Source organism: Streptomyces sp. NPDC056628 (assembly GCF_042792555.1).
GTDB lineage: Bacteria > Actinomycetota > Actinomycetes > Streptomycetales > Streptomycetaceae > Streptomyces.
Map to the genome: position 1 here is coordinate 112,221 of NZ_JBHTWG010000003.1, position 225,322 is coordinate 337,542.

The window sequence follows — 225,322 nt, forward strand, 5'->3', positions numbered from 1 at the left end:
AGGGCACCAGACCGGACGGATGGGCGTCCTCGCCGTCGGTGAGCCGCCACCGCAGCAGGGTGCCGTCGGGCCGGCGCCTGCTCATCGGCGTCGCGGGACCCGGGTCGTACCCCTGATCCCGCGCGGCCGCGATCGCCGCGTCCAGATCCGGCGGGGCGATCGCCCAGGTGAGGGTGCGCGCGGTGGTGAGCCCGTCGACCTCGAACGGCCTCGGACCTCCCGGAGCGCACTGCTCCGGGTCCGGGCCGATGATCTCCAGATAGCTGCGGTCGCCCAGCGCCACCAGGTGGTTGCGGGTGCCGCGTCCGACATGCACACCGCCGGGGGCGGGCGCCACCCCCGTGCGCCGGGTGAACTCGGCGACGGCCGCGGCGAGATCGGGGGCCGCCAGGACGAGATGGTCCAGGAACGGGGGGATGGCATTCATCCCGGCCGAGGCTACGCAGCGCCCCCGCCCCGAGGGAACACCCCCGCGCGGGCCGGGAGTTCACAACGGGACGGCCCGGCGGACCCGCCGTCTACGCTGGACCGCATGGCCGTACGACTCCTCGTCTTCACCCGCACCACCGACTACCGGCACGCGTCCGTCCCGGCCGGGGTGGAGGCGCTGCGCACGCTCGGCGGCTTCGAGGTGGACCACACCGAGGACCCGGCGGCCCTCGAACGCCCCCTCGACGGCTACGCGGCCGTCGTCTTCCTCTCCACCAGCGGCGACGTGCTCACCCCTGCCGGACGCGACGGGCTCCTCGCCTACGTCGGCTCCGGCGGCGGCTTCGCCGGCGTGCACGCGGCGGCCTGCACCGAGTACGGCTGGCCCGCCTACGGCGACCTGCTCGGCGCCCGCTTCGACCGGCACCCCGCGTACCAGCCCGGCAAGGCCGTCGTCGAGGACCACCACCACCCCGCCACCCGGCACCTGCCGCCCGTGTGGGCGCTCACCGACGAGTGGTACGACTTCCGCCGCAGCCCACGCGGCGCCGTCCGGGTGCTGGTCTCCGCCGACGAGTCGTCGTACGACGGGGGCGGCATGGGCGACGACCACCCGCTGGCGTGGTGCCGCGAGCACGGCGCCGGGCGCGTCTTCTACACGGCCCTCGGCCACGCCGCCGAGCTGTACGACGACCCCGCCTTCCGCGGGCATCTGCGGGGCGGGATCGGCTGGGCGGCGGGCTGACGGCGTCCCGGCCGGACTCCCGCTTACTGGTTGTAGGCGGGAGCCCGGCCGGTGCGGCGAGGGTGCGTGCCGGACGGCAGGCGGGACGTCGCGGGCACGACCTAGCGGCGTGGCCGGGGCAGCGCGTGGAACTGGGGGCCGTAGGTGCCCCGGCGGTCCGGCAGCGGGGTCTCCATCAGCTCCACCGCCGGGCCCTCCAGGCCGCGCATGGTGCGGATGCCGGCGCCCAGACTGCGGTGCCCGCCGCCCGCCCAGGTGTCGTCCAGGGAGTCCAGCACCGTGCTGTACATGGCGTCGAAGCGGAACAGCAGCCCTCCGATGTGCACCGACGCGCGGGGCCAGCCGCCCACCGGGACCCGCGCCATCGGGCGCGCGACCGGGAACGGCACGGGCGGGCCGACGTACCGCCAGCCCTCGTCGGTCCGCCGCAGCTCCCGGCCGTGGTAGATCTCCCCGAACGCGTAGTAGTGCGCCGGGTTGTCGTCCGAGAACGAGTCGTTCGGCGAGGACGCCGTGCCCTCGCCCTGCTCCCGGATGACCTCGATGGCGTGTTCGACGTCGTCCAGGGTCCGCACGGTACGCAACTCGTCGGAGCCGATGCGCTGGCTCACCTGCCCCCGCGTCGACAGCTCCGGCCGCACCGCCCGGAAGGCGCCCAGCATGCCCTCGTAGAACTCGCCGACCGTCGGGGACGTCTGCGCGCTGCGGACCAGCGACTCCTCGGGCGCCTCGATCGCCATCATCACGTCCCGGACGAAGGGCTTGGTGAGCCCCGACAGATAGACGTTCACACCCGCCCGCACCCCGCCGGGCAGCGGCCCCGGGTAGACGGGCGCGGCGGCCTTGACCTGCGGCCGGCCGCCGATCGCGACCAGCAGGTTGCAGACGATGCCCAGGTGGTACATCTCGTCGCCGACGATGCGCCGGATCATCCGCGCGACCTCGCTGCGCTGGTCCTTCACCGACCACCAGCCGCACAGGTAGGGCGGGATCGTGGCGAGTTCCAGGCCGATGGCGACCTGGAGCGCGGACCGCAGCCAGGCGACCCCGCGGGCGTCCTCGGGGACGGCCATCAACCGGGCCACCGACCCGAGCCGGGCCGCGGCGGCCGGCGCACCCGCCGGGGGCGCGGCCTGCGCGGTGCCGGCGACCGCGGCCGGCGCTCCGGCCGCCAGCGCGGCCGACGCCAGGAAACTCCTGCGCTTGAACGGGCCAACCGCCGGCTCGTCCGGCTCTTCGCTCATACCCGTCTACCTCGCCTCAGCTCATAGGGCGGGCCCCGCCCTGTGCTCGACGCATCCCTACGGGGCCCCTGCGACAGCTCGCGAAGCTAGCAGCGATCAGGGCCGCCACCAGGGCACACGTGCCGAGCGGCGCCGCGACCACCCGGCCGGTCCAACGCCGTGCCCCGACACCGTGTCGTACGCCGAACGGCCGTCTCGGGCCCCCGTCCGATGGAATATCCGGCCACAATGAGGTGCTCTGATCTTCACGGTGCACGAGCGCGGTGGAGGAGGCTGACGGACGTATGACGGCACTCCGGACGGACCCTGTGGTGAGCACGCCCCACGGCGCGGTACGGGGCAGATACGAGCACGGTGTCGCGGTGTTCAAGGGCATCCCCTACGCGGCGCCCCCCTTCGGCCCGCGCCGGTTCCGGCCGCCGGAGCCGCCGGAGCCCTGGGACGGCGTGCGCGACGCCCGCGCGTTCGGCCCGACCGCGCCCAAGCCGCCCTATTCCGAGGCGTTCGCGCAGTACCTCTCCGACCCGTCCGTGCCCGGCGACGACTGCCTCAACCTCAACGTGTGGACACCCGACCCCGCTCCCGGCGCCCGGCTGCCCGTCATGGTGTTCCTGCACGGCGGCGCCCTCACCCGCGGCTCCTCCGGTGTGCCCGTGTACGACGGGCACGCCTTCGCCCGCGACGGGATCGTCCTGGTCTCGGTGAACTACCGGCTCGGCGTCGAGGGCTACGGCTACTTCCCGGACGCCCCCGCCAACCCGGGCCTGCGCGACCAGCTCGCCGCTCTGGAGTGGGTGCACGCGTCCATAGCGGCGTTCGGCGGCGACCCCGACCGCGTCACCCTGTTCGGGCAGTCCGCCGGCGCCATCAGCACCGGCGCGCTGCTCGCCGCCCCGCAGGCCCAGGGCCTGGTTCGGCGGGCGATCCTGCAGAGCGGGCCGCCCGAGGCCGGCGAACGGGACAAGGTGCGGCGCATGGTGCGCCGGATGGCGACCCGGCTGAAGATCCCTGCCACGGCCGCCGCCTTCGCCGAGGTCGACCGCGAGCTGCTGCTGCGCACCCAGGGCGAGGTGGGCCGGCTCAGCTCGCCCGTGCTGGGCGGACCCGCCTTCGGGATCGTCGTCGACGGGGACCTCGTGCCCCGCGACCCGCTGGAGGCGCTGACCGAGGGCGGCGCCGCGGCGGGCGTCGAGCTGATGATGGGCTGGACCAGGGACGAGTACCGGCTGTGGCTGGTGCCCGGCGGCCTCCTGGAGCGCGTCGACCGGCTGGGTGCCGTCGCCCTCGCCGGAGCCATGGCCCGCTGCCACGTCGGCGCCGACGTGGCCCGCGGCTACCGCGCGCTGCACCCGGAGGCCGGCACCGCCGAGATCGTCGGCCAGATGGTCACCGACCACCTGCTGCGCGTCCCCCTGCACCGCCTGGCCGACGCCCGCCCCGGATCGTCGTACGTGTACGAGTTCGCGTGGCCCTCCAACCTGCCCCACCTGGGCTCCTGCCACGCCCTGGAGCTGGGCTTCGTCTTCGACACCGGCGACTCCCCGGAGTCCTGCAAGCTGGCCGGCGAGGGCGCCCCGCAGGAGCTCGCGGACGAGATGCACGGGGCGTGGGTGCGTTTCGCGACGGAGGGCGACCCCGGCTGGCGGCCCTGGGACCCCGCCCACCCGGTGCGGATCTTCGGCGACGGCGAGACCCGCACCGACCTCGGCCCCCGCGACGCCGAACTGGCCCTGTGGACGCCCCGCCCCGTCCCCGTCCCGGCCGACGGCGCCCCCGCCCGGGGCACGGAGATGCGGCCGCTGGTCCGCCGCCTGCGCCTGCCGGGAGCGGTCCGCCGGCACTGAGGGAGCGGACACCGGGGGACCCCCGCGAGACGGGGTCTCACGCCCGGGGCGTCAGTGTCCGTGCGATGGCGGTGATCGTCTTCGGGCCGACCCGGCAGCAGCCGCCGATCAGGCGGGCGCCCGCCGCCTGCCAGGCGCGGGCCAGTTCGGGGGCGAGGGTGGTCCGGCCGTCCCAGGTGCGGGCCTTCGCGTCCCAGGACTCGCCGCTGTTGGGGTAGACGACCACCGGCCGGCCCATCACCCGGGCGGCGATCTCGACGGCGCCCTCGACGTCCTCGGGGGCGCAGCAGTTCACCCCCACCGCGATCACCTCGCCGGCGCCGGCGGCGAGCGCGAACGCCTCCTCCAGAGGCTGGCCGGCGCGGGTGCGGTCGCCGCTGACCGAGTACGACAGCCAGGCCGGGACGCCCAGCCCGCGGACCGCCCGCAGCAGCGCCTCGGCCTCGTCGGCGTCCGGGACCGTCTCCAGCGCGAGCACGTCGGGCCGGGCCGCGGCCAGGAGCTCCAGCCGGGGCCGGTGGAACCGCTCCAGCTCGGCGACGCTCAGCCCGTACCGCCCTCGGTACTCGGAGCCGTCCGCGAGCATCGCCCCGTACGGCCCGGCGGACGCCGCCACCCACAGCGGCCGGCCGATCCCGCGGGCCCGCGCCCGCCGGGCGGCCTCGCGCGCCAGCTCCACGCTCGACGCGATCAGCCCGGCGGCCCGCTCACGGTCCAGCCCGCGCCGCGCGAAGCCCTCGAAGGTGGCCTGGTAACCGGCGGTGATCGCCACGTCCGCGCCCGCCTCGAAGTAGGCCAGGTGGGCCTCGACGATCGCCTCGGGCTCCTCCGCGAGCAGCCGGGCCGACCACAGCTCGTCGCTCAGGTCGTGGCCCATGGCCTCGAGCTGGTTGGACAGACCGCCGTCGAGCACGACGGTGGTCGAGGCGAGGGCGTCGGCGAGGGTCGGCGTGCCGTTCATGTCCGCGACGGTAGCCGAGGCGCCGTGCGACGACGCGGTGACGTCGCAGGGGGTCTGGCGCGGTGAGGTCGAGGTCGAGGCGCTGGGCCGACGCGGCGGTTCGACGCCCGGCGAATACGTCATGTCCGCACAGTCCCGCCCGCTGTCCGGCGTCCGGCACGCTCCCGCGAACTCGGAGACCTACGCACGCCCTACCGGCGGAGTCGTGACCAGGATGAGGGGGATGTCACCGCAGGGTCGCAGCCGCAGCCGGCCGTGTTCGACGCCGTCCGCCGGTCCGGCCAGTACGGCCCCGAAGTCCGGGCCCTTGACGAGAGAACCGGCCAAATAGTCGGCACAGGCCGAGGCAGCGACACGGCCGCGCGCGTTGACGAGGAAGGCAGGGCCGGGCAGCTTCTGCATGACCGGCATCACCGCCGCCTCGAAATGCGAGAGGTAGACGTCCGCCGCGGCCACTCCCGTGAAGCGGCCCCCGACCGTCACCGGCACGGACAGGGTGAGGCTGTACTCGTCGGAGCAGAGATAGTCCACGTACGGCCCCGCGACCGCGCGCCGCCCGGTGTCGCGGGCCAGTGTGAACCAGTCCCAGTGGGTGTAGTCGGAGTACGCCGAGTGCTCCGGGTCCAGGTCCAGCACCAGCGGGCGCACGGCACCGCCCGCGCCGATCTGCCACCATTCGAGCCATGCCGATACGTCGGCGAGCAGCCCCGGAGCGGCCACGAAACCGGCGCCGGAGACCAGATCGAGTCGCGTGAGCCGGGTGTGCAGGCCGGGGCGGAGCGCGGCGAGGTCGCCGGTGAGGGGCCGCCGGCCGCTCTCGGTGGCCGAGGCGAGGAGTGCCGCCGCGTCCGTACCGGTCTCGGAGACGGCGTCGAAGACGCCCTCCAGGGTGTCGCGGACGCAGGCTGCCACGTCGGCGGCCGTCACCTCGTCAAGGATGTCGGGTCCGCCGCCTGTGGGACGGGGACTGCTACCCATGGGTGTTCTCCTGGGGATGGGGACCACCAGCGGAGCTGGAGGAGCCGAGGCGGAGTTCGACCAAGCGCGCCATGCACAACTGGACGCACCCCTCGATCTGGGCTCTCGCCTGCTCGTCCGCACCATCTTGCAGTGCGGAGATCACGGTGCGGTGACGATCGCACACGTCCTTGAGATACCCCTCCTCGCCGAGCACGAGAGACAGCAGCGCCCCCACCTCTGTCTGGATGCCGATCTCCTCCCGGGTCAGCCGCGCGGACTGGGCCGCGGCGGCCAGTTCCACGTGGAAGCGCCCGTGCACCCGGCTGCGTGCCGCGCCGTCGGCCGCCTCCGTCAACTGCTCGACAGATCTGCGCAGTGGGAGCAGATCCCCGGGCTCGGTGCGCTGGGCCGCGAGCCGGGCGGCGGCCCCCGAGATGGCGGCCCAGTGGTCGCCGAGGTCACGGAGTTCCTCGGTGCTCCAGCCGGCGAGGAGGCTCCGCAGCCGCTCCTCGGCGGGGCCCTCGGGAACGGTGACGAAACTGCCTCCGCCCCGCCCCCTGCGGGTGGTGACCAACCCCTGCTGGCGCAACGCCATCAGTGCTTCACGCAGCGTGACGGTCGAGACGCCGAGCTGGGTCGCGAGGTCGGACTCGCCGGGCAGTTGCTCCCCGTCCGCCAGCAGCCCGAGCTCGATGGCGTCGCCGAGCCGCCGCACCACCGCGTCCACCCGCGCCTGATTGTCGACGGGTGTGAAGACGGTCCGCCGGGCGCCACCCGGGTCTCGCGTCACGGTAACCACCCCCATGTTCGTTGACTCAAGCTTTACCTTAGCGGGGTATTGAAACTAGAACTATGACTTCATATGTTTAAGGTCAACGTCCGGCAGCGCCAGAAAGGTTCCCGCCCATGGAAGGGAAAGCCGTCCGACTGCAGAGCCTGTGCAAGTCCTTCGGGCAGACGAAGGCGGTAGCCGGAGTCGATCTGGACATCGCGGACGGCGAGTTCTTCTCGATGCTGGGGCCGTCCGGATCGGGCAAGACCACCGTGCTTCGGATGATCGCCGGCTTCGAGCTGCCCACCAGCGGCACCATCGAACTCGCCGGGAGGGACGTGACCCGCCTCGCCCCCTTCGAGCGGGATGTGCACACCGTCTTCCAGGACTACGCGCTCTTCCCGCATATGACGCTCGAACAGAACGTCGCCTACGGCTTGAAGATCCGCAAGGTTCCCAAGGCCAAGCGGCTGGAGCGGGCCCGCGAGGCCCTGGCGAGCGTGCGGCTCGAAGGCTACGGCGACCGCCGGCCGTCCCAGCTCTCCGGAGGCCAGCGGCAGCGCGTGGCGCTGGCCCGGGCCCTGGTCAACACGCCCAAGGTGCTGCTGCTCGACGAGCCGCTGGGCGCCCTCGACCTCAAGCTGCGCGAGCAGATGCAGATCGAGCTCAAGGAGCTGCAGCGCGAGGTCGGCATCACCTTCGTCTTCGTCACCCACGACCAGGACGAGGCGCTGACCATGAGCGACCGCATCGCGGTCTTCAACCAGGGCCGCATCGAGCAGGTCGGCACCCCCGCCGAGATCTACGAACGTCCCGCCACGCCCTTCGTCGCCGGTTTCGTCGGCACCTCCAACCTGCTCACCGGCCAGGCCGCGGAGCGGGTGGTGGGCACGGCCGGCACCTTCAGCATCCGTCCGGAGAAGATCCGCGTGCTGAAGGAGGACCAGGACAGCAGCGAGCCGGGGTGCTCCAGCGCCGTCGGCACCGTCGCTGAGGTCGTCTACCTCGGGGACGCGACTCGTTTCCTCGTGGATCTCGACGCCGGGGGGCGGCTCACCGCCCTCCAGCAGAACCTGGAGACCTCGTCCGAGGACGTCGCGGCCTATCGCGGCGCGCGGGTCAGGCTCCAGTGGCAGCCACGCCACAACGTCCGTGTTCCCGAAACGCAGTGATCGCACCACCCCGCACGTCCTGTCGCCGCCACCTTTCCTCCCATCCCCTGTGGAGCTCTCCGTGCGCATGTCCCGTTCGCTGAAGGCCGCCACCGCGGTCGGCGCCCTCCTCCTCGCCACCGCCTGCGGCTCGTCCGGCACCTCCTCGTCAACCGACGGCTTCAACCCGCCCGACCTCAAGGCGCAGAAGAAGCTCGGCAAGACCGAGGGCCAGGTGAACCTCATAGCCTGGGCCGGCTATGTCGAGGACGGCTCCAACGACCCGAAGGTCGACTGGGCCAGCGACTTCGAGAAGCAGACCGGCTGCCAGGTCAGCACCAAGACCGCGGCCACCTCCGATGAGATGGTCAGCCTGATGAAGTCCGGTCAGTACGACGCGGTCTCGGCCTCCGGCGACGCCTCGTTGCGCCTGATCGCCTCCGGCGACGCCGCGCCCGTCAACACCAAGCTCGTCCCCAACTACAAGGACGTCTTCGCCGGTCTCAAGAACCAGGACTGGAACTCCGTCCACGGTGTCCCGTACGGCATCCCGCACGGCCGCGGCGCCAACCTCCTCATGTACAACACGGAGAAGGTCTCCCCGGCCCCCGACTCCTGGTCCGCCGTCTTCGACAAGGCCTCGGCCCACAAGGGCAAGGTCACCGCGTACGACTCACCGATCTACATCGCGGACGCCGCCCTGTACCTGATGAAGAGCAAGCCGTCGCTGGGTATCAAGAACCCCTACGCCCTGGACCAGAAGCAGTTCGACGCCGCCGTTCAGCTGCTCAAGGAGCAGAACGCCAACATCGGGGAATACTGGGGCGACTACCTCAAGGAGATCTCCGCCTTCAAGAGCGGCAACTCGGTCGTCGGCACTGCCTGGCAGGTGATCGTCAACGCCGCACAGGCGGAGAAGGCCCCGGTCGAGGCGGTACTGCCGAAGGAGGGCGCGACCGGCTGGTCCGACACCTGGATGATCTCCGCCAAGGCCAAGCACCCCAACTGTGCCTACAAGTGGATGGACTGGATCATCTCTCCCAAGGTGAACGCCCAGGTCGCCGAGTACTTCGGCGAGGCCCCGTCCAACGCCAAGTCCTGTGCCCTGACCTCGGTGAAGGACCACTGCGCCACGTACCACGCGGCCGACGAGCCGTACTGGAAGAAGGTCCACTTCTGGACCACGCCCGTCCCGCAGTGCCTGGACGGCCGCAAGGACACCAAGTGCGTGCCCTACAGCAAGTGGGTCCAGGCATGGATCGAGATCAAGGGCTGAGCATCACATGACGAAGACCGTGCCGACCGCCGGATTCGTCCGGCGGTTCGCCGGGACCCTGCACCGCCGTCCCCGGCTGCAACTGTCCCTGCTGCTCTCCGCGCCGCTGGCCTGGCTCGTCCTCGCCTACCTCGGCTCGCTCGCCGCGCTGTTCATGTCCGCGTTCTGGACCACGGACAGCTTCACCTCAAGCGTGGTGAAGGTCTGGAACACGGACAACTTCACCGCCCTGTTCACCACCGACGTCTACCGCCAGGTCGCCCTGCGCAGCATCGGCGTCGCCCTCGTGGTCACCGTCCTGTGCGCCGTGATCGCCTTCCCGGTCGCCTTCTACACGGCCCGGATCGCCCGGCCCAGATGGCGGCCCCTGCTGGTGGTCGCCATCCTCACCCCGCTGTGGGCCAGCTATCTCGTCAAGGCGTACGCCTGGCGGCTCATGCTCGCCGAGGGCGGTCTGCTGGACTGGCTGCTCGCGCCCCTCGGCCTCCACGGACCCGGCTACGGACTGACGGCCACCGTCCTGGTGCTGACCTACCTGTGGCTGCCGTACATGATCCTGCCGATCCACGCCGGGCTCGAACAGCTCCCGGCCAACCTGCTGGACGCCTCCGCCGACCTCGGCGCCCGCACCGGGCGGACCTTCTGCCTGGTGGTGCTGCCGATGATCCTGCCGTCCATCGCGGCCGGCTCGATCTTCACCTTCTCGCTCAGCCTCGGCGACTACATCGCCGTGCAGATCGTCGGCGGCAAGACCCAGCTGATCGGGAACCTCATCTACTCCAACATCACCCTCGACCTGCCGCTGGCCGCGGCGCTCGGCACCGTACCCGTGGTGATCATCGTGTTCTATCTGCTCGCGGTGCGCCGCACCGGAGCCCTCAGCAGCCTCTGACAGCCTCTGACGGTACGCAAACCGAAGGCCCCTCGATGAATCTCTCCCGCCCCGCGCGTATCACCGTGCGCATCGCCGCCGTGCTCGGCTTCGCGGTCATCTACGTCCCGCTGCTGCTGGTCCTGGTCAACTCCCTGAACCCGGACCGCAGCTCGGGCTGGCCGCCGCCCGGACTCACCTTTCACTGGTGGGGCGACGCATGGCGAAGCACCGGTGCCCGCGCCGCACTGTGGACCTCGGTCAAGGCCGGGCTCGGCGCCACCGCGATCGCCCTGGTCCTCGGCACGCTCATCGCCTTCGCCGTCCAGCGCTTCAGGTTCTTCGGCCGGGAGACCATCTCCTTCGTGATCGTCCTGCCGATCGCGCTGCCCGGCATCGTCACCGGCGTCGCGCTCAACACCGCCTTCCGTACGGTCCTCGAACCGCTCGGCGTCGGCCTCGGCATGTTCACGGTCGTCGTCGGTCACGCCACCTTCTGCGTCGTGGTCGTCTTCAACAATGTGGTCGCCCGGCTGCGCCGACTGTCCGGCTCGTACGAGGAAGCCGCCACGGACCTGGGCGCACACACCTTCCGCGCCTTCGTCGACGTCACCTTCCCCCTGGTGCGTTCCGCGCTCGTGGCGGGCGGGCTGCTCGCCTTCGCCCTGTCCTTCGACGAGATCGTGGTGACGACCTTCACGGCCGGGCCCGGCGTCCAGACCCTCCCCATCTGGATCTTCTCCAACATGGCCCGGCCCCAGCAGGCGCCCGTGGTCAACGTGGTCGCCGCGGTCCTCGTCCTGCTGTCGGTCATACCGATCTACCTCGCCCAGCGGCTGTCATCCGACACCGCCTCGGGCAGCAGGATCTGAGGAACCCCCATGACCCGGGGCTCCCGCGACGCTCCGGACCCGTGGGGTCCCGGCTGATGCCGCATCCCTGCGAGCAGGTTCCGGAGGAGGGACGTCCCGTCGGGGAACCCTCGAGTTCGGCCGGCACCGGCCGGCCGGCCGCGCCGCGAAGCCGAGCCGTGACCTGAGGCTTCGGCTCCGGGCGCGTGGCAAAGTGCCGCCGGAGCTCGGGCTCGGGCGCGACCCCGTAACGGTCGAGGCAGTACGCGATCTGATCGGACCGGACCCGCGTTCCGGCGGTACGAACGATGGCGGGCACCACTCCGCCGCGTCCGGGGTCGACACCATCCGGCTCCGGCGGCGGGAGTGGGGTACTAGGTCCCTGTTAGCCTGGAACCGTCCCCGGGTATCAGACCCTTTGGACTCATCACCGGCGAGGGACCGAGGAACCATGGCCATGGACATCCCCGGCGACAGGCGACTGGCGGCCGCCGTCGTGATGGACGAGGACCGGCGTGTCCTCCTGGTCCGCCGCAGCGCCAAGGAGCGTTTCCTGCCCCGGGTGTGGGGCGTCCCCTGCGGAAAGCTGGAGCCCGGCGAACGCCCCGAGGACGGCGCGTTGCGGGAGCTCAAGGAGGAGACCGGCCTGCTCGGCGAGGTCGTCCGCAAGGTCGGCGAGTCGTCGTTCGTCAGCGACTACCGGGGCCACGAGATCAAGAACTGGCAGGACAACTTCCTGGTCCGCCCGCTGACTTCCGCGATCACCCTGCCCGAGCCCGACCAGGACTCCGTCTGGCTGAGCCGGGCCGAGCTGACCACGGTGGACGTCGACGCCTACAACCTCGACGTCGTCCGGCAGGCCTTCAGCCGGACCTGAGACGGTCCGCGAGGTCCCGCAGCGCCGCCAGGTACTCCGCCACCGCCAGCGGCACCTTCGCCACCGCCCCCGGATGCGGGCCCGCCGCCGTGAACACGTCGGTGCGCCGCCGCCGTCCGGCCCCCGTCTCCAGGAACAGCGTCACCGTCGGCTCGTCCGTGTCGCACCACGCCCGGTGCAGGGTGTGCGCGGGCAGCGCGTACGAACTGCCCGCCGCGTACTGGCCGGTGTGCGTCAGCCGCAGCCGCGCCTCGCCGGCCGCCACCAGCGTCCAGTCCGCCGACCCCCGCGCCAGCGACTCCTCGTAGCGGGCCGCCGCGACACCGGCACCGTCGCCGGACACCTCGTACAGCTCCATGGCCAGCCGGCCCCGCACGACGTAGGAGGCCAGCGGGGAGCGGTGGTTGTGGATGTCCTCCTTGCCGATCGCGCCCGCGTCCGGATGCCACACATGGGCGCGCAGCATGTGCCGCGGCCCCGCGTCGATCAGCAGCAGCTTGTCGAAGCCCAGCACATGGCGGTACGACAGCCTGGCCGTGCCCTCCGGATCGCCCGCACCGGAGGCCAGTTCGGCGACGAGCGCCGACAGTGCGCCGTCGGCACCGAGTTCGCCGACGACCCGGCGGGCGGCCGCCGCCAGCTCGTGCTCGGGCAGCTCACCGTCGAGCGCCTCGGCCAGCAACCGCCGTGCCGCCTGGATCCGCCGACCACCCATGCACCCGTCCTCCCGCACCGCCGCGGCTCATCCGCTTGGCCGATACATCCATACGGCATGGGCGCGCAGCGCCGAAAGGCCCTGATAGGTCATCCACATGGGCCGGCGCAGCTCGGTGCCGTCGCCGCCGAGCCCCCAGACCCAGATCCCGTCGGTCTGCCCCGCCCACACCGCGGCGAGCGCCCCGTCCAGCCGGACCCGCCACTCGTCCTCCAGGCCCTCGGCCCGCGCGACGGCCACCGCACCCGGCGTGAGCAGGGCGCGCACCAGCCAGGACGCGGTGAAGTGCCGCACCCCCAGCACCTCGTGCCGGGACGGGTCGTCGCTGCGGGGGCGGCGCACCTCCTCGTGCAGGTTCTCCAGGTCCGGGCAGGTGTCGTGCGGGGCGTCCGGGCAGGCCAGCAGCCAGCGGATGCCGTCCTCGCGCGCGGTGCGGGCCCGCTCGCCGCGTGCGTCGGCGTCCTCGCCCAGCACCCGCGCGGACCGGTCCAGGGCGACCACGGCCTGCGCGGTGTGCAGCGGCGACGGCCTGCCGTACGGCGGCTGGAGCCGGTAGCCCCAGCAGCGCAGATGGTCGCGGCGCCCGTCGCTGATCGCGCCGTCCGCTAGGGCCTCGCGCAGCAGGGACAGCAGCGGCGAGCCGGGCGCGGCCCGCAGCAGCCCGCGCAGCACGGTCGTCACCACATGCGTCGACTCCCAGCCCGCGCGGTCGTGTTCCCGGGTGAAGCCGGCCGTGCAGCGCTCCACCTCGGCGTCCAGCCGGTCGGCCGGCACGCCCGCGCGGGCCAGCGCGCCCAGCACCAGCGCGGTCACCTCGGGGCGCGCCTGGGACCCCTGGGAGCGTGCCGACCAGCCGCCCTCCGGGAGCCGCAGCCGCCACAGCGTGTCCACCAGGTCGCCGGTGCTGAGCCGCCCGTCGGGCACCCCGAGGTCGAGCATCATGTGCAGGCCGTACGCGGTGCCCACGGAGGTCGGCCAGGACGGGGTGCTCTCGCCGAGGGAGTGCGGCCAGCCGGTGAGGAGCCCGCGCCGCGGGTCGTCCACGACGGACACCTGGTCGACGAGGGCGTCGTAGGCGGAGGCGAACACCAGCGGGAGCGGGCCGGACGCCCCCGTGCCCCGCGCGTCGCGGCCACCGCCGCCGCCCTGGCCTCCTGCCGCCGCCCGGGCGCGCAGCAGGGCGGCAGCCAGCCAGACCGCGACGAAGGTGCCGAGCCCGCTGACGCCCGAGATCAGATACCGGGCGGCCGAACCGTCGAGCGAGTCGGGCAGCACCCCGAACAGGGCCTGGAAGACGGCGTATCCGGCGGCCGCCGCGCCCAGTCCGCCGAGCCAGCCGACGAAACGGACCGGCGGCGAGCCGGCCGCGGGCTCCCCGTCCGGGGCGGGAGGTGCCGGCTGCGGTCGCCGGGATCTCAACGGGCCGCGTCCTAACTGCTGTTGGGACAAGACGCGCTCCCTCCCCCGTGGCGGCCGCGTGTGGCTTCCGCGAAGCTTCCAGTCTAAGTGGTCAGCGGGGCGCCTGGGGCGGTGGCCGGTCGGGCCCGCCGCGCGGCCAGTGCGTGAGGGCCACGTGCAGGGCGTCGACGGCCCGGTCCCACGACTCCTCCACGTCCCGGGGAGCCCCGAACGCCCCGGTGGACTCCAGCGAGCAGTAGCCGTGGAAGGTGCTGCGCAGCAGCCGGACGGCGTCGGTGAGGTCGGGCTCCTCCAGCCCGTAGGCGCGCAGCACCCCGTAGGTGATCTCGGCGGTGCGGCGCAGGGCGGGGGAGCCGGCGATCAGCTCCTGGTCGATCGGCATCTGGGTCGCCGCGTAGCGGCCGGGGTGCTCCAGGGCGTACGCCCGGTAGGCCGCCGCGAAGGCGACGAGCGCGTCCTTGCCGGCGCGTCCCGCCACGGCCGCCGCGATCCGGTCGATCAGCTCGCCGCCGGCCAGCAGCGCCACCCGGGTCCGCAGGTCCTGGAGGTTTCTGACGTGCGAGTAGAGACTCGCGTCCTTCACCCCGAAGTGCCGGGCGAGCGCGGACAGGCTGACGTTCTCGAACCCCACCTCGTCGGCGAGTTCGGCCGCCGCCGCGGCGAGGCGGTCGGCGGTCAGTCCTGCGCGGGCCATGGGGGTCCTTCGGGGAAAGGGGAGGTGACAGGCCCGCATGCTAATGCCCCGGCGGCGCCACGGGCCGGGGCCGCCCGCCGGGCGGCCGGGCACCAGCGGGGCGTCAGGCCGCGGCGTGGCGCCGCGGTGCGACGAGGGCTCAGGAAAGGGGCTGTACGACGTCGGCCCGACGGCTGCCGGGGAGCCTGCGCGCACGCGGCGGCGCCCCGGACCCCGGCTCAGTCCCCCAGCACGTCCCGCACGAACGCGTTGGCGAACGTGCCCTTCGGGTCCAGCTCCCGGGCCAGCGCCCGGAAGTCGTCGAGCCGCGGATACCGGGCGCGCAGCCGCGCGGCGGGCGTCGTGAACACCTTCCCCCAGTGCGGCCGCGGCGCGAAGGCGTCCAGCGCCGCCTCCAGCCGCCGCACCACCGGCAGCACCGCCGCCGTGTCCTCGATCCACGTAAAATGCAGGGCCACCGTGTCCCTCCCGTACGACGGGCTGAGCCACTGCCCGTCGGCGGCGACCGTGCGCACCTCGCAGGTCTGCAGGACCGGGGCGACGGTGTCCCGGATCGCGTCGACCGCGTGCAGCGCCTCCAGGGCGCGGGCGCGCGGCAGGAGGTACTCCGACTGGAGCTCGGCCCCGCTGCTCGGCGTGAACTCGGCCCGGAAGTGCGGCAGCCGCTCGTGCCACGGCCCCGGCACCCCGAACTGCTCGGTGCAGTTGACGGCGGGCATCCCCGGCACCGGGTGCAGCTTCTCGGTGGCGGGCGCGGCCCACGGCACGTCGGGCAGCGGCTGGTCGGTGCGCCGCTTCAGCCACACCTGCCGGAAGCCCGGCGCGCGCCAGTCGGTGAACAGGCTGACGCTGTACGCCGCCGACATCACCGCGTCGAAGGCCGCCGGATCCAGGCCGGCCAGCGGCAGCTCGGTGAACACGTGCTGCTCGACCTCGAAGGCCGGCTCCAGGTCGAGGGTGAGCGCGGTGACCACACCGAGGGCGCCCAGCGAGGTGACGGCACCCCCGAACCGCGGATCGTCCCGGCCTATCCGCACCGCCGAGCCGTCGGCGGTGATCAGCTCGACCTCGCGCACGGCCGACGCCAGCGAGCCGTTGCCGACCCCCGAGCCGTGCGTGCCGGTGGCGACGGAACCGGCCACCGAGATGTGCGGCAGCGACGCCATGTTGGGCAGTGCGAGGCCGTGCGCGTGCACGGCGCGGGCCAGCTCCGCGTACCGGATGCCGCCCGCGACACGGACCGTGCGCGCGGCGCCGTCGACGTCGACCAGCGGGGGCAGGGCCGCGATCGACAGCAGGACGCCCTCGGGGCCGGGCTCGGCGATCTCGTTGAAGGAGTGCCCGCTGCCCAGCACCCGCACCCGGGGGCTCGCGGCCACCAGGGCGGCGACCTCGTCGAACGACACCGGGCGGTGCAGCTCCCCGGCGCCGTAGGTGATGTTGCCCGCCCAGTTGGTGATCGTCCCGGTCATCCTGTCGCCCTTCACGGTGCGTGTCTGTCGCGTTGACCCTCTCATCCGCGGATACCTACGGTAGAGACCGTTTTCCACGACCGACGTCCGGGCCCGTCCCGCCGAGCCGGAGGCCACGCGTTGACCCAGCGGCCGTACGCCGTACTCGCCCTGTCCGCGCAGAACGTCCCGCTGGTCTTCCCGCCCCCGGTGCTGGCGCGGTTGCGCGAGGCGGTGGACGTCGACGCCGACCCGTTGGCCGAGGACCTCGCGGACCCACGGGTGAAGGACGCCCTGGCCCGCGCCGAGATCCTGGTCACCGGCTGGGGTACCCCCCGGCTGGACGCGGCCGCGCTGGACGCCGCCCCGCGCCTGCGGGCCGTGCTGCACGCGGCCGGCTCGGTCAAGGGGATCGTGACGCCCGAGCTGTGGCGCCGGGGCATCGCCGTCAGCTCGGCGGCGGCCGCGAACGCCCTGCCCGTGGCCGAGTACACGCTCGCCATGATCCTGCTCTCCGGCAAGGACCTCTTCGCCGTCCGCGACCGGCTGCGCGCCGAGCGGGACGCCTTCGGGGGCTGGGGGCTGCTGCCCGGCATCGGCAACCTCGGCCGCCGGGTCGGCGTCATCGGCGCCTCGCGCACCGGCCGCCGCCTGATCGAGTTGCTGCGCCCCTTCGACCTGGTGCCCGCGCTGTCCGACCCGTACGTCGACGAGGAGACGGCCGCCGCCCTCGGCGCCCCCCTGCTGCCGCTGGACGAACTGCTGCGCACCTCGGACGTCGTGACCGTCCACGCCCCCGCCACCCCCGAGACCTGGCAGCTGATCGGCGCCCGCGAGCTCGCCCTCATGCCGGACGGCGCCGTCCTGATCAACACCGCGCGGGGCTCGCTGCTCGACAACGACGCCCTGATCGGCGAGCTGCGCACCGGCCGTCTCTCCGCGATCCTCGACGTCACCGACCCCGAGCCGCTGCCCGCCGCGTCCCCGCTCTACGACCTGCCGAACGTCGTCCTCACCCCGCACCGGGCGGGCTCCCAGGGCAACGAGACGGCCCGGCTCGGCCTCGTCGTCGCCGAGGAGGCGGCCCGCCTCGCCGCGGGTTCCCCGCTCGCCCACGCGGTCGACCCGGCGGCGCTGGAGCACGAGGCGTAGCCCCCGCGTGACACCCCCGACCGGCTCGGAAGGGGCCCCGGCGCGGCCCGCGCGCGGGCGGGGGCATACCGTGAGGAGTCGTACGCCTGAGCCGGGAGGAGATTACGGATGGGCAGCCGCACCGCACTGGTCGAGGATCTGATGGAGCGATTCCCGCACGTTCCGCGGGAAGCCGTCTTCAAGGAGGATCTGCTCCGGGGCGGGGTCGCTTTCGACCCGTCGGCCCTGAGCGACAACGAGGGCGGTGAGGTCAAACCGAAGTCGTACTTCATCTTCTCGTTCGACCACGGCACCCTGCCCGAGCTCGGCGAGGCCGCTCTGCGGCGCCCGCCCGAGGAGATCATCCTCACCGGCGGCCCCTACGACCTGCGCCGCACCGTCGTGTCGGTCCGGGTGAACCCGTCGTCCCCGTACCGGGTCGCCGCCGACGAGCACGGCGTGCTCGGCCTCTACCTGGACGGCAAGCGCATCTCGGACGTCGGCGTGCCGCCCATGCCCGAGTACTACCGGCACAAGCTGTCCAACGGGAAGTCGGTGATGGAGGTCGCCCCCACCATCCAGTGGGGCTACCTGATCTACCTGACCGTCTTCCGGGTCTGCCAGTACTTCGGCGCCAAGGAGGAGTGCCAGTACTGCGATATCAACCACAACTGGCGCCAGCACAAGGCGGCCGGGCGGCCCTACACCGGGGTGAAGGACGTCGAGGAGGTCCTGGAGGCCCTGGAGATCATCGACCGGTACGACACGGCGAAGGCGTCCACCGCCTACACCCTCACCGGCGGCGCGATCACCAAGACCGTCTCCGGGCGGGACGAGGCCGACTTCTACGGCCACTACGCCAAGGCCATCGAGGAGCGCTTCCCCGGCCGCTGGATCGGCAAGGTCGTCGCCCAGGCGCTGCCCAAGGACGACGTGCAGCGCTTCAAGGACTACGGCGTGCAGATCTACCACCCCAACTACGAGGTGTGGGACGAGTACCTGTTCAAGATGTACTGCCCGGGCAAGGAGCGGTACGTCGGCCGCGACGAGTGGCACAAGCGCATCCTGGACTCGGCGGAGATCTTCGGCGCCCGCAACGTGATCCCCAACTTCGTGGCGGGCGTGGAGATGGCCGAGCCGTTCGGCTTCAAGACCGTCGACGAGGCGATCGCGTCGACCACGGAGGGCCTGCGCTTCTTCATGTCCCAGGGCATCACGCCCCGCTTCACCACCTGGTGCCCCGAGCCGACGACCCCGCTCGGCAAGGCCAACCCGCAGGGCGCGCCGCTGGAGTACCACATCCGGCTGCTGCAGGCATACCGGCAGACCATGGAGGAGTTCGGCCTGTCCTCGCCTCCCGGCTACGGCCCGCCCGGACCCGGCCGCGCGGTGTTCTCCGTGAGTTCCTTCATGGACAGCCTTCCGGCCGAGGAGTCCGCCACGGTATAGGTGAGGACACGGACGAGCCGGACGGGATCCGCATCCGTGCCTCGGGCCACGGATGCGGGCCCACCACGGTCCGTCATGACATCTGAACAGAGCGCTTGTCAGTTCTGACAGAGACGTGAAAAGCTCCTGCCCTGCCGCGAGGTATCCCTCAACTCCCCTTCGCCATGGGCGAGTTGTCCTCGGATGTGGATGCAGGAGACTCATGCCGGACCTGCCGACCCCTCAGGACGCCACCGAGGCCGCCCTGCTCGCCGAGTGCTGGGACGCCGTGCTGTCGTACGCCGGCCTGTGCACCGTCGGCCCCGAGTCGGCAGGCCGTCTGGCCTCGGAGGCCTTCGCGGCCGGACTGCGCGAGGCCCGCGAGGCCGGGGCGGGGCCGGGCGTCGCCCGCCGTCCGGCCCGGCTGCCCCGCATCCCCCTCCTGCTGGTCGCCGTGCGCACCACGGCGGCTGCCTGGGAGGAGGGCGGCCGCGGCGACGGCCTCGACCCCGACCTGCGGCTGTGGCTCAACTCCGAGCACGCCGCCCGCTACACCGGCCCCCCGCTCGGACGCCCGGTCGCGCTGCGCGGACTGCGGGACATGCAGGAACCGGACGCGGCCCTGCTGTGGCTGGCCGAGGTCGAGGCGCTGCCGCCGCACGTCGTCGCCCGCAGGCTGGGCCTCGACCCGGCCACCGTCTCCGACGAACTGGCCCAGGTGCGCGGCCTGTTCAGGGACCGCTGCCGGCGCAACCACCTCGACACCCCGATGGACGCGCGCTGCCGCAGCTACGCCCGCCTCCTCGACGCCGTGACCCGCTCGCCCGCCGCCGACATACCCGGCGACCTCTCGCGCCACCTCGCCACCTGTGTGCCGTGCGCCGAGGCAGCCGCCTGTCTGCGGCCGCACGGCGGAGGTCTGCCCGCCGCCCTCGCCGGAGGCGTCCTCGGCTGGGGCGGCCTCGCCTATGTGGAGCGCCGCCGCCGCGCCGCCGAGGCCCGCCTGGCCGCGCACCCCGACGCGGACGCGGAGACCGGTCCGGCCCGCCCCGGCGCCCACAAGGCGCGGATGGCGCGCGGCGCCCTGCTCGTCACCGCCGTCCTCGTCTCCGGGCTGGCCCTCGCGGTGTCGATGACCCAGGGCGGCTCCTCCGCCGGCACCCGCGCGGCCGACGGCGACCTCGCCGAACGCCCCCCGGGCGCCGACCCCGCGATCTCCCTGCCGGTCACGGCCGCCACCCGGCCGGCCCGTGAGGCCCCGGAACCGTCCGCGAGCGCCTCCCGCGGCACACACCCCGCCCCGCGCGACCCCGATCCAGGACCGCGGGGCACCACCTCCCCGACGGCCCGCCCGGACGCGGCCCGGCCGTCCACGGCCGAAGCCCTCTCCTGCACGGCCGTCTACGACCTCGTCAACGAGTGGCCCGACGGCTTCCAGGCCATCGTCACCGTCACCACCGACCGCGCCCTGGACGGCTGGCGCGTCGCCTGGTCCTTCCGGGACGGCCAGCGGGTCGGCCGGATGTGGGACGCCGCCTTCGCCCAGAACGGCTCCCGCGTCACCGCCACCGCGGCCGACTACAACAAGTCCGTCGCGGCCGGCGGCAAGATCACCTTCGGCTTCCTGGGCTCCTGGCGGGGCGCCAACTCCCCGGCGTACGACCTCACCCTCGACGGCCGGGCCTGCACCCTGAAAACCCGTTGACGGCGGTGCGCGGGACCCGGCTAGAGTGACGGCGTTCCCCCAGCGGTGGCCTCATGGCCGCCGCAATCCGGCGGAAGTGACGAGGAGGTGTCGACCGATGGCTGTCATTGCGACGAGCGCTGCCCGCAGGCAATCCATCCCGTCCACCTCCGTGGCCACCGGCTGACACCACACTCCTCGCGCGCCCTCACGCGCGCCGGCCGGGGCCGCCCCTGTGAAGGGTCACCCGTTGACTTCCAGCTCCGCTGCTTCCTCCGTCCACCCCGCGCTCACCCCCTACGGCTGGGACGCGGCCTGGGCGGACGCCTTCGCCCCGCACGCGGCCGAAGGACTCCTCCCCGGACGCGTCGTCCGCGCCGACCGGGGCCAGTGCGACGTCGTCACCGCCGACGGCGTCGTCCGCGCCGACACGGCCTTCGTCACCCCGCACGACCCCATGAAGGTCGTGTGCACGGGCGACTGGGTCGCCGTCGACCCCGCGGGCGCCCACCCGCGCTACGTCCAGGCGTATCTGCCGCGCCGCACCGCCTTCGTGCGGTCCACCTCCTCCAAGCGGTCCGAGGGGCAGATCCTCGCGGCCAACGTCGACCACGCCATCGTCGCCGTCTCCCTGGCCGCCGACCTCGATCTCGGCCGGATCGAGCGGTTCCTCGCGCTGGCCTGGGAGTCGGGCGCCCAGCCGGTCGTGGTCCTCACCAAGGCCGACCTCGTGCCGGACGTGGTGACGCTCGCGTACCTCGTGCAGGACGTGGAGACCACGGCACCCGGCGTGCCCGTGCTCCCGGTCAGCAGCGTGGACGGGGCCGGCCTCGACGTGCTCGTCGCGCTGGTCGGCGGCGGCACCAGCGTGCTGCTCGGGCAGTCCGGAGCGGGCAAGTCCACCCTCGCCAACGCGCTGCTCGGCGAGGACGTCATGGAGGTGCGGGCGACCCGTGACGTGGACGGCAAGGGCCGCCACACCACCACCACCCGCAACCTTCTCGCCCTGCCCGGCGGCGGGGTCCTCATCGACACACCGGGCCTGCGCGGCGTCGGCCTCTGGGACGCCGGGACCGGCGTCGGGCAGGTCTTCTCCGAGATCGAGGAGCTCGCCGAGCGGTGCCGCTTCCACGACTGCGCCCACGAGGCCGAACCGGGCTGCGCCGTGCTGGCCGCGATCGACTCCGGTGAGCTGGCGGTGCGCCGGCTGGAGAGCTACCGCAAGCTCATGCGGGAGAACCAGTACATCGTGGCCAAGACCGACGCGCGGCTGCGCGCCGAGCTGCGCCGGGAGTGGAAGCGGAAGGGGGCGCAGGGCCGGGCCGCCATGGAGGCCAAGCGCGGCCGGACCCGGTGACGCACGCTCCTCCACCTGCCCCTCCTCGGTGTCCGATTCCCGCCAGCGCCGCCCCCCGGCACGGCGGACACTGGACAGCGTGAAGGACGAGGACAGCAGGTACGAGGCGGTGCGCAGCCGCGACGCCCGGTTCGACGGCGAGTTCTTCTTCGCCGTCGAGACGACCGGCGTCTACTGCCGCCCCAGCTGCCCGGCGGTCACGCCGAAGCGGCGGAACGTGCGGTTCTTCGCGACGGCCGCCGCCGCGCAGAGCTCGGGCTTCCGGGCCTGCCGGCGGTGCCGTCCGGACGCCGTCCCCGGCTCCGCCGCCTGGAACGTGCGGGCGGACGTGGTGGGCCGGGCGATGCGGCTGATCGGCGACGGGATCGTCGACCGGGAGGGCGTCGCCGGGCTCGCCGCCCGGCTCGGCTACAGCACCCGGCAGGTGCAGCGGCAGCTCACCGCCGAGCTCGGCGCGGGACCCGTCGCGCTGGCCCGCGCCCAGCGGGCCCACGCCGCCCGGGTGCTGCTCCAGACGACCGGCCTGCCGATCACCCAGATCGCCTTCGCCGCCGGCTTCGCCAGCGTCCGGCAGTTCAACGACACGATCCGGGCCGTGTACGCCCGCACACCGAGCGAGCTGCGCGCCGCCGCACCCCGGGGCGGCCGCCCCGACCGGCGTACGGCCGCCCCGTCCGGTGGCATCCCGCTGCGGCTCGCCCACCGGGGCCCGTACCACGCCGGGACCGTCTTCGACCTCCTCGCCGAGGAGGCCGTGCCCGGCGTCGAGGAGGTCACCGGCCCGCCCGGCGACCGGCTCTACCGCCGCACCCTGCGCCTCCCGCACGGCAGTGCCGTCGCCGCCGTGGCGGAGAGCACGGCGGCGACCGGCCGGGGCGGGGCCACCCACCCCGGCGGCTGGCTCGACGCCCGGCTCCACCTCACCGACCTCCGCGACCTGACGACGGCCGTGCAGCGGCTGCGGCGCCTGTTCGACCTGGACGCCGACCCGTACGCCGTCGACGCGCGGCTCGGCGCCGACGCCCGGCTCGCCCCCCTGGTCGCGGCCCGGCCCGGACTGCGCTCACCCGGCGCCGCCGACCCCGACGAACTGGCCGTACGGGCCCTCGTCGGGCCCGAGCGGGCCGCCGAACTGGCCCTCCGGTACGGCAAGGCGCTCGACGCGCCCAGCGGCGGCCTCACCCATCTGTTCCCCGAGCCCGCCGTGCTCGCCGGCGCCGAACCCGGCGGACCGCTGGGCGCGCTGACCGCCGCCCTCGCCGACGGCGCCCTACGGCTGGACGCGGGCGCCGACCGGGACGAGGCGTACCGTGCCCTGCGGGACCTGCCCGGTCTGGACGCCCGTACCGGCGCCGTGATCCGTACCCGCGCCCTCGCGGACCCGGACGTGGCGCCGCCCGGCACCGATCCGCCCTACGCGTGGCGCCCCTGGCGCTCCTACGCGCTGCGCCACCTGCGCGCCGCGGGCGAGCCCGACTCCCGATGACCACGACCGAGAGGACCGCCATGGCCCCCCGCATCCCCTGGACCGAGGTCGACAGCCCCCTCGGCCCCCTCCTGCTCACCGCCGACCCCGCCACCGGCGCCCTGACCTCCGTCTCCGTGCCGGGCCAGAAGGGCGGCCGGACGGTCCTGGCGGACTGGCGGCACGAGCCGGGGCCCTTCCGCGCCGCCGAGGAGCAGCTCGCCGCCTACTTCGCCGGGGAGCTCAAGGAGTTCCACCTGGAGCTGAGCACGCACGGCAGCGTGTTCAGGGAGCGTGTCTGGGCCGCCCTGGACGACGTCCCGTACGGGGCCACCACGACCTACGGCGAGATCGCCGCACGCATCGGCGCCTCCCGGCCCGCCGTCCGGGCCGTCGGCGGCGCGATCGGCGCCAACCCGCTGCTCGTCGTACGCCCCTGCCACCGGGTGATCGGTGCCGACGGCTCCCTGACGGGGTACGCGGGGGGACTCGACCGCAAGATCCGCCTGCTCACCCTGGAGGGAACGCTCTCCTGAGAGCCGTCAGCCCCAGATCACCGCGCCCAGCCGGGCCCCCCGCGCCCAGCCGGCAGGTGAACGGCTCCGCCGGCACGCCGGAGCCGCCCGAGCGCGGCGCCGTGCGCACCACGGCCCGCGCCTCGCGATGCCGGCTCAGGCGGCGCCGGGCCTCCGGGCAGGCGCCGGCCAGGGACCCGGGCACCGAGCCGATCACCGGAACCAGGAAGAACCCCCAGGAACGAGCCCGCCGCCGCGTACGCCGCCATGCGTCGCCCGGTCCGGTCGGGGCGCGGGCGCCGGGCGGGAGCGCCCAGCGCACCACCCGGGAGACCCATCCGACCGGAGTGCGGGAGCCCGTCGGAACGCGCGGATCAGAGGCTGCCGCCCGGGCCCCACGGCCCGCGGCGCCCCCCCTCGTACGCCCGTTCGCCCTGTCACCCGACATGTCCCTCTCGGTGCCGTACGCGGCCGGATTTCCCGATGCCCCGTTCCCATCCGGGCCCCGCGGGGAACAATCGGGGGCATGAATCAGCAGGGGGGCAAGCCCACCGGTCACGAGGACGACTGGTGGGGCCGGCTGTACGGCGACGCCGAGGACGCGGGCCCGTCCGCGGCGCCCGACTCGCTCGACGACCGGTACGCCTCGGCCGCGGGGACCGTGAACCAGCGGCCCGACACCGTCCCGGCACAGCGGTCCGACCCGGACGCCCCCGGGCGGGAAGCACCGGCGTTCCCCGCCGGTCTGCCCAGGCCGCCCGGCTTCACCGTGGAACCGGAACCGGCCCCGGCGGACGAGGAGACGCCCCCGCCGCCCGCCCGGGACCGGCCGGCCCGCGCACTGGACTACGTGGGTGCCGGCCCGCCCACCTACGACCCCGAACCCACCGCGCTGCCCCCGGCCGGCCCGGACGACCTCGACGATCTGGTCCCCGACACCGTCCTCGACGGCGCCCGCTACGGCACCGCCACCCTGCGGGCCGTGTCCCTGCGCGGCGACTCCGCCCGCTACCGGGGCGAGCCCCGCCGCGACTCCCTGCTCATCGCCCGCTTCGGCAGCGGCGAACACGCCCTGGTCCTGGTCGCGATGGCCACCGGCGCCCGCGCCACCACCGGCGCCCACCGGGCCGCCGCCGAGGCGTGCCACTGGATCGGCCGGGCCGTCGGCCGCAGCCACGAACGGCTCGCCCGGGACATGCGGGCCGGCCGGCGCGGCGACCTGAAGTCCGGGCTGCACCGCCTCACCGGCCGCAGCCTCGGGCGGCTCCGCGCCGGCGCCGCCGAACAGGGCGTCGACCCGGAGGAGTACGCGGCCACCCTGCGCTGCCTGCTGCTGCCCGCCGACCCCGCGTGCCGGACGCGGGTCTTCTTCGGAGCCGGCGACGGAGGGCTGTTCCGGCTGCGGGACGGGGAGTGGCAGGACATCGAGCCGCGGGTCACCGACGCCGCCGGCGAACCCGTCGTCGGCTTCGGCTCGTTGCCCGCCGAGACCCCCGACGGCGACCGGCTCACCATGGACCTCGGCATCCCGACCCCGCCGAGTCCCTACGAACCGGCGCCCGAGCCGCCCCGCGAGCCGTTCCGCTTCCGCGCCTCCGTGGCCCGCCCCGGCGACACCCTGCTGCTGTGCACGAGCGGTCTCGCCGACCCCCTGCGCGGCGAACCCGAACTCGCGGCCCACCTCCTGGGGCGCTGGTCGGGGTCCGGGCCGCCCGGACTCGCCGACTTCCTCGCCGACACCCAGGTCCGGGTCAAGGGCTACGCCGACGACCGTACGGCCGCCGCCGTCTGGGAGGCGTGATCAGCTGTACGGCACCCACGCCCGGTCGGACGTCTCGTACACGTAGCGCGGCAGCGACCCGACGCCCGTCGTACGGAACGGGCGGCCCGCGTCGTCGACCCGGACGGTGCCGGTGCGGCCCTGCGAGGACCAGTCGAGCTCCAGGTACCAGGAGCAGTCGCAGGTCCGGGTCTCCGCGGTGACCAGCAGCACTTCCGGATCCGTCGCGGACACCCGGTAGGGCAGCCGCATCGCCGGGATCGGGGTGCCGGTGTCGTTGCCGTCCTGGGGGCGGGCGACGGGCCGGTCCTTGTCCAGGTCGACGTCGAAGAAGCGCGGTGTCAGGGCTCCGCCGCAGCCCCGGTCCATCGCGTACACGGTGCCCTTCAGCGGCGCCGCACGGTTCACGACCCGGACCCGCAGCGCCTCCAGGACGACAGCCGTGGAACTGCGGCCCTGCACCGACACCCGCACCAGGGTCTGCCCCCCGTGCACCGCGCCCAGGGAGGTCGCCCAGGTGCGGGCGTCCTGCGGTGGGGGAGGCGGCGGGACCTGCTGCGGCGGCCGGGTGAGGACGTAGTCGTGGCCGCACCCGGCCTGCCAGACGTGCGAGTCGACGCTCCACGTCAGGGGCGTGCCCGTGGGCTTCGGCCGCCCGGCCCCCTTCGGCGGTCCGCTGCCGCCCTCCTCGCGCGACGCGGACTTCTTCGAGCCGCCGGGGGAGGGGGAGGCCGTGGTCGCGGTGGGCGCGGGGGAGCGGGGCGGGGACGGGCGGGACGTGGGCGCGGGTGTCGTACGGGTCGGGTCGGCGGCCTGGACCCGGTCCGAACCGCGGGGCCGGTCGTCCGGCAGGGCGGCGAGGGTGCCGAGACCGGCGAGGAGGGCGGTGGCCGCCGCCGCGAGCACCAGCAGCCTCCGGCGCCGGGACCGGGGGCGGGCGGACGCGGGGGCGGGTGGGGGAGTGACGTCGGGCGCGGGCTCGGCCGGTGCCTCGGCCGTCTCCGCCGGCGCCTCGGTGGTCTCCTCCGGCTCCGGAGCCGGAGCGGCCGGCTTCGCGCCCTGGGTGCGCGCCCGCTGCCGGGCCGCCACCGCGAGGATCCACAGCCGGTGCAGTTCCAGCCGTTCCTCGGGGGTCGCCGCGCACAGTGCCGCGAACCGCTCCACGGGGGCGAAGTCGAGCGGGACGGCCTCGCCGGCGCAGTAGCGGTGCAGCGTGGAGGTGTTCATCGCGAGACGGCGGGCCAGCTGACCGTAGCTGCGGTCGGTGCGCTCCTTGAGCCGTCTGAGCAGCGTCGCGAACTCCTGGACGTCGTCCCGCACTTCCGACACCCGTTCCCCCGTGTCCTGTCCGTCCCGGGACGGCATCCCAGGCACTCCTTGTATGTGCACGTCACAGGGGCTGGGATGGTTCCACCGTCGCTGACCGGCGCCCGGCGCTTGCGGCCGCCCGCTGTGACGGCTGATGCTTCTGGTGCCGCACCGACGGGGCCGCGACGACCGAACGGCGTCGGCGGCGGCCCTCTTCCGCGGTCGTCACGCACCGACTCATCCCACGGGGGACACCCATGTCCAGGACCATCCGCACCGGTGTGCTCGCCGCGCTCGCCGTGGCGGGACTCACCGCCGGCTCCGCGCTCACCGCCGCACCGGCCGGCGCCGCGCCCAAGGCGCCCGCCCCGAAGTTCCTTTCGGCGTCCCAGCTGCCGCCGCACCCCTCCGGCTGGACCGCGGGCCCGGTCTCCGACGGGGTGCCGGAGGAGCTGGAGTTCTGCTTCGGTGAGGCGCTGCTCGCCTACGACATCCGCCACCGCGACTTCCGCACCGATCTGGACACCAACGCCCAGCAGATCGTCGTCGTGGTCGGCGACGGCGCCAAGGCGAAGGCCCTCGCCCGGCGCCTCGACCAGGAGGTCCGGCGCTGTGCGCTGCGGGCCGACGCCGCCCCCGAGATCAAGGCCGAGTACCGCGCGTACGGCACGCTGCCGGTGGAGGAGGGGGCACGGGTGCACGGGGTGCACACCCGCGCGGCGTGGGGCGCGAGGGACATCGGCCTGACGTCGGTCGGCCGGGACGGCGGCACGGTCACCCTCGTCCGGTGGGGGCAGATGGGGGACTTCTCGGACGCGCCGGTGAAGGCGTTCAAGAAGACGACCACCACCGCGGTCGACAAGCTGTACTGACCGCACGGCCGGCCCGTCACGGGGGCCGCCCTCCCGTACGGGGGTCGGGCGGGCGGCCCCGGCGGGCGCGGACAGCGTCCCGTTTCAGCCACTTTCCCAGGACGGGGGCGTCGGCGCCGAGGGGTCTCGGCCGCCGACACCCCCGTCCACCGGTGTGTCCGCACCGGGTACGCCGTCTTCGGCAGGGCCGGGTCGGCGTTCCGCGTGAACCCGTCCGGTTCCGATGCCCTCGCGCCCGTCGGCGCGGCGGCCGTGGCCGGGGCGCCGCACGGCCCTCTCCTGCCCGCACCGGAGGACGGCCCCGCCTCATGCCGTCGCAAACCCCGTCGCGTCCCCTTCCGGGCGCGCGGCGGGTGACGGTGGCGGCCCGGCGGGCCCGTCGCACGGCCGCGGCGCGCCGTTCGGCCCTTCACCCACCTGTCGGGACCGGCCACCGATGGCCGAACACCTGGTCGTCTACGACGGGACATGACTGTTCGCCACCGCGACCGGGGAAGGGTTCCCGTGAACGTGTTCGACCAGGAGGGGAACCGACATCGGCACGCAGGCGGGGGTCATGAAGAGGCAGGCACGGGGAGGCGGTTCCACGGCGTACGGGGCCTCCTCGGCGAAGACGGCGGAGGACGGGACCGCGGACGCCGGGGAACACACGCGGACCTCCCAGCTCAGGCGCAGACTCGGCCGGGCCGACCTGCGGGCGGTACCGGAGGCGCGCAGGGCGCTGCGCGAACTGTTGTGGCAGTGCGGCAGGACCGGTGGTTCCGACACCGCCGAACTGCTCACCAGCGAACTCGTCACCAACGCACTCGTGCACACCGACCGGGACGCGGTCCTGACCGCCACCGTGGGACCGCACGGACTGCGCGTGGAGGTACGGGACTTCGCGTCCCGGCGGCCCAGGATGCGCGTACCGGACGCCGACACCGGTACGAACGGCCGGGGCCTGCTGCTCGTCCAGTCCCTGGCGGACGCCTGGGGGGTGTGCGTGCACGGCGTGGGCAAGGTGGTGTGGTTCGAACTCGGCGCCGACGTGTGACGCCGACGAGGACGGGAAGGGGCGCGACCCGTGCTGTGGGTCGCGCCCCTTCCCGTCGTCAGGACCGGCTCAGCCGAACTGCTGCTCCAGGTCCTTGAGCTTGCGCTCCAGCGAGTCCAGCCGCGGCAGCGCCATCGTGTCGTCCTCCGAGGTCAGGTCCACGGTCACCGGTTCCGAACCGATGCGTACCGGCTCAAGGGAAGGGCGCGTGCGCGCGGGCAGGGGTTCCGGCGCCGATATGGCAGGCTCCGCGGTGACCTGGGACGAGGCCGGCTCCAGGGCCTGCGGCTCGCCCTGCCGGCCGGTGCCGCGGCCGATGAACCCGCGGTGGCCGCGGCTGATGGCCTTGAGCTGGGCGCGCTCCCTGCGCTCCTGCTCGCGGCGGCGCAGCCGGGCCGCCTCCTTGTGCCGCTTGTCCTCGCGGACCTCGTCGACCGCCTCGTCCAGGCTGCGCACGTTCTCCAGCAGCATGAGCGACCAGGCCCTGTAGGTCTCGCGCGGGGCCCGCAGCCAGCGCACGATGCGGATCTGCGGCAGCGGACGCGGCACCAGACCCTGCTCGCGCAGCGCCGCCCGGCGGGTCTGCTTGAGGGCACGGTCGAACAGCACGGCCGCCGACAGGGACATGCCGGCGAAGAAGTGCGGGGCGCCGGCGTGGCTCAGGCCACGGGGCGCGTGGACCCAGTTGAACCAGGCCGCGGCACCCGCGAACGTCCACACGAGTATCCGGGAGCCGAGCGCCGCGTCGCCGTGGCTGGCCTCGCGCACGGCGAGCACGGAACAGAACATCGCCGCGCCGTCGAGACCGAACGGCACGAGGTACTGCCAGCCGTCGTTGAGGCCCAGGTTCTGCTCACCGAAGCCGACCAGGCCCTTGAAGGAGAGCGCGGCGGCGACGGCGGCACAGCAGAAGAGGAGCACATAGGAAGCCGTGCCGTAGATGGCCTCCTTGCGCCGACGGCGCTCCTCGCTGCGCTCCCAGGAGTCCTCGGCCGCGTGCTCCCCGGACCGCTTGCCGCGCGCGAGCACCGCCACCGCCGTCAGCATGCCCAGGAGCAGCACGGCGCCCGGAAGCAGCCAGTTCAGCGATATGTCGGTCAATCTCATCTGGGGTCCCTTGCATTGGGATAGGGCGTAACGCCCGCCATAGTGGCCCAATCCCGCTGGCCCTCAGGGGGTTTCGGGGCAAGAGGCCGCCAAGAAGGTGCAAGGGGATGCCCAGGGCGGCGTTCTGCTCGAACTGCCGCTTGAGGGGCGGGAGTTGAGTTCGAACAACACTACCCGTGCGGGTGGTTCCACGGAAAGTTCCCGCGCGAAGTGAGGAAGGTGTGAAACGGGTGTGGCCGAGTCGGAAGTGCCGTTCGCCGGTGATCTTAGGGCACGCGGTGGTGGACGCGTTCCCGAGGGGGCGTCAGTTCACCCCGGGGGCGCGGGAACTGGGCTCCACGCGCCCGTTCAGGCCGTCGCGGCGAGGAGCTTGGCGAGGCGGTCGGCGTCGCAGGTGCGCGGGCAGGTCGCGCAGGTGTCCTCGGGGCGCAGCGTGTAGAACATGCAGCAGCTCGCCCGGTCGCGGGTGGGCAGTGCCTCGCCGTCCGGACCGGTCAGCTCGCGGAAGGCGGCCGAGCCCACGTACGGCTTCGTCGCCCCCGGCAGCAGCAGCTCCAGTTCGCGGCGGGCCCGCTCCTGCTCGCCGTCCCCGAACAGGTGCGCCACGTACCACAGGCCCTCGACCACCTCGTCCGTCGCCATGCCCCACACGGCGCGCCCGCGTCGCCGCATCCGGGCGCCGAAGCCGCCGAGGAGCGGCTCCAGGTGCTCCGCGACCGCCGCGCGCACCTCGGCCCGCAGGGCCTCCTCGTCGGGGACCACGCGCGCGCCGGGCAGGCCGGCCGCCGGGTCGCCGGGCAGGCAGGCGAAGGAGGTGGCACGTGCCGCAAGGCGGCCCAGGGGTGCGCCGGGGTCGGTGCGGTCGTACGAGACATGCGTCACGGGGAAGCGCGGGACGCGGCGGAGCAGGAACCACGGCACGGTGATCAGCAGGCACGCCGGCCAGGCGTAGCGGTGCAGCCCGAAGCTGGCGACGACGTCCGGGCGGGCGGACCGGCCGTAGTCCCTCAGTACCTGGGCGTCGTCCCAGGCGAGGAACGCGTCGAGTCCGTCGCCGCCCTCCGCCAGCGCGCTCGCGGTGACCCAGCCGCCGTGCCGGGGGAGCGCCGCGTCGGTGGCGGGCTGGGCGATGTCGAGCCCCGGAAGGACCTCGGCGAGACGGGCGTAGGCGTGCGCGAGGGCTGAGGAGGGCACGGGCATCGGAGCCGCCAATCCGCGAGGCATTGAAGGTAAGCCTTACCTTACCCTGATCTCTGTGAGGTTTGAACTGTCGCGTTCTGCGCCTAAGGTGCTTGACGGTTGAGTAACAAGCCGCCGTAATACCCCACGTACCGACCGTCCCGGAGGAGGACCCGTGAAGCAGGGCGCGCGAAGCTCCGCGACGACGGGGAGGCCGCGGACACCGCACGTCCAGGAGGCCGCGGCGGCCGCGCCGGAACCCCGGGTCCCGGCGCAGGGCACGCCGTCCGCCGCCGCGCGCGGCGAGCACACCCACAGCGAGCGGCCCCTCCCCGCGCCCCGCCCCGTCGTGCAACGCGCCTCGGTACGGGGGCAGATCCTCGACGCCCTGCGCACCGCGCTCGTCACCGGCGAGCTGGCGCCCGGCGCCGTCTACTCGGCCCCCGCCCTCGGCGAGCGCTTCGGCGTCTCGGCGACCCCGGTGCGGGAGGCCATGCAGCAACTGGCGCTGGAGGGCGCCGTCGAGGTGGTCCCCAACCGGGGGTTCCGGGTGGTCGAACGCGGAGCCCGGGACCTGGCCGAACTCGCCGAGGTCCGGGCGCTCGTCGAGGTCCCCGTCATGCTCCGGCTCGCCCGCGCCGTGCCCGCCGAACGCTGGGCCGAGATGCGCCCGCTGGCCGAGGCGACGGTCCGCGCGGCGGCCACCGGATGCCGGGCCACCTACGCGGAGTCCGACCGCGTCTTCCACCGTGCCGTGCTCTCCCTCGCCGGCAACGCCCAGCTCGTGCGGATCGCCGACGACCTGCACCGTCGCGCCCAGTGGCCGCTGACCGGCCCGTCCCGCCCGCCGGGCCGCGGCCACGCCGACCTGCTGGCCGACGCGGCCGAGCACACCGCGCTGCTCGACGCCCTGATCGCCCGCGACCTCGAGGTCGTCCGCGCCCTGGTGGACGAACACTTCGCCGGCGCCCACTGAGGACGCCCCTCACGGCCCCTCAGGCGCCCCCGGCGGCACCGGGGGCAGCTGTTCCGCCCAGCTAGGCAGGTTTCCGGGCCAGCAGCCGGCACAGCCTCCGGCGCGCCCGTCGCGGTCTGTCAGGCGGTCGCCGCCGGTGGGAGCGGGGCCAGCTGCTCCGCCAGCCAGGTGGGGACCCCGCCCAGCAGCCGGAACAGTCGCCGGGCCTCCTCGCGCAGACGGGACGCCTCCGGTTCGGTCTCCGTGTCGGCCAGCGACGCGAGCGCCGGGGCCGTCCCCACCAGGTAGCCCAACTCCTCGCGGATGCGCAGGGATTCGGCGAAGCCGTGCCGCGCCTCGGCCAGCTCCCCGTCGCGCAGTGCGAGACCGGCCAGATGCCGCCAGGTGAACGACAGCAGCAGCGGGTCGGCGTGCGCCGTGGCACCCGCGTGCGCCCGGCGGTAGGCCGCGCGGGCCGCCTGGGGCGAGCGCGTCAGGTTCTCCGCGAGCAGGCCGCGGCGGAAGTCGAGCAGGGCCCGGCCCGGCGCCCCTGGCGCGATCAACGCCGCCGCCCGGCCCAGCGCCGCCCGCGCCTCGTCGGCCCGGTCGCGCACGGAGTGCAGCGTCGCCGCGTACGCAAGCTGCCCCCGTTCACAAGCGGCCGCCCCGCGTTCGTCGTCGGTGTGGGCCAGCGCCTCGGCCGTACGCAGCGCGTCCTCGGCCTCCTCCCAGCCCCGCTCGGTGTACAGACACCGTTCCACCAGCAGGGACGCGCGCTGGAGCGCGGCCTGTGCGGTGACCGGCTGGAGCAGGGCCGCCGCGTCCGCCCAGCACGCGCGGGAACGCAGCCGCCATACCGCGGTCTGGAGTGGATCGTCACCGGCGGTCGTTCCGTTACCAGACATGGCGGTATACGCCACCTCGCCCTCCCCGAGCACGCCATCGAGCTGTTGAGTGGTGGCGGCATCTCAGCACGAATCCGCACGCCCGGCCAAGAGGGTGGGTGAAGGATTTCACAAAGTCGTGGGACACGGGCGGCACTTGGTGCCACCTTGTGCGCCCCCGCGCCGCTTCAGCTCATCCGCAACGCCAGGAAGAAATCCAGCTTGTCCTCCAGCCGGGACAGGTCCCGGCCCGTCAACTGCTCGATCCGGCCGACCCGGTAGCGCAGCGTGTTGACGTGCAGGTGCAGCCGGGTCGCGCACCGCGTCCAGGAGCCGTCGCAGTCGAGGAACGCCTCCAGCGTGGGGATCAGCTCGGCGCGGTGCCGGCGGTCGTAGTCCCGCAGCGGATCCAGCAGGCGGGCGGTGAACGCCCGGCGGACGTCGTCGGGCACGAACGGCAGCAGCAGGACGTGCGAGGCCAGCTCCTGATGGCCGGCCGCGCACACCCGCCCCACCCGGGCCGCGGCGACCCGGCGCGCGTGCCGGGCCTCCTCCAGGGCGCCGCGCAGCCCCTCCGCGGAGTGCACCGCCGCGCTGACCCCGAGCGTGATCCGGCCGTCGTCGTCCAGCCCCGCCGACAGCGGCTCGGCCACGGCGTCGAGCAGCGCGTCGGCGAGGACGCCGGCCTCGGAGCCGTCGTGCTCGGCGGAGACCGCGGGGAGCGGCACCAGCGCGATCGCCTCCTCACCGGTGTGCGCCACCGCGATGCGGTCGGAAGGCTCAGGGCCGGTCGCGCGGGGATCCACCAGGATCTCCTCCAGCAGGGCCTGCGCCGCCGGACCCGGCTCGATGGCGCCGTCCGCCCACTCGACCCGGGCGACCACCACCTGCCAGTGCGGGGCCGCCCCGAGGCCGGGCAGCAGCACCGGGGCCGCCACCCGCAGCCGGGCGGCGATCTCGGCGGGCGCCGCGCCCGTCTGGAGCAGCTCCAGGACCTCCTGCGCGAGACGGCGCCGCACCGTGCGGGCGGCGTCCCGGCGGTCGCGCTCCACCGCGATCAGCTGGGTGACGCCCTGCAGCAGGTCGATGCGCTCCGCGGGCCAGTCGCCGGCGTCCGCCTCCACGGCCAGCAGCCACTCCGACAGCACCGTCTCGCGGGCGTCCCCGGCGGCCCGCCCGCCGCTGCGGATCGGGAAGAGCGAGTACACCGTGGTGCCCAGCGTCACCCGGTGGGGGCCGCGGCGGCCCGAGCGGGCGGCCGCCAGATGCCCGGCCGCCAGCCGCGCGCACAGATCGGCGGGCAGCGCCGGGCCCGCCGCCTTCGAGCCGGCGATCAGCCGTCCCGCCGGCGACAGCACCCAGGCCCGCAGGTCCAGGTCGGAGCCGAGCAGGTCGAGGACCACGTCCGGGCCGCCGCCCGCCGGGCCCGACGTCATCAGCCGGCGGTGCCGGTCCACCACGGCCGCCAGATCCCCGGCCCGCTCGCCGCTGACCTGCCGGACGACATGCTCGGTGACCGTCGCGAACGCCACCGACTCGTGCACCGCGAACAGGGGCAGCCGGTGCCGGGCGCAGGCCACCAAGAGATCCTCCGGGACCTCCCCGAGCTCGGCCTCACCGGCCGCCAGAGCCGCCACACCGGCCTGCACGAGGATGCGCACGAAAGGGTCGGAGTCCGCGGCGTCCCGGCGCCACGCCAGACCGGTGAGCACCAGCTCCCCGCCGGAGAGATAGCGGCTGGGGTCCCTCAGATCCGTGGTCATCACACCGCGCACCGTGCGGTCGAGCTCGTCCTCGCCGCCGAGCAGCTTCAGGCCCAGCGCATCGGTGTCCAGCAGTGCGCGCAGCCGCATTCTCGTCGCCGCCGTTCCTTGTCTCGAAAACTACGATGGATCATGGGGGGTCCGTGGCGGGCCCGGTCACGGGCCGGCGAGCGGCCCCCGCGGGCGGCGCGCTCGTCGTCTTTCGGACGGTGTCCCAGGTCACAGAGCCGTGCCGGATGTTTCCCCGGGGAAGCAGGGAGGTTACGGGTGTCCTCCGTTCATACGAATCTACAAGATGCCCGCCGTGGCCAGCCAACTCCTTCAGCGTTTCCGTGACTGACCCCGGTGGAGCACGGGCCTGTGTACTGACGTCATTCCGCGTGAACAGCACATGAACGAGCCGGGCCCGCCGCACCCGATCTGGCTCGATCCGTACGACCCACGAGACGAAGAAGAGAGCCGGTCATGGACTTCCTTCGCCCCGCCAGCTGGGAGGAGGCGCTCGCCGCGAAGGCCGAGCACCCCACCGCTGTGCCGATTGCGGGCGGCACCGATGTGATGGTCGAGATCAACTTCGACCACCGCCGGCCCGAGCACCTCCTCGACCTGAACCGGATCGAGGACCTCTCCGCATGGGAGGTCGGCGAGGACAGCGTGCGGCTCGGCGCCTCGGTGCCGTACACCAGCATCATGGAGCACCTGCGGGCCGAGCTGCCGGGCCTCGCCCTGGCCTCGCACACGGTGGCCTCCCCGCAGATCCGCAACCGAGGCGGCGTCGGCGGCAACCTCGGCACCGCCTCCCCGGCCGGTGACGCCCACCCCGCCCTGCTGGCCGCCGGCGCCGAGGTCGAGGCCGAGTCGGTCCGCGGCAGCCGCCGCATCCCGATCGACGAGTTCTACACCGGCGTGAAGCGCAACGCGCTCGCGCCCGACGAGCTGATCCGCGCCGTGCACATCAAGAAGGCCGACGGGCCCCAGCAGTACTCGAAGGTCGGCACCCGCAACGCCATGGTCATCGCCGTGTGCGCCTTCGGCCTCGCCCTGCACCCCGGGACGCGGACCGTCCGCACCGGCATCGGCTCGGCCGCGCCCACCCCCATCCGGGCCAAGGCCGCCGAGGAGTTCCTGAACGCCGCGCTGGAGGAGGGCGGCTTCTGGGACAACGGCAGGATCATCACCCCCTCGGTCGCCAGGCAGTTCGCGGACCTGTGCGCCGCCGCCTGCAACCCGATCGACGACGTCCGAGGCACCGCGAGCTACCGCCGGCACGCGGTCGGCGTCATGGCCCGCCGCACCCTGACCTGGACCTGGGAGTCGTACCGCGGCACTGACGGCAGGACCGATCAGGAAGGGAGTGTCGCCTGATGCGCGTCAACTTCACTGTCAACGGACGCCCGCAGGAAGCCGACGACGTGTGGGAGGGCGAGTCCCTGCTCTACGTCCTGCGCGAGCGGCTCGGCCTGCCGGGCTCCAAGAACGCCTGCGAGCAGGGCGAATGCGGGTCCTGCACGGTCCGCCTGGACGGCGTCCCGGTGTGCGCGTGCCTGGTCGCGGCCGGACAGGCCGAGGGCCGTGACGTCGTGACCGTCGAGGGTCTCGCGGACCACGCCCGGCAGCGGTCCTGCGGCGGCTCCGCGGGCACCTCGCTGGACGAGGCGAAGAACTGGCAGGCCAAGGGCACCGACTCGCAGACCGGCGAGGGCACCGAACTCGCACCGATCCAGCAGGCGTTCATCGACGCCGGCGCCGTCCAGTGCGGCTTCTGCACGCCCGGCCTGCTGGTCGCCGCCGACGAGATGCTGGAGCGCAACCCCACCCCGACCGACGCGGACATCCGCGAGGCCCTGTCGGGCAACCTGTGCCGCTGCACCGGCTACGAGAAGATCATGGACGCGGTCCGGCTGGCGGCCGCCCGGCAGGGAGAGGCGGTCTGACGATGGCGTCCCCCAGCGGAACCCCCACGAAGATCACCCAGGGCGCGCCGACCAAGGGCGGCATCGGCGAGTCCACGCTCCGCCCCGACGGCACCCTCAAGGTCACCGGCGAGTTCGCCTACTCCTCCGACATGTGGCACGAGGACATGCTCTGGGGCCAGATCCTGCGCTCCACCGTCGCGCACGCCGAGATCGTGTCCATCGACACCTCCGAGGCCCTGGCCACGCCGGGCGTGTACGCCGTCATGACCTACGACGACCTGCCGACCGAGGTGCGGAACTACGGCCTGGAGATCCAGGACACCCCGGTCCTCGCCCACGGCAAGGTGCGCCACCACGGCGAGCCGGTCGCCCTCGTCGCCGCCGACCACCCGGAGACCGCGCGCCGCGCCGCCGCCAAGATCAAGGTCGAGTACCGGGACCTGCCCGTCATCACCGACGAGGCGTCCGCGACCGCCCCCGACGCGATCCTCGTCCACGAGAACCGCGACGACCACCACGCCGGGCACGTCCCGCACCCGAACATCGTGCACCGGCAGCCGATCGTCCGCGGCGACGCGGCCCGCGCCGCCGCACGGGCCGACGTGATCGTCACCGGCGAGTACACCTTCGGCATGCAGGACCAGGCCTTCCTCGGCCCCGAGTCCGGCCTCGCCGTGCCCGACGAGGACGGCGGCGTCCACCTCTACATCGCCACCCAGTGGCTGCACAGCGACCTGCGCCAGATCGCGCCCGTCCTCGGCCTGCCCGAGCGCAAGGTCCGGATGACGCTGTCCGGCGTGGGCGGGGCCTTCGGCGGCCGCGAGGACCTGTCCATGCAGATCCACGCCTGCCTGCTCGCTCTGCGCACCGGCAAGCCAGTCAAGATCGTCTACAACCGGTTCGAGTCCTTCTTCGGGCACGTCCACCGCCACCCCGCCAAGCTGTACTACGAGCACGGGGCGACCCGCGACGGCAGGCTGACCCACGTCAAGTGCCGGATCGTGCTCGACGGCGGCGCGTACGCCTCCGCCTCCCCGGCCGTGGTCGGCAACGCCTCCTCACTGTCCATCGGCCCCTACGTGGTCGACGACGTCGACATCGAGGCCATCGCCCTCTACACCAACAACCCGCCCTGCGGCGCCATGCGCGGCTTCGGCGCGGTCCAGGCGTGCTTCGCCTACGAGGCGCAGATGGACAAGCTGGCCAAGGAACTGGGCCTGGACCCTGTGGAGTTCCGGCAGCGCAACGCCATGGAACAGGGCGCGATCATGCCGACCGGCCAGCCCGTCGACTCGCCGGCCCCCGTCGCCGAACTCCTGCGCCGGGTCAAGGCCATGCCGCTGCCGCCGGAGCGCCAGTGGGAGTCCAGCGAGGGCGCGGACGTCCGGCAGCTGCCCGGCGGCCTGTCCAACACCACGCACGGCGAGGGCGTCGTCCGCGGCATCGGCTACGCCGTCGGCATCAAGAACGTCGGCTTCTCCGAGGGCTTCGACGACTACTCGACGGCCAAGGTGCGCATGGAGGTGGTCGGCGGCGAGCCCGTCGCCACCGTGCACACCGCGATGGCGGAGGTCGGCCAGGGCGGCGTCACCGTCCACGCGCAGATCGCCCGCTCCGAGCTCGGCGTCGCCCAGGTGACCATCCACCCGGCGGACACCCAGGTCGGCTCGGCCGGTTCCACCTCGGCGTCCCGGCAGACGTACGTCACCGGCGGCGCCGTGAAGAACTCCTGCGAGCTGGTCCGCGAGAAGGTGCTGGAGATCGGGCGGCGCAAGTTCGGCTCGTACCACCCGGCCTGGGCCACCGCCGAACTCCTCCTGGAGGGCGGCAAGGTCGTCACCGACGGCGGCGAGGTCCTCGCCGACCTCGTGGACGTCCTGGAGGACGAGAGCGTCGAGGTCGAGGCCGAGTGGCGGCACCGCCCCACCGAGCCCTTCGACCTGCGCACCGGGCAGGGCAACGGCCACGTCCAGTACTCGTTCGCCGCGCACCGCGCCGTCGTCGAGGTCGACACCGAGCTCGGCCTGGTCAAGGTGATCGAACTCGCCTGCGCCCAGGACGTCGGCAAGGCGCTCAACCCGCTGTCCGTCGTCGGCCAGATCCAGGGCGGCACCACCCAGGGACTGGGCATGGCGGTGATGGAGGAGATCATCGTCGACCCGAAGACGGCCAAGGTGAAGAACCCCTCCTTCACGGACTACCTGATCCCCACGATCCTCGACACGCCGACCATCCCCGTCGACGTGCTCGAACTCGCCGACGAACACGCGCCGTACGGGCTGCGCGGCGTCGGCGAGGCCCCCACCCTGTCGTCCACCCCGGCCGTCCTCGCGGCGATCCGGGACGCGACAGGACTGGAGCTCGACCGCACGCCGGTCCGTCCGGAACACCTCACCGGTACGTGATCCTCCGGGGTCGAACCGGCTGACTCCTGGGGGGACCCGCTCCCCCCAGGACCGCCCCATCTGTTCGTCTCGGGCCGTCCCCCGGGTCGTGCACCTCCCCAAATCCCGCACACGTCGCCGACGGCACACGCGGGTGCCCCTTTGAACCTTGGGAGCAGGCCCACATGACCCAGCAGTCGCTCAAGCCCACGGTCACCGCCGACGACGCGGGAGAAGGAACCCGCGTCCCGGTCGGCCGGTCGTGGCTCGACCGGTACTTCCACATATCCCGCCGAGGATCCACGGTCGCGCGCGAGGTACGCGGTGGCGTCACGACCTTCATGGCGATGGCGTACATCCTTCTGCTCAACCCCCTGATCCTGTCCGGCGCGGACGTGGCGGGAGACACCCTCGCCCAGAAGGCCCTCATCACCGCGACCGCGTTCGCGGCGGCCCTCACCACGCTGCTGATGGGCTTCCTCGGCAAGGTGCCGCTCGCCCTCGCCGCCGGCCTCTCCGTCTCGGGCGTGCTCGCCTCGCAGGTCGTCCCGCGGATGACCTGGCCGCAGGCCATGGGCATGTGCGTGATGTACGGCGTCGTCATCATGCTGCTGGTCGTCACCGGCCTCCGCGAGCTGATCATGAACGCGATCCCGCTCGCCCTCAAACACGCCATCACCATGGGCATCGGCCTGTTCGTCGCCCTGATCGGCTTCTACAAGGCCGGTTTCGTGCACCAGGGCGAGGCCACCCCGGTCACCCTCGGCCCCGCCGGTGAACTGGCCGGCTGGCCGGTGCTGCTCTTCGCCGTCACCCTCCTCGCGATCTTCATGCTCCAGGCGCGCGGCGTCCCGGGCGCCATCCTCATCGGCATCGTCGGCGGCACGGTCCTCGCCGTGGCCCTGAACACGCTCGACGTCGTCGACCCGAAGCAGTGGGCCGGCGGCGCCCCCGAACTGCACGGCGGCGCGGTGTCCATGCCGGACTTCTCCCTCTTCGGGCACGTCGAGTTCGGCGGCTGGGGCGAGGTCGGCGCGATGACCGTCGGCATGATCGTGTTCACGCTCGTGCTCGCCGGGTTCTTCGACGCGATGGCCACGATCATCGGCGTGGGCACCGAGGCGAAGCTCGCCGACGACAAGGGCCGGATGCCGGGCCTGTCCAAGGCGCTGTTCATCGACGGCGCGGGCGGCGCGATCGGCGGGGCCGCCGGCGCCTCCGGCCAGACCGTGTTCGTCGAGTCGGCCACCGGCGTCGGGGAGGGCGCCCGCACGGGCCTGTCCTCCGTGGTCACCGGGCTGTTCTTCGCCGCCTGCCTGTTCTTCACCCCGCTCACGGCGATCGTGCCGGGCGAGGTGGCGGCGGCCGCCCTGGTCGTGATCGGCGCCATGATGATGATGAACGCCCGGCACGTCGACTGGTCCGACCGGGCCACCGCGATCCCGGTCTTCCTCACCGTCGTGATCATGCCGTTCACGTACTCGATCACGGCCGGTGTCGCCGCCGGCGTCATCTCGTACGTCGCCATCCGCGTCGCCCAGGGCAAGGCCCGCGAGATCGGCGCCTTCATGTGGGGCCTGACCGCCGTCTTCCTGGTCTACTTCGCCCTCGACCCCATCGAGAGCTGGATGGGCGTGCACTGACCGGAGCCCGCCCGCACCGCCCTCCCGCACCCGATCCAAGGAGACCGACAGATGCTGGACATCGCCGAGGAACTGCACCGGTGGGTCGAGCAGGGACGCGAGTTCGCCGTGGCCACCGTGGTGGCGGTCGGCGGCAGCGCGCCCCGTCAGCCCGGCGCCGCGCTCGCGGTGGACGCCGGGGGCACGGCGATCGGCTCGGTCTCCGGTGGCTGTGTGGAGGGCGCGGTGTACGAGCTGTGCGAGCAGGCGCTGCGGGACGGCGAGACCGTCCTGGAGCGCTTCGGCTACAGCGACGAGGACGCCTTCGCGGTCGGCCTGACCTGCGGCGGCGTCATCGACGTCCTGGTCACTCCGGTCCGGACGCAGGACCCGGTCCGTCCGGTCGTGGCGGCGGCGCTGGCCGCCGCCGCGGCCGGCGAGACGGCCGCGGTCGCCCGGATCGTGTCCGGACCCGCCGAACTGATGGGCCGCGCGCTGCTGGTCCGCCCGGACGGCGGCCACGAGGGCGGCTACGGCGGCCACCCCGAACTGGACCGCACGGTGGCGGCCGAGGCGGCCGCGTTCCTCGACGCCGGACGCACCGGCACCCTGGAGCTGGGTGAGGAGGGCTCACGCTGCGGGGAGCCGCTGACCGTGCTGGTGGAGTCCTCGGTGCCGCCGCCCCGGATGATCGTCTTCGGCGCGATCGACTTCGCCTCGGCGCTGGTCCGGGTGGGCGCCTTCCTCGGCTACCGCGTCACGGTGTGCGACGCCCGCCCGGTCTTCGCCACGAGGGCCCGCTTCCCGGAGGCCGACGAGGTCGTCGTGGAATGGCCGCACCGGTACCTGGAGCGCACGGAGGTCGACGCGCGCACGGTCCTGTGCGTGCTCACCCACGACGCCAAGTTCGACGTGCCCCTGCTGCGGCGCGCCCTGCGCCTGCCGGTCGCCTACGTCGGCGCGATGGGCTCGCGCCGCACCCACCTGGACCGCGAGCGAAGGCTGCGGGAGGTCGGCGTCACCGACCTGGAACTGGCCCGGCTGCGCTCGCCGATCGGCCTGGACCTCGGCGCGCGCACCCCCGAGGAGACCGCCCTGTCGATCGCGGCGGAGATCGTCGCGAACCGGCGCGGCGGCAGCGGGGTGTCACTGACCGGGGCGCACACGCCGATCCATCACGACGCCGCGCCCGCACCGGCCGGCCGGATCGGGTCGGTGGCCTGAGCCCGGGGCACCGGCTGGTCGGGCCAGGCGACGGCGTACGCCGGGTCGCCGCCGCGCACGATCCTCACGTGGCGCAGGAGTTCGCGCACGATGCCCGCGTTGCCCATCGCCCAGCCGCACTCCGGTTCGAGGCCGCCCGGGGTGGCGCGGTGGTCGACGTTGGACCAGCGGGCGCCGTCGGCGTCCCGCACGGCGTGGGCGCCGAGCGCGGCCACGAGCGTACGGGCGAAGCCGGGGGAGTCGCCCCGCTCGGCGATCCGGTCGCCGGCGAGGGCCAGGACGCCCGCCGTGCCGCAGCAGCGCCCGTCGTTGTCCCAGAAGCCGGGGCGCAGCCGGCGTGGCAGCCCGGAGCGGGTGACGGTGTGCCAGCAGCGGTCGGCCAGCGCCGCCCACGCGGGGTCGCCGGTGACGTCCCGCAGCAGCCGGAAGACCTGTGCGTCGCCGGCCGGCCCGTGGCACCAGCCGTAGCTGTACCGCGTGGTGACGTCGGGGCGGTGGGGCGGGTCGGAGTGCGGGACGAGGAAGCCGTCGGGCCCGTCCTCGTCGCGCGCGACCACGTCGGCGGCCCCGGCGAGGGCGAGTTCGAGCAGGTCGGACCGTCCGGTCGCCCCGCCGACCGCGGCCAGCGCGTACACGACGCCCAGGGTCCCGTGCGACACGTGGTGCATCCGGCCCTCGACGCCGGGACGGAACGGCCACTGCACCCCGGCCGCCGTCGGCTCGGCCGTGCGCGCGTACGGCTCCACCGCCGCCACGGCCAGGTCGTCCTGCCCGGTGAGGAGGGCGCCGAGGCCGATACCCGCGTTGCCGCCCATGAGCTCGTACAGCTCGCCCCAGCGCTCCCCGTCGAAACCCGCCCGCACCCGCTCCAGGGCCCGGTCGGCGGCGGCCCCGGCCCGGGCGTCGTCCAGCTCCCGGTGGACGGCCCGCAGGGCGAGCGCGATCCCGGTGCGGCCGAAGTACAGGGAGTCGTCCTCCCACGATGCGGCGAACTCCTCCAGGGCGCGGGCCGCGCGCACGGCGGTGTCCGCGTAGACGTCGTCCCCGAAGTGCCGCCACGCCTCCAGCAGGGTGGGGACGACCCCGGCCGTGCCGTTGTAGAGCATCGGGTCGATCGCGTCGTCCGACGGCCGGACCGGCCAGCCCAGCCCGTCGCCGCCCGCCGTATCCCGCCCGGCACCGATCAGCCAGCGCAACCCGTCCACGGCCAGCGCCTCGGCCTCGCCGGCCGTCATCCGCTCCGCGTCCGCTGTGGTCATGCCGTTGTCCCCCTGTCGTCCCGGTCCCGCGCCAACCCTACGGAACGGAACGGAGGTTCGACCGCCGTCAGGGGGTGCGCAGCAGCCGGTTCATCGCCCGGCCGAACAGATAGCGGCCCGCCAGACCGACCAGACCGTCCAGGGCGCGCGGCACGAACCGGACGCACACCTCCTCGTGCCACACCACCCGGGTACGGCCGCCGGGTCCCGGGCGGACCTCGATCTCCGCCCAGCCGGTCATCACGCGGCCCCGCTTCTCCAGCCGGCACCGGCCCGGCTCCGTGGCGCCGGGTGGCTCCCACCGCGTGACGTCCATCGGGTCGTCGAAGCCGAGCGGGCCGAGCCCGGTGCGGGCGACGAAGCGCGTGCCCTCCCGGGTGGGCCCGGCGGTGACGATCCGGATGCGGGTGAACGGGACGACGTCCCCGTGGCGGTGCCACTCCGTCAGGCGGCGCCACGCCTCGCCGAGGGGGAGGGGGACCGTGCGCTGGAGGAGGAAGGTGGCCACAGGGTGATCCTACGGAACGCCCTCGCCGGATCGGCGCTGGTCACGCCCGGCTCACCGGTACACCTTGCCGGGCTCGGCCTGTCCCGGGGCGAGCAGCTGGGGAACGGTCACGAACACGTACCCGCGCTTCTTCAGGCCGTCGATGATCCCGGGGACCGCCGGCACGGTGCCGTCGTAGAGGTCGTGCAGCAGGATGATCCCGTCGCGTCCGGTCTGCGCGAGGACGCGCTGCCGGATGAGGGCGGGGTCGTCGGTGGAGTAGTCCTTGGCCGTCACGCTCCACAGGACCTCCGACATCCCGAGCTCGCGGCAGATCTCGTGGACCGTGTCGTCGGTGCGCCCCTGCGGCGGGCGCATCAGGGTCGGGCGCCGCCCGATGAGGGCCGCTATCTCCTTGTTGGGCCGCTCTATCTCCTCGCGTATCCCGTCCGCTCCCAGCTCCGTGAGCCGCTCGTGGTCCCAGGTGTGGTTGGCCACCTCGTGGCCCTCGTCCGCCATCCGCCGGACCAGGTCCGGGTACTTCCCGATGTGGCGCTTGCCGAGGAGGAAGAAGGTCGCCGGGACCTTCTCGTCCTCGAGGATGTCCAGCAGCCGCGCGGAGTGCTCGCTGGGCCCGGCGTCGAAGGTCAGCGCGACGCACTTGGCCGCGCGGCAGTCGACGCTGCCGAAGGGGGCGTAGGCCGCGCTCCGGGCGCGGGCGCTGCTGGGGGACGTGGTGTCCAGGCGAGGCGTTTCGCCGCCGCCCCGGAACGGGACGGCGGCGAAAGGGCTGGACGGCGGTGAGGTGGGTGGTGCTCAGGCCGAGAGGCTGCCGACGCGCCCGGCGTCCCGCGGGGCGGCGGGCGCGGGGCGGGTCTGCTCGGCGGGGACCGGCTTGCGCAGGAGCATCAGGGCCGCGTCGTCGTGCAGATGCCCGCCGACGTGGTGCAGCAGCTCGCCGTGCAGCGCGGTGACGGTCTCCACCGGCTCGTCGCAGGTGTGCCGCGCGAGCCCCTCGGTCAGCGGATAGAACTCGCGGTCGTGGTTGCGCGCCTCGGTGACCCCGTCGGTGTAGAGCAGCAGCTGGTCGCCGTCGGTGAAGGGCAGCACCTGCAGGTCGGGCGTCTCGCCGGACAGGGCCCCCAGCCCCAGCGGCGGGGCCGGCCGCTCCGGCTCGACCGGCAGGACGGCCGAGTCCCGCACCAGCAGGGGCGGGGCGTGCCCGCAGTTGACCACTTCCAGCTCCCCCGGCCGGGGGTACCCGGCCGCCACGGCGGTGACGAAGTCGTCCGGCCCCAAATTCCTGGCCAGGCTGCGCTCGATGCGGGCGACCACGTCGAGCAGGTCGGGCTCGTCGTGCGCCGCCTCCTGGAACACCCCGACGACCAGGGCCGCCATGCTCACGGCCGGCAGCCCCTTGCCGCGGACGTCGCCGACGATCAGCCGGACCCCGTGCGGCGTGGACACCAGGGCGTAGAGGTCGCCGCCGATCCGCGCCTCCGCCGCCGCGGCGCTGTAGCGCACCGCCGCCTGGAACGGGCCGACGGTCGACGGGACCGGCTGCAGCAGGGCGTGCTGCGCGGCCTCGGCGACGGAGCGCACCGCCGCCAGCACCCGCTCACGGCGCCGGCGCAGCGCGCTGGTCAGGCCGCACGCCAGGGTGACGACCACCAGGGCGGCCAGCGTCATGCCCAGCGTGCGGTCCGGGACGTCGTGGCGCAGGCAGACGCCCACCCCGAGGCCGCCGGCGACGACCCCCGCGCACAGGACCGTGCGCGGCCCGCCCGCGGTGGCGGCCAGCGCCGGCACCGTGGCGAGCAGGGGGATCCAGGTCGTCCTGGAACCACTGAAGAGGTCGGCGAGCGCGAGCCCGCACACGATCAGCGCCAGCAGTGCGGCCCCGGCGATCACTCCTCGCCGATGCCAGTGGTCAGGTCCGTGTTCGGGGGCCCGGCTCATCGCTTGTCCGCAGTCCTCGTCTGTGCGCCCGGGGAAGCTCGCCCCCGGGAACCGGATATGTCCTACTTATGAGGAAACCGGTGCGGGGTGTGCTCCGCAAGCAGCGGGATTTCAGATGGTGAGCGACAGGCTCCGGGTCACGCGGTCCGAAGTCGGCATCAGCAACGCGGTGGCGTCCTCCAGACGCGAGCGCCGGTCCGCCCGCAGCGACACCCCCAGCGAGCCGAGCGTGCTGCCGCTGTACACGGGCACCGCGACACAGACCGTGCCGAGCGCGTACTCCTCCATGTCCGTGACCGCCGGCGGCGAGGAGTCCAGCCGCCGCAGCAGCTCGGGCGGGTCCGTGATCGTCCTCGGCGTCAGATCGGCCAGGTCGTGCCGCGACAGGTACTCCTGGCGCGCCTCCTCGTCCAGCTCCCGCAGCACCGACTTGCCGAGCGCCGTGGCGTGCCCGGCGTCCTCGAACCCCACCCACAGGTCGACGCGCGGGGCCCGCGGACCGTCGACGATCTCGGCGACCCGGATCTCCCCGTCGTCGTAGAACGTCAGATAGGCGGCGCTCGACAGCTCGTCCCGCAGCGCGGCGAGCGCCGGACGCACCCTGCTGAGCAGCGTCTGCGCCCGGCCCGAGGAGGCCCGCAGCGTCCCCAGGCGGTCACCCAGCACGAACCCGCCGTCGTCGAGCTTGCGCGCGTAGCCCTCGTGCACGAGCGTCCGCAGCAGGTGGTACGTCGTCGCCAGCGGCAGCTCCGTCTCCCGCGCCAACTGCTTGGCGGGCGCGCCGTTGTCGTGCGCGCTCATCACCTCCAGCAGCCGGAAGGCCCGCTGGACGGAGCCGATGAGCGTGGGACCGATCGGAGCAGTACCCATACCCACCAGCGTGCGCCCCGTCGCAGCCCAGGGCAAGGCGGCTCCGGGGCCGCCGTCATTCCATCCGCGCCATCAGCAGCGCCACGTCGTCGTGGTCGTCGGGATGGCGCAGGCCGTACAGCAGCAGGTCGCAGGTCTCCTCCAGAGGCCGGCGCGGCTCGTCGAGGAAGCCGAGCAGCACGTCCAGCCGGTCGTCGATGGGATGGTGGCGCGTCTCCACCAGCCCGTCCGTGTACAGGACCAGCAGATCGCCCGGCACCAGCTCGACCGTGGTCGTCTCGAACGGCACGCCCCCCACCCCCAGCGGCGCGCCCGACGGCAGCCGCAGCAGCCGCGGCGCCCCGCCCGGACGCGACAGCGCCGGCGGCATGTGCCCGGCGTTCGCGACCTGGCACCGCCGGGTGCGCGGATCGTAGACCGCGTACAGGCAGGTCACGATGTAGTGCTCCAGATCGCAGGTGATCTTGTCCAGATGGTGGAGCACCGCGCCGGGATCGAGGTCGAGGTCCGCGTACGCGCAGGTCGCCGTGCGGAGCCGGCCCATCGTGGCGGCCGCGTCGATGCCGTTGCCCATCACGTCCCCGACGACCAGCGCGGTCTTGTCGTCCTCCAGCGGCAGCACGTCGTACCAGTCGCCGCCGACCTCGCTGGTGGCCTGCGCCGGCTGGTAGCGGGAGGCCAGCTCCAGACCCGTGTGGTGCGGCGCGTGGTCGGGCAGCAGGCTGCGCTGCAGGGTCAGCGCCGTGTTGCGCACGCTCTGGAACCAGCGCGCGTTGTCGATGGCCACGGCGGCCCGCCCCGCCAGCTCGCCGGCGAGCACCACGTCGTCGTCGTCGAACGGCACCGGGTTGCGCGTCCGCTTCAGGTCGAGCACCCCGAGCACCTCGCCGTGCGCGATCAGCGGCACCGCCAGGTACGAGTGCACGCCCGCCCGCGCCAGCAGCTCGGTGGCCTGCGCGTCCCGTCCGATCCGCGGCAGATCCGCCTCGCCCACGTGCCGCACCAGAACCGGGCGCGCCGTGTGCACGCACAGCGTGACCAGCCGGTCGCCCTCGTACGCGGCGAGATCACCGGGAGGGTCGGCGGCCCGCACCGCGGCGCTCGGGTACGCCGACTTCAGCGCGAGGGCGCGGAACAGCTCCGGGCCGTTCTGCGGCCTGCGGGTGCGCCGGCACGCGAGCGCCGCGTCCAGCACGTCCACGGCGACCACGTCGGCCAGCTCGGGCGTGGCCACGTCCGCCAGCTCGTCGGCCGTCCGCTCCACCTCCAGCGAGGTGCCGACCCGCGTGGACGCCTCCGCGATCAGCGCGAGCCGCCGCCGGGCCTGGTCGGCCGCGGCGGCGGCCCGGTGCCGCTCGGTGACGTCGACGAACGAGATGGCGGCGCCCAGCACCCGCCCGCCGGAGTCCTCCAGCCGGTAGAAGGACAGCGACCAGGCCCGCTCCTGCTCGGGCTCGTCCGGCGGACGGCCCATGTGGTACTGGTCGAGCAACGGCGTCCCCGTGGCGATCACCTGACGCACGCACGCCTCGATGGTGTCGAGGTCGGACAGCGGCAGCGTCTCCCGCAGGCGGCGGCCCACATGTTCGCCGGCCGGGGTGCTGTCGACCCGCCCCAGCGCCGGGTTGACCAGCAGGAACCGCAGATCCGGGCCGACCAGGGCGATCCCGATGGGGGACTGGTTGATCAGCCGCTCGCACAGCGCGAGATCCGTCTCGACCCGCTGGAGCAGCGAGTGGTCGGCCGCGATGCCGAGGGCGTACGCGTCCCCGAGGTCGTCCAGCAGCCGCATGTTGCGGAACTCCGTCATCCGGGTGCTGCCGTCCTTGTGCCGCACCGGGAACGTGCCGGCCCAGCTCTGGCCGGTCCGCAGCACCTCGGCGAACAGCTTCGTCACCGAGGGCAGATGCTCGGGGTGCACGAACAGCCGGGCCGCGTGCGTGCCGAGCGCCTCCTCGGCGGAGTACCCGAACAGCTCCTCGGCCTGCGGGGTCCAGAAGACGATGCGCCCGTCGGCGTCCAGCACCACCGCGGCCACGCTCAGCACGTCGAGCAGGCCGGTCGGCTGGGGCGGCTCGGCCCTCCGGCCACCCGCGTCGGACTCCAGGGATCCGGCTGTCATCGCGGCGCCTCCTCCACCCCGGGTGGGCTCACCGGCCGCACAAACCCTCGGACAGGGCGACGGCGGGGCCGGCACCTCCATGCTCTCTCCACCGCGCTCCGCGCGCACCGGGCGGGCCGCACAGTGCGCGCCGGAGACGCAGGCAGGAACATGGGTCCTGTGACGACGGGACCCACGGACGAGCCGCGAGACACCCCGGACACCCCCGGAGCCGAGGCCCGGCGGGAGCCCTTCGACGCGGCCGGCGACGCCGCCGCCGTCGTCTCCGCGGGCGGACTGGTGGTCGCGTGGACCCGGGCCGCGGAGGACCTCCTCGGACTCCCGGCGGCCGACGTCGTCGGGACCTCGGGGCTGGACCTGCTGGCGACGCCCGGCGACCGGGCACGGGCGGTGGCCGTCGCCGAACGCTGCCGGTCCGGCTCGGGCTGGAGCGGCCGGTTCCCGGTCCGGCACCACGACGGGCATGTCGTCGACGTCGACGTACGGGTCTCTCCCGGCTTCCGCGTCGGCCAAGAGGAGTGCTACCTGGTCTCGGCGCGGGACCGGCCGTCGCCGTGGGTCGTCGGCGAGTCGGTCCTGAACGGCTTCCTGACCCGGTCACCGGTCGGCATGGCCGTCGTGGACAGACGGCTGCGCTACGTCTGGCTGAACGACACCCTGGAGAGCCTCGGCGGGGTGCCGCGCGGACAGCGGCTCGGCCGCCGCCTCGGCGACCTGCTGCCCGGTCTCGAGGTGGAGACCATCGAGGGCCTGATGAGCAAGGTCCTGGAGACCGGCGCCCCGGTCACCGACTACGAGTACGTCGGCTGGAGCTGGTCCGACCCGCACAGACAGCGGGCCTACTCGACGTCGTTCTTCCCGCTCGTCGACCCCGACGGCACGGTCAGCGGGGTCTGTTACATGGTCCTGGACGTCACCGAGCGGTGGACGGCCCGCCGGCTGCTGACCCTGGTCAGCGAGGCCGGCACCCGCATCGGCACCACCCTCGACGTGCTGTCGACCGCGCAGGAGCTCGCCGACTTCGCGGTGCCCGCGTTCGCGGACTTCGTCGCCGTGGACCTGCTGGAGCCGGTGCTCAGCACCGAGGGGCACGGCGCCTGGCTCAGCGACGCGGGCCCGGCCCTCGTCGGGGCGGCGATGCGCCGGGCCGGTCTGCGGTCGGTCCGCGACGGCTGCCCGGAGGCCGTCGCGCGCGTGGGCGACAAGGTCGACTTCGTCCCGCCGCCGTACGACGAGCACCTGCTCGGCGAGGGCGGCCCCGTCCTCATCCCGGTCCTCGACCCGTTCGACTCCCGGTGGGCCGCCGAACAGCCCCGCCGGGCGGCCAACATGCGCGCCTACGGTCTGCATTCGCTCATCTGCGTGCCCATGCGGGCCCGCGACACCGCGCTCGGCCTCGCCACGTTCGTCCGCTCGCGCAACCCGGCCTCCTTCCGGCCCGACGACGCCCTCGTCGCCCAGGAGTTGGTGGCCCGCGCGGCCCTCTGCGTCGACAACGCCCGCCGCTACACCCGGGAGCACACCGCGGCCGTCACCCTCCAGCGCAGTCTGCTGCCGCAGGCGCTGACCGGCGGCACGGCGCTGGAAGTGGCCTCCGCCTACCGCCCGGCCGACCCCACGGACGGCGTCGGCGGCGACTGGTTCGACGTCATCCCGCTGTCGGGCGCCCGGGTCGGGCTCGTCGTCGGCGACGTCGTCGGGCACGGCATCGCCGCCGCGGCCGCCATGGGCCGGCTGCGTACCGCCGTGCAGACCCTCGCCGACATGGAGCTGCCGCCCGACGAACTCCTCGCCCACCTCGACGACCTTGTCCTGCGGCTCAGCGAGGAGCAGCCCGACACGGGCGGGGCCGGCTTCCTCGGCGCGACCTGCCTGTACGCGGTCTACGACCCCGTCACCCGGCGCTGCACGATGGCCCGCGCCGGACACCCGCCGCCCATCGTGGTAGCGCCCGACGGACAGGTGTCCTACCCCGAGCCGCCGGCCGGACCGCCGCTCGGGCTGGGCGGCCTGGCCTTCGAGTCGGCCGAGATCGAACTCGCCGAGCACAGCCTGTTCGGCCTCTACACCAACGGCCTCGTCGAGAGCGAGACCGCCGACGTCGACAGCGGCATGGCCAGGCTGGCCGACCTGCTCTCCCGGCGCGACCTCGACCTCGACACCCTGTGCTCGTCCGCGGTGCGCGACCTCGTGCCCCAGCAGCAGCCCGACGACGTCGCCCTGCTGCTGGCCCGCACCCGGGCCCTGGACTCCGGAGACGTCTTCTCCTGGGACGTGCCCGTCGACCCGGCCGCCGTCGCCGACGCACGCACCCGCGTCACCCGGCAGATGGCGGCCTGGCACCTCGACGACCTCGCCATGACCACCGAACTGATCGTCAGCGAGCTGGTCACCAACGCGATCCGCTACGCCGAACCCCCCGTGCGGCTACGGCTCCTGCGCGACTCCCGGCTGACCTGCGAGGTCGCCGACGCCAGCAGCACCGCCCCACGGCTGCGCCACGCCCGCAGCACGGACGAGGGCGGCCGGGGCCTGTTCCTGGTGGCCCAGCTCGCGCACCGCTGGGGCGCCCGCTACACATCCGGCGGGAAGATCATCTGGGCCGAGCAGGAACTGCCCTGACCGTCGTGCTCGGGGGCGGTCGGCCACCGGCGTGCCGCACACCCCGGCGACCGGCACCGATGGGTGCACGCCTTTCACGCACGCCGCCCGGTTCCCCTCGGCGACGGCCGCCCGCGGCTGCGCCCGCATGTCGGCGGTGACCGGGGCGTCCCCCGTGGCCACACCGCGTCCTTCGCCCCGCCCGGAGTCTCGGCCGCCGCCGCGGCGCCCCGGCCGAGGTCAGCTCCCCGGTCGGAGCCGTGTCAAAGGGGGCTTTCTGTGTGCGCGGGGCCCGGACGCGGAACGGCCGGCCCCGGTGGTCCGGGTCCGGCCGTTCGTCGGGCACCGCTCAGGGCGTCAGCCCCAGATCACTCGTCGTGCCCTTCGTGCCCTCCCTTGCCCCCGTGCTCACCCTTGCCGTGCTTCGCGTGGTGCTCGGGCTTGGCGGGCTTGCTGGGGTACGCGGGCTTGCTGGGGCGGTCGGGCTTGCTCGGGTACGCCGGCTTGCTCGGCTTGCTGGGGTACGCCGGCTTGCTCGGCTGCTCGGGCTTGGCGGGCTTGCTGGGGTAGGCGGGCTTGGACGGCTGCTCAGGCTTGGCGGGCTTGGCCGGGTACGCGGGCTTGCTCGGCTTGCTGGGGTAGGCGGGCTTGGACGGCAGCTCCGGCTTGGCGGGCTTCGCCGGGTACGCGGGCTTGCTGGGGTACTCGGGCTTGGCGGGCTTGGCCGGGTACGCGGGCTTGCTCGGCTTGCTCGGGTAGGCGGGCTTGGACGGCAGCTCCGGCTTGGCGGGCTTCGCCGGGTACGCGGGCTTGCTGGGGTACTCGGGCTTCGCTGGCTTGGCGGGATAGGCGGGCTTGGCCGGGTAGTCAGGCTTCGCGGGTTTCGCAGGGTATGCGGGCTTGGCGGGGTAGTCGGGCTTGGCGGGCTTCGCCGGATACTCCGGCTTCGCCGGGTGCTCAGGCTTGGCGGGCTTCGCGGGGTACTCGGGCTTGACCGGCTTGGCCGGGTACGCGGGCTTCTCCGGATGGGCCGGGTACTCGGGCTTGACCGGCTTCTCCGGGTGTACCGGCCGCTCCGGCTTCGCCGGATACGCGGGTTTGGCCGGGTGCACCGGCTGGCCCGGCTTCGCCGGGTACGCCGGCTGGGGTCCGTGGGCCGGGGCCGGATGGGCCGGGTACGGCGTGGCGTGGTCATCGGCGTAGGCGGAGCCCGTGCTCGCCAGGGCGGCTGCGGCGAGCGCGGCTGCCATGGCGGCGGGCGCCAGGACGGATCGCCATCTAGGCGGTGTCCTCATCTTCCACTCTCCTCGACTAAGTTCAGGGCCTCGTGACGGCGGGTCAGCACCAAGAGCCGGATAGTGAAATGAATAGGAAATCGGCTGATATGAATAACGCCGAGGCGGTCAAAGGCCACCGAATGACGTAGCCCGGCACCGCCAGTCGGACCGGCCCCCGATCCCCGGCGGACGCGGGCCGGACCTCCCGCCCGAGCGCACGCAAGAGGACAGAACCCGTCCTCGATCCTCCCTACCCTGCGGAGCATGACGAGGCGGACCTCCACCACGACAAAGGCGGCGAGGGCGATGAGCGGCACGCACCCGGTCCTGAGCACCCGCGCCCTCAACCGCGCCACGCTGGAACGGCAGTTGCTGCTGCGTCGCTCACCGCTGACCGTCCCGGAGGCGGTCACGCACCTCGCCGGCCTCCAGGCGCAGGAGGTGAAGCCGCCGTACTACGCGCTCGCCGCCCGTCTCGACGGGTTCACGCCCGAGGCGCTGTCCGTACCGCTCGGCGACCGGTCGCTCGTCCGCATGGTCACCATGCGCTCCACGATCCACCTGCACACCGCCGACGACGGCCTGACGCTGCGCCCGCTCGTGCAGCCCGCCCGCGAGCGCGAGATCACCTACTTCCGCAAGGGCCTCGTGGGCGTCGACCTCGACCGGCTCGCCACGCTCGCCCGCGCGCTGGTCGAGGAGGCGCCCCGCACGATGAAGCAGCTCCGTGAGGCGCTGAGCGCCGAGTGGCCGGACGCGGACCCGCAGTCGCTGGCCGTGGCCGCCCGCTGCCGGCTCCCGCTGGTCCAGATCACCCCGCGCGGGCAGTGGGGCCGCAGCGCTCAGGTGTCCCTGACGACCCTCGAGCACTGGCTGGGGCGCCCGGCCGAGCCGGCCGCCTCCGCCGACGACACGGTCCTGCGCTATCTGGCCGCCTTCGGGCCGGCGTCCGTGAAGGACATGCAGACCTGGGCCGGTCTCACCCGGATGCGTGCCGTCTTCGAGCGGCTGCGGCCGGAGCTGGTCACCTTCCGGGACGAGAACGGCGTGGAGCTGTTCGACCTGCCCGACGCCCCGCGCCCCGACCCGGACACCCCGGCGCCGCCGCGCCTGCTGCCCGAGTTCGACAACCTCGTGCTCTCCCACGCCGACCGGGCCCGGGTCATCCCGCCCGCGAACCGCGGCCGTACCTGGCAGGCGAACACCCTCTCCTGCCCGCTGCTGGTCGACGGCTTCCTCGCGGGCGTCTGGCGTCTCATCGGCGACGCCCTCGTCATCGAACCGTTCTCCGCTCTCGGCAAGGCGCAGCGCGCGGAGGTGACGGAGGAGGCGGAGCGCGTCCTCGGCGTCCTGCACCCGAGGGAGTCCTACGACGTCCGCTTCGGCACCGTCGTCCTCTGAGCGGCACGCCCGCACTTCCGGCCCTTCCCCCCTGCGGGCGGGGCGGAGGACCGGGGTGTGTGCGTTCCGGCTAGGGGCGCGCGGCGGGGGCGGTCAGCCGTGCCGTGAGCAGGTGCGAGTCGAGCAGGGACAGGTCGGCGGTGCGGTCGGCGCGGGCGTAGCCGGCCAGCATCCGCTTGGTGAGGACGAGCGCCTCCGGCTGTCTGCGCAGGAGCGGCTTCACCCAGGAGCGGACGACCTCGTCGAGCGTGTCGGCGGGGGAGGTCCGGTGCACGAGGCCGAGCCGCTGTGCGGTGGCCGCGTCGAACAGGTCGCACGTGAGCATCAGTTCACGGATCCGGGCCGCGCCGGCCTCGGAGACGAGACGGCCCATGGCCCCGCCCCAGGCGGGCGGCAGGCCCAGCCCCACCTCGGGCATACGGAACCGGGTGGTGTCGGCGGCGGCGCGCAGGTCGCAGTACGAGGCGAGGGCGAGGCCCGCGCCGACGACCTTGCCGTGCAGGCGGGCGACGGTGACGACGTGGGTGGTCTCCAGCGCGTGGCACAGCCGCTGCGCCTTGTCCGCGACGCGCCGCAGCTCACCGCCGGTCGGATCCGCGGCGAGGGACTCCTGGTACTCCGTGCGGTCGGCGCCCAGGCAGAAGTCCGCGCCGTCGGACGACAGGACGAGGACGCGCAGGTCGGGCCGTTCGTGCAGGCCGTCGAGGACGGCCTGGAGATCGTCCAGGGCGGCGACACCGAGCGTGTCGGCACCCTGCTCGGGGTTGAGGCGTACCTGCAGGACCGGGCCGTCCTCGTCGACGGCCACGGCCTTGAGCGCGCGCAGGGTGAGGGGGGTGGGGGTCTCGGTCATGCGAGGGCGAGGTCCAGGTTCGACAGGCGCCTGAAGGCCACCCGGGGTGCCCATGTGGGGCGTTGGGCGAGCGTGAGGCGGGGTAGACGGCTGATCATGTGGTGGAGGAGGGTCTGGGCTTCCAGCCGGGCGAGGGGCGCGCCCAGGCAGTAGTGGATGCCGTTGCTGAAGGCGAGGTGGTCGGAGCGGGGCCGTTCGGGGTCGAAGCGGTCCGGGTCGGGGTGACGGGCCGGATCGCGGTGCGCGGCGCCCACCATGAGGTGGACCATGGCGTCCTTGGGGACCTCGACGCCCCCGACAACGGTGTCATCGGCCGCGACACGGCTGATCACATGGGTGGGCGGGTCGTGGCGCAGCGTCTCCTCGACGAAGGCGGGCACCAGGGTGGGGTCGGCGGCGAGCAGATCCCAGCGCAGCGGTTGCTCCAGCAGCCGCAGCGCCATGGTGGACAGCAGGGTGGACGTGGTCTCCAGCGCCGCCAGCAGGACGAAGAGGGCGAGGAAGTACACGGATTCGTCGGCCTGGTCCCGGTCGGGTTCCAGGGTGTCGAAGGTGTGGATCCACAGGGACACCGGGTCGTCGCCGGGCTGTGCGCGACGGCGGCGGACCAGGTCCATGAAATACGTGCGCAGTTCGGCCGTCGCCGCGTCCGAGCGGGCCAACTGGCTGGCGGTCGGCAGGAGTTCCTGGGTGAAGACCTGCTCGTGGGTGAGTTCGCGCAGCCGGGGCCAGTCGGCCGCGGGCAGGCCGAGCCAGTCGCCGATCGTGGCGACGGGCAGTTCCTCGCTCACGAGGGGGACGAAGTCGGCGGTGCCGTGGCGCAGTTGCTCGGTGAGGGACAGCAGGAGGCGGTCGGTGGTGCGGCCGACCGTGCGTCCGATCCGCTCCAGGGTCTTGCGGCCGAACGTTCCTGCTGCCCTGCGTATTCGGGTGTGGTCCGGCGGGTTGAGCGCGGGCAGCGTGTTGCTCATCTCCTGGGAGGAGGGTGCGTTCCAGCGGGTGCCCGCGCCCTGTTGGGCGCGCCAGCGCTTGTCCGGTTCGAGCCAGTCACGCGAGCGCAGGATCTGGTCGCACAGGTCGAAACCGGTGACGAGCACATTGCCCCAAGGGGCGGGTGTGACGGGGCCCATGGCTCTGAGCCGGGCGTAGTAGGGAAAGGGGTCGGCCTGCCCCTCCGCCGTCCGCAGACGGGCGAAGAGGCTGACAGCTGAACGACGGTCGTGCGACGGGCGAGCGTGCACCACCACGATGGCGGCTCCTTTCAGGGAGATCAGCCGCCATACGTACCCATGCGGTGATTGAAGCATCCACTTATGGAGATGAGGTGAGGGTTACCTTCGTCACTCGCCGCCGAGCCAGGCGCGGAAGCGAGAGAACAGGCCTCGCGGGTGGACGGGCTGGGCGGTTGGCTGGGAATGTGCGGTCGCCGTGTGCTGCGGGACCGACGCGGTCGGCTGCGGCGCGGTCGGGCGAGCGGATTCGGCCGGGGACGGGCCGGCCGGACGCGGGCTGAACCGGACGGGCAGCGACGCCAGCGAACGGCTCCACGGCCCCTCTCCCCAGGTGAGGTCCTTGAAGGGGACGCGCATCTCGAGGTCGGGCAGCCCGTTGAGCAGGCACTCGACGGCACTCACCGCGATCATGAAGGCCGGGTCCTTGGCCGGGCACGCGTGCGGGCCGGCCCCGAACGCCAGATGCGCCTTGGCGCTGAGCTGTTCACGGTGCTGCGCCAGCTTCGGATCGGTGTTCGCCGCCGCGAACGAGATCAGGACGGGGTCGCCCGCCCGGAGGACCCTGCCGCCCAGCTGCACGTCGTGCGTGGGGTAGTGGCCGGCGTAGTTGGCGATCGGCGCGAAGTTCCACAGCGTCTGCGCGACGGCGTCCTCGACGGGCAGCGCGGCCTGCGCGTCCTCGCTCAGATACAGCGCCGTGCTGGTGCCGATGGCGGCGGCCAGCGGAGCGGTGCCGCCGGAGAGGAGGGTGACCAGCTGGTGCAGGACCTCCTCGTCGCTCAGCCGCGCCGGGTGCTGCATCAGCTTCGTCGTCAAGTCCTCGCCGGGCCGGCGGTGCTTGAGGGCGATCAGTTCGGCCAGCGCCGCCCCCAGCACCTTGTCGGCACCCGGAGTGCCCTGGAAGATGCCGCTGATGCCGGTGATGACCCGGTCACCGATCTCGGGCGGGCAGCCGAACAGCTCGCTGAAGACCAGCAGCGGCAGCGGCATGGCGTACGCGGCCATCAGCTCGGCCTGCCCGAACGAGTCCGAGCCGAACTGGCTGACCAGGTAGTCCGCCGACTGCTGCACCTTGCGGCGCAGATGCAGCTCGTTGACGGTGGCGAGGCTGTCGACGACCGCCTGCCGCAGCCGCGCGTGCGCCGCCCCGTCGCTGAACAGGGCGTTCGGCCGGTAGCCCATCATGGGAAGCGCCGGGCTGTCCGCGGGCACCCGCCCCTCGTTCAGGGCGTTCCAGCGGCGCGAGTCACGGACGAACGACGCCGGGTTCTGCAGGATGTACAGCGCGGCGTCGTAGCTGGTGACCAGCTCGACCTCGACGCCCGGCGCGATGTCGACGGGCGCGCTCGGGCCGAGGGAGCGCAGATGGCCGTACGTGGCCTCGGGGTCGGCGGCGAACTCGGGGCCGTACAGCTGCGCGTTGCCGTGCGCGGGGCACCCGGCGGGTATGCCCCGCGTGGTGTGGGGTTCTTGCATGGCGAGCTCCTAGTCGAGCAGGGACATGAGGTGCTGCACGAGGGCGATCAGGGCCTGGAGTGCGGACTTCTGGTCGCGTACGTCGCAGGCCACGACGGGGGTGTCCGGGTGCAGGTTCAGCGCCTCGCGGACTTCGTCGATGGGGTAGGTGGTCGCCCCCTCGAAGTGGTTCACGCCCACGGCGTAGGTCAGGCCGAAGCGTTCGACCAGGTCCAGGACCGGGAAGGACTCGTCCAGCCGCTCCGGGTCGACGATGAGGAGCGCGCCGAGCGCTCCGCGGGACAGCTCCTCCCACATCTCCTTGAAACGCTCCTGACCGGGCGTTCCGAAGACGTAGAGGACCAACTCGTCGCTGAGCGTGAGCCGGCCGAAGTCCATGGCGACCGTGGTGGTCGTCTTGTCGGGTGTGCGCGACAGGTCGTCGTAGCCCACACTCGCCTCGGTGATCTCCTCCTCGGTCTGCAGGGGCTCGATCTCGGAGATGTTGCCGATGTAGGTGGTCTTCCCGACTCCGAAGGGCCCTACGACGAGGACTTTCACCGAGCGCACGTCGTCTGCGTCCAGGTACACGGGTTACGCTCCGATGTTCTTCAGGCCTTCGAGGACGGCACTGAGCAGTTCTCGGTCTTTGCTGTCGGCCCGGGGGGCGGGCTTGCGGACGAGGACGAGACCGCTCTCCTCCAGCTGTGCCAGGAGGATGCGCACGATGCCGAGCGGCAGGTGCGTGCGGCCGGCGATCTCGGCGACGGCCAGCATGCGGTTGGCGACCAGATCCATGATCGCCTGCTCCTCCGGGGCGAGGGTGAGGCTCGTGGCGGCGGTGTCCTTGTGGGCGGTCACCAGGGCGGTGCGTTCGTACTGCTGGTCCGGCGGCAGAGCGCGGCCGTTGGTGATCACGAAGAACGGGACTAACGCGGACGTCAGTTCCACTTCCGGGTCGGAGTCGTGTGCGTCAGACATCGCTCGGCGCCTCCTGTCCCGGTGCGCGCTCCTCGCTCAGCCGGGGCACCACCTCGCCCAGACGCGTGGTGAACTCCTCGATGTCGGTGTCGTGTTCGGCCGCCGCGGCCAGCAGACGGCCGTGGTCACCGGCGATCAGGAAGATCCAGCCGTGCCCGAACTCGATGACGGTCTGCCGCCACTCCGCGCCCGCCTGGACCCCGGCGAACTGGGACGTGACCCGGCTGTAGGCGTGGATGCCCATCATGGCGGCGGAGATGGTGTCGACCAGGTCCCGGTCGATGCCACTGGTCGCCCCCAGGGGCAGGCCCTCCGCGCCCAGCAGCACGGCGTGCCGCGCCCCGTGCACTCCGGAGATCACCTCGTCGAGGTCGGCCAGCACCGTGCCGCTACGGCCGCCCGCCTTCGTCCCGCCGGAGGCGCCCGCCCCGTGCAGGGACGGTTCCTCGGCGTCGACCCGCGGCGGCGTCGTCAGGTTGGTGCCCAGACGCGCCACGAGCCGGTGCATCCGGAAGGAGATCTGCTGGATGTCGACGTCGAGTTCCGCTGCGGCGGCCAGATAGGCCCCCTGACCGGCCCCGATGAGGAAGATCCACCCGTGCGAGAACTCGATGATCGTCTGGTGCCACCGCGGGTCCTGCACCGGTTCGATGAAACGGGCCGCGGCACGGCTCAGTGCCTGCATACCGGCCATGGCGGCCGAGATGGTCCTCAGGTCGTCGTCGACGAGACCCTGGGTGGCCCCCCGCGAGATGCCGTCAGCGGAGAGCAAGACGGCGTGCCGTGCCTTGGGCACATTGGTCACGATGTCTTCGAGCATCCACGACAGGTCGGTGGTCATGCTTCTTCGGGCCCTTCAGTGGCTGCGGAATCGAACGTGCGGCCCGAGATGGTGCCTCGTTGCAGGGCGCCCAGGGCGCCCCAGCTGCGTCCGGAGACGCGGCCGGTGTCCTGGGCCGTCCGGGACGGCTGCCGCTGGTCGTCCGGGGCGGTCGCCCGGGACACGCGCTTGGGCAGGCCGTGCACGGTGCGCGGCCGGCTCGGCGCGGACTGCTCGTCGCGCACGATGCTCACCGGGGCCGGAGCCTCCTCCACGGGAGCCGGCTGCTGCTCCGTCCACAGCTCCTCGGGCAGCAGCACCACGGCGCGGACGCCGCCGTACCGGGAGATGCCCGTGACGTCGACCCGGAAGCCGTACTGGCGGGCGAGCAGCCCGATCAGCGGGAAGCCGAACTTCGGCTGGTTGCCGAGCTGGGAGAGCCGGGGGACGAAGTCGCCGGACAGCAGGGCGGTGGCCCGCTGCCGCTCCTCGTCGTTCATGCCGACACCGGCGTCGTCGATGACGATGCACAGGTTCTTCTGGATCCGCTGGAACGTCACTTCGATCGGTGCGTCCTGCTGGGAGAAGCTGGCAGCGTTGTCGAGCAGCTCCGCCACGGCGAGCGCGACGGGCGAGACGGCCGACGCCTTCAGCGCGAAACCGGTCTGCTGCATGATCTCGACGCGGCGGAAGTTGCGGATCTGCGACTGGGCGTTGCGCACCACGTCGTACACGTTGCCCGGCCGGTTGCGGCGGCCGGCCGGCGCGCCGCACAGCACGGCGATGCCCTGCGCCTTGCGCTGCATCTGCGCGTTCGCGTGCGTCACTTCCAGGAGTTCGGCGAGGACCGGGTGGTTGCCGTACTTGCCCTGGATGCCCTCCAGGACGGTCATCTGCTCGGCGGCCAGGCTCTGCAGGAAGCGGGCGGAACCCTTGAGGACCGCCTTGGTGCTGTCCTCGGCCGCCTCCTCCGCCTGCCGGATGGTGGTGTCGAACTGGTGCTTGTACCGGGCCAACTCGGCCTGCACCGAGGTGAGGTGGCCCTGTGCGGACGCGAGCTCGCCCTTCAGCGCGTCCTCGGCCTGCTGCTTTCTCCTCCCCAGGGCTCTGTTGCGGACGACGAGTGCCACGATCGCTGCGACGGCTATCGCCGTCATCGCAACCAGGCACCACGCAAGCGCGTCTCGAGACATGGAAACCTTTCCCGGCGCATGAAATGCGGACGTAGACGGATAACTCCCCCGCGAGTACGCACCCACGACAGACCATGCCGCCCGCCCGAGCTCTGTGGCTGCTGAGCGTGCGGACTTCAAGTCAACGCTTGAAGTAAGTGGATCAAGGTCGCAGATGCGGGGATGCTATCACCGGCGTAACGGCGCCCGAGAGCGCGCCACCGTTCCTCCGCAAGGCCAACACGCCTTCTGTGGACGGATGTTGCCTGCTGTTCAGCGAGGTGGGTTCATCGGTGGTGGACTACGCCGGCCTGCGGGGTGGTGACGGCCGGACAGCCTGGTTCCTTCCGGGGCCGTCGGCTCGCCAGCCCGTCGGGCCGGGTGCACGGGTCCACAGCGACTCCTTCGCGATGGGGTCCTGGAGGCGACTGTCCCCCCGCGCGCGGCATGACGCCGCGTCAGTCTGCCGAAAGTAGGATGATCGTAACAGCTTTCACGCTGTGTGCGTGCCCGGGCACAGGAGCCGGGACGACCACCTGCGCACCCCGTGTCGCCGGGTCCGTGCGAACGCCCGCCGGTGGCGCGAACGAAGGGGCCCGTCATGGCCGAAATCATGTGCGACGACGAGGAGTTCGGGCGCGGTGGTGCCGTCCGGCGGCGGCAGCGACCGTACGGAGTCCGCGAACCGGCGTGCCTCCGCCGTCCGTTCGGGATCGCGGGTCAGGACGGCCTCGACGCGCTCCCGCCAGGGGCCCGTGCGCCGTCGGTCGTGCGGAAGAACCACGCCTCCGGTCACCGCACGGTGAACGCGGTGGTCAACGGCGACCAGTCGGTCATCCACGGGGCAGTGGACGCCTCCGACGGTTGAGCGGGGAAACCGGGCCGCCCGGGCTCAGTCCGCCCGGCCCGTCACCGCGACCGTCACGCCGAGGCCGATCATCGTGCAGCCGCCCGCGCCGCCTATCAGGGACAGCCGGCGGTCGGAGCGGGCGAACCAGGTGCGGGCGGCGGAGGCGGTCAGGCCCCACAGGGTGTCCGTGACCAGGCCGATGGTGATGGGGACGAGACCGAGCACCAGCATCTGCAACGGCACATGACGTGCCGAGTGGTCCACGAACTGGGGGAGCACCGCGGCGAAGAACACCACCCCTTTGGGGTTGGTGACGCCGACGAGTACACCGTCGAGCAGGGTGCGCAGATCGCCGAGCGCCGGCTCCCGCGTGCCGGTGTGCAGCGCCGAGGCCTTCAGCTCCTTGCGGTGCCGGAACGCCTGCACCCCGAGCCAGACCAGATAGGCGGCGCCGGCCAGCTTCACCGTGAGGTAGACGGTCACGGACCGCTCCACGAGGGAGCCGATCCCGACCGCGACGGCGATCACCAGCAGGTACGAGCCGACGACATTGCCGAGCGCGGTCGCCACGGCGGAGCGGCGCCCGTGCGCCAGGGCGCGGCCGACGACGAACAGGACGCTGGGTCCCGGAATCGCGATCACCAGCAGCGACATCGCCGCGAACGCCGGCATCCGGTCGATGGGCACCATGCCCTCACCCCTGTCCCGTGCATCTCGCCCGCGGCTCATTCAAACAGGGGCCGCCGACGGCGTGCCAGGCCCGTGACGGGCCCGATCCGGGGTGGGCGAGGGCAGGAGTCGGGCTTGGACAGGGGGCGTTGCGGGCCGCTCGTGGAGGCCCGCAACGCCCCCTGGTCTGTGGTTCCCGGCTAGGACCGGACCTGGTCGGTCACCTCGGCCGAGAACGTGGTCAGCCGGGTGTACACACCCGGGTACCCGGCCTGGGCGCAGCCCTCGCCCCAGGACGTTATCCCTGCCAGGACGCCCCCGATGAGCAGGGGACCGCCGCTGTCGCCCTGGCAGGAGTCGACGCCGCCGGACGTCTTCCCGGCGCAGACCATGTCGGAGGCGACGTAGTCCGAGCCGTAGGAACCGGCGCAACTCGAGTCGGACACCGTGGGCACGGTGGCCGTACGCAGCTGGTTGGAGGAACTGCCTCCCGACGACGTGGTGCCCCAGCCGAGGATGCGGGCGCTGGTGCCGGCCGCGTACACCCCCGTGTCCGAGGAACCGACGTAGCCGGCGGTGGCGTAGGGCATCGACGTCGACAGGGTCAGTACGGCCACGTCGTCCCCCTTGGTGGCCGTGGTGTAGCCGGGGTGGACCCAGATGTCGCCGACCTTGGCGACGGTGCCGTCGCCGCCGTCGAGGTAGGTGCGGCCGCCGACGACCCGGACGTCACCGGGGCGCTCGCCGGCCATGCAGTGGGCGGCCGTGACGACCTTGGTGGGGGAGACCAGCGTCCCGCCGCAGAACTGGTTCTGCGAGGCGTCCGTGATCTGCATCATGAACGGGTACGCGGACGTCGTGGTCGTGGTGCCGCCGACGATGCGGGACGACGCGGCCTCAGCGGTGGGGGCGCTGAGGAGCGCGGCCGCGGCGGCGGCCGCCGCCGTGACGACGGCGGTCCTTCTGGCACGGGTGAGCCCGGACAAGGAGACTCCTCGGTGGGGGGATGGCCGGTGGGGGGTCGCGCGGGCGGTAGGTCTCGGTGGGGCCGAGGGACCGACCCCGCGTGCCCGGCGATCGGCACACCCACAAGGTAGGTCCTGGCTGATCCCCTGCCCAATGAGGGAACCCCCTAAGGGAGTTGGGCAGGGAAAACCCTCGGTCGTGCCCGGTAAACCAGGGCGCGCCGACGCAATGGGGTGAACTCCGCCCGAACATACCGCCGACCCCGCGCCGTACGACGGACGGGGCCCGGTACGCGGTTCGGCAGTCCTACGGCACGTCTACGCCCCGGGCCCCCGCCTCACGGGGCCCGGCGCCCCGCCGCCAGGCGGACGATGTCGACGCGGGAACGGATGCCGAGCTTGCGGTACACCCGGGTCAGCGTCGCCTCCACGGTCTTGACGCTGATGAACAGGCGCGCGGCGATCTCCCGGTTCGTCGCGCCCTCCATCACCAGGCCCGCGACCTGACGCTCCATCGAGGCCAGCCCGTCCAGGCCCGCCGGGCCGCCCGGCGCCGGTGCGGGCGGGGGCAGCGCCGCCGCGCCGCGCTCCGCGGCGGCCGCCTCGACCTTCCGCAGCCACGGCAGCGCCCGGCAACGGCGGAACAGCCGTGCCGCCTCCTCGTAGGCGGCCGGTCCCGCGTCGGGGCGCAGCCGGGCCAGCGCGAAGGCGGCGCGGGCCGCCTCCAGGCCGTATCCGAGTTCCCCCAGCCGGTCCTGAGCGGCCGTCAGCTGTGCCACCGCCCCCTCCCGGTCGCCGCGCGCGGCGCGCAGCACCGCCTCGGCCCGGTCCAGCACGCCGAGCACGCTGTCGCGGTCGAGTCGCAGCGCCTGCGCCCGGGTGACGTCGATGAGGTCCCGCGCCTCCGCCAGCTCACCGGTGCCCACCAGTGCCTCGGCGAGGTCACCGTGCCACCGCCCGCGCGCGGGGTCCGTGATGCCGAGGCCCTGCTCGACCTCCCGCACCCGGCGCAGCGACCGCACCGCCGCCTGCACGTCGCCCGCCACCAGCTCGGCGTGCCCCAGCGCGGCCAGCGCACGGGAGACGTACATCTGGTCGCCGTCCTCCTCGGCGTGCTCCACGGCCTCCCGGGCCAGCGCAAGCGCCCGGTCCACCTGCCCGCCGGCCGCCTCCGCGAGGGAGGCCAGCACCGCCGACGCCACCTCGCCGATCCCGGTGTCCCGGGCCAGCCGCAGGCTCTCGCGGGCCAGGTCGAGGGCGCGTCCGCACTGACCGGAGTGCAGTTCGGTCTCGGCCACCCCGCGCAGGAAGTGCACCTCGCTCTCCACCCACCCGTGCCGGCGCACCTCGCGCAGCAGCCCGGTGACGGCCGCCCGGGCCTCCGGCAGCTGGTCGCTCATGATCAGCCAGCGGAAGCGGGAGTACCCGGCGCCGTTGTGGTGGCAGGCCACGCGCGGGTCCTGCGGCTCCTCCAGGGCGCGCTGGATGGTCGCGGGCGCGTCCGGATGCCCCATCAGCGTCTCGATCTGGGCCTGGAAGGCCAGCGCCATCAACTCGGTGTACCGGTCGCCGGCCCGCGCCGCGAGCTCGGCGGCGTACGCGACCTCCTCGCGCGCCTCGTCGAAGTCGCCCTTGACCAGCACGGCCCGCCAGGTCAGCTGGTAGTGGACCAGGGCGAGCAGCCGCGGGTCGTCACCGGCGTCGGCCAGGGCCTGCGGGAAGATCGCGTCGACCTCCGACATGGCGTGGCCCGCGGTCTCGATCACCGCGATCCAGGCCCGCACCCGCTCCGCGGGCACCGACGTACGGGACAGCACCTCGCGGGCGATGTCGCGGGCGAGGTCCAGCTCGCCCGCCGTGATCGCGTCCTCGGTGGCCTTCAGCCGCAGCGCGTCCGGACTCGGGTCGCCGTCCGCCGGGGTGTGCCGGGCGGCGAGCAGGCACAGCTGGGCGGCCACCGACGGGGCGCCCCGGTCGCGGGCCAGTGCGGCGGCCTCGGCCAGCCGGGCGGCGACCTCCGGGTCGGTGCCGCTGGTGGCGAGGGCCAGGTGCCGGGCGCGTTCGATCGGGTCGGAGGCGGCCGTGGACAGGGCGGCGTGGACGGCCCGGCGCTCCTGCGCGGGCGCCTCGGCGTACAGCGCGGCCGAGATCATGGGGTGCGCGAACCGTACGGCCGGTCCCTCCGGCTCGGTCGCCAGCAGCCCGAGGGCGGCGGCCTGGGCCGTCTCGGCCTCGGCGTTGGCCCGCCCGGCCGCGTGCAGCAGGGCCAGGGTGGGGCGGGCGCCCGCGCTGGCCACGAGGAGGGTGCGGCGGGCCTCCTCCGACAGCATCTCCAGGCGGTTCAGCACGAGGGCGCGCAGCGAGGTGGGCACCGGCAGGGGCTCGCCGGGGCGGGGCGGGGTGGCGTTCTCCGCGAGGGCCCGGCTCAGTTCGAGCGCGAACAGGGCGTTGCCGCCGCTGGTGCGGTGGATGTCACGGACGGTGGAGCGGGGCAGACCGGTGTAGCCGCGGCGGTCGAGCAGGACGGACAACTGGGCCCGGGACAGCGGGCCCAGGCGTATCGCCAGGGTGTCCGGCGGGGAGGCGCGCAGATGCTGGTCGTACTCCTCGCTCTCGGTGCGCACCGCGCACAGCATCCGCACCGGGGTCCCGCCGAGCCGGCGGGCCGCGAAGCCGAGGAGTTCGGCGCTGGCGGGATCCAGCCACTGGGCGTCGTCGGCGACGATCAGCACGGGCCCGGCGTCGGCCAGGGCGCGCAGCGCGGACAGGACGGCGAGCCGCAGGGCCAGCCCGTCGCGCTGGAGTGTGGACTCGCCGCGTCCGGTGAGCGCCGCCTCCAGGGCGGTGCGCTGGGCGGCGGGCAGCCGCCCGGACACCTCGTCGAGGACGAGGCCGAGGAGGTCGGCCAGGGCCAGGAAGGGAAGGTGGGATTCGGACTCGGTGGGGGAGCAGCGCAAGACGGTTCGTGCCTCGTGGCCGTATTCCGCGGCCAATGACCGCAGGACCGTCGACTTCCCAATTCCGGCCGGACCGTGAAGCAGCACGCTGCCGCCGCGCGCGAGCTGCTCGCGTGCCGCGGTGACCAACTCGGCCCGCCCGATGACCTGGTCGGAGCGGCAGCCGGCAGGCTCCTTGAAGTCCCGTGGCACGGTCACCGCTCCCCTCCATGTGTCGTGTTCGGGCCAATGTTAGGCAACGGTTCGTTGAAATTCGGAGCCGCGGGGAGGTGAGCCGAATAACAGCGGGCTCGCATAAAGAAATTCACAGCCTCGATGAATGAATGGCGAGTCGTCCCGAGTGGCCCGCCCGGCCCCGCCGGGCCCCACCGCGCGGGAGCGGGGCCGTCCCCGTCCGGGACGGCCCGCCGCACCCACCGGTCCGTGTGCACGGCTACGGCAGCAACCCCGCCCGGCGCGCCGCCACCACGGCCTCCCCGCGCGTATGGGCGCCCAGCTTGCGCATGGCCGACCGCAGATAGCCCTTCACCGTCTCCGCGCGCAGGCCCAGCCGTCCGGCGGCCACCGCGTTCGTGGCGCCCGCGGCCACACACGCCAGCACGTCCACCTCACGCGGCGCCAGTTGCACGGCCCCCGGCCCGGCCTCCACCGCCAGCAGGCCGGCCGCGTCCAGCAGTTCCGCGCGCAGCGCCGGATCACCGATGCGCGGCGCCAGCGCCCGCAGCGCCGCGTGCGCCTCCCGGACCTGCTCCCAGGCGGCACCCCCCTCGGCCGGCGCGGTCTGCGGCCGGGCCGCCTCCAGCAGGCCCTGCACCTCGTCCCGCACCACCAGGGCCTGCTCCACGTCCCGCGCCGCGTCCACCGCGGCGGTCAGGGTGCGGTCGCCCAGCGGCTGGGCCGTGCGCAGGGCGCCGTACAGGACGCCGCGCACCCGGCGCCGTACCACCACCGGGACCGCCACCACCGCGCACAGGCCCTCGGCGGCGACGGCGGCGTCGTACTCGTGGCTGATCTGCCGGGAGGCCGAGTAGTCGATGACCGCGCAGGGGCGGGCCAGCGCGACGGCCTTGCCGCCGAGGCCGTTGCCCGCGGCGACGGCGAGCCGGCGCAGGGCGTCCGTGGCGGTGCCGTTCAGCTCGCTGATGCGCACCCGCGGGCGGCCCGGCTCCAGCGGGCCGCCGAAGGCGACCGGGAGCCCGGTCGAGCGGCGCAGACGCACCAGCCCACGCCCGATCTCCACCGCTGCGGCCGCGTCCACTGCCACCTGCTCGCCCCTTCACCCGCTGCGTCCCGAGCGCACACCCCCGTTCGGGGGTAGTGAGACCCACGTCACGGATTACACGATGGCAGAGGGCCGCCCGGCAAGGTCCGGTAACCAGGAGGACGAATGAAGACGGGGACGGAGCTGTTCCGCGGGGCGCGGGACTTCCTGCTCGAACACCGCGAGGACTACGCCACGGCGTACGAGGGTTTCCGCTGGCCCAGGCCGGAGCGGTTCAACTGGGCGCTCGACTGGTTCGACGCCGTCGCGGCCGGGAACGACCGGCTCGCGCTGCACATCGTGGAGGAGGACGGCAGCGAGGTACGGCTGACGTTCGCCGAGATGGCCGAACGCTCCGCCCGCGTCGCCAATGGGATGCGCGAGAGGGGCGTACGCGCCGGGGACCGCGTGCTCGTCATGCTCGGCAACCAGGCCGAACTGTGGGAGACCGCCCTCGCCGCCATGAAGCTGCGCGCCGTCGTCATCCCGGCCACCCCGCTGCTCGGCCCGGCCGACCTGCGCGACCGCGTGGAGCGCGGACACGTCCGGCACGTCCTGGTCCGCTCGGAGGACACCGGCAAGTTCGACGACGTACCCGGCGACTACACCCGGATCGCCGTCGGCGGGGCCCCCGCGGGCTGGTCGGCGTACGAGGACGCCTACGGGGCCTCCGGCACGTTCACCCCCGACGGGCCGACCGGCGCCGACGACCCTCTGATGCTCTACTTCACCTCCGGCACCACCGCCCGCCCCAAACTGGTCGAGCACACCCACACCTCGTACCCGATCGGGCATCTGGCCACCATGTACTGGATCGGCCTCACACCGGGCGACGTGCACCTGAACATCTCCTCGCCCGGCTGGGCCAAGCACGCCTGGTCCAACCTGTTCGCGCCGTGGAACGCCGAGGCGACCGTCTTCATCCACAACTACACGCGCTTCGACGCGGCCCGTCTGATGGCCGAGATGGACCGGGCCGGTGTCACCACCTTCTGCGCCCCGCCGACGGTGTGGCGCATGCTCATCCAGGCCGACCTGAGCGCGCTGCGCACCCCGCCCCGTGAGGTCGTCGCCGCCGGCGAACCGCTCAACCCCGAGGTCATCGAACAGGTGCGGCGCGCCTGGGGGGTGACCGTCCGGGACGGCTTCGGGCAGACCGAGACGGCCGTGCAGGTCTCCAACAGCCCCGGCCAGCCCCTGAAGACGGGCTCCATGGGCCGGCCCAGCCCCGGCTACCGCGTCGAACTGCTCGACCCGGTGACCGGCGCACCCGGCGCCGACGAGGGGGAGATCGCCCTCGACCTCTCCGCCCGGCCGGTCGGCGTGATGACCGGCTACCACGGCGACCCGGGCCGTACGGCGGAGGCGATGGCGGGCGGCTACTACCGCACCGGCGACATCGGCTCCCGCGACGCCGACGGCTACATCACGTACGTGGGCCGGTCCGACGACGTCTTCAAGGCCAGCGACTACAAGATCAGCCCGTTCGAGCTGGAGAGCGCCCTGCTGGAGCACGAGGCGGTCGCCGAGGCGGCCGTCGTGCCCGCGCCCGACGAACTGCGGCTCGCGGTGCCCAAGGCGTACATCGTGCTCGCGGACGGCTGGGAGTCCGGACCCGACACGGCCAAGGTGCTCTTCGAGCACTCACGCCAGGTACTCGCGCCCTACAAACGGCTGCGCCGCCTGGAGTTCGGGCCGCTGCCCAAGACCGTGTCGGGCAAGATCCGCCGTATCGAACTGCGCGAGGCCACCGCCGCGGGGTCGGACGCCGAGTACCGCGAGGAGGACTTCCGGTGAACTCCTACACCCACGGGACCGGGGACACGCCCCTGCTCGGCGACACGATCGGGGCCGACCTGGACCGGGCCGTCGCCGCCTGGCCGGACCGGGAGGCGCTGGTCGACGTGGCCTCCGGGCGGCGCTGGACGTACGCGCAGTTCGCCGCGGACGTCGACACGCTGGCGTACGCGCTGCTGGCGAGCGGTGTCGCCAAGGGCGACCGGGTGGGCATCTGGGCCGTCAACTGCCCCGAGTGGGTGCTGGTCCAGTACGCCACGGCCCGCGTCGGCGCCATCATGGTGAACATCAATCCGGCGTACCGCACCCATGAGCTGGAGTACGTCCTCAACCAGGCTGGTGTCTCACTGCTGTTCGCCTCGCTCCGCCACAAGGCGAGCGACTACCGGGCGATGGTCGAGGACGTGCGCGGCCGCTGCCCGGCGCTGCGGGAGACCGCCTACATCGGCGATCCGAGCTGGGACGCGCTGATCGCGCGCGGCACACCGGCCCCGTTCCCGGAGCTGTCCTGCGACGACCCCATCAACATCCAGTACACCTCGGGCACCACCGGCTTCCCCAAGGGCGCCACGCTCTCCCACCACAACATCCTCAACAACGGTTACTTCGTCGGGGAGTTGATCGCGTACAGCGAGCAGGACCGGGTGTGCGTCCCGGTGCCCTTCTACCACTGCTTCGGCATGGTGATGGGGAATCTGGCCGCCACCTCCCACGGCGCCTGCATCGTCATCCCCGCCCCGTCCTTCGACCCGAGGGCCACCCTGGAGGCCGTGCAGCAGGAGCGGTGCACCTCGCTCTACGGCGTGCCGACCATGTTCATCGCCGAGTTGAACCTCCCCGACTTCGCCGGCTACGACCTCTCCACCCTGCGCACCGGCATCATGGCGGGCTCGCCCTGCCCGGTGGAGGTGATGAAGCGGGTGGTCGCCGAGATGCACATGGAGCAGGTCTCCATCTGCTACGGCATGACGGAGACCTCCCCGGTGTCCCTCCAGACGCGCATGGAGGACGACCTGGAGCACCGCACCGGCACCGTCGGCCGCGTCCTGCCGCACATCGAGGTGAAGATCGTCGACCCGGCGACCGGCGTGACCGTGGAGCGCGGCACCTCGGGCGAACTGTGCACGCGGGGATACAGCGTGATGCTCGGCTACTGGGAGGAGCCGGAGAAGACCGCCGAGGCGATCGACAGGGGCCGCTGGATGCACACCGGCGATCTGGCGGTGATGCGCGAGGACGGGTACGTGGAGATCGTCGGCCGGATCAAGGACATGATCATCCGGGGCGGCGAGAACATCTACCCGCGCGAGATCGAGGAGTTCCTCTACGCCCACCCCAAGATCGCCGACGTCCAGGTCGTCGGCGTGCCGCACGAGCGGTACGGCGAGGAGGTGCTGGCCTGCGTCATCCCGCGGGACACGGACGATCCGCTGACGCTGGAGGAACTGCGCGTCTTCTGCGACGGACAGCTCGCGCACTACAAGATCCCGAGCCGGCTGACCATCCTCGACGCGTTCCCGATGACGGTGTCCGGCAAGGTGCGCAAGGTGGAACTGCGCCAGCGGTACGCGACGGACGCCCCTTAGGGGGTGTCCCGCCGAGGACGCCGGGAGCCCGGCGATACCGTCGGGACACCTAGCGGCGCATGCACACGCGCGGCCACCGGTCGAGACCGAGGTCCGCCTCTCGGGCGCGGATCGCCCGCAGCCCGGGGGTGAGCCGGTCCACCGGCACGACGTGGAAGCCCAGCCGCCCGTAGTACGGCGCGTTCCACGGGACGCGCGTGAAGGTGGTCAGCGTCAGACCGTTCAGCCCCTCCTCGCGGGCGTGTTCGCCGGCGTGCGCGAGGAGCGCGCGGCCCACCCCCCGGCGGGCCGCGCCGGGGTGCACCGACACCTGCTCGACGTGCAGGGCCCCGTCGACGGGTTCGGCGACCAGATACCCCACGGGCCGGTCACCCCCGTCACAGCCGGCCCAGGCCCGCCCCGCCCGCCGGTACTCCTCCAGCACGGTCAGAGCCGGCGGCTCGGCGTCGGCGATCTCCGCCATGCCGATCTCCCGGAAAGCGGCCCCGGCGGCCCGCTCGATCTCCTGAAGAACGGCCGGCTCACCGGGCAGGACGAGACGGATGCGCATGGGGCGAGTGTCGTCCCGCAGCCGGCCGGGACGCCAGCGGATTTCGGGCTCACCCCGCCCCCGTCGCGTCCAGTTCGTCGGCCTGGTCGTTGACCGGCTGGGGAGTGCCCGTGAGGTCGAGGACGAACAAGGGGACGTGCAGGGAGTCGGCCCGGGTGCGGGCGTCCGGGGTGTAGCCGGCGAGGGAGAAGTAGACGCAGTGCGTCGACTCCGTCATGGCCGTCAGCCACAGGCACTCCACGTCCCGCCGCGAGGCCGGGTTCACCGTCGGGTCGACCTGGGCGAGCAGGCCGTGCGCGGCGAGGCCGATGCCGGACGTCGGGCGCTGGTCGGCGCGGCGGATGTCCCGGTAGCCGAGCCAGCGCAGGTAGACGGCCGCCGCGGTGACGGCGTCCCGGGCGGTGCGGATCGTCACCGGCTGGAAGGCGCGGCGGGGTGCGGGTGGCTGCCGGGGTTCGGGGCCGGCGGCGGACGGGGCGGCCAGCGGGACCCGCAGGACCGTGCCGCAGGGGCAGCCCAGTTCCGGCCGGGGCCACTCGCTCTCCCGGCCGCAGGCGGAACAGCCCACGGTGACCCACTCGTCGTCCCAGGCCCGGTGGGTGACGGGGGTGGCGGTCCCGTCCGGGTCGAGCCGGGGCGCGAGGGGTGCCCCGCACGCGCACGGATAGACGGGTGCCTCGTAGTGGTGCTCGCTCCGGCAGGCCGGGCAGCGCACCGGCACGCTCTCGGACATGGCCCTCCAGGAGGGTTCGCATCGGACAGCGGCCCCATCGTCCCCCTGCCGGGGGCCGGTTGTCCCCCTCTTGACGGCCTCCGGCGCCCCACCTACATTGCTTCCAGATAGTAGAAAGTAAGTTCCGCTATACGGAAAATATGGCGGGATGGACCTCATCACGGACTTGCTCACCGCGGGGCGCGACGGGAGTGCGAATCCGACGGCCGAAGCAGGAGACCTCAATGGCTCGTATGACCGCTGCCCGCGCGGCAGTCGAGATCCTCAAGCGCGAGGGCGTCAGGGACGCGTTCGGTGTGCCCGGCGCGGCGATCAACCCCTTCTACGCTGCGCTCAAGGCATCCGGCGGCATCCACCACACCCTCGCCCGCCATGTCGAGGGCGCCTCGCACATGGCCGAGGGCTACACCCGCGCGCACCCCGGCAACATCGGCGTCTGCATCGGCACGTCCGGACCCGCCGGCACCGACATGATCACCGGCCTCTACTCCGCGACCGGCGACTCCGTGCCGATCCTGTGCATCACCGGCCAGGCGCCGACCGCCGTGATCCACAAGGAGGACTTCCAGGCCGTCGACATCGCCGCGATCGCCAAGCCGGTCACGAAGATGGCGGTCACCGTCCTGGAGGCCGCGCAGGTCCCCGGCGTCTTCCAGCAGGCCTTCCACCTGATGCGCTCCGGCCGCCCCGGCCCCGTCCTCGTCGACCTGCCGATCGACGTCCAGCTCACCGAGATCGAGTTCGACCCGGAGACGTACGCCCCGCTGCCCGTCTACAAGCCCGCCGCCACCCGCGCCCAGATCGAGAAGGCGCTCGGGATGCTGAACGCCGCCGAGCGGCCGCTGATCGTCGCGGGCGGCGGAGTCGTCAACGCAGACGCCGCGGACCTCCTCGTCGAGTTCGCCGAGCTGACCGGCACCCCGGTCGTCCCCACCCTGATGGGCTGGGGCGTGCTCCCCGACGACCACGAGCTGAACGCCGGCATGGTGGGCCTGCAGACGTCGCACCGCTACGGCAACGCCACCTTCCTGGAGTCCGACTTCGTCCTCGGCATCGGCAACCGCTGGGCCAACCGCCACACCGGCAAGCTGGACGTCTACACGGCCGGCCGCACCTTCGTGCACGTCGACGTCGAGCCCACCCAGATCGGCAGGATCTTCGCCCCGGACTACGGCATCGCCTCCGACGCCAAGGCCGCCCTGCAGCTGTTCGTCGAGGTGGGGCGGGAGCTGAAGGCCGAGGGCCGGCTGCCCGACCGCGGCGCCTGGGCCGCCGCCGCCCAGGAGCGCAGGGCCACCCTCCAGCGGCGTACGCACTTCGACGACATCCCGATCAAGCCGCAGCGCGTCTACGAGGAGATGAACAGGGCCTTCGGCCCGGAGACCCGGTACGTCTCCACCATCGGCCTCTCGCAGATCGCGGGCGCCCAGATGTTGCACGTCTACCGGCCGCGGCACTGGATCAACTGCGGCCAGGCCGGACCCCTCGGCTGGACGGTCCCGGCCGCGCTGGGCGTCGCCAAGGCCGACCCGGAGGCGCAGGTCGTCGCGCTGTCCGGCGACTACGACTTCCAGTTCATGATCGAGGAGCTGGCCGTCGGGGCGCAGCACAGGATCCCGTACGTCCACGTGCTGGTCAACAACGCCTATCTGGGCCTGATACGCCAGGCGCAGCGGGCCTTCGACATCGACTTCCAGGTCAACCTGGAGTTCGAGAACGTCAACTCACCGGAACTCGGCGTCTACGGGGTGGACCACGTCAAGGTGGCCGAGGGCCTCGGCTGCAAGGCGATCCGGGTGACCGACCCGGCCGAGCTGGGCGCGGCCTTCGAGCAGGCGGGCAAGCTGGCGGCGGAGTACCGGGTGCCGGTCGTCGTGGAGGTGATCCTGGAGCGGGTCACCGACATCTCCATGTCGACGACCAACGACATCGGTGCCGTCGTGGAGTTCGAGGAGATCGCGACCGAGCCGGGCCACGCGCCGACGTCGGTCAGGCCGCTCAAGGTCTGACCCCGCGACCGACCCGGGGCGGCACACCCCCCCCGTCGACCGCGAAGGGCGGTCCGGCCGACAGCCGGACCGCCCTCTTCGTGCTCCCCCGTGACGGTGCTCCCCCGTGGAACCCCCGTGTCACGGGACCCGCAGCCCCCGTGCCGGCGGGACCCGTGTGACGACAATCTGCCCTGCGCGGGGGGCATCCGAAGCCCCTTGAACGAAGTTCAGAGCTTGATTTGAGCATGGCGTAGACGTCCTACGCCGCCGGCTGTACGCGCCCGGTCAGCCCTCCTCGTGGTGCTCCGACAGCCCCGGCCAGTCGTCGGGGCCGCCGCCCTGCCAGTCGATCAAGTCGCTCTCCGCCACGTTCGTGACGTAGTGGTCGGAGAGCCGCAGGATCTCGCTGACGTCGTCCACGTGCGTGGCGATGCCCAGCGGCCTGTCGCCCTCGGTGACCCGCCGGGAGCCGTCCAGCCCGGGCGGGTGCACCACGATGCGCGGATGCTCGGTCGGTCGTGCCGTCATGCCTTCAGACTGCTGCGAAAGGCCCCGCTCCGCACCCCGGCGGGGCACACGCGCACGCGCGCGGCGCCGGGCACGGGAGTCTCCGTGGCCGGCGCCGCGTGGGCTGTCCGGTGGTGGCCGTCCGACGGCGCGAGGCTGGGCGCGACAGTACGTTCGCGCCGCCGGACGGCGTTCTGGGGTGCCGGGGACCGCGGCGGGAGCGACGGAACCCGGGCCTGCCTCCCCTCAGGTCGAAGGAGGCGGCCGGGGCCTTCACCACCGCACTGGCTCGCTCGCCGCCGCGGTCCACACGCGGCCCGCGCCCTCCTCCGGGCGGCGACCCCTCATCCGGGCCGGCCGGCGACGGGGCGCGGGCGGTGCGTCCGGCTCATGACCTTCCGTCAGGAGCCGGACGCCGTGGACGGGTCCGCTTCCGCGCCGGGCGCGGAAGGGACGTCCCGCCGGCGGTGTGCCGACGGGGTGTCCGGGCGGTGCCGGTGCCTGGGCGCGACAGGACATGTGTCGGCGCCGGCACCGCCCGGAGGTCTCAGCGGGAGGCGCCGGACAGGCGCTCCACGGCCCGCAGCAGGGCCGAGTGGTCCAGGCCGCCGTCGCCCTGGGCGCGCAGGGACGCCACGAGCTGGGCGACCACGGCGCCGACCGGCAGGGCCGCGCCGACGCCGCGGGCGGCGTCCGTGACGATGCCCATGTCCTTGTGGTGCAGATCGATGCGGAAGCCCGGCTCGAAGTCCCGGTTCAGGAAGTTGTCCTTCTTGCGGGTCAGCACGGTCGAGCCCGCCAGGCCGCCGTTCAGGACGTCCAGGGCGGCCTTGAGGTCCACGCCGGACTTCTCCAGGAAGACCACGGCCTCGGCGCACGCCTGGATGTTCACGGCGACGATGAGCTGGTTGGCGGCCTTCACGGTCTGTCCCGAGCCGTGCGGTCCGCACAGCACGACGGTCCGGCCGAGCGCGTCGAAGATCGGCCTGGCCTCGTCGAAGTCGGCCTGCTCGCCACCGGCCATGATCGACAGCACGGCCTCGATCGCGCCGGCCTCACCACCGGACACCGGGGCGTCCAGCACGCGGATGCCCTTGTCCTTCGCGGCCTTCGCCAGGTCCACCGAGGTCCGGGGGGTGATCGAGGACATGTCGATCAGCAGGGCGCCGGAGCGCGCGTTCTCCAGGATGCCGTCGGGGCCGTACGCGATCGCCTCGACCTGCGGGGAGGCCGGGACCATGGTGATCACGACGTCGGCGTCCCGCACGGCCTCGGCGGCGGAGCCGGCCGCGGTGCCGCCCGCCGCGGCGAGCCGGTCCAGCTTGTCCTGCTCCAGCGTGTAGCCGGTGACCTGGTAGCCCGCCTTGATCAGGTTCTCGGACATGGGGGAGCCCATGATGCCGAGGCCGATCCAGGCGATCGTGGGAAGGGTGCTCATGAGGGGGTGCCTTTCGGTAACGGGGTCAGCGGGGCAGCCAGTCGAAGGCCTCGGCGCTCGGGCGGTCGCCCGGCTTGTACTCGAGGCCGACCCAGCCGTCGTAGCCCGCCTTCCTCAGCTGGTCGAGGAGGTCTTCGAGGGGCAGCGCGCCGGTGCCCGGCGCGCCGCGGCCCGGGTTGTCGGCGATCTGGACGTGGCCGGTCCGCGCCGCGTACCGCTCGATCACCGCGGGCAGGTCCTCGCCGTTCATGGACAGGTGGTAGAGGTCCATGAGGAACTGGGCGTTGCCGAGTCCGGTCGCCGCGTTCACCTTGTCCGCCACGCCCACCGCGGCGGGCGCGCTGACCAGCGGGTACAGCGGTGACTCCGCCTTGTTCAGCGCCTCGATCAGCAGGATCGCGCCGATCCGGTCGGCCGCCCGGGCGGCGAGGACCAGGTTCTCCAGCGCGAGCGCGTCCTGCTCGGCCGGGTCCACGCCGTCGACGCGGTTGCCGTACAGGGCGTTGAGGGCCCCGCAGCCGAGGGATTCGGCGAACTCCGCCGCGACCTCGACGTTGGCGCGGAACCGCTCCGACTCCTCGCCGGGCACCGACAGGGCGCCGCGGTCCGGGCCGGGCAGCCGCCCGGCGTAGAAGTTCAGCCCGGTGAGCCGTACGCCCGCGTCCTCGACCGCCTTCCGCAGGGCGTCGAGCTCGGACCGCTCGGGGGTGGGGGAGTCGATCCAGGGCCACCACAGCTCGACCGCGGTGAAGCCGGCCGCGGCGGCGGCCGCGGGACGCTCCAGGAGCGGGAGTTCCGTGAAGAGGATCGACAGGTTGACGTTGAAGCGCTGCTCTGCGAATCCCATCGGACCGGCGCTCCCTTCCGTGGCAATATTCCGTATGGCGGAAGTTTGTTTCTGCTTATTGGAAGACTGCCGTCGGGTCCCGGAGGTTGTCAAGAGGGCTCGGCGGATGACGGCACCGCGCGTTAGGTTGTGCGCGTGCGATTGAGAGTGGAGTTCACGACCGAGCCCTTCGACCTCGACGAGGCGCCCGCGCACGCCGTGGCGGCCCGTGAGGTCATCGAGGCGGCGGACCTGGACGCGGTGGACGTCGGCCCGTTCGGCAACACGGCGGAAGGCGGCTCGGACGCGGTGCTCGCCGCCGTGGAGGCCCTGCTGCGCAAGAGCCTCGGCGCGGGCGCCACCCGGATCTCGCTCCAGGTCAATGTGATCGGGGAGGACGGGGCGTGACCGACGGGGACGACACCTTCATCGCGGCCGTCAAGCCACTGGTCGACGCCATGGGCGGTGAACTCCTCCCGCCCGACGAGGCCGGCCCCGAGGACGTCGTGCTCTCCTGGCGCGGCTCCGACGTCGTCGCCGTGCGGCTGCCCCAGCTCGCCGACTCCCTCGACCACATCCTGGCCGCCATGGAGCGCCGTACGGGCAAGCCCCTGGCCGACCTGGACCGCAAGGCCAAGCAGGAGGTCGTCCGCAGCCTCGAGGCGCGCGGCGCCTTCTCCGTGCGGCATGGGGTGGAGACCGTCGCGAGCGCGCTCGGGGTCAGCCGCTTCACGGTCTACAACTACCTGAACCGGGACAAGAACCCCTGACCGGAGCTCCCCGGTTTCGTTACCGGGAATTTTCAACAAAGTGTTGACGCGCTGTCGCCGCAAGGCGTTAGCTAACGGCACGCCCGTTCAGCACGAAGGCCGTTCGCGGCCACGGAGGCTCCCGTGACGCCGAATCCCACGCCCCCGGGCCTGGCCCGGTTCAACGCCCTGGAGGAGCACGCGGCGTACGCCGCGCTCCACGAGGCGTGCGCCTCCACCGCCTGGGTGCGGCGGCTGCTCGCCGCCCGCCCCTACGCCACCCCCGACGAGCTCTACCGGGCCAGCGACGCCGCCATGGCCGAACTGACCGCGGACGACCTCGCCGAGGCCATGGCCGGCCACCCGCCGATCGGCCGCCCCCGGCCGGGCGACCCGGCCTCCGCCCGCGAGCAGCGCGGCATGGCCGGCGCCTCCGAGGACCTCAAGGCGGAGATGCTCGAACTCAACCTGGCCTACCAGGAGAAGTTCGGCCATGTCTTCCTGATCTGCGCCACCGGCCGGACCGGCGAGCAGATGCGCGACGCGGTCAAGGAGCGGATCGGCAACGCGCCCGAGCAGGAGCGCGAGATCGTCCGCACCGAGCTGGGAAAGATCAACCGTATCCGGCTCGCCCGCCTCGTCGACGACGACTGACAAGGACGCCGACCATGAGCACCAGCACCACCGCCTCCGTGTCCACGCACATCCTGGACACCAGCGTCGGCCGGCCCGCCGAGGGCGTCGCCGTCCGCCTCTCCGTCCGCCCGGGCCGGGACGCGGACTGGCGGGAGCTCGGCGGCTCCGCGACCGACGCGGACGGGCGGTGCAAGGACCTCCCGGCCCCGCCGGAGGGCACCACCCACGTCCGGCTCGACTTCGCCGTCGAGCCGTACTTCGAGAAGAAGCAAGCCGATGCGCAGCAGGACGCCCCCGCGAATCGGGACAGCGGTGCCGTGTTCTTCCCCGAGGTGGCGATCACCTTCGCCGTGACGCCCGGGGAGCACTATCACGTACCGCTGCTGCTCAACCCGTTCGGCTACTCCGTATACCGAGGGAGCTAGCTACATGACCGCCCATTCCAGCCCTGCCCGCCCTGTGCTTCTGGGACAGAACCAGTACGGCAAGGCCGAGAACCGAGTCGTCAGGATCACGCGGGACGGCACCACCCACCACATCAAGGACCTGAACGTCTCCGTCGCGCTGTCCGGCGACATGGCCGAGGTCCACTACTCCGGCTCCAACGCCAACGTCCTGCCGACCGACACCACCAAGAACACGGTGTTCGCGTTCGCCAAGGAGTACGGCGTCGAGTCCGCCGAGCAGTTCGGCATCCACCTCGCCCGGCACTTCGTGACCAGCCAGGCGCCCATCCACCGGGCGCGCATCCGCATCGAGGAGTACGCCTGGGAGCGGATCGAGGGCACCGGCGCCGACGGCGAGGAGATCAAGCACTCCTTCGTCCGCCGGGGCCAGGAGACCCGCCTCACCCAGATCACCTACGACGGCGGGACCTGGGAGGTCGTCTCCGGCCTGAAGGACCTCACCGTGCTGAACTCGACGAACTCCGAATTCTGGGGCTACGTCAAGGACAAGTACACGACGCTCCAGGAGACCCACGACCGCGTCCTGGCCACCGAGGTCTCCGCCCGCTGGCGCTTCAACTGGACCGACGACGAGCAGCCCGCGCCCGACTGGGACGAGTCCTACGAGCAGACGAAGCAGCACATGCTCCGGGCCTTCGCGGAGACCTACTCGCTCTCCCTGCAGCAGACCCTGTACGAGATGGGCGCGCGGATCATCGAGCACCGCGGCGAGATCGACGAGGTCCGCTTCTCCCTGCCGAACAAGCACCACTTCCTGGTGGACCTGGAGCCCTTCGGGCTGAAGAACGACACCCCCGACGGGGCCGTGTACTTCGCCGCCGACCGCCCCTACGGCCTGATCGAGGCCACCGTCCTACGAGACGGCTGCGAGGCCCGCATCCCGGCGGACCTCACCAACCTGTAGACCGACGCACGAACTTCGGCACCCGCGGCCGGGCCGGGCCCCTCCGGGCCCGCCGGCCGCGGCACTCAAACCCCCGGGGTCCTGCCGTGCCCTCTCCACAGCAGCGCAAAGGACGCACCATGGCAGCAGCCCAGCGCATCGTCATCGAGAACTGTTCGATCGCGACCGTCGACGCGGACGACACCGAGTACGCCACCGGACACGTCGTCCTGGCCGGCCACCGCATCGAGTCGCTCGGCGCCGGACGCGCCCCCGAGGGCCTGGAGAACGTCGTCCGCCGGATCGACGCCACCGGTCACCTCGTCACACCCGGCCTGGTCAACACCCACCACCACTTCTACCAGTGGATCACCCGGGGCCTGGCCACCGACCACAACCTCTTCGACTGGCTCGTCGCCCTCTACCCGACCTGGGCGCGCATCGACGAGCGGATGGTCCGCGCCGCCGCGCAGGGCTCGCTCGCGATGATGGCCCGCGGCGGTGTCACCACCGCCATGGACCACCACTACGTCTACCCGAAGGGCTCCGGCGACCTGTCGGGCGCGATCATCGGCGCCGCCCGCGACATGGGCGTGCGCTTCACCCTCGCCCGCGGCTCCATGGACCGCAGCGAGAAGGACGGCGGACTGCCCCCGGACTTCGCCGTCGAGACCCTCGAAGGCGCGCTGGCCGCGACCGAGGAGACGGTGAAGCAGCACCACGACACCTCCTTCGAGGCGATGACCCAGGTCGCCGTCGCCCCCTGCTCCCCGTTCTCCATCTCCACCGAACTGCTCCGCCAGGGCGCCGAACTCGCCCGGCGTCTCGGGGTGCGCATGCACACCCACGGCTCGGAGACCGTGGAGGAGGAGAAGTTCTGCCACGAGCTGTTCGGCATGGGCCCGACCGACTACTTCGAGTCCACCGGCTGGCTCGGCGAGGACGTGTGGATGGCGCACTGCGTCCACATGAACGACTCCGACATCGCCGCCTTCGCCCGTACGAGGACCGGCGTCGCGCACTGCCCGTCCTCCAACGCCCGCCTCGCCGCCGGTATCGCCCGGGTTCCCGACATGCTGGCCGCCGGCGTCCCGGTCGGCCTCGGCGTCGACGGCACCGCCTCCAACGAGTCCGGCGAACTGCACACCGAACTGCGCAACGCCCTGCTCATCAACCGCCTCGGCGCCCACCGCGAGTCCGCCCTCACCGCCCGGCAGGCCCTGCGGCTCGGCACCTACGGCGGAGCCCAGGTCCTCGGCCGCGCGGCCGAGATCGGCTCCCTCGAACCCGGCAAACTGGCCGACCTCGTGCTGTGGAGGATGGACACCCTCGCCCACGCCTCCATCGCCGACCCGGTCACCGCCCTCGTGTTCGGCGCGGCCGCCCCCGTCACCGCGTCCTTCGTGAACGGCCGCCAGATCGTCGAGGACGGACGGCTGCTCACCGCCGACGAGGACGCCATCGCCCGCTCCACGCGGGACGAGGCGCGGCGGCTCGCCGGGATCGCGGCACCGTAACGCCCCCTGTGAACTCCGGCCGGGAGGGACGGCTCCCGGCCGGCGGCCCCGGACCCTCGGGTCCCGGGGCGGCCGTCGCCGGGGCGTGCGCACGCGCGCGCCCCGGACCGGTCCACCGTCCCCGTACGACCGGTCCCTCCCCCAAGCTCTCGGCTTCGCTCGAGCAGGGAGGTACCCCCAGCCCACCCGCACCACCTCCCTGAAACCCACGGCAGCCGTCCGGGCGGCCGTGCAACCGACCGGAGGCAAGCCGCCGTGGCCGACCACCCCGTTGACGAGAAACTCCCCGCGCTCAAGATGGCGACGACCGGCCTCCAGCATGTGGCCGCCATGTACGCGGGCGTCGTCGCCCCACCCCTGATCGTCGGCGCGGCCATCGGCCTCTCCGCCGCCGACCTGACCTTCCTGACCGGCGCCTGCCTGTTCACCGCGGGCCTCGCCACCGTCCTCCAGACGCTCGGCGTGTGGAAGATCGGCGCCCGGCTGCCCTTCGTCAACGGCGTCACCTTCGCCGGTGTCGCCCCCATGACCGCGATCGTCGCCTCCACCGACAAGGCCGACGCCCTGCCGATCATCTTCGGCGCCGTCATCGTCGCCGGGCTCCTCGGCTTCCTCGCCGCCCCCGTGTTCTGCAAGGCGGTCCGCTTCTTCCCGCCCGTCGTCACCGGCACCGTGATCACCCTCATCGGGATCTCGCTCCTGCCGGTCGCCTTCGGCTGGGCCCAGGGGCCCGACCCGGCCGCGCACGACTACGGCTCGGCCACCAACCTGGGCCTGGCCGGCGGCACCCTGCTCATCGTGCTGCTGCTGCGCCGCTTCACCACCGGCTTCGTCAAGCAGATCGCCGTCCTGCTCGGCCTGGTCGCGGGCACCCTGCTCGCGATCCCGTTCGGCGTCACCGACTTCGCTCCCGTCGCGGACGCGGACGTCGTCGGCTTCCCGACGCCGTTCCACTTCGGGGCCCCGCAGTTCCAGCTCGCCGCGATCCTCTCGATGTGCGTGGTGATGGTGGTGTCGATGACCGAGTCGACCGCCGACATGCTGGCGCTGGGCGAGATCGTCGACCGCCCGGCCGACGAGCGGACCATCGCGGCCGGGCTGCGCGCCGACACCCTCGGCTCCGCGCTCAGCCCGCTCTTCAACGGGTTCATGTGCAGCGCCTTCGCCCAGAACATCGGGCTCGTCGCCATGACGCGGATCCGCAGCCGGTACGTCGTCGCGGCCGGCGGCGGCTTCCTGGTGCTGATGGGCCTGTGCCCGATGGCGGCCTCGCTGATCGCGGTCGTGCCCCGCCCGGTTCTCGGCGGCGCGGGCGTCGTCCTGTTCGGGTCGGTGGCCGCGAGCGGCATCCAGACCCTGGTGCGGGCCGGGCTGGAGAAGGACAACAACGTCCTGGTCGTCGCCGTCTCGCTGGCCGTCGGCATCGTCCCCATCACGGCGCCGGAGTTCTACCACGCCTTCCCGGTGACCGCGCGGATCGTGCTCGACTCGGGCATCTCGACCGGCTGTGTGGCCGCGGTGCTGCTGAACCTGGTCTTCAACCACCTGGGCCGCGGCGGCCGCGACGCGACGGACGTGACCCACCCGATGGAGGCGGCGCAGGAGCTCACCGGGAAGCCCGAGCGGACCCCGGCCGCCTCCTGAGTCCCGTCACGGCACCGCGCGCCCCGGCAGGACATGAGGAGTCCTGCCGGGGCGCGCGGCCCTGCCGGTGCCGGATCAGCGGGTGAAGGTCACCCGGCTCTCCTTGAGGGAGCCGCAGTTGGAGCCCGTCACCTGGACGTACACGTTCTTGATCTGACCGCCCCAGTCCACGCAGTACCCCTTGCCGTAGACGTAGGTGGGTCCGGCGTACGAGGTGTAGCGCCCGTAGTCCTCGTCGTACTCGTCGGTGCCGTTGACGTAGATCCACGCCGACATGTCCTGAGCGGTGCCCGGGGTGTTGCGGATGGTCGCCACACAGTTCTTGCCGTTGGTGGAGTTGTACGTCAGGTACACGGTGCCGAGCGAGCCCACCGGCGCCGAGTTCACCGTCTTGTAGCCGCTGCCGCAGACCTTCTGCGGGGTGGTGTTGGGTGCCGCGGAGGCGGGTGCCGCGAGGGCGGCCGTGCCGCCGACGGTCAGCGCCGCGAGCGCCACGGTGGACAGGACAGAACGTGCGTATCGCATATTTCCCCCTGGTGTCCATTGGAGTCGGTTGCTCCTGCATGGTGTGACCCGCGGGGTATGCGAATGGTTGTGCTCGGATCTGGTGCCGTGTCGACAAATCCCCTCGGCGGGGTGGTGTCAGATCCCGAACAGGCCCGGATCCGTGGCCAGTTCCTTGAAGTAGTCCTGCGGGTTCGCGACCATCCGGCGTTCCTCGAGGTCCAGCAGGCCGCCGACCGCGGTGAGTTCGGCCGCGACCGTGCCGTCCGCCTTCACCATGTCCTGCCGGATGCGGAACGTCTTGCCGCCCGACCACTCGAAGACGCACGTCACGTCGACCTCGTCACCGGCGACCAGCTCGCGCCGGTAGCGGATGGTCGTCTCCAGGGCGACCGGGCCGACCCCCTTCGATATGAGCCCGGTCTGGGTGATCCCGGCGGCCTGGAGCAGCGACCAGCGGGCGTGCTCGGCGTAGTTGATGTACACGCTCTGGTTGACGTGGCCCTGCACGTCGGTCTCGTATCCGCGGACGGTGATCCGGACGGAGAAAGGCTCGCTCACTGCTACCCCTTAGACGGTCGGTGCCTGATGCAGCGATCCTGGCACGCCGGTCACGCCCTGCGCGGGGACGCCAGCAGATAGCGCGCCCGGGTGCGCGGCTCGGTGTGCTCCCCGACCTGCCAGCCCGCCCCCTCCAGTGTGGCGGCGCAGGCCCGCAGCCGCGTGGCGTCCGGCTCGCGCACGGCGACCGCGTCCGGCTGGGGCGTGGCCCGCACCCGGTAGCCGTCCTCGCCGTCCCCCTCGGCCGGCCGGTGCCCGGCGGCCTCCAGGGCGAGCGCGGCGGCCTGCACGAGATGGCCGCGCTCCCAGGCGCACGGCCGGTCCACGGCCTCGTCCGGGTTGGTCATCCGGCGCAGCTCCAGCAGGCCCTGCCAGGCGCTGTGCACCTCACGGACGCGGGCGGGACCGCTCTCCGGCCGCTCCTCCCCGCCGATCCGCGCGGCGAAGACCCGCCCGGCCCCGGAGGCTCGCGCCGGCTCTGTCCGCGAGGGCTCCGGTGTCCTGAGGCGGTGCCCCGCCGGAGTCAGGAAGTGATCGTGCGGCGGGCGCGGGTGCCGGAAGGCCAGGCCCCGCCCCACCAGCGCCGCGAGCTGGGCCGGTGACCCCCTCAGCCGCCCCGTGACGGGGTCCGCGGCGTCGATGACCCGCCGCTGGGCGGCGGTCGGCGGTCGCGTCACGGCGTGCTCCTCCCCGGGCCTCCGGCGCGGCACCCGCCCGCGCGGGACGCCGCACCCCTTCGCCCGGAAGGCTACGGCCCGGGTCTGACATTCCAGCCGGCGATCACCGGGCGGCCGTGCTCGGTGCCGAGCCGGGACAGCGCCCCGGTGGCCAGCTGGAACAGCGCCCCGTCGCTGGGCGGCAGCCCGAGATAGCGGGCGGTGAGCACCCGGAGGAAGTGCCCGTGTGCCACGAGGACCACACAGCCTTCCGTGTTGGCGAGTGCCGCGTCGACCTTGGCGAGCATCCGGTCGGCGCGCTCCCCGACCTCCTCCGGGCTCTCCCCGGGGTGGTCCGGCGGGCCCGGCGCGACCCCGTCCGTGAACAGGAACCAGCCGGGCCGCTCACGCTGGATCTCGACGGTCGTCACGCCCTCGTAGCCGCCGTAGTCCCACTCGCGCAGATCGGCGTCCACGCGCACGTCGTGCAGCCCGATCAGCTCGGCCGTCTCCCGGGCCCGCTGCGCCGGACTGGTGAACACGGCGCCGATCCGGTGCGAGCGGATCAGCGGCGCCAGCCGCCTGGCCTCCTCACGGCCGCGCTCGGTCAGCGGCACGTCCGTCGAGCCGGTGTGCCGCCCCGACCGCGACCACTCGGTCTCGCCGTGCCGGACCAGAAAGACCTCACCCACCGCGCACCCTTCCCGCTCGCCTGCCTGCAGCCTGCCATACGACGGCGGGGGGACGCAGAGCGGACTGGGCCGGACGGTCGTCCCGGGCGCGGGAGTGCGCGCGGCTCAGGGGCCGGGGAGGGCCTGCACCGACTGCGCCAGCCGGCCCACCGCCGTGACGAGCGGCGCCACCGGCTCGACGAACGCGGTGAGCCGGTCCAGGGCGCGCCGCAGCACCGACGGCTGCGGTTCCTCCTCCTCCAACTCCTCGCGCAGACGGCGCAGTTCCCGGTCGGTGGCGTCGGGGTCAGCCAGCGCCTCCCGGTGCTCCCGGAGCAACCGCTCGACCTGCGCGAGCAGTTCGGCCGTACGGGCCGTCTGCGCGGGGTCCTGGGCCGGGAAGGACACCGAACCGGAGAACGCCTGCGCCCGGTGCCCGACGGCCTGGTTGCCCACGTGGTGGGTGCCGCCGCTGATCACGATGCCGTTGTTGACGGGAGGGTCCTGGGGTCCGTCCTCGTGACGCATGCCGTCGCTCTCCTATTTCTCCGAACCGCCGGTGCCGCCGACGGCTGCCGGGCCGGTCTGCCGGGGGACCGTCTGGGTGGCGCTGGCGCCCGCCCCGACCGCCTGGTTGCCGACGAAGCTCATGCCGCCCTGCTGGATGACGCCCTGGTTGAGGATCGTCTGCTGCTGTGCGCGGAAGTCGGTGATGTCGTAGCCGCGCGAGTCGAGGAACTCCCGCAGCGCGGCGAGAGTGTGACGCTCCACCAGGGAGACGATCCGCCCGGCGTCCAGCACCTGGAAGTAGTTGTGGTAGTCGGGGCTCAGCGCCATCTCGCGCACGCTCACCCGGGCACCGAAGTCGAACACGGGGTCCTGCTCCATGGCCTTCAGCTCGTCCGTCATGCGCCGGTGGTGCCGGGTCTCGAAGCGGGCGTACCGCACCGCGCGGAACGGGGCGGCGAGGAACGCCGGTCCGGTGCGGGACAGCGCGGTGACCAGCAGATCGCGCCGGGCGTCCTCCCGGAGCGGGCCGCGCAGCCGGTCCACGACGTGGTAGTCCGCCCGCACGGGCCCGAGGACGTGGTTGTCGCAGTGCAGGTGCAGGGTGCGGCCCGCGGTGGAGAAGTGCAGGAACACGCTGGGCACCACGTCCCCGCCCCACAGCGGCACATGGACGCTCAGATGGTGGCGGACGGCCCCGGCCGGGCGCTCGATGATCCGGTCGACCTCCGGCGGCGACAGCCGGGCGACCGGCGCGAGTCCGGTGCCGCTGGTGAACCGCTCGTCGTCGCCGACGGCCGTCCCGCCCACGAAGACGCGGTCCTCGACGAACAGGGACCGCAGCGTGTCCGCGCCGTCGTCCGCCGCGCCGTCCCCGGTGCCGTGCCCGGCGACCGTGCGCAGCCGCTCCCGTATGTGGTCGACGAGGTCGGTGACGGTGAAGGGCTCCGGCGCGGCGGGGCGCGCCTTCACCTCGCCGGCGTCGTCGGCGGGCAGCAGCGGCACGGCGATCGACCATTTGGAGCTGGTGCCCGCGTAGCCGATGAAGGGCGTGTAGCCGCTGTACACCGTGACGTTGCCGTTCTGCGCCTCCCTGATCGCCGCCAGCCGGTCCGCGATCCACTTGTGGCGCGGCACGGTCGGGCGGGGCTGCCGGGGGAACGCCTCGCGGGTCAGGGTGGTGCGCAGCAGCCCGTCGATCGCGAGGTCGTGGCGCACGACCGTGGCACACGCCAACGCCACGGCGGCGATCGACGCCAGCACGGCGGGCACGCCGTCCCCGTACGCGCCGAGCAGCCAGGCGGCGAACCCGGACACGGGTGCCGCCGAGATCCCGTAGCCGACGTAGAAGGCGACCAGCACCATGACGGCGGCGGAGACGCCGGTGCCGATCAGGACCCGGCTCTCGGGCTGGTGGTGGCCGCGGGTGGCCAGGCTCGGGCGGGCGCCGGTGCGCCGGGCCGTCGACAGCAGCACCAGCGAGAACAGCACCCACAGCGGGGCGAGGACGGCCACCAGGGCGAACGCGCCGGTGAGCCGCTGGTCCCGCCGCCGGCGGAGCTCCCGCGCGGTCAGGCAGTGGCGGACGACGGTCACGAGGTCGACGTCGGGGGAGGGGGCCACCGCGCCGGCCTCGTCGGCCAGCACCTCCTCCACCACCCGGTCGGCGAACCGCTCGTCGACGTAGGCGGCCGTGCACAGATAGCGGGTGACGTCACCGGGTGTGCTTCCGACGGGCATGTGGACCGGACCGGTCGTCATGCCGGTTCCTTCCTCTCTCCTGCGACGGGCCGGCGCCGGCCGGGCACCGGGGAACGGGGTGGCGGCCGGTCCGGCCGCGAGCACGGCGAGCAGCACGCCGGCCGCGAGACCGAAGAGGAGCCCCTGGCGCAGCAGGTGCCACAGCGCCTCGGCGGACTGCTCGAACCGGTAGCGCTCGGGCCGGAACAGCCCGGGCAGCGCCCAGACCAGCGCCTCCAGAGCCACCGACACCAGCACGGCACCGCCGACCCGGCGCAGCCACGCCGGGAGCCGGGCGGGCAGCCGGGCCGGGAGCAGGACGACCCCGGCGATCAGCAGCAGGGCGTGGAGGTCGTTGGCGATCAGATACCCGACGCCGGCGTAGCCGTCGGGGGAGTAGCCCCAGGAGGGTATGAACGCCGCGGCGAGCGGCCACGGCGGGTCCCCGCTGCTCAGGTAGAGGTCCCAGTAGTACTCGCCCAGCGGGCGCTGCACCCAGGGGCTGCCCATGACCAGGAGGAGGGCGACGAGCAGGAGGGGACGGCCGCGTAAGCCGGACGGTCTCATTCCGGGGTCCCCCCTATCCCCTGGCCGCTGCGATCGGTGGCGGCACTCTATGGCATCCCCGTTCTCCGCGACCGCGAATCCGCGAACCTCCACCCCCTACTGGCGATAGCCGCTCAGGAACCGTCCGATCCGCCCGATCGCCGCCTCCAGATCGTCGGCGTAGGGGAGCGTGAGGATGCGGAAGTGGTCGGGGGAGGGCCAGTTGAAGCCGGTGCCCTGGACCACCTGGATCTTCTCGCGCAGCAGCAGGTCCAGGACGAACTTCTCGTCGTCGTGGATGCGGTGCACCTTGGGGTCCAGGCGCGGGAAGGCGTAGAGCGCGCCCTTGGGCTTCACGCACGAGACGCCGGGGATCTCGTTGAGCTTCTCCCAGGCCACGTCGCGCTGTTCGCGCAGCCTGCCGCCGGGCGCGGTCAGGTCCCGGATGGACTGCCGGCCGCCGAGCGCGGCCTGGATGGCGTACTGCGCGGGCGCGTTGGCGCACAGCCGCATGGAGGCCAGCATGGTCAGGCCCTCCAGGTAGTCCTTGGCGTGCTGTCTCGGCCCGGTGACGACCAGCCAGCCGGAGCGGAAACCCGCCACCCGGTAGGTCTTCGACAGGCCGCAGAACGTGAGGACCACCAGGTCGGGGGCGAGGGCGGCGGCCGAGTGGTGGACGGCGTCGTCGTAGAGGATCTGGTCGTAGATCTCGTCGGCGAAGACCATCAGACCGTGCCGGCGGGCGAGGTCGAGGATGCCCTCGACGACCTCCTTCGGATACACCGCGCCCGTCGGGTTGTTGGGGTTGATGATGACGACGGCCTTGGTGCGGTCGGTGATCTTCGCGGCCATGTCGTCGAGGTCCGGGTACCAGTCGGCCTGCTCGTCGCAGAGGTAGTGCACCGCCTTGCCGCCCGCGAGGTTGGTCACCGCGGTCCACAGGGGGAAGTCCGGCGCCGGGATGAGGACTTCGTCGCCGTCCTCCAGAAGGGCCTGTACGGCCATGGAGACCAGCTCGGAGACGCCGTTGCCGAGGAAGACGTCGTCCACGTCGACCTCCAGACCCAGGGTCTGGTAGCGCTGTGCCACGGCCCGGCGGGCGGACAGGACGCCGCGCGAGTCCGTGTAGCCGTGCGCCCGGGGGAGCATCCGGATCATGTCCTGGAGGATCTCCTCCGGCGCCTCGAACCCGAACAGGGCGGGGTTGCCGGTGTTGAGGCGCAGCACGCTGTGACCCGCCTCCTCCAGCGCGTTCGCGTGCTCGATCACCGGACCGCGGATCTCGTAGCAGACCTCGCTCAGCTTGCTCGACTGCCGGAACTCCATGCGCGCTCGCCCCTCCGGATTCGTGTGGTGCTTGGTTTTACCAAGTGCGAGCTTGGAAAGTCCAACAACGTGTCTAGACTGCGTCGCATGTCACCTCGCCGAAGCTACGACCAGTACTGTTCCGCCGCCCGGGCGCTCGACGTCGTCGGCGACCGCTGGACCCTGCTGATCGTCCGGGAGCTGCTCGCCGGTCCGCGGCGCTACACCGACCTGCACGCGGACCTGCCCGGGGTCAGCACGGACGTACTGGCCTCGCGGCTGAAGGACATGGAGCGCGACGGCCTCAGCACCCGGCGCCGCCTGCCCCCGCCCGGCGCGGCCTTCGTCTACGAACTCACCGAGCGGGGACGGCAGTTGCTGCCGGTGTTGCAGGCGCTGGGGGAGTGGGGCCGGTCCGAGCTGGGCGAGCGCCGGCCCACCGACGCCGTCCGCGCGCACTGGTTCGCCCTGCCGCTGCTGTCGTCGCTGGACGGCGAGGGACTGCTCGAAGTACGCCTGGAGGAAGGTGACTTCCACCTCCACGTCGGCGCCGGGGAGGGACCCGTCTACGGCGACGGGCGCGCCCCCCGCGAGCCCGACGCGCGGCTGGTCCTGGACTCCGCGACCTGCGAGGCGCTGGCGCGCGGCGAGGCGAGCCTGACCGACGTCGTACGGGACGGCCGTGCCACGGTGACCGGGGACGGCACCCTGGCGAAGGCGCTGCTCGACCGGTGAACGCCGCGGGGCCCGCCGTACGCGATGTACGGCGGGCCCCGCGGCCTGTCATGACGTGCCGTCAGGCCGTCGGCGGTACCCTCGGCGGGCGCCCCGGGCCGCGCGTCAGCGCGTACCCGCCGATGCCCGCGAGCGCGGCCAGCACCCCGCCGAGTCCCGTCCACACCCAGCGGTCGGACCACCAGCCCGAGGCCCAGCCGTCATCGGGTTCGAGACTGGCGAGCAGCGCCTCCCCGCCGGACTTCTCCTCCGCGTCCCGGGTGACCCCGGCGCCCGGCACCAACGGTTGCGCCAGCGAACCGTCCACCGCCGCCGCCCCGCCGGCGTCCTGCGAGCCGATCCGCACCTCGGCGCTCACCGGCTGCCCCAGCGCGGAGGCCGGCACGTCCACCGCCGTCAGCCGCACGTAGTAGGTGCCCGGCAGAGGGTCCCCGTCCCACGGCTCCGACCAGCCGCGCACGGTCCGCAGCGCGCACGCCAGCTCGACCGACGCGGCACCGGCGGCCGCGGTGCGCGTCTGCGCCCCGAACCGGCACGCCTGACGGCGCCGCAGACCGTCGTACACGTCGATCTGCCAGGTCTCGGCGGCGTGTTCGGCCGGCAGCTTCACCGTCGCCTCGACCGTCGGCCGCTGACCGGTGTCGGCGGGGAACGACCAGTACAGGTAGTCACCCGTGGAGGCGTTCGCCGTGGCGGTCTGCCCCTGCTCGACCTCGGTCGCCGTACGGAACGAGGTGCCCGCCCGCGTCGGCGCGTCCGGCTCCTGCGACGCACCCGGCGACGGCGAGGAGTCCGCCGCGGCGGGTCCCGCGGCCAGTCCCAGGGTGAGCAGGGCCGCGCCCAGCACACGTGTCATCCGCATCAGTTGGTCCTCCAGACCGCGACGCGCCAGCGAGACAGCCAGCCCCAGACGAGACCGGCGAGGAAGCCGGTGAGGATCAGCGCGCCCAGCAGCCACCAGCCGCGCCCCAGGCCGAAGGAGGCCACGTCCCGGGCGGGCGACGGCCCGTCCACGACGTCGACCGTCAGCTCCAGCGGCAGACCCGGAGCGGTCTTCACCCCGGAGCCCGCCGAGAAGGAGTGCGTCACCTGCAGGCACACGGTCTCCGCCGGGGCGTTCTCCTCGTCGTCGTCCGCCTCCGCCTTCGGGTAGCGCAGGCCGGCCGACACGACGTCCGTGCGGCCGGTGCCGGCCGCCTCGCCGCGCACGATCTCGCGGCCCTTGGCCGTCACGGCCCGCACCAGCACGCCGTACGACGGGTTCACCGCCCGGTCGGCCGCCACGCTCACCGAGGCCCGCAGCTCCTGGCCGGGGCGCACGTCGACCCGGTACCAGCGCTGCTGCCCGAACTCCTCGCGGTCGGTGTACAGGCCGGACTTCAGCGTCGGCGCCTTCTCGCAGCGGTCCGCGCCGTCGGTCGCGACCGGTGTCACCACCGGATCGGCCGCCCGGTCCACCAGCTGGTTGACCTTGTCGGTGAGTTCCTCGGTGTGCTCGACCGAGGTGAAGGTGCCGCCGGTCGCCTCGGCGATACAGCTGAGCTGCTGCCGCAGCTTGGTGTTCGGCACCAGGCCGAGCGTGTCGATGGTCAGTCCGATGCCCCTTGCGGCGATCTCCCGTGCCACCTCGCAGGGGTCGAGCGGCGCACAGGTGTCCTCGCCGTCGCTGATGAGCACGATGCGCTTGGAGCCCTCGCCGCCGTCGAGGTCCTCGGCGGCCTTGAGCAGCGCCGGGCCGATCGGCGTCCAGCCGGTCGGTGACAGGGTGGCCACCGCCGCCTTCGCCTCGGTGCGGTCCAGTGGGCCGACCGGGTACAGCTGCGCGGTGTCCTTGCAGCCCGTCTTGCGGTCGTCGCCCGGGTAGTTCGCGCCGAGCGTGCGGATGCCGAGCCGAACCTCCTCGGGTGTGGCGTCCAGCACCTCGTTGAACGCCTGTTTCGCCGCGGCCATCCGCGACTGGCCGTCGATGTCCCGCGCCCGCATGGAGCCGCTCACGTCCAGGACGAGATCGACCTTGGGCGCCGTCGCGCTCACCTCGTCGGCGACCGCCCCGGCCGGGAACGCCAGCCCGGCCGCGAGCAGGGCGAGCAGGGCGCACGCCCCGGCCGCCAGCCGTGTTCGTATGATCATCGGCGGAGCCTAGTGACCGGGGGCGGCCCGATCCAAACCGGGGTCAGAACACGTCCGGCCGCAGCGGGTTGGGCAGGGCGGTCCACTGGTCCCCGCCCACCCCCGGCGACAGCCGCATCAGCGTGAGCGCCTTCGCGGGCACCTCCTCCTCGCGCAGGGCCGCCAGGTCCCCGGTCACTGGCAGGTCCGGCAGGGCCGCCACGAGGGCCGCGCGCAATGCCGGCCCCGACCCCGCGGTGCCCGCCAGAGCCCCGGCCACCAGGGACCCGAACAGCTTGCGGCGCAGGACCGTCACGTCGTCCGTGACGATCCGCCCGGTCAGCTCCGGCACCGGGACGCCGTGCCGCGCCAGCCGGGCCGGGCTGATCCGGATGTCGGCGAGATCGCGGTAGACCAGCCGCACCGGCGCCCCGTCCGCGGCCAGCACGACGAGCAGGTTCTGCCCGTGCGCCTCCAGCGCCACGCCCATCTCCAGCAGCCGCAGCCCCGCCGTCAGCGCCAGCCGTGCGAACGCCGCCAGCCACGCGCCGGTCGCGGGCAGTCCGGTGCCGGGCAGTGCGGCCACCGGCACCACCCGCTCGCCGGGCCCCGCGTACCGGCCGGGCGGCTCCCGCAGCACGGCCGCCAGATCCGCGGACCCGGCCGCCACGGCCCCCAGCGTGCGTGTGAAGTGCACCTGCCCGTCCAGCCGGTCCCCGAGGTCCGCCGCGAACCCGGACAGCGTCTGCGACATCCCCACGGAGTACACCGAGATGTCCCGCACCGAGGACGTCAGCCGCGCGCTCAGCGCCGTCTTGACGTGCGGCCCCCCGGGCAGGGCCAGCGTGCGCAGCGACATCAGCGGATGCGCGTCCGCCCAGTCCTCGTACGGCCGCTTGAGCACATGCTCGGCCTGCCACGGGTGCACCGGGATCAACAGGTCTTCCCCGTGCCGCAGTTCCTCCGGCCACACGCCCGTCACCAGGCACCCGTCCGCCCGCACCGCAACCCGCGCCAGCGACACGACCGGCCGGTGCTCCGGCCCGTACGCCAGCTGCTCGGCGACCGAGAAACCGGGCCGGGAGCGGCAGTTGGGGTGGAACGGATGCCCGTCCACCACGCGCTGCTCCCACTCCCAGTCGTGCTCCGGCCACTCTTTCGGGTGAGAGTCCTGCCCGGCCCGCGCGAGGGCCAAGGAGGCCACGCTGTGCCCGATCTCGGAGGTGAGCGCCCCACCGCGCGGTACGGCCAGGTCCGTCAGCAGCCGGACCGGATCGTCGTACACCGTCCCGTCCAGCCGCACGGAGGTGACGTAGGCGGCGGTGGCGTACGGGTCCGCCCGCGGCCCGTCCAGCCGGCGCCCGTCCCCGAGCCGCAGGACGAGCCCCTCCCCGCCCCCGTCCCGGCCGGTCACCCAGGGCAGCGGCTCGTACGCCAGGGCACGCCAGAGCCGGGTCAGCACCGCGGCCCTGGCCCCCGGCAGCGCGTCCGTGTACCGGGGCACGAGGGCGGGGCGGGCGTCGGCCAGTTCGGCGGCGATCTCGGCCTCGGCGCTCGGAGGACGATGCACGGGAGGGCTCCTCGGGGTACGTGTAGGGCGTCGGGACGGCCGCCGACGACAGCCATACTGATCGTCTCCCGCCTGAACGGACCGTAGGGAACCAGTGGATCGCGTGCACCTCACCCCGCCGACCGCCTCGGACGCGGCGGCCCGCGCCGACGCCCTGGCGATCGCCCCCCTGCTCAACTGCCTGCTCCGCGAGGTGGCCGAGCCGCAGCGCGACGGAACGGCTCGGGCGGACGCGCCGGACGACGAGCGGCGGGTGCACCGGCTGCGCGGCTCGGGCCGCCTCCTGCGGGTCCTCGGCGCCCGCCGGCCCGCCGAACCCGAGGTGTTCACCGGCGGCGCCTGGCGCCGCGTCGGCCACGCCGAGCTGGTCAAACTCGTCGCGGACGAGCTGCGCCGCCACACCGGCCTGTCCAACCACGAGCTGCCCGCCGAGATGATCGACAGCCGGGACGCGCTGGCCGCCCTGCTCACCGCACGCGCGCGTGCCGTGCCGCCCGGCGACCTCTACCTGCGCTCCGAGCAGTCCCTCCTCACCGGCCACCCGTACCACCCCGCGCCCAAGGCGCGCGGCGGCGGCCCGGTCGCGGCCTGGCTGCCGTACGCGCCCGAGGCGTACGCCAGCTTCCCGCTGGCGCTGCTCGGCCTGCGCGAGGACCTGGTCGTCGAGGAGGGCGACACGACCGGCCTGGACGCCCTCGGTGAGGCCCCGCCCGGCTACCGGCTGCTGCCCGCACACCCCTGGCAGCTCGGCCTGGTGGACCTCGAGCCCGCCTTCGCCGACGGCCGGCTGGTCCGGCTCGGCACGACCGCCTTCGACGCCCGGCCGACGGCCGCGATCCGCACGCTGTACGCGCCCGGGCACGACCTGTTCCTCAAGTTCAGCCTCGACGTCCGCATCACGAACGACATCCGCCGGCTGTGGCGCCACGACCTGCTGCGGCTGCGCCGCACCGACGCGGCGGCCACGGCGGCCCTCGCCGGTCAGGACGCGGCCTGGCTGAGCGACCGCGGCTACCGGACCGCCTCGTTCGCCTTCGAGGAGCTCGCGGTCCTGGTGCGCGACGGGCTGCGCGGCCGGGTCCGGCCGGGGGCGACACCGCTGCTGGCCGCCGCGCTCGTCGAGGGCTTCGAGGGCAGCCCACTGGACGCCGCCGGGGACCCGGCGGCCTGGTGGGAGGCCTACCTCGCCCAGGTCGTCCCGCCCGCGCTGACGGCGTTCGACGCGCACGGCGTCGTCCTGGAGGCGCACCTGCAGAACTCCCTGGTCGCCGTCGACGCCGGCGGCCTTCCCGTGCAGGCGCTGTTCCGGGACGCCGAGGGCGTGAAGCTGCTCGGGGAGGTGTCCCGGGCGGCGGGCTGGGAGCGGCTGGTGTACTGCCTGGTCGTCAACCACCTCGCCGAGATCGCCGGGGCCCTCGGCGCCCGCCACCGCGGGTTCGACCCCTGGCCCGCGGTCCGCCGCGAGCTGGCCCGGCACGACCTCCCCGAGATCCCGGCCCTGATGTCGGCGCCCACGCTCCCCGGCAAGACCAACCTGCTGCTGCGCTGGACGGGCGCGGACGGCGCGGACGCCCGCTATCTGCCGCTGCCGAACCCGCTGGCGCAAGACGGGTGAACGACGGGCCCGGGCCCTCGGCGGTCCGGGCCCCGTATGCCGCGACATGGGTACTGGACCCGATGGTCCCGGCCCCCTCCGGCGTGTGAGGGTGACAGTGAACCCCCGGCCTCCCGGTCCCCGGAAGGAGGAGGTATGCCGCACCCGACCCGACCCCCGCACTCCCTCGGCGCACGGCCACGACGCTCCGACCCGCGTTCCACCCGGGTCCCCGGGACGGGGCGTCCGCCGCCGGACGGCCCGCGCGGCCGGCGTGGGGCCTGGGCGCTGCTCGCCGCCTCGGTGGTGATGCTGACCGCCGGCGCGATGCTGCCGCAGGGCCTGCTCCTCGCCTCCGGACTGGTCGCGGCGGGCGTGGCGGTCCAGACGCTCACCCCGCCCGAGAAGCCGGAGCCCCCGCGCCCGCGCGTACCGGAGCCCGCCCGCCCCGACGACCCGACCGGCCGCCCGCACGACGACGCCTGACGAGACGCGGGCGCGGGACCACGCGCCCGCCCCCGAAGCCTTGTCCGCCCCATCGCGGAAGGTGGTGACCCGTGGGGCATGCCGACACCCTGCTCGCGATGGGCGGCGCGTTCGTGGCCGCCGCCGTCCTCGCACGCCTCGGCCGCCGGATCGGCCTGCCGACCGTCCCGCTGTTCATGCCGGCCGGAATCCTGCTCGGCCGCACACCCCCGGCCTGGTCCTGGTGCGGGACGCGCACGACTTCGAGATGCTCTCCGCGCTCGGCCTGGTGCTCCTGCTGTTCCCCCTCGGCCTGGAGTTCCAGCTCGACGACCTCAGGAGCGGGGGAGACGTCTGCTCGCCTTCGGTCTGGCATCGACCCGGCGGACCTCGTCTCCGTCGGCGGCCCGGTCGCCGCGGCCGTCGCCCTGACGGTCGCCATGAACGTGATCGCGGGACTGTCCGCCGCCCGCCTGTACCGCTACGGCCCCGGGCCCACCGCGAACATCGCCGCCACGCTCCTGGGCCGCGGGGAGTTCGCGCTGATCCTGGCCGCGATGGCCGCCACCCCCGGACTCGACGGGCGGCTCGCCCCGTTCATCGCCGGCCATGTCCTCGTCCTGGCCGTGCTCGGCCCCGTCCTGGCCGGCCGCCCGCACCTGCTCGCCCGCCTCCTCCGGACCACGCGGGCCGTTCCGCCCCGGCGCCGCGACCGGCCACCCGGGCCGCCGGAACCTCCGGGCGCCGAGGTGGCGGAGCCGTCCGGGGCCTCGGCCGCCCGCTCCGGCACGAGGTGATCCCGACTATGCTCGGTCCGTACCGCAGGCCGGAAGCAGGGGTCGGATGTTGAGAGAGGTCGTGGCCACCCGCTACATCGAGCCCCTGACGTCCGGCGGCTCCGTCCCCGGCGTCGTCGAGGCCGACGACCTCGGCACCTACGTCGTGAAGTTCACCGGCTCCGCGCAGGGCCGCAAGGCCCTCGTCGCCGAGGTGATCGTCGGCGAACTGGCCCGGGCGCTGGGCCTGCGGTTCCCCGAACTGGTCCTGGTGCACTTCGACCCCGCCGTCGCCGACGGCGAGCCGCACCAGGAGGTGCGGGACCTGCACACCGCCAGTGCCGGGGTCAATCTCGGCATGGACTACCTGCCGGGCGCCCGCGACTTCACCCCCGAGGTCGCGAAGACGTTCCGCGTGGACCCGCTGGAGGCGGGCCGGGTCGTCTGGCTGGACGCGCTGACCGCGAACGTCGACCGGACCGTGCACAGCTCCAACCTGATGGTCTGGCCGACCCTCGGCACCGTCCCGCCCCGGCTGTGGCTGATCGACCACGGCGCGGCCCTCGTCTTCCACCACCGCTGGGACGCCTCCGACCCGGAGCGCGCCTACGACCTGCGCCACCACGCCCTCGGCCAGTACGGCCCCGACGTGCGCGCCGCCGACGCGGAGCTGGCGCCCCGGGTGACCGGGGACCTGCTGCGGGAGGCCGTGGCGGCGGTGCCGGACGCCTGGCTGGCCGCCGAACCCGGCTTCGTCACGCCGGAGGAGGCACGCGACGCCTATGTCGCGCATCTGCACGCGCGCGTGCGGGCGTCCGCCGCGTGGCTGCCCACCGGCTTCCCGACCCGGGAGGAGCTCGCCGCCGAGGACGTCGCGCGGGCGGCGAGGACACAGCGAGGCCGGCCGGACTGGCTCAAGCGGGTCCCCGACCTGCACGGCAAGCCGGCCGTGGAACAGGACGGATCGGTGCACCTGGGATGAGCGGCCGCGTCGAGATCGAGTACTGCACCCAGTGCGGCTGGCTGCCCCGCGCGGCCTGGCTGGCGCAGGAACTGCTCACCACCTTCGAGGCGGAGCTGTCCGAGCTGGCCCTGAGGCCGGGCAAGGGCGGGGTCTTCGTCGTCCGGGTGGACGGCGAGCCGGTCTGGGACCGGCGCGAGCAGGGCTTCCCCGAGCCCACGGCGGTCAAGCGCGCCGTACGGGACCGAGTGGCCCCGGGGAAGTCCCTGGGCCACTCGGACAAGGCCGGTCCGGACGCCGTCAGCCCCTGAGCCGCTCGTACGCCGGCAGGGTCAGGAAGTCGGCGTAGTCGGCGTCCAGGGATACCTCCAGCAGCAGGTCGTGGGCCTCCTGCCAGTGGCCTGCGGCGAACGCCTCCTCGCCCAGCTCCTGCCTGATGTTCCGCAGCTCCTCGGCGGCGACGTCGCGGGCCAGCGCGGGCGTGGCCTTCTCGCCGTTCTCGAACTCGACGCCCGCGTTGATCCACTGCCAGATCTGGGAGCGGGAGATCTCGGCGGTGGCCGCGTCCTCCATCAGGTTGAAGATGGCGACCGCACCCAGCCCGCGCAGCCAGGCCTCGATGTAACGGATGCCGACCTGCACGGCGTTGACGAGCCCGTTGTACGTCGGCCTGGCGTCGAGCGAGTCGATCGCGATGAGGTCGGCCGCCTCGACGTGCACGTCCTCGCGCAGCCGGTCCTTCTGGTTCGGCTTGTCCCCGAGGACCTTGTCGAAGGACTCCATGGCGATCGGGACCAGGTCGGGGTGGGCGACCCAGGAGCCGTCGAAGCCGTCGGCGGCCTCGCGGTCCTTGTCGGCGCGGACCTTCTCGAACGCCACCTTGTTGACCTCGGCGTCGCGGCGGGACGGGATGAACGCCGCCATGCCGCCGATCGCGTGCGCGCCGCGCTTGTGGCAGGTGCGGACGAGGAGTTCGGTGTAGGCCCGCATGAACGGGGCCGTCATCGTGACCGCGTTGCGGTCCGGCAGGACGAACTTCGGCCCGCCGTCCCGGAAGTTCTTGACGATGGAGAACAGGTAGTCCCAGCGGCCGGCGTTGAGCCCGGAGGCGTGGTCGCGCAGCTCGTGGAGGATCTCCTCCATCTCGTAGGCCGCCGTGATCGTCTCGATCAGCACGGTGGCCCGGACGGTGCCCTGGGGGATGCCGACGTAGTCCTGGGCGAACACGAACACGTCGTTCCACAGACGGGCTTCGAGGTGCGACTCCGTCTTCGGCAGGTAGAAGTACGGACCCTTGCCGAGCTCGATCAGGCGCCGCGCGTTGTGGAAGAAGTACAGGCCGAAGTCGACGAGGGCGCCGGGGACCGGCTGCCCGTCGAGCTGGAGATGCCGCTCGTCGAGGTGCCAGCCGCGCGGGCGCATGACGACGGTGGCCAGCTCGTCGTCGGGACGCAGGGCGTACGACTTGCCCGAGCCGGCGTCGGTGAAGTCGATGTTCCGGGTGTAGGCGTCGATCAGGTTGAGCTGGCCGAGGACGACGTTCTCCCAGGTCGGCGCGGAGGCGTCCTCGAAGTCCGCGAGCCAGATCCGGGCGCCCGAGTTCAGGGCGTTGATCGTCATCTTGCGGTCGGTCGGGCCGGTGATCTCGACCCGGCGGTCCTGGAGCGCGGGCGGGCACGGGGCGACCTTCCAGGAGTCGTCGGCGCGGATCGCGGCGGTCTCCTGGAGGAAGTCGAGCGTGGAGGTGCGGGCGATCTCGGCGCGGCGCTCCGCGCGGCGGGCGAGGAGTTCGTCACGGCGGGGGGTGAAGCGGCGGTGCAGCTCGGCCACGAAGGCGAGGGCCGCGTCGGTGAGGACCTCCTCCTGCCGGGGCAGGGGCTCGGCGTCGACGATGGCCAGCGGGGACGGCGCTGGTGCGGACATGAGCTGTCACTTCCTTCAGCGGGCGGTGGGGCGAGCGGTCGAGCTGTGTGGCACCGGGTGCCAGTCTTCCCGGATGCGGCGGAAGCGTCCGTCGAACGGTCAGAACGCTTCTGATCAGTGGATAGTAGTTTCCTCATGGTGGAAGTTCAATGGTTTGTTGATGTCGAGATTCCTTGTGCCGTGGCCAGGTGGCGCCGGGTGCCACCGCGGTCACTCCAGGTGGGCGAGGTCGGCCTCCGTGTCGATGTCGTACGGCTCCGCCACGTCACCGCACTCGACGAGCGCGACCGAATCCGCGTGCTCCCCGAGGTAGCCGCGCGCCCCCCGGTCCCCGGTGGCGGCCGCGCTCACACCGGCCCAGTGGGCCGCGCCGAACAGCACGGGATGCCCGCGGACGCCGTCGTACGCGGCTGAGACGAGGGACGACTCGTCCCGGTACGCCGAGAGGACCCGCGCGACCGCCTCCGGTCCGATGCCCGGCTGGTCGACCAGCATGACGAGCGCCGCACGCGCGTCCGCATCGGCCAGCGAGTCCAGCCCGGCCCGCAGGGAGGAGCCCATCCCCTCGGCCCACTCCGGGTTCTCCACCAGAAGGCACCCGTCGAGCCGCGCCCGCTGACGTACGTCCGCCGCGCGCGCCCCCAGCACCACGTGCACGCGGGCGCAGCCGCCCGCGCGCAGTACCCCGGCGGCATGCTCGACCAGGGGCCGGCCGCGATGCTCCAGCAGGGCCTTGGGCCGTCCGCCCAGCCGTCTGCCGCCGCCGGCCGCGAGGAGCAGACCGGCCACCGGGAGGGCTCGTGAGTCCGTCATGCGTCCTGCATACCTGACACCCGCGCGAGGGGTCGCCCCGCAGGGCTGAATTTCCGTCCGCGCTGTAGCGGATCGGTACGGGGTGGCGTTTACTGACCCGCGTCCCCGGCGCCCCTAGGGGCGTTCGCGAGGGCGCGCGACTGGTGGCGCACAACGGTGTGCGAGGGGGGAGAGCTTTGTTGCGGAGCTTGGAGCAGCGGTCGGTGACGGGCACAGGCGAGGACCCGAGGGTGGCGGAGCTGCGGACGGCCGTGTCCCGTCTGCGCCGCGAACTCGCCGCGCACCCGGCCGACTTCCCCGACCGGGGGATCGCCGAGGAGGAACTGGCCGCGCTGGCCGCGATGACGGCCGGCGGGGCGCCCGAGGCGCCACGGCTGCGCCGGTCGTTACTGCTGATCGCCGGGGCCATCGGCTCGGTGAGCGCGCTGTCGCCCGGACTCACCCAGGTGCGGGACGCCGTGGAGATGTTCGGGGCGCCCCCGCGCGGCCGGGGGTAGGTTCCGTCAGGAGTGGTTCTGGCTGGCCAGCGCCTCGGCCAGTTCGTCGGCGATCTGCTGGAGCACCGGCACGATCCGCTCCGTCGCCGCCTCCGTGACCCGGCCCGCCGGCCCCGAGATCGAGATGGCCGCCGGGGTGGGGGAGTCGGGCACGGGGACCGCGAGGCAGCGCACGCCGATCTCCTGCTCGTTGTCGTCGACGGCGTAGCCGGTGCGCCGCACGTCCTCCAGCGCCGCGAGGAAACCGTCCGGCGTGGTGATCGTCCGGTCCGTGGCGGCCGGCATGCCGGTGCGCGACAGCAGCGCGCGCACCTCCTCCGCAGGGAAGGAGGCCAGCAGCGCCTTGCCGACGCCCGTGGAGTGCGGGAGCACGCGCCGGCCCACCTCGGTGAACATGCGCATCGAGTGCTTGGACGGCACCTGGGCGACGTAGACGATCTCGTCGCCGTCGAGCAGGGCCATGTTCGCCGTCTCGCCGGTCTCCTCGACCAGGCGGGCCAGATAGGGGCGGGCCCAGGTGCCCAGCAGCCGGGAGGCGGACTCGCCGAGCCGGATCAGCCGCGGCCCGAGGGCGTAGCGCCGGTTGGGCTGCTGGCGGACGTATCCGCAGGCCACCAGGGTGCGCATCAGACGGTGGATGGTCGGCAGCGGCAGACCGCTGCTGGCGGACAGCTCGCTCAGGCCCACCTCGCCACCGGCGTCCGCCATCCGCTCCAGCAGGTCGAAGGCGCGCTCCAGGGACTGGACGCCGCCGCTGGGCCGGGCGGAGTCGGTGGTGCTGGCGCTGGACGTCGGCACGGCGCGTTCCTTTCGGGACCGGTGGGAAGGGCAGAAGCCTACCCGCCGGCCGGTCGACCGCCCGCGAAGGCGTCTTTCACGTTCTGCTTGATGGAAGACTAATTCCACTTTGTGGAAATGTCCACAGTTCTCGGTCGGGGTGCACTGGGGAGAAGTGTGCCCTTGACGGCGTCGCGACGGGAGTGAAGACTCCTTCAACAGAACGTTGAATTTCCGTGGTCCGGGCGGGCATCCCGAGCGGCTCGCGGAAGCCGAGGCGGCAGAGAGGGGTCCGGGTGTCCGACGTCGAACTGGTGCTGCGCTCGACGCGCGTCATCACCCCGGAGGGGACGCGGGCCGCCTCGGTCGCGGTCTCCGCCGGAAAGATCACGGCCGTCCTCGGGTACGACGCCGGCGTCCCGTCCGGCGCCCGGCTGGAGGACGTCGGCGACGACGTCCTGCTGCCCGGCCTCGTCGACACGCACGTGCACGTCAACGACCCCGGGCGCACCGAGTGGGAGGGGTTCTGGACCGCCACGCGCGCCGCGGCGGCCGGCGGCATCACCACCCTCGTCGACATGCCGCTCAACTCCCTGCCGCCCACCACGACGGTCGACCACCTGCGCGTCAAGCAGAAGACGGCCGCCGACAAGGCGCACATCGACGTCGGCTTCTGGGGCGGCGCCCTGCCCGGCAACACCTCGGACCTGCGTCCGCTCCACGAGGCCGGGGTCTTCGGCTTCAAGGCGTTCCTGTCGCCGTCCGGCGTGGACGAGTTCCCGCACCTCGGCCAGGACGACCTCGCCCGCTCCATGGCCGAGATCGCCTCCTTCGACGGACTGCTGATCGTCCACGCCGAGGACCCGCACCACCTGGCGGCGGCCCCGCAGCACGGCGGGCCCCGCTACGCCGACTTCCTCGCCTCCCGCCCGCGGGACGCCGAGGACACCGCGATCGCCCAGCTGATCGCCCAGGCGAAACGCCTCCACGCGCGCGTGCACGTGCTGCACCTGTCCTCCGGTGACGCGCTGCCGCTGATCGCCGAGGCCAAGCGGGAGGGCGTACGGATCACCGTCGAGACCTGCCCGCACTACCTCACCCTGACCGCCGAGGAGGTCCCGGACGGGGCCAGCGAGTTCAAGTGCTGCCCGCCCATCCGCGAGTCCGCCAACCAGGACCTGCTCTGGCAGGCCCTGGCCGACGGCACCGTCGACTGCGTGGTCACCGACCACTCACCCTCCACGGTCGACCTGAAGACCGACGACTTCGCCACCGCCTGGGGCGGCATCTCCGGTCTCCAGCTCAGCCTGGCCGCCGTGTGGACCGAGGCGCGCCGGCGCGGGCACGGCCTGGAGGACGTGGTCCGCTGGATGTCCACCCGGACCGCCCGGCTGGCCGGGCTCGGCCACAAGGGCGCCATCGAAGCCGGCCGCGACGCCGACTTCGCCGTGCTCGCCCCCGACGCGACCTTCACCGTGGACCCGGCCGCCCTGCAGCACCGCAACCGCGTGACGGCCTACGCGGGCAGGACCCTGCACGGCGTCGTGCGGTCCACCTGGCTGCGCGGCGAACGCGTCTTCACCGACGGCGAGTTCACCGACCCGAAGGGACGTCTTCTCACCCGCACCCCCTGACTCCCATCCGACGACGCGAAAGGCAGACCTGATCACCGTGACGGCGATCCCCAGCTTCACCGGCGACGCGAGCCCCTACCGCGGCGGCGACCCGTACGCGGACTACCGCACCGCCGACTTCCCCTTCACCCGGTACGCCGATCTCGCCGACCGGCGCCTCGGCGCCTCCGTCATCGCCGCCAACGACGAGTTCTTCGCCCAGCGCGAGAGCCTCCTGGTGCCCGGGCGGGCCGAGTTCGACCCCGAGCACTTCGGGCACAAGGGCAAGGTCATGGACGGCTGGGAGACCCGGCGGCGCCGCGGCGCCTCGGCCGATCACCCCTGGCCGACGGCCGAGGACCACGACTGGGCGCTGGTACGCCTCGGCGCCCCCGGCGTGATCCGCGGACTCGTGGTCGACACGGCCCACTTCCGCGGCAACTACCCGCAGGCGGTGTCCGTCGAGGGCGCCTGCGTGCCGGGTTCGCCGTCGCCCGAGGACCTGCTCGGCGACGACGTGAAGTGGACGACGCTCGTACCGCGCACCCCGGTCGGCGGCCACGCCGCGAACGGCTTCGCCGTCCAGGCCGAGCAGCGCTTCACCCACCTGCGGCTCAACCAGCACCCCGACGGCGGCACGGCGCGCCTGCGCGTGTACGGCGAGGTCGTGCCCGACCCCGCGTGGCTGGCGGCGCTCGGCACCTTCGACGTCGTCGCCCTGGAGAACGGCGGCCAGGTCGAGGACGCCTCGAACCTCTTCTACTCGCCCGCCACCAACACCATCCAGCCGGGCCGCTCCCGCACGATGGACGACGGCTGGGAGACCCGCCGGCGCCGCGACCAGGGCCACGACTGGATCCGCTACCGGCTGGCGGCCCAGTCCGAGATCCGGGCCGTCGAGATCGACACCGCCTGTCTGAAGGGAAACAGCGCGGGCTGGGCGTCGGTCTCCGTGAAGGACGGCGAGAGCGGCACCTGGACGGAGATCGTCCCGCGCACCCGTCTCCAGCCCGACACCGACCACCGCTTCGTCCTGCCGTCCCCGGCCGTCGGCACACACGCGCGCGTGGACATCTATCCGGACGGCGGCATCTCGCGGCTGCGCCTGCACGGCTCGCTGACGGAGCAGGGCACCGCGGGCCTGCGCGCCCGTCACCAGGAGCTGGGCGGCTAGCCGGGCGACGAGGGAACGGTCTCGCCCCGCGGCCGGTGGTGCCGTGGGGGGTCCGCGGGGCGAGCGTTCAGTGGTGCGGTACGGCCTGCCGGCCGGACCTCAGCAGCCGTGGTCGATCAGGTCGAAGGTGGCGTAGTGGTCGGCCGTGTAGTAGTCCTCCTGCGGCTCCTCGCCGGTGACGACGCGCCGCGCGCCGCGGGTGTCGGAGCCCGGCGTGATCACCGTGTACTCGTGGTAGTAGCCGGTCGACCGGCGCGGCAGGACGCCTTCCCGGTTCTGGAAGACGGTGCCGTCCTGTGCGAAGGGGAAGGGGCCGCCCTGTTCGATCAGGGCCAGGGTGTCGTGCGCCTGCGACGGCAGGTCGCTCTGGCAGACGCTGCCGACGGCGGCCGTCGCGGGGGAGGCGGTGACGGTGCCGCCGACGAGGAGCGCGGACAGCAGGGCCGCCGCGGAGCCGATGCGGGTGAGGTGTGGGGGGAATCGCATGGCCGTATGATGACGCGCGTAGAAGATGGCATGTCAACGTCAACCCTGCGATTCTCCGCCGGATGTCCCCGCAATTTTCACGCCGCTGCCATCGGCGCGCGAGGCGGTCAGCCGGGCTTCCGGCTCTCGGCCACCGCGAACAGCGCGAACGCCAGCACCAGCAGGGTCACGCTCGCGTAGACCTCGTAGCCGTCGAGGAACCCGACGCGCTGCACCAGCCCCCAGTGCCAGTCGGTGAACTCGTGGACCAGGCCCGCGACGCCCTGCACGAGACAGATGAACCCGAGGAACTCCAGGAACTGCTTCATGCCCCCAGCCTCGCCCGCCGGGAATCTCGCGCCCATCGGCCGGGGGGCGCGACAGACGCGGCCGAAGTAGGCCGTCGGGGCGGCCCGCGCCCACCAAAGTCTTGGGTGCCGCGACTTTGGTCGGTGATGCCGTCGCGAGAGGTCCGCCGGAAGCCGCCTCTGCGTAGATTTGTCGACCGTGACCACCGAACGGCACCCGTCCCCGCCGCAGTTCCTCGCGGAACGGCGCTGGCTGCTGCCCTCCGCCCTGGCCGAGGAGTTCGAACCCGACCCCGACCGCCCCGGCCGGCCCCGGCGCACGGCCCGCGACTGGGTGGTCGACTTCGGCTGCTTCCTGCTGGCCGTGCTGCTCGGCCTGCTCACCGCCGACACGCTGGAGCAGGAGGACCTGCCCTCCGGCCTCGTCGCCGCCGACCAGCTGCTCGGCGCCCTGGCCTGCGCCGCGGTGTGGTTCCGGCGCCGCTGGCCGGTCGGGCTCGCGGTCGCCATGGTCCCCGTGTGCTTCGTGTCGAACACCGCGGGCGGCGCGGGTGTCGTCGCCCTGTTCACCCTGGCCGTGCACCGGCCCTTCCGGTACGTCGCCTGGGTCGCCGGCGCCTCGCTGGCGCTGACCCCGCTGTTCTTCTGGCTGCGCCCCGACCCGGACGTCCCCTACGGCTGGGCCGTCTTCTCCGTCGTCCTGCTCACCGGGGCGATGGTCGGCTGGGGCATGTTCGTACGGTCCAAGCGGCAGCTCATGGTGAGCCTGCGCGACCGCGCGCGGCGCGCCGAGACGGAGGCCCGGCTGCGCGCGGAGCAGGCGCAGCGCCTGGCCCGCGAGGCCATCGCCCGGGAGATGCACGACGTCCTCGCACACCGGCTGACCCTGCTCAGCGTGCACGCGGGAGCGCTGGAGTTCCGGCCGGACGCGCCCCGCGAGGAGATCCAGCGGGCCGCCGGCGTCATCCGGGAGAGCGCCCACGAGGCCCTGCAGGACCTGCGCGAGATCATCGGGGTCCTGCGCGCCGGCGAGTCCGACGACTCCGGCCGGCCCCAGCCGACCCTCGCCGCGCTGGAGGCCCTGGTCGCCGAGTGCCGCGAGGCAGGCATGAAGGTCACCCTCGACCTGCGCGTCACCGACCAGGCCGCCGTACCGGCCTCCGTGGGCCGCACCGCCTACCGCGTCGCCCAGGAGGGACTGACGAACGCCCGCAAGCACGCCCCGGGCACCGAGGCCACCGTGACCGTCACCGGCGCACCGGGACAGGGCCTGACCGTGGCGGTGCGCAACCGGGCCCCCGAGGGGGAGGTGCCGCCCGTGCCCGGCTCCGGTCAGGGGCTCATCGGGCTGCGGGAGCGGGCGACGCTGACGGGCGGCCGGTTCGAGCACGGGCCCGAGGCGGACGGGGGGTTCGGCATCCGGGCGTGGCTGCCGTGGGCGTGACCGAGGGCGCGCGGACGGAGTCCTTCCTGGGCGGACCCGTCCCCGCGCACCGGACGACCGTGATTACGTGAGGCCCATGACTGCCATCAGACTGCTCCTCGTCGACGACGATCCGCTGGTCCGGGCCGGACTGTCCCTGATGCTGGGCGGTGCCGAGGACATCGAGATCGTCGGTGAGGCGGCCGACGGCGCCGACGTCGGACCGCTGGCCGACCGCACCCGGCCGGACGTCGTCCTGATGGACATCCGCATGCCGGGCGTCGACGGCCTCACCGCGACCGAGCGGCTGCGCGCCCGGAAGGACCCGCCGCAGGTCGTGCTGCTGACCACCTTCCACGCCGACGAGCAGGTGCTGCGCGCCCTGCGCGCCGGGGCCGCCGGGTTCGTGCTGAAGGACACCCCGCCCGCCGAGATCGTCGACGCGGTCCGCAAGGTCGCCGCCGGCGACCCGGTCCTGTCGCCCACCGTGACCCGCCGGCTGATGGACCACGCCGCCGGTACGGCCGCCGACATCCGCCGCGCCCACGCACGCGAGCGGCTGACCGCCCTGAACGACCGGGAGCGCGAGGTCGCCGTCGCCGTGGGCCGGGGCCTGTCCAACGCCGAGATCGCCGGGGAGCTCTACATGAGCGTCGCCACCGTGAAGACCCACGTCTCCCGCGTCCTCGCCAAGCTGGACCTCAACAACCGGGTGCAGATCGCGCTCCTGGCGTACGACGCGGGACTCCTGGAGGAACTCGACGACCTCAAAGGCGAGGGGCGCTAGGGCGCCTACGGGGCCTCAGAGGGCCGCGGTCGTGGTGCCCCCCGGCAGCTCGCCGAGCGCCACCGGTCTTCGCTCGCGCCGCGACATCTCGCACGCCTCGGAGATCCGCAGCGCCTGCAGGGCCTCCCGCCCGTCGCAGGGGTTGGCCCGCTCGCCGCGCACGACCTCGACGAAGGCGTTCAGCTCGGCCTCGTAGGCGGGCCCGAACCGCTCCAGGAACCCGGTCCACGGCTTGTCCGCCGCGGGCGGCCCGGTCGGCTCGGTGGACGCGATCGGCGTACGGTCGTCCAGGCCGACGACGACCTGGTCCAGCTCTCCGGCCAGCTCCATGCGCACGTCGTACCCGGCACCGTTCAGCCGGGTCGCCGTCGCGGTGGCGAGCGTCCCGTCCTCCAGCGTCAGCACGGCGGCGGCGGTGTCCACGTCGCCCGCCTCGCGGAACATCGCGGGCCCGGCGTCCGAACCGGCCGCGTACACGTCCACGACCTCCCGCCCGGTCACCCAGCGCAGCATGTCGAAGTCGTGGATCAGGGTGTCCCGGTAGAGGCCGCCCGACAGCGGCAGCCACGCGGCGGGCGGCGGCGCCTGGTCGCTGGTGAGGGCCCGCACCGTGTGCAGCCGCCCCAGCCGGCCGGAGCGCAGCGCCTCGCGGGCCCCGGCGTACCCGGCGTCGAAGCGGCGCTGGAACCCCATCTGCAGAATCGTCCCTGCCGTCTCCACCTCAGCGATGGCCTGCAGCGTCCCCGGCAGGTCCAGCGCGATGGGCTTCTCGCAGAACACGGGCAGTCCGGAGCGGGCCGCCCGCCCGATCAGTTCGGCGTGGGCGGACGTCGCCGTGGTGATCACCACCGCGTCCACGCCCCACCGGAAGATCTCGTCCATGCCGGGCGCCGCCGTCTCGCCGAGCCGGTGCGCCAGCTCCTGGGCCCGCGACGGGTTCGCGTCCGTGAGGATCAGCGATCCGACGTCACGATGGCGACTGAGCGTGTTCGCGTGGATGGTGCCGATGCGGCCCGTACCGATGACCCCGATGCGCATGGAAACAAAGTGGGGGTTCGGTGTGGACGCTGTCAATGACAATGTCCGGACAATCGAACTACACAACTTCCCGTCAACAGGCCGTGGGACTAAAGTCGGGCCGTGCCGAAACCAGAAGTGGACCCGACCGTGGAACTCGAGCTCAGTGTGGACCGGAGCAGTCCGGTGCCCTTGTACTTCCAGCTCTCCCAGCAGCTCGAGGCCGCCATCGAGCACGGCGCCCTGACCCCCGGCAGCCTGCTGGGCAACGAGATCGAACTCGCCGCGCGCCTCGGTCTGTCCCGCCCCACCGTCCGCCAGGCCATCCAGTCCCTGGTCGACAAGGGGCTGCTGGTGCGCCGCCGCGGGGTCGGCACCCAGGTCGTGCACAGCCAGGTCAAACGCCCGCTGGAGCTCAGCAGCCTCTACGACGACCTGGAGTCGGCCGGCCAGCGCCCCGCGACCAGCGTCCTCGTCAACACCGTCGTCCCCGCGTCCGCCGAGGTCGCCGCCGCACTCGGGGTCAGCGAGGGCAGCGACGTCCACCGGATCGAACGGCTGCGCCTGGCACACGGCGAGCCGATGGCCCACCTGTGCAACTTCCTGCCGCCCGGCCTGCTGGACCTGGACACCGAGCAGCTGGAGGCGACCGGCCTGTACCGGCTGATGCGCGCCGCCGGCATCACCCTGCACAGCGCCCGGCAGACCATCGGGGCCCGCGCCGCCACCGCCGCCGAGGCCGACCGCCTCGCCGAGAAGGAGGGCGCGCCTCTGCTCACGATGCAGCGCGTGACGTTCGACGACACTGGCCGCGCGGTCGAGTACGGCACCCACACCTACCGGCCGAGCCGCTACTCGTTCGAGTTCCAGCTCCTCGTACGATCCTGACCGGACCGGCCGGTACGTAGCAATGTCAGGACAAGCAGGCGACCGCTGTGGAGCTCTCGGCACCCGCTCCCCACGGCACATTCCACCCCGGAACCGGCCACTCGCGGCAACCGTCCCATTGTTCCCCCGCTCGGCACCCAGTGTGAGCGTGCGGCAGAATCGGGCCTGATGAGCACCTACCGCGACTTCACCGCACCGATCGGCTCCCGCCGGACCCCCGTGCTGCGCACGGTCGGCTCCAGAGAGCGCCGCTCGCACCTGTCGGCTCCCCGCGTGCCCACGGTGGGCATCGACATCGGCGGCACCAAGGTGATGGCGGGCGTCGTGGACGCGGACGGCAACATCCTGGAGAAGCTCCGCACGGAGACCCCGGACAAGTCCAAGAGCCCGAAGGTCGTCGAGGACACGATCGTCGAACTGGTCCTGGACCTGTCCGACCGCCACGACGTGCACGCCGTCGGCATCGGTGCGGCCGGCTGGGTCGACGCCGACCGCAACCGCGTCCTGTTCGCCCCCCACCTGTCCTGGCGCAACGAACCCCTGCGCGACCGCCTCGCCGGCCGTCTCGCCGTGCCCGTCCTGGTCGACAACGACGCCAACTCCGCCGCCTGGGCCGAGTGGCGCTTCGGCGCCGGACGCGGCGAGGACCACCTCGTCATGATCACACTCGGCACCGGCATCGGCGGCGCGATCCTGGAGGACGGGCAGGTCAAGCGCGGCAAGTACGGCGTCGCCGGCGAGTTCGGCCATATGCAGGTCGTGCCCGGCGGCCACCGCTGCCCGTGCGGCAACCGCGGCTGCTGGGAGCAGTACAGCTCGGGCAACGCGCTCGTGCGCGAGGCCCGCGAGCTCGCCGCCGCCGACTCCCCGGTGGCGTACGGGATCATCGAGCACGTCAAGGGCCAGATCTCCGACATCACCGGCCCGGTGATCACCGAGCTCGCCCGCGAGGGCGACGCCATGTGCATCGAACTGCTCCAGGACATCGGCCAGTGGCTCGGCGTCGGCATCGCCAACCTGGCCGCCGCCCTCGACCCGTCCTGCTTCGTCATCGGCGGTGGCGTCTCCGCCGCGGACGACCTGCTCATCGGCCCCGCCCGCGACGCCTTCAAGCGCCACCTCACCGGCCGCGGCTACCGGCCCGAGGCCCGTATCACCCGGGCCCAGCTCGGCCCCGAGGCCGGTATGGTCGGCGCCGCCGACCTCGCCCGCCTCGTCGCCCGGCGCTTCCGCCGCGCGAACCGGCGCCGTGTCGAGCGCTACGAGCGCTACGCACGCTTCACGGACTCCCGCCAGACGTCCCAGGGGTCGGCGTGACCATGTCCGTACCCCGTCAGGTCGACTCCCCGGACGAGCCGCAGCCCACCGAGGACCGCCGCCACCGCAACCGCCGCCGGGCGCTCACGCTGCTCATCATCGTGCTGCTCATCGGCGTCCCCGCCGGCTACCTGGTCATCTCCGCCAACCAGAGCCGCGACAGCGGCAAGGACAAGGAGGCCAAGTACTCGGCGACCGGCCTCACCACGGGCTGGCCCGCGCGCGTCCAGCGCCACATCTACAAGGTCACCATCCCGGTCCCCTCGTACAAGGTCGCCTACTACGAGACCAACAACTGGAAGACCAGCCGGCTCTACGTCCAGTTCGAGACCGTCCCCGGCGGCCTCGACGGGTACCTCAGGACCATGGGGCTCGACCGGAACGACCTGAAGCGCGACGACATCACGATCAGCGCCCGCGACCAGAAGATCACCAGCTGGAAGTTCACCGGCGAGGGCCCCTGGTACGGCGTCGTCGACAAGCGGGAGAACCCGGCACCCACCCACGACATCGTGGTGAACCTCGCCGACCCGCAGAAGCCCTTCGTGTACGTCGTCGCCCGCACCGTCCCGTAGCCCGCGCCGAAGGGCGCCCGCCCCGGTGGCCGGGGCCGATTGTCAGACCCCGCCCGTAGAGTCGGAGACAGTCGGTCCGACGTCGGGGAGGGAGGTGACGAGACGTATGAGCAGCGCACCCGCGACGACCGCGAGCACGGACGAGACCGTCCCCCCGCGGCTCGCCGCCGTCTTCCTGCCCGCACCGCTCCCGCGCGAGGGCCGGATCGCCTTCTGGGACCCGGACGGCGACCCGCTGCCCGCCCAGGACGGCGAGCTCACCGTCGTACGGCCGCACGGCTCGACGGTCCGCCGCCGCACCACCGCCTCGCTGACCCTGCCCCTCACCGAGGCCCTGCCGCTGCTCGTGCGCGCCCGGCACGACCCGGCCGCCCACCCCGCCACCGCCTGCTGGGGCGCCGCCGCCCTGCACGCCCTGCGGCTCACCGCGCGCGGCCGCCTCCTGCCCGGTCTGACCCCCACCGGCCACGACGCCTGGCGGGCCGGCCCCCTCGACCCCGACGACATCGCCCACCTGCGGGCGATCGCCGCCGCCCTGCCCCCCGAGGGCCACGCCGTCCCGCTGCCCGGCCCGGGCCCGCTGCGGCTGCCCGAGCCCGAGGCGCTCCTGCGGTCCTTCCTGGACGCCGTCGCCGACAGCCTGCCCCGCACCCCCGCCGCCCCCTACGCCGCCGGCCGCCCCTTCGCCGCGCGCGAGGCCCAGCCGCTGCCCACCGCCCACGCGTGGGCGGCCGAGGTCGCCGCCGGCATGGACGCCGGCGTACGGGTCTCGCTCCGCCTGGACCTGTCCGCCCACACCCTCTTCGACGAGGACGCGGGCGGCTCGCGCAACGCGGGCGCCGCCATCGTCCAGGTGCACAGCCTCGCCGACCCCACCCTCGTGGCCGACGCCGCCGCCCTGTGGTCCGGCGAGGCGGACACCGCCTTCGGGCCCCGCGCGCGGGTGGACGCCGCGCTCGCGGTCCGGCGCGCCGCCCGGGTGTGGCCGCCGCTCGACCGCCTCTCCGAGCAGGACGTGCCCGACGTCCTCGCCCTGTCCGACGAGGAGCTGGGCGACCTGCTCGGCGTCGCGGCGACCCGGCTCGCCGCCGCGGGCGTCGCGGTCCACTGGCCCCGGGACCTGGCACAGGACCTCAGCGCCGCCGCGGTCGTCCGGCCCGCCCCCGGCTCGGCCACCGACGGCACCGGCTTCGTCGAGAGCGAGGAACTGCTCCAGTTCCGCTGGCAGCTGGCCATCGGCGGCGACCCGCTGACCGAGGCCGAGATGGACGCGCTCGCCGAGGCCCACCGCCCCGTCGTCCGGCTCCGGGACCAGTGGGTGCTGGTCGACCCGGCCCTGGTCCGCAAGGCCCGCAAACGCGAACTCGGCCTGCTGGACCCCGTCGACGCGCTGTCCGTCGCGCTCACCGGCAGCGCCGAGGTCGACGGCGAGACCGTCGAGGCGGTGCCGGTCGGCGCGCTCGCCGCCCTGCGTGACCGGCTCACCGCCGGCGTCCGCCCCGCCGAGCCCCCGGCGGGGCTGCGGGCGACCCTGCGCGACTACCAACTGCGGGGCCTGGCCTGGCTGGACCTCATGACCTCGCTCGGGCTCGGCGGCTGCCTCGCCGACGACATGGGACTCGGCAAGACGATCACCGTCATCGCCCTGCACCTCCGGCGCGCCCGCCCGGCCCCCACCCTGGTCGTGTGCCCGGCCTCCCTGCTCGGCAACTGGCAGCGGGAGATCACCCGGTTCGCGCCCGGCGTCCCCGTCCGCCGCTTCCACGGCCCCGACCGCACCCTGGACGGCCTCGACGGCGGTTTCGTCCTCACCACGTACGGCACCATGCGCTCGGCCGCGCCCACGCTCGCGGCGGCCACCTGGGGCATGGTCGTCGCCGACGAGGCCCAGCACGTCAAGAACCCCTACTCGGCGACGGCGAAGGCCCTGCGTACCATCCCGACCCCGGCACGCGTGGCCCTGACCGGCACCCCCGTCGAGAACAACCTCTCCGAGCTGTGGGCCCTCCTCGACTGGACGACCCCGGGCCTGCTCGGCCCCCTGAAGTCCTTCCGCGCCCGCCACGCGCGGGCCGTGGAGAACGGCGAGGACGACGAGGCGGTCGAGCGGCTGGCCCGCCTGGTCCGGCCGTTCCTCCTGCGCCGCAGGAAGTCCGACCCCGGGATCGTCCCGGAGCTGCCGCCCAAGACGGAGACGGACCATCCGGTGCCGCTCACCCGCGAACAGGCCGCGCTCTACGAGGCGGTGGTCCGCGAGTCGCTGATCGCCATCGAGACGGCCGAGGGCATGGCCCGCCGGGGCCTGGTGCTGAAGCTGCTGACGTCCCTGAAGCAGATCTGCGACCACCCCGCCCTGTACCTGAAGGAGGACTCGTCCGCCGCCGAGCGCCTCGCCGTCCGCTCCGGCAAGCTGACCCTCCTGGACGAACTCCTCGACACCGTGCTCGCCGAGGACGGCTCGGCGCTCGTCTTCACGCAGTACGTCGGGATGGGCCGCCTGATCACCTCCCACCTCGCCGCCCGGGCGGTCCCGGTGGAGATGCTCCACGGCGGCACCCCGATCCCGGACCGGGAACGCATGGTGGACCGGTTCCAGAGCGGTGCCACCCCGGTCCTCGTGCTCTCCCTGAAGGCGGCGGGCACCGGGCTGAACCTGACCCGCGCGGGCCATGTCGTCCACTTCGACCGCTGGTGGAATCCGGCCGTCGAGGAGCAGGCCACCGACCGGGCCTACCGCATCGGCCAGACCCAGCCCGTCCAGGTCCACCGGCTCATCACCGAGGGCACCGTCGAGGACCGCATCGCGGACATGCTGGCCTCCAAGCGGGCCCTGGCCGACGCGATCCTCGGCACCGGCGAATCGGCCCTCACGGAACTGACCGACCGTGAGCTGACCGACCTGGTGTCCCTGAGGAGGGACTCATGACGGGGGAGGGCGAGCGGGCGCAGAGCCCGGCCGACGCCGCCCGGCAGGCGTTGCGGGCCGCCCGGGAGAGGCGCGAGGCGGAGCGGGACGCCGACGGGGACGGCACACCGGCCTCCGAGGGGCGCCCGTCTGCGGAGGCACGTCCCGGTGACGCCGCCCGCGCGGCGCTGAGGCGTGCGGCGTCACCGGCGCCGGACACGCGTACGGAGGCTCCAGCCGACTCCGGTGAGGGTGCCGATCCCAGCCCCGCGCGGCGCGCGGCCGAGGGGGCCCGGGAGGCGCTGCGCGCCGCCCGGGAGGACAGGCAGCGGGCCGCGGCGGAGGCCGAGCGCGAGGAGCGGGCCGCACACCGGCCCCGGCGCGCCGCCTCCCACGGCCCGGCGGGGGAGCGGGTGGCCGGGGGCGAGGCCCGGGACACCGCCGCCCGGCGTGCGGGCGACGTGAGGCGCCTGGTGGCCGGCGCCTTCCGGATGCCGTCCTGGGAAGACGCCGACGACGCCCATGACGCCGACGACCCCCACGACCCCGGGTCCGCCCCGGCCTCGGCGGACCGCACCGACGAGACGATCCGGGCTGTCGGCGACGCGACGCCGGTGGAGCCGTCCGGGACCCCCGCGCCGGGCCAGGACCCCCCTGCGCCGGGCCCCGCTCCCGCGGCCACCCCCCAGGTGCCCCGTTCCATGGCCGCTCCCGGCCGGGACGGCGAACTGCGGCGTACCTACCCGGCCTTCGCCCCGCGGCCGTCGGACGACGCCGGGTTCGCCGAGACCTGGTGGGGCAACGCCTGGGTGACCGCCCTGGAGGAGGGCGCCCTGGACGTCAAGCGCGTCGCCCGTGGCCGTGGTTACGCGCAGGAAGGACACGTCGACGCCATCACGGTGACACCGGGACTGGTGCTGGCGTACGTGCGCGGCAGCCGGCCCCGGCCGTACCGCGTGCAGGTGCGGCTGCGGACGCTGGGCGACGCCGAGTGGGCGCGGTTCCTGGACGCCGTGACGGAACACCCGGGGCACATCGCCGCGCTGCTGGACAAGGAGATGCCGCAGTCCCTCGCCGAGGGCGACGTGCCGCTGCTGCCCGGCCCGGGCGACCTCGACCCCCGGTGCAGCTGTCCCGACCGGGGGCATCCCTGCAAGCACGCGGCGGCCCTCTGCTACCAGACGGCACGGCTGCTGGACGCCGACCCGTTCGTCCTGTTCCTGCTGCGCGGCCGCGGCGAGCGGGAACTGCTCGACGCGCTGTCCCGGCGCAACGCGGCGCGAGCGGCCCGTGCCGCGCAGGAACGGCAGCCGGCGCCCCTGGCGGGCGTACGCGCCGCCGAGGCGCTGGCCGCCGAGCGCCGGCTCCCGCCGCTGCCGCCCCCCCTGCCGGCGCCGCCGCACCCCGAGCAGCCCCCGGTCTATCCGGCGGCGCCGGGCGGCCCGGACCCGTTCGCGCTGGACCAGCTGGCCACCGACGCGGCGGCCCGGGCGCACGCCCTCCTGGGGACCGGCCGGGACCCGGTCGGCGGTCTGACGCTCTGGCAGGACGCGGTCCGGCTCGCCGCCGCGCGCCCCGGTTCCGGCCTCACCGCCGGCAGCCGTGCCCTGTACGCCTCCCTCGCGTCGGCCGCCGGCCGTACGACGGCCGACCTCGCCCGGGCCGTCGCCGCCTGGCGGCAGGGCGGCCTGGAGGGCCTCGCCGTCCTCGAGGAGCCCTGGGATCCTCCGGCGGGGCGCTTCGACCGGGCCCGCCCGCTGCTCCTGGCCGCCGACCTCCCGGCCTTCCGGCCCTGGCGCAACCGCCTCACCCACCCGCGCGGTCATGTCCAGGTGCGCCTGGGCCGGGACGGGCTCTGGTACCCGTACGAGTCCGAGCCGGGCCGGGACGACTGGTGGCCCAGGGGCACCCCCGACCTGGACCCGGTCGGCGCCCTCACGGGACTCGGCAGCGCCCAGGACTGACGCCGGTCCCGGAATCCGCCGTCAGGTCGTTCACCACACCGACCACACCGAGCACGCTGTCAGCGCGCCACGCCAACTGGACGGCGAGGAAGACGGCGTCACGTTCTTCGAGCCGTCCCGTCAGCGTGACCACACCGTCCCGGACCGGCACGGTCACGCGCTGAGTCCCCGGCGAGGGCGGCGCGCGCGGCAGGATGTCGCCGGTCACCTCGCGGCGGATGTCGTGCGGTCATCACCTCACCGACCGTGCGGGTCGTCATGCCGACTCCCTTCGCGCCCGGGGCCGTTCGGCCCGCGCCACCCGCCTCCCGTCACCGGCTCTCACCGCCGTCCGTCCCCGTCAGGGCCGCCCGTCCCGCCTCCAGCCGGGCGACGGGCACACGGAACGGGGAGCAGGAGACGTAGTCGAGGCCGGCCGCGTGGAAGAAGTGCACCGACTCCGGGTCCCCGCCGTGCTCGCCGCAGACCCCGATCTTCAGGCCGGGCCGGGCGGCGCGGCCCTCGGCGACCGCGATCTCGACCAGCCGGCCCACCCCTTCGCGGTCGATCGTCTCGAACGGGGAGACCTTGAAGACGCCCTTGTCCAGGTAGGCCGAGAAGAAGGCCGCCTCGACGTCGTCCCGCGAGAACCCCCAGGTGGTCTGGGTGAGATCGTTCGTGCCGAAGGAGAAGAACTGCGCCTCCCCGGCGATCCGGCCCGCCGTCAGCGCGGCGCGGGGCAGCTCGATCATCGTGCCGACGGGGCAGTCCACGACGAGCCCGGACTCCTCGGACACCTCGGCGAGGACCTGCCGCACCTCCTCGCCCACGAGCCGCAGTTCCTCGACGGTGTCGATCAGCGGCACCATGATCTCCGCGCGCGGATCACCACCGGCCCGCCTGCGGTCGGCGACCGCCTCGGCGACGGCCCGCACCTGCACGGCCACGAGTCCCGGCGCGACCAGCCCGAGCCGCACCCCGCGCAGGCCGAGCATCGGGTTCTCCTCGTGCATCCGGTTGACGGCGTCCAGCAGTTCGGTGTCGTGGGCGCTGGGTGAGACGCCCCGGGCCTGCGCGGCGGCGAGGCGGACGGCGAGTTCGGTGCGGTCGGGCAGGAACTCGTGCAGCGGCGGATCGAGCAGCCGGATCGTGACGGGCAGGCCGTCCATCGCCTCCAGAATGCCGGTGAAGTCCTTGCGTTGCAGCGGCAGCAGCTCCGCGAGGGCACGCGCGCGTTCGGCGTCCGTACGGGCCAGGATCATCGCCTCCACCAAAGGCCGCCGGTCGCCGAGGAACATGTGCTCGGTGCGGCACAGCCCGATGCCCTCGGCGCCGAAACGGCGGGCGCGCGCCGCGTCCTCGGGGGTGTCGGCGTTGGCGCGCACGCCCAGCCGGCGTGCCCCGTCGGCCTGTTCCATGACGCGGGCCACGGCGTCGACCAGCTCCGCCGAGGGCCCCGACCGGTCCCCGGTCTCGAAGTAGCGCATGACGGCGGAGTCGACCAGCGGCGCGGCACCGGCGTACACCGATCCCGCCGAGCCGTCCACGGACAGGACCGTGCCCTCCTCGACGACCGTGCCGCCCACGGTGAAACGGCGGCCGCGCGGGTCGACGTCGATCTCCTCCGCCCCGCACACGCACACCTTGCCCATGCCCCGGGCGACCACGGCGGCGTGGCTGGTCTTGCCGCCCCGGCTGGTGAGCACGGCCTGCGCGGCCACCATCCCGGGCAGATCGTCGGGCGTCGTCTCCTGCCTCACCAGGACGACCTTCTCCCCGGCGGCGGCACGGCGGACCGCCTCGGCGGAGTCGAACACGGCGGCTCCGACCGCGGCCCCCGGCGAGGCAGGGATGCCCCGTGCCAGCACCTCGCCGACCCCCGAGGTGTCGAACCGGGGGAACATCAGCCGGGCCAGCCCCTCGCCGCCGACGCGCCGCAGCGCCTCGTCCTCGGTGATGAGCCCCTCGTCGACGAGCTCGGCGGCGATGGTGAACGCGGCCTCGGCGGTGCGCTTGCCGACCCGTGTCTGCAGCATCCACAGCCGGCCGCGCTCGATGGTGAACTCGATGTCGCACAGATCCCGGTAGTGCTCCTCCAACGCCCGCATGTGCTCCCGCAGTCGGGCGTACGACGTCGGGTCGAGGCGCTCCAGGTCGGCCAGCGGGACGGTGTTGCGGATGCCGGCGACGACGTCCTCGCCCTGCGCGTTCGGCAGGTAGTCGCCGTACAGGCCGGGCCGGCCGGTGGCCGGGTCGCGGGTGAAGGCGACGCCGCTGCCCGAGTCGGAGCCCAGATTGCCGAAGACCATCGTCTGCACGGTGACCGCGGTGCCCAGGTCGTCCGGGATGTGCTCGCGGCGCCGGTAGAGGCGGGCGCGCTCGACGTTCCACGACGAGAAGACGGCGAGGACCGCCCGGCGCAGCTGTTCCGCCGGGAGCTGCGGAAACTGGTCGCCGGTGTGCCGGTGGATCAGCTCCTTGTAGGCCTCGACCAGCTCGGCGAGGTCGCCCGCGTCCAGGCCGAGGTCGTCCGCCGCGCCCCGGGCCTGCTTGAGGCGGGTCATGGCGTCCTCGAACAGGGCGCCGTCGACCCCCATGACCGTGCTGCCGAACATCTGCACGAGTCGGCGGTAGGAGTCCCAGGCGAAGCGCTCGTTCCCGGAGGACTTGGCGAGGCCCTCGACGGACGCGTCGTTGAGGCCGACGTCGAGGATCGTCTCCATCATGCCGGGCATGGAGAACCGCGCCCCCGAGCGGACGGACAGCAGCAGTGGGTCGTCGGGCTGCCCGAGGCGCCGCCCGGCGGCCTCCTCCAGCGCGGTCAGGTGGTCGGAGATCTCGCGGGACAGACCGTCCGGCTCGGCCCCGGTGGCGAGGAAGGCACGGCAGGCCTCGGTGGTGACGGTGAACCCTGGCGGCACCGGCAGCCCCATCCGGGTCATCTCGGCGAGGTTGGCGCCCTTCCCGCCGAGCAGGGCGGCCATGTCCCGGCTGCCCTCGGTGAACGCGTACACGTGACGGACCATTTTTTCCCTGCTCTCCCTTCCGGCCACGCGTTCCCGGATCACCCGTGGGCGGCGCCGGCCGGTGTGCGGTACCCCTTCAGCCTCGGCCGGACGGCGGGGGGACGGCAGGCGCTGGACGTCCTCGGGGTGAGGCCGATCGGCCCCATGGCGCAACGCGCCGGCCCGCTCGCCCATGGACACGGGCACCGGATGCCGGGGGCGGCCCGCCCGGTGAAGACTTGACGGAGCGGGGCGACGACGGCGAGGGAGTCATCGTGAGCGGTCAGGTGGTCGTGGGCGTGGACGGGTCGGCGTCGAGTCTGGCCGCCGTGGAGGCAGCCGCGACGGAGGCACGTCTGCGCGGGGCCGCGCTGCGCGTCGTCCACGCGTTCGTCTGGCCGGCCATGCACGTGCCGCTGGGCCCCTCCCCGCTGGGTCCGCAGGACGGCGGGCTGCGCCAGGAGGTGGACCGGCTGGTGGCGGAGGCGGTCGGACGGGCGCGGACGGCCGCCCCGGGGCTCGACGTCGGCGACGCCGTCGTCAGCGGGGAGCCGCTGGCGACCCTGCAGGCCGAGTCGCGGACCGCGGAGCTGGTGGTCGTAGGGTCCCGGGGGATGGGCGGCTTCAGGGGCCTGCTGGTGGGCTCGACGGCCGTGCACCTCGCGGCCCACGGCCGGTGCCCGGTCATGGTCGTCCGCGAGCGGCCCCGGACCGACGGCCCGGTCGTCCTCGGCGTCGACGGCTCGCCCGCCGCCGAGGCGGCGACGGACTTCGCCTTCACCGAGGCCGGCCTGCGCGGTGCGCCGCTCGTCGGGCTGCACGCCTGGACCACGTGGAACGCACCGCTCCCCGACCCGCGGGAGGCGCCGTACGCCGCCGCGCCCGGCGTACTGGCGCAGGACGAGGAGCGGCTGGTATCCGAGGCGTTCGCCGGGCACCGGGAGCGCTTCCCCGACGTGTCGGTCGCCACGAAGGCGGTGCGGGGCCCGACACGGGAGACCCTGATCGAGGCGAGCCGCTCCGCGCGGCTCCTGGTGGTCGGCGCGCGGGGGCGCGGCGGCTTCAGCGGACTCCTGCTCGGCTCGGTCAGCCAGGCCATGATCCATCACGCCCACTGCCCGGTCGCCGTCGTCCGCGGGACGTGACGGCCACCGCGCACCGCCTCCTTCGGCTCGCCCCTTCGCGTGTCCACCGTCGCCCGCCGGGCACTCGGCCGGGGAACGGTGATCCGTGAGGAGGACCTATGCGGTGGTCGTCCCGTCACAGCCCGCTCCGCGGCCGCGCCCGCCCGGCGGTCCGCTCCGCACGCGATCCGAAAGCCGCCGGCCGGTGACCCCCGGGGCCGTCGGCGTCGTCATCGCCACCCGCAACCGCGCGCCCTCGCTGACCCTCACCCTCCGGCACCTCCTGCGCCTGCCCGAGCGGCCACCCGTCGTCGTCGTGGACAACACCTCCACCGACGGCACCCCCGGCCTGCTCGCCCGCGACTTCCCGCAGGTCCGCGTGGTGCGGCTGCCGGCCAACCGCGGAGCCCTCGCCCGTACGACCGGCGTCCGCGCCCTGGACACGCCGTACGTGGCGTTCAGCGACGACGACTCGTGGTGGGCGCCGGGCGCACTGAGCCGGGCCACCGGACTGTTCGACGCGCACCCACGGCTCGGCCTGCTCTCCGCACGGACGCTGGTCGGACCGGCGGCGGAACCCGATCCGCTGAACGACGTGCTGGCCGGGTCACCGCTCGGCCCGGCGACCGACCTCCCCGGCACCCAGGTCCTCGGCTTCCTCGCCTGCGCCAGCGTCGTCCGCCGCAGCGCCTACCTGGACGCCGGCGGCTTCCATCCCGTGCTGTTCTTCGGCGGCGAGGAGACCCTGCTCGCCTACGATCTCGCCGCCCGCGGCTGGGGCGTCACCCACTGCGCCGACGTCGTCGCCCACCACCACCCGGCGCCGTCGCCCCGCACCGGCCGCTCGGTCACCCTCCTGCGCAACGCCCTGCTCACCGCGTGGCTGCGCCGCCCGCTGCCGTACGCGCTCGCCCTCACCCGCGACCTGGCCGGTGAGGCCCGCCACGACGACCACGCCCGCCAGGCCCTGCGCGGCGCCCTCGCCCGCCTGCCCGCCGCACTGCGCGCGCGCAGGCCGCTGCCCCCGCCCGTCGAACGGGCCGCCCGCACCCTGGACACCGCGGCCGACGCCATCGGAGCACCGGTATGACCGACCCCCGCACGACCGTCGTCGTCATCACCCGCGACCGCCGCCCGGAACTGCTGCGCACCCTCGACCGGCTGGCGGAGCTGCCCGAGCGGCCCCGGGTGATCGTCACCGACAACGGCTCCACCGACGGCACCGCCGACGCCGTCACCCGGTACCACCCCGAAGCGCTCCTGCTGCGCCCCGGCCGCAACCTGGGCGCCGTCGGCCGCAACCTCGCCATGCGGCATGTGCGCACGCCGTACGTGGCCTTCTGCGACGACGACTCCTGGTGGGCGCCCGGCTCCCTGACCGGGGCCGCCGACCTGCTCGACCGGCACGCCGGGCTCGGCACCGTCACCGCCCGCATCGTCGTCGAACCCGACGGCACGGAGGACCCGATCGTCGCCGAGCTGCGCGGCTCGCCCCTGACCGGGCCCGCGTGGCTGCCCGGACCGGCCCTCGGCTCCTTCCTCGCCGCCGCGACCGTGCTGCGCGCCGACGCCTTCCGGGCCGCCGGCGGATTCCACCCCCGGCTGTGGCTCGGCGGCGAGGAGGAACTGCTCGCCGCCGACCTCGCCACCGACGGCTGGTGGCTGATCTACGCCGACCACCTGACGATCCATCACCACGCGTCGGTCGTCCGGGACCCCACCCTCCGCCGCGCCCACGGCATCCGCAACACGCTGTGGTTCACGTGGCTCCGCCGCCCGGCGGGGCGCGCCCTGAGCCGCACCCTGCACCTGGCCCGCACGGTCCCCCGGGACAGGGCGTCCCTGCGCGCCTTCACGGAGGCGGCGGCCGCGCTGCCCTGGGTCCTGCGCGAACGACGGGTCCTCCCACCGGACGTGGAGTCCCGGCTACGGCTCCTGGAGACCTCCCAACGCCACTCGACGGCCCGCCGGTACGTGGGCTGAGCCGCACCTCACTGCCCGGCGCCCACCCACCCCCGGCAACTCCCGCGCACCGTCCCGGCCGGCACCCGGAGGAAGCCCCGGGGCGATCTGCCGGGCGGGCGGGCCCCGCCTCACTGCCCGGCGCCCGCCCCCAGCACCCTCAGCAACTCCCGCGCCCCGTCCCGGCCCGTCCCCCCGCGGAACCCCTCCGCGATCTCCCGGGCGATCCCGCGGCCGGAGGTCGTGCACCACGTCCACCAGTGGTCCAGCACGGACGCGTCGAGGTGTTCCGCGGACACCAGTGCGGGCCAGCCGCAGGCACGGGCCTGCGCGGTCACCTTGGCGCCGCCCTTCACCGGGTCGACGGCGAGTGCCGGAACCCCTGCCCGCAGCGCGAGCACCATGCCGTGCAGCCGGTCGGTCACCACCAGGTCGAGCCGTGAGAGCACCGCCTCCAGCTGGGCGGGTGTCGCGCACAGCCGCCAGTCGTGCACGTCCAGCCGGGTCTCCAGCTCCAGACGCGCGCAGTCCCGGCCGACCAGCCACCGGGTCACCTCCTCGGCGACCCGCGCATGCCGCCGGCGTGCCCCGTACTCCCGCTGTCCGCGGGTGAGGACGACCCCGACGACCGGCCGGGCGGGAAGGGCGGGTGCGCCCGCCGACAGGTCCGGCCTCGGTTCCGTACGGGGAGCGTCCCGCGCCACCACCCGGTGGAACCCGGTGACGGCCGGGCTCGCGGCGTCGACGACGGACGTGCCCACGGCGATCCGCACACAGTGCGCGAAGCGCCCGTGCAGTTCCTCCAGCTGCGGGCCGTGCAGGGGACCGCACACGAACACCAGATGCGAGTAGTCCTCGGGGCGGACCTCGGCCAGGGACGGCCCCCCCGGGCGGAAGCCGGGGCTCCAGGCGATCTCGTGATCGAGCCCCGCGCCCCGCAGCGCCTCCTGCACCCGCTCCAGGGCCAGCACGTCCCCGGCGGTCGCCTCCCCGTGCAGGAAGGAGAACCATCCCGTCAGCAGGATCCGTGGCCGTTCCGTCACGGCGCCCGGGTGCCCTCGCCGGCGCACGGACAATCACCGTCCCCGAAGGCATGGGCCGCCCGCGCCGCTCGCGGTCCTCGGGGAGCCCGTGTCTCGTCGGCGGTCCGAACTGCCGGCCGTCGCCTCCCCGGCCGTCCGCGCCATCCGTCCGCGGCAGCACGGCTCACCCGAGTCCAAGTCCGCCGGCCCGCCCGGCTCCGCCACCGCGGCCGAGGACCGAGCGCACACTCCTGGAGCGGGCACGCCGGGCGTGCGCGGGGCGCGGAGGGGTACCCCGACACCACACAGCTGCCTTCCGCCCGCCCTGCGACGCGGCGGACCCGTTCCGGAGGTGGGGATGCGTCTCTTCCACAGCCGTCCCACCGACCCCGGGTACCGCCGCCTGCGCCACGGACGAGGCTTCCGCTACCTGGACACCCGGGGGGCGCCGCTGCGCGACCGCGCGGAGCTCAAGCGGATCCGGGCCCTGGTCGTCCCGCCCGCCTGGCGCGACGTGTGGATCTGCACCAAGGCCAACGGGCATCTGCAGGCCGTCGGCACGGACGAGGCCGGCCGCCGCCAGTACCTGTACCACCAGCGGTTCCGTGCCGAACAGGAGCAGGCCAAGCACGAGCACGTGCTCGACGTCGCCGAGGCCCTGCCCGCCGTGCGCGAGGCCGTCGAGGGACACCTGGGCGACCGGGGACTGACCCGGCAGCGGGTCCTGGCCACGGCCGTACGCCTGCTCGACCTCGGCTTCTTCCGCGTGGGCAGCGACCGCTACACCGAGGCGAACAAAAGCTACGGCCTCACCACGCTGCTGCGCGAGCACTCCCGCTGCCAGACGGGCGCGGTGCTGTTCAGCTACACGGGCAAACACGGCAAGGAGATCGTCCGGACGGTCGTGGACCCCGCCGCCTGCCGCTCCCTCACCGCGATGCTGCGGCGCCGGGGCGGCGACGACCGGCTCCTGGCCTACTGGGAACGGGGCTCCTGGCACCCCGTGACCGGCGACGACGTCAACACCTACCTCAAGGAACTCGCGGGGTGCGAGATCAGTGCCAAGGACTTCCGTACCTGGCACGCCACCGTCATGGCCGCCGTCGCCCTGGCCGTCTCCCAACCCGTCGCCCGCAGCGAGCCCGCCCGGCGCCGCGCCATCGCCCGCGCCGCGCGCGAGGTCGCCGGCTACCTCGGCAACACACCGGCGGTCTGCCGCGCCTCCTACATCAACCCTCGGGTGATCGAGCTCTACGAGGAGGGCGTCACGGTCGCCGCCGCCCTGCCCGACCTGGGCGACGAGGCCACCCCCGGCACTCCCGCCACCCACGGCCCGGCCGAACGAGCGGTCCTGCGCATGCTGCGGAACGCATCCATCGGGTGACACACGGCCAAGGCTGCCCGCCGGGGGCGGTGAGCCGTGGCCGAGGAGGAGCCGATCGGGCTGAGACCGGCCACGGCGGTCTCCCTCTCCGGGGTGGGCAGTGACCGACGGACACCCCGTGCGACCACGGGCCGTCGGCGGGTCCGGGTGCTCCGTCCTCATGGCGGCAGCGTGCCGTCGCGGGGCGGAACGAAACCGCCCGGTCCCGGTGGGAGCAGGTGTTTAGCAGGCATCGCTGAGGTTAGTCGGTCTGTCCCGCCGCCCGTCCGGGCTGCCCGCCGACCAGGCAGCCGCAGGACGTGCCGGCCCGACGCGATGCGACAAGGGGTCGTGATGACCACTCCCGAAGAGAACCGTCCGAAGACCGACACGACCGACGAGGTCCTCACGAAGAAGAACGCCTCGGGAACCGGCACCCCGGGTGCCGGGGCCACCGGACGCACGGTCAGGGAAGCCCTCGAAGAGGCGGGCGTGAGCCCCGAGGACTTCGAGGAGAAGTGACCCGCCGGCCCATGGACAGGGAACGGCCATGACGCGGAACCACGAGAACGACGACTCCGGCCGGGCCGCACGGAAGGCCCTCGCGGAGGAGGAGGAACGCGCGCGGTCCCAGCCGTTCGGCCACCCGTACCCGTACCCGGAGCGCCGCGTGAACGTCCGCGCCACCCGCCGCATCTCGCGGGAGGAGGCCGACGCCGACCTCACGCCCGACGTCCCCGGCGGACACGGCAGCACCGGGGGTGGTCGGCCCGGCGGCAGCCCCGGGCTCACCCCGGACCGCGACGGCACGCTCGACCCGTCCGAGCGCGCGAACACGACCGACGCCGGAGACGTCACCGACGACACGGGCCGGGACTGAGGCGCACGGGCACGACTCCGACCCGTCGCCGCACGGCGGGGGAGACAACTCCCCAGGACCCCACGAACGAGGCATGGAGAGGGAGCCCATGGACACGGCAGCTGACAGTCGCCTGACAGGACGTCTGCACGGAATGCTGCGGCGTACCCGCACCGAGTACGCGGCGGGGCACGACCGCCCGCTGGGCGGCTACCTCGCGGCCATGGCCGGGTTCGCCGGCTACACGGCGGCCTGGGCCACCGCCGTACGGCTGCGCGGCCGGCCGCTGCCGGACCGTCCCGAGCCGTGGGACGTGGCCCTGACCGCGATCGCCACGTTCCGGCTCAGCCGCCTGCTGACCAAGGGCTCGGTCACCAGCCCGCTGCGCGCCCCCTTCACCCGGTACGTCGCCCCGCAGGGCCCCGCCGAACTGCATGAGGAGGCCCAGCCCGAGGGCGGCCGGCACACCGCCGGCGAACTGGCGACCTGCCCGTTCTGCATGAGCGTCTGGGTGGCCTCCACCCTCACGGCCGGCCAGCTGCTGTGGCCGCGCGCGACCCGCACCGCCATGGGCGCCCTCGCCGCCCTCGCCGGGGCGGACGCGCTGCAACTGGCCTACGGTTCGCTGATCGGCAGGACGACCGGCGACTGACCGGACCCGCCCGGCTTCCACCACGCCGACCCGCTCTCCGAGGAGTGGGAGACCACTTCAAGGGCCAACCCGTCCTTCCACCGAGTCCTGGAGCGGCCGACGCCGAAGGCGCCACTGTCCGCGGAGAGGGCCAGCGTGCGGTAGAAGTCCAGGTGGCGCCGGGCCGCGGCGTCCCAGGTGTGGCCGGCGGCCAGCTCCCGGCCCCTTGCGCGGCGTACGGGGTCGCCGTTCGCGAGCGCCGCGCCGAGTTCGTCGGCCAGGTCCCGGGGCGTGGCGGCGAAGCGGGCCGCAGGGCCGAAGACCTCGCGCAGGACGGGCAGGTCGCGGACGACCAGGGGGACCCCGGCGGCGAGGGCCTCCATCGCGGCCAGGCCGAACCCTTCCTTGACGGACGGGAACGCGAAGGCGTCCGCGGCGGCGACGAGCGGCGGGAGATCCTCCTCGGGGACCTGGCCCAGGACGACCGGCTCGACGGCGAGTTCGGCCGCGCGGTCCTCCCAGCGGGCGCGGTAGTCCCGGTAGTCGAAGAGGGTCTCGCCACCCGCGACCACCAGCTGCACGTCCGGGTGGTCGGCACGCAGGAGCGCGTACGCCTCCAGGAGGTCAAGGGAACCCTTGCGGGGTTCGATGCCGCCGACGGTGAGGACGTACCGGCCGAGGCGGGTCCGCCAGGCAGTGCGGGCCGCCGGGTCGGTGACGGCGAAGCGGTCGTACGCCACGCCGTTGGGTATGACCTCCGCCTTCAGGCCCCAGCCCTGCGCGAGTTCACCGGCGACCGAGCGTGAGACGCAGATGTGGGCGTACGGCTCGACGATGGCCCGCTCGTGGCAGGAGGCCAGCTCGGGCGTGGTGAAGTGGTCGAGGTGGTGGACGGTGCGGACGCAGCGGCCGGCCGCGTTGGCGCTGATGCAGTCCTGTGCGTGGACGACGTCGTACGGGGCGGGATCGAAGGCGTCGCGGAGGGTGGCGATGGAGCGCAGGATGCGTTCCCCGACGGTCTCCGCCGCCGGTCCGTCGGGGAAGGGCACGATCCGTACGCGCACACCCGGGTCGACCGCGCGGAAGAAGCCGCCGTCGCCGCCCCGACCCAGCGACCAGACCGTGACGTCCTGCCCGGCGGCGGCGAGCGCCTCGGCGAGGGCGAGGGTGTGGACGACGCCACCACGGGGCTTGGTGGAGTAGCTCAGCAGGGCGATCTTCACGAGGGGTTCTCCCGGTAGGCCGCCGGGCGGCGCTCGTCGAGGTGGCGCAGGACGCGGCGCGCGCGGTCGATCTCCTCGGACACGTCCACTTCCGCGACGGCGAGGCCGGCCTTGGCCCAGGTGCGGGCGAGGATGTCGCCGCCGGGGCCGACGACCTTGGACTGTCCGAGGAAGCGCATGCCGCCCATGGCGCCGGTCTGGTTGGAGGAGGCGAGGACGACCTGGTTCTCGGCGGCGCGTGCCTGGTCGTACAGGTCGAACAGCTTGGCCTGGCGGTCCTGGGCCATGCGCGGGGCGCGGTTGGTGATGCTGGTGGGCCAGGCCGAGAGGCACGCGAGGATCTCGGCGCCGTCCAGGACGAGGGAGCGGGCGGACTCGGGGAAGGTCTTGTCGTAGTCGATGAGCATGCCGAGGCGGCCGACGGGGGTGTCGAAGGCGTCGAAACGGTCGCCGGGTGTGTAGGCGGCGGTTTCCCCGGCGGGGAGGTGGACCTTGCGGTGGCGGCCGAGGATTCCGTCGCCGCTGACGCAGACGGCCGCGTTGTAGTGTTCGTCGCCGCCGTCCTCGCAGTAGCCGACGCAGATCACCATCTCGGCGGCCAGGCGGGCGACGTGGAGGATCAGCGGGTCGTCGGGCTTGAGGGCCGGGGGAAGCGCCTCCGGGTCGGGGTGGCGCAGATCGGCGAGATAGCCGCCCAGGGCGGCGTCGGGGAGCACGAGCAGCCCGGCGCCCGACCTGCGGGCGTCGTCGATGAGTTTGGCGATGCGGGCCAGGTCGAACTCCAGGTCCCGGCCGAAGTGGGCGGCGGCGGCCGCGATCCGGATCGTGCTCATGCGCTGACCGCTCCCGCGTATGTGTAGGTTTCCGGGCGCCGGTCGCGCAGGTGACCCATGGCGCGGCGGGCGGTCTCCAGGGCCTGGGCGACGTCGAGTTCGGCGACCGCCAGGCCCGCGCCGACACCGGTGTCCGCCAGTACGTCACCGCCGGGGTCGACGACCTTGGCGCTGCCGACGAAGCGCAGCGACCCGAACGTGCCCGCCTGGTTGGCGGAGACCCACACGATCTGGTTCTCCAGCGCGCGGGCCCGGTCGAACAGGTCGAAGCGCCGCTTCCAGCGGTCGCCCGCGAGATCGGTGGTGGCGTTGGTCCGCGCGCCCGGCCAGGCCGAGACGACGACGCCGATCTCGGCACCGTCCAGCGCGAGGGCGCGCGCCGACTCCGGGAACGCCTTGTCGTAGCAGATCATCATGCCGATCCGGCCGACGGGCGTGTCGAAGGCGTGGAAGCGGTCGCCGGAGGCGTAGCTGGCGTCCTCGGCGAGCGGCTGGTGCACCTTTCGGTGGTTGCCGAGAACGCCGTCACCGTCCACGCACACGACGCTGTTGTAGCGCCGTCCGTCCGTGCCGGCCTCGCAGTAACCGGCGACGACGGTCATCTCGCCCGCCAGCGCGGCCAGCCGGCGGATCTCGGGGCCGTCGAGAGCGAGCGCGGGCGGGCCCTCGTCCAGCGCGGTGTCGTCGTCGAGGCTGAGCAGATAGCCGCCGAGAGAGGCTTCGGGCAGGGCGAGCAGGCGTACGCCGTCGGCCCGGGCCTCCTTGATCAGCCGCTCGGCGATGGCGAAGTCCTCTTCGAGGTCGCGGCCGAACTCGGCGGCGGCGGCCGCCATGCGAAGGGTGCTCATGCGGTCCCCATCCCGGTCACCGTGGAGGTGACCGCGTCTGTGATCTCTCCGTCGGGCCAGCGCAGCCCCACGCCTTGTCCTTCTGCCAGCTCCCCGCACACGGCCCCCGTGGCGGGCCCGGCGGGCAGCGGTGCGCCGCCCGGCTCGTCGGCCGTCAGCATCGCGAAGCCGGGGAAGCAGGTGAGCCAGTCACCCATGGGCACGGACCCCGGGCGCGGTACGGAGGCCACGTCGAGGACGGCGCGGCAGCCGCTCGCCTCCGCGAGCATGCCGAGAGTGCCGGCGATGCCCGCCATGGACACGTCCTTCGCGGCGGCGGGCCGGGCGGCCGCCACCGCGCCGGTCATGGCGCGCAGTTCGTCCGTGCGGCGGTGGGTGGTCGAGTCCCACTGGCGGCCCCGGTAGCCGGTGCGCCAGCCGCCGCCGAGGTCGGCGGTGAGCCGCACCGCGTGTCCGGGCCGTCCGCCGCCACCCGGCACCGGGTGGTCCGTCCGGCCCAGCGCGGTGACGGACAGCGCCGCGGGTACACCGAGTTGCGTGTGCCCGCCCAGGACCGGCACACCGTACGCCTGCGCCGCCCGGCCGAGCCCGTCGAGGACCCGCGCGGCGTGCGCGGCGTCCTTGGCGGCCACGGCGTCGAGCAGGCCGATCGGCGAAGCGCCCATCGCGGCGAGGTCGTTGATGTTGACGAGGACCGAGCACCAGCCCGCCCAGCCCGGGTCCCGTTCGACCATGGACGGCACGATCGCGTCGCACGCGGCGATCACATCGGTGCCCGGGACGGGGGCGCCGTCGTCGCCGACGAACCCGGGCCCGCCGAGGACGGCCCGCGCGTCTGCGCGCGGGGCCCCGCCGGCCGGGACCTGACCGCGGGCGTGGGTCGCCGGTCCGTGGAGGGCCGCGAGGAGCGGCCCGAGCGCGGACTTGGCGGCCGCCGCCTGTGCCGCGATCCGGCCGATCGGCCAGCGCATCAGCGTGTGCGGCGCGCCCGCGACCTCGATCTCGCGTACGGAGCACCAGCCGAGCCGCTTGAAGAGGACTTCCTTGCGGGCCTGGACCGTCGCGTCGAAACGCAGGACTCCTTCGGCCTCCGCGCGGGCGCAGGCCGCCCGGACCAGTGCCGCGCCGATGCCGTGCGGGCCGCGGGCCCGGCGGGCCACGACGAGGCGTCCGCCCTGCCACCAGCCGATGTCGGGACCGTCGTCCACCGGCCCGAGGCGTACGCCGCCCACCACGGTGCCGTCCTCGTCCCTGGCGACCAGGACGAGGGTGCGGGGGTCGGTGTCCCGGTCGTCCAGGTCATGGCCGGTGAAGAGCCCCTGGTCGTGGACGAAGGCATCTCGGCGCAGGCGCCGATAGTCGGCCAACTCGCTTGCGAAGCAAGCCTGTTCGATGCGGACGGAGGGCTGTCGCGCCAGGGTGCTGCGGTCTCCGAGCAGCGCCAGGACGTCGACCGGACGCTCGGCCGCCGGCGGTGCGGTGGACCCGTCGAGATACACCGTCACCCGCCTGCCGTCCCGAGCACGCTGCACGCCCCGCAGGCCGCGCAGCCGGCCTTCTGGTCGGCGCCGCTCATCCCGGCCGCGCGCAGTTCCGCGGCGACGCCTTCGGTGACGTACCGCAGCAGTTCCGCGCTCGGGGCCCCGACCCCGTCGCGGGCGGCGAGCGTGCCACGCATCGGCCGGAACGGAACGACGAACGGGTAGACCCCCCTGCCGATCAACCTCCCTGCTCCCGCGATGAGCTCATCCGGATCCTCGCCGAGACCGACGAGCAGGTAGGTGGAGACCCGGTTCGGCCCGAAGACCCGCACCGCCTCGTCCCACGCTGCCTCGTACTCGGCCATCGGGACGGTCGACTTGCCGGGCATCCAGCGCCGCCGCACCTCGTCGTCGAGGGACTCGACATGGATGCCGATGGCGGTGGCACCGGCGTCGTGCAGTTCACGGATCCACGTGAGGTCCCCGGGCGGCTCGCACTGGACCTGAACGGGCAGTCCGGGAACCGCTTCGAGGACGGCGCGCACCGAACGGACGAGATTGCGGGCACCCCGGTCCGGGCCGGTGGTCGTGCCCGTGGTCATCACCATCTGCCGCACGCCGTCCAGCCGGACCGCCGCCTCGGCGACTTCGGCCAGTTGCGCCGGGGTCTTGGCGGCGACGGTGGCGCCCGAGCGCAGGGACTCCTCGATGGTGCAGAAGCGGCAGCGATCGGCCTCGGCGTAGCGGATGCACGTCTGGACGACGGTGGTGGCCAGGACGTCGGAGCCGTGCAGCCGGGCGATCTGCTCGTACCGGGTGCCGTCGGCCGTTGTCAGGTCGTAGAACCTGGGCCGCCGTACGGGGGTGAGGGAGAGCCCGGTGTCGGTGAGGGCTCCGGTCTCGTCGCCGAGCCAGACCCTGCCGTCGCGGACCGTGTAGGGACTGTCGGGGTTGCGGGGAAGCGCGGCGTTGGCACCGTCGACGAGGACGTGTCCGTCGTCGCTGGGGCCCGCGCCGTCCGGCCGTTCGACCTCGACGTCCTGACGGATCCCGCGCAGGGCGAGTTCGGTGCGGGTCATGATCCGCACGTCCACCGCCGTACGCCCTGTCACTGTCGGCTCGGTGCCAACGCTCACGGCGTGCCCCTTACAGCTGGTAGGTGGAGTTGATGATGGCGCCCTTGCGCGCGTAGTGGATCAGCGCGTCCTGGACGTCGAGGGGGTGGGTGGGGATGACGCCCTCGATGAGGTCCTCCTCGCGGGCGCCGTGCAGGGACAGTCCGAAGCGGCAGCAGTAGACCTTGCCGCCCTCGGCGATGAACGTCTTGAGCTGGTTGTTGATGTTGTGCTCGCCGGGGAAGGCGGAGTTGCCGACGGTCGGGAAGCCGCGGGTGGCAAGGCAGTTGAGGGAGCCGGGGCCGTAGAAGTAGATGCCGGCCTCGAAGCCCTTGCGCAGCGCGCGCGTGGCCTGCAGGACGGCCACGAAGGACACGGACGACTCGTGCGCGATGCCGTGGACCAGGGTGAAGTAGCTCTCGCCGTTCTCGGCCTGGTAGTCGGGGAAGACCTTGGTGGAGCCGTAGATGCTGGAACCCTCGGGCAGGGAGGGGTGCGGGATCTCGTTCAGGGACTTCTGCTCGACGTCGGTGAGTTCTGCGGCGGAGGCGGTTTCGGACATGGCTGTCTCCTAGCTCGGTACGTGCTCGGTACCTGGTTGGTACGGAAATGGGGTGGGGCCGGTCAGTCGTAGAGCGCGGCGAAGGTGTCCCTGAAGACGAGGTCGCCGAGTTCGCCGCCGCCGGTCGCTTCGGCGAGGCGGGCGTACTCGCCCGTGAAGTCGCCCCACGGCTGGTCGCTGGCGAAGAGCACCCGGTCGTGGCCGATACCGCGGCGCTCGATCTCCTGGGCCAGCCAGCGCGGTGTGAAGCCGATGGCCCAGGAGAGGTCGGTGTAGACGCGCTTGCCGGACTCGATCCAGTCGAAGAAGCGCGAGCCGACGAGCTTGATGTGACCGCTCATCCCGCCACCGAAGTGCACGAGGTGGACGGGGACTTGGTCGGCGTACCAGTCGACGAGGTGGCCGACCTCGTCGATGTCGGACGCGGCGCCCGGGGAGGTGTGGACATGGACGACCAGGCCGTGCTCCTGTGCCGTCCTGAAAATTCGGTCCAGTTGCGGGCGGCAGGCCGGGTCCGTGGGGCGGCCGCCGAGCAGGAAGCTGAGCTTCAGGGCTCGTACGCCGTCCTCTCCCGCCAGGGCGAGGGCCTGCTCGGTGCGTTCGGTGTCCTCGGGGCGCGGGGACACCCACAGGCCGGCCCGGATGCGGTCGTCGCTCTGGGCCGCCTCGATCGCCAGCTCGTTGAAGGAGAAGGCGATGGCGGGGTCGGGGACGCCGTAGTTGGGGATGACCAGGGCGCGTTCGGTGCCCTCGGCATCGAGGTCGGCGACGAGCTGCTTGACGGTCGCGCGGGCGGTGGTGTCCGGGTTGACGGGAGGTCCGCCGTAGAACGGGTAGGCGGGCAGGACGCCGATGTGGCGGTGTGCGTCGTAGACCATGACTGTGGTTCCTGTCAGCCCAGGGGAACGGCGGAGGCGACGGCGGCCGGCACTCCGGTGAGGGCGCCGCACACGTCGGTGAGGCGGCGGCTGGTGTCGATGTGGCCGGCGAGGAACTCGGCGTCCCGGCCCACCGCTTCGAAGCGGCCGGAGCCCCACGAGTACTGCCAGGGCAGACCCAGGAAATACAGCCCGGGCGTGCTCGTCGCGCCGCGCCAGTGCATGGGGTAGCCGCGGCCGTCGAAGACGGGTACCTCGATCCACCGGTGATCGCGGGTGAAGCCCGTGGCCCAGACGACGGAGGTGATCCCCGCCTCGGCCAGATCGAGCTCGGCCACGTGCCCGGCGGGCTCCCACACCGGTACGTACCGTGCCTCCTCGGGAGCGTGGAGCCCGTGCGCGGAGATGTGGGCGTCGATGGCGTCCTTGATGCCCTCGGCCACCGCGTCCGCCCGGTCCAGGTTGACCTTCAGGTCGTCCGCGAACTCCAGCGCCGCACCGTCGATCCCGGTCAGCCGCCCGTACAGGCGCATGCCGTCCCGGGCGAACGCCCGCAGATCGATGTCGCGGCCGCCGTCGCGCCCGGTGACGTAGTGGTTGACCCGCATCCGGACGGCACCGGCGTCGTCGAACTCGTCGATGTTCTTCGCGTAGTGCCCCATGTCGTCGAGCCAGGCCACACAGTCCCGGCCGCGGTAGAAGCGGGCGACGCGGGGCGCGCTGCCGACGGCCAGGTGGACCTGCCGCCCGGCCAGGTGCAGGTCTTCGGCGATCTGGCAACCGGACTGACCGGTACCGACCACCAGGACGCCGCCCTCGGGAAGCCGGTCCGCGTTGCGGTAACGGGAGGAGTGGATCTGCTCGACGTGGGAGGGCAGCCGCTCGGCCAGCCGCGGGATGGACGGGCCGTGGTACGGACCGGTGGCCACCACCACCTGTTCGGCGGTGAACTCGCCTTCCGTGGTGACCACTTCGAAGAGGCCGTCGGCGGCGCGCCGCAGCCCGGTCACGGATACGCCCTCCACCAGCGGCGGCCCGAAGAAGGCCACGTAGTCCTGGAGATACCGAATGATCTCGTCCCGGACCATGAACCCGTCCGGATCGTCGCCCTGGTAGGGGAAGCCCGGCAGTCTGCACTGCCAGTTCGGCGTCACCAGGCAGAAGGAGTCCCAGCGGCGCTCGCGCCACTCGTGGCCGACCCGGTTCGCCTCGATCACGATGTGGTCGATGCCTCGTCGACGCAGGTGGTAGCTGACCGACAGACCGGCCTGTCCGCCGCCGATCACGGCCACCGGGATGGGGGTGGCTCCTATGCCCGTCAGGCTGTGGGGGAGGGCTCCGGCCGGCCTTGGCGTGGGGTTCATCGCGTGCTCCCGTCTGCGTCGACCAGGGACTCGACGGTGACCTTGGCCCCGTCGGCGACCGCGTAGAGGGCGGCGGTCCGCTCGATCTGCGCGAGCTGGTCGGAGGCGCCGGTGCAGGAGAAGCCGAACTTCTCCTTCACCCGCTCACCGGCGATACCGAGCGCCGTGCGGCTGCGCTCCACGAAGTCGGTGAGCTCGTACGCGCGGCCGGCCACGAAGTAGTCCTCGACCACCGTGGAGGGGGAGTAGCAGCGCTGGGTCACGCCATCGGGCCAGCGCACATGGAAATACATCTCAGGCATGAAGTCCTCCATGCGAGGCGCCGAGGTCTTGACACCTCGCCGCTGCTTGTGAGGACAACTTCAGCCAGGAGCGATTACCGCACCGAGGCATCCGGAATAAGGCGGCGTTACATGCTCCTCACTTCAAGTGAGTGAACATGTACGAGCAGTTGCCTCAGAGGCAAATCCGCCCCCGAAAGGGCATCCCGAGAACGCTCCGCCCTGGCCCGCGCGAGCGGTCGAGGACGTCGACACTCCAGCCGCCGCACGAAGGCAGTCCCGGTGCGAAATACTTACCCCATGAGTTCCCGCACTTCCCCGATCAGCCGGCCGGTCACGATACGGCGGGCGGTCGCACGGGATGCCAAACGGCTCACACGGCTCGTACGTGGCTCAGGCGCCTATGCGGGTCAGTACGCGGCCGCCGTCGCGGGCTACCGGGTCGGTCCTGATTACATCGAGGCCCACCGCGTCTTTGTGGCCGTCGGCGCCGACGGCCACGGAGGCCGGGTCCTCGGGTTCTACTCGCTCGTCCTTGCTCCACCGGAGCTCGACCTGCTGTTCGTCGCCGACGAAGTGCAGGGACGGGGTATCGGACGGCTGCTTGTGGCGCACATGCAGTCCGAGGCCCGTGCTGCCGGGATCGACCGCCTCAAGGTCGTGTCGCACCTTCCCGCCGAGGACTTCTACCACCGCGTCGGTGCCGTGCGGACCGGGACCGCGCTCGCGAACCCGCCCGCCGTGCCGTGGGACCGTCCCGAATTCGAGTTCCGCATTCCGTCGGAATGACGCGGTGTCCCGGTTCGCGGGGCACCGGCTTCGCCTGCCCGGAGGAGGGCTCGCGGGAGCCGCTGGGCGCCGCGCGCTCCGCGCGTGCCGTCTCCTCCGCCTTGGCGCCGTGACCACCTGCGTCGGCGGTCCGCCCCCAGCGTGACCGCCTCATGACTCGCCTCGATACGCAGGCCGGCGAGCACCGGTAGGCCGGGCTCGCGTGCGGACGCGGTCAGGAGCTGATCGACCGCGTCCGCCGGCACGGGGAACCCTTCGGCGCCGTGATCGGAAGACCCGGCACGTTCCCGAGCGCGGACCTGATGACAGCGGCCTTCTGCCCCGTACCCAGCGGTGATCGGTATCAGCGGCGCGAGGTCGTGCCGTGTGGCCGTATGTTAGTCTGACGCGTTTGCGTGGTCGTCGCGGTGGGCGATTCCTTCTGTTCCGTTCGACGTGTGCGTGGGCTGTCCAAACCTGCCGGGCCTTCCTCGGTACGTTCCCTTGCGGAAGGCTGTTCATGAAGCATCCCCACGACTCCGTCATCGCTCACGGCAGTCCCGCCCAACCTGGGGCGACGACCCCGGCCGTCACCTTCGACGGTCTGGAACTGCCGACGGAGGTGCTGCGGACACTGAGCGAACTCGGGGTGCGCGAACCCTTCCCGATCCAGGCCGCCACACTGCCCGACGCCCTGGAGGGGCGCGACATCCTGGGACGCGGGCGCACCGGATCAGGCAAGACGCTCGCTTTCGGCCTGCCGCTGCTCGCACGGACGGCCGGGCGGCGCGCGGAACCGAAGCAGCCCCTTGCTCTCATCCTGGTGCCTACCCGGGAGCTGGCCCAACAGGTCACCCAGGCGCTGACGCCGTACGCCGACGCACTGCGCCTGCGGATCGCCACGGTCGTGGGCGGAACGTCGATCGGCCGGCAGGTCGCCGCGCTGCGCCAGGGAGTCGAGGTGGTCGTCGCCACCCCCGGACGCCTGCACGACCTGATCGAGCGCAACGCCTGCCGCCTGGGACGGGTGAGAATCACGGTGCTCGACGAGGCCGACCAGATGGGCGACTTGGGATTCCTGCCGCAGGTCACCGATGTGCTCGACCAGGTGCACCCCGACGGCCAGCGGATGCTTTTCTCAGCCACTCTCGATCGCGACGTCGATCAACTGGTCCACCGCTACCTCCACGACCCCGTCGTCCACTCGGTCGACCCGGCCGCGGGCGCCGTCACGACGATGCGGCACCACGTCCTGGTCGTCCACGGCCCTGACCGCTACGCCGTCATCACGGAGATCGCCGCCCGCGACGGCCGCGTACTGCTGTTCCTCGACACCAAGCACGCCGTCGACCAGCTCACCCGGCATCTGCGGGCCAGCGGGGTGCACGCCGGGGCCCTGCACAGCGGCAAGTCCCAGCCACAGCGCACACGGACCCTGGCGCAGTTCAAGAACAGCCAGATCACCGTTCTGGTGGCGACCAATGTCGCGGCCCGTGGCCTGCACGTCGACGACCTCGATCTCGTGGTCAACGTCGACCCGCCCACCGATGCCAAGGACTATGTGCACCGGGCGGGCCGCACCGCACGCGCCGGTGAGTCCGGCAGCGTGGTCACGCTCGTGCTGACGGGCCAGCGCCGTGAGACGAGCCGCATGATGGCCGAGGCCGGCGTCGAGCCGACCGTGACCAAGGTGCGCTCGGGCGAGGCGGAGCTGAGCCGGATCACCGGCGCCAAGACTCCCTCCGGGATCCCGCTCGACGGTGGGCCCGCCGTTCCCCGACCCAAGAACACCAACGCTCCCTTCCGCGGCCTCGGCACCAGCAAGGGCACCTCCGGTGGCGCCGGCGGCAAGTCCCGAAAGGCGGGCGAGGCCCGCAAGCTCGCCGAGGCCCGCAGGGCCGCCCTCGTGCGTCGCAACGGCTGAGAGCCGTCGCCCTGGCAGCCTGACCACGGGATCGACAACCTCGGCCCGACTCGAAGCCGTCCTGTGTGCCTCACCTACGGCGTCAACGCCTTTGACCGCGAGAGGGATGCCCGCCGGAACGGCGCAGGATGATGTTGCCGGCGCCTCGCACTGCGTCCGGCATGACAAGCTGTGCTGGCCCACCCCCCCCCGAACCCAGGAGGTCACCATGACCGCAGAGCCCGTATCCACGGAAGGTTCGGAGCCGGCTGCCCCCGAGACCTCCCCACTGGAGCCGGACAGCGACGGCAACTACGACCTCAAGCGCAAGTTCCGCGAAGCCCTGGCGCGCAAGCGCGGTGTGCAGGCGGATGCCGCTGATGTCGCCGCCAAGTCCGATGCGTCGAAGGTGCGTTCGGCGCACGGCCCGGCTGCGAGCCAGCGGTCGTTCAGGCGCAAGAGCGGCGGCTGAGTCGGTGAGTCCCGCGATCTGACCGCTTCACCGGCACTCGCCCTCGTGCCCAGCCACGACGTGCGCGTGCCGGCCTGCCCCGAGTGGACGCTGTCCGATCGTGTGCACCATCTGAGCGGGGTGCACCGCCGCCGTGTCACCGGTTCCTCCCGCGGCTTCGGCCGCGAGTTCGCGCAGGCGGCCCTGGAGCGCGGCGAGGGGGCCGTCGCACGCGACGAGGCGATCCGCCGCGTTGCGCCCGGCGGCTTCGCCGCCGGGCGGTCCGGGTGTGCCCGACCTCGATGCCCGCGGGGCCGCCGCCGGAGCCGCGGACCGTGCTGCCGGGCCGCGGCTCAGGCGTCGATGATGACGGGGATGATGAGCGGCTTGCGGCGGTGGGTGCGGAACGCCCAGTTCGCCACGGCGCGGGCGATGAGCTGTTCGAGTTGGCGCGCGTCCCCGACGCCTTCCTCGGCCGCGGTGGCCAGTGTCTTCTCGATGACGGGGATGACCGGCTCGAAGGTGGTTTCGTCGTGGACGAAGCCGCGGGCCAGGAAGTCGGGGGCCTCCGCGAGGGCGCCGGTGTCCGCGTCGACGATCGCCACCACCGTGACCACGCCTTCGGAGGCGAGGGTGAGGCGGTCCTTGAGGGACGCTTCGGTGGCGCCGCCCACTTCCATGCCGTCCACGTAGACGTTGCCGGCGGGGACCTTGCCGGTGATGGACGCGCGGCCGTCGACCAGGTCGACGACGACGCCGTCCTCGGCGATGACGACCCGGTCGGGGTCGACACCGGTACGGATGGCGAGGTCGCCGTTGGCCCGCAGGTGGCGCCATTCCCCGTGTACGGGCATGACGTTGCGGGGTTTGACGACGTTGTAGCAGTAGACGAGTTCGCCGGCACTGGCGTGCCCGGAGACGTGCACCTTGGCGTTGCCCTTGTGGACCACGTGGGCGCCCCACCGGGTGAGTCCGTTGATCACCCGGTAGATGGCGTTCTCGTTGCCGGGGATCAGGGAACTGGCGAGCAGGACGGTGTCGTCCTTGCCGATGCGGATCATGTGGTCGCGGTTGGCCATCCGTGACAGCGCGGCCATCGGTTCGCCCTGGGAGCCGGTGCACACCAGAGTGATCTTGTGGTCCGGGAGCTTCTCCAGCTCCTTCGTGCTCACGAGCAGACCGGAGGGGACCTTCAGATAGCCCAGGTCACGGGCGATACCCATGTTGCGGACCATCGACCGGCCGACGAAGGCCACCTTGCGGCCGTGCTGGTGGGCGGCGTCCAGGACCTGCTGGATGCGGTGCACATGGCTGGCGAAGCTGGAGACGATGACCCGGCGCGGCGCGGTGCGCATCACCTGCTCGATCGCCGGGTTCAACTCCCGCTCCGAGGTGGTGAAGCCCGGTACTTCGGCGTTGGTGGAGTCGGTGAGGAACAGGTCCACGCCCTCCTCACCGAGGCGGGCGAAGGCGCGCAGATCGGTGATGCGGTTGTCGAGGGGGAACTGGTCCATCTTGAAGTCGCCGGTGTGCAGCACCAACCCGGCCCGGGTGCGGATCGCGACCGCGAGGCTGTCGGGGATGGAGTGGTTGACCGCCACGAACTCGCAGTCGAAGGGCCCGAAGCCGCGCCGGTCGCCCTCCCGCACCCGCACCGTGCGCGGCCGGATGCCGTGTTCCTTGAGCTTGGCCTCCAGGAACGCCAGCGTCAGCTTGGAGCCGACGACGGGAATGTCGGACCGCTCCCGCAGCAGGTAGGGCACGCCGCCGATGTGGTCCTCGTGGCCGTGGGTGAGTACGACGGCCACGATGTCGTCCAGCCGGTCCCGGATCGAGGTGAAGTCCGGCAGGATCACGTCCACGCCGGGCTGGGTTTCCTCGGGGAACAGCACGCCGCAGTCGACGACGAGCAGCTTGCCCGCGTGCTCGAAGACGGTCATGTTGCGGCCGATCTCACCTAGGCCGCCCAGGGCGATGACCCGCAGGCCTCCTTCGGGAAGGGGCGGGGCGGCTTTGAGCTCGGGGTGCGGATGACTCATACCCTGACGGTACCCGGAGAACGGGACAGGGTGATCCACTGCCTGTGCGATCTTCTTTTCCCGACGGCGCGGCGCACCCGCAGCGTGCCTCGGCACCATCGGATCACGCCGGCGGCCGGCGACGTCACGCCGGTGACCGGCGACGGGGAGCGGTGAAAGCGGTGCCACCGCCCCGCCCGCCAGGCGGGGAGCCGGTGGGGCCCACCCGGAGAACCATCGGCGGCGAGAGGCCGTGCCTCGCCGCAGCCTTGTGCAGAAGAAGGGCGCGAAACTGCTTGATCAGCGTCGGCCGAGCCTCACGGGCGATCCAGACCTTCGTTTCGGGCCGGATGCTGGCGCGTTTTCGGTAGCGGCTTTCGTCATGCCGTTATAGCGTTGTGATCAGCAGTCGTGGTTCCGAAGTCCGTTCGCCCGTGATCGCCTCACGGGCGTTCTTGCTGTTCAGCGCCTCTCCGGACCAGGGCGATCACCTCCCGGTCGCGCAGGGTGCGTGCCCGGTTTCCCTCGAAGGAGAAGTCATGGCCAAGGGCACAGTGAAGTGGTTCAACAGCGAGAAGGGCTTCGGCTTCATCGAGCAGGAGGGCGGCGGCCCGGACGTCTTCGCCCACTACTCCAACATCGCCAGCCAGGGCTACCGCGAGCTGCAGGAGGGTCAGAAGGTCGAGTTCGACGTCACGCAGGGCCAGAAGGGCCCGCAGGCTGAGAACATCCGCCCCGCCTGATCGCGCCCCGGTAAGGGCCCGGCATCCCGGCTTCGGGACGCCGGGCCCTTAACCGTCGCACGACGGTTCTTCCGACTACCGGGGTGCGGCCGGGCGCTGGCCTGGGACAGGCACAACGGCCCCCTGCCCCCCTGGTCGCTGAGGAGGCCGTCCACATCGCCGCATTCGGCCCAGGGGCGGCTTGGAGTCCTCGATCCGCCCTCTGGCAGAGACGCTTCCCCGTTCACAGAAGGCCTGAAGATCGGCGTCGGCGTCGAACGTGCTGGATCACGGCCGGGCCCACGCCGGTCGCCGTTCGCCGCCTGACGTCGCCGCCGCGCCCACGGCGGGAGATGGTGTCAGAAGCTGGCACAGCTGGGTTCGGACAAGACGTTTGTTCGGGCGAGATCGGTGCACACGATGACCTGACAGAATCTTTATATGCGAAGTGGAGAAGCACCGTGGGCATCATCGCGTGGATCATCATCGGCCTGCTCGCCGGCGCCATCGCCAAGGCCCTGATGCCGGGCAAGGACCCCGGCGGCATCATCATCACCATGCTCATCGGCATCGTCGGCGGTCTCCTCGGCGGCTGGCTCGGCAAAGTCATCTTCGGTGTCGACTCCATCGACGGGTTCTTCGACCTCTCCACCTGGATCGCCGCGATCGTCGGCTCCATCATCCTGCTCGCCCTTTACCGCCTCGTGGCCGGTAACCGGCACTCGCACCGTCACGCGTGACCCGCTGAAGGCATAACGCCCCGGGCACACCTGGACGGCTCCCCTCCCTGTTCGCAGGAGGGGAGCCGTCAGCATGTTCGGCCAGGCCACCCGGGTGGCGCACCACCGGATGCCCTCGTCCACGTGGCGCCCTGTCGCCGGATCGGGCGCCCCCCGAAACTCACGGACGCCGAACTGCTGTGCCTGGCGGTGCCGACCTGGCACGACCGCCGAAGGCACGCCCGTCACCTGGTGCCTGGCACAGCCGAAACTCGAAGAGCGAGAGGTGATGGCCGCTCTGCCGGAACGCGACCACCACGTGGTTCGCGCCGGGCAGGTCGTCCTGGCCGACAAGGGCTTCCGGCCGGGAGTTCGGGACCTTCGTCACCGACCGACCGGCTCGGCGCCCACCTGATGCGGCCGGGGGCGCAGGCCGTTACTGGGGGCGGCGTCCGGTGATGTCCCCGCCGGGGTCGTCGGGTAGGGCTATGCGGGCGGTGATGCGTTTGCCGACCGGCTCCCGCTGGGCCTCGAAGCCCTGGGCGACGGCCATGACGATCTCCAGTCCGTGCTGCCCGACTCTGCCCGCATCGGCGGCCCGCGCCACCGGCAGGACGGGATCGCTGTCCCACACGACCACTTCCACGAGGGCGCCGACGATGCGCAGTTCCATCAGCACGGGGCCAGGGGCGTACTTGCGGGCGTTGGTGACCAGCTCGCTGACCACCAGCTGGGTCAGGTCCATCGCGCGAGCCGACACCGGCAGGCCGTGTTCCGCCTGGACACGGGTGAGGAAGTCCACTGCCCGGTGACGCGCCTCAGCGATCAGGTGCCCGTCACCGTCCAGCGCGACGGTGTCCTGCAGTTGAGGGGCGTCCGGCATCACGCTGCCCTCCCCCTCAGGGGTTGATTCAGCCGCGTCCACCCTTGTTCCCCCTTCACACCTCCTGCGCGTACCCTGCACTATGCCTCACATGTCCCGCGAGAACCGCATAATGGGCCGCACATGTGTTCGCCGTAGCATCGGCGCAGGCTACCGGCACACCCTTGAGACCCTTCAGCGAGCGCAGTCGAGGAAACGGTGACAGACACCCACGGAGCAGCCCGGCCCGGCCGGCTGTCGATCGGCCACACCGCCATCGACGGCATCCGGGTGGTCACCGTGCACGGCGAGATCGACCACGCCGTCAAGGACATGCTCAGCGAGGCCCTCCGGCCCTGCGACGGCGTGGCTCCGCGGACCGTGGTGGACCTCAGCGGCGTGACGTTCATGGACTCCAGCGGCATCAACGTCTTCGTCGCCGCCCACCAGGCCGCGCGTGACGATCAGGGATGGCTGCGTATCGCCGGCGCCCAGGAATCGGTGCTACGGCTCCTGGAGATCGTCGGCCTGGACGAGGTCATCGACTGCCATCCCACGGTCGACCAGGCACTGACCGCCTGACCGCCTGACCGCGCCGCGCCGCGCCCGGCCACCGTGTCCTACCCGGCTTCCGCGCCTGGGGCATCCCGGCGGCGTGGGCGCCGCTGCACGGCCGCGTCCAGCGCCTGCCCCACCGGTTCCGGCAGTGCCTGCCCCAGCGCCCACGCGATCACCGTCTCGGCCACCGTGTGCAGCTTGGTATTGGTGTGCTGGGACACCTCACGCAGCACCTCGAACCCTACGGCCGGCGCGAGCTCGTGGATCGCGATGAGGACACCGATGGCCTGGTCCACCGTCGCGTGGGAATCGACGGCGTGCCGCAACTGCGCGTTCTCCTGCTCCAGGCGGGCGATCACGGCGCCGTCAGGTATGCCGTCACGCGAGGACGGCGGCACACGAGAGGTCGTCATCACTGGTCTCCATACAAGGACAAGGCTTCCTCTACGCCTGCCCCCTGCCGCGACAGCAAGTCACCCTCGGTACGACAGGGAAAATCACACATGCGTGATGGGCGTCTTCGCCGGCCGAGGCAACTCTGCTGGGACGTTGGACTCCGGGTGAATCAATATCTGTTCCCGAGGGATCAGATATTGGGGTGGCGGGCAGCGGGGATTTTGTCGCGAAGAGCGGACTGGAATTGACCAGCACGCACGGGGCCGCTCCGGCGTGCTACTGTCCATCTCAGTTGCAGTTGTGGTTCCCAAAACTTCAAGTGCCTCCACCGGGCTTCTGCCGGGCGGGAGCACTTTTGTATTTCCGGTCATTTCCGGGCGGGGCAATCATCGCGGCGACACGGTGTCCGCGCGGTGCGGACACCGATGCACTGCCCCAAAGGAGATATGACATGGCTGCTGGTACCGTGAAGTGGTTCAACGCGGAAAAGGGCTTCGGCTTCATCGAGCAGGATGGTGGCGGCGCCGACGTGTTCGCCCACTACTCGAACATTGCCGCGCAGGGCTTCCGTGAGCTGCTCGAGGGTCAGAAGGTGAACTTCGACATCGCGCAGGGCCAGAAGGGCCCGACCGCCGAGAACATCGTTCCGGCCTGACGCTCACGCGCAAACCGTAGCTGGGGCCCGCATCCTTCGGGGTGCGGGCCCCAGCTGCACGCGTATCCCGCAGCGGCTTTCACCGCGGGACGACCCGGAGGAATCCGCGGTACCACTGCGAGCGGCTCCTCCCTCATCAGGACGCCGACGCATCCTGAAGCGCTGCACAGCAGCCGGCGCACGGATCACAAGGTCCCCGTCGTGTCACCTCTTTCAGTACCTGTGCCTACGTATTTCTCCGCCGGCCAGATCTGCATTCTTTTGCCACCGGTTCATACTTGTAATTCTCCACGCCGTTCATCGCAGCGGGAATTCCTTGATATGTGCCACATCGAGGAAGGTTCCGCATGAACCGCACGTACACGAACGACCGCCCTGCCCGCACCCGCGACGGCCGTACCGACGCCGGAAGGGGCGGCAGCGGCTACGGCGCGCAGACACCGCGTCGTGCCGCAGGGCCCGTCCGCTCCGGCGGTCACAGCCGTCGGCCCGCCGCCGTGCAAGGTGAGTTCGCGCTGCCCAAGACCGTCACCCCCGCACTGCCGGCCGTCGAGGGCTTCGCCGACCTCGACATGCCGGAGCAGTTGCTGGCGGAACTCCGCAGGCAGGGGGTGACCGTGCCGTTCCCGATCCAGGGCGCGACGCTGCCGAACTCGCTGGCGGGCCGTGACGTCCTGGGCCGCGGCCGCACCGGTTCCGGCAAGACCCTCGCCTTCGGCCTCGCCCTGCTCGCTCGCACCGCCGGACAGCGTGCCGAGCCCCGCCAGCCGCTCGGACTGATCCTCGTACCGACGCGTGAGCTGGCACAGCAGGTGACCGACGCGCTGACCCCGTACGCCCGCTCCGTGCGGCTGCGGCTGGCCACCGTGGTGGGCGGCATGTCGATCGGCCGGCAGGCCGGCGCGCTGCGCGGAGGGGCCGAGGTCGTCGTCGCGACGCCAGGGCGGCTCAAGGACCTCATCGACCGCGGCGAGTGCCGGCTGAACCACGTGGACATCACCGTGCTGGACGAGGCCGACCAGATGGCCGACATGGGGTTCATGCCGCAGGTCACCGCGCTGCTCGACCAGGTGCGCCCGGAGGGGCAGCGGATGCTGTTCTCCGCCACCTTGGACCGCAACGTCGACCTGCTGGTGCGCCGCTATCTGACCGACCCCGTCGTGCATTCGGTCGACCCGTCGGCCGGTGCGGTCACGACGATGGAGCACCACGTCCTCCACGTCCACGGTGCCGACAAGCACGCCGCCACGACCGAGATCGCCGCCCGCGACGGCCGCGTGATCATGTTCCTGGACACCAAGCACGCCGTCGACCGGCTGACCCAGGACCTGCTCAACAGCGGCGTCCGGGCCGCCGCGCTGCACGGCGGCAAGTCCCAGCCGCAGCGCACCCGCACGTTGGCGCAGTTCAAGACGGGGCATGTCACCGTGCTGGTGGCGACCAACGTCGCGGCGCGCGGCATCCACGTCGACAACCTTGATCTGGTCGTCAACGTCGATCCGCCGACCGACCACAAGGACTACCTCCACCGCGGCGGGCGTACCGCCCGCGCCGGCGAGTCCGGCAGCGTCGTCACCCTGGTCACGCCGAACCAGCGCCGCGGCATGGTCCGCCTGATGTCGGATGCCGGAATCCGGCCGCAGACCACTCAGATCCACTCGGGCGACGAAGCCCTGAGCCGGATCACCGGTGCCCAGGCCCCGTCCGGCATCCCGGTCGTCATCACCGCACCGGTGGTCGAACGTCCCAAGCGCAGCGCCACGTCCCGAGGCCGCCGCCGCCCCGCCTCGGCGACCAGGCGCACCCCCGTACGCCAGTCCGGCTTCGGCGCGGTGGCCTAGAACTTGCGCCGGCTGGTCGTCTGAGACCAGGACGGCCAGTGCACCGGCCTGGTCACCTGGACCCAACTCGCCTCCGTCCGTGACAGCTCCGACTGCACGGGCGGTGTCCCCTGCGCGACATCCTCGGCGACCACGGTTCGTTCACCTCGTCCGTGACCACGATGGCCGAAGCCGGGCACGCGATGCGCACCCGTCGGCTCGGCGCCCTGCCGGGGTGGACGAGGAAGTCAGCGGCCTGGGCATCCTCGCCCTCTCCCGCTGAAACGCCTCGCCCCTGGTCGGACCGTTCTTTCCTTCTCTCTGTGAGGCCACATGCGCTGCGTCATCGCCCGTTTCCCCTTCGAGCTCACCAAGGGCGGAGTGCTGGAATCGATGAAGGGCATCAAGCCTGAACCGGTCACCGGGTCTTCGGTGATCATCGGCCGCCGCCACTACCCCCTCAAGCAAGTCGGCCAAGTCATCACTCGCCAGGACCGCCGAGACTTCAGCGCCGCCGAAATCCTGCGGGCCATGACTCAGCTCGGCTTCACCTGCCGCGCCGTTCCCAAGACGGCGTCCCCGGGCCTTCTCAGCCCGGTGCAGCACGCCTCCGCGATGCTCGGCAGCCCCGTCACGGTCTGACCGGGTTAACAGTCCCGAGCCGTCTCCTGACCAGCAGTGTGGGCCAAAACCGTCAGTACATCCACACCCTCTGCCTTCACGTGGCGCGAGAGCCGACCGACCGGTGAGGACAGCGCCACCGGTGACCCGGTCAGGGACTCCGGGGGCTCTGGTCGCGATCCACCCGGGGCGCCGACGTCGGCGACCAACTCGTCAGGCAGCGACAGGGGCGGACCATGTTCGCCGGCCTGCGGGGCCTCCGTCCCGGCCGGTGGAGTTCCCCCGACCGGTGGAATCTCCACGAGGCGCAGTGTTGGCCCGGCGCCCGCCGACAGTGGCCGCGGCGCGGTCGGCGACGTCACCAGCCCGACCTGGCCGCATGGCGGGGGAATCCCCGCGCTGGACCGAGCCTCGGAGTGGCCTGAACCAGCCACGGGCCGGCCGAGGCGGGTTACCTCGTCTTCGAGCACGCGGAAATCTATCCCAGCCGCAGTAGACATTTGGTGGCGGTGTGGTTATGGTTTCTCTCGTAGGCGAGATCGAGTGAGCCCGGCAGAGATGAACTGCCGGGATGCAGTACCGCAGTTGCAGTGCGCAGGACGGTTCGGTGGTGGAGTTTCGAAGCCAGAGCGGTTGCAGGACGGCAACGGGACTGACGACCGGACCGGGTGGCCCGCAGTGATCAGGGGCCGCCATGAGCAGTGCCGCAGTTGATCAAGAGGAAGAACGGAGGAGCCGAGCGCCATCAGGATCGCCCGGGCGGAAGTCTTGGACCCGGGTACCGCAGGACATCGATAGTGAGGTGGTCTCCGGTCGAGCAACCGCGATCCCCGCGTCCCCGACAGTGTCTCGGTCGGGTCCGCGGAAACTAGAGGGCCGGTGCAGTATCAAGGCCGGCAGATGGTGTAGTAGTTCCTTCGGGGCCCTGGCGGCAGTACGGCGCCAGGGCCCCTCAACGCGTACCGCAGAGAGGTGCAATGACAGCAGACGACACGTTCGGCCGTCTCGACGACGACGATTACCCCGCCTACACCATGGGCCGAGCAGCCGAGTTGCTCGGCACCACTCCTGCCTTCCTCCGCGCCCTCGGCGAAGCCCGCCTGATCACCCCCCTGCGCTCCGAAGGCGGACACCGCCGCTACTCCCGCTACCAACTGCGCGTCGCCGCGCGCGCCCGGGAACTCGTCGACCACGGGACCCCCATCGAGGCCGCCTGCCGGATCGTCATCCTCGAAGACCAGCTCGAGGACGCCCAGCGCATCAATGCCGAGTATCGCCGCGCCGCCGAGTCGGTGAAGCCGGCGGCAGCAGAATGAGATGAGCGTGCCCGTCAGCGTCGGCGGGCATCGCACGCACGGTCTCGGTGTGCGGAGTGATCCCTTCCTGTGGTGACGCGGTGTGTGGGCGTGTAACGTCTGGTTCAGCTGTCGTGGTTCGGAATCCCCTGCCCGCGCCTCTGGTGTGGGCATTTTGCTGTGCTGTGCCGCAGGAACCAGGGCGATCACCTCCGTCTGCCACACCGAGTGGTAGGCGTTCATCGACTGGAAGGCATAAGACATGGCTACGGGTACTGTGAAGTGGTTCAACGCGGAGAAGGGCTTCGGCTTCATCGCCCAGGACGGCGGCGGTCCGGATGTCTTCGCGCACTACTCCGCGATCAACTCCACCGGCTTCCGGGAGCTCCAGGAGGGCCAGGCCGTGACGTTCGACGTCACCCAGGGCCAGAAGGGCCCGCAGGCCGAGAACATCAACCTGGCCTGACCTCGCAGACCTGCTCGGGGGATCGCGCACGCCGCGTCCGGTGGCCGACGCTCACCTGGACGAAGGCGCCTGCTTCCCGGGCCGGTGCAGGATGAGGGGCCGCGCAGCCATTGCTGCGCGGCCCCTCATCTGTGGAGGCCCCGGGCCGCTTCGACTTCGGCTTGGAACTTCCTGACCTCAGTCGCCGCAAGCGTCGTCGGGCACGGGAGCCGTACGTCGGGCGCGGCTACCGTGCAGGTCGGAGCAGCCGATGTTCAGACGCTCGTCCAGGCGTCGAGGAAGGCCTGCCGTCCAGCCGGATCGTCCGACCTGCGGTCCGCGTGCAGGACGCGCCAGGCGGTGAGTTCGAGATCGCGGAGCCACAGTTCTCCGATGACCTGTGTCTTGAGGTCGGGCAGATGGTCGGACTCCACGAGGGCCTGACCGATCACCTCGCCGGCCGCGAGGCGCTGGGGCGGCGTCATCTCATCGACGGCCGAGAGGACCTGCCGGGCCAGGGCGGTTCCCTCTCCTGCCAGCGAACGCAGCACCGAATCCCTGATGTTGACGGGCAGCAGGTACGCGGTGCCGGAAGACTTCCACAGGGCCGACCAGAAGCGCTCTCCTGTCGCGGTGGGGGCAGGCAGCGCGGCCAGCAGCCCGAGGAGATGGCCGGTGGCCGCATAGCCGTCGGAGTGGGCGGCCGCGACCACTGCGACGCCGGCGACGCCCTCCACATCGAGCCGGCCCGCCTCGAGATGCGGGGCCAGGTCCAGTTGGTGTTCCAACTGGTCCGCGAGCGCGGTGGATACGTAGGAGCGGACCTCAGGAAGCATCGGTGATCCTTGCGCGTAGGCGAGCGGAGATGCCCGTTCGTAAGCCCTGATCGTTCCCAGGGCCAGCCGTTCTACTCGGCTTCGGCAGGCCCAATTGGCGGTAGGTCAACGGGCTGGGGTTCCCACGGTGGCGAACCGGCTCAGGCCCGGCGAGGTGCCTCTGTTCCGGGCCCTGAACGGCCTGACAAAAAGGCGTCGTTCGCGGCGCTGTGCGGCGCCCGGGAGTGACAGACCGTCGCATCTCCGAGGCGCCCAACGCCACGCGGCCTCCGGGCTGGGAGAGCAGGGGCAGGCCCGGCGCAGAGGGAACCGGACCTGCCCCAACTTGTCGGCGCCTGCGAACCCTCCCCCCGGAGGATGGGCGCCATGACCCCGCCCGGGGTCACTTCCCACAGCGCGCCGCGGGTCAGGAGTGTCACGGGGGAACGGCGATGGTTGCGAGACCGACAATTCTGTGAAGAAACGCCCTGGATTTCTTCATAATCTGCTCACGCGGCACGCGAACACCGGTGACCGCGGACTGCGGCGGCACGCAATCACGCTCCTCCATTCCGCCCGGAAAATTGCCATGGCAGGTGAACATGCGGGTAAATGCCTGTATAGGCAGCCATATACGACCGGTCGCAGGCGCCGCCCGAGGCGCTGGCGGCGGCCCCGCGCGGACTTCTGCCGCTTGAGGAGCCACGGCTCGCGGGGTGGTGCGAGCATGTCGCTTTCGCTGCCGGAGCCACCGTCTCGCCCGAACTCGCGGCCGTGCAGCGGAGTCACTGGCTGCGCTGCATGCGCGAGCGCAGTGCTCTGCCACTGCTTAACTTCATGCTGGGCTTTTCATCCACGCGACGAGCCGGGTCCACCAGTCATCCTTCGATCGGCCCGGTGAACTGTCCAGGCGTGGAGGAACATGTGCGTGGCGCACCGTCCCGCCGCGTCCGGCCGGTTCCGACCCCGTTCGAGACATCGGCCCCCCTGTGCGTACCGGCTTCGGCTCCGCCGACTCACACACGCACCGCTGAGGTGTCGGTACGCCGTCGAGCACTTGCTCCACGTGTCTCCCGCAGCCCTCATACGTCACCTTCCGACATGACGGGCAGACAGCGCGTCGGCACATGATTCCCCTTCGGTAGCCCCGGTATCGACGACCAGTAATACCAACAGTTTCGTCACAGCCGAATTTCACAACCCCGTCACAACCAACACCCATACGTGCACCGTTTCCACGAACAACCGACTCGCGCCACCAGGCGGACCCACTATGAGGGCGTGTCGCGCTCACAGCGGCCTCGACCTCGGCCGCGAATATCCAGCCATACGAGACATAAGACATAAATCTCGCGTGGCATGTCTCGCTCCATGGCGTCAAGTGGTCACAGTCGGATACGCCCTGAGGTTGCTCGGGACCCCGAAACAGTGATTCCATCTCGCCCGGTCGAAGGAATGGAAGGCACTGCTCCGTATTGTGACAGGCCGTCACCGCGTCTTTTTGAGATCGTCGGCCCAGGGCGCGGCTGGGGCAAGAGACCGAGAACGGCGACCGCCCTCACGGAATGAGTGGTGTGCGCCGGTCAGAAGGGAGCAACGTGAGTTGCTCGCACGCCGCAGGATGCCCCCTTTTCCCCTTGCTCAGGGCGAGCTTGCAAGGATGGCGCGACTTCTACTGCGACAGCGAGGATCAGTGGCTCGGCTGTGCGCGCTACCAGGTGTCACTCACCGGCGAGCGTGTGCCGATCAGCCTGCTGCCCAACGGAGCCCGCGCGCGACACCTTGAAGACGCGTCCACCGGCCAGGACCGGCCCGGTGCCGCCGGCCCGGACCTGGGACCCCAGCAGGCCCCTCCACCACAACACAACGCCGGGCCGCCGGAGAACGCGTCCTGGTCGCAGCAGGCACCGGCTTGGCCGTCAGAGCCGGCAGAACCTGTGGCCGCGGCACCGGAGACCATGGCGCAGTTCGGGGCAGCGTCTCCGACGATTCCGGTCTCGCATCACCGACCGTCCTCACCGCCGCCGTTTGCCCAGTCCCCGGACCGCGCGTCCCGACGCGAGGGGCAGAGGCCCGGCGCGAAGCGCGGCTGGTGGGCTCGTTTCACCGAATGGATGGGAGGCCCCGCATGAGTGGCTACTGGCCCTGGTGGGCCGGCGCTGCCGGGCTCGCTCTGATCACCATCAACTACGCCCTCACCACGGACCGGTCGTTCGGGGTGTCGTCCGCATGGGACCGCGTGTTGCACTGGCGCAGGGAGCGCCGCCTGGAGCGGATGGACGAGGAGTTCACCGACGAGCGTGCCCTCGCCGACGCTCTCGCCGCAGCCACAGCGGAGCACTTCGGCACCCGCCCCGCCGCGCCCACCGCGCCGCCGGCTCCGTACGGGACGTCACAACTGCTCGAAACGGAGGCCCAGTCGGCGGTGGGCGAGGGCACCTCGGTCACGAGCCCGGGCCCCGCCCCACTGGTCACCCAGGCTGCCCTGCTGGTGTCGATCTTCCTCGGCGGACTGATCGCCGCTCTCACCTCCGGGCGGTTCCACCTCCGCTTCGACATGGGACCGGGATTCCGGGACGTGGTCACCGCCAATTCGATCACCATGATCGTCCTGTTGTTCGTCGGAGGCGTGCTGGTCGGTTTCGGCACCCGGCTGGCCGGCGGGTGCAGCTCCGGCCACGGACTCAACGGCTGCGGCCGTCTGCGCCCGGTCAGCCTGGTTGCCACCGCCGTGTTCTTCGGCACCGCCGTCGCGGTGTCGTTCCTGCTGTGGAAGGTGATCTGATGCGTACTCGGGGCGCGATGCTGCTGGCCAACATCATCACCGGACTGACTCTCGGCTATACCGTCTCCAACATCGGCTTCGGCGACTACACCGAACTGAACCGCATGTTCACCTTCCAGGACCTGCGCATGTTCCTCTCCTTCGCCGGTGCCGTGGTGATCATCGTGTGCGCATTCGCTCTGCTGCGGGTCCGCCGCACCCCGGGGCGTATCCACGCCGGCGTGATACCCGGCGCGGTGCTGTTCGGCACGGGCTGGGCGATCTCCGGGGGGTGCCCGGCGATCCCGATCGTCCAAGTCGCGAGCGGCTACCTGCCCGCCCTGGTCACCATCCTCGGCGTCACCGTCGGTATCCGGCTGTGCCGCTGGGCCAACGCCCGCTACTTCCACCTCGACCGCGGTTCCTGCGGCCTCTGACCAGGGGCGACGTCCATCGGCACACCCCGCCGGCGCAAACAACCGCGTGGGGCTGAGCCCCCGTCTCTCCGGTCCGGGCCATCCGGTCGCGCCCTGCCTCGGCCATGCGCGTCCGGGGCGTACCGAGACCGCGTGGGGCTTCGCGCCGACGGCGGCAACCGGTCCGGCGCGCCCCGGCCGTACGCCAGGGCATGCCACGTCCGCGAAGCGCAACCGCCCATCGACCGGCCAGTGCCGAACGAGTACGGCCAACCACGCGGCCACGAGCATCGCCCTGATGGTCGGCTGGAGCGGTCACGATGCCCCCCCGCGAGGGGGCATGTGATCTTCTGCCCCGGGTCACGAGAGGGGCGGCCCGGGTCGGACTGCCTGGTGGCGAGACAGGGCGCTGAAACTCTCCAGCGCCTCCATACCCGCCGCGCCCTCGTCCTCGCGAGGGCCGGTGTGGGCGGCGGTGGCGGCCACGCCCGCTTCGGGCTGCCCGGGTTCCGAGCGAGCTCCCGGCGGGCCACGCGTACGCGGTTGCGCGGCTCCTGCACCCGGCGCCGCACCCTGAGCGCCCACACCCGGTCCGGGAAGTGCCGCTCGACCTCGCCGGTGCTGGTCGGCACGGGCGTGACTCTCGAAGGCGCCGGCGATCCGGGGCGCCATGGGCAGCCAGGCGTCGACGAGTTCGTCGCGCACCGCGTCCCGCCCGGGACCGTCGGCCAGGTGCGCCAGCCGGGCGAACAGCCCCGCGGTAGCGGGGGCGTCGTCATGGGTCCCCCGCTCAGGACCGGAGCGGGGCAAGGCCCGCCGGGTCCACCCCGGCTAGGTGACATCTCATGACAGATGAGAGGCTCAGGCGGGTGAGTGAGACACCGATGAACACCCTGCAATACCGCTTCGACGGGCCGGAAGACGCTCCGGTCCTCATCCTGGGTCCCTCACTGGGCACCACCTGGCACATGTGGGACCGTCAGGTCCCCGAGCTGACCCAGCAGTGGCGTGTCTTCCGCTTCGACCTCCCCGGGCACGGCGGCGCCCCGGCGCACCCGGCCGGTTCCGTCACCGACCTCGCCGAGCGGCTGCTCGCCACCCTCGACGCTCTGGGCGTGCAGCGCTTCGGGTACGCCGGGTGCGCGCTCGGTGGCGCGGTCGGCATCGAGCTGGCGCTGCGCCACCCCGAGCGCGTCGCGTCGCTCGCCCTGATCGCCGCGTCCCCGCGCTTCGGTACCGCCGACGAGTTCCGGCAGCGGGGCGTGATCGTGCGGTCCAACGGCCTCGACCCGATCGCCCGCACCTCGCCCGACCGCTGGTTCACCTCGGGCTTCGCGGCCGCGCAGCCCGCCATCACCGAGTGGGCCGTACAGATGGTGCGCACCACCGACCCCGGCTGCTACATCGCCGCCTGCGAGGCCCTCGCCTCCTTCGACGTACGGCCCCAGCTCGCCGGCGTCACCGTGCCCACCCTCGTCCTCGTCGGCTCCGACGACCAGGTCACCGGGCCCGCCGAGGCCCGCACGCTGGTCGCCGGGATACCCGACGCCCGGCTCGCGGTCGTCCCCGGCGCCTCCCACCTCGTGCCCGTGGAGCAGCCCGCCGCCGTCACCGACCTGCTGGTGCGGCACTTCTCCACCGCCTGGCAGCCCGCCTACGACTCCACCACCGGCCAGCTGGCCGTGGTCGCCGCGCCCGTCCGGCCGGCGCCGGTCGCGGCGCCCGTGCAGCCCGCGCCCATCGCCGAGATCGCCCCTGCCGTCGTCGCCCCGCCGCAGTCGGCCGGCCGCCCGGATCCGTACGACGCCGGGATCAAGGTCCGCCGCGAGGTCCTGGGCGACGCGCACGTCGACCGGACCCTCGCGGAGGCCGACGAGTTCTCCGGCGACTACCAGGAGTTCGTCACCCGGTACGCCTGGGGGGAGATCTGGGACCGGCCCGGCCTCGACCGGCGCACCCGCAGCTGCGTCACCCTCACCGCGCTCGTCGCGGGCGGGCACCTCGACGAGCTCGCCTCCCACACCCGTGCCGCCCTGCGCAACGGCCTCACCCCCGGCGAGATCAAGGAAGTGCTGCTCCAGGCGGCCGTCTACTGCGGTGTCCCGGCCGCGAACAGCGCGTTCAAGGTCGCCCAGCAGGTCATCCGCGAGGAGACCACCCCGGAAGGGTGAGCGTCCGCCGCCCACGCACGTCAGGATGGACCCATGAAGCTCACGAAGAAGTCGCACGCGTGCGTCCGGCTGGAGAAGTCCGGCCGGACGCTCGTCATCGACCCCGGCGGGTTCACCGAACGGGACGCCACGGCCGGCGCCGAGGCGATCCTCGTCACCCACGAACACTCCGACCACTTCGACGAGGGACGTCTGCGCGCGGCCCTGGAGGCCGACCCGGCGACCGAGATCTGGACCCTGAGGTCCGTCGCGGAGCAGCTCTCGGCGGCCTTCCCGGGGCGCGTGCACACGGTCGGCCACGGCGACACCTTCACCGCCGCCGGCTTCGACGTCGAGGTGCACGGCGAGCTGCACGCCGTCATCCACCCGGACATCCCGCGCATCACCAACGTCGGCTATCTCGTCGACGGCGGCAAGGTCTTCCACCCGGGCGACGCCCTGACCGTCCCCGACCGCCCCGTGGAGACGCTGATGCTCCCGGTCATGGCCCCGTGGAACAAGATCGCCGAGGTCATCGACTACGTCCGCGAACTGAGGCCGCAGCGCGCCTACGACATCCACGACGCCCTCCTCACCGACCTGGCCCGCCCGATCTACGACCGCCAGATCGGCGCCCTCGGCGGTACGGACCACCTGCGGCTCGGCCCGGGGGACTCGGCCGAGGTGTGAGGGGGCGTGCCCCGGGCGGGACCGCGTTGTCGGACCCGCCCGGTAGGTTGTGAGGCATGCGTATCGCGACCTGGAACGTGAACTCGATCACCGCCCGCCTGCCCAGGCTGCTCGCCTGGCTGGAGAGCAGCGGCACCGATGTGCTGTGCCTGCAGGAGGCCAAGGTCGCCGAGGAGCAGTTCCCCTTCGACGCGCTGCGCGAGCTCGGCTACGAGGCGGCGGTCCACGCCACCGGCCGGTGGAACGGCGTGGCGGTGCTCTCCCGCGTCGGCATCGAGGACGTCGTCAAGGGCCTGCCCGGCGACCTCGGCTACGACGGCTCCGTGGAGCCCCGCGCGATCTCCGCGACCTGCGGCCCGGTCCGCGTCTGGTCGGTCTACGTGCCGAACGGCCGCGAGGTGGACCACCCCCACTACGCCTACAAGCTCCAGTGGTTCGAGGCCCTGAATGCGGCCGTCGCCGGGGACGCGGCCGGCAGCCGCCCCTTCGCGGTGATGGGCGACTACAACGTGGCGCCGACGGACGACGACGTCTTCGACCGGTCCGCCTTCGAGGGCTCCACGCACGTCACCCCGGCCGAGCGCGCCGCGCTCGCCTCCCTGCGCGAGACGGGCCTGACGGACGTGGTCCCGCGCCCCCTGAAGTACGACCACCCGTTCACCTACTGGGACTACCGCCAGCTCTGCTTCCCCAAGAACCGCGGCATGCGCATCGACCTCGTGTACGGCAACGAGGCGTTCGCCAAGGCCGTGAGCGACGCCTACGTGGACCGCGAGGAGCGCAAGGGCAAGGGCGCCTCCGACCACGCCCCGGTCGTGGTCGACCTGGACGTCTAGCAGCGCCCCGGCAGGCCGCTCACGGCACCAGCGACCGCAGGTCCACCGATCCGGCCAGCGCGGCGAGCCCCGCGTCCCCGGGGTGCAGATGGTCGCCGCTGTCGTAGGCCGGCAGCATCCGCGACGGGTGCTCCGGATCGCGCACCACGGCGTCGAAGTCGAGCACCCCGTCGAAGACGCCCGCCCCGCGGATCCAGTCGTTGATCCTGGCCCGCTCGGCGTCGACGGCCGGGGTGCAGCGCGCCTCGCCCTCGCACGGCAGGATCGTCGCCGCCAGCATCCGCAGCCCGTGCGCGTGCCCGCGCTCGGCGAGCGCCCGCAGCCCGGCGACGACCTGCTCGGCCGTGGCCTGCCAGCGCACGTCGTTGATCCCCTCGAAGACCACGGCCGTCCGCACCGACGTCTGCGCCAGGACGTCCCGGTCGAAGCGGTGCAGCGCGCTCACCCCCGAGGTGTCGGTGGACACGCCGTCACCCGGATACCGGTCGGAGACCACGCGGTTGCCGGAGATCCCCTCGTTGAGCACGCCGTAGCGCGGCACCTCGCTCTGGTCGCGCAGCCGGTCCGCCAGCACGTCCGGCCACCGCCGGTCGGCGTCCGGCGTCGACCGGTCGCCGTCGGTGATGGAGTCGCCGAGCAGCACCACCGACCCCGGGCCGCCGGACACGTCGACCCCCGTCAGCAGCGGCCAGCTGGTCAGCACGGTCGGGAAGGCCGCCGCGGAGACGTCCCCCGTGTGGTCACCCGGCTCGCTCACGTAGGACCGCTGCTGCGCCAGCCGGTGCACGGGCGCCGCCGGCACGGTCTCGGGCAGATGGAAGCTCACCAGCAGATGCGCGTCCCCGGGCACCCGGAAGCCCAGCGGATCGCTGTACGCCTGGGCGCCCGCCGGGATCCGCACGCCCCGCGCCCCGCCGAAGGACAGGCGCACCGGCTTGCCCGTCGCCTCCGCGCCCGACCGCTGCACGGACACGGTCGCGCTTCCGATCCGCACCGGCCCCGTCGCGAAGGTGTTGTCGAACCGCAGCCGCACGCGTGGCCCGCCCACGGAGGTGTGCACCACGAGCCGCAGGGTCCGGTCCGTCCAGGGTCCGACGGCCGGGTGGCCCCCGGTCGCGGTCGCCCAGCTGCCCGTCCAGCCGGCCGCGGGGGCGCGGACGGCGAGCGCGAACACATGCATCGCCGGCGCCCGCGGGAGCCGTACCGAGGCGACCTCGCGCCCGGCCGCGAGGGGCACCGTCACGACGTACAGCCGGGGTCGTTCGGCGAGCGGACCGCCGGGCGTGTTGAGGTGCGCCAAGGCGACCGCCTTCGTGGCGAGCGGGCCGGTGCGCCAGTCGGGTCCGGTGAGGGCGTACGCGGACCGGGTGCCGTCGGCGTAGGTGACGGCACCGGTGCCGGTCACGTCGGCGCCGGCCGTGCCCGCCACCAGGAAGGCGAGGGCGTCGCCCCGGCCGCGCAGCCGTACCTCCTGCCCCGCGGCTTGGACGTTGTCCGCAACGCCGCCCCGTCCGGGCCAGGTCAGCCGGGCGCCCCGAACGGTGAGGGTGCGGCCCGGCGTCCAGCCGGCGGCGGCGAGGGACTGCGCGGACAGCGAGGCGCCGGATCCGTCGAAGTCGGCCTCGGAGGGCCGGGTGTCGTCGCTGACGGCCGTGTTGTCGAACAGCCGTTCCAGCGGCAGCGGTCCGGGTCCGCGCGCGGAGGCCGCCTGTGCCGGGGCGCCGGGCACCAGCACGGTGAAGAGGGCCAGGACGACGGCGGAACTCCACCTGCGTCGGCGCACCTTCGACTCCTCCCGTTCGCGTCCGCACCTGACGTCGGACGAGTGGTTCTCCTGAGACGCGTGACGCACCGAGAAAGTAGGGAGGGAGCGGTGACCCCGTCAACGCGCCATGCGCGAACTCGGCGTGAACTCGACCCGAATCGACGGTCCGCGCGCCTGTGGTGCGTTCGGTCGTGCGAATGACACGCTGGAGGTATGAAGATCCCTTTTCTGGGCGGCCGGCCGGAGAAGCGCGGGACCGTCGACCCCGAGGGCATCGCCGAACTCCTGGCCGAGTGTGAGCTGTTGAGGTCCCTCGCCTTCCGGGCGGGGGTGCGACTCGACGACAGCGCCGAGTCGTTGGAGGCGCTCGACCAGATGCTGCCGCGGTGGCGGGACGACGCGGAGATCCTGCCGTGGCTCGGCAACGACGCGGGGCTCTACCTCGGCACGGTCCTCGTGCGCACGGTGCGGGGGGCGGAGTGGATGATCCGGCCCGACGGCCAGCCGGTGGTACGGCTCGCCTCGGGACGGGAGTTCGACGTCGTGGCCGCCGGGCACGAGTGGGCGGTGAACGGGGTGCCCGAACTGTCGCAGTGCTACGGGGAGGTCGCTGAGACGTGAGGCTTTGACCTGCACTTCTGGAATAAGTGCGGTGTAAATACGGCTTATGCCCGAAAGGTGCGTGTCGTGCGTCGAGTCCCCTTCGGCCTGGATAGTTTGCGGCCACCGCATCACACCTGAAGAGGACTGGGGCTGGGCATGACCGGCGATCCGATGGCCGAACCGCGAGACGTCGACGCACACGAAGGGGACCCGCCCGTCCGGGAGGGTGGAGCGGGTGTGGTCGAGGGGCTTTTCACCCACCGCGATCCACGCCCGCCACGACCTCGACTACGATGATTCGTCCGTCCCCAGGGCCATGGAGGTGGCCCCGGCCGCGACCAGGGACGCTGCTGCCGGGTGGGGATCCCCCCACGGCCTCGGGACAACGGGGCGGCAGGGGGCAGCAGTCACAGAGCCATACCCGCCCGGCGCCGGCCGGAGATCACTGCTCGCGCAGGGGGATCGACACGTACGACGGGTCGTCCGCCGGTGAGGAGAAGGTCAGCCGCGCGCCGGACGGGTTGTGCTCGATGTAGAGCGGGTCGACCGTGTCGACCACCAGGGCCAGCCGGTGCCCGGCCGGGACGTCCCAGGCCGTGGAGTACAGCTCCAGGTCCAGACCGAACGGCTGCCCGGGCGTGCGCCCGTGGAAGGTGTACGGCGCGTTGCTGACCAGCTTGCCGAGGCCCAGCGGGCCCACGTCGTACAGATAGGCGACGAGGGTGCCGCTCTCCTCGGTCGGGGTGACGGTGGTGTGCAGCTTCGCCGTCCCGCGGATGTGCTGCGCGGCGGGGTACTTGCCGGACTGCCACACGGCCGCCCAGCGCCGGGGGAGGAGCGGGATCGAGGCCATCGGGGGCAGGTGGGCGACCTGGTCGAGGATGCTGGAGAGGAACACGACGCCGGCGTCCGCCCCGGAGTCCACGTTCGCCCGGATCGTGGTCGAGTCGCCGAGGGGGAGCTTGCGTTCGGTGGCGGCGACGGACTTCCAGTCCGGGTAGCTCTCGTAGCCGCCGGTGGAACGGGGCTTGAGCTGGACGGGCGGTTCGCGGTCGATGCCGTTGTCCTCGCCCCGCAGATGCCGGTCGAACCAGCGCTCGGTGTCCTTCCAGACGTCGTTGGGCACGCCGAGCAGTCCCGTGATTTCCGGGGTGGCGTGGTCGCCGGGGCGCATCTCCAGGCGCTTGGGGCCCGTCAGCTTCTCGTAGAAGTCCGCGACCTGGTTGGGCGGGAAGACGGTGTCGCCCCAGGCGTTGGCCAGCATGACCGCGGCGCCGCTGTCGTTCAGCTGGTCGACGTAGGTCACGGCCGAACGCTTCTTCCCCCAGTTGATCAGCTCCTGTTCCCGCGACAGGTCGGAGGTGTAGAAGTCGTGCCAGATCCCCTTCAGTTCCGCGCTCTGGCGTCCGGTGACGCGGCCCGCGCCGTCCAGCAGGGCCCCGGCCTGCACGTGCTGGGTGCGGCCGGAGTAGATCGAACCGATCAGATCGGCCCAGCCGCTGAGCGCGGCGACCGCCCGGACCCGCTTGTCGTGCGCGGCGGCGAGCAGGCTGATCCCGGCGCCGTACGACACGCCCGCCATGCCGATGTGCCGCGGATCGGCCGGGGTGTTGGCCAGGGCCCAGTCGATGACCTTGGAGGCGTCCGCTATGTCCGGTGGCCCGGCGACTTCCACCTCGCCGCCGGACTGCCAGAAGCCGCGCACGTTGTAACTGACCACGATGTACCCCGAGTCGGCGAGTTTCTGCGCCTGCGCGAAGTACTGGACCTGGGGCAGGCCCCAGCTCGTGGGCAGGACGAGCAGCGGGTGGCGGGTGCCGGCGTGGGTGTCGGAGGGCGTGACGACGTTGGCCTTCAGGGTGATGCCGCCGTCGCCGGTGATGTCCACGAAGCGGACGCCGTTCGGGGCCGCCTGGGCCGCCGGGGCGGACCCGAGGACGCCACCGGCGACGAGGGTCGCGGCGACGATGCCCACGGTGGTCGTGCGCGGGGCATGACGTTGGATTCCCACGGGTCACTCCTCACTCGGCTCCCTGCAAAGTGACCCGACGGTAACCGCAGTCGCTTACCGTGAGTAACCCGTCGGTAAGTTACGTGCCAGTAACGATTAGTGGAATGTGATGTACCTCAAGAGGCGCGGTGGCTACTGCGCGCGGGCGCGGGCAACGCCGTCTGCGCCGCCCGCGTGACGTCCGCGACTAGTTCCACCACGTCCGGCCCGTACGCCTGCGAGTTGACCACCTTCAGCAGCAGCACGAACGAGCCGGTGCCGTGCTTGCGGGACAGCCGCTCGAGGTTGCGGGCGAGATAGCGGGTGGCCGCCTGGTTGGTGATGGCGGTCTGGCCGCAGAACAGGAAGACGGGCCGCGGCCCCTGGCTCTGGCCGACGGTGAGCCGGGCGAGCAGCGCGTACTCCTCCTTGCCGACCTCCACCTGGTAGCGCTCGGAGCCGATGTGGAACGATCCCCGCTCCGGCCCGGGTTCGGAATCCGTGTTCACCTGCACACCCGGCAGCAGCGAGGCCAGATGCGCGGCCATACGGCGGTTGGACGCGGGCCCGCCCACGCAGAACTCGGTGCGCTCGCCGAAGCCCTGCCGTGCCGCGTCGTGCGGGATGATCTGCGCGTGGGCGTTGCAGTCCTTGATGAGGGCGGCGAGTTCGAGCAGGGCGAACACGTCGTAGCGCATCACCGTCAGCTCGGGCCCGCCCGCCCCGCGGTTGACCACAAGCAGTGATTCCGCGTTGTCGGGCAGCCCGAAGAACGCCTGCTTGCGGCGCAGCCTGCGCTTCCACAGGTAGGTGCGGGCCAGCCAGCCGAGCGCGGCGCTGAGACCGGCCGCGACCACGCCCAGGACGATGTTGCGCACGTCGTCATTCATGGGCGCGCATGCTAGCGGCCCGACGCCTCTGGTACGTACCGGTGTTCGAGACGTGGCGTTCGTGTGGCGGTCGACCGAGGGGGTCTGTCGGGACCCCCGGGATGCGGTTACGCTGCGCGGACGGTCCTGACTGGAGGTGCGGATGCGTCGCCCTGTCGCGCGGAAACTGTCGGTCCTTGCGGTCTCGGCCGCCGTGGTCTCGGTGGGGGCGGCGGCGCCGCCCGGCCCCGGGGCCGCACGGCCCGTGGAGAAGGTCCCGGTGGCCGCCGGCTACGGCGGAGCGGTGGCCAGCGTCGACGCGGACGCCACCGCCGCCGGCATCGAGATCCTGCGCGAGGGCGGCAACGCGGTCGACGCCGCCGTCGCCACCGCCGCCGCGCTCGGCGTCACCGAGCCCTACTCGGCCGGCGTCGGCGGAGGCGGCTACTTCGTCTACTACGACGCGAAGTCCCGTTCGGTGCGCACCCTCGACGGCCGGGAGACCGCACCGCTCAGCGCCGACTCCCGGCTGTTCGTGGAGAACGGCTCCGCGATCCCCTTCGCCGAAGCCGTCACCAGCGGGCTCAGCGTCGGCACCCCCGGCACGGCCGCCACCTGGCGCAAGGCCCTGGACGCCTGGGGCAGCAAACGCCTCGGCACGGTGCTGGAGCCGGCTGAGCGGCTGGCCCGCGACGGCTTCACCGTCGACGAGACCTTCCGCTCGCAGACCGCGGCCAACGAGACGCGGTTCCGCTACTTCCCGGACACCGCGAAGCTGTTCCTGCCGGGCGGCCGTCTGCCCGTCGTCGGCTCCACCTTCAAGAACCCCGATCTCGCCCGCACCTACGCCGAGCTGGCCCGCAAGGGCGTGGGCGAGCTGTACCGCGGCGACCTCGCGCGGGACATCGTACGGACGGTCGACAAGCCGCCCGTGGACCCCGGTTCCGGCTGGAACGCCCGGCCCGGCGACCTCACCGCCAAGGACCTCGCGACCTACCGCGTCCGGGCGCAGGCGCCGACCAGGACCACCTACCGCGGTCTCGGCGTCTACTCCATGGCGCCGTCCTCCTCCGGCGGCACGACCGTCGGGGAGGCCCTCAACATCCTGGAGAGGACCGACCTCTCGCGTGCGAGCGACGTCCGGTACCTGCACCGCTACATCGAGGCCAGCCGCATCGCCTTCGCGGACCGCGGCCGCTGGGTCGGCGACCCCGCCTTCGAGGACGTACCGACGAAGGAGCTGCTGTCGCAGCGGTACGCCGACACGCGGGCCTGCCTCATCAAGGACGACGCGGTGCTCACCAGCCCCGTCGCGCCCGGAGACCCCCGCCACCCGGCCGCCTGCGACGCGCGCGGCACGGCCGCCCCCACCACCTACGAGGGCGACAGCACCACCCACCTCACGGTGGCCGACAAGTGGGGCAACGTCGTGTCCTACACGCTCACCATCGAGCAGACCGGCGGCAGCGGCATCACGGTGCCCCGCCGCGGCTTCCTGCTCAACAACGAGCTGACCGACTTCTCCTTCACCCCGGCCGCCCCCGCCGTGCACGACCCGAATCTGCCGGGCCCGGGCAAGCGGCCGCGGTCGTCGATGTCCCCGACGATCGTCCTGGACCGGCACGGCAAGCCCGTCGTGGCGCTCGGCTCGCCCGGCGGCGCCACCATCATCACCACCGTGCTGCAGACGCTCACCGGCTTCCTCGACCGGGGGCTGCCGCTCGTCGACGCGATCGCCGCGCCCCGTGCCAGCCAGCGCAACGCGGCCACCACCGAACTCGAACCGGGCCTGTACGACAGCCCGTCGCGCTCGCGCCTGGAGGCCATCGGACACGGCTTCCGGCTCAACCCGGAGATCGGCGCGGCCACCGGTGTGCAGCGACTGCCGGACGGCCGGTGGCTGGCCGCCGCCGAGAAGGTCCGGCGCGGCGGCGGCTCCGCGATGGTGGTGCGCCCGGCGGGCTGACGCCGGGCGCGACGCTCACAACTCGGGGGCGGGCGGCAGCTCTTCCGTACGGAAGACCAGCCGCCCGTCCGCCACGTCGACGGTGACCCGGCCGCCCTCGCCGATCCGGCCGTCGAGCAGCAGCCGGGAGAGCTCGTTGTCGACCTCCCGCTGGATGGTGCGGCGCAGCGGGCGGGCGCCGTACTCGGGCTGGTAGCCGCGCTCGGACAGCCACTCCACGGCCGCGTCGGTGAACTCGACGGTGACGCCCTGGGCACGCAGCATCCGGCGGGTCTTGTCCAGCATCAGGTTGGTGATGCTCTTCAGCTGATCGGTGGTCAGCTGCCGGAAGACGACGATCTCGTCGATCCGGTTGAGGAACTCGGGCCGGAAATGCTGGCGCAGCGGGCGCAGGATGCGCTCGGTGCGGGCCTCCTCGTCGGCCTGCCCGTCGCCCGACCCGAAGCCGATCCCGGTGCCTCCCTTGCCGATCGCCTCCGAGCCGAGGTTGCTGGTCATCACGATGACCGCGTTGGTGAAGTCCACCGTGCGGCCCTGCGAGTCGGTGAGCCGGCCGTCGTCCAGCACCTGGAGCAGGACGTTGAAGACGTCCGGGTGGGCCTTCTCGATCTCGTCGAGCAGCAGCAGCGAGTACGGGTGCCGCCGCACCACCTCGGTGAGCTGACCGGCCTCCTCGTGCCCGACGTAGCCGGGCGGGGCGCCGATCAGCCGGCTGACGGTGTGCCGTTCCTGGTACTCGCTCATGTCGAGGCGGACCATGCGGTCCTCGCTGCCGAACAGCGCCTCGGCGAGCGCCCGGGCCAGCTCGGTCTTGCCGACGCCGGTCGGGCCGAGGAACAGGAAGCTGCCGATCGGCCGGTCCGGGCTCGCGAGACCGGCCCGCGAGCGCAGCACCGCGTCGGAGACCACACGTACCGCCTCGTCCTGGCCGACCACCCGCTTGTGCAGATGCTCCTCCAGGCCGAGCAGCCGGTCCTTCTCCTCCTCGGTGAGGGCGCTCACCGGGATGCCGGTCTGCCGGGAGACCACCTCGGCGATGTCCTCCGTGGTGACCATCAGGTCCATGCCCTCGTCGACCTCGACGTTACCGCCGGCGTCCTCGATGCGCTGCTTCAACTCGACGATGCGGTCCCGCAGCTGGGTCGCCTGCTCGTACTGCTCGTCCGCGACGGCCTGGTCCTTGTCGCGGGTCAGCTGCTCGACCTCGCGCTCCATGGTCCGCACGTCCGTGCCCTTGGTGCGGGAGCGCAGCCGCACCCGGGCGCCCGCCTGGTCGATCAGGTCGATGGCCTTGTCGGGCAGGCGGCGGTCGGTGAGATAGCGGTCGGACAGCTCCACGGCGGCGACGAGCGCCTCGTCGCTGTAGCGGACCTGGTGGTGGGCCTCGTAGCGGTCGCGCAGGCCGCGCAGGATCTCGATGGCGTCCGCGATGGACGGCTCGGGGACCAGGATCGGCTGGAAGCGGCGGGAGAGCGCGGCGTCCTTCTCGATCCTGCGGTACTCCTCCAGCGTCGTCGCGCCGACGACGTGCAGCTCGCCGCGGGCCAGCGCCGGCTTGAGGATGTTCCCGGCGTCCAGGGCGCCGCCCTCCCCGCCGCCACCGGCGCCGACGACGGTGTGCAACTCGTCGATGAACACGATGAGCCGGTCGGAGTTGGCCCGGATCTCGTCCACGATCGTGGTGAGCCGCTCCTCGAAGTCGCCCCGGTAGCGGGTGCCCGCGACGACGCTGGTCAGGTCCAGCGCGATGACCCGGCGGCCGCTGAGGATGTCCGGTACGTCCCCGTCGGTGATCCGCTGGGCCAGCCCCTCCACGATCGCGGTCTTGCCGACGCCGGCGTCGCCGATGAGCACCGGGTTGTTCTTGCCCCGCCGGGAGAGCACCTCCACGGTCTGCTCGATCTCCTCGTCGCGGCCGATCACCGGGTCGATACGGCCCTCCCGGGCGAGGTCGGTCAGATCGCGGCCGTACTTGTCGAGGGTGGGCGTGCCGGTCTCGACGCGTGGCCGCTGGTCGGTGCCGGGCCGGGGCTGCGCCGCCTCCGGGGCGTCGAGGGACCCGCCGGTGGGGGTGAAGCGGGCCGCGTTGAGGATGTGCCCGGCGGCCGAGTCGGGGTTCGCGGCGAGGGCGCCGAGCACGTGCTCCGGGCCGATGTATCCGGCGCCCCGCGTCCTGGCCAGGTCGTGCGCGTCGAGCAGCGCCCGCTTGGCGGCCGGGGTGAGGGAGAGCGACGTGGGCGGCGGGGACTCGCCCGGCGGGTGGACGGGTCCCGAACGCGCGTCGATCTCCGTGGCGAGGGAGTCGGGGTCCGCGCCCGCCCGGCTGAGCAGGCTCCGGGTCGGCTCGGACGCCAGGGCGGCCCGCAGGAGGTGCTGGGTGTCCAGGTCCCTGCTGCCGTGCTCGGCCGCGTACTGGGCGGCCCCCTTCACCAGCTCCCGGGCCGGCTGGCTGAGCAGCCGCCCGATGTCGACCTGGCGGGGGCCGGGGCGAGGTCCGCCGTAGAAGCGGGCGAGGAATTCTCCGAAGGGGTCGTAGTCGTCGTCCGGACCACTGAAGCCACTGGTCATGGGCGTTCCCATCCGGCGTCCCTGCGCGGGCAGGGTCGCCCTCGCTGATCGACTGCCGGAGTCGCGTAACCTCGACGAGCGCCGGTTACACCTGGCCGCGTTCGTAGAACACCTTCGCACGATCGATGGGATGAGGCACCTCCAGGCGGTGCGGTGGAGGCACCCCCGTGAAGGGACCGAGGTCAGCGTGCCGTGAGGATGCGCGGGCCGTCGGCGGTGATCGCGACGGTGTGCTCCACATGGGCGGCGCGGGACCCGTCGTTCGTCCGCAGGGTCCATCCGTCCGGGGCCGCGTGGTAGTCGTCGCGGCCGCTCGCGGTGACCATCGGTTCGATGGCCAGGACCAGGCCGTGCCGCAGCGGCATGCCCCGGCCCGGCCGGCCCTCGTTCGGCACGGACGGGTCCTCGTGCATCCGGCGGCCGATGCCGTGCCCGCCGAAGCCGTCCGGGACGCCGTACCCCGCGGACCGGCACACCGAGCCGATCGCGTGTGCGATGTCGCCGATGCGGTGGCCGACGACGGCCGCCTCGATGCCCGCCGCCAGGGCCCGCTCGGCCGTCTCGATCAGCCGGACGTCGGCGGGGCGCGGGGTGCCGACGACGAAGCTGATCGCCGAGTCGCCGGCCCAGCCGCCCAACTGGGCGCCGCAGTCGATGGAGACCAGGTCCCCGTCGCGCAGCCGGTAGCCGTCCGGGATGCCGTGCACGATCGCGTCGTTGACCGAGGCGCAGATGACGGCGGGGAAGGGCACGGGCGCGAAGGAGGGGCGGTACCCGAGGAAGGGCGACGTCGCGCCCGCCTCCCTGAGCACCCCGCGTGCCACCTCGTCCAGTTCCAGCAGGGACACGCCCACGTCGGCGGCCTCGCGCACGGCGGTGAGCGCCCGGCCCACCACCTGTCCCGTCACCCGCATCGCGTCGATCGCCGTGTCCGTCTTCAGTTCCACCATGCCAATTACTATACCGGTATTTTAATGGGGTGCCGACGGGGGCGGTATTAGAATGGGCGCCATGGTGCGCACCCCTCTCACCCCCGAACAGCGCGAACGCGGCGAGCGGCTCGGCCGGCTGCTCCGCGAGGCGCGCGGCGACCGCAGCATGCCGGCGGTCGCGGCGAGCGCCGGTGTCTCGGCCGAGACCCTGCGGAAGATCGAGACGGGACGCGCCCCCACCCCCGCCTTCTTCACGGTGGCCGCGCTGGCGGCGGCCCTCGGGCTGTCCATGGACGACCTGGTCGGCCGGTGCGCGCCCGAGGACGGCGCCGAGGCCGCGGCCTGACGTCCGTCACCTTCCGGCAGGACGAGCGCACTCTGAGTCCCGCCGGAAAACCCCCCGTAGCGCGTTCGTAACACGGTTGGTGTTGCCTGACGGACCGGAGTGTTCCGGTCTGGCGGGGGTTGGGCGATGTCGGTGGAACAACTCCCGGCCGAGGCACGGGAGTTCGCGAAATGTCTGGACGGCCTTCTGGCGCGCCTCGACCAGGGCGGCGGCTGGTGCGGGGTGTTCTGGGAACGGGACCCGGAAGGCATGCGGGCCTGCCTGGACGGACGCGAGGTGCCGCCCTGGGACGTCGTGGAGTCCCTGCTGGGCGACCTCGCCGCCCGGTACGGCGCGGACGACGCGGCCCCCTGGGCCGAGCAGGCCGGCGCGCTGCACGCCGCCGCCGTCGCCGCCCACGACGCCCGGCCCGGCGGACGCGACGCCCTCGGCGACCGTCTCGACGTCATGCTCCGCGAACAGCGGTACGCCGCCGAACGCCGCACGGCCCTCGAGCACGCCCTCACCTCCGCGACGACCCGCGCCGAGGCCGACGCGCTGCGCCTCGACCTCGCCTGGGCCCGCGACGACCACGCACGCGCGAGCGCCCGCTGCGAGGAACTGCGCCGCCGCATGGCGGCCCTCGACCACCGCGACCTGCCCCCGCGCGGGCACATCCCGGGAGCGGAGCCGGACGGGTCGGTCTTACGGCCCGAGGCCGGACGGCACCGCGACGAGCGCCCCGGGAGCGGGCGTTCCGCCGACCGCGCCCCGGCCGTGCCCGAACAGCGCAGGCGCCGTCGCGGCGGGGCCCGGTTCGCCGGGGCGGCCGAGGAGGACACCGGCCCCGTCGCCGTACCGCCGGCCGTCGGGGACCCGCTGCCCCTGCCGGCCGTCACCGGGCGCGGATCACCGCGCGGCGCCCGGTTCGCCGGCGTCGCCGAGGAGACGCCCGAGGCCGCGCCCCGGCCGCCCGCCGAGGAGTTGGGAGCGGCCGACCGTGAGGAGGTCCTCGCCACGGTCGAGGCGTTGGGGCGGCTGCGTGGCGCCGGACGGAGCGGCGAGGCCCACGCCCTGCTCGTGGAGATCTCGTACTGGCCCGCCGCCCGCTTCCCGCTGCTCGCCACCGAGATGCGGCACGCCGGGCTCGCCGCCGACTGGGCGACCCTGCTGTGGGAGGCCGCCTCCCTGCCCGCCGAGCGCCTGGTGGCCGCCGCCGACGCCCTGACGGCGGCCGGACACGCCGAGGACGGCGAGCGCATCCTGCGGGAGGGCGTGGTGCGGCCCGCGCCGGAGATAGGGCGGGCCGTGACGGGCCTGGCCGACGAGGGACGGCACCGGGAGGTGCGGGCGCTGCTCGACGCGTACGTCCGTGTCCGCACCCCGGAGGAGGCCGCCCGCAGCGTCGCCGCCGGCCCCGGGACGCTGGTGCCGCTCCTGCTGGACGCGGCCCGGGGCGTCTCCGACGAGCGGTACTGGGACCTGGTCCACGCCCTGCGGGTCGCGGGCTTCACCGCCTGACGGGCCGGCCGGAACCCCATCCGCCGGGTCCCTCCCACCGGCCCCTTCCGTCACCCTCAGGGGTGTGAAACGAGATGGAGTCAGCGGGTTAACGACGATGGTCTTGGCAAGGCTGTTCCAGGGGCTTACTTTCGAGCCTCTACGGCCCCCTCTACGGGCGTAGAGGCTCTGACGTCCCGTCGAAGGAGCAGCTCATGGCCAACGTCGTTCGTGCCGCTCTGGTCCAGGCCACCTGGACCGGTGACACCGAGTCCATGGTGGCGAAACACGAGGAGCACGCCCGGGAGGCGGCCCGGCAGGGCGCGAAGATCATCGGCTTCCAGGAGGTCTTCAACGCCCCGTACTTCTGCCAGGTCCAGGAGCCGGAGCACTACGCCTGGGCCGAGCCGGTCCCCGACGGGCCGACCGTGCGGCGGATGCGGGACCTCGCCCGCGAGACCGGCATGGTGATCGTCGTGCCCGTCTTCGAGGTCGAGCAGTCGGGCTTCTACTACAACACCGCGGCCGTGATCGACGCCGACGGCACCTTCCTCGGCAAGTACCGCAAGCACCACATCCCGCAGGTCAAGGGCTTCTGGGAGAAGTACTACTTCAAGCCGGGCAACCTCGGCTGGCCGGTCTTCGACACCGCCGTCGGCAAGGTCGGCGTCTACATCTGCTACGACCGGCACTTCCCGGAGGGCTGGCGCCAACTCGGCCTGAACGGCGCCCAGCTGGTCTACAACCCGTCCGCCACCCACCGGGGTCTGTCCTCCCACCTCTGGCGTCTGGAGCAGCCCGCGGCGGCCGTCGCCAACGAGTACTTCGTCGCCGCGATCAACCGCGTCGGCGTCGAGGAGTACGGCGACAACGACTTCTACGGGACGTCGTACTTCGTCGACCCGCGCGGACAGTTCGTCGGCGAGGTCGCCGACGACAAGGTCGAGGAACTCCTCGTCCGCGACCTCGACTTCGACGTCATCGAGGAGGTGCGGCAGCAGTGGGCGTTCTACCGCGACCGCCGCCCCGACGCCTACGAAGGGCTGGTGCAGCCGTGACCAAGGACCTGCTGGGACGCCACCACGCCGTCCTGCCCGACTGGCTCGCGCTCTACTACGAGGAGCCGCTGGAGATCACCCACGGCGAGGGCCGCCATGTCTGGGACGCCGAGGGCAACCGCTACCTCGACTTCTTCGGCGGCATCCTCACCACGATGACCGCGCACGCCCTGCCCGAGGTCACCAAGGCGATCAGCGAGCAGGCCGGGCGCATCCTGCACTCCTCCACCCTCTACCTCAACCGGCCGATGGTCGAACTCGCGGAGCGGGTCGCCGAGTTGAGCGGCATCCCGGACGCCCGCGTCTTCTTCACCACCTCGGGCACCGAAGCCAACGACACCGCGCTGCTGCTCGCGACCACCTACCGGCGCAGCAACACCGTCCTGGCGATGCGCAACAGCTACCACGGCCGCTCCTTCAGCGCCGTCGGCGTCACCGGCAATCGCGGCTGGTCACCCACCTCGCTCTCCCCGCTGCAGACGCTCTACGTGCACGGCGGCGTGCGCACCCGCGGCCCGTTCGCGCACCTCGACGACCAGGAGTTCATCGCCGCCTGCGTCGCCGACCTCAAGGACGTCCTCGGCCACACCCGCCCGCCGGCCGCGCTGATCGCCGAACCCGTCCAGGGCGTCGGCGGCTTCACCTCCGGCCCCGACGGCCTGTACGCCGCCTTCCGCGAGGTGCTCGCCGAGCGCGGCGTCCTGTGGATCGCGGACGAGGTGCAGACCGGCTGGGGCCGCACCGGCGACCACTTCTGGGGCTGGCAGGCGCACGCCCGCTCCGGCCCACCGGACATCCTGACCTTCGCCAAGGGCATCGGCAACGGCATGTCCATCGGCGGGGTCGTCGCCCGCGCCGACGTCATGAACTGCCTGGACGCCAACAGCATCTCCACCTTCGGCGGCACCCAGATCACCATGGCGGCCGGCCTCGCCAACCTGGCGTACCTCCTGGAGCACGACCTGCAGGGCAACGCCCGGCGGGTCGGCGGACTGCTGCGGGAGCGGCTGCGGGCCGTCGCCGCCCAGGTGCCCCATGTGCGGGAGGTCCGCGGGCGCGGCCTGATGCTGGGCATCGAGCTCACCCGGCCCGGGACCGAGGAGGCCGACCCGGCGGCCGCGTCCGCCGTGCTGGAGGAGGCCCGCGCCGGCGGTCTGCTCATCGGCAAGGGCGGCGGCCACGACACCAGCGCCCTGCGTATCGCCCCACCGCTGACCCTCACCGTGGCCGAGGCCGAGGAGGGCGCCGCGATCCTGGAGAGCGCCCTGCGGAGCCTGTAACGGGCACCGTCCGGACCCATGAGCGAGGGAACACCGCCATGACCACCACCCCGGAGCCCTGGGAACCCCTCCAGTCCGCACTGTCGGTCCGTCAGGTCCTCACCCTGGAAAGGGTGCTGGCCGGCGAGCCCGAGGTGGTGGCCGCGGCCGGCCAGCTCGACCGGCCGGTGCGCTGGGTGCACGTCGCCGAGGCCCCGGACGTCGGCGTGATGCTCAGCGGCGGCGAGATGGTGCTGACCACCGGGGTGCTGCTCGCGGGGGACAAGGAGAAGCAGGCCGAGTACGTCCGCTCGCTTCACCGGGCGGAGGCCGCCGCCCTCGTCCTGGGCCTCGGCCGCGCGTTCCCCGCCCCGCCCGACGTGATGCGCCGGGCCGCCGAGCGGTGCGGGCTGCCCATGGTCGTCCTGCACCGGCCCTTCCCGTTCGCGGAGCTGACCGAGGAGGTCCAGTCCCGGCTGGTGCGGCGCAAGTTCGCCGCCGTCAGCCTCTCGGAGTCGGTGCGGACCGCGCTGACCGCGCTCATCACCGGCGGCGCTCCGCTGCAGAGCCTGCTCGACGAGGTCGCCTCCCACAGCGCCTGCCCCGTCGTCGTCACCAACCTCGCCCACCGCGTCCTCGCCACCGCGGGGGAGCGGTCCGCCGTGGACGACGTGCTGCGCGACTGGGAGCGCATCGCCCGGCAGGCCGGGGGCAGCGAGGGCGGCGGCTGGATCCGCGCCGAACTCGGCGGACGCGGCGAGCGCTGGGGCCGGCTCGTGCTGTGCGGGTACCGCGGTGACACCGCCACCGGCCGGCTCCTCGCCGACCGCGCCGCCGAGGCGGTCGTCCTGCACCGGATGCTCGGCGGTACCTCCGCGCACAGCTGGGAGGAGCAGTCCGCCCAGCACCTGCTCACCGACCTGGTCAGCGGGGTCGTCCCGGCCCGTCAGCTCCTGCCGCGCGCCCGGGCGGCCGGACTGCCCGTCAACCGGCGGACGTTCGTGCCGCTCGTCGTGCGCGACGGCGAGGCCGCCCGGCTGGAGCGGGTGCTGCGCCTGCTGGGCCTGTCCGGGATCGTCGCCGAACTCGCGGACGGGGCCACCGCCGTGCTGCTCAGCCTCGCCCGGGACCAGGACGCCGGCGTGCTCGCCGCCAACTTTGCGGCCCGGGTGCGCTCGGAGGCGGGGGACGAGCGGACCGTCGTGGCCGCCGCCGACGCCCGGACCGTGTGGGACGAGGTGCCCACCGGACTGCGCGAGGCCCAGCACGTGGCGGACGCCGTCGCCGACTCCTCCGCGGCCCTCGACCTCCCCGCCGTCGTCCGGCTGCGGGACGTGCATCTGCGCGGTCTGGTCCGGCTGCTCCGGGACGACCCGCAGGTGCAGTCGTTCGCCGAGCGCGAGCTGGACGGGCTGCTCCGCGGACCCGACGAGGACCTCCTGGCAGTCCTGCGCACCTATCTCGCCACCGGCCGCAACAAGTCCCGCACCGCCCAGCTCCACCATGTCTCGCGGCCCGCGCTGTACCGCCGCCTGGAGGCGATACAGACCCGGCTCGGGGTCGACCTCGACGACTTCGAGCAGGCCGCCTCGGTGCACATCGCACTCCTCGCGCATGACGCGCAACACGGCTGAAACATCCAATGACCTGGGAGAACGGCGGTGAAACATGGGTCCACGACAGGGTGACACCGTGGCACGCGCCACGGCCGCAGACGTGACACGGTGCCACTCAAAGCCGATCACCGGGCTTCCTACGCTCGCAGCACACCGAGCGACCCGGAGGTCCCGATGAGCCCAGTGATCCGCGCCGCCCTCTTCCAGGCCGCCTGGACCGGCGACAAGGAGACGATGATCCAGGTGCACGAGCAGGCGGTCCGGGACGCGGCCGCCCAGGGCGCCCAAGTGCTCTGCTTCCAGGAGCTGTTCTACGGCCCGTACTTCTGCCAGGTGCAGGACAAGGCGTTCTACGAGTACGCCGAGCAGGTGCCCGAGGGCCCGATCGTCCGCCGCTTCCAGGACCTCGCCCGCGAGCTGGGCATCGTCCTGATCCTGCCCGTGTACGAGGAGGAGCAGCCCGGTGTCCTCTACAACACGGCCGCCGTGATCGACGCGGACGGCTCGTACCTGGGCAAGTACCGCAAGCACCACATCCCCCAGGTGCCGGGCTTCTGGGAGAAGTTCTACTTCCGGCCGGGCAACCTGGGCTGGCCGGTCTTCGACACGGCCGTCGGCAAGGTCGGCGTCTACATCTGCTACGACCGGCACTTCCCGGAGGGCTGGCGGGCACTCGGGCTGGCCGGCGCCGAGATCGTCTTCAACCCGTCGGCGACCTCGCGCGGACTGTCCCGCTACCTCTGGCAGCTGGAGCAGCCCGCGGCGGCTGTCGCCAACGAGTACTTCGTCGGCGCGATCAACCGGGTCGGCGTCGAGGACCTGGGCGACAACGACTTCTACGGCACCACGTACTTCGTGGACCCCGAGGCGCAGTTCGTGGGCGAGGTCGCCGGCGACAAGGAGACCGAACTCGTCGTGCGCGACCTGGACCTGGCGAAACTCCGCGAGGTCCGCGACCGCTGGCAGTTCTTCCGGGACCGCCGGCCCGACGCCTACGGACCGATCACCGCCCCGTAAGACCCAGTGCCGAGCACGGTAGGAGAGGGAGAATGAGCAGCCGTACCGTCATCCGCGGTGGTCTCGTCATCACCGCGTCCGACGAGATGCACGCCGACGTCCTGATCGAGGACGGCCGGATCGCCGCCCTCGCCGCGAGCGGCACCCCGGCCGCCGAGGCCTGGACCGCCGAGCGGACCATCGACGCCACCGGCAAGTACGTCATCCCGGGCGGCGTCGACGTCCACACCCACATGGAGCTGCCATTCGGCGGCACCTTCGCCTCCGACACCTTCGAGACCGGCACCCGGGCCGCGGCCTGGGGCGGCACCACCACGATCGTGGACTTCGCCGTGCAGAGCGTGGGCCACACCCTGCGCGAGGGCCTGGACGCCTGGCACGCCAAGGCGGAGGGCAACTGCGCGATCGACTACGGCTTCCACATGATCGTCTCCGATGTGAACGAGGAGACGCTCAAGGAGATGGATCTGCTGGTGGAGGAGGGCGTCACCTCCTTCAAGCAGTTCATGGCCTACCCGGGGGTCTTCTACTCCGACGACGGCCAGATCCTGCGCGCCATGCAGCGCTCCGCCGACAACGGCGGGCTGATCATGATGCACGCCGAGAACGGCATCGCCATCGACGTCCTCGTCGAACAGGCGCTGGCCCGCGGCGAGACCGACCCGCGCTACCACGGCGAGGTGCGCAGGGCGCTGCTGGAGGCCGAGGCCACCCATCGCGCCATCAAGCTCGCCCAGGTCGCGGGCGCGCCGCTGTACGTCGTGCACGTCTCGGCGGCGGAGGCGGTCGCGGAGCTCGCGAGGGCGCGCGACGACGGGCTGAACGTCTTCGGGGAGACCTGCCCGCAGTACCTGTTCCTGTCCACCGACAACCTGGCGGAGCCGGACTTCGAGGGGGCGAAGTACGTGTGCTCGACGCCGCTGCGGCCGAAGGAGCACCAGGCGCAGCTGTGGAAGGGGCTGCGGACCAACGACCTCCAGGTCGTCTCCACCGACCACTGCCCGTTCTGCTTCGTGGGCCAGAAGGAGCTGGGACGCGGGGACTTCTCGAAGATCCCCAACGGCCTCCCGGGCGTCGAGAACCGCATGGACCTGCTGCACCAGGCCGTGGTCGACGGGCACATCTCGCGCCGCCGCTGGATCGAGATCGCCTGCGCCACACCGGCCCGGATGTTCGGCATGTACCCGAAGAAGGGCACTCTCGCGCCGGGCGCGGACGCGGACGTCGTGATCTACGACCCGCACGCCGAGCAGGTCATGTCCGCCGAGACCCACCACATGAACGTCGACTACTCGGCGTACGAGGGCCGGCGGACCACCGGCCGGGTCGAGACGGTCCTCTCGCGCGGCGAGCCCGTCATCACCGAGCGGGAGTACACCGGCCGCGCCGGGCACGGTGTCTACACGCCCCGCTCCACCTGTCAGTACCTGAACTAGGAGCGGAGCACATGGACTTCGGACTCGTCCTGCAGACGGACCCGCCGGCCTCGCGGGTCGTCGACCTGATGCGCCGCGCCGAGGACAACGGGTTCACCTACGGCTGGACCTTCGACTCGGCCGTGCTGTGGCAGGAGCCGTTCGTCATCTACAGCCAGATCCTGGCCCGCACGCGGCACCTGAAGGTCGGCCCGATGGTCACCAACCCGGGCACCCGCACCTGGGAGGTGACCGCCTCGACCTTCGCCACGCTCAACGACATGTTCGGCAACCGCACGGTGTGCGGGATCGGCCGCGGCGACTCGGCGATGCGCGTGGCCGGGCGCAAGCCCAACACGCTGGCCCGGATCAGCGACGCCATGAAGGTCATCCGGGCGCTCGGCAGCGGGCGGGAGGCCGACCTCGGCGGCGGCACGGCCGTCCGGTTCCCCTGGATCAAGCCCGACGCCGAACTCCCGGTGTGGATGGCGGCGTACGGCCCGAAGGCGCTGAAGATGACCGGTGAGGAGGCCGACGGGTTCATCCTGCAACTGGCCGACCTCTATCTGACCGAGTACATGGTGAAGGCCGTGAAGGACGCGGCGGCCGCCGCGGGCCGCGACCCGGCCGAGGTGACGATCTGCGTCGCCGCCCCCGCCTACGTCACCGAGGACGACTCGCCCGAGGCGCTCGCCCACGCCCGTGAGCAGTGCCGCTGGTTCGGCGGGATGGTCGGCAACCACGTGGCCGACCTGGTCGCCAAGTACGGTGCGCACTCCTCGGCCGTACCCGAGGAGCTGACCGACTACATCAAGGCCCGGCAGGGGTACGACTACGCGCACCACGGCCGGGCCGACAACCCCGACACCGCCTTCGTCCCCGACGAGATCGTCGACCGGTTCTGCCTCGTCGGACCGGTGGAGAGGCACATCGAGAAGCTGAACGCGCTGCGTGAGCTCGGCGTCGACCAGTTCGCCGTCTACGACATGCACGACGCGCAGGAGGCCGTGATCGACGCGTACGGATCGTCGGTCATCCCCGCCGTGAACTCCTGACCCATGTAGGCGCGTTCGCCTGACGGCTGCACCCGACCCCCCACCCCTCGTCACCCTCCCCGCCGTCCCGGGGAGGGCCCTGGGGCCCGCACGGCCTCTCCCGTCCCACCCGATTGATTGGCCTGCCCATGACAGACACAGTCCCCACGGGGTCATCCATACCGCAGACCGCCCTCCCCGGCGGCCGCGTCGAACTCGCCCCCGAGGCGTTCCCCTCCGACAGCCCCTTCGCCAACGAGGACCTGCGCCCGGTCCCGGTCGCCGAGCGCAAGTGGACGACGTACAACTTCGCGGCGCTGTGGATCTCCATGGCGCACTGCATCCCCAGCTGGACCCTGGCCTCCGGCCTGGTCGCCCTCGGCATGGACTGGAAGCAGGCCGTCTTCACCATCGCGCTCGCCAACGTCATCGTGCTCCTGCCGATGCTGGCCACCGGGCACGCGGGACCCAAGTACGGCATCCCCTTCCCGGTGCTCGCGCGCGCCTCCTTCGGGCTGCGCGGCGCCAACATCCCGGCGATGATCCGGGCGGCCGTGGCCTGCGGCTGGTTCGGCATCCAGACCTGGATCGGCGGCAGCGGCATCTTCGCCCTCGGCTCCAAACTCACCGGCGGGCACTGGGAGAACGCGGGGAAGATCGCCGGCAACCCCTGGCCGCTGTGGCTGTGCTTCCTGCTGTTCTGGGCCGTGCAGATCGCCATCATCTACCGCGGCATGGACTTCCTGCGGCACTTCGAGAACTGGGCCGCGCCCTTCGTGATCGTCGGCGCGCTCGTGCTGCTCGTCTGGATCGCCGTCAAGGCGGACGGCTTCGGAGCCCTGCTCGACCAGCCCTCCAAGCTCGGCTGGGGCGCCGACTTCTGGCCGGTCTTCTTCCCCTCCCTGATGGGCATGATCGGCTTCTGGGCCACCCTGTCCCTGAACATCCCCGACTTCACCCGCTTCGGCTCCAGCCAGCGCGCCCAGACCTGGGGCCAGTCGCTGGGTCTGCCCACCACGATGACCCTGTTCGCCGTCCTCGCCGTCCTGGTCACCTCCGGCTCCGAGGCGGTCTACGGCGAGGCGATCTGGGACCCGGTCGCGCTGGCGGCGAAGACCGACAGCGCGTTCGGCCTGCTGTTCGCGCTGGTCGTCGTCCTGATCGCCACCGTCTCGGTGAACATCGCGGCCAACGTCGTCTCCCCGGCGTACGACCTGGCGAACCTGGCTCCCAAGCTCATCAACTTCCGTACGGGCGCGCTGATCACGGGTGTCGTCGGCGTCCTGATCTTCCCGTGGAAGCTGATCTCCACGCCCGAGTTCTACATCTTCACCTGGCTCGGCGTGGTCGGCGGTCTGCTCGGCACGGTCGCCGGCATCCTCATCGCCGACTACTGGATCGTGCGCCGCACGGTCCTGCACCTCGCGGACCTGTACACCCCCGGCGGACGCTACTGGTACTCCTCCGGCTGGAACTGGCGGGCCATCGCCGCCTTCCTGGTGGGCGGCGTCCTCGCGGTCGGCGGCTCGTACTCCGGGGTGGGCGCCGACGGCAGCCGGACCGGCCCCTTCCCGGCCGACGGTCTGATCCCGTTCCTCAAGCCGCTCGCCGACTACGGCTGGGCGGTGGGCCTGGCCACGTCGCTCGTGCTGTACGTGGTGCTGATGGGCGGCCGCAGGGAGCCCGCCAGGGCCTGACGGGCGCGGCGCCGGAGGACGGTCAGCCCTTGGGGCCGTCCTCCAGCGCGGCCACGGCCTCCTTGGCGGCCTTGATGGCGCCCGTGTTGATCTCGTCGGTGGCGGGTGCCTTCTTCGACTCGAAGTCGCTTCCGCTGTAGGTGACGGAGACCAGCGCGTTGGACGTCCGGACGATCACCACGCCCTCACGGGTCTGCTGCTTGTCCTCGGTGGTGAGGTTCACGACGGAGTAGCCGGAGTCCCCGACGCCCGGGACCGCGCCGCCGCCGCCGCGGTCCTCGATCCGCCCCTTGTAGGTCTCCGCCGCCGCATCCTCGGACTGCTGGATCTCGATGGACACGTCCAGCCACCGGTACTCGTACCCCTTGAGGGCGTTCCAGGAGCAGGTGCGGCGCAGCGTCTTGTCGGTCGACGGTATCTCCTTGCCGGCCGTCTTCGCCCCCGGCACCAGCGCCTTGACCGACTTGGCGGAGAGGGTGCCGCACGGCGAGGGGGCGGCGGTGTACGTCTTGGCCGCGGCGGCCGTCGCGGGCGCGTCCGGCGCCTTTTCCTCGGTCCGCTGCGCGGCCGTACGGTCCTCGGGGGCCGGCGTCGCGTCGGGTCCGGACGAGAGCGCCCAGCCCGCCGTGGCGAGCACGACGACGGGTGACAGGCGCGCGGTGAGGGCGAGCGGCAAGGGAAGTGAACGCACGGCGCACTTTTCGTGGGGGACGGTGCGGAGGGGGTCCGCACAGCGGACGGGACGCCAGTGTCACACGACTCTCCGTGAGGCGGAAGGGTCAACTCGCTCCGTACCGACGCCGTCACGGAACAGGCCCGAACGCCGGGTGTCCTGGGCGAGTTACGGAGCCTCCAGGGTGGTTCGGGCGGAAAGTGGGCTTTGGACACGGTCCACGGCGATGAAAGCCCCGTAGGCGATCAGGTGCACCGGGCGAGTTGGGCGCGGTCGCGGGCGCCCAGCCTGGTCACGGCCCTCGCCTACGAGTCGGGGCTCGTCGCGCCGCGCTCGCCCTCGAACGCCGCGAGGATCCGCTCGGCGGCCAGCGTCGCCGTCAACTCGCCGTCCCTGACCCGCTGTTCCAGCACCGGCGCCAGGGAGCGGACCGCCGGGTCCGCGTGGAGGCGGCCCAGCAGTTCGTCACGGACCATGGTCCACGTCCAGTCGACCTGCTGGTCGCGCCGCTTGGCGGCGAGCCGGCCCGTGGAGTCCAGCAGCGCCCGATGCTGCTCCAGACGGTCCCAGACGGCGTCCAGACCGATCGACTCACGCCCGCTGCAGTGCAGCACGGGCGGCGTCCAGACGGCGTCCTTGCCGTGCATCAGGCGCAGGGCGCCCGCCAGTTCCCGCGCGGCCGCCCTGGCGTCCCGCTCGTGCGGGCCGTCCGCCTTGTTCACGGCGAGGACGTCGGCCAGCTCCAGCACGCCCTTCTTGATGCCCTGCAACTGGTCGCCGGTGCGGGCCAGCGTCAGCAGCAGGAAGGAGTCGACCATGTTCGCCACGGCCGTCTCCGACTGGCCCACGCCGACCGTCTCCACCAGCACCACGTCGTAGCCCGCTGCCTCCATCACCACGATGGACTCCCGCGTGGCCTTGGCGACCCCGCCGAGCGTCCCGGCCGTGGGGGAGGGGCGGATGAAGGCCGCCGGGTCGACCGCCAGCCGCTCCATCCGCGTCTTGTCGCCCAGGATCGACCCGCCCGTCCGGCTGGACGAGGGGTCGACCGCCAGCACCGCCACCCGGTGCCCGAGACCCGTCAGCATCGTGCCGAACGCGTCGATGAACGTGGACTTGCCGACGCCCGGCACCCCGCTGACCCCGATCCGCCGCGCCCGCCCGCTGTGCGGCAGCAGTTCGGTCAGCAACCGCTGGGCCAGCGCCCGGTGCTGCGGCCGGGTCGACTCGACGAGGGTGATGGCGCGCGCGACGATCGCCCGCTTCCCGTCGAGCACGCCCTTCACGTACGCGTCGACGTCGATCACAGCTCGTGCCCGAGTCCGTCCGCCAGCCGCCGCACCAGGTCGTACGCCGCGTCCGGGATGACCGTGCCGGGCGGGAAGACCGCCGCCGCGCCCATCTCGAGCAGCGTCGCGACGTCCTGCGGCGGGATGACCCCGCCGACCACGATCATGATGTCCTCGCGGCCCTCCTCGGCCAGCGCCTCCTTGAGCGCCGGTACGAGGGTGAGGTGCCCGGCCGCCAGCGACGACACCCCGACGATGTGCACGTCCGCCTCGACGGCCTGCCGGGCGACCTCGGCGGGCGTCTGGAACAGCGGGCCGACGTCGACGTCGAAACCGAGGTCGGCGAACGCGGTCGCGATCACCTTCTGGCCGCGGTCATGGCCGTCCTGGCCCATCTTGGCGACCAGGATGCGCGGGCGGCGGCCCTCGGCCTCCTCGAAGTCCGACACGAGGGCGCGGGTGCGGTCCACGGCGGGCGACTCCCCGGCTTCGTTGCGGTACACGCCGGTGATGGTACGGATCTGGCTCGCGTGCCGCCCGTACACCTTCTCCAGGGCGTCGGAGATCTCGCCGACGGTGGCCTTCGCGCGGGCCGCGTCCACGGCCAGCTCCAGCAGGTTCCCCTCGCCGCCGGCCGCCCGCGTCAGCGCGTCCAGCGCGTCCCGGCAGGCCGTCTCGTCCCGCTCCTCGCGCAGCCGCCGCAGCTTGGCGATCTGCTGGGCGCGCACCGAGGAGTTGTCGACCTTGAGCACGTCGATCTGCTCGTCGCTGTCGACGCGGTACTTGTTGACGCCGATGACCGGCTGGCGCCCGGAGTCGATGCGCGCCTGGGTGCGGGCCGCCGCCTCCTCGATGCGCAGCTTCGGGATACCGGCGTCGATCGCCTTGGCCATGCCGCCGGCCGCCTCGACCTCCTCGATGTGCTGCCAGGCGCGGCGGGCGAGGTCGTACGTCAGCTTCTCCACGTAGGCGCTGCCGCCCCACGGGTCGATGACCCGGGTGGTGCCCGACTCCTGCTGGAGCAGCAGCTGGGTGTTGCGGGCGATGCGCGCCGAGAAGTCGGTCGGCAGGGCCAGCGCCTCGTCGAGCGCGTTGGTGTGCAGCGACTGCGTGTGCCCCTGCGTCGCCGCCATCGCCTCGACACAGGTGCGTGTGACGTTGTTGAACACGTCCTGTGCGGTCAGCGACCAGCCCGACGTCTGCGAATGGGTGCGCAGCGACAGCGACTTGGAGTTCTTCGGGTCGAACTGCTTCACCAGTTTCGCCCACAGCAGGCGCGCCGCGCGCAGCTTGGCGACCTCCATGAAGAAGTTCATGCCGATCGCCCAGAAGAACGACAGCCGGGGCGCGAACGCGTCGACGTCCAGGCCCGCTTCACGTCCGGCCCGGATGTACTCGACGCCGTCCGCGAGCGTGTACGCCAGCTCCAGGTCGGCCGTCGCCCCGGCCTCCTGGATGTGGTAGCCGGAGATGGAGATCGAGTTGTAGCGGGGCATCCGCTGCGAGGTGTACGCGAAGATGTCGGAGATGATCCGCATCGACGGCTTCGGCGGATAGATGTAGGTGTTGCGGACCATGAACTCCTTCAGAATGTCGTTCTGAATGGTCCCGGCCAGCTTCTCGGGCGGTACGCCCTGTTCCTCCGCCGCCACGATGTACAGCGCGAGCACGGGCAGCACCGCGCCGTTCATCGTCATCGACACGGTCATCTTGTCCAGCGGGATGCCGTCGAACAGCTGCCGCATGTCGTAGATCGAGTCGATCGCCACACCGGCCATGCCGACGTCACCGGTCACGCGCGGGTGGTCGCTGTCGTACCCGCGGTGCGTGGGCAGGTCGAAGGCCACCGACAGGCCCTTCTGACCGGCCGCCAGATTGCGCCGGTAGAACGCGTTGGACTCCTCGGCGGTGGAGAAGCCCGCGTACTGGCGGATCGTCCAGGGCTGGTTGACGTACATCGTCGGGTACGGCCCGCGCAGATACGGCGCCACACCCGGGTACGTGTCCAGGAAGTCCAGGCCCTCCAGGTCACGCCCGGTGTACAGCGGCTTGACCGCGATGCCCTCGGGCGTCTCCCACAGCGGCTCGTCCCCGCCGGTGGCCTGCTTGACGGCCGTACGCCACTCGTCGGAGCCGCCCGCCGCGTCCGGGGTCCCCAGTTCGATCCCGGTGAAGTCGGGGATTCCCATCAGGACACTCCCATGCGGTCGAGGGTGGCGGACAGGACGGCGACGGCGTCACAGCCCGCGAAGACATGGCCGTCGACGCCGGGGTGGTCCCCGGGCCGCCCGGCGAGGAACACATGCGCGGCGCCGGCCGCCTTCAGCCGTCCGGCGACCTCGGCCGCCTGCTCCTCGTACACGGCGTCGCTGGAGCACAGGCACGCCTCGGTGGCGCCGCTCTCCTCGAAGGTGCCCTCGGTGACGGGCTCGATGCCGCCGGCCTGGAACAGGTTCGAGGCGAAGGTCAGGCGCGTGGTGTGGGCCGCGGCCGGGCCGAGCGCGGCCAGGTAGATCCGCGGCCGGGCGCCGGTCGCGGCCAGATGCGCGTCGGACCGGGCGCGCAGCGCCTCGTACGCCTCGTCGCGGCGCACGCGCGGCAGGCCCCCGGACGGCGGCTCGGGCGCGGGCTCGCGCACCACGGGCTGCTCGGCGAGATACGGGAACTCGCTGACACCGGTGACCGGTTCGCGGCGCTTCGCCAGCTTGCCGGTGCGGGCCTCCCAGGTGGCGGCCAGGTCGTCCCGCAGCCGGCCCGAGCGCAGCGCGGCGGCCTGGCCGCCCGCCTGTTCGATCTGCTGGAAGAACTCCCAGCCCGCGTGGGCGAGTTCGTCCGTCAGCCGCTCCACGTACCAGGAGCCGCCCGCCGGGTCGATGACCCGGGCCAGGTGGGACTCCTCGATGAGGATGGTCGAGGTGTTGCGCGCGATGCGCCGCGCGAACGCGTCGGGCAGGCCCAGCGCGTGGTCGAAGGGCAGCACCGTCACCGAGTCGGCGCCGCCGACGCCGGCCGCGAGCGTGGCGACCGTCGTGCGCAGCATGTTCACCCACGGGTCGCGGCGCGTCATCATCACCGGCGAGGTGACGGCGTGCTGCACCTGGGCGCTGGGTGCCCCGGACACCTCGGTCACCCGCGCCCACAGGCGGCGCGCCGCCCGCAGCTTGGCGATGGTCAGGAACTGGTCGGCGGTGGCCGCGTAGCGGAACTCCAGCTGGGCGGCGGCCTGTTCGACCGTCAGGCCGGCCTCGGTGAGCTCGCGCAGATACGCCACACCGGTCGCCAGCGCGGAACCGAGCTCCTGCGCGGCCGAGCCGCCGGCCTCGTGGTACGGCAGGGCGTCCACGGTCAGCGCCCGCAGCCCCGGGTACTCCTCGGCGCACCGCCGGGCCAGCACGGCGGCCGGCGCGAACGGGAGGGACCTGCCGGTGCGGGCCTCGTGGCCGAGCGGGTCGGCGCCGAGGTTGCCGCGCGCCGCGTCCTTGGCGACGCCGCGCTCCGCGTACAGGTCCAGCAGGGCGTGCGCGGCGGCCTCCGTCGCGGCGCCCGCGTCCAGGACGACCGGGGCGAGGTCGAGGTAGACGCCGTCGAGGGCCCGGCCGAGGGAGGACACCGGGATGCCGGCGTCGCCGAGGACCAGCCAGAGCGAGGTGACGCCGTTCTCCAGGTCCGCCAGCACCACGCCGTCCGTGGCCGTGGTGTGCCGCTGCCGTACGTCCCAGCCGCCGGCCGTGCTGCCCTCGGGGCGCCCGCCCCGGACGAACGGGGCGAAGCCGGGCAGGCCGGGGTCGGGCGCGGCGTCGCGCGCGGTGTACAGGGGGCGGGAGCGCATCCCGTCCTCGAGTGGGGTGGACAGGGCGTCCTCGGCAGCCGTCCCCGACACGTCCTTGCCCGCCTTGCGCAGCACACCCTCCACCAGGTGTTGCCACTGCTCATGGGTTGCGTCAGGGAACTCGGCGGCCAGCGAGAGCCCGTCGTCAGGCAGGACCGTCATGCTCGGATGCTAGGTCAGATCGTCAAAGGAGCAGCAGGGGGCACGGCTGTGACCTTGCCCTCTTCCAGATTGTGACCTGCGTCTCCGCGCTCCTCCGGGGCCTGCGCGGGCACGGCGAAGGAGCGGCTCACGGCCCCGGCTTGATAGCCTCGCGGAGCTGGTCGAGCCCTTTGCGGGGCCAGGGAATCCGGTGCGAATCCGGAACTGACGCGCAGCGGTGAGGGGGACGGGCGGGGCAGGCACGCCACTGGGAGACCGGGAAGGCGCCCCGCCGGGACGAACCCGAGTCCGAAGACCTGCCGGCACCTCCGCGCCCCCGGGCGGGGAAGTCCTCCGCAGGCCGGCTCCGCGTACGAGCCCCGACCCGAAGGCAGTCATGCCCGTACTCCCGCCCCCGCCGTCGTCCGAGCCGCCGCTCCCGGACCGGCGCCCCCCGTCCACGCCCTGCCGGGTCGTGCTCTGCCGCGACTGCTGCTGCGGCAGCCCGAAGGTGACCGGTGTCGACCATGCCCGCCAGGCGGCCCGGCTGAGGGAGAGCGTGCCCGTGCGCGTCTCGGACTGCCTCGACGTCTGCGACCACGCCAACGTGGTCGTCGTCCAGCCCTCCGCCGCGGCGCGGGCGGCGGGCGCCCGCCCGGTCTGGCTCGGCCTCGTCAACGATCCGGACGCCACCGAGGACGTCATCGCCTGGGTCCGGGCAGGCGGCCCCGGCGTCGCCCCCTGCCCCGAGATCCTCGGCCTCCACACCTTCCCCCCGCCCCCGTCCCGCGCCCCCCGGAACGACTGACCGTCAGCAAGGTCGTCGTCACCTCCACCGCCGGGCGCGTGCCGCCGGCCGTGCTGCCCCTCCCGCACACACGGGCCCCCAGGAGGGTCGGTGATCGGGACCCGTACAGCCGCAGCGGCCTGACCGGGCCGGGCGGCCTGATCCGGCCCGCCCGACCTCCACACCTTCACGCCACCCTCGCTCCACACCCCCATGAACGGTTGAACATCGAACGGGCGGTCACGGAAGATCGGACGGACCCGTCCGCGCCGACCGCGAGGTGACGCCCGCCATGTTCACCACCCGTCCCACCCTCCAGGGCACCTTCGGCATGGTGTCCTCCACGCACTGGCTGGCCTCGCAGTCCGCGATGGCGGTCCTGGAGCGCGGCGGCAACGCCTACGACGCCGCCGTGGCCGGCGCGTTCGTGCTGCACGTCGTCGAACCGCACCTGAACGGGCCGGCCGGCGAGGTGCCGATCCTCCTCGCCCCGGCGGGCGGCGAGGTGCGGGTGCTGTGCGGCCAGGGCGTCGCCCCCGCGGGCGCGACCGTCCCCCACTACCGGGGCCTCGGCCTGGACCTCGTCCCCGGCACCGGACCGCTGGCCGCCGCCGTGCCCGGCGCCTTCGACGCCTGGATGGTCCTGCTGCGCGACCACGGCACCCTGGCACCCGCCGACGTCCTGGAGTACGCCATCGGCTACGCCGAGCAAGGACACGCGCCCGTGGAGCGCGTCGGCGAGACCGTCGAGACGGTGCGCGAACTCTTCGAGACCGAGTGGACCTCCTCCGCCGAGGTGTACCTGCCGGACGGCGAGCCGCCCCGCCCCGGCACGCTCTTCCGCAACCCGGCGCTCGCCGCCACCTGGAAACGCCTGCTCGACGAGATCGCCGGAGCCGGCGACCGTGTCGCGCGGATCGAGGCCGCGCGCGCGGTGTGGCGCACCGGGTTCATCGCCGAGGCGCTGGTCCGGCAGGCGAACCGGCCCACCCTCGACACCAGCGGCGAGCGCCACACCGGCACCCTCACGGCCGACGACCTGGCCGGCTGGTCCGCCACCTACGAAGCGCCGGCGACGTACGACTGGAACGGCTGGACCCTGTGCAAGGCCGGGCCCTGGAGCCAGGGCCCGGTGCTCCTCCAGCAGCTCGCCCTGCTCCCGGCCGAACTGCCCCCGTACGGGTCCGCCGACTACGTCCACCTGCTCGTCGAGGGCTGCAAGCTGGCCATGGCCGACCGGGAGGCCTGGTACGGCGACGCCGCCGAGGTGCCCCTCGCCGACCTGCTGTCCGACGCCTACAACGCCGGCCGCCGCCGGCTGGTGGGCGACACGGCCTCCTTCGAGCTGCGGCCCGGCAGCCCCGGCGGCCGCACGCCGAGGCTCGGCGCACACGCGCGGGGCGCGGCCGTCGCCGCACCCGGCTCCGTACCCGGCGCCGGGGAGCCGACGGTCGCCAAGTCGCCCCGGTCCCCGGTGCCCGGCGAGCCCGAGGTGGCCGCCGACGGCACCACCCGCGGCGACACCTGCCACCTCGACGTCGTCGACCGGTGGGGCAACATGGTCGCGGCCACCCCGAGCGGCGGCTGGCTGCAGTCCAACCCCGTGGTGCCCGAACTCGGCTTCCCGCTCGGCACGCGGCTGCAGATGACCTGGCTGGAGGAGGGCCTGCCGAGCTCCCTGACGCCGGGACGGCGCCCCCGCACCACGCTCACCCCCACCATCGCGCTGCGCGACGGTGTGCCCGTGCTGGCCTTCGGCACCCCCGGCGGGGACCAGCAGGACCAGTGGCAGCTGCACTTCTTCCTCGCCGTCGCCCTGCGCGGCCGGGTCCGCGGCGGCCTCGACCTCCAGGGCGCCATCGACGCCCCGAACTGGCACAACGACAGCTTCCCCGGATCGTTCCACCCGCGCGGCACGCGGCCCGGGAGCGTCACCGTGGAGGCCCGCACCGATCCCGCGGTGGTGGACGCGCTGCGGCGGCGCGGCCACGACGTCACGGTCGGCGACGCCTGGTCGGAGGGCCGGCTGTGCGCGGTCGCGCGCGACCCCGGCACCGGGGTCCTGTCCGCCGCGGCGAACCCGCGCGGCATGCAGGGCTACGCCGTCGGACGCTGACGGGCCCCGGGGCGTCCGCCCCGCGAGTTCACCGGGAGGCCGTCCGCAGGTCACCCGGCGGGCGGGCGTTGTCAGCGGCGCGTGTTCTCATGGACGGGTGATCGAAGACAACGAAACCATCGAAGAGTTTCTCGCCCGGCACGCCACCGACGTGGAGGACGCCGTCCGCAAGGCGGCGGCCGCCGAGATCATGCCCCGCTTCCGCCGGCTCGCCGACCATGAGGTCGACCGCAAGAGCGGGCCGCACGACCTGGTGACCGACGCCGACCGGCTCGCCGAGCGGTACCTCACGGAAGCCCTCGGTGCCCTCCTGCCCGGCTCGGTCGTCGTCGGCGAGGAGGCGGTGCACGCCGACCCGTCCGTGTACGACGCGATCCGCGGCGACGCCCCGGTGTGGATCGTCGACCCCGTCGACGGCACCCGGCAGTTCGTGCACGGCGACACCGGCTTCTGCACCCTGGTCGCCCTCGCCCGGCACGGCGAGGTGCTCGCCTCCTGGACCTACGCGCCCGCCCTCGACCACCTGGCCACCGCCGTCAGGGGCCAGGGCGCCTTCCTCGACGGCGAGCGGCTGCGCGCCGGAGCCCCGGACCCCGGCCGCGACCTGCGGGTCGCCACCTCCCACCCGGACTTCACCACCGACGAGCAGAAGAGGTCCCTCCTCGGCCTGTGGACCGACGGGGTCGCCCCGCGCGCGTGCGGATCGGCCGGCCTGGAGTATCTGGCCGTCGCGCGGGGCGACTTGGAGGCCACCGTCTTCGGGTGGGAGGCGGCCTGGGACCACGCGGCCGGCCTGCTCCTCGTGGAGGAGGCGGGCGGCGCCCACCTGACGCACACGGGCGAGCCGTTCCGTATCACCGGGGGCAACGCCCTGCCGTTCACGACGGCCCGCGACGCGGCCACGGCACGGCGGGTGGCGGGACTCCTGTCCGGCGGAGCGCGCCGGGCCGCGTAGGAATAGAGTCGGCCGCGGGGGAGCGGAGGTGGGGCGTATGAGCCCCGGCCTATCCTGATCCCTCTAGGCCGCCGCCTGACGAAGGGGTCCGAACGTGCCGTCGATGCTCGACGCAGTCGTGGTGGGTGCGGGACCGAACGGCCTGACCGCCGCCGTGGAGCTGGCCCGCCGCGGTTTCTCCGTGGCCGTGTTCGAGGCCCGGGACACCGTCGGCGGCGGGGCCCGCACGGAGGAGCTGACGCTTCCCGGCTTCCGGCACGACCCGTGTTCGGCCGCCCACCCCCTCGGCATCAACTCGCCCGCGTTCCGGGCGATGCCGCTCGACCGCTACGGGCTCCAGTGGCTGCACGCCGGGCTGCCGATGGCCCATCCCTTCGCCGACGGCACGGCCGCCGTGCTGTCCCGGTCCGTCGCCGAGACGGCCGCCTCCTTCGGTCCGCGCGACGCGGGGACGTACCGCCGGCTGGTCGCCCCGTTCCTGTCCAAGTGGGACACGCTGGCACGGGACTTCATGTCGCTGCCCCTCACCGCGCTGCCCCGGGACCCGGTGACCCTCGCCCGGTTCGGTCTGACCGGGCTGCCGCCGTCGACCTGGCTGATGCGCCGCTTCCGCGACGAGCGGGCGCGGGCCCTGTTCTCCGGCCTGGTCGCCCATGTGATGGCGCCGCTGAGCGGCTTCGCGACCGGCGCCATCGGCCTGGTCTTCGCCCTCGCGGCGCACGCCCGCGGCTGGCCCGTGGCCCGGGGCGGCTCCCAGTCCATCTCCGACGCCCTCACCGCCTACCTCGAGGATCTCGGCGGTGCCGTGCACACGGACTTCGAGGTGAAGCGGCTCGACGACCTGCCGCCCGCGCGGGCGTACGTCTTCGACACCTCGCCCACCGCGCTGGCCCGGATCGCGGGCTTCGGCGGTTACTACGACAACTACCGGTACGGCTCCGGAGTCTTCAAGATCGACTACGCGCTGGACGGCCCGGTGCCCTGGACCGCCCCGGAGGCCCGGCGGGCCGGCACCGTGCAGATCGGCGCGGACAGCGCGGAGATCGGGGCGGCACTGCGGGCCGCGTCGCGGGAAGGACGCGCACCCGACCGGCCGTTCCTGATCACCGTGCAGCCCAGCGTCGCCGACCCCACCCGCGCCCCCGAGGGCAAGCACGTCTTCTGGGCCTACGGCCATGTCCCCAACGGCTGGACCGGCGACCTCACGGACGCCCTGGAACGCCAACTGGAGCGCTTCGCGCCCGGGTTCCGCGACCGGGTCCTCGCCCGCGCCACGGCCGGCCCGGCCGAACTCGCCGCCCGCAACGCCAACTACGTCGGCGGCGACATCGGCTCCGGCGCCGCCACCGGACTCCAGCTCCTGCTGCGCCCCAAGCTCTCGCTGTTCCCGTACCGCACCCCGCACCCCGCGATCTACCTCTGCTCGTCCGCGACCCCGCCCGGCCCGGGCGTGCACGGCATGTCGGGGCACAACGCAGCCAAGGCGGTCTGGCGGCGCCTGCGCCAGGAGCCCTGACCCGCGGGCCCGGCCCTGCGAGGACCCGCTCCCCCCTGCTAGGAAGGGGGCATGACCACCATCGGACTCGTACAGGGCGACATCACCCGTGAGGCGGCCGACGCGCTCGTCAACGCCGCGAACTCCTCCCTGCTCGGCGGAGGCGGCGTGGACGGCGCCATCCACCGGCGCGGCGGCCCCGAGATCCTCGCCGAGTGCCGCTCGCTGCGGGCCTCCCGGTACGGCAAGGGCCTGCCGACCGGGCAGGCGGTCGCCACCACGGCGGGGGAGCTGCCGGCGCGCTGGGTGATCCACACGGTGGGCCCCGTCTGGTCGTCCGGCGAGGACCGCTCGGACCTGCTGGCCTCCTGCTACCGCGAGTCGCTGCGCGTCGCCGACGAGCTCGGCGCCCGCACGGTCGCCTTCCCCGCCATCTCCACGGGCATCTACGGCTGGCCCATGGACGACGGCGCCCGGATCGCGGTGGAGACCGTCAGGGCGGCGGCGACCGCCGTCGAGGAGGTGCGGTTCGTGCTCTTCGACACGGCCGCGTACGAGGCGTTCGCCCGGCGGCTGGAGGCGTGAACACCGTCCGCGGCTGATCCGTACCCCTCGCCGTGGAGACGCACCAGACGCACCGGGCACCCGTGAGGACTCGAGGACGCGGCGACCGCAGGGGCGGCGCGGGCCGCCGCAGGGCCGCCGGACCGGTCGCGATCGCCGGCGGTCCGGCGCCGCTGCTCCTGGCCATCGCGTGCGCCGGGGGCGACGCCGGTCCCGCCACCGCGTCGAGCGGCCCGCCGAAGGTCTCCGCCACCGGGGCCGGGGTGGTGGCGCCGGCGGAGGTCGGGGTGATCGCCGGCCTCACCGGGTGCGAGGAGAGGATCAGGACCGAGGCCGACGAACTGCGCGAGGGCGTCTGCCGGACGAAGCGGGGCGACTACCTCGTCACGACGTTCCCCGAGGAGAGGCTGAAGCGGGACCGGCTGGACGCGGCCGCCGTCTACGGCGGTACGTACCTGGTCGGCACCCGCTGGGTGGTCAGCGCCGAGCCCGCCGTGCTGGAGCGGCTGCGGCCCCGGCTGGGCGGCGGCATCGAGCGACTGCGCGGCGTCGGCCCGAGCGCCCCCGCGTCCCCCTGAGGCGATCCGCCGATTCCCAGCCCAGCCGACGTCCGCGTCGGATTCTCGCCAGCGCGCGCCCGCCCGCGTCCCCGATGCTGGACCCATGAACCAGGGGATGCACACCGACGTCGAGCGCTGCGTGCGCGCCGTGCGGTCGAAGGACGCCCGCTTCGACGGGTGGTTCTTCACGGCGGTCGTCACGACCGGGATCTACTGCCGGCCCAGCTGCCCCGCGGTCCCGCCCCGGCCCGCGAACATGCGGTTCCTGCCGAGCGCCGCCGCCTGCCAGCAGGCCGGCTTCCGTGCCTGCAAGCGGTGCCGCCCCGACACCAGCCCCGGCTCGCCCGAGTGGAACCAGCGCGCCGACCTCGTGGCGCGCGCCATGCGGCTGATCGCCGACGGCGTAGTGGACCGCGAGGGCGTGCCCGGCCTCGCCGCACGCCTCGGCTACAGCACCCGGCAGATCGAACGCCAGCTCCTCGCCGAGCTCGGCGCCGGCCCGCTCGCCCTGGCCCGTGCGCAGCGTGCCCAGACCGCGCGGCTCCTCATCGAGACGACGTGCCTGTCCATGGCGGACATCGCCTTCGCGGCCGGTTTCGCCTCCGTGCGCACCTTCAACGACACCGTCCGCGAGGTCTTCGCCCTCGCCCCGACCGGCCTGCGTGCCCGGGCACCCCGTTCCGTCCAGGGCGGCACGGCGGGCGCCCTCACCCTGCGCCTGCCGTTCCGCGCCCCCCTCAATCCCGACAACCTCTTCGGGCACCTCGCGGCGACCGCCGTGCCCGGCGTCGAGGAGTGGCGGGACGGCGCGTACCGGCGCACGCTCCGGCTGCCCTACGGCCACGGCATCGTGGCGCTGAGCCCGCGCCCCGGCCACATCGCCTGCCGCCTCACCCTCAGCGACCTGCGCGACCTCACCGTCGCGACCAGCCGGTGCCGGCGGATGCTCGACCTGGACGCCGATCCGGTCGCCGTCGACGACCAGCTGCGCGCCGACCCGGTGCTCGCGCCGCTGGTCGACAAGGCACCCGGACGCCGGGTCCCGCGCACGGTCGACGAAGCCGAGTTCGCCGTACGCGCCGTGCTCGGGCAGCAGGTCTCCACGGCGGCCGCCCGCACCCACGCGGCCCGCCTGGTCACCGCGCACGGCGAGCCGGTGGAGGACCCCGAGGGCGGCCTCACGCACCTCTTCCCGGAGCCCGCCGCCCTGGCATCCGTCGACTCCGAGGCACTGGCGATGCCGCGCAGCCGGCGCACCACCCTCACGACCCTGGTCCGCGGGCTCGCCGACGGCGACATCCGCCTGGGCCCCGACAGCGACTGGCCCGGGACCCGGGCGAAGCTGCTGTCCCTGCCGGGTTTCGGCCCCTGGACCGTCGACGTCGTCGCGATGCGCGCCCTCGGCGACCCCGACGCCTTCCTCCCCACCGATCTCGGCGTCCGCCGCGCCGCCCGGGAGCTGGGCCTGCCGTCCACCCCGGCGGCCCTCACCGCCCGCGCCGCAGCCTGGCGGCCCTGGCGGGCGTACGCCGTCCAGTACCTGTGGGCGACGGACAGCCACCCCATCAACGTCCTCCCCGCATAAGGAGAAACCGGTGCGACAGCACACCGTCATCGACAGCCCGTACGGCCCGCTCACCCTCGTCGCCGACGACGGCGTCCTGTGCGGGCTGTACATGACCGACCAGCGCCACCGCCCCGCCGAGGAGACCTTCGGCCCCCGCGACGCGACGCCGTTCGCCCAGGCCGAGGAACAACTCGAGGCCTACTTCGCGGGCGGGCTGCGGGAGTTCACCCTGCCCCTGCGCCTCACCGGCACCCCGTTCCAGCGCAGCGTCTGGGACGCGCTGCGCACCATCCCCTACGGCGAGACCCGCACCTACGGCCAACTCGCCGACGCCCTCGGCAAGAAGGGCGCCTCCCGCGCCGTCGGCCTCGCCAACGGCAGAAACCCGATCGGCATCATCGTCCCCTGCCACCGCGTCGTCGGCGCGTCCGGCGCCCTCACCGGCTACGGCGGCGGCCTCCCCCGCAAACAACGCCTCCTGGCCTTCGAGAGCGGGGCGTCACTGTTCTGACGTCCGGCTCAGGCGTCCTTCCCTACCCGTCGCAGCAGCTCCGGCAGCGCCGTTCCGATCGGTTGCCGTACGACCTCGTCGGCCAGGTCGTCGTACGGGGTCGGTTCGGCGTTGACGACGATCAGGCGGGCGCCGTGGTCGGCGGCCACGCCCGCGAGGCCGGCGGCGGGCTGGACCTGGAGGCTGGAGCCTACGGCGACGAAGACCTGGCACGCCTTGGTGATCGCGACCGCCTGGCCGAGGACCTCCGGGTCGAGCCGTTCGCCGAACATGACGGTCGCGGACTTCAGGACGCCCCCGCACTCCAGGCACGGCGGGTCGTCCTCGCCGGCGTCGACCCGGGCCAGCGCGTCGGCCATGGGGGAGCGGGCGTGGCACTTGGTGCACACCACCTGCCGTTCGGTGCCGTGAAGCTCCAGGACCTTGCGGGCGGGCAGGCCGGCGAGCTGGTGCAGCCCGTCCACGTTCTGCGTGAGCACCCGCACCGGCACCCCCGACCGCTCCAGCTCGGCCACCGCCCGGTGCGCCGCGTTGGGCTCGGGGCGCCGCGCGTGGTTCTCCCGCCGCATCAGCCAGGACCGGCGCCGGATGTCCGGGTCCGCCATGTAGTACTCGTACGTCACGAGCTTCTCGGCGTCGGGGTCGCGCCGCCACAGGCCGTTCGGCCCGCGGTAGTCGGGGATGCCCGAGTCGGTCGAGATGCCGGCACCGCTGAGCAGGGCCACGAGGGGCTTGGTCATGCGGCCGAGGGTAGGACGGGCGGCGGGAACGCGGCGAATGGATATTCGGGCGAGCACCCCGTACGCCGGACGGCCCGGTGCTAGCGTTCCGGCATGGCCAAGGTCACCGTCTCGCTCGATGCCGAACTCGTCGTCGAGGCCATGGTCCTCGCGGGCGTCGGCAGCCCCCAGGACGCCGTCGAACTCGTCCTGCGCGACTACGTCCAGCGCGGCCACCGCACCGAGGCGCGGGTCGCCGAGCGCGACGACGCGCTGCGCGAGGTGGACGCCCGCCCCCGGGACGTCGAGGGCTGAGTCCGGCTCAGGCCACCCGCTCCCCGTTCTCCAGCTCCACCGGCCCCGTGCCGTCCGCCAGGGCGTCCAGCGCGGCCAGGACGCGGCGGCCCAGGGCGCCCGGCAGATGGTCGGTCACCTCCTCGCGCGAGACCAGCCGCCAGGACAGCAGCTCCTCCTCCTGCAGCCGGATCGCCTTCAGCTCGTCCCCGGTGAGCACACCGCCGTCGTACAGATACGCCACCAGCGGCGGCCGTCCGACGCCGTGCACCCAGTCCACCGCCAGCAGCCGGCCGAGCGCGCGGTCCAGGCCGATCTCCTCCAGCGTCTCGCGCCGCGCGCCCTGACGGGGCGTCTCGCCGTCGTCGGACTCGATCGTGCCGCCGGGCAGCGCCCAGCCCTCGCGATAGTTCGGCTCCACGAGCAGCACCCGTCCCTCCGCGTCGCGGAAGAGGGCGGCGGCGCCCGCGAGGATGCGGGGGAGACTCGCGATGTACGCGGCGAAGTCCGGCGTCGAGGTCATCCAGGAAGAGTAACCAGACCGGCCGCCGCCGCACTCGCCTCCCTCAGACGCCCAGCTCCGCCAGCCGCACCGTCCGCCGCGCCAGCTCGCTGATCCGTGCGCCGTCGAACCCGAAGACCGCGCTGCGCACCGTGTCCTCCAACGGCTCCGTCCACTGGCCCGGGATTCCCGCTGCGCCGCTCAGCACCCCGGCCACCGAGCCGGCCGTCGCCCCGTTGGAGTCGGTGTCCAGGCCCCCGCGCACGGTGAGCGTGATCGTGCGGGTGAAGTCGCCGTCGCCGTACAGCAGCCCCGCGGTGAGGACCGCCGCGTTGGGGACCGTGTGGATCCAGCCCTGGCCCGCCGTCTCCTCCGTCACCGTGCTGAGCGTGTCCTCCCAGGACATCCGCGTCTCGTGCAGGGTCGCCACCCGGCGCACGGTGCGGGCGAGCCGGCTGCTCGCCGGGATCACGGAGAGCGCCCGGTCCACGGCCTCGCGGATCGTGGACGCGGTGAACGCCGCCGCGATCAGGGCCGCCGCCCACATCGCCCCGTACACGCCGTTGCCGGTGTGCGAGAGCACCGCGTCCCGGCGGGCGAGGGACGCGGCGCGGTCGGGGGCGCCCGGGGAGGTCCAGCCGTAGACGTCGGCGCGGATGAGGGCGCCGATCCACTCCTGGTACGGGTTGTCGTAGGTGGCGGTGAGCGGCGGTTTCAGGCCGTTCGCGAGATTGCGGTACGCCGCCCGCTCCGCCGTGAACGTCTGGAGGTACGGCAGCCGCAGCAGCCACAGGTCGCCGACCTGCTCGGTGCTGAAGCCGAAGCCGTGCCGCTCCAGCAGGTCGAGCCCTAGGATCGCGTAGTCGACGTCGTCGTCACGGCAGCTGCCGTGGATACGGCCGCGCACACACTCCCGCCACTCGGGGCGCAGCGAGCGTCCGTCCTCCTCGTCGGCCGGCTCGGGCAGATAGTCCGTGAGCGGCAGGGCCGCCGCCCGGCGCAGATAGCGGTCGATCCGGTCCCGCGTCCACACATCGCCCTGCTCGACCGGTTTGCCGAGCATGTTGCCCGCGATCCGGCCCAGCCAGCCGCCGAGGACGCGGTCGGCGAGCTCCGGGTCCGTGCCCACAGAGGTCATAGAACCGGTCTACCCGATTCCGGCGGCCCACGCGCCCGGCACACCGGGGTCGTCCCGTGCCCCGGCCGTGTCATGGCGGGTCCGGGGTGCCGCCGGTTAAGGTCGCAGCGGCGCGACTGGCCCCGACCTGTGCGGGGCTCGGAGAGCAAGGGGATACAAGTGACACAGCGCGTGCTCATCGCCGCGGACAAGTTCAAGGGGTCGCTCACGGCCGTGCAGGTCGCCGAGCGGGTCACCGCCGGTCTGCGCCGGGCCGCCCCGGGCGTGGAGGTCGAGGCCATGCCGGTCGCCGACGGCGGTGACGGCACCGTCGACGCGGCGGTCGCGGCCGGTTTCGAGCGGCGCGAGGTGCGGGTCGCCGGACCGCTCGGCGACGAGGTGACGGCGGCGTTCGCGCTGCGCGGCGACACCGCGGTCGTGGAGATGGCGGAGGCCAGCGGCCTCCAGCGGCTGCCCGCGGGCGTCCTCGCCCCCCGCACGGCGTCCACCTACGGCTCCGGCGAGCTGCTGCGGGCGGCCCTGGACGCCGGCGCCCGCACCCTCGTCTTCGGCGTCGGCGGCAGCGCCACCACGGACGGCGGCGCCGGGATGCTGAGCGCGCTCGGCGCCCGCCTGCTCGACGCGGACGGCGAGCCGGTGGCACCCGGCGGGGGCGGACTCGCCGATCTGGCCACCGCCGACCTGTCGGGGCTGGACCCCCGGCTGGCCGAGGTCGACCTGCTGCTCGCCAGCGACGTCGACAACCCGCTGACCGGCCCGACGGGCGCGCCGGCCGTGTACGGCCCGCAGAAGGGCGCGTCCCCGGACGACGTGGCCGCGCTGGACGCGGCCCTCGCCCACTACGCCAAGGTCCTGGAGGCCGCCCTCGGTCCCCGGGCCGCCGAGCACGCCTCGGCGCCGGGCGCCGGAGCCGCCGGCGGCATCGGGTACGGCGCCCTCCTGCTCGGCGCCCGCTTCCGGGCGGGCATCGAGGTCATGCTCGACGTCCTGGGTTTCGCGCCCGCCGTGGAGCGCGCCGACCTGGTGATCACCGGCGAGGGCTCGCTGGACGAGCAGACCCTGCACGGCAAGGCGCCGGCCGGGGTCGCGGCGGCGGCCCGCGCGGCGGGCAAGGAGGTGGTCGCCGTCTGCGGGCGCCTCGCGCTCGCGCCGGAGGCACTGGGCCGGGCCGGCATCCGGCGGGCGTACCCGCTGACCGAGGAGGAGCCGGACGTGGCGGCGTGCATCGCGGACGCCGGTCCGATCCTGGAGCGCGTCGCCGAACGCGTCGGGCGTGACTTCCTGCTCTGAGCCCGGGCCGAGCACCCCGGGCACGCGAAAGGGCCCCGGACCAGATCGGTCCGGGGCCCTTCTCGGCACGGTACGCGGATCGCTACGGCAGCTGCGCCGCCCGCGCCTCGCGCCGGTTGTCGCGGAAGTTGTTCACCCGGCGGGCCGTGGCGAACAGCGGGATCACCGCGCCCATCACCAGCTGGAGCGCGCAGCCCGTCTGGAGGAGGAGCTGACCGCTCGGGGCCTCGAACGCCCAGGCGGCGAGCAGACCCATGGACACGACGATCCAGGACAGCATCGCGATCGCGAGGCGGCCGCGCGGCTTCGGGTACTCGACCCGGCTCACCATCAGCCAGGCCGTGCCCAGGATCGCCAGGAGCGTCGCCACGAAGGGCAGCTCCAGCAGGACGATCGAGACCACCGTCAGCGCGCCGAACGGCGACGGCATCCCCTGGAACATTCCGTTGGGGACGGACACGCAGGAGAAGCGCGCCAGCCGCAGCACGACCGCCAGCAGCACCACGATCGCCCCGACCGCGGCCACTCTCTGGTGCGCGTCGTCGGCGACCATGCCGTAGACCAGGACGAAGTACGCCGGGGCCAGGCCGAAGCTGATCAGGTCGGACAGGTTGTCCAGCTCGGCCCCCATCGGGGACGAGCGCAGCTTGCGTGCGACCAGGCCGTCGAACAGGTCGAAGACCGCCGCGCAGAGCATCAGGATGACCGCCGTGGCCGCGCTGTGGCGGGCCATGCCGGACTCCTGGCTGCCCGTGAGGTGCGGGATCAGGATGCCGGTGGTGGTGAAGTACACCGCCATGAAGCCGCACGTGGCGTTGCCGAGGGTGAGGGTGTCCGCTATCGACAGGCGCAGAGAGAGCGGCATCTCCTCCTCGTCGTCCTCGTCGGCCCCCGGCACCCAGCCCGGTTGCGTATCTGGATCAATCACGGTCAATGCGAGTCACCCCAGCCACGGTCTTCTGCCCGACCTCGACCGCGACCTCCACGCCCTCCGGCAGGTAGATGTCGACACGGGAGCCGAAGCGGATCAGACCGATGCGGTCGCCCTGCTCGACCTTCGTGCCCTGCGGGATGTAGGGGACGATGCGACGTGCCACGGCGCCGGCGATCTGGATCATCTCGATGTCGCCGAGTTCGGTGTCGAAATGCCAGACTACGCGCTCGTTGTTCTCGCTCTCCTTGTTGAACGCCGGCACGAACCCGCCCGGGATGTGCTCGACGGACGTCACGGTGCCGGAGAGCGGCGCACGGTTGACGTGGACGTTGAGCGGGCTCATGAAGATCGCGACGCGGGTGCGGCCGTCCTTCCACGGCATGATGCTCTGCACCACACCGTCGGCGGGGGAGATGACCCGGCCCTGGGCGATCTCGCGCTCGGGGTCGCGGAAGAACCACAGCATGCCCGCCGCCAGAGCGGTGGCGGGTACGGCCACGGCCTTGGCGACGCCGGAGCGGCGTGCGCGGGCCAGGCTGAGGGCTGCGGTGGCGACGGTCGGGAGAAGCCACGGCGATGCTCCGCGCGCGAGGCGTACGCCGGCCCGGCTGTCGCGTGGTGCAGAGGTTTGGCTGTGGGGCATGGATGACCTTCGTAGCGGATGATGCCGCGCTTCAACGGGGGACGGCGGCTTTCCCGGGATCGTACCGGTCGCGGCCCACAACTGGGCAAGCCAGGAAGCCGAGTCGGCGGCTGAAGAGTCTGTACGGGGTGTGATCTTCTTCTCGAAGAAAACACCCCGAACTCGGACATCTATCCCTGGAACCGATACTCTTCGAGCAGCCTGCGACCGATGATCATTTTCTGGATCTCGGCGGTACCTTCGCCGATGAGCAGCATCGGAGCCTCACGGTAGAGGCGCTCGATCTCGTACTCCTTGGAGAAGCCGTAGCCGCCGTGGATCCGGAAGGAGTCTTCCACGACCTCCTTGCAGTATTCGCTGGCGAGGTACTTCGCCATCCCTGCTTCGAGGTCGTTTCGCTCACCCGAGTCCTTTTTGCGAGCCGCGTTCACCATCATGGCATGCGCGGCCTCCACCTTGGTAGCCATCTCGGCCAGTTTGAACTGGATGGCCTGGTGCTGGGCGATCGGCTTGCCGAAAGTGTGACGCTGCTGGGCGTACTGGACACCCAGTTCGAAGGCACGCTGAGCGACGCCGCAGCCACGCGCCGCCACGTTGACGCGGCCGACCTCGACGCCGTCCATCATTTGGTAAAAACCTCGGCCGGTGACGCCGCCGAGCACCCGATCGGCCGGAACGCGCAGGCCGTCCATGATGAGCTCGGTCGTGTCGACACCCTTGTAGCCCATCTTGTCGATCTTGCCGGGGATGGTGAGTCCCGGGCGGACCTCGCCGAAGCCGGGCTCCTTCTCCACGAGGAACGTCGTCATCGACTTGTGGGGCTTGGCGGCCGCCTCTTCAGGGGAGTGTCCTTCGTCACTTCGGACGAGAACGGCGACCAGAGAGGACGTCCCGCCGTTCGTCAGCCACATCTTCTGGCCGTTGAGGACGTACTCGTCGCCGTCCTTCACCGCCTTCGACGTGATGGCGGACACATCGGAGCCGAGGCCCGGCTCCGACATCGAGAAGGCGCCGCGGATGTCGCCGGCCGCCATCCGCGGAAGGAAGTGCTCCTTCTGCTCCTGCGTGCCGTGCTGCTTCAGCATGTACGCCACGATGAAGTGCGTGTTGATGATGCCGGACACCGACATCCAGCCGCGGGCGATCTCCTCCACGCACAGCGCGTACGTCAGGAGCGACTCGCCCAGACCCCCGTACTCCTCGGGGATCATCAGGCCGAAGAGGCCGAGCTCCTTCAGACCGTCGACGATCTGCTGGGGGTACTCGTCACGGTGCTCCAGCTCGGTGGCGACCGGGATGATCTCCTTGTCCACGAAGTCGCGGACGGTGGAGAGGATCTCCTGCTGGACGTCGGTCAGACCGGCGGTCTGGGCGAGACGGGCCATCGCTTACTTCCCCTGTTCCTTCAGCTCGGGGCGGCCCGGCTGCTCGCCGCCGCGCTCCTTGATGTACGTCTCGGTGGGCACCATCACCTTGCGGCGGAAGACACACACCAGCGTGCCGTCCTGCTTGTAGCCCTTGGTCTCGACGTGGACGATGCCGCGGTCGCTCTTCGACTTCGACGGCCACTTGTCGAGCACGGTCGTCTGACCGTAGATGGTGTCGCCGTGGAAGGTCGGCGCCACGTGCTTCAGCGACTCGATCTCCAGGTTGGCGATCGCCTTGCCGGAGATGTCCGGCACGGACATGCCGAGCAGCAGGGAGTAGACGTAGTTGCCCACGACGACGTTCTTGCCGAAGTCCGTCGTCTTCTCCGCGTAGTTCGTGTCCATGTGGAGCGGGTGGTGGTTCATGGTGAGGAGACAGAACAGGTGGTCGTCGTACTCCGTGACCGTCTTGCCCGGCCAGTGCTTGTACGTCGCCCCGACCTCGAACTCCTCGTAGGTGCGTCCGAACTGCATGACGGTCAGGCCTCCGGGATCTCGAACTTCGACGTGCGCTGCATGCCGGCGGCGCGGCCCTTGCCCGCGATGACCAGGGCCATCTTGCGGCTGGCCTCGTCGATCATCTCGTCGCCGAGCATCGCGGAGCCCTTCTTGCCGCCCGCCTCGGACGTGTAGTAGTCGTACGCGTCCAGGATCAGCTCGGCGTGGTCGTAGTCCTCCTGCGAGGGCGAGAAGATCTCGTTGGACGCCTCGACCTGGCCCGGGTGCAGCACCCACTTGCCGTCGAAGCCGAGCGCGGCGGCGCGCTGGGCGACCTCGCGGTAGCCGTCGACGTTGCGGATCTGCAGGTAGGGGCCGTCGATCGCCTGGAGGTCGTTGGCGCGGGCGGCCATCAGGATCTTCATCAGGATGTAGTGGTAGGCGTCCGCCGGGTAGCCGGGCGGCTGCTCGCCCACGACGAGCGACTTCATGTTGATGGACGCCATGAAGTCGGCCGGGCCGAAGATGATGGTCTCCAGGCGCTGGGAGGCCTGGGCGATCTCGTTGACGTTGTTCAGGCCCTGCGCGTTCTCGATCTGCGCCTCGATGCCGATCTTGCCGACCTCGAAGCCCATCGTCTTCTCGATCTGCGTCAGCAGCAGGTCCAGCGCCACGACCTGCTGGGCCGTCTGCACCTTGGGGAGCATGATGCAGTCGAGGTTCTGGCCGGCCCCCTCGACGACCGTCACGACGTCCCGGTACGTCCACTCGGTCGTCCAGTCGTTGACGCGGACGACGCGCGTCTTGCCCGTCCAGTCGCCCTCGTTGAGGAACTTGACGATGGTGTGCCGCGCCTCGGGCTTGGCGAGCGGCGCGCAGGCGTCCTCGAGGTCAAGGAAGACCTGGTCGGCGGGGAGGCCCTGCGCCTTCTCCAGGAAGCGCGGGTTGCTTCCCGGTACCGCCAGACAGGAGCGGCGGGGACGAAGGCGGTTGACGGTCGTCATGCGGGGACCTCCAGAGGGTCGAGCTTGTTCGCTTTCCGGATCTCGTCGACGATGCGGCCGATGATCCCGGTGATGTCGAAGTCCTTCGGGGTGAAGACGGCGGCCACTCCGGCTTCCTTCAGCTGCTCGGCGTCACCATTCGGGATGATGCCACCGGCTATCACGGGTATATCTGTGGCACCGGCCACACGGAGGCGTTCCAGGACGTCCGGGACCAGCTGCGCGTGCGATCCGGACAGGATCGACAGGCCGACCGCGTGGACGTCCTCGGCGAGGGCCGCGTCCACGATCTGCTCCGGCGTCAGCCGGATGCCCTGGTACACCACCTCGAAGCCGGCGTCCCGGGCGCGCACGGCGATCTGCTCGGCGCCGTTGGAGTGCCCGTCCAGGCCGGGCTTGCCGACCAGGAAGCGCAGCTTGCCCACGCCCATGTCCTGCGCCGTCAGCTCCACCTTGCGGCGCACCTGGGCGAGCGCGGAGCCCTCCTCGGCGGGGATCGCGACCGGCGCCGAGGAGACCCCGGTGGGGGCGCGGAACTCGCCGAACACCTCGCGCAGGGCCCCGGCCCACTCGCCGGTCGTGACGCCGGCGCGGGCGCACTCCAGGGTGGCCTCCATGAGGTTGTCGGTGCCCTTCGCGGCCTCCTTCAGCCGCTCCAGCGCCTTGCAGGGGCGCGGGTGGTTGAAGGGCGGCTGGTACCGCGTGTCGCGCCAGTGCCGGAGCGAGGCGATGACCCGGGCCTCGACGGCCGGGTCGACCGTCTGGATCGCGGTGTCCAGGTCGGCGGTCAGCGGGTTCGGCTCGGTCGTCTCGAAGATGTTGACGCCGACGATCTTCTCCTGGCCGGACTCGATCCGGCCCCGGCGCTCGGCGTGCGAGGCGACGAGCTGCGACTTGAGGTAGCCGGACTCGACGGCCGCCATCGCGCCGCCCATCTCCTGGATCCGCTCGATCTCGGCGAGGGACTCCTCGACGAGCGCCGCGACCTTCGCCTCGACGACATGCGAGCCCTCGAAGATGTCCTCGTACTCCAGCAGGTCGCTCTCGTGCGCGAGGACCTGCTGGATGCGCAGCGACCACTGCTGGTCCCAGGGGCGGGGCAGGCCCAGCGCCTCGTTCCAGGCGGGCAGCTGCACGGCACGCGCGCGGGCGTCCTTCGACAGCGTCACCGCCAGCATCTCCAGCACGATCCGCTGGACGTTGTTCTCCGGCTGTGCCTCGGTCAGCCCGAGGGAGTTGACCTGGACGCCGTAGCGGAAGCGGCGCTGCTTGGGGTTCTCGATGCCGTACCGCTCGCGCGTGATCCGGTCCCAGATCCGCCCGAACGCCCGCATCTTGCACATCTCCTCGATGAAGCGGACGCCCGCGTTCACGAAGAAGGAGATACGGGCCACGACGTCCCCGAACTTCTCCTCGGGGACCTGCCCCGAGGCGCGCACGGCGTCGAGGACGGCGATGGCGGTGGACATCGCGTACGCGATCTCCTGGACCGGCGTGGCGCCCGCCTCCTGCAGGTGGTAGCTGCAGATGTTGATCGGGTTCCACTTCGGGATGTGGGAGACCGTGTACGCGATCATGTCCGTCGTCAGCCGGAGCGAGGGCCCCGGCGGGAAGACGTGCGTCCCCCGCGACAGGTACTCCTTGACGATGTCGTTCTGGGTCGTGCCCTGGAGCCTGGTGATGTCGGCGCCCTGCTCCTCGGCGACGACCTGATAGAGCGCCAGCAGCCACATGGCGGTGGCGTTGATCGTCATCGAGGTGTTCATCTGCTCCAGGGGGATGTCCTGGAACAGCCGGCGCATGTCACCGAGGTGCGCGACCGGCACCCCGACCCGGCCGACCTCGCCGCGGGCGAGGATGTGGTCGGAGTCGTACCCGGTCTGGGTGGGCAGGTCGAACGCGACCGACAGACCGGTCTGGCCCTTGGCCAGGTTGCGCCGGTACAGCTCGTTGGACGCCTCGGCCGTCGAGTGGCCGGCGTACGTCCGCATGAGCCACGGACGGTCCTTCTGGCGCTCTGTCATCGCCCGGCCCTCAGATGTTCCGGAAGCGGTTGATGGCGTCGAGGTGCTTGGCGCGCTTCTCCTCGTCGCGCACGCCCAGGCCCTCCTCGGGGGCGAGGCACAGCACGCCGACCTTGCCCTGGTGGAGGTTGCGGTGCACGTCGTAGGCCGCCTGGCCGGTGTCCTCCAGCGAGTACACCTTCGACAGCGTCGGGTGGATCTTGCCCTTCGCGATCAGCCGGTTGGCCTCCCAGGCCTCGCGGTAGTTGGCGAAGTGGGAGCCGATGATGCGCTTGAGCGACATCCACAGGTAGCGGTTGTCGTACTCGTGCATGTAGCCCGAGGTCGAGGCGCAGGTGGTGATGGTGCCGCCCTTGCGGGTGACGAAGACCGAGGCGCCGAAGGTCTCGCGGCCGGGGTGCTCGAAGACGATGTCGATGTCCTCGCCGCCGGTCAGCTCGCGGATGCGCTTGCCGAAGCGCTTCCATTCCTTCGGGTCCTGGGTGTTCTCGTCCTTCCAGAACTTGTAGTCCTCGGCGTTGCGGTCGATGATCGCCTCGGCGCCCATCGCGCGGCAGATCTCCGCCTTCTGCGGCGAGGAGACGACACAGATCGGGTTGGCGCCGCCGGCGAGGGCGAACTGCGTGGCGTACGAGCCGAGTCCGCCGCTCGCGCCCCAGATCAGGACGTTGTCGCCCTGCTTCATGCCGGCGCCGTTGCGGGAGACCAGCTGGCGGTAGGCGGTGGAGTTCACCAGGCCCGGGGCCGCGGCCTCCTCCCAGCTCAGGTGGTCCGGCTTGGGCATGAGCTGGTTGGACTTGACGAGGGCGATCTCGGCGAGACCGCCGAAGTTGGTCTCGAAGCCCCAGATGCGCTGCTCGGGGTCGAGCATCGTGTCGTTGTGCCCGTCGCTGGACTCCAGCTCGACGGACAGGCAGTGCGCGACGACCTCGTCGCCGGGCTTCCAGGAGTTGACGCCCGGGCCGGTGCGCAGGACGACGCCCGCGAGGTCGGAGCCGATGATGTGGTACGGCAGGTCGTGGCGCTTGGCCAGCTCGCTGGTGCGGCCGTAGCGCTCCAGGAAGCCGAAGGTGGACAGCGGCTCGAAGATCGACGTCCACACCGAGTTGTAGTTCACCGACGAGGCCATGACGGCCACCAGGGCCTCGCCCGGGCCGAGCTCGGGCAGGGGCACGTCGTCGAGGTGGATCGACTTGCGCGGGTCCTTGTCGCGGGTCGTCAGCCCCGCGAACATCTCCGTCTCGTCCTTGTGCACGGTGATCGCGCGGTACGACTCGGGGAGCGGGAGGGCGGCGAAGTCCTCCGACGTGGAGTCGGGCGACTGGATCGCGGCCAGGATGTCCTTCGTGGTCACGTGTTGCCTCCGGCGGTGAGCACCCTGAGGAGGGGCGCTGAGGGTTACGTCGGTGCTGCTGAGGGTTTTTTTCGGGGGAGCCGTCGGTTCGGCCGGTGGTGCTGATCGGCAGCGCATGGTGGCGCGGGAGGTTGCCTGTGACGCAGGCGCCGGGCGCGCAGGCCCCGGGAGGGGCTTGCGGGGACAGCCGGCGTACGAAAGGTCTCTGCACGCCGGCCGCCCGGACTCCTTCAACGTATGGCACGCCGTGTCATCCGGCAAGGCACTGCGTGCCAGAAGTTGCTCTCAGATGAAATCTTTACGTGACAAATGAGCGATGATCGATCGAACGGGCTCGGAGAGCTCCCCCAAAAAGGCCCCTGACATGCCAAAACGGCCACCCGGGCGGGTGGCCGTCATCACAGCGGGGGAGTGGCCGAACCCACTCCCGTCCAGGCGCTTCAGCGCTCCTTGAGGGCCTGCTCGATGGTGCGCATCACCTCGTCCAGCGGCGCGTCCGTCCGCGCCACCGTCACCAGGACCTCGCCCTCGGTCGCCACCGAGGCCGTCGTGGTGCGCGAGGCGGTGTCCCGGCCCGCGCCGATCCCCGTCCCGAACGTGCGGCGCACGATCGCGAAGGCGTGGTCGAGCTGCGCCTCCACGTCGCCCTGCGCGCCGGCCCGCAGCCAGCGCCGCAGCACGTGGTTGTGGGCGGTGACCACCGCCGACGCCGCGACCTCCGCCAGCAGCGGGTCGTCGTTGGCGTCGTCGTCGTGCGCGTGCTCGTCGAAGTGCCCGAGCAGGTAGCGGGTGAACAGGCGCTCGTAGCGGGCCACCGAGGCGATCTCCGCCTCCCGCAGGGTGGGCACCTCACGGGTCAGCTTGTAGCGGGCGACCGAGATCTCCGGCCGGGCCGCGTACATCCGCATGACCTCCTTGATGCCCCGGCACACCGTGTCGAGCGGGTGCTCGTGCGGCGGTGCGGCGTTGAGCACCGCCTCGGCGCGGACCAGGGTGTCGTCGTGGTCCGGGAAGATCGCCTCTTCCTTGGAGCGGAAGTGCCGGAAGAAGGTGCGGCGGGCCACCCCGGCCGCGGCCGCGATCTCGTCGACCGTGGTCGCCTCGTATCCCTTGGTCGCGAACAGCTCCATGGCCGCGGCCGCCAGTTCGCGGCGCATCTTGAGCCGTTGGGCGGCGGCACGGCCGCCCGCGGCACTCTCCGGCGCGTCGGGCGTAGCTGGTGTACGTGAGGACTTGGCGGGCTGGGACATGACCCGAACGTACTGCATGTCCGCAGCTCGATGCGCGTGTACGGGGTTTCCCCCGCCCTGTGCGGGCGGGGGTCCTCCGGCCGGGTCGAGCAGTCCGCCCCAGTCGCGGTCGCCTCGGAACCAGTCGCCGATGCCGTCAGCGGCGGGCATATTCACGGAAGCCGCGGCCGGTCTTGCGGCCGAGGCAGCCCGCGGCCACCAGGTGCTCCAGCAGGGGCGCCGGAGCGAGGCCCGGGTCGCGGAACTCGCGGTGCAGGACCTTCTCGATGGCCAGCGAGACGTCCAGCCCGACGACGTCCAGCAGCTCGAACGGGCCCATCGGGTAGCCGCCGCCCAGCTTCATCGCGGCGTCGATGTCGTCGAGCGACGCGTAGTGCTCCTGCACCATCTTGATCGCGTTGTTCAGGTACGGGAACAGCAGGGCGTTCACGATGAACCCGGCCCGGTCGCCGCAGTCGACGGCGTGCTTGCGGATCTTGCCGCAGACCTCGCGGACCGTGGCGTGCACGTCGTCGGCGGTCAGGACCGTGCGGACGACCTCGACCAGCTTCATGGCCGGCGCCGGGTTGAAGAAGTGCATGCCGATCACGTCCTGCGGACGCGAGGTGGCCCGGGCGCAGGCGACGACGGGCAGCGAGGAGGTCGTGGTGGCGAGCACCGCGCCCGGCTTGCAGACCTTGTCCAGCGCGGTGAACAGCTGCCGCTTGACGTCCAGGTCCTCGGCGACGGCCTCCACGGCCAGGTCGACGTCGGCGAACGCGTCGTAACCGCCGGCCGCGGTGATCCGGTCCAGGGTCTGCGCGGCGGCCTCGGCGGTCATACGGCCCTTGTCCACGGACCGCGACAGCGACTTGCCGATGCGCGCCTTCGCGGCCTGCGCCTTCTCCTCGCTCCGGGCGGCGAGGACGACGTCGTACCCGGCCTTGGCGAAGACCTCGGCGATGCCGGACGCCATGGTGCCGGAGCCGGCCACGCCGACGGAGCGGACGGTCCGGCCGGGCGTCAGGGCGGCGCCCTCCAGCGGCGTCAGCGCGTCCCGCACGACGGTGGCGCTGCCTGGAGCCTCGTAGGTGTAGAAGCCGCGGCCCGACTTACGGCCCGTCAGGCCGGCCCCGCTGAGCTGCTTGAGGATCGGGGCGGGCGCGTGCAGCCGGTCGCGGGACTCGGTGTACATGGCGTCCAGGACCGTACGGGCGGTGTCGATGCCGATCAGGTCGAGCAGGGCGAGCGGCCCCATGGGCAGCCCGCAGCCCAGCCGCATCGCGGCGTCGATGTCCTCGCGGGAGGCGTACTTCGCCTCGTACATCGCGGCGGCCTGGTTGAGGTAGCCGAACAGCAGGCCGTCGGCGACGAATCCCGGCCGGTCGCCGACGGCGACGGGCTCCTTGCCCAGGTCCAGGGCGAGGTTGGTGACCGCCGTGACGGCGGTCGGCGCGGTCAGCACCGAGGAGACGACCTCGACGAGCTTCATGGCCGGCGCGGGGTTGAAGAAGTGCAGGCCGAGCACGCGCTCGGGCCGGGCCGAGTCGGCCGCGAGCCGGGTCACCGACAGGGCGTTGGTTCCGGTCGCGAGGATCGTCTCGGGGCGGACGATGGCGTCCAGCTCCCGGAAGATCTGGTGCTTGATCTCGTACGACTCCGGAGCCACCTCGATGACCAGGTCCACGTCGGCCGCGGCCCGCAGGTCGGTGGAGGTGCGGACGCGGGCGAGGGCGTCCACGCGCTCCTGCTCGGTGAGCCGGCCGCGTGCTACCGCACGGGCGGTGGAGGACTCCAGGGCGGCGACGGCCTGGGCGGCCACGGCCTCGCTGACGTCGATGCCGACGACCTCGCGGCCGGCCTTGGCGAGGACTTCGGTGATGCCGGTGCCCATCGTGCCGAGGCCGACCACGGCGACGGTCTTGAGAGGGGACAGGGAGGTGTCGGACAGGGGAGTGGCCATCGCGGGACTCCAGGAATGAAGGTGACGACTGGGAACGCGCCCGGACGCGCCGGATGCGGAAGGAGTGCGGGTGTTGCCGGGCTGCGAGCGCACACGCCCGGTGCCGTCGCTGCGGACGTGCACACGTCCGAGGAGCGGTGATGACCGACCGGCCCTGTCCCGTGGCCGCGTCGTACTGAGGTACCTGGGTACCGAACCGACTGCTCTCGCGAGGGCTGCGTCACCAGGCCGCCGCGAGGGGGTGCGAGTGGGTAACTCGCTCTTCTGAGCTTAACTGCCGGGTAACGAGCGCGCCACCCCCCGGGTTTGTGATGTAGGTCCCGAGTCCGCGACGTCGCGCCTAATCTCTTCCCATGAGCGAAGAGTTGCGATCACTCACGGAGCGCTTACGGCAGGAGTCCGGAGCGACACCCGCCTACGAGCGCCTCGTGGCCACCGGCGACCTCGACGAACTGGCGGAGGTGCTGATCGCGCCAGGACAGCCCCTGTGGGCCAGGGAGTTGGCCGCGTTCCGGCTCGGACTCGCCGGGGACCGGCGGGCGTTCGAATCCCTCGTCCTGCTGCTGAACCACCGGGACCCGCAGCGCTGCGCCTCCGCGGCGCACGCCCTCGCCCGGCTCGGCGACCCCCGTACGGCCCGCGCGGCGGCCGCCCTCGCCACCAACGAACTGCGGGTCGCCTACGCGCTGCACCCGGTCCGTCTGCTGGTCGAACTGCGCGCCCCCGAGGCGGTGCCCGCCCTCATCACCACGCTGGAGCGGCGGCTGCGCCCGCACGACCCCTACCGCCGGGTGGCCCTCGCCTGCGTCGAGGGGCTGGGCGCGCTCGGCGACGACCGGGCGCGGCGCGTCCTGAACGAGGCGCTGGCCCACCCGGCCCTGGCGGAGGCCGCGGTGCGGGCCCTGGGCCGGATCCCGCGCCAGCGGTGAGCGTGCGACCGGCCCGCCTCCGTCAGCCGGCCGCCAGGTCCCGGGCGTACCGCACCTCGGGCACCGCCACCCCGTCCACCTCGAAGGGCTCCTCGGCGCCGTCCGGCCCGAAGCCCGCCCGCGCGTAGAAGTGCCGGGCGCGGGCGTTGTCCTGCAGCACCCACAGCAGCACGCGCCGGTACCCGGCGAGCGCGCACCGGCGCATCGACTCCGTGAGCAGGGCGCGACCCGCCCCGGTGCCGATCCGGGCCGGGTCCACGTACAGCGCGTACAGCTCGGCGTCCTCGGTGCGGGCGTCGCCGTCGCGGCAGGGGCCGTGGCAGCCCCAGCCGACGACCCGGCCGCCCTCCTCCGCCACCAGGTTCACCACCGCGGCGCCGGCCGCCGCGAGATGGGTACGGCGCTGTTCGGCGTCCTCGGCCACGTCCATGGCGTCCAGGTACGGCTGCGGCACGATCCCCTGGTAGGCGGCGCGCCAGCCGCCGACGCGGATCTCGGCGACCCGGTCGCAGTCGGCCGGGGTCATGGGGCGGATGGTCAGGCGATCGTCGTCCATGACGGCACTCTAGGGACCGGCCCGCCCGGCCGGCCTCCCGCCAAGCGGGCAGCAGCGCGAGCGCCCAGACCTCCCTCAGGAACTCCGGCCGGACCAGCGCGGCCACCTGTACCGCCGACGCGGCGGGCAGCCGGTCGTCGGGCAGGTGCTCGGCGCGGGCCGCGCGGAGGGCGGGCATGAAGGGCGTGTCCGTGACGAAGCGGGTGAGCTTCACGACGTCGTCGAAGGTCGCGCCCGCCGCCGCCGGACACCGCCGCGGGTTCTCGAAGACCTGACGGGCCTGGGCCGCCGGGGCGCCCGCGCCCACGAGCGCGCCGTCCTGGTCCACCGCGCGCCGGCCGGAGACGGCGACGAGGCGGCCGGTGCCGAGCATCACATGGCTGGACCGGGCGGCCGGGGCGACCCGGTCCATGGCGGACCAGGGCTCCCGTCCCCGCCCCCGACGGGTCGTCAGGCGGTCAGGGCCGGAAGCCGACCAGCTCGTGGAGCTCGGTGCCGCGTGCCGTCGCCGCCGTCGTCTTCGCGGTCGTCGGTTCCGGTTCGGGCGAGGCCGCGCAGGTCGCGTCGACCTCACCGGAGCCGCGCGGCAGCGTGCCGTCGGCCAGGTAGGCGGAAAGATGCCGGTCCAGACAGCCGTTGCCGACCAGGGTGACGGCGTGGTTGCCGCCGCCCCGCTCGACGACCAGACGGGAGCCGGCCAGCCGCCGGTGGACGGTGACGGCCCCCTGGTACGGGGTGGCCGCGTCGTCGGTCGCCTGGAAGAGCAGCACCGGCGGCACCTCGGTGTTGACCACGTCCACCGGCCTGAGCGGCTTCTGCGGCCAGAACGCGCACGGCGCGTTGTACCAGGCGTTGTTCCAGGTCATGAAGGGCGCCTTGGTGTGCGCGGCCCAGTTGTCCGCCCGCCAGCGATGCCAGTCGCGCGGCCAGGCGGCGTCTCGGCACTGCACGGCGGCGTAGACGCTGTAGCCGTTCCCGCTGCCCTCGTCCGCCGCGCCGAACCGCTTGTACGCCTCGACGAGCGGGCCGCCGTCCCGGTCGTTCGCGTACGCCGCGAACGCCTGGGCGAGCTGCGGCCAGTAGCCGTTGTAGTAGCCGCCGGGCAGGAAGGTGTCCTCCAGTTCGGCCGGGCCCACCGTCCCGCCGGCCGGGGTCCGCGCCAGCGCCGTCCGCAGGGCGTACCACCGATCCTCGACCCGGGCCGGGTCCGTGCCGAGCCGGTACGTCCGGTCGTGCCGGGCGACCCAGGCCAGGAAGGCGCGGTGCCGGTCGTCGAAGGCGAAGTCCTGGGCGAGGTTGTCGTCGTACCAGACGCCGGTGGGGTCCACGACCGAGTCCAGCACCGCCCGCCGCACCCGCTGCGGGAAGAGCTTGGCGTAGACCGCGCCGAGATAGGTGCCGTACGAGTAGCCGAAGTAGCTGATGCGGGGCGCGCCCAGGGCGGCGCGGATCAGGTCCAGGTCGCGCGCGGCGCTGACGGTGTCGATGTACGGCAGCACGTCGGCGTACTTCTCGCCGCACGCGCGGGCGAACTCCTTCGCGCGCCGCAGGTTGGCGCGCTCCACCCAGGGCGTGCTCGGCACGGACTCCGGGCGCACGGGCGCGAAGTGCGTGGGACGGCAGTCCAGCGCCGGGCGGCTCCTGCCCACGCCGCGCGGGTCGAAGCCGACGACGTCGTACTGCGCCGCCACCGCCTTGGGCAGGGCCGAGGCGACGAAGCCGGCCAGCACGAGACCGCTGCCGCCCGGCCCCCCGGGGTTGACCAGGAGCGGGCCCTGGTACGTCTTCGCGGTGTGCGGGACGCGGGAGAGGGCCAGCGTGATCGTGCTGCCCTTCGGGGCGGCGTGGTCGAGCGGCACCTTCAACGAGGCGCACTGGAGCGTCGGGTACTTCGAGGTGCCGCACTTCTTCCAGGTGAGGGGCGCGGCCTCGGCGGCGGTGGGCGGGGCGCTCGCCTCGGCGGGGACGGCGGTGAGGCTTCCGGCCACGACGAGCGCGGCGCCGCACAGAACGGTTGCGCGTTTTCCCATGGGTCCTCCCAGGACGGAGGGTCGCGGGCCGCGCGTGCCACGGCCCTGGCCGCATTCGTCCCGGAACGGGCGCCCGGAGGAACGGGTTCCGCCTGGATGTGACCCGATCGGGTCGTGAGATGCCCCCCGATGCCGCCTGACACCCCCTAGAGCAGTGTGAGCTGGGTGGGCCCGGGGTCGGGTGCCGGCTCGGCGGGGAGGGGTGCGCGGATGCGGCGGGGCGTGCCAGAGCGGGCGGGGCCGATGCCGTACTCCCGGGCGAGCTCGTGCACCTGACGGGTGATACGGCGCTGGTACCACTTCGGCGCGTAGGCGCCGTCCGCGTACAGCCGCTCGTAGCGCCGCACCAGATGCGGGTGCTCGCGGCCGAGCCACGCCATGAACCACTCGCGCGCGCCGGGCCGCAGATGCAGCACCAGCGGGGTGACGGACGTGGCGCCGGAGGCGGCGATGGCCCGCACGGTGGCCCGCAGCTGCGCCGGCTGGTCGCCGAGGAACGGGATGACCGGCGCCATCAGCACCCCGCACCCCAGGCCGTGCTCGGTCAGGGTCCGCACGACGTCCAGGCGCCGCTCGGGAGCGGGGGTGCCCGGCTCCACGGTGCGCCACAGCTCGCGGTCGACGAAGCCGACGGAGACGGAGACGCCGACGTCCGTGACCTCGGCGGACTGCTTGAGCAGATCGAGGTCGCGCAGGATCAGCGTCCCCTTGGTCAGGATCGAGTAGGGGTTGGCGTGGTCGCGCAGCGCCGCCAGGATGCCCGGCATCAGGCGGTAGCGGCCCTCGGCCCGCTGGTAGCAGTCGACGTTGGTGCCCATCGCTATGTGGTCGCCCTGCCAGCGGCGGGAGGACAGCTGCCGGCGCAGCAGTTCCGGCGCGTTCACCTTCACCACGATCTGGGAGTCGAAACCGAGGCCCGTGTCGAGGTCGAGGTAGCTGTGGGTCTTGCGGGCGAAGCAGTACACGCAGGCGTGCGAGCAGCCCCGGTACGGGTTCACCGTCCACTCGAAGGGCATGCGCGAGGCGCCCGGCACCCGGTTCACGATCGAGCGGGCCCGGATCTCGTGGAAGGTGATCCCGGCGAACTCGGGCGTGTCGAAGGTGCGGGTGACCACGGCGTCCGCGCCGAACAGACCGGTGTCGGCCCGGCTGTGGTCGGTCTCCAGGGCGAGGTTCTCCCAGCGCATGGTGCCTCCTCGGTTGCACTGACCCCAGAATAGAACACATGTTCCCTTGATCGTGCTACCCCTGGCCCGTCTTCGTTTCCGATCGCCTCGCGACCGGTTCCGTGAGCCGATCGGCACCCCGATTTGGGCGGGGTGCCACCGGGGTGGTTGGCTTGCCCCAACCCCGAGAACTCAGGTCCTGGAGGAAGTCGATGGCGCAGGTCGAGGCCACTACGGAGCGGGTCGTCGCGGCGGACGCGGAGAAGGTGTTCGACGCCCTCGCCGACTACACCGGCACCCGGCGCAAGCTGCTGCCCGAGCACTTCAGCGAGTACGAGGTGCGCGAGGGCGGCGACGGCGAGGGCACCCTCGTCCACTGGAAGCTCCAGGCCACCAGCAAGCGCGTGCGCGACTGCCTCCTGGAGGTCAGTGAGCCCACCGACGGCGAGCTCGTCGAGAAGGACCGCAACTCCTCGATGGTCACCACCTGGCGGGTCACCCCGGCCGGGGAGGGCAGGTCCCGGGTCGTCGTCACCAGCACCTGGCAGGGCGCCGGGGGCATCGGCGGCTTCTTCGAGCGGACCTTCGCGCCCAAGGGCCTCGGCCGGATCTACGACGCGCTGCTCGCCAACCTCGCCGCCGAGGTGGAGAAGTAGCCCCCGGGGCCACTCAACCCGCCGGAGTCCGGCGGCCGTTGTCGTCCTCACCGGATCGAGTGGTTCTCTTCCGCGACCGACCTGGTTCCGTAACTCGTCGCGCTTGCCCGTAGTTGTTCGCCTACGCGGACATGGTGCGGCAGCGCGACGAGGGGAGCGGGTACGTGGGCGGAAGCACTCTGGTACAGGACGAACCGGTCGTCGCACCCCCGGACGTCCCCCCGCCCGCCCCCGGCATCGCGGGCGAACTCGCCCCGCGCCGGGTGCGGTTGGTCTTCTTCGCCCTGATGCTCGCGCTGCTGCTGGCCGCGCTGGAGCAGATGATCGTCGCCACCGCGCTGCCGAAGATCGTCGGTGAGCTGCACGGCCTCGACCGGATGTCCTGGGCGATCACCGCCTATCTGCTCACCGCCACCGTCGGACTGCCGGTCTACGGCAAGCTCGGCGACCTGTTCGGCCGCAAGGGCGTCTTCCAGTTCGCCATCGTCGTCTTCGTCGTCGGCTCCGCGCTCGCGGGACGGGCCGGGACCATGGACCAGCTGATCGCGTACCGGGCCGTCCAGGGCGTCGGCGCCGGCGGACTCATGATCGGCGTCCAGGCGATCATCGCCGACATCGTGCCCGCCCGTGAGCGGGGCCGCTACATGGGCCTGATCGGCGCCGCGTTCGGCCTCGCCTCGGTCGCCGGTCCACTGCTCGGCGGCTACTTCACCGACCACCTCTCCTGGCGCTGGTGCTTCTACATCAACGTCCCCTTCGGCCTGGTCACCCTCGCCGTCGTCGCCGTCGTGCTGAAGCTCCCCAAGCCCGAGGGCCGGGCCCGGCTCGACGTCCTCGGCGCCCTGCTGCTCGCCGCCGCCTCCACCTGCCTGGTCCTGCTGACCAGTTGGGGCGGCACCGAGCACCCCTGGGACTCCCGCGTCATCCTCGGCCTCGGCGCCGGAGCGGCGGCCGCCTCGGTCCTGTTCCTCGTCGTCGAGCGCTTCGCTCCCGAACCCCTCATCCCGCTGCGGCTGTTCAGGGACTCCGTCTTCAACGTCACCGCCCTGGTGGGCCTCGTGATCGGCGTCGCGCTGTTCGGCGCGGCCAGCTATCTGCCGACCTTCCTGCAGATGGTCGGCGGGGCCACCGCCACCGAGTCCGGGCTGCTCATGCTCCCCATGATGGGCGGCATCGTCGGTGCCTCCATCATCTGCGGCCAGCTCATCAGCCGCACCGGCCGCTACCGGATCCACCCCCTGCTCGGCAGCGCCCTGGCCGCCCTCGGCATGTGGCTGCTGTCCCGGCTGGAGACCGACACGCCCCGGCTGCACTACAGCGTCTGGATGGCCGTGCTCGGCGCCGGCATCGGCATGGTGATGCCGGTCCTCGTCCTCGCCGTGCAGAACTCCGTGCGCCCGGCCGACCTCGGCACGGCCACCAGCGCCAACAACTACTTCCGGCAGATCGGCGGCAGCGTCGGCGCGGCCGTCTTCGGCACCCTCTTCGCCGACCGGCTGACCGACGCCCTCGCCGACCGGCTCCCCGCGCGGGCGGGCGCGGAACTGCCCGACGCCGAGGCCATCACCCCGCAGCTCGTCCACACCCTGCCCCCGGCGCTGCGCGACGCCTACATCCAGGCGTACGCCGACGCCATGCCGAGGATCTTCCTGTACCTCGTCCCGGTGCTCGTGCTGGGCCTGCTCATCGCCTTCTTCCTCAAGGAGAAACCCCTGGTGACCCACAACGCCCCCACCGAGGAGACCGGCCCCGCCGCCCGGCCGGCCGTCCCGCAGGCCCGCTCGCCGCACGGCGCCCCGCTCCCCGTCCGCGGCGCCGTCCAGCACGCAGACGGCACCGTGGTACCCCGCGCGGCGCTGACCCTGATCGACGTCGCCGGACAGCAGGTCGGCCGGGCCACCAGCGCGGAGGACGGGCGGTTCGCCCTGGCCGCCCCCGGACCCGGGGCGTACGTCATGATCGCCGCCGCCGGCGGGCACCAGCCGCAGGCCGTCTCCGTCACCGTGGGCGAGCGCCCCGTCGACCTCGACATCCTGCTCGGCGGCGCCGGGCGCCTCGCCGGACGGGTGCTCAGCCCCGACGGCACCCCCGTGGACGCCACCGTCACCCTCACCGACGTCCGCGGCGAGGTCGTCGCCACCACCCGCAGCGAACGCGAGAGCGGCTACGTCATCACCGAACTGATCGCCGGGGAGTACACCCTCGCCGCCAGTTCGACCGCGTTCCGGCCCGCCGCCGTCCCGGTCACCGTCAAGGCGGCCCGCGAGACCCGGCAGGACATCGAACTCGCGGGCGGCGCCGCTCTGCGCGGCACCGTCCGGGCCGGCGGCGGACGCCCCGTCGAGGACGCCCGCGTCACCCTGCTCGACGCGGCCGGCAACGTCGTGGACACCCTCACCACCGGACCCGACGGCACCTTCCGGTTCACCGACCTCTCCTCCGGCGAGTACACGGTCATCGCCGCCGGTTACCCGCCGGTCGCCACCGTGCTCCAGGTCGCCCGCGGCGGGCGCACGGAACGCGACCTCCAGCTCGGGCACGAGGACTGACCCCGCCGCCCGACCCGCCGCTGTCCTGCGGGAAAGGGGCGCGGCCGGATCTTTCCGCCCCCGCGCGCGCCGTTGTGAACCCGGTACATCAATTCCCCTATTGCCACACATCCCCGAGGCGGGGACCCGTACGGTGGTGGGGGCGCGCAGATCTTGCGGACCGTGGGGAGAGAGGGCCTGGGCCATGGACCGTGGCACCGAAAGGGACGGCGCGGCGACGGAGCACGCCGCGACCGGACGCATCCCGCTCGCCGTGGTGGTGGTCGACCGCGCGGGGCTCGTCTCCCACTGGAGCTCCGGCGCGCGCCGCCTCTTCGGCGCCACCAAGGAGGAGGCGATCGGGCACCCCGCCGTCGACCTCCTGCCGGTGTCCGGAGCACTGCCCGAGGACGACGACATCTCGCCGTACGGGCCGTACGGGGCCTACGACGACACGGGGCACGACCTGGAGACGTCCCTCGACGGGCGGCTGTACTACCCGGCCGCCGGCCGGGCCCGGCTGACCGTGCCCGAGCGGGACCGCGTCGACGTCCTGTGGTGGGCCTACCCCCTGGTGGGCCCCGGACCGGAGCGGCTGCTCGTGCTCGGCGCCGACGTCGGCCGGCTCCAGCAGGAGACCGCCGGCGACGACCCCGGCTTCGACCGGGTGGCGCCCGCCTTCGCCCTGCACACCGACTTCCCCGGCGCCGAGGAACTCGCCTCGAAGCTCCCCGAGATCCTGCCCAGCGTGAGCGTCGACGAGAGCGCCCGGATCGTCGGCCAGATCCTGGAACTCGGCTACCCCGTCCTGGAGTTCAGCCAGAACGACCGGGTGCCCGTCACCCCCGACTGGGGCGTGCCCCGGCGCGTCGAACGCCGGGCCCGCCGGGAGCGGGCCGCCCGGGCCGCCGCCCACGGCTTACCGGCACCGGCCGAGGATCCCGACGACGGTGAGGACCTGGAGTACGCCGCCGTACGCGAGCGCCTGGAGTTCCTGAACGAGGTCAGCGGCCGCATCGGCACCTCCCTCGACCTGGCGCAGACCATCGTCGAGGTCAGCAAGGCCGTCGTCCCCCGCTTCACCGACGTCGCCGGCACCTATCTGCGCGAACAGGTCGTCGCCGGCGAGGGCTTCCCCGACGGGGTGCCGGACACCACCACGATGTGGCACCGGGTCGCCCTCGAGCACACCGACGAACCCGGCCGCTGGGACGACGTCGTACCGGTCGGCGAGGCCATGCCCTTTCCGGCCCACACCCCGTTCTTCCGGTGCATGACGACCGGCGAGCCCGTGCTCGTCCCGCGGATCAGCCCCGAGGCGGGTCACGCCATCGCGTCCCAGTTCGAGAAGCGGGACATCCGCCCGCTGATCACTGGCCGCTCGATGCTGGTCGTCCCGCTCAAGGCCCGCGACGTCGTCCTCGGCTTCATGATCCTGCTGCGCCACCCCGAACGCGTCGAGTTCAACGACATGGACCGGGTCACCGGGGCCGAACTCGCCGCCAGAGCGGGCCTCGTGCTCGACAACGCCCGGATGTACACGTACCAGGAGAGCGTCGCCGAGACCCTCCAGGACAGCATGCTGCCGCAGATCCCCCGCCGCATGGCGGGCTGCGACATCACCACCCGGTACCTGCCGGGCACGCTCCTCGGCCGGGTCGGCGGCGACTGGTTCGACTCGGTCAAGCTGCCCGGCGCCCGGACCGCCCTCGTCGTCGGCGACGTGATGGGCCACGGCCTCAACTCCGCCGCCATGATGGGCCAGCTGCGCACGGCCGTGCAGACCATGGCCGCCCTCGACCTGCCGCCCGCCCAGCTGCTGCGCAACCTCGACGACCTCGCCCAGCGCCTCGGCGACAACCACCTCGCGACCTGCCTGTACGTCGTCTACGACCCCCTCGCGGGCGAGCTGCGCCTCGCCAACGCGGGCCACATCCCGCCCGTCCTGGTCCGCGCCGACAGCGGGCACGGCGAACTGCTCGACCTGCCCACGGGCGCGCCGATCGGCGTCGGCGGCGTGCCCTTCGAAGAGGCGCGCGTACGCGTCGAGCCCGGCGACCGGATCGTCATGTGCACCGACGGCCTGGTCGAGCTGCGCGGCGAAGACATCGGTGTCAGACTCACCGTCCTGTGCGAATCCGCCGCCCACCCGGCCGCGTCCATGGACGAGGCGTGCGACACCATCATCCGCGCCCTCAACCCGCGCGGCGGCCGCAAGGACGACGTCGCCCTGCTCATGGCCCGCCTCAACGGCATCGCCCCCGCCGACGTCGCCGTGCACCGGCTCGCCCTCGACCCCGCCGAGGCGGGCCGCGCCCGCGCCCTCGTCCGTGAGCAGCTGCGCGCCTGGGACCTGACCCGGCTCGCCGACACCGCCGAACTGCTGGTGAGCGAGCTCGTCACCAACGCCGTCCGGCACTCCCGCGACCGCCCCGTCGAACTGCGGCTCGTACGCGGCGAGACGCTGCTGTGCGAGGTGGACGACGACGAGCACGAGCTGCCGACCCTGCTGGACACCGGACCCGAGGACGCCGCCGGACGGGGGCTGCGCGTCGTGAGCGCGCTCGCCCGCGCCTGGGGCGCGAGCCGTACGGGCACCGGCAAGACCGTCTGGTTCGAGCTGACGCTCGCCGGCCGCTGACGTCCGGCGGAAGTTCCGGACGAGACGTGAAGGTACGCGCCGGGCGCTTGTCGGCCCCGGCCCGGCCGCGATAGACCGGACCCGCCCGTCACCCGGCGGTCGCCGGTCGTAGCCCAGGGGGAGTCGGTCATGAGCGTGACGAGTCGGTACCGGGACGCCTGGGAGGGCTTCTGGCGCGAGGCCCCGGGCGAGCAGGGCGCCGTGTTCTGGGATGCGGAGCCGGCGCTGACCGCCGGCCGTCATCTGCCCCTGCTGGAGCCGCACCTGACCGACCCGGGCCTGGTGGTGATCGACCTGGGCTGCGGCAACGGCACCCAGACCCGTTTCCTCGCCGACCGCTTCCCGCGCGTCGTCGGCGCCGACCTGTCGGCCGCGGCCCTCGACCACGCCCGCCGGGCCGACCCGGCCGGGCGGGCGGAGTACCGGCTGCTCGACGTGGCGGAGAAGGCGGACGTCCAGACACTGCACGCCGAACTCGGCGACGCCAACGTCTACGTGCGCGGTGTCCTGCACCAGGCCGACCCCGACGACCGGCAGGCGATGGCGGACGGGCTGGCCGTGCTGGCCGGCGAGCGCGGCCGGGTCCTCCTCGTCGAACCCTCCGAGGCCGCCAAGCACGTCCTCATGGGCCTGGCGCAGAGCCCCGCCGGGCCGCCGCCCAAGCTGGCCCCGGTCCTGCGGCACGGCATCGCGCCGGGCGAGGTCACCGACGGCGCGCTGACCGGGTACCTGCGCGCGGCCGGCCTCGACGTGCTCGCGAGCGGCACGCTGCCGCTGGCCACCACCGAGCACGGCCCCGACGGAACCCGCATCGAACTGCCCTCGACGTGGCTGGTGGCGGGGCGGCCCTAAGGGGTGTCTCGCCGATCATGCCGGGTTCACGGCGCGCTGATCCGGGCCTGATCGACAAGACACCCCCTACGAGGCCGTCGGCCACCGTCCCCTGGACCAGCACAAGGGTGTCGCCGAACGCGGCCGCCACCTCAAGCGCGACGGGGAGCGCGCGGACCGCCCCCGGGGACTCGTCGTAACCGCACACCACGGGCACGTCAGGACTCCCCGCCATGCACGAGGTCGGGGTCGGCCACGTCGGGGCGCTCCGCCCAGAAGGCCGGCGCCCTCAGCCGCCACACCACCATCAGCATCACGCCCGCGAGGGTGATGCCGATCCCGATGACCAGCGGCGGCCCGAGACCGAACCACGAGACGCCGCTGTAGGAGTTGGCCGGGTCGGCCATGTCGGCGATCGACTCGACGAGGAGCCACGCCAGCAGCCCGGCGCCCACCACCGGGCCGAGACCGATCAGCACGAAGGTGCGGACGCTCTCGGTGAGGTGACGCCGGTGGTAGACGGCGCACGCGAGGCCGGTGAGCGCGTAGTAGAAGGCGATCAGCAGGGATAGCGCGGTGAGCGAGTCGAACAGGGCGTTCTCACTGATCCGACGGATGACCAGGTACCAGGCGATGGCGATGCCCGCCACCCACCACGTGCTCACGTCCGGCGTGCGGAACCGGTGATGGATGTGCCCGAAGCGGGCCGGCAGGGCGTGCCGGCGGGCCATGGACAGCGCGGTGCGCGAGGCCGGGAGGATCGTCGTCTGCGTGGACGCCACAGCGGACGTCGACACGGCCAGCAGCACGATCCAGTCCCAGCCGTCCATCACCTTGCCCGCGAGGAGGGCGAAGATGAGCTCCTCCTCGTCGGCGTTCTCCGCGAGGAACGCGGGACCGGCGTAGGCCACGACCGCGATGGCGACCGACACATACGTGACCAGCAGGATGACCGTCGACCACACGGCCGCCTCACCGGGGGCGGTCGCGGAGTTCTCGGTCTCCTCGGTGAGGTTGACCGCCGACTCCCAGCCCCAGTAGACGAACACGCCGAGCAGCAGCCCCGCCGTCAGCCGCGCGCCGCCCGCGCCGAACGGGTTCAGCCAGCTGAACTCCGGTCTCACGGCGTGGAGGTCCCCGGTGCCGGCGTAGACCCGGTAGAGCGCCACCACGGCGAACGCGAGCAGGCAGGCGACCTGGGCGAGGATCAGCGCGTTCTGCACGCGGGCGGACACCTCGGTGCCGATGACGCACACCGCCGTCATCACCAGGATGAGCAGCACGGTGAGGATCTGCCGCACCCACTCGTTGTCCGCCCATCTGTCCAGCCCGAAGGCGAGCAGCGCGAACGTCACCGCGACGTCCGCCAGCGAGCCCACGACGAGGACACCGGTCATGGTGATGGCCCAGCCGCCGAGCCAGCCCGCCCACGGCCCCATCGCGCGGGTCACCCAGGAGAAGGTCGTGCCGCAGTCCTGGTCGACCTTGTTGAGGTGGTAGAACGCCGAGGCGATCAGCAGCATCGGCACGAACGCCGCCAGCATCACACCGGGCGCGTACACGCCGACCAGCGCCACGACCGGGCCGATCACCGCGGCCAGCGAGTACGCGGGCGAGGTGGCGTTGAGCCCGATGACGAGCGCGTCGAGGAACCCGATAGCGTCGGGCTTCAGCGAGTCCGGTTCCTGGGTGCCCGTGCCGGCTCCGGCCATGCCGCCTCACTTCGGTCGTACCTGACCTCATGAAACAGCGAACGGTCCGGACCGCCCGGTCGTCGCCGCGCCCGCGCCCGGACTCTCACCCGTGTGCCCAGCCGGTCCCGCGCCGGGGTGTGCGGGGGCCGCGGGACCGGTCGTGGCGGGTTCTCGCGGGGGCGCGTAACGTGGCGCTCCATGAAGATCCTCATCAGCGCCGACATGGAGGGCGCGACCGGCGTGACCTGGCCGGGGGACGTTCTGCCGGGGACCCCGCAGTGGGAGCGGTGCCGGGGGATGTTCACCTCGGACGTGGACGCGGCCGTGCGCGGTTTCTTCGACGGCGGTGCCGACTCCGTCCTCGTCAACGAGGCCCACTGGAGCATGCGCAACCTGCTGCTCGAACGGCTCGACGAGCGGGCCGAGATGCTGACCGGACGGCACAAGGCGCTGTCGATGGTGGAGGGCGTCCAGCACGGCGACATCGACGGCGTCGCCTTCATCGGGTACCACGCGGGCGCCGGCATGGAGGGCGTCCTCGCCCACACCTACCTCGCCAACTCCATCACCGGGGTCTGGCTGAACGACGTCCGGGCGAGCGAGGGTCTGCTGAACGCACACGTCGTCGCCGAGTACGGCGTCCCCGTCGTCCTCGTCACCGGCGACGACGTGGCCTGCGAGGACGCGCTCGGCTACGCGCCCGAGGCGCTGAAGGTCGCCGTCAAGGACCATGTCTCCCGGTACGCGGCCGTGTGCCGCACACCGGCGAGGACCGCCGCCGACATCCGCGCGGCGGCCGAGGAGGCCGCGGCCCTCGCGGTCCGCGGGGAGCCCGTGCAGGCCGGGCCGTACACGGTGGCCGTCGAGTTCGACGCCGAGCACCTGGCGATGGCGGCCACCGTCGTCCCCGGCGTCGCACGGATCGGCGAGCGCAAGGTGGCGTACACCAGCGAGCGCATGTACGAGGGAATCCGGACCTTCAAGGCGGTCACCACGATCGTCTCGGCCGCGGTGGAGGAGCAGTATGGCTGACGCGCAGGCACTCGAGGAGGTCGTGACGTTCACGTCCGACCTCATCCGCATCGACACCACCAACCGGGGCGGTGGCGACTGCCAGGAGCGGCCCGCCGCCGAGTACGCGGCGGCCCGGCTCGCCGAGGCCGGTCTGGAACCCACGCTGCTGGAGCGCACGCCCGGCCGCACGAACGTCGTCGCCCGCCTCGAGGGCACCGACCCCTCCGCGGACGCCCTGCTCGTCCACGGGCACCTGGACGTCGTCCCCGCCGACGCCTCCGAGTGGAGCGTGCACCCCTTCTCCGGCGAGGTCCGCGACGGCGTCGTCTGGGGCCGCGGCGCGGTCGACATGAAGAACATGGACGCGATGATCCTGGCCGTCGTACGGGCCTGGGCCCGCCAGAGCGTGCGGCCCCGCCGGGACATCGTGATCGCGTTCACCGCCGACGAGGAGGCGAGCGCCGAGGACGGCTCCGGCTTCCTCGCCGACCGGCACGCCGCCCTGTTCGAGGGCTGCACCGAGGGCATCAGCGAATCCGGGGCCTTCACCTTCCACGACGGCGCCGGCCGCCAGATCTACCCGATCTCGGCCGGCGAGCGCGGCACCGGCTGGCTGCGGCTCACCGCCCACGGCCGGGCCGGCCACGGCTCCCGGCCCAACCGGGAGAACGCGGTGACCCGGCTCGCCGCGGCGATCAGCCGGATCGGCGCCCACGAGTGGCCGGTGCGGCTGACCCCGACCGTGCGCGGCGCCCTGACCGAACTCGCCGAGCTGTACGGCATCGACACGAGCCTGGACGACGTGGACTGCCTGCTGGACAAGCTCGGCCCCGCCGCCAAGCTCGTCGAGGCGACCGTCCGCAACAGCGCCAACCCGACGATGCTGGAAGCCGGTTACAAGATCAACGTCGTCCCGGGCCAGGCCGTGGCGTTCGTGGACGGACGGTTCCTGCCCGGCCACGAGGACGAGTTCCGCGCCACCCTCGACGAACTCACCGGGCCCGACGTGGACTGGGAGTTCCACCACCGGGAGGTGGCCCTGCAGTCCCCGCTGGACTCGCCGACGTACGCCCTGATGCGGGCCGCCGTCGAGGAGTTCGCGCCCGAGGGACGCACCGTGCCCTACTGCATGCCCGGCGGCACGGACGCCAAGCAGTTCTCCCGGCTCGGCATCACCGGCTACGGGTTCTCGCCGCTGAAGCTGCCGGAGGGCTTCGACTACTCGGCCATGTTCCACGGCGTCGACGAACGGGTGCCCGTCGAGGCGCTGCACTTCGGCGTCCGGGTGCTCGACCGGTTCCTGCGCACGGCATAGAGACCTGGGGGAGACAGTGCGGACTCTGGTGTACGGATCCTGGCCCTCGCCGATCGACGCGGGGCTCGCCGCCGCGCACGACGGGCGGCCCGACTTCGTGGGCTTCGTCGGTGACGAGGCGTGGTGGACCGAACCGCGGCCCGCCGAGGGCGGCCGGCGCACCCTGGTGCGCCGCCGCGCCGACGGGCACGAGGAGTCGGTGCTGCCGCCGCCGTGGAACGTGCGCAGCCGGGTCATGGAGTACGGCGGGCAGCCGTGGGCCGGCGCCACCACCGGCGGTGGACCGCTCGTCGTCTTCGTGAACTTCGCCGACCAGCGGCTCTACCGGTACGAGGAGGGCGCCGAGCCGCGTCCGCTCACCCCGGTGTCCCCGGTGGGCGGCGGGCTGCGCTGGGCGGAGCCGCGGGTGCGGACCGACCTCGGCGAGGTGTGGTGCGTGCTGGAGGAGTTCACGGGCGAGGCGCCCACCGATGTGCGGCGCGTCCTGGCCGCCGTCCCGCTGGACGGCTCGGCGGCACACGACCGGGACGCCGTGCGCGAACTCACCGACGGGCCGCACCGGTTCGTCACCGGGGCGCGGATCTCGCCGGACGGGCGCCGGGCCGCCTGGCTGGCCTGGGACCACCCCCGGATGCCCTGGGACGGCACGGAACTGCTCGTCGCCGACATCACCGCCGACGGCACCCTCGACGACCCGCGGACCGTCGCCGGCGGCCCCGAGGAGTCCGTCGCCCAGGCCGACTGGACGCCCGACGGCCGCCTCCTGCACGCGAGTGACGCCGGCGGCTGGTGGAACCTGTACCGCGACGGCGAGCCCCTGTGCCCGCGAGAGGAGGAGTTCGGCGGGCCGCTGTGGCAGCTCGGCCTGCGCTGGTTCGCCCCGCTCGAGAGCGGCCTCGTCGCCGTCCTGCACGGACGCGGCGCCCTCCGCCTCGGCGTCCTGGACCCGGAGACCGGCGAGATCGTCGACGTGGCCGGTCCCTGGACCGAGTTCGCGCCGACACTCGCCGCCCACGGGGAGCGGGTCGTGGCCGTCGGCGCCGGCCCGCACACCGCCCACGAGGTGGTCGAACTGGACATTCGGACCGGCCACTGCCGGGTGATCGGCGCCGCCCACCAGGACGCCGTGGACCCCGCCTACTACCCCGAACCGCAGGTCCGCACCTTCACCGGCCCCGCCGGGCAGGAGATCCACGCGCACATCTACCCGCCCCGCCACCCGGACTGCGCGGCCCCGGGCGGCACCGCGCCGCCGTACGTGGTCTGGGCGCACGGCGGACCCACCTCCCGGTCGCCCCTCGTCCTCGACCTGACCGTCGCCTACTTCACCTCCCGGGGCATCGGCGTCGCCGAGGTGAACTACGGCGGCTCCACCGGGTACGGCCGGGCCTACCGCGAACGGCTCCGCGAGCAGTGGGGCGTCGTCGACGTCGAGGACTGCGCGGCCGTCGCGCTCGCCCTCGCCGACGAGGGCACCGCCGACCGCGACCGGCTCGCCATCCGCGGCGGCAGCGCGGGCGGCTGGACCACGGCGGCGTCGCTGACGAGCACCGACGTCTACGCCTGCGGCACGGTCATCTTCCCGATCCTGGACCTGACCGGCTGGGGCACCGGGGAGACGCACGACTTCGAGTCGCAGTACCTGGAGAGCCTCGTCGGACCGCTCGCCGAGGTGCCCGGCCGGTACGAGGAACGCTCGCCCGTCACCCGCGCCGACCGCCTCACCGCGCCCTTCCTGCTGCTCCAGGGCCTGGACGACGTCATCTGCCCGCCCGCCCAGTGCGAACGGTTCCTCGCCCGGCTGGAGGGGCGCCACGTGCCGCACGCCTACCTCGCCTTCGAGGGGGAGGGCCACGGGTTCCGCCGCGCGGACACCATGGTCCGCGCCCTGGAGGCCGAACTGTCCCTGTACGCCCAGGTCTTCGGGTTCGACCCGCCCGGCGTCCCCACCCTGGAGCTCACCAAGTGACCGCGCCCCTGCGGCCGTTGCGACGGCCGTCCCGACTCGCCGCCGGCGCCCGTGTGGCCGTCGTCGCGCCCAGCGGACCGGTGCCCGAGGAGCGGATCGAGTCCGGCCTCGACGTGCTGCGCGGCTGGGACCTCGACCCCGTCGTGGCCCCGCACGTACGCGGCCGGCACGACCGCTTCGGCTATCTCGCGGCCACGGACGCCGACCGGGCCGCCGACCTCCAGCGCGCCTGGTGCGACCCGTCCGTCGACGCCGTACTGTGCGCGCGGGGCGGCTACGGCGCCCAGCGCATGGTCGACCTGCTCGACTGGGACGCCATGGCGGCGGCCGGACCGAAGGTGTTCGTCGGCTTCAGCGACATCACCGTGCTGCACGAGGCGTTCGCCGTGCGGCTGGGGCTCGCCACCCTGCACGGCCCGATGGCCGCCGGCGTCGACTTCCTCAAGCACGCCCGCGCCCAGGACCATCTGCGGGCCACCCTCTTCGAGCCCGAGACGGTGCGCGTCATCGCCTCCGGCGGCTCGGCGCTCGTACCGGGCCGGGCCCGCGGCGTCACCCTCGGCGGCTGCCTCACCCTGCTCGCCGCCGAACTGGGCACCCCGCACGCCCGCGCCTCGGCGCACGGCGGACTGCTCTGCCTGGAGGACGTGGGGGAGGAGCCGTACCGGCTCGACCGGGCCCTCACCCAACTCCTGCGCGCGGGCCTGCTCGACGGGGTGCGCGGCGTCCTGCTCGGGTCGTGGGAGGAGTGCGGGCCGTACGACGAGGTGCGCGCCGTGCTGGAGGACAGGCTGGGCGGGCTCGGCGTGCCCGTCGCGGAGGAGTTCGGGTTCGGACACAGCGCGGGGGCGCTCACGATCCCCTTCGGGCTCGGCGCCGAACTCGACACCGGCACGGGCACGTTGACGCTGGACGAACCCGCGCTGCGCTGACCGCCGGTCACGGTGCGCGACCGTACGGCTGCGGCCGGCGGTCGCTCACCGTGCGGGGACCCGGGCCCGGGAGCATGCTGGAGGCATGACCCCGAAGACGTCCCGCCGCGGACCGAGCGCGGACGGCCGGCGGGGCGGCTCGGCCCGGGTGCTCACCCTCCGCCGGATCGTCGCGCTGGTGCTTGTCGTCCTCGCCCTGGTCCTCATCTTCCAGAACACCGAGGAGACCGAGATCCGGCTGCTGATCCGCGTGGTGACCATGCCCCTGTGGGGTGCTCTCCTCGGCATGGGGGTCATCGGCGCGTTGATCGGCGCCCTGCTCGTCGCGCGCCGGCGCCGCTAGCGGGACGTAGGCTGACGCGATGCCGCACCCCGCCTCGCCCTACCTCGCCGAAGGCCCCCGTGTGGGCATACGCCACTTCACCTACGAGGACGGCGCCGAGTTCACCGCACGCGTCCGCGAGAGCAGGGAACTGCACCGGCCCTGGCTCTTCCCGCCCGACAGCGCCGCCGCGTACACCGCGTACGCGGGACGGCTGATCGAGGACCGCACCAAGGCCGGCTTCCTGGTGTGCGCCAAGGACGGCGGCGGCGCCCTCGTCGGCTACATCAACATCAACAACATCGTCCAGGGCGCCTTCCGCAGCGGCGCCCTCGGCTACGGTGCCTTCGCGCACGCCGCCGGGCGCGGCCTCATGCGGGAGGGCCTGGACCTCGTCATGGACCACGCCTTCGGGATGATGGGGCTGCACCGGCTGGAGATCAACGTGCAGCCCGGCAACGCCGCCTCCATCGCTCTCGCCCGCGCCTGCGGGTTCCGGCTGGAGGGCTACTCGCCGGACATGCTGTTCATCGACGGCGCGTGGCGCGACCACGAACGGTGGGCGATCACCACGGAGATGCGCGGCCCGCGCTGACCGCGCCGCGCGGCCGGCTCAGGTCATGCGGTCCGCGTACTCGTAGATCGCCCCGTCCGGGTGCATCGCGATCAGGTTGCGGCCCACCGGCGTCGGGACCGGGCCCGCCACGATCTGCG

General features: G+C 72.9%; 200 protein-coding genes, 4 pseudogenes and 1 riboswitch (2 of these 205 only partly in view). Of the genes and pseudogenes, 107 read left to right on the forward strand and 97 right to left on the reverse strand.

What is annotated here, in order from left to right; translation table 11 throughout:
- Positions 1-427 carry the 5' portion of a VOC family protein gene (locus tag ACFRAC_RS06145; protein ID WP_382921455.1) on the reverse strand. Its footprint begins 206 nt before the window's first position, so 427 of the gene's 633 nt are visible here — the first part of the coding sequence; the start codon lies at positions 425-427; the stop codon falls past the left edge of the window.
- 105 nt (positions 428-532) lie between these two features.
- Here ACFRAC_RS06145 and ACFRAC_RS06150 point away from each other — a divergent pair, with 105 nt between their 5' ends.
- Complete coding sequence (locus ACFRAC_RS06150; RefSeq protein ID WP_382921458.1) at positions 533-1,174, forward strand: ThuA domain-containing protein; 642 nt, start codon at positions 533-535, stop codon at positions 1,172-1,174.
- A 101-nt stretch (positions 1,175-1,275) separates the two neighbouring features.
- Here the strand turns inward: ACFRAC_RS06150 and ACFRAC_RS06155 are convergent, their stop codons facing one another.
- Positions 1,276-2,418 (reverse strand): ferritin-like protein, encoded by a 1,143-nt coding sequence (locus ACFRAC_RS06155; RefSeq protein ID WP_382921461.1) that lies wholly within the window; start codon positions 2,416-2,418, stop codon positions 1,276-1,278.
- Positions 2,419-2,702: 284 nt separating this feature from the next.
- Here ACFRAC_RS06155 and ACFRAC_RS06160 point away from each other — a divergent pair, with 284 nt between their 5' ends.
- Positions 2,703-4,262, forward strand: a complete 1,560-nt coding sequence (locus ACFRAC_RS06160) for a carboxylesterase/lipase family protein (RefSeq protein WP_382921464.1) — start codon at positions 2,703-2,705, stop codon at positions 4,260-4,262.
- Positions 4,263-4,299: 37 nt separating this feature from the next.
- Here the strand turns inward: ACFRAC_RS06160 and mmuM are convergent, their stop codons facing one another.
- From mmuM to ACFRAC_RS06175, 3 genes are all read right to left on the reverse strand, one after another.
- Complete coding sequence (gene mmuM / locus ACFRAC_RS06165) at positions 4,300-5,223, reverse strand: homocysteine S-methyltransferase (RefSeq protein WP_382921467.1); 924 nt, start codon at positions 5,221-5,223, stop codon at positions 4,300-4,302.
- A 180-nt stretch (positions 5,224-5,403) separates the two neighbouring features.
- Positions 5,404-6,201 (reverse strand): hypothetical protein, encoded by a 798-nt coding sequence (locus tag ACFRAC_RS06170; protein WP_382921469.1) that lies wholly within the window; start codon positions 6,199-6,201, stop codon positions 5,404-5,406.
- The gene (locus ACFRAC_RS06175; RefSeq protein ID WP_382921472.1) at positions 6,194-6,988 is read right to left on the reverse strand and encodes a FadR/GntR family transcriptional regulator; all 795 of its coding nucleotides are present in this window, start codon (positions 6,986-6,988) and stop codon (positions 6,194-6,196) included. Before ACFRAC_RS06175 ends, ACFRAC_RS06170 begins: the two co-directional genes overlap by 8 nt.
- A gap of 101 nt (positions 6,989-7,089) precedes the next feature.
- Here ACFRAC_RS06175 and ACFRAC_RS06180 point away from each other — a divergent pair, with 101 nt between their 5' ends.
- From ACFRAC_RS06180 to ACFRAC_RS06200, 5 genes are all read left to right on the forward strand, one after another.
- Positions 7,090-8,127: an ABC transporter ATP-binding protein gene (locus tag ACFRAC_RS06180; protein WP_382921475.1), complete on the forward strand. Its 1,038-nt coding sequence runs from the start codon at positions 7,090-7,092 to the stop codon at positions 8,125-8,127.
- A gap of 67 nt (positions 8,128-8,194) precedes the next feature.
- Positions 8,195-9,382 carry an ABC transporter substrate-binding protein gene (locus ACFRAC_RS06185; protein ID WP_382921478.1) on the forward strand — a complete coding sequence of 396 codons (1,188 nt, stop codon included), beginning with the start codon at positions 8,195-8,197 and terminating at the stop codon, positions 9,380-9,382.
- 7 nt (positions 9,383-9,389) lie between these two features.
- Positions 9,390-10,274, forward strand: a complete 885-nt coding sequence (locus ACFRAC_RS06190; RefSeq protein WP_382921481.1) for an ABC transporter permease — start codon at positions 9,390-9,392, stop codon at positions 10,272-10,274.
- Between the two features lie 35 nt (positions 10,275-10,309).
- Entirely contained in the window at positions 10,310-11,125 is an 816-nt protein-coding gene (locus tag ACFRAC_RS06195; protein ID WP_382921484.1) for an ABC transporter permease, read from the forward strand.
- A 430-nt stretch (positions 11,126-11,555) separates the two neighbouring features.
- The gene (locus tag ACFRAC_RS06200; protein WP_382921487.1) at positions 11,556-11,981 is read left to right on the forward strand and encodes an NUDIX hydrolase; all 426 of its coding nucleotides are present in this window, start codon (positions 11,556-11,558) and stop codon (positions 11,979-11,981) included.
- On the opposite strand, the gene ACFRAC_RS06205 is transcribed toward ACFRAC_RS06200, so the two are convergent.
- From ACFRAC_RS06205 to ACFRAC_RS06220, 4 genes are all read right to left on the reverse strand, one after another.
- A complete protein-coding gene (locus ACFRAC_RS06205; RefSeq protein ID WP_382921490.1) occupies positions 11,968-12,696 on the reverse strand; it encodes a hypothetical protein in 729 nt (242 codons plus the stop codon). The two genes, ACFRAC_RS06200 and ACFRAC_RS06205, sit on opposite strands and share 14 nt — an antisense overlap.
- Positions 12,697-12,723: 27 nt before the next feature.
- Complete coding sequence (locus ACFRAC_RS06210) at positions 12,724-14,115, reverse strand: hypothetical protein (protein WP_382921492.1); 1,392 nt, start codon at positions 14,113-14,115, stop codon at positions 12,724-12,726.
- 91 nt (positions 14,116-14,206) lie between these two features.
- The gene (locus ACFRAC_RS06215; RefSeq protein ID WP_382921495.1) at positions 14,207-14,809 is read right to left on the reverse strand and encodes a TetR/AcrR family transcriptional regulator; all 603 of its coding nucleotides are present in this window, start codon (positions 14,807-14,809) and stop codon (positions 14,207-14,209) included.
- A 218-nt stretch (positions 14,810-15,027) separates the two neighbouring features.
- Positions 15,028-16,281 carry a D-arabinono-1,4-lactone oxidase gene (locus ACFRAC_RS06220; RefSeq protein WP_382921498.1) on the reverse strand — a complete coding sequence of 418 codons (1,254 nt, stop codon included), beginning with the start codon at positions 16,279-16,281 and terminating at the stop codon, positions 15,028-15,030.
- A 120-nt stretch (positions 16,282-16,401) separates the two neighbouring features.
- Here ACFRAC_RS06220 and ACFRAC_RS06225 point away from each other — a divergent pair, with 120 nt between their 5' ends.
- From ACFRAC_RS06225 to ACFRAC_RS06255, 7 genes are all read left to right on the forward strand, one after another.
- Positions 16,402-17,412: a hydroxyacid dehydrogenase gene (locus tag ACFRAC_RS06225; protein ID WP_382921501.1), complete on the forward strand. Its 1,011-nt coding sequence runs from the start codon at positions 16,402-16,404 to the stop codon at positions 17,410-17,412.
- A 108-nt stretch (positions 17,413-17,520) separates the two neighbouring features.
- On the forward strand, positions 17,521-18,840 hold the full coding sequence (locus tag ACFRAC_RS06230) for a radical SAM protein (RefSeq protein WP_382921504.1): 1,320 nt from the start codon (positions 17,521-17,523) through the stop codon (positions 18,838-18,840).
- Positions 18,841-19,042: 202 nt separating this feature from the next.
- Positions 19,043-20,524 (forward strand): cellulose binding domain-containing protein, encoded by a 1,482-nt coding sequence (locus tag ACFRAC_RS06235; RefSeq protein ID WP_382921507.1) that lies wholly within the window; start codon positions 19,043-19,045, stop codon positions 20,522-20,524.
- Positions 20,525-20,753: 229 nt separating this feature from the next.
- Complete coding sequence (gene rsgA / locus ACFRAC_RS06240; RefSeq protein ID WP_382921510.1) at positions 20,754-21,860, forward strand: ribosome small subunit-dependent GTPase A; 1,107 nt, start codon at positions 20,754-20,756, stop codon at positions 21,858-21,860.
- Positions 21,861-21,939: 79 nt separating this feature from the next.
- A complete protein-coding gene (locus tag ACFRAC_RS06245; RefSeq protein WP_382921513.1) occupies positions 21,940-23,346 on the forward strand; it encodes a bifunctional transcriptional activator/DNA repair enzyme AdaA in 1,407 nt (468 codons plus the stop codon).
- Positions 23,343-23,861, forward strand: coding sequence for a methylated-DNA--[protein]-cysteine S-methyltransferase (locus tag ACFRAC_RS06250; RefSeq protein WP_382921516.1), 519 nt, complete (start codon positions 23,343-23,345; stop codon positions 23,859-23,861). The genes ACFRAC_RS06245 and ACFRAC_RS06250 overlap by 4 nt, the downstream gene beginning before the upstream one ends.
- 505 nt (positions 23,862-24,366) lie before the next feature.
- Positions 24,367-25,641, forward strand: a complete 1,275-nt coding sequence (locus ACFRAC_RS06255; RefSeq protein WP_382921519.1) for a protein phosphatase 2C domain-containing protein — start codon at positions 24,367-24,369, stop codon at positions 25,639-25,641.
- Here ACFRAC_RS06255 and ACFRAC_RS06260 read toward each other — a convergent pair whose 3' ends face one another.
- Positions 25,642-26,985: a helix-turn-helix domain-containing protein gene (locus tag ACFRAC_RS06260; protein ID WP_382921522.1), complete on the reverse strand. Its 1,344-nt coding sequence runs from the start codon at positions 26,983-26,985 to the stop codon at positions 25,642-25,644.
- A gap of 200 nt (positions 26,986-27,185) precedes the next feature.
- On the opposite strand from ACFRAC_RS06260, the gene ACFRAC_RS06265 reads away from it, so the two are divergent.
- Both ACFRAC_RS06265 and ACFRAC_RS06270 read left to right on the forward strand, forming a co-directional pair.
- Entirely contained in the window at positions 27,186-27,800 is a 615-nt protein-coding gene (locus ACFRAC_RS06265) for a hypothetical protein (protein ID WP_382921525.1), read from the forward strand.
- Between the two features lie 556 nt (positions 27,801-28,356).
- A complete protein-coding gene (locus ACFRAC_RS06270; RefSeq protein WP_382921528.1) occupies positions 28,357-28,836 on the forward strand; it encodes an ATP-binding protein in 480 nt (159 codons plus the stop codon).
- A 69-nt stretch (positions 28,837-28,905) separates the two neighbouring features.
- Here ACFRAC_RS06270 and ACFRAC_RS06275 read toward each other — a convergent pair whose 3' ends face one another.
- Positions 28,906-29,943, reverse strand: a complete 1,038-nt coding sequence (locus ACFRAC_RS06275; protein WP_382921531.1) for a DUF2637 domain-containing protein — start codon at positions 29,941-29,943, stop codon at positions 28,906-28,908.
- A 348-nt stretch (positions 29,944-30,291) separates the two neighbouring features.
- Positions 30,292-31,143, reverse strand: a complete 852-nt coding sequence (locus ACFRAC_RS06280) for a (2Fe-2S)-binding protein (RefSeq protein ID WP_382921533.1) — start codon at positions 31,141-31,143, stop codon at positions 30,292-30,294.
- Positions 31,144-31,297: 154 nt separating this feature from the next.
- Here ACFRAC_RS06280 and ACFRAC_RS06285 point away from each other — a divergent pair, with 154 nt between their 5' ends.
- Entirely contained in the window at positions 31,298-32,098 is an 801-nt protein-coding gene (locus ACFRAC_RS06285) for a GntR family transcriptional regulator (RefSeq protein ID WP_382921536.1), read from the forward strand.
- Between the two features lie 119 nt (positions 32,099-32,217).
- Here the strand turns inward: ACFRAC_RS06285 and ACFRAC_RS06290 are convergent, their stop codons facing one another.
- Together ACFRAC_RS06290 and ACFRAC_RS06295 are read right to left on the reverse strand one after the other, a co-directional pair.
- A complete protein-coding gene (locus ACFRAC_RS06290; RefSeq protein WP_382921539.1) occupies positions 32,218-32,982 on the reverse strand; it encodes a hypothetical protein in 765 nt (254 codons plus the stop codon).
- Positions 32,983-33,149: 167 nt separating this feature from the next.
- A complete protein-coding gene (locus ACFRAC_RS06295) occupies positions 33,150-34,814 on the reverse strand; it encodes a PucR family transcriptional regulator (RefSeq protein WP_382921542.1) in 1,665 nt (554 codons plus the stop codon).
- A gap of 375 nt (positions 34,815-35,189) precedes the next feature.
- Here ACFRAC_RS06295 and ACFRAC_RS06300 point away from each other — a divergent pair, with 375 nt between their 5' ends.
- From ACFRAC_RS06300 to ACFRAC_RS06320, 5 genes are all read left to right on the forward strand, one after another.
- The gene (locus ACFRAC_RS06300; RefSeq protein WP_382921545.1) at positions 35,190-36,089 is read left to right on the forward strand and encodes an FAD binding domain-containing protein; all 900 of its coding nucleotides are present in this window, start codon (positions 35,190-35,192) and stop codon (positions 36,087-36,089) included.
- On the forward strand, positions 36,089-36,658 hold the full coding sequence (locus ACFRAC_RS06305) for a (2Fe-2S)-binding protein (RefSeq protein ID WP_382921548.1): 570 nt from the start codon (positions 36,089-36,091) through the stop codon (positions 36,656-36,658). Before ACFRAC_RS06300 ends, ACFRAC_RS06305 begins: the two co-directional genes overlap by 1 nt.
- A gap of 2 nt (positions 36,659-36,660) precedes the next feature.
- On the forward strand, positions 36,661-39,045 hold the full coding sequence (locus tag ACFRAC_RS06310) for a xanthine dehydrogenase family protein molybdopterin-binding subunit (RefSeq protein WP_382921551.1): 2,385 nt from the start codon (positions 36,661-36,663) through the stop codon (positions 39,043-39,045).
- A 164-nt stretch (positions 39,046-39,209) separates the two neighbouring features.
- Complete coding sequence (locus ACFRAC_RS06315; RefSeq protein ID WP_382921554.1) at positions 39,210-40,667, forward strand: NCS2 family permease; 1,458 nt, start codon at positions 39,210-39,212, stop codon at positions 40,665-40,667.
- A gap of 51 nt (positions 40,668-40,718) precedes the next feature.
- The gene (locus ACFRAC_RS06320; protein WP_382921557.1) at positions 40,719-41,870 is read left to right on the forward strand and encodes an XdhC family protein; all 1,152 of its coding nucleotides are present in this window, start codon (positions 40,719-40,721) and stop codon (positions 41,868-41,870) included.
- Here ACFRAC_RS06320 and ACFRAC_RS06325 read toward each other — a convergent pair.
- The 6 genes from ACFRAC_RS06325 to ACFRAC_RS06350 all read right to left on the reverse strand — a co-directional run bounded on the left by ACFRAC_RS06325 (position 41,822) and on the right by ACFRAC_RS06350 (position 48,567).
- A complete protein-coding gene (locus ACFRAC_RS06325) occupies positions 41,822-43,129 on the reverse strand; it encodes a lanthionine synthetase LanC family protein (RefSeq protein ID WP_382921560.1) in 1,308 nt (435 codons plus the stop codon). The genes ACFRAC_RS06320 and ACFRAC_RS06325 overlap by 49 nt on opposite strands.
- Positions 43,130-43,196: 67 nt before the next feature.
- Complete coding sequence (locus tag ACFRAC_RS06330; RefSeq protein ID WP_382921563.1) at positions 43,197-43,637, reverse strand: SRPBCC family protein; 441 nt, start codon at positions 43,635-43,637, stop codon at positions 43,197-43,199.
- 51 nt (positions 43,638-43,688) lie between these two features.
- Entirely contained in the window at positions 43,689-44,360 is a 672-nt protein-coding gene (locus tag ACFRAC_RS06335; protein WP_382922112.1) for a polysaccharide deacetylase family protein, read from the reverse strand.
- A 72-nt stretch (positions 44,361-44,432) separates the two neighbouring features.
- A complete protein-coding gene (locus tag ACFRAC_RS06340) occupies positions 44,433-45,575 on the reverse strand; it encodes a PP2C family protein-serine/threonine phosphatase (protein ID WP_382921566.1) in 1,143 nt (380 codons plus the stop codon).
- Positions 45,576-45,686: 111 nt separating this feature from the next.
- Positions 45,687-46,445, reverse strand: coding sequence for an IclR family transcriptional regulator (locus ACFRAC_RS06345; RefSeq protein WP_382921569.1), 759 nt, complete (start codon positions 46,443-46,445; stop codon positions 45,687-45,689).
- Positions 46,446-46,500: 55 nt separating this feature from the next.
- Entirely contained in the window at positions 46,501-48,567 is a 2,067-nt protein-coding gene (locus ACFRAC_RS06350) for a SpoIIE family protein phosphatase (RefSeq protein ID WP_382921572.1), read from the reverse strand.
- Positions 48,568-48,717: 150 nt separating this feature from the next.
- On the opposite strand from ACFRAC_RS06350, the gene ACFRAC_RS06355 reads away from it, so the two are divergent.
- Positions 48,718-51,189, forward strand: coding sequence for a SpoIIE family protein phosphatase (locus ACFRAC_RS06355; RefSeq protein ID WP_382921575.1), 2,472 nt, complete (start codon positions 48,718-48,720; stop codon positions 51,187-51,189).
- Between the two features lie 347 nt (positions 51,190-51,536).
- On the opposite strand, the gene ACFRAC_RS06360 is transcribed toward ACFRAC_RS06355, so the two are convergent.
- Positions 51,537-52,463 carry a hypothetical protein gene (locus ACFRAC_RS06360; protein WP_382921578.1) on the reverse strand — a complete coding sequence of 309 codons (927 nt, stop codon included), beginning with the start codon at positions 52,461-52,463 and terminating at the stop codon, positions 51,537-51,539.
- A gap of 246 nt (positions 52,464-52,709) precedes the next feature.
- Here ACFRAC_RS06360 and ACFRAC_RS06365 point away from each other — a divergent pair, with 246 nt between their 5' ends.
- Positions 52,710-53,846: a winged helix DNA-binding domain-containing protein gene (locus ACFRAC_RS06365; RefSeq protein WP_382921581.1), complete on the forward strand. Its 1,137-nt coding sequence runs from the start codon at positions 52,710-52,712 to the stop codon at positions 53,844-53,846.
- 70 nt (positions 53,847-53,916) lie between these two features.
- On the opposite strand, the gene ACFRAC_RS06370 is transcribed toward ACFRAC_RS06365, so the two are convergent.
- The 7 genes from ACFRAC_RS06370 to ACFRAC_RS06400 all read right to left on the reverse strand — a co-directional run bounded on the left by ACFRAC_RS06370 (position 53,917) and on the right by ACFRAC_RS06400 (position 60,344).
- The gene (locus ACFRAC_RS06370) at positions 53,917-54,699 is read right to left on the reverse strand and encodes an enoyl-CoA hydratase/isomerase family protein (protein ID WP_382921583.1); all 783 of its coding nucleotides are present in this window, start codon (positions 54,697-54,699) and stop codon (positions 53,917-53,919) included.
- A complete protein-coding gene (locus ACFRAC_RS06375; RefSeq protein WP_382921585.1) occupies positions 54,696-55,946 on the reverse strand; it encodes a cytochrome P450 in 1,251 nt (416 codons plus the stop codon). The genes ACFRAC_RS06370 and ACFRAC_RS06375 overlap by 4 nt, the downstream gene beginning before the upstream one ends.
- 93 nt (positions 55,947-56,039) lie before the next feature.
- The gene (locus ACFRAC_RS06380) at positions 56,040-57,407 is read right to left on the reverse strand and encodes a cytochrome P450 (RefSeq protein ID WP_382921587.1); all 1,368 of its coding nucleotides are present in this window, start codon (positions 57,405-57,407) and stop codon (positions 56,040-56,042) included.
- 9 nt (positions 57,408-57,416) lie between these two features.
- On the reverse strand, positions 57,417-57,977 hold the full coding sequence (locus ACFRAC_RS06385; RefSeq protein ID WP_361352304.1) for an ATP/GTP-binding protein: 561 nt from the start codon (positions 57,975-57,977) through the stop codon (positions 57,417-57,419).
- A gap of 3 nt (positions 57,978-57,980) precedes the next feature.
- Positions 57,981-58,367, reverse strand: a complete 387-nt coding sequence (locus ACFRAC_RS06390) for a DUF742 domain-containing protein (protein WP_382921591.1) — start codon at positions 58,365-58,367, stop codon at positions 57,981-57,983.
- Positions 58,360-59,208, reverse strand: a complete 849-nt coding sequence (locus tag ACFRAC_RS06395; RefSeq protein ID WP_382921594.1) for a roadblock/LC7 domain-containing protein — start codon at positions 59,206-59,208, stop codon at positions 58,360-58,362. Before ACFRAC_RS06395 ends, ACFRAC_RS06390 begins: the two co-directional genes overlap by 8 nt.
- On the reverse strand, positions 59,205-60,344 hold the full coding sequence (locus ACFRAC_RS06400) for an ATP-binding protein (protein ID WP_382921597.1): 1,140 nt from the start codon (positions 60,342-60,344) through the stop codon (positions 59,205-59,207). The genes ACFRAC_RS06395 and ACFRAC_RS06400 overlap by 4 nt, the downstream gene beginning before the upstream one ends.
- 616 nt (positions 60,345-60,960) lie before the next feature.
- Here ACFRAC_RS06400 and ACFRAC_RS06405 point away from each other — a divergent pair.
- Positions 60,961-61,227: a hypothetical protein gene (locus ACFRAC_RS06405; RefSeq protein ID WP_382921600.1), complete on the forward strand. Its 267-nt coding sequence runs from the start codon at positions 60,961-60,963 to the stop codon at positions 61,225-61,227.
- Positions 61,228-61,251: 24 nt separating this feature from the next.
- Here the strand turns inward: ACFRAC_RS06405 and ACFRAC_RS06410 are convergent, their stop codons facing one another.
- The 4 genes from ACFRAC_RS06410 to ACFRAC_RS06425 form a co-directional block, all read right to left on the reverse strand.
- On the reverse strand, positions 61,252-61,899 hold the full coding sequence (locus tag ACFRAC_RS06410; protein WP_382921603.1) for a LysE family translocator: 648 nt from the start codon (positions 61,897-61,899) through the stop codon (positions 61,252-61,254).
- A 179-nt stretch (positions 61,900-62,078) separates the two neighbouring features.
- Positions 62,079-62,864 carry a S1 family peptidase gene (locus ACFRAC_RS06415; protein WP_382921605.1) on the reverse strand — a complete coding sequence of 262 codons (786 nt, stop codon included), beginning with the start codon at positions 62,862-62,864 and terminating at the stop codon, positions 62,079-62,081.
- Positions 62,865-63,181: 317 nt separating this feature from the next.
- Positions 63,182-65,998 (reverse strand): AAA family ATPase, encoded by a 2,817-nt coding sequence (locus ACFRAC_RS06420; protein ID WP_382921608.1) that lies wholly within the window; start codon positions 65,996-65,998, stop codon positions 63,182-63,184.
- Between the two features lie 235 nt (positions 65,999-66,233).
- Entirely contained in the window at positions 66,234-67,058 is an 825-nt protein-coding gene (locus ACFRAC_RS06425) for a LuxR C-terminal-related transcriptional regulator (RefSeq protein ID WP_382922114.1), read from the reverse strand.
- 129 nt (positions 67,059-67,187) lie between these two features.
- On the opposite strand from ACFRAC_RS06425, the gene ACFRAC_RS06430 reads away from it, so the two are divergent.
- On the forward strand, positions 67,188-68,858 hold the full coding sequence (locus ACFRAC_RS06430; RefSeq protein ID WP_382921611.1) for an AMP-binding protein: 1,671 nt from the start codon (positions 67,188-67,190) through the stop codon (positions 68,856-68,858).
- The gene (locus ACFRAC_RS06435) at positions 68,855-70,444 is read left to right on the forward strand and encodes an AMP-binding protein (protein ID WP_382921615.1); all 1,590 of its coding nucleotides are present in this window, start codon (positions 68,855-68,857) and stop codon (positions 70,442-70,444) included. Before ACFRAC_RS06430 ends, ACFRAC_RS06435 begins: the two co-directional genes overlap by 4 nt.
- Positions 70,445-70,493: 49 nt before the next feature.
- Here ACFRAC_RS06435 and ACFRAC_RS06440 read toward each other — a convergent pair whose 3' ends face one another.
- Together ACFRAC_RS06440 and ACFRAC_RS06445 are read right to left on the reverse strand one after the other, a co-directional pair.
- On the reverse strand, positions 70,494-70,994 hold the full coding sequence (locus ACFRAC_RS06440) for a GNAT family N-acetyltransferase (protein ID WP_382921618.1): 501 nt from the start codon (positions 70,992-70,994) through the stop codon (positions 70,494-70,496).
- A gap of 49 nt (positions 70,995-71,043) precedes the next feature.
- The gene (locus ACFRAC_RS06445; protein ID WP_382921620.1) at positions 71,044-71,727 is read right to left on the reverse strand and encodes a hypothetical protein; all 684 of its coding nucleotides are present in this window, start codon (positions 71,725-71,727) and stop codon (positions 71,044-71,046) included.
- A gap of 224 nt (positions 71,728-71,951) precedes the next feature.
- Between ACFRAC_RS06445 and gcl the strand changes: the two genes are divergently transcribed.
- Positions 71,952-73,736, forward strand: a complete 1,785-nt coding sequence (gene gcl / locus ACFRAC_RS06450) for a glyoxylate carboligase (RefSeq protein ID WP_382921623.1) — start codon at positions 71,952-71,954, stop codon at positions 73,734-73,736.
- Between the two features lie 267 nt (positions 73,737-74,003).
- On the opposite strand, the gene ACFRAC_RS06455 is transcribed toward gcl, so the two are convergent.
- From ACFRAC_RS06455 to ACFRAC_RS06465, 3 genes are all read right to left on the reverse strand, one after another.
- Entirely contained in the window at positions 74,004-74,246 is a 243-nt protein-coding gene (locus ACFRAC_RS06455; protein ID WP_382921626.1) for a hypothetical protein, read from the reverse strand.
- Positions 74,247-74,772: 526 nt separating this feature from the next.
- A complete protein-coding gene (locus ACFRAC_RS06460) occupies positions 74,773-75,663 on the reverse strand; it encodes a 2-hydroxy-3-oxopropionate reductase (RefSeq protein WP_382921629.1) in 891 nt (296 codons plus the stop codon).
- Positions 75,664-75,688: 25 nt separating this feature from the next.
- The gene (locus ACFRAC_RS06465) at positions 75,689-76,510 is read right to left on the reverse strand and encodes a TIM barrel protein (RefSeq protein ID WP_382921632.1); all 822 of its coding nucleotides are present in this window, start codon (positions 76,508-76,510) and stop codon (positions 75,689-75,691) included.
- Positions 76,511-76,645: 135 nt separating this feature from the next.
- Here ACFRAC_RS06465 and ACFRAC_RS06470 point away from each other — a divergent pair, with 135 nt between their 5' ends.
- The 7 genes from ACFRAC_RS06470 to ACFRAC_RS06500 all read left to right on the forward strand — a co-directional run bounded on the left by ACFRAC_RS06470 (position 76,646) and on the right by ACFRAC_RS06500 (position 82,385).
- A complete protein-coding gene (locus ACFRAC_RS06470) occupies positions 76,646-76,897 on the forward strand; it encodes a hypothetical protein (protein ID WP_382921634.1) in 252 nt (83 codons plus the stop codon).
- 50 nt (positions 76,898-76,947) lie between these two features.
- Positions 76,948-77,259, forward strand: a complete 312-nt coding sequence (locus tag ACFRAC_RS06475) for a helix-turn-helix domain-containing protein (RefSeq protein WP_382922115.1) — start codon at positions 76,948-76,950, stop codon at positions 77,257-77,259.
- 123 nt (positions 77,260-77,382) lie between these two features.
- The gene (gene uraD, locus ACFRAC_RS06480) at positions 77,383-77,892 is read left to right on the forward strand and encodes a 2-oxo-4-hydroxy-4-carboxy-5-ureidoimidazoline decarboxylase (RefSeq protein WP_382921637.1); all 510 of its coding nucleotides are present in this window, start codon (positions 77,383-77,385) and stop codon (positions 77,890-77,892) included.
- Positions 77,893-77,906: 14 nt separating this feature from the next.
- Positions 77,907-78,299, forward strand: a complete 393-nt coding sequence (gene uraH / locus ACFRAC_RS06485) for a hydroxyisourate hydrolase (protein WP_382921640.1) — start codon at positions 77,907-77,909, stop codon at positions 78,297-78,299.
- A gap of 4 nt (positions 78,300-78,303) precedes the next feature.
- Positions 78,304-79,245, forward strand: a complete 942-nt coding sequence (gene pucL, locus ACFRAC_RS06490) for a factor-independent urate hydroxylase (protein WP_382921642.1) — start codon at positions 78,304-78,306, stop codon at positions 79,243-79,245.
- A gap of 119 nt (positions 79,246-79,364) precedes the next feature.
- Positions 79,365-80,741 (forward strand): 8-oxoguanine deaminase, encoded by a 1,377-nt coding sequence (locus ACFRAC_RS06495; protein ID WP_382921645.1) that lies wholly within the window; start codon positions 79,365-79,367, stop codon positions 80,739-80,741.
- A 255-nt stretch (positions 80,742-80,996) separates the two neighbouring features.
- On the forward strand, positions 80,997-82,385 hold the full coding sequence (locus ACFRAC_RS06500) for a nucleobase:cation symporter-2 family protein (protein ID WP_382921648.1): 1,389 nt from the start codon (positions 80,997-80,999) through the stop codon (positions 82,383-82,385).
- A 75-nt stretch (positions 82,386-82,460) separates the two neighbouring features.
- Here the strand turns inward: ACFRAC_RS06500 and ACFRAC_RS06505 are convergent, their stop codons facing one another.
- The 7 genes from ACFRAC_RS06505 to ACFRAC_RS06535 all read right to left on the reverse strand — a co-directional run bounded on the left by ACFRAC_RS06505 (position 82,461) and on the right by ACFRAC_RS06535 (position 88,896).
- Positions 82,461-82,910 carry a spore-associated protein gene (locus ACFRAC_RS06505; RefSeq protein WP_382921651.1) on the reverse strand — a complete coding sequence of 150 codons (450 nt, stop codon included), beginning with the start codon at positions 82,908-82,910 and terminating at the stop codon, positions 82,461-82,463.
- Between the two features lie 117 nt (positions 82,911-83,027).
- Positions 83,028-83,450, reverse strand: coding sequence for an acyl-CoA thioesterase (locus ACFRAC_RS06510; protein ID WP_382921653.1), 423 nt, complete (start codon positions 83,448-83,450; stop codon positions 83,028-83,030).
- A 50-nt stretch (positions 83,451-83,500) separates the two neighbouring features.
- On the reverse strand, positions 83,501-84,127 hold the full coding sequence (locus tag ACFRAC_RS06515) for a hypothetical protein (protein WP_382921656.1): 627 nt from the start codon (positions 84,125-84,127) through the stop codon (positions 83,501-83,503).
- Between the two features lie 71 nt (positions 84,128-84,198).
- The gene (locus ACFRAC_RS06520) at positions 84,199-84,798 is read right to left on the reverse strand and encodes a histidine phosphatase family protein (RefSeq protein ID WP_382921659.1); all 600 of its coding nucleotides are present in this window, start codon (positions 84,796-84,798) and stop codon (positions 84,199-84,201) included.
- 105 nt (positions 84,799-84,903) lie between these two features.
- Positions 84,904-85,305: a DUF5955 family protein gene (locus ACFRAC_RS06525; protein ID WP_382921662.1), complete on the reverse strand. Its 402-nt coding sequence runs from the start codon at positions 85,303-85,305 to the stop codon at positions 84,904-84,906.
- Positions 85,306-85,317: 12 nt separating this feature from the next.
- Complete coding sequence (locus ACFRAC_RS06530) at positions 85,318-87,591, reverse strand: hypothetical protein (RefSeq protein ID WP_382921665.1); 2,274 nt, start codon at positions 87,589-87,591, stop codon at positions 85,318-85,320.
- Positions 87,592-87,687: 96 nt separating this feature from the next.
- A complete protein-coding gene (locus tag ACFRAC_RS06535; protein ID WP_382921668.1) occupies positions 87,688-88,896 on the reverse strand; it encodes a pyridoxal phosphate-dependent aminotransferase in 1,209 nt (402 codons plus the stop codon).
- An 87-nt stretch (positions 88,897-88,983) separates the two neighbouring features.
- Here ACFRAC_RS06535 and ACFRAC_RS06540 point away from each other — a divergent pair, with 87 nt between their 5' ends.
- Complete coding sequence (locus ACFRAC_RS06540; RefSeq protein WP_382921671.1) at positions 88,984-89,610, forward strand: winged helix-turn-helix transcriptional regulator; 627 nt, start codon at positions 88,984-88,986, stop codon at positions 89,608-89,610.
- A 61-nt stretch (positions 89,611-89,671) separates the two neighbouring features.
- Here ACFRAC_RS06540 and ACFRAC_RS06545 read toward each other — a convergent pair whose 3' ends face one another.
- The 3 genes from ACFRAC_RS06545 to ACFRAC_RS06555 are packed head-to-tail and all read right to left on the reverse strand — an operon-like array spanning position 89,672 to position 93,289.
- Entirely contained in the window at positions 89,672-90,472 is an 801-nt protein-coding gene (locus ACFRAC_RS06545) for a hypothetical protein (RefSeq protein WP_382921674.1), read from the reverse strand.
- Positions 90,472-91,740, reverse strand: coding sequence for a VWA domain-containing protein (locus tag ACFRAC_RS06550; protein ID WP_382921677.1), 1,269 nt, complete (start codon positions 91,738-91,740; stop codon positions 90,472-90,474). The genes ACFRAC_RS06545 and ACFRAC_RS06550 overlap by 1 nt, the downstream gene beginning before the upstream one ends.
- A gap of 43 nt (positions 91,741-91,783) precedes the next feature.
- Positions 91,784-93,289, reverse strand: a complete 1,506-nt coding sequence (locus tag ACFRAC_RS06555) for an IucA/IucC family protein (protein WP_382921679.1) — start codon at positions 93,287-93,289, stop codon at positions 91,784-91,786.
- Positions 93,290-93,383: 94 nt separating this feature from the next.
- On the opposite strand from ACFRAC_RS06555, the gene ACFRAC_RS06560 reads away from it, so the two are divergent.
- The 5 genes and pseudogenes from ACFRAC_RS06560 to ACFRAC_RS06580 all read left to right on the forward strand — a co-directional run bounded on the left by ACFRAC_RS06560 (position 93,384) and on the right by ACFRAC_RS06580 (position 97,396).
- Positions 93,384-94,904, forward strand: a complete 1,521-nt coding sequence (locus ACFRAC_RS06560; protein ID WP_382921682.1) for an IucA/IucC family protein — start codon at positions 93,384-93,386, stop codon at positions 94,902-94,904.
- Between the two features lie 135 nt (positions 94,905-95,039).
- A complete protein-coding gene (locus ACFRAC_RS06565; protein WP_382921685.1) occupies positions 95,040-95,369 on the forward strand; it encodes a hypothetical protein in 330 nt (109 codons plus the stop codon).
- Positions 95,370-95,467: 98 nt separating this feature from the next.
- Positions 95,468-96,145: pseudogene (locus tag ACFRAC_RS06570) on the forward strand (cation:proton antiporter).
- 46 nt (positions 96,146-96,191) lie between these two features.
- Positions 96,192-97,106 carry a HipA family kinase gene (locus ACFRAC_RS06575; protein ID WP_382921688.1) on the forward strand — a complete coding sequence of 305 codons (915 nt, stop codon included), beginning with the start codon at positions 96,192-96,194 and terminating at the stop codon, positions 97,104-97,106.
- The gene (locus tag ACFRAC_RS06580) at positions 97,103-97,396 is read left to right on the forward strand and encodes an Rdx family protein (RefSeq protein ID WP_361342396.1); all 294 of its coding nucleotides are present in this window, start codon (positions 97,103-97,105) and stop codon (positions 97,394-97,396) included. The genes ACFRAC_RS06575 and ACFRAC_RS06580 overlap by 4 nt, the downstream gene beginning before the upstream one ends.
- On the opposite strand, the gene aceB is transcribed toward ACFRAC_RS06580, so the two are convergent.
- Together aceB and ACFRAC_RS06590 are read right to left on the reverse strand one after the other, a co-directional pair.
- Positions 97,386-99,008, reverse strand: coding sequence for a malate synthase A (aceB, locus tag ACFRAC_RS06585; RefSeq protein ID WP_382921691.1), 1,623 nt, complete (start codon positions 99,006-99,008; stop codon positions 97,386-97,388). The genes ACFRAC_RS06580 and aceB overlap by 11 nt on opposite strands.
- 210 nt (positions 99,009-99,218) lie before the next feature.
- On the reverse strand, positions 99,219-99,821 hold the full coding sequence (locus tag ACFRAC_RS06590) for an NTP transferase domain-containing protein (protein ID WP_382921694.1): 603 nt from the start codon (positions 99,819-99,821) through the stop codon (positions 99,219-99,221).
- Between the two features lie 176 nt (positions 99,822-99,997).
- Here ACFRAC_RS06590 and ACFRAC_RS06595 point away from each other — a divergent pair, with 176 nt between their 5' ends.
- Positions 99,998-100,318, forward strand: a complete 321-nt coding sequence (locus ACFRAC_RS06595; RefSeq protein WP_382921697.1) for a DUF5955 family protein — start codon at positions 99,998-100,000, stop codon at positions 100,316-100,318.
- A gap of 6 nt (positions 100,319-100,324) precedes the next feature.
- On the opposite strand, the gene ACFRAC_RS06600 is transcribed toward ACFRAC_RS06595, so the two are convergent.
- On the reverse strand, positions 100,325-101,116 hold the full coding sequence (locus ACFRAC_RS06600) for an IclR family transcriptional regulator (protein ID WP_382921700.1): 792 nt from the start codon (positions 101,114-101,116) through the stop codon (positions 100,325-100,327).
- Between the two features lie 275 nt (positions 101,117-101,391).
- On the opposite strand from ACFRAC_RS06600, the gene allB reads away from it, so the two are divergent.
- Together allB and alc are read left to right on the forward strand one after the other, a co-directional pair.
- Positions 101,392-102,729: an allantoinase AllB gene (gene allB / locus ACFRAC_RS06605; protein WP_382921703.1), complete on the forward strand. Its 1,338-nt coding sequence runs from the start codon at positions 101,392-101,394 to the stop codon at positions 102,727-102,729.
- A 37-nt stretch (positions 102,730-102,766) separates the two neighbouring features.
- A complete protein-coding gene (gene alc / locus ACFRAC_RS06610; protein WP_382921706.1) occupies positions 102,767-103,882 on the forward strand; it encodes an allantoicase in 1,116 nt (371 codons plus the stop codon).
- A gap of 99 nt (positions 103,883-103,981) precedes the next feature.
- Here the strand turns inward: alc and ACFRAC_RS06615 are convergent, their stop codons facing one another.
- Positions 103,982-104,368 carry a ribonuclease domain-containing protein gene (locus tag ACFRAC_RS06615; RefSeq protein ID WP_382921709.1) on the reverse strand — a complete coding sequence of 129 codons (387 nt, stop codon included), beginning with the start codon at positions 104,366-104,368 and terminating at the stop codon, positions 103,982-103,984.
- 107 nt (positions 104,369-104,475) lie between these two features.
- Positions 104,476-104,676 carry a hypothetical protein gene (locus ACFRAC_RS06620; RefSeq protein ID WP_382921712.1) on the reverse strand — a complete coding sequence of 67 codons (201 nt, stop codon included), beginning with the start codon at positions 104,674-104,676 and terminating at the stop codon, positions 104,476-104,478.
- Positions 104,677-104,845: 169 nt separating this feature from the next.
- On the opposite strand from ACFRAC_RS06620, the gene ACFRAC_RS06625 reads away from it, so the two are divergent.
- Both ACFRAC_RS06625 and ACFRAC_RS06630 read left to right on the forward strand, forming a co-directional pair.
- Positions 104,846-106,099, forward strand: coding sequence for a histidine kinase (locus ACFRAC_RS06625; RefSeq protein WP_382921715.1), 1,254 nt, complete (start codon positions 104,846-104,848; stop codon positions 106,097-106,099).
- A gap of 76 nt (positions 106,100-106,175) precedes the next feature.
- A complete protein-coding gene (locus ACFRAC_RS06630) occupies positions 106,176-106,865 on the forward strand; it encodes a response regulator (RefSeq protein WP_382921718.1) in 690 nt (229 codons plus the stop codon).
- A gap of 15 nt (positions 106,866-106,880) precedes the next feature.
- Here ACFRAC_RS06630 and ACFRAC_RS06635 read toward each other — a convergent pair whose 3' ends face one another.
- Positions 106,881-107,903, reverse strand: coding sequence for a Gfo/Idh/MocA family oxidoreductase (locus ACFRAC_RS06635; protein ID WP_361342364.1), 1,023 nt, complete (start codon positions 107,901-107,903; stop codon positions 106,881-106,883).
- Between the two features lie 129 nt (positions 107,904-108,032).
- On the opposite strand from ACFRAC_RS06635, the gene ACFRAC_RS06640 reads away from it, so the two are divergent.
- The 5 genes from ACFRAC_RS06640 (at position 108,033) to ACFRAC_RS06660 (ending at position 115,531) form a co-directional block, all read left to right on the forward strand.
- The gene (locus ACFRAC_RS06640; RefSeq protein WP_382922118.1) at positions 108,033-108,770 is read left to right on the forward strand and encodes a GntR family transcriptional regulator; all 738 of its coding nucleotides are present in this window, start codon (positions 108,033-108,035) and stop codon (positions 108,768-108,770) included.
- A gap of 168 nt (positions 108,771-108,938) precedes the next feature.
- Complete coding sequence (locus tag ACFRAC_RS06645; protein WP_382921723.1) at positions 108,939-110,087, forward strand: ROK family glucokinase; 1,149 nt, start codon at positions 108,939-108,941, stop codon at positions 110,085-110,087.
- Complete coding sequence (locus ACFRAC_RS06650) at positions 110,084-110,662, forward strand: sugar kinase (RefSeq protein WP_382921726.1); 579 nt, start codon at positions 110,084-110,086, stop codon at positions 110,660-110,662. Before ACFRAC_RS06645 ends, ACFRAC_RS06650 begins: the two co-directional genes overlap by 4 nt.
- Positions 110,663-110,768: 106 nt before the next feature.
- On the forward strand, positions 110,769-113,588 hold the full coding sequence (locus ACFRAC_RS06655; RefSeq protein WP_382921729.1) for an SNF2-related protein: 2,820 nt from the start codon (positions 110,769-110,771) through the stop codon (positions 113,586-113,588).
- The gene (locus tag ACFRAC_RS06660; RefSeq protein ID WP_382921732.1) at positions 113,585-115,531 is read left to right on the forward strand and encodes an SWIM zinc finger family protein; all 1,947 of its coding nucleotides are present in this window, start codon (positions 113,585-113,587) and stop codon (positions 115,529-115,531) included. Before ACFRAC_RS06655 ends, ACFRAC_RS06660 begins: the two co-directional genes overlap by 4 nt.
- On the opposite strand, the gene ACFRAC_RS06665 is transcribed toward ACFRAC_RS06660, so the two are convergent.
- Together ACFRAC_RS06665 and ppdK are read right to left on the reverse strand one after the other, a co-directional pair.
- The gene (locus ACFRAC_RS06665) at positions 115,503-115,739 is read right to left on the reverse strand and encodes a BON domain-containing protein (protein WP_382921735.1); all 237 of its coding nucleotides are present in this window, start codon (positions 115,737-115,739) and stop codon (positions 115,503-115,505) included. The genes ACFRAC_RS06660 and ACFRAC_RS06665 overlap by 29 nt on opposite strands.
- A gap of 103 nt (positions 115,740-115,842) precedes the next feature.
- Positions 115,843-118,536 carry a pyruvate, phosphate dikinase gene (ppdK, locus tag ACFRAC_RS06670; RefSeq protein ID WP_382921738.1) on the reverse strand — a complete coding sequence of 898 codons (2,694 nt, stop codon included), beginning with the start codon at positions 118,534-118,536 and terminating at the stop codon, positions 115,843-115,845.
- Between the two features lie 254 nt (positions 118,537-118,790).
- On the opposite strand from ppdK, the gene ACFRAC_RS06675 reads away from it, so the two are divergent.
- The 3 genes from ACFRAC_RS06675 (at position 118,791) to ACFRAC_RS06685 (ending at position 121,622) form a co-directional block, all read left to right on the forward strand.
- A complete protein-coding gene (locus ACFRAC_RS06675) occupies positions 118,791-119,660 on the forward strand; it encodes a universal stress protein (protein ID WP_382921741.1) in 870 nt (289 codons plus the stop codon).
- Between the two features lie 184 nt (positions 119,661-119,844).
- Positions 119,845-120,729 carry a glycosyltransferase family 2 protein gene (locus ACFRAC_RS06680; RefSeq protein WP_382921744.1) on the forward strand — a complete coding sequence of 295 codons (885 nt, stop codon included), beginning with the start codon at positions 119,845-119,847 and terminating at the stop codon, positions 120,727-120,729.
- Complete coding sequence (locus tag ACFRAC_RS06685) at positions 120,726-121,622, forward strand: glycosyltransferase family 2 protein (RefSeq protein WP_382921747.1); 897 nt, start codon at positions 120,726-120,728, stop codon at positions 121,620-121,622. Before ACFRAC_RS06680 ends, ACFRAC_RS06685 begins: the two co-directional genes overlap by 4 nt.
- A 110-nt stretch (positions 121,623-121,732) precedes the next feature.
- Here ACFRAC_RS06685 and ACFRAC_RS06690 read toward each other — a convergent pair whose 3' ends face one another.
- The gene (locus ACFRAC_RS06690; protein WP_382921750.1) at positions 121,733-122,644 is read right to left on the reverse strand and encodes a polysaccharide pyruvyl transferase family protein; all 912 of its coding nucleotides are present in this window, start codon (positions 122,642-122,644) and stop codon (positions 121,733-121,735) included.
- A 337-nt stretch (positions 122,645-122,981) separates the two neighbouring features.
- On the opposite strand from ACFRAC_RS06690, the gene ACFRAC_RS06695 reads away from it, so the two are divergent.
- The 4 genes from ACFRAC_RS06695 to ACFRAC_RS06710 all read left to right on the forward strand — a co-directional run bounded on the left by ACFRAC_RS06695 (position 122,982) and on the right by ACFRAC_RS06710 (position 125,497).
- Entirely contained in the window at positions 122,982-124,007 is a 1,026-nt protein-coding gene (locus ACFRAC_RS06695; protein ID WP_382921753.1) for a DNA topoisomerase IB, read from the forward strand.
- 333 nt (positions 124,008-124,340) lie between these two features.
- On the forward strand, positions 124,341-124,508 hold the full coding sequence (locus tag ACFRAC_RS06700) for a hypothetical protein (protein WP_382921756.1): 168 nt from the start codon (positions 124,341-124,343) through the stop codon (positions 124,506-124,508).
- A 28-nt stretch (positions 124,509-124,536) separates the two neighbouring features.
- The gene (locus ACFRAC_RS06705; RefSeq protein ID WP_382921759.1) at positions 124,537-124,866 is read left to right on the forward strand and encodes a hypothetical protein; all 330 of its coding nucleotides are present in this window, start codon (positions 124,537-124,539) and stop codon (positions 124,864-124,866) included.
- Between the two features lie 88 nt (positions 124,867-124,954).
- Positions 124,955-125,497, forward strand: coding sequence for a DUF1360 domain-containing protein (locus ACFRAC_RS06710; protein WP_382921761.1), 543 nt, complete (start codon positions 124,955-124,957; stop codon positions 125,495-125,497).
- Here the strand turns inward: ACFRAC_RS06710 and ACFRAC_RS06715 are convergent.
- The 9 genes from ACFRAC_RS06715 to ACFRAC_RS06755 form a co-directional block, all read right to left on the reverse strand.
- Entirely contained in the window at positions 125,461-126,699 is a 1,239-nt protein-coding gene (locus ACFRAC_RS06715; protein ID WP_382921764.1) for an MSMEG_0565 family glycosyltransferase, read from the reverse strand. The genes ACFRAC_RS06710 and ACFRAC_RS06715 overlap by 37 nt on opposite strands.
- Positions 126,696-127,532 (reverse strand): carbon-nitrogen hydrolase family protein, encoded by an 837-nt coding sequence (locus ACFRAC_RS06720; protein ID WP_382921766.1) that lies wholly within the window; start codon positions 127,530-127,532, stop codon positions 126,696-126,698. Before ACFRAC_RS06720 ends, ACFRAC_RS06715 begins: the two co-directional genes overlap by 4 nt.
- A complete protein-coding gene (locus tag ACFRAC_RS06725; RefSeq protein ID WP_382921769.1) occupies positions 127,529-128,380 on the reverse strand; it encodes a carbon-nitrogen hydrolase family protein in 852 nt (283 codons plus the stop codon). Before ACFRAC_RS06725 ends, ACFRAC_RS06720 begins: the two co-directional genes overlap by 4 nt.
- Entirely contained in the window at positions 128,377-129,912 is a 1,536-nt protein-coding gene (locus tag ACFRAC_RS06730) for an MSMEG_0567/sll0787 family protein (RefSeq protein ID WP_382921772.1), read from the reverse strand. Before ACFRAC_RS06730 ends, ACFRAC_RS06725 begins: the two co-directional genes overlap by 4 nt.
- Entirely contained in the window at positions 129,882-130,997 is a 1,116-nt protein-coding gene (locus tag ACFRAC_RS06735; RefSeq protein ID WP_382921775.1) for an MSMEG_0568 family radical SAM protein, read from the reverse strand. The genes ACFRAC_RS06730 and ACFRAC_RS06735 overlap by 31 nt, the downstream gene beginning before the upstream one ends.
- A 10-nt stretch (positions 130,998-131,007) precedes the next feature.
- Positions 131,008-131,538 (reverse strand): MSMEG_0572/Sll0783 family nitrogen starvation response protein, encoded by a 531-nt coding sequence (locus tag ACFRAC_RS06740; RefSeq protein WP_382921778.1) that lies wholly within the window; start codon positions 131,536-131,538, stop codon positions 131,008-131,010.
- 62 nt (positions 131,539-131,600) lie between these two features.
- A complete protein-coding gene (locus ACFRAC_RS06745; protein ID WP_382921781.1) occupies positions 131,601-132,416 on the reverse strand; it encodes an amidohydrolase family protein in 816 nt (271 codons plus the stop codon).
- 14 nt (positions 132,417-132,430) lie between these two features.
- Positions 132,431-133,780, reverse strand: a complete 1,350-nt coding sequence (locus ACFRAC_RS06750) for an MSMEG_0569 family flavin-dependent oxidoreductase (RefSeq protein ID WP_382921784.1) — start codon at positions 133,778-133,780, stop codon at positions 132,431-132,433.
- Positions 133,777-134,082, reverse strand: coding sequence for an MSMEG_0570 family nitrogen starvation response protein (locus ACFRAC_RS06755; RefSeq protein WP_382921787.1), 306 nt, complete (start codon positions 134,080-134,082; stop codon positions 133,777-133,779). Before ACFRAC_RS06755 ends, ACFRAC_RS06750 begins: the two co-directional genes overlap by 4 nt.
- A gap of 279 nt (positions 134,083-134,361) precedes the next feature.
- Here ACFRAC_RS06755 and ACFRAC_RS06760 point away from each other — a divergent pair, with 279 nt between their 5' ends.
- The 3 genes from ACFRAC_RS06760 to ACFRAC_RS06770 all read left to right on the forward strand — a co-directional run bounded on the left by ACFRAC_RS06760 (position 134,362) and on the right by ACFRAC_RS06770 (position 137,204).
- On the forward strand, positions 134,362-134,850 hold the full coding sequence (locus tag ACFRAC_RS06760) for a GNAT family N-acetyltransferase (protein ID WP_382921790.1): 489 nt from the start codon (positions 134,362-134,364) through the stop codon (positions 134,848-134,850).
- Positions 134,851-135,349: 499 nt separating this feature from the next.
- Complete coding sequence (locus ACFRAC_RS06765; RefSeq protein WP_382921793.1) at positions 135,350-136,753, forward strand: DEAD/DEAH box helicase; 1,404 nt, start codon at positions 135,350-135,352, stop codon at positions 136,751-136,753.
- Positions 136,754-136,961: 208 nt separating this feature from the next.
- Positions 136,962-137,204, forward strand: a complete 243-nt coding sequence (locus ACFRAC_RS06770; RefSeq protein WP_363000282.1) for a DUF5302 domain-containing protein — start codon at positions 136,962-136,964, stop codon at positions 137,202-137,204.
- Between the two features lie 332 nt (positions 137,205-137,536).
- Here the strand turns inward: ACFRAC_RS06770 and ACFRAC_RS06775 are convergent, their stop codons facing one another.
- Entirely contained in the window at positions 137,537-139,222 is a 1,686-nt protein-coding gene (locus ACFRAC_RS06775) for a ribonuclease J (protein WP_382921796.1), read from the reverse strand.
- Between the two features lie 518 nt (positions 139,223-139,740).
- Between ACFRAC_RS06775 and ACFRAC_RS06780 the strand changes: the two genes are divergently transcribed.
- Entirely contained in the window at positions 139,741-139,944 is a 204-nt protein-coding gene (locus ACFRAC_RS06780) for a cold-shock protein (RefSeq protein WP_014670069.1), read from the forward strand.
- Positions 139,945-140,384: 440 nt separating this feature from the next.
- Positions 140,385-140,663: a GlsB/YeaQ/YmgE family stress response membrane protein gene (locus tag ACFRAC_RS06785; RefSeq protein WP_382921800.1), complete on the forward strand. Its 279-nt coding sequence runs from the start codon at positions 140,385-140,387 to the stop codon at positions 140,661-140,663.
- A 415-nt stretch (positions 140,664-141,078) separates the two neighbouring features.
- Here the strand turns inward: ACFRAC_RS06785 and ACFRAC_RS06790 are convergent, their stop codons facing one another.
- Positions 141,079-141,525 (reverse strand): ATP-binding protein, encoded by a 447-nt coding sequence (locus ACFRAC_RS06790; RefSeq protein WP_382921803.1) that lies wholly within the window; start codon positions 141,523-141,525, stop codon positions 141,079-141,081.
- Positions 141,526-141,723: 198 nt separating this feature from the next.
- Between ACFRAC_RS06790 and ACFRAC_RS06795 the strand changes: the two genes are divergently transcribed.
- Positions 141,724-142,086: an STAS domain-containing protein gene (locus ACFRAC_RS06795; protein WP_382921806.1), complete on the forward strand. Its 363-nt coding sequence runs from the start codon at positions 141,724-141,726 to the stop codon at positions 142,084-142,086.
- A gap of 38 nt (positions 142,087-142,124) precedes the next feature.
- Here ACFRAC_RS06795 and ACFRAC_RS06800 read toward each other — a convergent pair whose 3' ends face one another.
- On the reverse strand, positions 142,125-142,475 hold the full coding sequence (locus tag ACFRAC_RS06800; protein ID WP_382921809.1) for an ANTAR domain-containing protein: 351 nt from the start codon (positions 142,473-142,475) through the stop codon (positions 142,125-142,127).
- Positions 142,476-142,909: 434 nt separating this feature from the next.
- On the opposite strand from ACFRAC_RS06800, the gene ACFRAC_RS06805 reads away from it, so the two are divergent.
- The 6 genes and pseudogenes from ACFRAC_RS06805 to ACFRAC_RS06830 all read left to right on the forward strand — a co-directional run bounded on the left by ACFRAC_RS06805 (position 142,910) and on the right by ACFRAC_RS06830 (position 147,315).
- Complete coding sequence (locus tag ACFRAC_RS06805) at positions 142,910-143,113, forward strand: cold-shock protein (RefSeq protein ID WP_003973099.1); 204 nt, start codon at positions 142,910-142,912, stop codon at positions 143,111-143,113.
- Between the two features lie 347 nt (positions 143,114-143,460).
- A complete protein-coding gene (locus tag ACFRAC_RS06810) occupies positions 143,461-144,954 on the forward strand; it encodes a DEAD/DEAH box helicase (protein WP_382921812.1) in 1,494 nt (497 codons plus the stop codon).
- 24 nt (positions 144,955-144,978) lie between these two features.
- Positions 144,979-145,216 (forward strand): annotated as a pseudogene (locus ACFRAC_RS06815) (hypothetical protein); the annotation flags it as partial.
- Positions 145,217-145,266: 50 nt separating this feature from the next.
- Positions 145,267-145,575 (forward strand): SCO5918 family protein, encoded by a 309-nt coding sequence (locus tag ACFRAC_RS06820; RefSeq protein ID WP_382921815.1) that lies wholly within the window; start codon positions 145,267-145,269, stop codon positions 145,573-145,575.
- Positions 145,576-146,531: 956 nt separating this feature from the next.
- Positions 146,532-146,870, forward strand: a complete 339-nt coding sequence (locus tag ACFRAC_RS06825) for a helix-turn-helix domain-containing protein (protein WP_382921818.1) — start codon at positions 146,532-146,534, stop codon at positions 146,868-146,870.
- A 241-nt stretch (positions 146,871-147,111) separates the two neighbouring features.
- Positions 147,112-147,315, forward strand: coding sequence for a cold-shock protein (locus ACFRAC_RS06830; RefSeq protein ID WP_030052720.1), 204 nt, complete (start codon positions 147,112-147,114; stop codon positions 147,313-147,315).
- Positions 147,316-147,569: 254 nt separating this feature from the next.
- On the opposite strand, the gene ACFRAC_RS06835 is transcribed toward ACFRAC_RS06830, so the two are convergent.
- Positions 147,570-148,130 (reverse strand): hypothetical protein, encoded by a 561-nt coding sequence (locus tag ACFRAC_RS06835; RefSeq protein ID WP_382921821.1) that lies wholly within the window; start codon positions 148,128-148,130, stop codon positions 147,570-147,572.
- A gap of 2,107 nt (positions 148,131-150,237) precedes the next feature.
- Between ACFRAC_RS06835 and ACFRAC_RS06840 the strand changes: the two genes are divergently transcribed.
- Positions 150,238-150,894 (forward strand): YeeE/YedE thiosulfate transporter family protein, encoded by a 657-nt coding sequence (locus tag ACFRAC_RS06840; RefSeq protein WP_382921824.1) that lies wholly within the window; start codon positions 150,238-150,240, stop codon positions 150,892-150,894.
- The gene (locus tag ACFRAC_RS06845) at positions 150,894-151,310 is read left to right on the forward strand and encodes a YeeE/YedE thiosulfate transporter family protein (protein ID WP_382921827.1); all 417 of its coding nucleotides are present in this window, start codon (positions 150,894-150,896) and stop codon (positions 151,308-151,310) included. The genes ACFRAC_RS06840 and ACFRAC_RS06845 overlap by 1 nt, the downstream gene beginning before the upstream one ends.
- A 378-nt stretch (positions 151,311-151,688) precedes the next feature.
- Here ACFRAC_RS06845 and ACFRAC_RS06850 read toward each other — a convergent pair.
- Positions 151,689-152,099 (reverse strand): annotated as a pseudogene (locus tag ACFRAC_RS06850) (B/F/G family RNA polymerase sigma-70 factor); the annotation flags it as partial.
- A gap of 59 nt (positions 152,100-152,158) precedes the next feature.
- On the opposite strand from ACFRAC_RS06850, the gene pcaC reads away from it, so the two are divergent.
- The 3 genes from pcaC to ACFRAC_RS06865 are packed head-to-tail and all read left to right on the forward strand — an operon-like array spanning position 152,159 to position 154,965.
- Complete coding sequence (pcaC, locus tag ACFRAC_RS06855) at positions 152,159-153,460, forward strand: 4-carboxymuconolactone decarboxylase (RefSeq protein ID WP_382921830.1); 1,302 nt, start codon at positions 152,159-152,161, stop codon at positions 153,458-153,460.
- 33 nt (positions 153,461-153,493) lie between these two features.
- Complete coding sequence (locus tag ACFRAC_RS06860) at positions 153,494-154,129, forward strand: MBL fold metallo-hydrolase (RefSeq protein ID WP_382921833.1); 636 nt, start codon at positions 153,494-153,496, stop codon at positions 154,127-154,129.
- Positions 154,130-154,185: 56 nt separating this feature from the next.
- Positions 154,186-154,965 (forward strand): exodeoxyribonuclease III, encoded by a 780-nt coding sequence (locus tag ACFRAC_RS06865; protein WP_382921836.1) that lies wholly within the window; start codon positions 154,186-154,188, stop codon positions 154,963-154,965.
- Positions 154,966-154,984: 19 nt separating this feature from the next.
- Here ACFRAC_RS06865 and ACFRAC_RS06870 read toward each other — a convergent pair whose 3' ends face one another.
- Positions 154,985-156,748 (reverse strand): SGNH/GDSL hydrolase family protein, encoded by a 1,764-nt coding sequence (locus ACFRAC_RS06870; protein WP_382921839.1) that lies wholly within the window; start codon positions 156,746-156,748, stop codon positions 154,985-154,987.
- 195 nt (positions 156,749-156,943) lie between these two features.
- Between ACFRAC_RS06870 and ACFRAC_RS06875 the strand changes: the two genes are divergently transcribed.
- The gene (locus ACFRAC_RS06875; protein ID WP_382921842.1) at positions 156,944-157,351 is read left to right on the forward strand and encodes a DUF6278 family protein; all 408 of its coding nucleotides are present in this window, start codon (positions 156,944-156,946) and stop codon (positions 157,349-157,351) included.
- A gap of 424 nt (positions 157,352-157,775) precedes the next feature.
- Here the strand turns inward: ACFRAC_RS06875 and ACFRAC_RS06880 are convergent, their stop codons facing one another.
- Both ACFRAC_RS06880 and ACFRAC_RS06885 read right to left on the reverse strand, forming a co-directional pair.
- The gene (locus ACFRAC_RS06880) at positions 157,776-159,344 is read right to left on the reverse strand and encodes an alpha/beta fold hydrolase (protein WP_382921845.1); all 1,569 of its coding nucleotides are present in this window, start codon (positions 159,342-159,344) and stop codon (positions 157,776-157,778) included.
- Between the two features lie 116 nt (positions 159,345-159,460).
- The gene (locus ACFRAC_RS06885; RefSeq protein WP_382921848.1) at positions 159,461-160,213 is read right to left on the reverse strand and encodes a hypothetical protein; all 753 of its coding nucleotides are present in this window, start codon (positions 160,211-160,213) and stop codon (positions 159,461-159,463) included.
- Positions 160,214-160,355: 142 nt separating this feature from the next.
- On the opposite strand from ACFRAC_RS06885, the gene ggt reads away from it, so the two are divergent.
- A complete protein-coding gene (ggt, locus tag ACFRAC_RS06890; RefSeq protein WP_382921851.1) occupies positions 160,356-162,158 on the forward strand; it encodes a gamma-glutamyltransferase in 1,803 nt (600 codons plus the stop codon).
- 15 nt (positions 162,159-162,173) lie between these two features.
- On the opposite strand, the gene ACFRAC_RS06895 is transcribed toward ggt, so the two are convergent.
- Positions 162,174-164,726, reverse strand: coding sequence for an ATP-dependent Clp protease ATP-binding subunit (locus tag ACFRAC_RS06895; protein WP_382921853.1), 2,553 nt, complete (start codon positions 164,724-164,726; stop codon positions 162,174-162,176).
- 182 nt (positions 164,727-164,908) lie between these two features.
- Positions 164,909-165,676, reverse strand: a complete 768-nt coding sequence (gene map, locus ACFRAC_RS06900) for a type I methionyl aminopeptidase (RefSeq protein WP_382921856.1) — start codon at positions 165,674-165,676, stop codon at positions 164,909-164,911.
- 61 nt (positions 165,677-165,737) lie between these two features.
- On the opposite strand from map, the gene ACFRAC_RS06905 reads away from it, so the two are divergent.
- The 9 genes from ACFRAC_RS06905 (at position 165,738) to ACFRAC_RS06945 (ending at position 176,579) form a co-directional block, all read left to right on the forward strand.
- Positions 165,738-166,004 carry a helix-turn-helix domain-containing protein gene (locus ACFRAC_RS06905; protein ID WP_382921859.1) on the forward strand — a complete coding sequence of 89 codons (267 nt, stop codon included), beginning with the start codon at positions 165,738-165,740 and terminating at the stop codon, positions 166,002-166,004.
- Between the two features lie 126 nt (positions 166,005-166,130).
- Positions 166,131-167,504 carry a hypothetical protein gene (locus tag ACFRAC_RS06910; protein ID WP_382921862.1) on the forward strand — a complete coding sequence of 458 codons (1,374 nt, stop codon included), beginning with the start codon at positions 166,131-166,133 and terminating at the stop codon, positions 167,502-167,504.
- Between the two features lie 194 nt (positions 167,505-167,698).
- Positions 167,699-168,541 (forward strand): nitrilase-related carbon-nitrogen hydrolase, encoded by an 843-nt coding sequence (locus ACFRAC_RS06915; RefSeq protein ID WP_382921865.1) that lies wholly within the window; start codon positions 167,699-167,701, stop codon positions 168,539-168,541.
- Positions 168,538-169,821: an aspartate aminotransferase family protein gene (locus ACFRAC_RS06920; protein ID WP_382921869.1), complete on the forward strand. Its 1,284-nt coding sequence runs from the start codon at positions 168,538-168,540 to the stop codon at positions 169,819-169,821. The genes ACFRAC_RS06915 and ACFRAC_RS06920 overlap by 4 nt, the downstream gene beginning before the upstream one ends.
- Before the next feature lie 38 nt (positions 169,822-169,859).
- The gene (locus tag ACFRAC_RS06925; protein ID WP_382921872.1) at positions 169,860-171,434 is read left to right on the forward strand and encodes a PucR family transcriptional regulator; all 1,575 of its coding nucleotides are present in this window, start codon (positions 169,860-169,862) and stop codon (positions 171,432-171,434) included.
- Positions 171,435-171,590: 156 nt separating this feature from the next.
- The gene (locus ACFRAC_RS06930) at positions 171,591-172,433 is read left to right on the forward strand and encodes a nitrilase-related carbon-nitrogen hydrolase (protein ID WP_382921875.1); all 843 of its coding nucleotides are present in this window, start codon (positions 171,591-171,593) and stop codon (positions 172,431-172,433) included.
- 32 nt (positions 172,434-172,465) lie between these two features.
- Positions 172,466-173,869 carry a dihydropyrimidinase gene (gene hydA / locus ACFRAC_RS06935; protein ID WP_382921878.1) on the forward strand — a complete coding sequence of 468 codons (1,404 nt, stop codon included), beginning with the start codon at positions 172,466-172,468 and terminating at the stop codon, positions 173,867-173,869.
- Positions 173,870-173,880: 11 nt separating this feature from the next.
- A complete protein-coding gene (locus ACFRAC_RS06940) occupies positions 173,881-174,903 on the forward strand; it encodes a TIGR03842 family LLM class F420-dependent oxidoreductase (RefSeq protein WP_382921881.1) in 1,023 nt (340 codons plus the stop codon).
- A 128-nt stretch (positions 174,904-175,031) separates the two neighbouring features.
- On the forward strand, positions 175,032-176,579 hold the full coding sequence (locus ACFRAC_RS06945) for an NCS1 family nucleobase:cation symporter-1 (RefSeq protein WP_382921884.1): 1,548 nt from the start codon (positions 175,032-175,034) through the stop codon (positions 176,577-176,579).
- A gap of 22 nt (positions 176,580-176,601) precedes the next feature.
- On the opposite strand, the gene ACFRAC_RS06950 is transcribed toward ACFRAC_RS06945, so the two are convergent.
- The 4 genes from ACFRAC_RS06950 to ACFRAC_RS06965 form a co-directional block, all read right to left on the reverse strand.
- On the reverse strand, positions 176,602-177,270 hold the full coding sequence (locus tag ACFRAC_RS06950; RefSeq protein WP_382921887.1) for a hypothetical protein: 669 nt from the start codon (positions 177,268-177,270) through the stop codon (positions 176,602-176,604).
- Positions 177,271-177,557: 287 nt separating this feature from the next.
- Positions 177,558-178,559 (reverse strand): methylmalonyl Co-A mutase-associated GTPase MeaB, encoded by a 1,002-nt coding sequence (gene meaB / locus ACFRAC_RS06955; protein WP_382921890.1) that lies wholly within the window; start codon positions 178,557-178,559, stop codon positions 177,558-177,560.
- Positions 178,556-180,730 (reverse strand): methylmalonyl-CoA mutase, encoded by a 2,175-nt coding sequence (gene scpA / locus ACFRAC_RS06960; protein ID WP_382921893.1) that lies wholly within the window; start codon positions 180,728-180,730, stop codon positions 178,556-178,558. The genes meaB and scpA overlap by 4 nt, the downstream gene beginning before the upstream one ends.
- Positions 180,730-182,532, reverse strand: coding sequence for a methylmalonyl-CoA mutase family protein (locus ACFRAC_RS06965; RefSeq protein WP_382921896.1), 1,803 nt, complete (start codon positions 182,530-182,532; stop codon positions 180,730-180,732). The genes scpA and ACFRAC_RS06965 overlap by 1 nt, the downstream gene beginning before the upstream one ends.
- A gap of 141 nt (positions 182,533-182,673) precedes the next feature.
- Positions 182,674-182,851: riboswitch (cobalamin riboswitch) on the forward strand.
- A 57-nt stretch (positions 182,852-182,908) separates the two neighbouring features.
- Here ACFRAC_RS06965 and ACFRAC_RS06970 point away from each other — a divergent pair.
- The 8 genes from ACFRAC_RS06970 (at position 182,909) to ACFRAC_RS07005 (ending at position 191,066) form a co-directional block, all read left to right on the forward strand.
- Entirely contained in the window at positions 182,909-183,319 is a 411-nt protein-coding gene (locus tag ACFRAC_RS06970; protein ID WP_382921899.1) for a (2Fe-2S) ferredoxin domain-containing protein, read from the forward strand.
- A gap of 271 nt (positions 183,320-183,590) precedes the next feature.
- Positions 183,591-185,414, forward strand: coding sequence for a gamma-glutamyltransferase family protein (locus ACFRAC_RS06975; protein ID WP_382921902.1), 1,824 nt, complete (start codon positions 183,591-183,593; stop codon positions 185,412-185,414).
- Between the two features lie 97 nt (positions 185,415-185,511).
- A complete protein-coding gene (locus ACFRAC_RS06980; RefSeq protein WP_382921904.1) occupies positions 185,512-186,369 on the forward strand; it encodes an inositol monophosphatase family protein in 858 nt (285 codons plus the stop codon).
- Positions 186,370-186,472: 103 nt separating this feature from the next.
- A complete protein-coding gene (locus ACFRAC_RS06985; RefSeq protein ID WP_382921906.1) occupies positions 186,473-187,885 on the forward strand; it encodes a phytoene desaturase family protein in 1,413 nt (470 codons plus the stop codon).
- 51 nt (positions 187,886-187,936) lie between these two features.
- Entirely contained in the window at positions 187,937-188,449 is a 513-nt protein-coding gene (locus tag ACFRAC_RS06990) for an O-acetyl-ADP-ribose deacetylase (RefSeq protein WP_382921908.1), read from the forward strand.
- Between the two features lie 62 nt (positions 188,450-188,511).
- The gene (locus ACFRAC_RS06995; protein ID WP_382921910.1) at positions 188,512-189,006 is read left to right on the forward strand and encodes a hypothetical protein; all 495 of its coding nucleotides are present in this window, start codon (positions 188,512-188,514) and stop codon (positions 189,004-189,006) included.
- Between the two features lie 97 nt (positions 189,007-189,103).
- Positions 189,104-190,573: an AlkA N-terminal domain-containing protein gene (locus ACFRAC_RS07000; RefSeq protein ID WP_382922120.1), complete on the forward strand. Its 1,470-nt coding sequence runs from the start codon at positions 189,104-189,106 to the stop codon at positions 190,571-190,573.
- A 10-nt stretch (positions 190,574-190,583) separates the two neighbouring features.
- On the forward strand, positions 190,584-191,066 hold the full coding sequence (locus tag ACFRAC_RS07005; protein WP_382921912.1) for a methylated-DNA--[protein]-cysteine S-methyltransferase: 483 nt from the start codon (positions 190,584-190,586) through the stop codon (positions 191,064-191,066).
- A gap of 8 nt (positions 191,067-191,074) precedes the next feature.
- Here ACFRAC_RS07005 and ACFRAC_RS07010 read toward each other — a convergent pair whose 3' ends face one another.
- A complete protein-coding gene (locus tag ACFRAC_RS07010) occupies positions 191,075-191,806 on the reverse strand; it encodes an NAD-dependent deacetylase (protein ID WP_382921914.1) in 732 nt (243 codons plus the stop codon).
- Positions 191,807-191,899: 93 nt separating this feature from the next.
- Between ACFRAC_RS07010 and ACFRAC_RS07015 the strand changes: the two genes are divergently transcribed.
- Entirely contained in the window at positions 191,900-192,100 is a 201-nt protein-coding gene (locus ACFRAC_RS07015) for a type II toxin-antitoxin system VapB family antitoxin (RefSeq protein ID WP_115505605.1), read from the forward strand.
- 7 nt (positions 192,101-192,107) lie between these two features.
- Here the strand turns inward: ACFRAC_RS07015 and ACFRAC_RS07020 are convergent, their stop codons facing one another.
- Together ACFRAC_RS07020 and ACFRAC_RS07025 are read right to left on the reverse strand one after the other, a co-directional pair.
- The gene (locus tag ACFRAC_RS07020) at positions 192,108-192,602 is read right to left on the reverse strand and encodes an NUDIX domain-containing protein (RefSeq protein WP_382921916.1); all 495 of its coding nucleotides are present in this window, start codon (positions 192,600-192,602) and stop codon (positions 192,108-192,110) included.
- Between the two features lie 43 nt (positions 192,603-192,645).
- Positions 192,646-193,719 carry an ADP-ribosylglycohydrolase family protein gene (locus tag ACFRAC_RS07025; protein WP_382921918.1) on the reverse strand — a complete coding sequence of 358 codons (1,074 nt, stop codon included), beginning with the start codon at positions 193,717-193,719 and terminating at the stop codon, positions 192,646-192,648.
- 171 nt (positions 193,720-193,890) lie between these two features.
- On the opposite strand from ACFRAC_RS07025, the gene ACFRAC_RS07030 reads away from it, so the two are divergent.
- Positions 193,891-195,009, forward strand: coding sequence for a glycerate kinase (locus tag ACFRAC_RS07030; RefSeq protein WP_382922122.1), 1,119 nt, complete (start codon positions 193,891-193,893; stop codon positions 195,007-195,009).
- An 82-nt stretch (positions 195,010-195,091) separates the two neighbouring features.
- Here the strand turns inward: ACFRAC_RS07030 and pssA are convergent, their stop codons facing one another.
- The 9 genes from pssA to ACFRAC_RS07075 all read right to left on the reverse strand — a co-directional run bounded on the left by pssA (position 195,092) and on the right by ACFRAC_RS07075 (position 206,025).
- Positions 195,092-195,907 carry a CDP-diacylglycerol--serine O-phosphatidyltransferase gene (gene pssA / locus ACFRAC_RS07035; RefSeq protein WP_382922124.1) on the reverse strand — a complete coding sequence of 272 codons (816 nt, stop codon included), beginning with the start codon at positions 195,905-195,907 and terminating at the stop codon, positions 195,092-195,094.
- Positions 195,908-195,929: 22 nt separating this feature from the next.
- A complete protein-coding gene (locus tag ACFRAC_RS07040; protein ID WP_048579466.1) occupies positions 195,930-196,586 on the reverse strand; it encodes a phosphatidylserine decarboxylase in 657 nt (218 codons plus the stop codon).
- A 170-nt stretch (positions 196,587-196,756) separates the two neighbouring features.
- Entirely contained in the window at positions 196,757-197,971 is a 1,215-nt protein-coding gene (locus tag ACFRAC_RS07045) for an acyl-CoA dehydrogenase family protein (protein ID WP_382921921.1), read from the reverse strand.
- 3 nt (positions 197,972-197,974) lie between these two features.
- On the reverse strand, positions 197,975-198,487 hold the full coding sequence (locus ACFRAC_RS07050) for a MaoC family dehydratase (protein ID WP_121751070.1): 513 nt from the start codon (positions 198,485-198,487) through the stop codon (positions 197,975-197,977).
- 5 nt (positions 198,488-198,492) lie between these two features.
- Positions 198,493-199,455, reverse strand: coding sequence for an HpcH/HpaI aldolase/citrate lyase family protein (locus ACFRAC_RS07055; RefSeq protein WP_382921923.1), 963 nt, complete (start codon positions 199,453-199,455; stop codon positions 198,493-198,495).
- Entirely contained in the window at positions 199,452-201,479 is a 2,028-nt protein-coding gene (locus tag ACFRAC_RS07060) for a protein meaA (RefSeq protein ID WP_382921925.1), read from the reverse strand. The genes ACFRAC_RS07055 and ACFRAC_RS07060 overlap by 4 nt, the downstream gene beginning before the upstream one ends.
- 10 nt (positions 201,480-201,489) lie before the next feature.
- Positions 201,490-202,833 carry a crotonyl-CoA carboxylase/reductase gene (gene ccrA, locus ACFRAC_RS07065; RefSeq protein WP_382921927.1) on the reverse strand — a complete coding sequence of 448 codons (1,344 nt, stop codon included), beginning with the start codon at positions 202,831-202,833 and terminating at the stop codon, positions 201,490-201,492.
- 440 nt (positions 202,834-203,273) lie between these two features.
- A complete protein-coding gene (locus ACFRAC_RS07070; RefSeq protein ID WP_382921929.1) occupies positions 203,274-204,083 on the reverse strand; it encodes a TetR family transcriptional regulator in 810 nt (269 codons plus the stop codon).
- 136 nt (positions 204,084-204,219) lie between these two features.
- A complete protein-coding gene (locus tag ACFRAC_RS07075; protein ID WP_382921931.1) occupies positions 204,220-206,025 on the reverse strand; it encodes a 3-hydroxyacyl-CoA dehydrogenase family protein in 1,806 nt (601 codons plus the stop codon).
- Between the two features lie 353 nt (positions 206,026-206,378).
- Between ACFRAC_RS07075 and ACFRAC_RS07080 the strand changes: the two genes are divergently transcribed.
- Positions 206,379-206,954 (forward strand): adenylosuccinate lyase, encoded by a 576-nt coding sequence (locus tag ACFRAC_RS07080; protein WP_382921933.1) that lies wholly within the window; start codon positions 206,379-206,381, stop codon positions 206,952-206,954.
- 22 nt (positions 206,955-206,976) lie between these two features.
- On the opposite strand, the gene ACFRAC_RS07085 is transcribed toward ACFRAC_RS07080, so the two are convergent.
- The 4 genes and pseudogenes from ACFRAC_RS07085 to ACFRAC_RS07100 all read right to left on the reverse strand — a co-directional run bounded on the left by ACFRAC_RS07085 (position 206,977) and on the right by ACFRAC_RS07100 (position 210,727).
- Positions 206,977-207,510, reverse strand: coding sequence for a GNAT family N-acetyltransferase (locus ACFRAC_RS07085; RefSeq protein ID WP_382921935.1), 534 nt, complete (start codon positions 207,508-207,510; stop codon positions 206,977-206,979).
- A gap of 49 nt (positions 207,511-207,559) precedes the next feature.
- Positions 207,560-207,922, reverse strand: a pseudogene (locus ACFRAC_RS07090) (Rid family hydrolase); the annotation flags it as partial.
- A gap of 46 nt (positions 207,923-207,968) precedes the next feature.
- Positions 207,969-209,540 carry an alpha/beta hydrolase gene (locus ACFRAC_RS07095; protein ID WP_382921937.1) on the reverse strand — a complete coding sequence of 524 codons (1,572 nt, stop codon included), beginning with the start codon at positions 209,538-209,540 and terminating at the stop codon, positions 207,969-207,971.
- 146 nt (positions 209,541-209,686) lie between these two features.
- Positions 209,687-210,727, reverse strand: coding sequence for an Rv2578c family radical SAM protein (locus ACFRAC_RS07100; protein ID WP_382921939.1), 1,041 nt, complete (start codon positions 210,725-210,727; stop codon positions 209,687-209,689).
- A gap of 191 nt (positions 210,728-210,918) precedes the next feature.
- Here ACFRAC_RS07100 and ACFRAC_RS07105 point away from each other — a divergent pair, with 191 nt between their 5' ends.
- The 4 genes from ACFRAC_RS07105 to ACFRAC_RS07120 all read left to right on the forward strand — a co-directional run bounded on the left by ACFRAC_RS07105 (position 210,919) and on the right by ACFRAC_RS07120 (position 217,383).
- Positions 210,919-211,362, forward strand: coding sequence for an SRPBCC family protein (locus tag ACFRAC_RS07105; protein WP_382921941.1), 444 nt, complete (start codon positions 210,919-210,921; stop codon positions 211,360-211,362).
- A gap of 164 nt (positions 211,363-211,526) precedes the next feature.
- On the forward strand, positions 211,527-213,911 hold the full coding sequence (locus tag ACFRAC_RS07110) for an MFS transporter (RefSeq protein WP_382921943.1): 2,385 nt from the start codon (positions 211,527-211,529) through the stop codon (positions 213,909-213,911).
- A gap of 184 nt (positions 213,912-214,095) precedes the next feature.
- Complete coding sequence (locus ACFRAC_RS07115; RefSeq protein WP_382921945.1) at positions 214,096-216,531, forward strand: SpoIIE family protein phosphatase; 2,436 nt, start codon at positions 214,096-214,098, stop codon at positions 216,529-216,531.
- 129 nt (positions 216,532-216,660) lie between these two features.
- Entirely contained in the window at positions 216,661-217,383 is a 723-nt protein-coding gene (locus ACFRAC_RS07120) for a class I SAM-dependent methyltransferase (RefSeq protein WP_382921947.1), read from the forward strand.
- A 197-nt stretch (positions 217,384-217,580) separates the two neighbouring features.
- On the opposite strand, the gene ACFRAC_RS07125 is transcribed toward ACFRAC_RS07120, so the two are convergent.
- Complete coding sequence (locus tag ACFRAC_RS07125) at positions 217,581-219,074, reverse strand: APC family permease (RefSeq protein WP_382921949.1); 1,494 nt, start codon at positions 219,072-219,074, stop codon at positions 217,581-217,583.
- A 180-nt stretch (positions 219,075-219,254) separates the two neighbouring features.
- Between ACFRAC_RS07125 and ACFRAC_RS07130 the strand changes: the two genes are divergently transcribed.
- The 6 genes from ACFRAC_RS07130 (at position 219,255) to ACFRAC_RS07155 (ending at position 225,203) form a co-directional block, all read left to right on the forward strand.
- Positions 219,255-220,088, forward strand: coding sequence for a M55 family metallopeptidase (locus ACFRAC_RS07130; RefSeq protein ID WP_382921951.1), 834 nt, complete (start codon positions 219,255-219,257; stop codon positions 220,086-220,088).
- Entirely contained in the window at positions 220,081-221,385 is a 1,305-nt protein-coding gene (locus ACFRAC_RS07135) for a M20/M25/M40 family metallo-hydrolase (RefSeq protein ID WP_382921953.1), read from the forward strand. The genes ACFRAC_RS07130 and ACFRAC_RS07135 overlap by 8 nt, the downstream gene beginning before the upstream one ends.
- A 4-nt stretch (positions 221,386-221,389) precedes the next feature.
- Positions 221,390-223,354 carry a prolyl oligopeptidase family serine peptidase gene (locus tag ACFRAC_RS07140; protein WP_382922127.1) on the forward strand — a complete coding sequence of 655 codons (1,965 nt, stop codon included), beginning with the start codon at positions 221,390-221,392 and terminating at the stop codon, positions 223,352-223,354.
- 8 nt (positions 223,355-223,362) lie between these two features.
- The gene (locus tag ACFRAC_RS07145) at positions 223,363-224,286 is read left to right on the forward strand and encodes an LD-carboxypeptidase (RefSeq protein WP_382922129.1); all 924 of its coding nucleotides are present in this window, start codon (positions 223,363-223,365) and stop codon (positions 224,284-224,286) included.
- 85 nt (positions 224,287-224,371) lie between these two features.
- Positions 224,372-224,629, forward strand: coding sequence for a DUF1049 domain-containing protein (locus ACFRAC_RS07150; protein WP_382921955.1), 258 nt, complete (start codon positions 224,372-224,374; stop codon positions 224,627-224,629).
- Between the two features lie 19 nt (positions 224,630-224,648).
- Positions 224,649-225,203: a GNAT family N-acetyltransferase gene (locus ACFRAC_RS07155; protein ID WP_382921957.1), complete on the forward strand. Its 555-nt coding sequence runs from the start codon at positions 224,649-224,651 to the stop codon at positions 225,201-225,203.
- Between the two features lie 18 nt (positions 225,204-225,221).
- On the opposite strand, the gene ACFRAC_RS07160 is transcribed toward ACFRAC_RS07155, so the two are convergent.
- Positions 225,222-225,322, reverse strand: the end of a protein-coding gene (locus ACFRAC_RS07160) for a VOC family protein (RefSeq protein ID WP_382921960.1). 247 nt of this gene lie beyond the right edge of the window; 101 of the gene's 348 nt are visible here — the last part of the coding sequence; its start codon lies off the right edge, out of view; its stop codon occupies positions 225,222-225,224.

Excerpts from the sequence above, each read along its gene's own strand:
- ACFRAC_RS06150 (WP_382921458.1), top strand. The coding sequence starts at position 533 with ATGGCCGTACGACTCCTCGTCTTCACCCGCACCACCGACTACCGGCAC.
- ACFRAC_RS06155 (WP_382921461.1), bottom strand. The coding sequence starts at position 2,418 with ATGAGCGAAGAGCCGGACGAGCCGGCGGTTGGCCCGTTCAAGCGCAGG.
- ACFRAC_RS06160 (WP_382921464.1), top strand. The coding sequence starts at position 2,703 with ATGACGGCACTCCGGACGGACCCTGTGGTGAGCACGCCCCACGGCGCG.
- mmuM (WP_382921467.1), bottom strand. The coding sequence starts at position 5,223 with ATGAACGGCACGCCGACCCTCGCCGACGCCCTCGCCTCGACCACCGTC.
- ACFRAC_RS06170 (WP_382921469.1), bottom strand. The coding sequence starts at position 6,201 with ATGGGTAGCAGTCCCCGTCCCACAGGCGGCGGACCCGACATCCTTGAC.
- ACFRAC_RS06175 (WP_382921472.1), bottom strand. The coding sequence starts at position 6,988 with ATGGGGGTGGTTACCGTGACGCGAGACCCGGGTGGCGCCCGGCGGACC.
- ACFRAC_RS06180 (WP_382921475.1), top strand. The coding sequence starts at position 7,090 with ATGGAAGGGAAAGCCGTCCGACTGCAGAGCCTGTGCAAGTCCTTCGGG.
- ACFRAC_RS06185 (WP_382921478.1), top strand. The coding sequence starts at position 8,195 with ATGTCCCGTTCGCTGAAGGCCGCCACCGCGGTCGGCGCCCTCCTCCTC.
- ACFRAC_RS06190 (WP_382921481.1), top strand. The coding sequence starts at position 9,390 with ATGACGAAGACCGTGCCGACCGCCGGATTCGTCCGGCGGTTCGCCGGG.
- ACFRAC_RS06195 (WP_382921484.1), top strand. The coding sequence starts at position 10,310 with ATGAATCTCTCCCGCCCCGCGCGTATCACCGTGCGCATCGCCGCCGTG.
- ACFRAC_RS06200 (WP_382921487.1), top strand. The coding sequence starts at position 11,556 with ATGGCCATGGACATCCCCGGCGACAGGCGACTGGCGGCCGCCGTCGTG.
- ACFRAC_RS06205 (WP_382921490.1), bottom strand. The coding sequence starts at position 12,696 with ATGGGTGGTCGGCGGATCCAGGCGGCACGGCGGTTGCTGGCCGAGGCG.
- ACFRAC_RS06215 (WP_382921495.1), bottom strand. The coding sequence starts at position 14,809 with ATGGCCCGCGCAGGACTGACCGCCGACCGCCTCGCCGCGGCGGCGGCC.
- ACFRAC_RS06220 (WP_382921498.1), bottom strand. The coding sequence starts at position 16,281 with ATGACCGGGACGATCACCAACTGGGCGGGCAACATCACCTACGGCGCC.
- ACFRAC_RS06230 (WP_382921504.1), top strand. The coding sequence starts at position 17,521 with ATGGGCAGCCGCACCGCACTGGTCGAGGATCTGATGGAGCGATTCCCG.
- ACFRAC_RS06235 (WP_382921507.1), top strand. The coding sequence starts at position 19,043 with ATGCCGGACCTGCCGACCCCTCAGGACGCCACCGAGGCCGCCCTGCTC.
- ACFRAC_RS06250 (WP_382921516.1), top strand. The coding sequence starts at position 23,343 with ATGACCACGACCGAGAGGACCGCCATGGCCCCCCGCATCCCCTGGACC.
- ACFRAC_RS06255 (WP_382921519.1), top strand. The coding sequence starts at position 24,367 with ATGAATCAGCAGGGGGGCAAGCCCACCGGTCACGAGGACGACTGGTGG.
- ACFRAC_RS06260 (WP_382921522.1), bottom strand. The coding sequence starts at position 26,985 with ATGCCGTCCCGGGACGGACAGGACACGGGGGAACGGGTGTCGGAAGTG.
- ACFRAC_RS06265 (WP_382921525.1), top strand. The coding sequence starts at position 27,186 with ATGTCCAGGACCATCCGCACCGGTGTGCTCGCCGCGCTCGCCGTGGCG.
- ACFRAC_RS06270 (WP_382921528.1), top strand. The coding sequence starts at position 28,357 with ATGAAGAGGCAGGCACGGGGAGGCGGTTCCACGGCGTACGGGGCCTCC.
- ACFRAC_RS06275 (WP_382921531.1), bottom strand. The coding sequence starts at position 29,943 with ATGAGATTGACCGACATATCGCTGAACTGGCTGCTTCCGGGCGCCGTG.
- ACFRAC_RS06280 (WP_382921533.1), bottom strand. The coding sequence starts at position 31,143 with ATGCCCGTGCCCTCCTCAGCCCTCGCGCACGCCTACGCCCGTCTCGCC.
- ACFRAC_RS06290 (WP_382921539.1), bottom strand. The coding sequence starts at position 32,982 with ATGTCTGGTAACGGAACGACCGCCGGTGACGATCCACTCCAGACCGCG.
- ACFRAC_RS06295 (WP_382921542.1), bottom strand. The coding sequence starts at position 34,814 with ATGCGGCTGCGCGCACTGCTGGACACCGATGCGCTGGGCCTGAAGCTG.
- ACFRAC_RS06300 (WP_382921545.1), top strand. The coding sequence starts at position 35,190 with ATGGACTTCCTTCGCCCCGCCAGCTGGGAGGAGGCGCTCGCCGCGAAG.
- ACFRAC_RS06305 (WP_382921548.1), top strand. The coding sequence starts at position 36,089 with ATGCGCGTCAACTTCACTGTCAACGGACGCCCGCAGGAAGCCGACGAC.
- ACFRAC_RS06310 (WP_382921551.1), top strand. The coding sequence starts at position 36,661 with ATGGCGTCCCCCAGCGGAACCCCCACGAAGATCACCCAGGGCGCGCCG.
- ACFRAC_RS06315 (WP_382921554.1), top strand. The coding sequence starts at position 39,210 with ATGACCCAGCAGTCGCTCAAGCCCACGGTCACCGCCGACGACGCGGGA.
- ACFRAC_RS06320 (WP_382921557.1), top strand. The coding sequence starts at position 40,719 with ATGCTGGACATCGCCGAGGAACTGCACCGGTGGGTCGAGCAGGGACGC.
- ACFRAC_RS06325 (WP_382921560.1), bottom strand. The coding sequence starts at position 43,129 with ATGACCACAGCGGACGCGGAGCGGATGACGGCCGGCGAGGCCGAGGCG.
- ACFRAC_RS06340 (WP_382921566.1), bottom strand. The coding sequence starts at position 45,575 with ATGAGCCGGGCCCCCGAACACGGACCTGACCACTGGCATCGGCGAGGA.
- ACFRAC_RS06345 (WP_382921569.1), bottom strand. The coding sequence starts at position 46,445 with ATGGGTACTGCTCCGATCGGTCCCACGCTCATCGGCTCCGTCCAGCGG.
- ACFRAC_RS06350 (WP_382921572.1), bottom strand. The coding sequence starts at position 48,567 with ATGACAGCCGGATCCCTGGAGTCCGACGCGGGTGGCCGGAGGGCCGAG.
- ACFRAC_RS06355 (WP_382921575.1), top strand. The coding sequence starts at position 48,718 with ATGGGTCCTGTGACGACGGGACCCACGGACGAGCCGCGAGACACCCCG.
- ACFRAC_RS06360 (WP_382921578.1), bottom strand. The coding sequence starts at position 52,463 with ATGAGGACACCGCCTAGATGGCGATCCGTCCTGGCGCCCGCCGCCATG.
- ACFRAC_RS06365 (WP_382921581.1), top strand. The coding sequence starts at position 52,710 with ATGACGAGGCGGACCTCCACCACGACAAAGGCGGCGAGGGCGATGAGC.
- ACFRAC_RS06370 (WP_382921583.1), bottom strand. The coding sequence starts at position 54,699 with ATGACCGAGACCCCCACCCCCCTCACCCTGCGCGCGCTCAAGGCCGTG.
- ACFRAC_RS06380 (WP_382921587.1), bottom strand. The coding sequence starts at position 57,407 with ATGCAAGAACCCCACACCACGCGGGGCATACCCGCCGGGTGCCCCGCG.
- ACFRAC_RS06390 (WP_382921591.1), bottom strand. The coding sequence starts at position 58,367 with ATGTCTGACGCACACGACTCCGACCCGGAAGTGGAACTGACGTCCGCG.
- ACFRAC_RS06395 (WP_382921594.1), bottom strand. The coding sequence starts at position 59,208 with ATGACCACCGACCTGTCGTGGATGCTCGAAGACATCGTGACCAATGTG.
- ACFRAC_RS06400 (WP_382921597.1), bottom strand. The coding sequence starts at position 60,344 with ATGACGGCGATAGCCGTCGCAGCGATCGTGGCACTCGTCGTCCGCAAC.
- ACFRAC_RS06405 (WP_382921600.1), top strand. The coding sequence starts at position 60,961 with ATGGCCGAAATCATGTGCGACGACGAGGAGTTCGGGCGCGGTGGTGCC.
- ACFRAC_RS06410 (WP_382921603.1), bottom strand. The coding sequence starts at position 61,899 with ATGGTGCCCATCGACCGGATGCCGGCGTTCGCGGCGATGTCGCTGCTG.
- ACFRAC_RS06430 (WP_382921611.1), top strand. The coding sequence starts at position 67,188 with ATGAAGACGGGGACGGAGCTGTTCCGCGGGGCGCGGGACTTCCTGCTC.
- ACFRAC_RS06440 (WP_382921618.1), bottom strand. The coding sequence starts at position 70,994 with ATGCGCATCCGTCTCGTCCTGCCCGGTGAGCCGGCCGTTCTTCAGGAG.
- ACFRAC_RS06445 (WP_382921620.1), bottom strand. The coding sequence starts at position 71,727 with ATGTCCGAGAGCGTGCCGGTGCGCTGCCCGGCCTGCCGGAGCGAGCAC.
- gcl (WP_382921623.1), top strand. The coding sequence starts at position 71,952 with ATGGCTCGTATGACCGCTGCCCGCGCGGCAGTCGAGATCCTCAAGCGC.
- ACFRAC_RS06455 (WP_382921626.1), bottom strand. The coding sequence starts at position 74,246 with ATGACGGCACGACCGACCGAGCATCCGCGCATCGTGGTGCACCCGCCC.
- ACFRAC_RS06460 (WP_382921629.1), bottom strand. The coding sequence starts at position 75,663 with ATGAGCACCCTTCCCACGATCGCCTGGATCGGCCTCGGCATCATGGGC.
- ACFRAC_RS06465 (WP_382921632.1), bottom strand. The coding sequence starts at position 76,510 with ATGGGATTCGCAGAGCAGCGCTTCAACGTCAACCTGTCGATCCTCTTC.
- ACFRAC_RS06475 (WP_382922115.1), top strand. The coding sequence starts at position 76,948 with ATGGGCGGTGAACTCCTCCCGCCCGACGAGGCCGGCCCCGAGGACGTC.
- uraH (WP_382921640.1), top strand. The coding sequence starts at position 77,907 with ATGAGCACCAGCACCACCGCCTCCGTGTCCACGCACATCCTGGACACC.
- pucL (WP_382921642.1), top strand. The coding sequence starts at position 78,304 with ATGACCGCCCATTCCAGCCCTGCCCGCCCTGTGCTTCTGGGACAGAAC.
- ACFRAC_RS06495 (WP_382921645.1), top strand. The coding sequence starts at position 79,365 with ATGGCAGCAGCCCAGCGCATCGTCATCGAGAACTGTTCGATCGCGACC.
- ACFRAC_RS06505 (WP_382921651.1), bottom strand. The coding sequence starts at position 82,910 with ATGCGATACGCACGTTCTGTCCTGTCCACCGTGGCGCTCGCGGCGCTG.
- ACFRAC_RS06525 (WP_382921662.1), bottom strand. The coding sequence starts at position 85,305 with ATGCGTCACGAGGACGGACCCCAGGACCCTCCCGTCAACAACGGCATC.
- ACFRAC_RS06530 (WP_382921665.1), bottom strand. The coding sequence starts at position 87,591 with ATGAGACCGTCCGGCTTACGCGGCCGTCCCCTCCTGCTCGTCGCCCTC.
- ACFRAC_RS06535 (WP_382921668.1), bottom strand. The coding sequence starts at position 88,896 with ATGGAGTTCCGGCAGTCGAGCAAGCTGAGCGAGGTCTGCTACGAGATC.
- ACFRAC_RS06540 (WP_382921671.1), top strand. The coding sequence starts at position 88,984 with ATGTCACCTCGCCGAAGCTACGACCAGTACTGTTCCGCCGCCCGGGCG.
- ACFRAC_RS06545 (WP_382921674.1), bottom strand. The coding sequence starts at position 90,472 with ATGCGGATGACACGTGTGCTGGGCGCGGCCCTGCTCACCCTGGGACTG.
- ACFRAC_RS06550 (WP_382921677.1), bottom strand. The coding sequence starts at position 91,740 with ATGATCATACGAACACGGCTGGCGGCCGGGGCGTGCGCCCTGCTCGCC.
- ACFRAC_RS06565 (WP_382921685.1), top strand. The coding sequence starts at position 95,040 with ATGCCGCACCCGACCCGACCCCCGCACTCCCTCGGCGCACGGCCACGA.
- ACFRAC_RS06575 (WP_382921688.1), top strand. The coding sequence starts at position 96,192 with ATGTTGAGAGAGGTCGTGGCCACCCGCTACATCGAGCCCCTGACGTCC.
- ACFRAC_RS06580 (WP_361342396.1), top strand. The coding sequence starts at position 97,103 with ATGAGCGGCCGCGTCGAGATCGAGTACTGCACCCAGTGCGGCTGGCTG.
- aceB (WP_382921691.1), bottom strand. The coding sequence starts at position 99,008 with ATGTCCGCACCAGCGCCGTCCCCGCTGGCCATCGTCGACGCCGAGCCC.
- ACFRAC_RS06590 (WP_382921694.1), bottom strand. The coding sequence starts at position 99,821 with ATGACGGACTCACGAGCCCTCCCGGTGGCCGGTCTGCTCCTCGCGGCC.
- ACFRAC_RS06615 (WP_382921709.1), bottom strand. The coding sequence starts at position 104,368 with ATGCGATTCCCCCCACACCTCACCCGCATCGGCTCCGCGGCGGCCCTG.
- ACFRAC_RS06620 (WP_382921712.1), bottom strand. The coding sequence starts at position 104,676 with ATGAAGCAGTTCCTGGAGTTCCTCGGGTTCATCTGTCTCGTGCAGGGC.
- ACFRAC_RS06630 (WP_382921718.1), top strand. The coding sequence starts at position 106,176 with ATGACTGCCATCAGACTGCTCCTCGTCGACGACGATCCGCTGGTCCGG.
- ACFRAC_RS06635 (WP_361342364.1), bottom strand. The coding sequence starts at position 107,903 with ATGCGCATCGGGGTCATCGGTACGGGCCGCATCGGCACCATCCACGCG.
- ACFRAC_RS06645 (WP_382921723.1), top strand. The coding sequence starts at position 108,939 with ATGAGCACCTACCGCGACTTCACCGCACCGATCGGCTCCCGCCGGACC.
- ACFRAC_RS06655 (WP_382921729.1), top strand. The coding sequence starts at position 110,769 with ATGAGCAGCGCACCCGCGACGACCGCGAGCACGGACGAGACCGTCCCC.
- ACFRAC_RS06660 (WP_382921732.1), top strand. The coding sequence starts at position 113,585 with ATGACGGGGGAGGGCGAGCGGGCGCAGAGCCCGGCCGACGCCGCCCGG.
- ppdK (WP_382921738.1), bottom strand. The coding sequence starts at position 118,536 with ATGGTCCGTCACGTGTACGCGTTCACCGAGGGCAGCCGGGACATGGCC.
- ACFRAC_RS06685 (WP_382921747.1), top strand. The coding sequence starts at position 120,726 with ATGACCGACCCCCGCACGACCGTCGTCGTCATCACCCGCGACCGCCGC.
- ACFRAC_RS06695 (WP_382921753.1), top strand. The coding sequence starts at position 122,982 with ATGCGTCTCTTCCACAGCCGTCCCACCGACCCCGGGTACCGCCGCCTG.
- ACFRAC_RS06700 (WP_382921756.1), top strand. The coding sequence starts at position 124,341 with ATGACCACTCCCGAAGAGAACCGTCCGAAGACCGACACGACCGACGAG.
- ACFRAC_RS06705 (WP_382921759.1), top strand. The coding sequence starts at position 124,537 with ATGACGCGGAACCACGAGAACGACGACTCCGGCCGGGCCGCACGGAAG.
- ACFRAC_RS06710 (WP_382921761.1), top strand. The coding sequence starts at position 124,955 with ATGGACACGGCAGCTGACAGTCGCCTGACAGGACGTCTGCACGGAATG.
- ACFRAC_RS06720 (WP_382921766.1), bottom strand. The coding sequence starts at position 127,532 with ATGAGCACGATCCGGATCGCGGCCGCCGCCGCCCACTTCGGCCGGGAC.
- ACFRAC_RS06725 (WP_382921769.1), bottom strand. The coding sequence starts at position 128,380 with ATGAGCACCCTTCGCATGGCGGCCGCCGCCGCCGAGTTCGGCCGCGAC.
- ACFRAC_RS06740 (WP_382921778.1), bottom strand. The coding sequence starts at position 131,538 with ATGTCCGAAACCGCCTCCGCCGCAGAACTCACCGACGTCGAGCAGAAG.
- ACFRAC_RS06745 (WP_382921781.1), bottom strand. The coding sequence starts at position 132,416 with ATGGTCTACGACGCACACCGCCACATCGGCGTCCTGCCCGCCTACCCG.
- ACFRAC_RS06750 (WP_382921784.1), bottom strand. The coding sequence starts at position 133,780 with ATGAACCCCACGCCAAGGCCGGCCGGAGCCCTCCCCCACAGCCTGACG.
- ACFRAC_RS06755 (WP_382921787.1), bottom strand. The coding sequence starts at position 134,082 with ATGCCTGAGATGTATTTCCATGTGCGCTGGCCCGATGGCGTGACCCAG.
- ACFRAC_RS06760 (WP_382921790.1), top strand. The coding sequence starts at position 134,362 with ATGAGTTCCCGCACTTCCCCGATCAGCCGGCCGGTCACGATACGGCGG.
- ACFRAC_RS06765 (WP_382921793.1), top strand. The coding sequence starts at position 135,350 with ATGAAGCATCCCCACGACTCCGTCATCGCTCACGGCAGTCCCGCCCAA.
- ACFRAC_RS06770 (WP_363000282.1), top strand. The coding sequence starts at position 136,962 with ATGACCGCAGAGCCCGTATCCACGGAAGGTTCGGAGCCGGCTGCCCCC.
- ACFRAC_RS06775 (WP_382921796.1), bottom strand. The coding sequence starts at position 139,222 with ATGAGTCATCCGCACCCCGAGCTCAAAGCCGCCCCGCCCCTTCCCGAA.
- ACFRAC_RS06780 (WP_014670069.1), top strand. The coding sequence starts at position 139,741 with ATGGCCAAGGGCACAGTGAAGTGGTTCAACAGCGAGAAGGGCTTCGGC.
- ACFRAC_RS06790 (WP_382921803.1), bottom strand. The coding sequence starts at position 141,525 with ATGCCGGACGCCCCTCAACTGCAGGACACCGTCGCGCTGGACGGTGAC.
- ACFRAC_RS06800 (WP_382921809.1), bottom strand. The coding sequence starts at position 142,475 with ATGACGACCTCTCGTGTGCCGCCGTCCTCGCGTGACGGCATACCTGAC.
- ACFRAC_RS06805 (WP_003973099.1), top strand. The coding sequence starts at position 142,910 with ATGGCTGCTGGTACCGTGAAGTGGTTCAACGCGGAAAAGGGCTTCGGC.
- ACFRAC_RS06810 (WP_382921812.1), top strand. The coding sequence starts at position 143,461 with ATGAACCGCACGTACACGAACGACCGCCCTGCCCGCACCCGCGACGGC.
- ACFRAC_RS06820 (WP_382921815.1), top strand. The coding sequence starts at position 145,267 with ATGCGCTGCGTCATCGCCCGTTTCCCCTTCGAGCTCACCAAGGGCGGA.
- ACFRAC_RS06825 (WP_382921818.1), top strand. The coding sequence starts at position 146,532 with ATGACAGCAGACGACACGTTCGGCCGTCTCGACGACGACGATTACCCC.
- ACFRAC_RS06830 (WP_030052720.1), top strand. The coding sequence starts at position 147,112 with ATGGCTACGGGTACTGTGAAGTGGTTCAACGCGGAGAAGGGCTTCGGC.
- ACFRAC_RS06835 (WP_382921821.1), bottom strand. The coding sequence starts at position 148,130 with ATGCTTCCTGAGGTCCGCTCCTACGTATCCACCGCGCTCGCGGACCAG.
- ACFRAC_RS06840 (WP_382921824.1), top strand. The coding sequence starts at position 150,238 with ATGAGTGGCTACTGGCCCTGGTGGGCCGGCGCTGCCGGGCTCGCTCTG.
- ACFRAC_RS06845 (WP_382921827.1), top strand. The coding sequence starts at position 150,894 with ATGCGTACTCGGGGCGCGATGCTGCTGGCCAACATCATCACCGGACTG.
- ACFRAC_RS06860 (WP_382921833.1), top strand. The coding sequence starts at position 153,494 with ATGAAGCTCACGAAGAAGTCGCACGCGTGCGTCCGGCTGGAGAAGTCC.
- ACFRAC_RS06865 (WP_382921836.1), top strand. The coding sequence starts at position 154,186 with ATGCGTATCGCGACCTGGAACGTGAACTCGATCACCGCCCGCCTGCCC.
- ACFRAC_RS06875 (WP_382921842.1), top strand. The coding sequence starts at position 156,944 with ATGAAGATCCCTTTTCTGGGCGGCCGGCCGGAGAAGCGCGGGACCGTC.
- ACFRAC_RS06885 (WP_382921848.1), bottom strand. The coding sequence starts at position 160,213 with ATGAATGACGACGTGCGCAACATCGTCCTGGGCGTGGTCGCGGCCGGT.
- ggt (WP_382921851.1), top strand. The coding sequence starts at position 160,356 with ATGCGTCGCCCTGTCGCGCGGAAACTGTCGGTCCTTGCGGTCTCGGCC.
- ACFRAC_RS06895 (WP_382921853.1), bottom strand. The coding sequence starts at position 164,726 with ATGACCAGTGGCTTCAGTGGTCCGGACGACGACTACGACCCCTTCGGA.
- map (WP_382921856.1), bottom strand. The coding sequence starts at position 165,676 with ATGGTGGAACTGAAGACGGACACGGCGATCGACGCGATGCGGGTGACG.
- ACFRAC_RS06905 (WP_382921859.1), top strand. The coding sequence starts at position 165,738 with ATGGTGCGCACCCCTCTCACCCCCGAACAGCGCGAACGCGGCGAGCGG.
- ACFRAC_RS06910 (WP_382921862.1), top strand. The coding sequence starts at position 166,131 with ATGTCGGTGGAACAACTCCCGGCCGAGGCACGGGAGTTCGCGAAATGT.
- ACFRAC_RS06915 (WP_382921865.1), top strand. The coding sequence starts at position 167,699 with ATGGCCAACGTCGTTCGTGCCGCTCTGGTCCAGGCCACCTGGACCGGT.
- ACFRAC_RS06925 (WP_382921872.1), top strand. The coding sequence starts at position 169,860 with ATGACCACCACCCCGGAGCCCTGGGAACCCCTCCAGTCCGCACTGTCG.
- ACFRAC_RS06930 (WP_382921875.1), top strand. The coding sequence starts at position 171,591 with ATGAGCCCAGTGATCCGCGCCGCCCTCTTCCAGGCCGCCTGGACCGGC.
- hydA (WP_382921878.1), top strand. The coding sequence starts at position 172,466 with ATGAGCAGCCGTACCGTCATCCGCGGTGGTCTCGTCATCACCGCGTCC.
- ACFRAC_RS06940 (WP_382921881.1), top strand. The coding sequence starts at position 173,881 with ATGGACTTCGGACTCGTCCTGCAGACGGACCCGCCGGCCTCGCGGGTC.
- ACFRAC_RS06945 (WP_382921884.1), top strand. The coding sequence starts at position 175,032 with ATGACAGACACAGTCCCCACGGGGTCATCCATACCGCAGACCGCCCTC.
- scpA (WP_382921893.1), bottom strand. The coding sequence starts at position 180,730 with ATGGGAATCCCCGACTTCACCGGGATCGAACTGGGGACCCCGGACGCG.
- ACFRAC_RS06965 (WP_382921896.1), bottom strand. The coding sequence starts at position 182,532 with ATGACGGTCCTGCCTGACGACGGGCTCTCGCTGGCCGCCGAGTTCCCT.
- ACFRAC_RS06970 (WP_382921899.1), top strand. The coding sequence starts at position 182,909 with ATGCCCGTACTCCCGCCCCCGCCGTCGTCCGAGCCGCCGCTCCCGGAC.
- ACFRAC_RS06975 (WP_382921902.1), top strand. The coding sequence starts at position 183,591 with ATGTTCACCACCCGTCCCACCCTCCAGGGCACCTTCGGCATGGTGTCC.
- ACFRAC_RS06985 (WP_382921906.1), top strand. The coding sequence starts at position 186,473 with ATGCTCGACGCAGTCGTGGTGGGTGCGGGACCGAACGGCCTGACCGCC.
- ACFRAC_RS06990 (WP_382921908.1), top strand. The coding sequence starts at position 187,937 with ATGACCACCATCGGACTCGTACAGGGCGACATCACCCGTGAGGCGGCC.
- ACFRAC_RS07000 (WP_382922120.1), top strand. The coding sequence starts at position 189,104 with ATGCACACCGACGTCGAGCGCTGCGTGCGCGCCGTGCGGTCGAAGGAC.
- ACFRAC_RS07010 (WP_382921914.1), bottom strand. The coding sequence starts at position 191,806 with ATGACCAAGCCCCTCGTGGCCCTGCTCAGCGGTGCCGGCATCTCGACC.
- ACFRAC_RS07015 (WP_115505605.1), top strand. The coding sequence starts at position 191,900 with ATGGCCAAGGTCACCGTCTCGCTCGATGCCGAACTCGTCGTCGAGGCC.
- ACFRAC_RS07020 (WP_382921916.1), bottom strand. The coding sequence starts at position 192,602 with ATGACCTCGACGCCGGACTTCGCCGCGTACATCGCGAGTCTCCCCCGC.
- ACFRAC_RS07025 (WP_382921918.1), bottom strand. The coding sequence starts at position 193,719 with ATGACCTCTGTGGGCACGGACCCGGAGCTCGCCGACCGCGTCCTCGGC.
- ACFRAC_RS07040 (WP_048579466.1), bottom strand. The coding sequence starts at position 196,586 with ATGCCCCACAGCCAAACCTCTGCACCACGCGACAGCCGGGCCGGCGTA.
- ACFRAC_RS07045 (WP_382921921.1), bottom strand. The coding sequence starts at position 197,971 with ATGGCCCGTCTCGCCCAGACCGCCGGTCTGACCGACGTCCAGCAGGAG.
- ACFRAC_RS07050 (WP_121751070.1), bottom strand. The coding sequence starts at position 198,487 with ATGCAGTTCGGACGCACCTACGAGGAGTTCGAGGTCGGGGCGACGTAC.
- ACFRAC_RS07055 (WP_382921923.1), bottom strand. The coding sequence starts at position 199,455 with ATGACGACCGTCAACCGCCTTCGTCCCCGCCGCTCCTGTCTGGCGGTA.
- ACFRAC_RS07060 (WP_382921925.1), bottom strand. The coding sequence starts at position 201,479 with ATGACAGAGCGCCAGAAGGACCGTCCGTGGCTCATGCGGACGTACGCC.
- ACFRAC_RS07070 (WP_382921929.1), bottom strand. The coding sequence starts at position 204,083 with ATGTCCCAGCCCGCCAAGTCCTCACGTACACCAGCTACGCCCGACGCG.
- ACFRAC_RS07075 (WP_382921931.1), bottom strand. The coding sequence starts at position 206,025 with ATGGCCACTCCCCTGTCCGACACCTCCCTGTCCCCTCTCAAGACCGTC.
- ACFRAC_RS07080 (WP_382921933.1), top strand. The coding sequence starts at position 206,379 with ATGAGCGAAGAGTTGCGATCACTCACGGAGCGCTTACGGCAGGAGTCC.
- ACFRAC_RS07085 (WP_382921935.1), bottom strand. The coding sequence starts at position 207,510 with ATGGACGACGATCGCCTGACCATCCGCCCCATGACCCCGGCCGACTGC.
- ACFRAC_RS07095 (WP_382921937.1), bottom strand. The coding sequence starts at position 209,540 with ATGGGAAAACGCGCAACCGTTCTGTGCGGCGCCGCGCTCGTCGTGGCC.
- ACFRAC_RS07100 (WP_382921939.1), bottom strand. The coding sequence starts at position 210,727 with ATGCGCTGGGAGAACCTCGCCCTGGAGACCGACCACAGCCGGGCCGAC.
- ACFRAC_RS07105 (WP_382921941.1), top strand. The coding sequence starts at position 210,919 with ATGGCGCAGGTCGAGGCCACTACGGAGCGGGTCGTCGCGGCGGACGCG.
- ACFRAC_RS07115 (WP_382921945.1), top strand. The coding sequence starts at position 214,096 with ATGGACCGTGGCACCGAAAGGGACGGCGCGGCGACGGAGCACGCCGCG.
- ACFRAC_RS07120 (WP_382921947.1), top strand. The coding sequence starts at position 216,661 with ATGAGCGTGACGAGTCGGTACCGGGACGCCTGGGAGGGCTTCTGGCGC.
- ACFRAC_RS07125 (WP_382921949.1), bottom strand. The coding sequence starts at position 219,074 with ATGGCCGGAGCCGGCACGGGCACCCAGGAACCGGACTCGCTGAAGCCC.
- ACFRAC_RS07130 (WP_382921951.1), top strand. The coding sequence starts at position 219,255 with ATGAAGATCCTCATCAGCGCCGACATGGAGGGCGCGACCGGCGTGACC.
- ACFRAC_RS07135 (WP_382921953.1), top strand. The coding sequence starts at position 220,081 with ATGGCTGACGCGCAGGCACTCGAGGAGGTCGTGACGTTCACGTCCGAC.
- ACFRAC_RS07150 (WP_382921955.1), top strand. The coding sequence starts at position 224,372 with ATGACCCCGAAGACGTCCCGCCGCGGACCGAGCGCGGACGGCCGGCGG.
- ACFRAC_RS07155 (WP_382921957.1), top strand. The coding sequence starts at position 224,649 with ATGCCGCACCCCGCCTCGCCCTACCTCGCCGAAGGCCCCCGTGTGGGC.